The sequence below is a fragment of the Gillisia sp. JM1 genome, from assembly GCF_000424645.1.
GTDB lineage: Bacteria > Bacteroidota > Bacteroidia > Flavobacteriales > Flavobacteriaceae > Gillisia.
Genome location: NZ_KE384219.1, coordinates 1 through 230,686, shown reverse-complemented (window position 1 = coordinate 230,686; position 230,686 = coordinate 1). Strand labels below are relative to the sequence as shown.

Annotated in this window: 210 protein-coding genes, 2 tRNA genes and 1 rRNA gene (1 of these 213 cut by a window edge); 97 read left to right on the top strand and 116 right to left on the bottom strand. The window is 35.0% G+C overall.

The window, feature by feature from the left end; translation table 11 throughout:
• The 3 genes in view from H033_RS0115365 to H033_RS0115355 are tightly spaced (at most 6 nt apart) and all read left to right on the top strand, a layout consistent with a single transcriptional unit that may run on beyond the window.
• A protein-coding gene (locus H033_RS0115365) for a LysM peptidoglycan-binding domain-containing protein (protein WP_026839102.1) crosses the window boundary here: on the top strand, window positions 1-15 show its 3' end. It extends 2,001 nt beyond the left edge of the window; the window shows 15 of its 2,016 coding nt (coding positions 2,002-2,016); its start codon lies off the left edge, out of view; its stop codon occupies window positions 13-15.
• Between the two features lie 6 nt (window positions 16-21).
• On the top strand, window positions 22-420 hold the full coding sequence (locus tag H033_RS0115360) for an OsmC family protein (protein ID WP_026839101.1): 399 nt from the start codon (window positions 22-24) through the stop codon (window positions 418-420).
• 3 nt (window positions 421-423) lie between these two features.
• A complete protein-coding gene (locus tag H033_RS0115355; RefSeq protein ID WP_026839100.1) occupies window positions 424-972 on the top strand; it encodes a DUF922 domain-containing protein in 549 nt (182 codons plus the stop codon).
• A gap of 118 nt (window positions 973-1,090) precedes the next feature.
• Here the strand turns inward: H033_RS0115355 and H033_RS0115350 are convergent, their stop codons facing one another.
• The 6 genes from H033_RS0115350 to H033_RS0115325 form a co-directional block, all read right to left on the bottom strand.
• Window positions 1,091-2,032, bottom strand: coding sequence for an NAD(P)H-dependent flavin oxidoreductase (locus H033_RS0115350; protein ID WP_026839099.1), 942 nt, complete (start codon window positions 2,030-2,032; stop codon window positions 1,091-1,093).
• A gap of 393 nt (window positions 2,033-2,425) precedes the next feature.
• Entirely contained in the window at window positions 2,426-3,613 is a 1,188-nt protein-coding gene (gene mnmA, locus H033_RS0115345; protein WP_026839098.1) for a tRNA 2-thiouridine(34) synthase MnmA, read from the bottom strand.
• A 445-nt stretch (window positions 3,614-4,058) separates the two neighbouring features.
• Complete coding sequence (locus tag H033_RS0115340; RefSeq protein WP_026839097.1) at window positions 4,059-4,481, bottom strand: lipocalin family protein; 423 nt, start codon at window positions 4,479-4,481, stop codon at window positions 4,059-4,061.
• A 161-nt stretch (window positions 4,482-4,642) separates the two neighbouring features.
• Complete coding sequence (gene yidC, locus H033_RS0115335) at window positions 4,643-6,496, bottom strand: membrane protein insertase YidC (protein ID WP_026839096.1); 1,854 nt, start codon at window positions 6,494-6,496, stop codon at window positions 4,643-4,645.
• A gap of 68 nt (window positions 6,497-6,564) precedes the next feature.
• Window positions 6,565-8,208, bottom strand: coding sequence for a CTP synthase (locus H033_RS0115330; RefSeq protein ID WP_026839095.1), 1,644 nt, complete (start codon window positions 8,206-8,208; stop codon window positions 6,565-6,567).
• Between the two features lie 124 nt (window positions 8,209-8,332).
• Window positions 8,333-8,569, bottom strand: a complete 237-nt coding sequence (locus H033_RS0115325; protein WP_026839094.1) for a DUF3820 family protein — start codon at window positions 8,567-8,569, stop codon at window positions 8,333-8,335.
• A 371-nt stretch (window positions 8,570-8,940) separates the two neighbouring features.
• Here H033_RS0115325 and H033_RS0115320 point away from each other — a divergent pair, with 371 nt between their 5' ends.
• The 7 genes from H033_RS0115320 to H033_RS0115290 all read left to right on the top strand — a co-directional run bounded on the left by H033_RS0115320 (window position 8,941) and on the right by H033_RS0115290 (window position 15,444).
• Entirely contained in the window at window positions 8,941-9,513 is a 573-nt protein-coding gene (locus H033_RS0115320) for a TetR/AcrR family transcriptional regulator (protein ID WP_026839093.1), read from the top strand.
• Window positions 9,514-9,610: 97 nt separating this feature from the next.
• Window positions 9,611-10,036 carry a hypothetical protein gene (locus H033_RS0115315; RefSeq protein ID WP_026839092.1) on the top strand — a complete coding sequence of 142 codons (426 nt, stop codon included), beginning with the start codon at window positions 9,611-9,613 and terminating at the stop codon, window positions 10,034-10,036.
• Between the two features lie 109 nt (window positions 10,037-10,145).
• Window positions 10,146-10,694, top strand: a complete 549-nt coding sequence (locus H033_RS0115310) for a carboxymuconolactone decarboxylase family protein (RefSeq protein WP_026839091.1) — start codon at window positions 10,146-10,148, stop codon at window positions 10,692-10,694.
• A gap of 211 nt (window positions 10,695-10,905) precedes the next feature.
• Window positions 10,906-11,217: an EthD family reductase gene (locus H033_RS0115305; RefSeq protein WP_026839090.1), complete on the top strand. Its 312-nt coding sequence runs from the start codon at window positions 10,906-10,908 to the stop codon at window positions 11,215-11,217.
• A gap of 36 nt (window positions 11,218-11,253) precedes the next feature.
• Complete coding sequence (locus tag H033_RS0115300; RefSeq protein ID WP_026839089.1) at window positions 11,254-11,907, top strand: DsbA family protein; 654 nt, start codon at window positions 11,254-11,256, stop codon at window positions 11,905-11,907.
• Window positions 11,908-12,253: 346 nt separating this feature from the next.
• A complete protein-coding gene (locus H033_RS0115295; protein WP_026839088.1) occupies window positions 12,254-13,810 on the top strand; it encodes an NAD(P)/FAD-dependent oxidoreductase in 1,557 nt (518 codons plus the stop codon).
• A gap of 113 nt (window positions 13,811-13,923) precedes the next feature.
• Window positions 13,924-15,444, top strand: coding sequence for a GH3 auxin-responsive promoter family protein (locus tag H033_RS0115290; RefSeq protein WP_026839087.1), 1,521 nt, complete (start codon window positions 13,924-13,926; stop codon window positions 15,442-15,444).
• Window positions 15,445-15,455: 11 nt separating this feature from the next.
• Here H033_RS0115290 and H033_RS0115285 read toward each other — a convergent pair whose 3' ends face one another.
• Window positions 15,456-16,106: a hypothetical protein gene (locus H033_RS0115285; RefSeq protein ID WP_081661881.1), complete on the bottom strand. Its 651-nt coding sequence runs from the start codon at window positions 16,104-16,106 to the stop codon at window positions 15,456-15,458.
• Window positions 16,107-16,251: 145 nt separating this feature from the next.
• Window positions 16,252-16,443, bottom strand: coding sequence for a cold-shock protein (locus tag H033_RS0115280; RefSeq protein WP_010229690.1), 192 nt, complete (start codon window positions 16,441-16,443; stop codon window positions 16,252-16,254).
• A gap of 239 nt (window positions 16,444-16,682) precedes the next feature.
• Here H033_RS0115280 and H033_RS20420 point away from each other — a divergent pair, with 239 nt between their 5' ends.
• The 3 genes from H033_RS20420 to H033_RS22325 all read left to right on the top strand — a co-directional run bounded on the left by H033_RS20420 (window position 16,683) and on the right by H033_RS22325 (window position 19,244).
• Entirely contained in the window at window positions 16,683-17,675 is a 993-nt protein-coding gene (locus tag H033_RS20420; RefSeq protein WP_231367641.1) for a L,D-transpeptidase, read from the top strand.
• A gap of 398 nt (window positions 17,676-18,073) precedes the next feature.
• Window positions 18,074-19,102 (top strand): IS110 family transposase, encoded by a 1,029-nt coding sequence (locus H033_RS0115270; RefSeq protein ID WP_026839085.1) that lies wholly within the window; start codon window positions 18,074-18,076, stop codon window positions 19,100-19,102.
• Window positions 19,103-19,112: 10 nt separating this feature from the next.
• Complete coding sequence (locus H033_RS22325; RefSeq protein WP_262489318.1) at window positions 19,113-19,244, top strand: hypothetical protein; 132 nt, start codon at window positions 19,113-19,115, stop codon at window positions 19,242-19,244.
• A 63-nt stretch (window positions 19,245-19,307) separates the two neighbouring features.
• Here H033_RS22325 and H033_RS0115260 read toward each other — a convergent pair whose 3' ends face one another.
• The 3 genes from H033_RS0115260 to H033_RS0115250 form a co-directional block, all read right to left on the bottom strand.
• Entirely contained in the window at window positions 19,308-20,123 is an 816-nt protein-coding gene (locus H033_RS0115260) for an HAD family hydrolase (RefSeq protein ID WP_026839084.1), read from the bottom strand.
• 279 nt (window positions 20,124-20,402) lie between these two features.
• On the bottom strand, window positions 20,403-20,759 hold the full coding sequence (locus H033_RS0115255) for a phage holin family protein (RefSeq protein WP_026839083.1): 357 nt from the start codon (window positions 20,757-20,759) through the stop codon (window positions 20,403-20,405).
• Between the two features lie 63 nt (window positions 20,760-20,822).
• The gene (locus H033_RS0115250; RefSeq protein ID WP_026839082.1) at window positions 20,823-21,467 is read right to left on the bottom strand and encodes a vancomycin high temperature exclusion protein; all 645 of its coding nucleotides are present in this window, start codon (window positions 21,465-21,467) and stop codon (window positions 20,823-20,825) included.
• Between the two features lie 175 nt (window positions 21,468-21,642).
• Between H033_RS0115250 and H033_RS0115245 the strand changes: the two genes are divergently transcribed.
• On the top strand, window positions 21,643-22,275 hold the full coding sequence (locus H033_RS0115245; RefSeq protein WP_026839081.1) for an NAD(P)H-dependent oxidoreductase: 633 nt from the start codon (window positions 21,643-21,645) through the stop codon (window positions 22,273-22,275).
• Window positions 22,276-22,279: 4 nt separating this feature from the next.
• Here H033_RS0115245 and ribB read toward each other — a convergent pair whose 3' ends face one another.
• The 4 genes from ribB to H033_RS0115225 are packed head-to-tail and all read right to left on the bottom strand — an operon-like array spanning window position 22,280 to window position 27,954.
• Complete coding sequence (gene ribB / locus H033_RS0115240) at window positions 22,280-23,428, bottom strand: 3,4-dihydroxy-2-butanone-4-phosphate synthase (protein ID WP_026839080.1); 1,149 nt, start codon at window positions 23,426-23,428, stop codon at window positions 22,280-22,282.
• Window positions 23,429-23,466: 38 nt separating this feature from the next.
• Window positions 23,467-24,909: an LptF/LptG family permease gene (locus tag H033_RS0115235; RefSeq protein ID WP_026839079.1), complete on the bottom strand. Its 1,443-nt coding sequence runs from the start codon at window positions 24,907-24,909 to the stop codon at window positions 23,467-23,469.
• 1 nt (window position 24,910) lies between these two features.
• The gene (locus H033_RS0115230) at window positions 24,911-25,555 is read right to left on the bottom strand and encodes a LolA family protein (protein ID WP_026839078.1); all 645 of its coding nucleotides are present in this window, start codon (window positions 25,553-25,555) and stop codon (window positions 24,911-24,913) included.
• 23 nt (window positions 25,556-25,578) lie between these two features.
• Window positions 25,579-27,954 carry an FtsK/SpoIIIE family DNA translocase gene (locus tag H033_RS0115225; protein ID WP_026839077.1) on the bottom strand — a complete coding sequence of 792 codons (2,376 nt, stop codon included), beginning with the start codon at window positions 27,952-27,954 and terminating at the stop codon, window positions 25,579-25,581.
• A 637-nt stretch (window positions 27,955-28,591) separates the two neighbouring features.
• Between H033_RS0115225 and H033_RS0115215 the strand changes: the two genes are divergently transcribed.
• The 5 genes from H033_RS0115215 (at window position 28,592) to H033_RS0115195 (ending at window position 34,489) form a co-directional block, all read left to right on the top strand.
• On the top strand, window positions 28,592-29,557 hold the full coding sequence (locus H033_RS0115215; RefSeq protein WP_026839076.1) for a carbon-nitrogen hydrolase family protein: 966 nt from the start codon (window positions 28,592-28,594) through the stop codon (window positions 29,555-29,557).
• A 198-nt stretch (window positions 29,558-29,755) separates the two neighbouring features.
• Window positions 29,756-30,292 (top strand): GNAT family N-acetyltransferase, encoded by a 537-nt coding sequence (locus H033_RS0115210; RefSeq protein WP_026839075.1) that lies wholly within the window; start codon window positions 29,756-29,758, stop codon window positions 30,290-30,292.
• A 124-nt stretch (window positions 30,293-30,416) separates the two neighbouring features.
• Window positions 30,417-31,244 (top strand): cyclase family protein, encoded by an 828-nt coding sequence (locus tag H033_RS0115205; RefSeq protein WP_026839074.1) that lies wholly within the window; start codon window positions 30,417-30,419, stop codon window positions 31,242-31,244.
• Between the two features lie 203 nt (window positions 31,245-31,447).
• On the top strand, window positions 31,448-32,914 hold the full coding sequence (locus H033_RS0115200; RefSeq protein WP_026839073.1) for a serine hydrolase: 1,467 nt from the start codon (window positions 31,448-31,450) through the stop codon (window positions 32,912-32,914).
• Between the two features lie 153 nt (window positions 32,915-33,067).
• On the top strand, window positions 33,068-34,489 hold the full coding sequence (locus tag H033_RS0115195; RefSeq protein ID WP_026839072.1) for an amidohydrolase family protein: 1,422 nt from the start codon (window positions 33,068-33,070) through the stop codon (window positions 34,487-34,489).
• Window positions 34,490-34,616: 127 nt separating this feature from the next.
• Here the strand turns inward: H033_RS0115195 and H033_RS0115190 are convergent, their stop codons facing one another.
• From H033_RS0115190 to H033_RS0115170, 3 genes are all read right to left on the bottom strand, one after another.
• The gene (locus tag H033_RS0115190) at window positions 34,617-35,171 is read right to left on the bottom strand and encodes an REP-associated tyrosine transposase (RefSeq protein WP_026839071.1); all 555 of its coding nucleotides are present in this window, start codon (window positions 35,169-35,171) and stop codon (window positions 34,617-34,619) included.
• A gap of 533 nt (window positions 35,172-35,704) precedes the next feature.
• Window positions 35,705-36,259, bottom strand: a complete 555-nt coding sequence (locus H033_RS0115180; RefSeq protein ID WP_026839069.1) for an REP-associated tyrosine transposase — start codon at window positions 36,257-36,259, stop codon at window positions 35,705-35,707.
• Window positions 36,260-36,590: 331 nt separating this feature from the next.
• Window positions 36,591-37,550 carry a lipid A deacylase LpxR family protein gene (locus H033_RS0115170; RefSeq protein ID WP_026839067.1) on the bottom strand — a complete coding sequence of 320 codons (960 nt, stop codon included), beginning with the start codon at window positions 37,548-37,550 and terminating at the stop codon, window positions 36,591-36,593.
• Between the two features lie 301 nt (window positions 37,551-37,851).
• Here H033_RS0115170 and H033_RS0115165 point away from each other — a divergent pair, with 301 nt between their 5' ends.
• The 4 genes from H033_RS0115165 to H033_RS22315 all read left to right on the top strand — a co-directional run bounded on the left by H033_RS0115165 (window position 37,852) and on the right by H033_RS22315 (window position 44,852).
• Window positions 37,852-41,076, top strand: coding sequence for a T9SS type B sorting domain-containing protein (locus H033_RS0115165; RefSeq protein ID WP_026839066.1), 3,225 nt, complete (start codon window positions 37,852-37,854; stop codon window positions 41,074-41,076).
• Between the two features lie 1,049 nt (window positions 41,077-42,125).
• Window positions 42,126-43,025, top strand: a complete 900-nt coding sequence (locus H033_RS0115160; protein WP_316928654.1) for a 3-hydroxyacyl-CoA dehydrogenase — start codon at window positions 42,126-42,128, stop codon at window positions 43,023-43,025.
• A 194-nt stretch (window positions 43,026-43,219) separates the two neighbouring features.
• Entirely contained in the window at window positions 43,220-43,822 is a 603-nt protein-coding gene (locus tag H033_RS22320; protein ID WP_262489317.1) for an AMP-binding protein, read from the top strand.
• Window positions 43,743-44,852, top strand: a complete 1,110-nt coding sequence (locus H033_RS22315; RefSeq protein ID WP_316928653.1) for an AMP-binding protein — start codon at window positions 43,743-43,745, stop codon at window positions 44,850-44,852. The genes H033_RS22320 and H033_RS22315 overlap by 80 nt, the downstream gene beginning before the upstream one ends.
• Window positions 44,853-45,413: 561 nt before the next feature.
• On the opposite strand, the gene H033_RS20410 is transcribed toward H033_RS22315, so the two are convergent.
• Together H033_RS20410 and H033_RS0115145 are read right to left on the bottom strand one after the other, a co-directional pair.
• On the bottom strand, window positions 45,414-46,793 hold the full coding sequence (locus H033_RS20410; RefSeq protein WP_051227992.1) for a vanadium-dependent haloperoxidase: 1,380 nt from the start codon (window positions 46,791-46,793) through the stop codon (window positions 45,414-45,416).
• Complete coding sequence (locus H033_RS0115145; RefSeq protein WP_026839064.1) at window positions 46,783-50,043, bottom strand: VCBS repeat-containing protein; 3,261 nt, start codon at window positions 50,041-50,043, stop codon at window positions 46,783-46,785. The genes H033_RS20410 and H033_RS0115145 overlap by 11 nt, the downstream gene beginning before the upstream one ends.
• 655 nt (window positions 50,044-50,698) lie before the next feature.
• Between H033_RS0115145 and H033_RS0115140 the strand changes: the two genes are divergently transcribed.
• From H033_RS0115140 to H033_RS0115120, 5 genes are all read left to right on the top strand, one after another.
• A complete protein-coding gene (locus H033_RS0115140; RefSeq protein WP_026839063.1) occupies window positions 50,699-51,100 on the top strand; it encodes a hypothetical protein in 402 nt (133 codons plus the stop codon).
• A gap of 42 nt (window positions 51,101-51,142) precedes the next feature.
• Window positions 51,143-51,298, top strand: a complete 156-nt coding sequence (locus H033_RS21675; RefSeq protein ID WP_155827856.1) for a hypothetical protein — start codon at window positions 51,143-51,145, stop codon at window positions 51,296-51,298.
• A 114-nt stretch (window positions 51,299-51,412) separates the two neighbouring features.
• On the top strand, window positions 51,413-51,856 hold the full coding sequence (locus H033_RS20405; protein ID WP_051227990.1) for a hypothetical protein: 444 nt from the start codon (window positions 51,413-51,415) through the stop codon (window positions 51,854-51,856).
• 647 nt (window positions 51,857-52,503) lie between these two features.
• A complete protein-coding gene (locus tag H033_RS0115125) occupies window positions 52,504-52,911 on the top strand; it encodes a hypothetical protein (protein WP_026839062.1) in 408 nt (135 codons plus the stop codon).
• A gap of 277 nt (window positions 52,912-53,188) precedes the next feature.
• On the top strand, window positions 53,189-53,650 hold the full coding sequence (locus H033_RS0115120; RefSeq protein WP_026839061.1) for a hypothetical protein: 462 nt from the start codon (window positions 53,189-53,191) through the stop codon (window positions 53,648-53,650).
• Between the two features lie 181 nt (window positions 53,651-53,831).
• Here the strand turns inward: H033_RS0115120 and H033_RS0115115 are convergent, their stop codons facing one another.
• Window positions 53,832-54,143 (bottom strand): hypothetical protein, encoded by a 312-nt coding sequence (locus H033_RS0115115; protein ID WP_034886422.1) that lies wholly within the window; start codon window positions 54,141-54,143, stop codon window positions 53,832-53,834.
• A gap of 426 nt (window positions 54,144-54,569) precedes the next feature.
• Here H033_RS0115115 and H033_RS22530 point away from each other — a divergent pair, with 426 nt between their 5' ends.
• The 6 genes from H033_RS22530 (at window position 54,570) to H033_RS21670 (ending at window position 56,586) form a co-directional block, all read left to right on the top strand.
• Complete coding sequence (locus tag H033_RS22530; RefSeq protein ID WP_410503534.1) at window positions 54,570-54,803, top strand: DUF5996 family protein; 234 nt, start codon at window positions 54,570-54,572, stop codon at window positions 54,801-54,803.
• A 65-nt stretch (window positions 54,804-54,868) separates the two neighbouring features.
• A complete protein-coding gene (locus H033_RS22525) occupies window positions 54,869-55,003 on the top strand; it encodes a DUF5996 family protein (protein WP_410503530.1) in 135 nt (44 codons plus the stop codon).
• A gap of 39 nt (window positions 55,004-55,042) precedes the next feature.
• Entirely contained in the window at window positions 55,043-55,414 is a 372-nt protein-coding gene (locus H033_RS22410) for a GNAT family N-acetyltransferase (RefSeq protein WP_316928652.1), read from the top strand.
• A 36-nt stretch (window positions 55,415-55,450) separates the two neighbouring features.
• On the top strand, window positions 55,451-55,621 hold the full coding sequence (locus H033_RS22405) for a hypothetical protein (protein WP_316928651.1): 171 nt from the start codon (window positions 55,451-55,453) through the stop codon (window positions 55,619-55,621).
• Between the two features lie 110 nt (window positions 55,622-55,731).
• A complete protein-coding gene (locus H033_RS0115100) occupies window positions 55,732-56,181 on the top strand; it encodes a GNAT family N-acetyltransferase (protein ID WP_026839059.1) in 450 nt (149 codons plus the stop codon).
• Window positions 56,182-56,409: 228 nt separating this feature from the next.
• Window positions 56,410-56,586 (top strand): hypothetical protein, encoded by a 177-nt coding sequence (locus H033_RS21670; protein ID WP_155827854.1) that lies wholly within the window; start codon window positions 56,410-56,412, stop codon window positions 56,584-56,586.
• Window positions 56,587-56,686: 100 nt separating this feature from the next.
• On the opposite strand, the gene H033_RS20395 is transcribed toward H033_RS21670, so the two are convergent.
• The 9 genes from H033_RS20395 to H033_RS0115045 form a co-directional block, all read right to left on the bottom strand.
• The gene (locus H033_RS20395; protein ID WP_051227987.1) at window positions 56,687-58,081 is read right to left on the bottom strand and encodes an IS4 family transposase; all 1,395 of its coding nucleotides are present in this window, start codon (window positions 58,079-58,081) and stop codon (window positions 56,687-56,689) included.
• 142 nt (window positions 58,082-58,223) lie between these two features.
• Window positions 58,224-58,601: a diacylglycerol kinase family protein gene (locus H033_RS0115085; RefSeq protein WP_026839058.1), complete on the bottom strand. Its 378-nt coding sequence runs from the start codon at window positions 58,599-58,601 to the stop codon at window positions 58,224-58,226.
• Window positions 58,601-59,101, bottom strand: a complete 501-nt coding sequence (gene tpx, locus H033_RS0115080) for a thiol peroxidase (protein WP_026839057.1) — start codon at window positions 59,099-59,101, stop codon at window positions 58,601-58,603. The genes H033_RS0115085 and tpx overlap by 1 nt, the downstream gene beginning before the upstream one ends.
• A 129-nt stretch (window positions 59,102-59,230) precedes the next feature.
• Window positions 59,231-59,479 carry a DUF6952 family protein gene (locus H033_RS0115075; protein ID WP_026839056.1) on the bottom strand — a complete coding sequence of 83 codons (249 nt, stop codon included), beginning with the start codon at window positions 59,477-59,479 and terminating at the stop codon, window positions 59,231-59,233.
• Complete coding sequence (locus H033_RS0115070; protein WP_026839055.1) at window positions 59,460-59,774, bottom strand: thioredoxin family protein; 315 nt, start codon at window positions 59,772-59,774, stop codon at window positions 59,460-59,462. The genes H033_RS0115075 and H033_RS0115070 overlap by 20 nt, the downstream gene beginning before the upstream one ends.
• 11 nt (window positions 59,775-59,785) lie before the next feature.
• Window positions 59,786-60,424 (bottom strand): peroxiredoxin, encoded by a 639-nt coding sequence (locus H033_RS0115065; protein ID WP_026839054.1) that lies wholly within the window; start codon window positions 60,422-60,424, stop codon window positions 59,786-59,788.
• Between the two features lie 158 nt (window positions 60,425-60,582).
• Window positions 60,583-62,067 carry a Na+/H+ antiporter NhaC gene (nhaC, locus tag H033_RS0115060; protein WP_026839053.1) on the bottom strand — a complete coding sequence of 495 codons (1,485 nt, stop codon included), beginning with the start codon at window positions 62,065-62,067 and terminating at the stop codon, window positions 60,583-60,585.
• 613 nt (window positions 62,068-62,680) lie between these two features.
• Window positions 62,681-63,340, bottom strand: a complete 660-nt coding sequence (gene deoC, locus H033_RS0115050; protein WP_026839052.1) for a deoxyribose-phosphate aldolase — start codon at window positions 63,338-63,340, stop codon at window positions 62,681-62,683.
• A 119-nt stretch (window positions 63,341-63,459) separates the two neighbouring features.
• Window positions 63,460-64,677, bottom strand: coding sequence for an aminotransferase class I/II-fold pyridoxal phosphate-dependent enzyme (locus H033_RS0115045; RefSeq protein WP_026839051.1), 1,218 nt, complete (start codon window positions 64,675-64,677; stop codon window positions 63,460-63,462).
• A gap of 158 nt (window positions 64,678-64,835) precedes the next feature.
• Between H033_RS0115045 and H033_RS0115040 the strand changes: the two genes are divergently transcribed.
• The 9 genes from H033_RS0115040 (at window position 64,836) to lpdA (ending at window position 77,502) form a co-directional block, all read left to right on the top strand.
• On the top strand, window positions 64,836-65,294 hold the full coding sequence (locus H033_RS0115040) for an Lrp/AsnC family transcriptional regulator (RefSeq protein ID WP_026839050.1): 459 nt from the start codon (window positions 64,836-64,838) through the stop codon (window positions 65,292-65,294).
• 281 nt (window positions 65,295-65,575) lie between these two features.
• On the top strand, window positions 65,576-66,883 hold the full coding sequence (gabT, locus tag H033_RS0115035; protein WP_026839049.1) for a 4-aminobutyrate--2-oxoglutarate transaminase: 1,308 nt from the start codon (window positions 65,576-65,578) through the stop codon (window positions 66,881-66,883).
• A 119-nt stretch (window positions 66,884-67,002) separates the two neighbouring features.
• On the top strand, window positions 67,003-67,938 hold the full coding sequence (locus H033_RS0115030; protein WP_026839048.1) for a carbon-nitrogen hydrolase family protein: 936 nt from the start codon (window positions 67,003-67,005) through the stop codon (window positions 67,936-67,938).
• An 11-nt stretch (window positions 67,939-67,949) separates the two neighbouring features.
• Window positions 67,950-68,357, top strand: coding sequence for a VOC family protein (locus H033_RS0115025; RefSeq protein WP_026839047.1), 408 nt, complete (start codon window positions 67,950-67,952; stop codon window positions 68,355-68,357).
• Between the two features lie 5 nt (window positions 68,358-68,362).
• Window positions 68,363-71,110, top strand: coding sequence for an aminotransferase class I/II-fold pyridoxal phosphate-dependent enzyme (locus H033_RS0115020; protein WP_026839046.1), 2,748 nt, complete (start codon window positions 68,363-68,365; stop codon window positions 71,108-71,110).
• Window positions 71,111-71,121: 11 nt separating this feature from the next.
• Window positions 71,122-72,990: a biotin carboxylase gene (locus tag H033_RS0115015; RefSeq protein WP_026839045.1), complete on the top strand. Its 1,869-nt coding sequence runs from the start codon at window positions 71,122-71,124 to the stop codon at window positions 72,988-72,990.
• Window positions 72,991-73,083: 93 nt separating this feature from the next.
• Window positions 73,084-74,316 (top strand): C45 family autoproteolytic acyltransferase/hydolase, encoded by a 1,233-nt coding sequence (locus tag H033_RS0115010; RefSeq protein ID WP_026839044.1) that lies wholly within the window; start codon window positions 73,084-73,086, stop codon window positions 74,314-74,316.
• 99 nt (window positions 74,317-74,415) lie between these two features.
• Window positions 74,416-75,774 carry an NAD-dependent succinate-semialdehyde dehydrogenase gene (locus H033_RS0115005; RefSeq protein WP_026839043.1) on the top strand — a complete coding sequence of 453 codons (1,359 nt, stop codon included), beginning with the start codon at window positions 74,416-74,418 and terminating at the stop codon, window positions 75,772-75,774.
• 321 nt (window positions 75,775-76,095) lie between these two features.
• Window positions 76,096-77,502, top strand: coding sequence for a dihydrolipoyl dehydrogenase (lpdA, locus tag H033_RS0115000; RefSeq protein WP_026839042.1), 1,407 nt, complete (start codon window positions 76,096-76,098; stop codon window positions 77,500-77,502).
• Window positions 77,503-77,561: 59 nt separating this feature from the next.
• Here lpdA and H033_RS0114995 read toward each other — a convergent pair whose 3' ends face one another.
• The gene (locus H033_RS0114995) at window positions 77,562-78,275 is read right to left on the bottom strand and encodes a LytR/AlgR family response regulator transcription factor (protein WP_026839041.1); all 714 of its coding nucleotides are present in this window, start codon (window positions 78,273-78,275) and stop codon (window positions 77,562-77,564) included.
• On the bottom strand, window positions 78,275-79,351 hold the full coding sequence (locus H033_RS0114990) for a sensor histidine kinase (RefSeq protein ID WP_026839040.1): 1,077 nt from the start codon (window positions 79,349-79,351) through the stop codon (window positions 78,275-78,277). Before H033_RS0114990 ends, H033_RS0114995 begins: the two co-directional genes overlap by 1 nt.
• Window positions 79,352-79,565: 214 nt before the next feature.
• On the opposite strand from H033_RS0114990, the gene H033_RS0114985 reads away from it, so the two are divergent.
• On the top strand, window positions 79,566-80,003 hold the full coding sequence (locus H033_RS0114985; RefSeq protein ID WP_026839039.1) for a MotA/TolQ/ExbB proton channel family protein: 438 nt from the start codon (window positions 79,566-79,568) through the stop codon (window positions 80,001-80,003).
• 205 nt (window positions 80,004-80,208) lie between these two features.
• Here the strand turns inward: H033_RS0114985 and H033_RS0114975 are convergent, their stop codons facing one another.
• Both H033_RS0114975 and H033_RS0114970 read right to left on the bottom strand, forming a co-directional pair.
• On the bottom strand, window positions 80,209-81,096 hold the full coding sequence (locus H033_RS0114975) for an aldose 1-epimerase family protein (protein ID WP_026839038.1): 888 nt from the start codon (window positions 81,094-81,096) through the stop codon (window positions 80,209-80,211).
• 28 nt (window positions 81,097-81,124) lie between these two features.
• A complete protein-coding gene (locus tag H033_RS0114970; RefSeq protein ID WP_026839037.1) occupies window positions 81,125-82,474 on the bottom strand; it encodes a DEAD/DEAH box helicase in 1,350 nt (449 codons plus the stop codon).
• Window positions 82,475-82,639: 165 nt separating this feature from the next.
• Here H033_RS0114970 and H033_RS0114965 point away from each other — a divergent pair, with 165 nt between their 5' ends.
• The 6 genes from H033_RS0114965 to H033_RS0114940 all read left to right on the top strand — a co-directional run bounded on the left by H033_RS0114965 (window position 82,640) and on the right by H033_RS0114940 (window position 91,863).
• Window positions 82,640-83,176, top strand: a complete 537-nt coding sequence (locus H033_RS0114965) for an NADPH-dependent FMN reductase (protein WP_026839036.1) — start codon at window positions 82,640-82,642, stop codon at window positions 83,174-83,176.
• Window positions 83,177-84,475 (top strand): aminodeoxychorismate synthase component I, encoded by a 1,299-nt coding sequence (pabB, locus tag H033_RS0114960; protein WP_026839035.1) that lies wholly within the window; start codon window positions 83,177-83,179, stop codon window positions 84,473-84,475.
• An 81-nt stretch (window positions 84,476-84,556) separates the two neighbouring features.
• Window positions 84,557-85,870, top strand: coding sequence for a tRNA lysidine(34) synthetase TilS (gene tilS / locus H033_RS0114955; RefSeq protein ID WP_026839034.1), 1,314 nt, complete (start codon window positions 84,557-84,559; stop codon window positions 85,868-85,870).
• Window positions 85,867-87,867, top strand: a complete 2,001-nt coding sequence (locus H033_RS0114950; protein ID WP_026839033.1) for a protein-disulfide reductase DsbD family protein — start codon at window positions 85,867-85,869, stop codon at window positions 87,865-87,867. The genes tilS and H033_RS0114950 overlap by 4 nt, the downstream gene beginning before the upstream one ends.
• A 256-nt stretch (window positions 87,868-88,123) precedes the next feature.
• Window positions 88,124-89,977, top strand: coding sequence for a CocE/NonD family hydrolase (locus tag H033_RS0114945; RefSeq protein ID WP_026839032.1), 1,854 nt, complete (start codon window positions 88,124-88,126; stop codon window positions 89,975-89,977).
• Between the two features lie 56 nt (window positions 89,978-90,033).
• Window positions 90,034-91,863: a DUF885 domain-containing protein gene (locus H033_RS0114940; RefSeq protein ID WP_026839031.1), complete on the top strand. Its 1,830-nt coding sequence runs from the start codon at window positions 90,034-90,036 to the stop codon at window positions 91,861-91,863.
• A gap of 134 nt (window positions 91,864-91,997) precedes the next feature.
• Here H033_RS0114940 and H033_RS0114935 read toward each other — a convergent pair whose 3' ends face one another.
• The 7 genes from H033_RS0114935 to H033_RS0114905 all read right to left on the bottom strand — a co-directional run bounded on the left by H033_RS0114935 (window position 91,998) and on the right by H033_RS0114905 (window position 102,455).
• Window positions 91,998-92,678, bottom strand: coding sequence for an alpha/beta hydrolase (locus H033_RS0114935; RefSeq protein WP_034886421.1), 681 nt, complete (start codon window positions 92,676-92,678; stop codon window positions 91,998-92,000).
• Between the two features lie 138 nt (window positions 92,679-92,816).
• Window positions 92,817-94,127 (bottom strand): DUF2254 domain-containing protein, encoded by a 1,311-nt coding sequence (locus H033_RS0114930; RefSeq protein ID WP_026839029.1) that lies wholly within the window; start codon window positions 94,125-94,127, stop codon window positions 92,817-92,819.
• A gap of 394 nt (window positions 94,128-94,521) precedes the next feature.
• Entirely contained in the window at window positions 94,522-95,733 is a 1,212-nt protein-coding gene (locus H033_RS0114925; RefSeq protein ID WP_026839028.1) for a hypothetical protein, read from the bottom strand.
• A 138-nt stretch (window positions 95,734-95,871) separates the two neighbouring features.
• Window positions 95,872-97,875 carry an excinuclease ABC subunit UvrB gene (gene uvrB, locus H033_RS0114920; protein ID WP_026839027.1) on the bottom strand — a complete coding sequence of 668 codons (2,004 nt, stop codon included), beginning with the start codon at window positions 97,873-97,875 and terminating at the stop codon, window positions 95,872-95,874.
• 70 nt (window positions 97,876-97,945) lie between these two features.
• On the bottom strand, window positions 97,946-100,693 hold the full coding sequence (locus H033_RS21065; RefSeq protein WP_026839026.1) for a T9SS type B sorting domain-containing protein: 2,748 nt from the start codon (window positions 100,691-100,693) through the stop codon (window positions 97,946-97,948).
• A 22-nt stretch (window positions 100,694-100,715) separates the two neighbouring features.
• The gene (locus H033_RS0114910) at window positions 100,716-101,552 is read right to left on the bottom strand and encodes an ABC transporter permease (protein ID WP_026839025.1); all 837 of its coding nucleotides are present in this window, start codon (window positions 101,550-101,552) and stop codon (window positions 100,716-100,718) included.
• The gene (locus H033_RS0114905) at window positions 101,553-102,455 is read right to left on the bottom strand and encodes an ABC transporter ATP-binding protein (protein ID WP_026839024.1); all 903 of its coding nucleotides are present in this window, start codon (window positions 102,453-102,455) and stop codon (window positions 101,553-101,555) included. It lies immediately after the preceding gene.
• A gap of 91 nt (window positions 102,456-102,546) precedes the next feature.
• On the opposite strand from H033_RS0114905, the gene H033_RS0114900 reads away from it, so the two are divergent.
• Window positions 102,547-103,611: a hypothetical protein gene (locus H033_RS0114900; protein WP_026839023.1), complete on the top strand. Its 1,065-nt coding sequence runs from the start codon at window positions 102,547-102,549 to the stop codon at window positions 103,609-103,611.
• On the opposite strand, the gene H033_RS0114895 is transcribed toward H033_RS0114900, so the two are convergent.
• The 6 genes from H033_RS0114895 to H033_RS0114870 all read right to left on the bottom strand — a co-directional run bounded on the left by H033_RS0114895 (window position 103,608) and on the right by H033_RS0114870 (window position 109,750).
• Window positions 103,608-104,666: a nucleoid-associated protein gene (locus H033_RS0114895; RefSeq protein ID WP_026839022.1), complete on the bottom strand. Its 1,059-nt coding sequence runs from the start codon at window positions 104,664-104,666 to the stop codon at window positions 103,608-103,610. The two genes, H033_RS0114900 and H033_RS0114895, sit on opposite strands and share 4 nt — an antisense overlap.
• A 185-nt stretch (window positions 104,667-104,851) precedes the next feature.
• Complete coding sequence (locus H033_RS0114890) at window positions 104,852-105,361, bottom strand: IS1096 element passenger TnpR family protein (protein ID WP_026839021.1); 510 nt, start codon at window positions 105,359-105,361, stop codon at window positions 104,852-104,854.
• 25 nt (window positions 105,362-105,386) lie between these two features.
• Window positions 105,387-106,412, bottom strand: a complete 1,026-nt coding sequence (locus H033_RS0114885; RefSeq protein WP_026839020.1) for a COX15/CtaA family protein — start codon at window positions 106,410-106,412, stop codon at window positions 105,387-105,389.
• Between the two features lie 232 nt (window positions 106,413-106,644).
• Entirely contained in the window at window positions 106,645-108,075 is a 1,431-nt protein-coding gene (locus tag H033_RS0114880; RefSeq protein ID WP_026839019.1) for a CCA tRNA nucleotidyltransferase, read from the bottom strand.
• Window positions 108,076-108,078: 3 nt separating this feature from the next.
• Window positions 108,079-108,651, bottom strand: coding sequence for an L-threonylcarbamoyladenylate synthase (locus tag H033_RS0114875; RefSeq protein ID WP_026839018.1), 573 nt, complete (start codon window positions 108,649-108,651; stop codon window positions 108,079-108,081).
• Window positions 108,641-109,750, bottom strand: a complete 1,110-nt coding sequence (locus H033_RS0114870) for a glycosyltransferase family 4 protein (protein WP_026839017.1) — start codon at window positions 109,748-109,750, stop codon at window positions 108,641-108,643. The genes H033_RS0114875 and H033_RS0114870 overlap by 11 nt, the downstream gene beginning before the upstream one ends.
• Window positions 109,751-109,984: 234 nt before the next feature.
• Here H033_RS0114870 and H033_RS21060 point away from each other — a divergent pair, with 234 nt between their 5' ends.
• The 3 genes from H033_RS21060 to H033_RS20380 all read left to right on the top strand — a co-directional run bounded on the left by H033_RS21060 (window position 109,985) and on the right by H033_RS20380 (window position 112,167).
• On the top strand, window positions 109,985-111,085 hold the full coding sequence (locus H033_RS21060; RefSeq protein ID WP_051227983.1) for a glycosyltransferase family 4 protein: 1,101 nt from the start codon (window positions 109,985-109,987) through the stop codon (window positions 111,083-111,085).
• Window positions 111,086-111,136: 51 nt separating this feature from the next.
• Entirely contained in the window at window positions 111,137-111,886 is a 750-nt protein-coding gene (locus H033_RS0114860; RefSeq protein ID WP_026839016.1) for a lipopolysaccharide kinase InaA family protein, read from the top strand.
• 71 nt (window positions 111,887-111,957) lie between these two features.
• A complete protein-coding gene (locus H033_RS20380) occupies window positions 111,958-112,167 on the top strand; it encodes a glycosyltransferase (RefSeq protein WP_051227980.1) in 210 nt (69 codons plus the stop codon).
• Here the strand turns inward: H033_RS20380 and H033_RS0114850 are convergent.
• Window positions 112,143-113,153, bottom strand: coding sequence for a DDE-type integrase/transposase/recombinase (locus H033_RS0114850; protein WP_026839015.1), 1,011 nt, complete (start codon window positions 113,151-113,153; stop codon window positions 112,143-112,145). The two genes, H033_RS20380 and H033_RS0114850, sit on opposite strands and share 25 nt — an antisense overlap.
• A gap of 102 nt (window positions 113,154-113,255) precedes the next feature.
• Between H033_RS0114850 and H033_RS20375 the strand changes: the two genes are divergently transcribed.
• Window positions 113,256-113,966 (top strand): glycosyltransferase, encoded by a 711-nt coding sequence (locus H033_RS20375; protein WP_051227976.1) that lies wholly within the window; start codon window positions 113,256-113,258, stop codon window positions 113,964-113,966.
• Between the two features lie 44 nt (window positions 113,967-114,010).
• On the opposite strand, the gene H033_RS0114840 is transcribed toward H033_RS20375, so the two are convergent.
• From H033_RS0114840 to H033_RS0114830, 3 genes are read right to left on the bottom strand one after another with little or no spacing between them, the layout of a single operon-like run.
• Window positions 114,011-115,045, bottom strand: a complete 1,035-nt coding sequence (locus H033_RS0114840) for a CDP-glycerol glycerophosphotransferase (RefSeq protein ID WP_026839014.1) — start codon at window positions 115,043-115,045, stop codon at window positions 114,011-114,013.
• The gene (locus H033_RS0114835) at window positions 115,046-116,104 is read right to left on the bottom strand and encodes a glycosyltransferase family 9 protein (RefSeq protein ID WP_026839013.1); all 1,059 of its coding nucleotides are present in this window, start codon (window positions 116,102-116,104) and stop codon (window positions 115,046-115,048) included.
• A gap of 30 nt (window positions 116,105-116,134) precedes the next feature.
• Window positions 116,135-116,950 carry a 2,3,4,5-tetrahydropyridine-2,6-dicarboxylate N-succinyltransferase gene (locus tag H033_RS0114830; RefSeq protein ID WP_026839012.1) on the bottom strand — a complete coding sequence of 272 codons (816 nt, stop codon included), beginning with the start codon at window positions 116,948-116,950 and terminating at the stop codon, window positions 116,135-116,137.
• 87 nt (window positions 116,951-117,037) lie between these two features.
• On the opposite strand from H033_RS0114830, the gene ruvX reads away from it, so the two are divergent.
• The 4 genes from ruvX to mazG all read left to right on the top strand — a co-directional run bounded on the left by ruvX (window position 117,038) and on the right by mazG (window position 119,477).
• A complete protein-coding gene (gene ruvX, locus H033_RS0114825; RefSeq protein WP_026839011.1) occupies window positions 117,038-117,445 on the top strand; it encodes a Holliday junction resolvase RuvX in 408 nt (135 codons plus the stop codon).
• A gap of 35 nt (window positions 117,446-117,480) precedes the next feature.
• Complete coding sequence (gene def / locus H033_RS0114820; protein WP_026839010.1) at window positions 117,481-118,071, top strand: peptide deformylase; 591 nt, start codon at window positions 117,481-117,483, stop codon at window positions 118,069-118,071.
• A gap of 58 nt (window positions 118,072-118,129) precedes the next feature.
• Window positions 118,130-118,579: a DUF5606 domain-containing protein gene (locus tag H033_RS0114815; protein ID WP_026839009.1), complete on the top strand. Its 450-nt coding sequence runs from the start codon at window positions 118,130-118,132 to the stop codon at window positions 118,577-118,579.
• A gap of 124 nt (window positions 118,580-118,703) precedes the next feature.
• Window positions 118,704-119,477 carry a nucleoside triphosphate pyrophosphohydrolase gene (gene mazG / locus H033_RS0114810; RefSeq protein ID WP_026839008.1) on the top strand — a complete coding sequence of 258 codons (774 nt, stop codon included), beginning with the start codon at window positions 118,704-118,706 and terminating at the stop codon, window positions 119,475-119,477.
• A gap of 68 nt (window positions 119,478-119,545) precedes the next feature.
• On the opposite strand, the gene H033_RS0114805 is transcribed toward mazG, so the two are convergent.
• From H033_RS0114805 to H033_RS20370, 7 genes are all read right to left on the bottom strand, one after another.
• Window positions 119,546-121,672 carry a DUF349 domain-containing protein gene (locus H033_RS0114805; RefSeq protein ID WP_026839007.1) on the bottom strand — a complete coding sequence of 709 codons (2,127 nt, stop codon included), beginning with the start codon at window positions 121,670-121,672 and terminating at the stop codon, window positions 119,546-119,548.
• Between the two features lie 107 nt (window positions 121,673-121,779).
• On the bottom strand, window positions 121,780-122,517 hold the full coding sequence (locus H033_RS0114800) for a shikimate dehydrogenase family protein (RefSeq protein WP_026839006.1): 738 nt from the start codon (window positions 122,515-122,517) through the stop codon (window positions 121,780-121,782).
• A complete protein-coding gene (locus H033_RS0114795; protein WP_026839005.1) occupies window positions 122,514-123,530 on the bottom strand; it encodes a DUF368 domain-containing protein in 1,017 nt (338 codons plus the stop codon). The genes H033_RS0114800 and H033_RS0114795 overlap by 4 nt, the downstream gene beginning before the upstream one ends.
• Window positions 123,508-124,455, bottom strand: coding sequence for a DUF368 domain-containing protein (locus H033_RS0114790; protein ID WP_026839004.1), 948 nt, complete (start codon window positions 124,453-124,455; stop codon window positions 123,508-123,510). Before H033_RS0114790 ends, H033_RS0114795 begins: the two co-directional genes overlap by 23 nt.
• Before the next feature lie 160 nt (window positions 124,456-124,615).
• The gene (locus tag H033_RS0114785; protein WP_026839003.1) at window positions 124,616-126,013 is read right to left on the bottom strand and encodes a tetratricopeptide repeat protein; all 1,398 of its coding nucleotides are present in this window, start codon (window positions 126,011-126,013) and stop codon (window positions 124,616-124,618) included.
• Between the two features lie 98 nt (window positions 126,014-126,111).
• Window positions 126,112-127,299, bottom strand: coding sequence for an aspartate aminotransferase family protein (locus H033_RS0114780; RefSeq protein ID WP_026839002.1), 1,188 nt, complete (start codon window positions 127,297-127,299; stop codon window positions 126,112-126,114).
• A 5-nt stretch (window positions 127,300-127,304) separates the two neighbouring features.
• Window positions 127,305-129,107 (bottom strand): OstA-like protein, encoded by a 1,803-nt coding sequence (locus H033_RS20370; RefSeq protein WP_410503529.1) that lies wholly within the window; start codon window positions 129,105-129,107, stop codon window positions 127,305-127,307.
• 289 nt (window positions 129,108-129,396) lie between these two features.
• Here H033_RS20370 and H033_RS0114770 point away from each other — a divergent pair, with 289 nt between their 5' ends.
• The gene (locus tag H033_RS0114770; RefSeq protein WP_026839001.1) at window positions 129,397-130,179 is read left to right on the top strand and encodes a ferritin-like domain-containing protein; all 783 of its coding nucleotides are present in this window, start codon (window positions 129,397-129,399) and stop codon (window positions 130,177-130,179) included.
• A gap of 28 nt (window positions 130,180-130,207) precedes the next feature.
• Window positions 130,208-131,044: a ferritin-like domain-containing protein gene (locus H033_RS0114765; protein WP_026839000.1), complete on the top strand. Its 837-nt coding sequence runs from the start codon at window positions 130,208-130,210 to the stop codon at window positions 131,042-131,044.
• Window positions 131,045-131,313: 269 nt separating this feature from the next.
• Here the strand turns inward: H033_RS0114765 and H033_RS0114760 are convergent, their stop codons facing one another.
• The 8 genes from H033_RS0114760 to H033_RS0114725 all read right to left on the bottom strand — a co-directional run bounded on the left by H033_RS0114760 (window position 131,314) and on the right by H033_RS0114725 (window position 143,161).
• Window positions 131,314-132,585 carry an adenylosuccinate synthase gene (locus H033_RS0114760; protein WP_026838999.1) on the bottom strand — a complete coding sequence of 424 codons (1,272 nt, stop codon included), beginning with the start codon at window positions 132,583-132,585 and terminating at the stop codon, window positions 131,314-131,316.
• A gap of 6 nt (window positions 132,586-132,591) precedes the next feature.
• Entirely contained in the window at window positions 132,592-133,050 is a 459-nt protein-coding gene (locus H033_RS0114755) for a Fur family transcriptional regulator (protein WP_026838998.1), read from the bottom strand.
• Between the two features lie 29 nt (window positions 133,051-133,079).
• Window positions 133,080-135,293: a RelA/SpoT family protein gene (locus H033_RS0114750; protein ID WP_026838997.1), complete on the bottom strand. Its 2,214-nt coding sequence runs from the start codon at window positions 135,291-135,293 to the stop codon at window positions 133,080-133,082.
• A gap of 42 nt (window positions 135,294-135,335) precedes the next feature.
• Complete coding sequence (locus H033_RS0114745; protein ID WP_026838996.1) at window positions 135,336-136,568, bottom strand: M48 family metallopeptidase; 1,233 nt, start codon at window positions 136,566-136,568, stop codon at window positions 135,336-135,338.
• 92 nt (window positions 136,569-136,660) lie between these two features.
• Window positions 136,661-137,467, bottom strand: a complete 807-nt coding sequence (locus H033_RS0114740) for a TrmH family RNA methyltransferase (protein ID WP_026838995.1) — start codon at window positions 137,465-137,467, stop codon at window positions 136,661-136,663.
• Between the two features lie 238 nt (window positions 137,468-137,705).
• Window positions 137,706-139,019, bottom strand: coding sequence for an amidohydrolase family protein (locus H033_RS0114735; protein ID WP_026838994.1), 1,314 nt, complete (start codon window positions 139,017-139,019; stop codon window positions 137,706-137,708).
• 11 nt (window positions 139,020-139,030) lie between these two features.
• Window positions 139,031-142,006, bottom strand: coding sequence for an amidohydrolase family protein (locus H033_RS0114730; RefSeq protein WP_026838993.1), 2,976 nt, complete (start codon window positions 142,004-142,006; stop codon window positions 139,031-139,033).
• 81 nt (window positions 142,007-142,087) lie between these two features.
• The gene (locus H033_RS0114725) at window positions 142,088-143,161 is read right to left on the bottom strand and encodes a DUF3810 domain-containing protein (RefSeq protein WP_026838992.1); all 1,074 of its coding nucleotides are present in this window, start codon (window positions 143,159-143,161) and stop codon (window positions 142,088-142,090) included.
• Between the two features lie 86 nt (window positions 143,162-143,247).
• On the opposite strand from H033_RS0114725, the gene H033_RS0114720 reads away from it, so the two are divergent.
• Window positions 143,248-144,708: an aminoacyl-histidine dipeptidase gene (locus H033_RS0114720; protein ID WP_026838991.1), complete on the top strand. Its 1,461-nt coding sequence runs from the start codon at window positions 143,248-143,250 to the stop codon at window positions 144,706-144,708.
• A gap of 1,355 nt (window positions 144,709-146,063) precedes the next feature.
• Here H033_RS0114720 and H033_RS0114715 read toward each other — a convergent pair.
• From H033_RS0114715 to H033_RS0114700, 4 genes are all read right to left on the bottom strand, one after another.
• Entirely contained in the window at window positions 146,064-147,188 is a 1,125-nt protein-coding gene (locus tag H033_RS0114715) for a peptidylprolyl isomerase (protein ID WP_026838990.1), read from the bottom strand.
• 5 nt (window positions 147,189-147,193) lie between these two features.
• A complete protein-coding gene (gldI, locus tag H033_RS0114710; RefSeq protein ID WP_026838989.1) occupies window positions 147,194-147,763 on the bottom strand; it encodes a gliding motility-associated peptidyl-prolyl isomerase GldI in 570 nt (189 codons plus the stop codon).
• Entirely contained in the window at window positions 147,760-148,776 is a 1,017-nt protein-coding gene (locus tag H033_RS0114705; protein WP_026838988.1) for a DHH family phosphoesterase, read from the bottom strand. The genes gldI and H033_RS0114705 overlap by 4 nt, the downstream gene beginning before the upstream one ends.
• A 209-nt stretch (window positions 148,777-148,985) precedes the next feature.
• A complete protein-coding gene (locus tag H033_RS0114700) occupies window positions 148,986-150,245 on the bottom strand; it encodes a choice-of-anchor B family protein (protein ID WP_026838987.1) in 1,260 nt (419 codons plus the stop codon).
• A gap of 256 nt (window positions 150,246-150,501) precedes the next feature.
• Here H033_RS0114700 and H033_RS0114695 point away from each other — a divergent pair, with 256 nt between their 5' ends.
• Window positions 150,502-150,921 (top strand): nucleoside-diphosphate kinase, encoded by a 420-nt coding sequence (locus H033_RS0114695; RefSeq protein WP_026838986.1) that lies wholly within the window; start codon window positions 150,502-150,504, stop codon window positions 150,919-150,921.
• A gap of 350 nt (window positions 150,922-151,271) precedes the next feature.
• On the opposite strand, the gene H033_RS0114690 is transcribed toward H033_RS0114695, so the two are convergent.
• The 5 genes from H033_RS0114690 to recF form a co-directional block, all read right to left on the bottom strand.
• Window positions 151,272-151,589 (bottom strand): type II toxin-antitoxin system RelE/ParE family toxin, encoded by a 318-nt coding sequence (locus H033_RS0114690; RefSeq protein WP_026838985.1) that lies wholly within the window; start codon window positions 151,587-151,589, stop codon window positions 151,272-151,274.
• Window positions 151,580-151,822 carry a hypothetical protein gene (locus H033_RS0114685; RefSeq protein ID WP_026838984.1) on the bottom strand — a complete coding sequence of 81 codons (243 nt, stop codon included), beginning with the start codon at window positions 151,820-151,822 and terminating at the stop codon, window positions 151,580-151,582. Before H033_RS0114685 ends, H033_RS0114690 begins: the two co-directional genes overlap by 10 nt.
• A gap of 176 nt (window positions 151,823-151,998) precedes the next feature.
• Entirely contained in the window at window positions 151,999-152,295 is a 297-nt protein-coding gene (locus H033_RS0114680; protein WP_026838983.1) for a DUF721 domain-containing protein, read from the bottom strand.
• Window positions 152,276-152,713: a hypothetical protein gene (locus H033_RS0114675; protein WP_026838982.1), complete on the bottom strand. Its 438-nt coding sequence runs from the start codon at window positions 152,711-152,713 to the stop codon at window positions 152,276-152,278. The genes H033_RS0114680 and H033_RS0114675 overlap by 20 nt, the downstream gene beginning before the upstream one ends.
• Window positions 152,710-153,789, bottom strand: a complete 1,080-nt coding sequence (gene recF / locus H033_RS0114670) for a DNA replication/repair protein RecF (RefSeq protein ID WP_026838981.1) — start codon at window positions 153,787-153,789, stop codon at window positions 152,710-152,712. Before recF ends, H033_RS0114675 begins: the two co-directional genes overlap by 4 nt.
• 145 nt (window positions 153,790-153,934) lie before the next feature.
• Between recF and H033_RS0114665 the strand changes: the two genes are divergently transcribed.
• The 7 genes from H033_RS0114665 (at window position 153,935) to H033_RS0114635 (ending at window position 160,139) form a co-directional block, all read left to right on the top strand.
• Window positions 153,935-154,705, top strand: a complete 771-nt coding sequence (locus H033_RS0114665) for a tetratricopeptide repeat protein (RefSeq protein ID WP_026838980.1) — start codon at window positions 153,935-153,937, stop codon at window positions 154,703-154,705.
• Between the two features lie 9 nt (window positions 154,706-154,714).
• Window positions 154,715-155,212, top strand: coding sequence for a 6,7-dimethyl-8-ribityllumazine synthase (ribH, locus tag H033_RS0114660; protein WP_026838979.1), 498 nt, complete (start codon window positions 154,715-154,717; stop codon window positions 155,210-155,212).
• 110 nt (window positions 155,213-155,322) lie between these two features.
• Complete coding sequence (locus tag H033_RS0114655) at window positions 155,323-155,610, top strand: hypothetical protein (protein ID WP_026838978.1); 288 nt, start codon at window positions 155,323-155,325, stop codon at window positions 155,608-155,610.
• A 6-nt stretch (window positions 155,611-155,616) separates the two neighbouring features.
• Window positions 155,617-157,470, top strand: coding sequence for a DNA mismatch repair endonuclease MutL (mutL, locus tag H033_RS0114650; protein ID WP_026838977.1), 1,854 nt, complete (start codon window positions 155,617-155,619; stop codon window positions 157,468-157,470).
• Complete coding sequence (locus tag H033_RS0114645; RefSeq protein ID WP_026838976.1) at window positions 157,471-158,214, top strand: rhomboid family intramembrane serine protease; 744 nt, start codon at window positions 157,471-157,473, stop codon at window positions 158,212-158,214.
• Window positions 158,214-159,113: a rhomboid family intramembrane serine protease gene (locus tag H033_RS0114640; protein WP_026838975.1), complete on the top strand. Its 900-nt coding sequence runs from the start codon at window positions 158,214-158,216 to the stop codon at window positions 159,111-159,113. Before H033_RS0114645 ends, H033_RS0114640 begins: the two co-directional genes overlap by 1 nt.
• The gene (locus tag H033_RS0114635) at window positions 159,114-160,139 is read left to right on the top strand and encodes an endonuclease/exonuclease/phosphatase family protein (RefSeq protein WP_026838974.1); all 1,026 of its coding nucleotides are present in this window, start codon (window positions 159,114-159,116) and stop codon (window positions 160,137-160,139) included.
• A gap of 4 nt (window positions 160,140-160,143) precedes the next feature.
• Here H033_RS0114635 and H033_RS0114630 read toward each other — a convergent pair whose 3' ends face one another.
• The 8 genes from H033_RS0114630 to H033_RS0114595 all read right to left on the bottom strand — a co-directional run bounded on the left by H033_RS0114630 (window position 160,144) and on the right by H033_RS0114595 (window position 169,678).
• Window positions 160,144-160,761 carry a WbqC family protein gene (locus tag H033_RS0114630; protein WP_026838973.1) on the bottom strand — a complete coding sequence of 206 codons (618 nt, stop codon included), beginning with the start codon at window positions 160,759-160,761 and terminating at the stop codon, window positions 160,144-160,146.
• A gap of 18 nt (window positions 160,762-160,779) precedes the next feature.
• Window positions 160,780-162,342, bottom strand: coding sequence for a signal peptidase I (gene lepB / locus H033_RS0114625; RefSeq protein WP_026838972.1), 1,563 nt, complete (start codon window positions 162,340-162,342; stop codon window positions 160,780-160,782).
• 180 nt (window positions 162,343-162,522) lie between these two features.
• A complete protein-coding gene (gene dapB, locus H033_RS0114620) occupies window positions 162,523-163,227 on the bottom strand; it encodes a 4-hydroxy-tetrahydrodipicolinate reductase (RefSeq protein WP_026838971.1) in 705 nt (234 codons plus the stop codon).
• Between the two features lie 2 nt (window positions 163,228-163,229).
• Complete coding sequence (locus H033_RS0114615) at window positions 163,230-163,823, bottom strand: DUF5683 domain-containing protein (RefSeq protein ID WP_081661880.1); 594 nt, start codon at window positions 163,821-163,823, stop codon at window positions 163,230-163,232.
• The gene (locus tag H033_RS0114610) at window positions 163,813-164,715 is read right to left on the bottom strand and encodes a ParB/RepB/Spo0J family partition protein (protein ID WP_026838969.1); all 903 of its coding nucleotides are present in this window, start codon (window positions 164,713-164,715) and stop codon (window positions 163,813-163,815) included. Before H033_RS0114610 ends, H033_RS0114615 begins: the two co-directional genes overlap by 11 nt.
• A 3-nt stretch (window positions 164,716-164,718) precedes the next feature.
• Window positions 164,719-165,483, bottom strand: coding sequence for a ParA family protein (locus H033_RS0114605; RefSeq protein WP_026838968.1), 765 nt, complete (start codon window positions 165,481-165,483; stop codon window positions 164,719-164,721).
• A gap of 241 nt (window positions 165,484-165,724) precedes the next feature.
• On the bottom strand, window positions 165,725-168,565 hold the full coding sequence (locus tag H033_RS0114600; RefSeq protein ID WP_026838967.1) for a M16 family metallopeptidase: 2,841 nt from the start codon (window positions 168,563-168,565) through the stop codon (window positions 165,725-165,727).
• Between the two features lie 237 nt (window positions 168,566-168,802).
• Entirely contained in the window at window positions 168,803-169,678 is an 876-nt protein-coding gene (locus H033_RS0114595) for an SDR family oxidoreductase (RefSeq protein ID WP_026838966.1), read from the bottom strand.
• 367 nt (window positions 169,679-170,045) lie between these two features.
• Between H033_RS0114595 and H033_RS0114590 the strand changes: the two genes are divergently transcribed.
• Both H033_RS0114590 and H033_RS0114585 read left to right on the top strand, forming a co-directional pair.
• On the top strand, window positions 170,046-170,795 hold the full coding sequence (locus tag H033_RS0114590) for a ferritin-like domain-containing protein (RefSeq protein WP_026838965.1): 750 nt from the start codon (window positions 170,046-170,048) through the stop codon (window positions 170,793-170,795).
• A gap of 26 nt (window positions 170,796-170,821) precedes the next feature.
• The gene (locus H033_RS0114585) at window positions 170,822-171,664 is read left to right on the top strand and encodes a ferritin-like domain-containing protein (RefSeq protein ID WP_026838964.1); all 843 of its coding nucleotides are present in this window, start codon (window positions 170,822-170,824) and stop codon (window positions 171,662-171,664) included.
• Window positions 171,665-171,793: 129 nt separating this feature from the next.
• On the opposite strand, the gene scpA is transcribed toward H033_RS0114585, so the two are convergent.
• From scpA to H033_RS0114555, 6 genes are all read right to left on the bottom strand, one after another.
• The gene (gene scpA / locus H033_RS0114580; RefSeq protein ID WP_026838963.1) at window positions 171,794-173,923 is read right to left on the bottom strand and encodes a methylmalonyl-CoA mutase; all 2,130 of its coding nucleotides are present in this window, start codon (window positions 173,921-173,923) and stop codon (window positions 171,794-171,796) included.
• A gap of 98 nt (window positions 173,924-174,021) precedes the next feature.
• Entirely contained in the window at window positions 174,022-175,395 is a 1,374-nt protein-coding gene (locus tag H033_RS0114575; protein WP_026838962.1) for a methylmalonyl-CoA mutase subunit beta, read from the bottom strand.
• A 43-nt stretch (window positions 175,396-175,438) separates the two neighbouring features.
• Window positions 175,439-175,753 (bottom strand): FtsB family cell division protein, encoded by a 315-nt coding sequence (locus H033_RS0114570; RefSeq protein WP_026838961.1) that lies wholly within the window; start codon window positions 175,751-175,753, stop codon window positions 175,439-175,441.
• Window positions 175,754-175,772: 19 nt separating this feature from the next.
• Window positions 175,773-176,381 (bottom strand): uridine kinase, encoded by a 609-nt coding sequence (udk, locus tag H033_RS0114565; protein ID WP_026838960.1) that lies wholly within the window; start codon window positions 176,379-176,381, stop codon window positions 175,773-175,775.
• A gap of 115 nt (window positions 176,382-176,496) precedes the next feature.
• Complete coding sequence (locus tag H033_RS0114560) at window positions 176,497-176,952, bottom strand: c-type cytochrome (RefSeq protein ID WP_026838959.1); 456 nt, start codon at window positions 176,950-176,952, stop codon at window positions 176,497-176,499.
• Window positions 176,953-176,955: 3 nt separating this feature from the next.
• Window positions 176,956-178,077, bottom strand: coding sequence for a PQQ-dependent sugar dehydrogenase (locus H033_RS0114555; protein WP_026838958.1), 1,122 nt, complete (start codon window positions 178,075-178,077; stop codon window positions 176,956-176,958).
• A gap of 481 nt (window positions 178,078-178,558) precedes the next feature.
• On the opposite strand from H033_RS0114555, the gene H033_RS0114550 reads away from it, so the two are divergent.
• Window positions 178,559-178,636: transfer RNA gene (locus tag H033_RS0114550), tRNA-Pro, on the top strand.
• A 362-nt stretch (window positions 178,637-178,998) separates the two neighbouring features.
• Here H033_RS0114550 and H033_RS0114545 read toward each other — a convergent pair.
• The 5 genes from H033_RS0114545 to H033_RS0114525 form a co-directional block, all read right to left on the bottom strand.
• A complete protein-coding gene (locus tag H033_RS0114545) occupies window positions 178,999-180,408 on the bottom strand; it encodes a TolC family protein (RefSeq protein WP_026838957.1) in 1,410 nt (469 codons plus the stop codon).
• A complete protein-coding gene (locus H033_RS0114540; protein ID WP_026838956.1) occupies window positions 180,405-181,760 on the bottom strand; it encodes an HlyD family secretion protein in 1,356 nt (451 codons plus the stop codon). Before H033_RS0114540 ends, H033_RS0114545 begins: the two co-directional genes overlap by 4 nt.
• A 10-nt stretch (window positions 181,761-181,770) precedes the next feature.
• Complete coding sequence (locus tag H033_RS0114535) at window positions 181,771-183,426, bottom strand: peptidase domain-containing ABC transporter (protein WP_026838955.1); 1,656 nt, start codon at window positions 183,424-183,426, stop codon at window positions 181,771-181,773.
• Between the two features lies 1 nt (window position 183,427).
• The gene (locus tag H033_RS0114530; protein WP_026838954.1) at window positions 183,428-184,105 is read right to left on the bottom strand and encodes a TetR/AcrR family transcriptional regulator; all 678 of its coding nucleotides are present in this window, start codon (window positions 184,103-184,105) and stop codon (window positions 183,428-183,430) included.
• 143 nt (window positions 184,106-184,248) lie between these two features.
• A complete protein-coding gene (locus tag H033_RS0114525) occupies window positions 184,249-185,550 on the bottom strand; it encodes a histidine kinase N-terminal 7TM domain-containing protein (RefSeq protein WP_081661879.1) in 1,302 nt (433 codons plus the stop codon).
• Between the two features lie 374 nt (window positions 185,551-185,924).
• On the opposite strand from H033_RS0114525, the gene H033_RS0114520 reads away from it, so the two are divergent.
• On the top strand, window positions 185,925-187,964 hold the full coding sequence (locus tag H033_RS0114520; RefSeq protein ID WP_026838952.1) for an LTA synthase family protein: 2,040 nt from the start codon (window positions 185,925-185,927) through the stop codon (window positions 187,962-187,964).
• Window positions 187,965-187,975: 11 nt separating this feature from the next.
• Here the strand turns inward: H033_RS0114520 and H033_RS0114515 are convergent, their stop codons facing one another.
• Window positions 187,976-189,127: a hypothetical protein gene (locus H033_RS0114515; protein ID WP_034886419.1), complete on the bottom strand. Its 1,152-nt coding sequence runs from the start codon at window positions 189,125-189,127 to the stop codon at window positions 187,976-187,978.
• Between the two features lie 2 nt (window positions 189,128-189,129).
• A complete protein-coding gene (locus tag H033_RS0114510) occupies window positions 189,130-190,479 on the bottom strand; it encodes a YaiO family outer membrane beta-barrel protein (protein WP_081661905.1) in 1,350 nt (449 codons plus the stop codon).
• A gap of 316 nt (window positions 190,480-190,795) precedes the next feature.
• Here H033_RS0114510 and H033_RS20365 point away from each other — a divergent pair, with 316 nt between their 5' ends.
• The 7 genes from H033_RS20365 (at window position 190,796) to H033_RS0114475 (ending at window position 195,937) form a co-directional block, all read left to right on the top strand.
• Window positions 190,796-191,284: a hypothetical protein gene (locus H033_RS20365; protein WP_196809456.1), complete on the top strand. Its 489-nt coding sequence runs from the start codon at window positions 190,796-190,798 to the stop codon at window positions 191,282-191,284.
• Between the two features lie 78 nt (window positions 191,285-191,362).
• Window positions 191,363-191,436 (top strand) — tRNA-Pro (locus tag H033_RS0114500).
• A 398-nt stretch (window positions 191,437-191,834) separates the two neighbouring features.
• A complete protein-coding gene (locus tag H033_RS0114495; protein ID WP_026838948.1) occupies window positions 191,835-193,238 on the top strand; it encodes an NAD-dependent succinate-semialdehyde dehydrogenase in 1,404 nt (467 codons plus the stop codon).
• Between the two features lie 162 nt (window positions 193,239-193,400).
• Window positions 193,401-194,033 (top strand): Crp/Fnr family transcriptional regulator, encoded by a 633-nt coding sequence (locus H033_RS0114490; RefSeq protein WP_026838947.1) that lies wholly within the window; start codon window positions 193,401-193,403, stop codon window positions 194,031-194,033.
• A gap of 78 nt (window positions 194,034-194,111) precedes the next feature.
• Window positions 194,112-194,912: a sulfite exporter TauE/SafE family protein gene (locus H033_RS0114485; RefSeq protein ID WP_026838946.1), complete on the top strand. Its 801-nt coding sequence runs from the start codon at window positions 194,112-194,114 to the stop codon at window positions 194,910-194,912.
• A gap of 11 nt (window positions 194,913-194,923) precedes the next feature.
• Window positions 194,924-195,304 carry a rhodanese-like domain-containing protein gene (locus H033_RS0114480; protein ID WP_231367640.1) on the top strand — a complete coding sequence of 127 codons (381 nt, stop codon included), beginning with the start codon at window positions 194,924-194,926 and terminating at the stop codon, window positions 195,302-195,304.
• A 9-nt stretch (window positions 195,305-195,313) separates the two neighbouring features.
• Window positions 195,314-195,937, top strand: a complete 624-nt coding sequence (locus tag H033_RS0114475) for a class I SAM-dependent methyltransferase (RefSeq protein ID WP_026838944.1) — start codon at window positions 195,314-195,316, stop codon at window positions 195,935-195,937.
• Between the two features lie 196 nt (window positions 195,938-196,133).
• On the opposite strand, the gene H033_RS0114470 is transcribed toward H033_RS0114475, so the two are convergent.
• From H033_RS0114470 to H033_RS0114460, 3 genes are all read right to left on the bottom strand, one after another.
• Entirely contained in the window at window positions 196,134-196,562 is a 429-nt protein-coding gene (locus tag H033_RS0114470) for a sulfur reduction protein DsrE (RefSeq protein ID WP_026838943.1), read from the bottom strand.
• Entirely contained in the window at window positions 196,559-196,966 is a 408-nt protein-coding gene (locus H033_RS0114465; RefSeq protein WP_034886418.1) for a DoxX family protein, read from the bottom strand. The genes H033_RS0114470 and H033_RS0114465 overlap by 4 nt, the downstream gene beginning before the upstream one ends.
• A 74-nt stretch (window positions 196,967-197,040) precedes the next feature.
• Window positions 197,041-197,391, bottom strand: coding sequence for a hypothetical protein (locus H033_RS0114460; RefSeq protein WP_026838941.1), 351 nt, complete (start codon window positions 197,389-197,391; stop codon window positions 197,041-197,043).
• Between the two features lie 75 nt (window positions 197,392-197,466).
• Between H033_RS0114460 and H033_RS0114455 the strand changes: the two genes are divergently transcribed.
• From H033_RS0114455 to H033_RS0114420, 8 genes are all read left to right on the top strand, one after another.
• Window positions 197,467-198,165 (top strand): nitroreductase family protein, encoded by a 699-nt coding sequence (locus H033_RS0114455; RefSeq protein WP_034886457.1) that lies wholly within the window; start codon window positions 197,467-197,469, stop codon window positions 198,163-198,165.
• Window positions 198,166-198,304: 139 nt separating this feature from the next.
• A complete protein-coding gene (locus H033_RS0114450) occupies window positions 198,305-199,201 on the top strand; it encodes a sterol desaturase family protein (protein WP_026838939.1) in 897 nt (298 codons plus the stop codon).
• 14 nt (window positions 199,202-199,215) lie between these two features.
• Window positions 199,216-200,550, top strand: coding sequence for an MBL fold metallo-hydrolase (locus H033_RS0114445; RefSeq protein ID WP_026838938.1), 1,335 nt, complete (start codon window positions 199,216-199,218; stop codon window positions 200,548-200,550).
• A 199-nt stretch (window positions 200,551-200,749) separates the two neighbouring features.
• Window positions 200,750-201,235 carry an acetyl-CoA carboxylase biotin carboxyl carrier protein subunit gene (locus H033_RS0114440; RefSeq protein ID WP_026838937.1) on the top strand — a complete coding sequence of 162 codons (486 nt, stop codon included), beginning with the start codon at window positions 200,750-200,752 and terminating at the stop codon, window positions 201,233-201,235.
• A 64-nt stretch (window positions 201,236-201,299) separates the two neighbouring features.
• Window positions 201,300-202,742 carry an acetyl-CoA carboxylase biotin carboxylase subunit gene (accC, locus tag H033_RS0114435; protein WP_026838936.1) on the top strand — a complete coding sequence of 481 codons (1,443 nt, stop codon included), beginning with the start codon at window positions 201,300-201,302 and terminating at the stop codon, window positions 202,740-202,742.
• 147 nt (window positions 202,743-202,889) lie between these two features.
• Window positions 202,890-204,431 carry an acyl-CoA carboxylase subunit beta gene (locus tag H033_RS0114430; RefSeq protein WP_026838935.1) on the top strand — a complete coding sequence of 514 codons (1,542 nt, stop codon included), beginning with the start codon at window positions 202,890-202,892 and terminating at the stop codon, window positions 204,429-204,431.
• A gap of 144 nt (window positions 204,432-204,575) precedes the next feature.
• The gene (locus H033_RS0114425; protein ID WP_026838934.1) at window positions 204,576-205,133 is read left to right on the top strand and encodes a YeeE/YedE family protein; all 558 of its coding nucleotides are present in this window, start codon (window positions 204,576-204,578) and stop codon (window positions 205,131-205,133) included.
• Between the two features lie 2 nt (window positions 205,134-205,135).
• A complete protein-coding gene (locus tag H033_RS0114420; protein ID WP_026838933.1) occupies window positions 205,136-205,552 on the top strand; it encodes a DUF6691 family protein in 417 nt (138 codons plus the stop codon).
• Window positions 205,553-205,554: 2 nt separating this feature from the next.
• Here H033_RS0114420 and H033_RS0114415 read toward each other — a convergent pair whose 3' ends face one another.
• Complete coding sequence (locus H033_RS0114415) at window positions 205,555-206,193, bottom strand: trimeric intracellular cation channel family protein (RefSeq protein ID WP_034886417.1); 639 nt, start codon at window positions 206,191-206,193, stop codon at window positions 205,555-205,557.
• Window positions 206,194-206,363: 170 nt separating this feature from the next.
• On the opposite strand from H033_RS0114415, the gene trxB reads away from it, so the two are divergent.
• Entirely contained in the window at window positions 206,364-207,344 is a 981-nt protein-coding gene (gene trxB, locus H033_RS0114410) for a thioredoxin-disulfide reductase (protein ID WP_026838931.1), read from the top strand.
• Between the two features lie 77 nt (window positions 207,345-207,421).
• Here trxB and H033_RS0114405 read toward each other — a convergent pair whose 3' ends face one another.
• The 5 genes from H033_RS0114405 to H033_RS0114385 all read right to left on the bottom strand — a co-directional run bounded on the left by H033_RS0114405 (window position 207,422) and on the right by H033_RS0114385 (window position 210,685).
• Window positions 207,422-207,679 carry a hypothetical protein gene (locus H033_RS0114405; protein ID WP_026838930.1) on the bottom strand — a complete coding sequence of 86 codons (258 nt, stop codon included), beginning with the start codon at window positions 207,677-207,679 and terminating at the stop codon, window positions 207,422-207,424.
• A 148-nt stretch (window positions 207,680-207,827) separates the two neighbouring features.
• A complete protein-coding gene (locus H033_RS21665) occupies window positions 207,828-207,989 on the bottom strand; it encodes a hypothetical protein (RefSeq protein WP_155827852.1) in 162 nt (53 codons plus the stop codon).
• 2 nt (window positions 207,990-207,991) lie between these two features.
• A complete protein-coding gene (locus tag H033_RS0114395; protein WP_026838929.1) occupies window positions 207,992-209,827 on the bottom strand; it encodes a PspC domain-containing protein in 1,836 nt (611 codons plus the stop codon).
• On the bottom strand, window positions 209,820-210,164 hold the full coding sequence (locus H033_RS0114390) for a PadR family transcriptional regulator (protein WP_026838928.1): 345 nt from the start codon (window positions 210,162-210,164) through the stop codon (window positions 209,820-209,822). The genes H033_RS0114395 and H033_RS0114390 overlap by 8 nt, the downstream gene beginning before the upstream one ends.
• The gene (locus H033_RS0114385; protein ID WP_026838927.1) at window positions 210,161-210,685 is read right to left on the bottom strand and encodes a DUF4870 domain-containing protein; all 525 of its coding nucleotides are present in this window, start codon (window positions 210,683-210,685) and stop codon (window positions 210,161-210,163) included. Before H033_RS0114385 ends, H033_RS0114390 begins: the two co-directional genes overlap by 4 nt.
• A gap of 145 nt (window positions 210,686-210,830) precedes the next feature.
• On the opposite strand from H033_RS0114385, the gene H033_RS0114380 reads away from it, so the two are divergent.
• Window positions 210,831-211,292 (top strand): DUF4442 domain-containing protein, encoded by a 462-nt coding sequence (locus H033_RS0114380; protein WP_026838926.1) that lies wholly within the window; start codon window positions 210,831-210,833, stop codon window positions 211,290-211,292.
• Window positions 211,293-211,358: 66 nt separating this feature from the next.
• Window positions 211,359-212,159 (top strand): TIGR00266 family protein, encoded by an 801-nt coding sequence (locus H033_RS0114375; RefSeq protein WP_026838925.1) that lies wholly within the window; start codon window positions 211,359-211,361, stop codon window positions 212,157-212,159.
• A gap of 79 nt (window positions 212,160-212,238) precedes the next feature.
• On the opposite strand, the gene H033_RS0114370 is transcribed toward H033_RS0114375, so the two are convergent.
• The 3 genes from H033_RS0114370 to mnmE all read right to left on the bottom strand — a co-directional run bounded on the left by H033_RS0114370 (window position 212,239) and on the right by mnmE (window position 216,714).
• Window positions 212,239-213,411 (bottom strand): IS4 family transposase, encoded by a 1,173-nt coding sequence (locus H033_RS0114370; RefSeq protein WP_196809471.1) that lies wholly within the window; start codon window positions 213,409-213,411, stop codon window positions 212,239-212,241.
• A 433-nt stretch (window positions 213,412-213,844) separates the two neighbouring features.
• Window positions 213,845-214,987, bottom strand: coding sequence for a site-specific integrase (locus H033_RS0114360; RefSeq protein WP_026838922.1), 1,143 nt, complete (start codon window positions 214,985-214,987; stop codon window positions 213,845-213,847).
• A 221-nt stretch (window positions 214,988-215,208) separates the two neighbouring features.
• The gene (mnmE, locus tag H033_RS0114355; RefSeq protein ID WP_026838921.1) at window positions 215,209-216,714 is read right to left on the bottom strand and encodes a tRNA uridine-5-carboxymethylaminomethyl(34) synthesis GTPase MnmE; all 1,506 of its coding nucleotides are present in this window, start codon (window positions 216,712-216,714) and stop codon (window positions 215,209-215,211) included.
• Between the two features lie 104 nt (window positions 216,715-216,818).
• On the opposite strand from mnmE, the gene H033_RS0114350 reads away from it, so the two are divergent.
• Window positions 216,819-217,157 carry a DUF4870 domain-containing protein gene (locus H033_RS0114350; protein ID WP_026838920.1) on the top strand — a complete coding sequence of 113 codons (339 nt, stop codon included), beginning with the start codon at window positions 216,819-216,821 and terminating at the stop codon, window positions 217,155-217,157.
• 806 nt (window positions 217,158-217,963) lie between these two features.
• Here H033_RS0114350 and dnaN read toward each other — a convergent pair.
• The 5 genes from dnaN to H033_RS0114325 all read right to left on the bottom strand — a co-directional run bounded on the left by dnaN (window position 217,964) and on the right by H033_RS0114325 (window position 222,845).
• Window positions 217,964-219,082, bottom strand: a complete 1,119-nt coding sequence (dnaN, locus tag H033_RS0114345) for a DNA polymerase III subunit beta (protein WP_026838919.1) — start codon at window positions 219,080-219,082, stop codon at window positions 217,964-217,966.
• A gap of 190 nt (window positions 219,083-219,272) precedes the next feature.
• Window positions 219,273-220,946, bottom strand: coding sequence for a gliding motility-associated ABC transporter substrate-binding protein GldG (gene gldG / locus H033_RS0114340; RefSeq protein WP_026838918.1), 1,674 nt, complete (start codon window positions 220,944-220,946; stop codon window positions 219,273-219,275).
• A gap of 3 nt (window positions 220,947-220,949) precedes the next feature.
• A complete protein-coding gene (gene gldF / locus H033_RS0114335) occupies window positions 220,950-221,687 on the bottom strand; it encodes a gliding motility-associated ABC transporter permease subunit GldF (RefSeq protein ID WP_026838917.1) in 738 nt (245 codons plus the stop codon).
• A 27-nt stretch (window positions 221,688-221,714) separates the two neighbouring features.
• Window positions 221,715-222,011, bottom strand: coding sequence for a putative quinol monooxygenase (locus tag H033_RS0114330; RefSeq protein ID WP_026838916.1), 297 nt, complete (start codon window positions 222,009-222,011; stop codon window positions 221,715-221,717).
• Window positions 222,012-222,845, bottom strand: a complete 834-nt coding sequence (locus tag H033_RS0114325; protein WP_026838915.1) for an S-adenosyl-l-methionine hydroxide adenosyltransferase family protein — start codon at window positions 222,843-222,845, stop codon at window positions 222,012-222,014.
• A 199-nt stretch (window positions 222,846-223,044) separates the two neighbouring features.
• Here H033_RS0114325 and H033_RS0114320 point away from each other — a divergent pair, with 199 nt between their 5' ends.
• Both H033_RS0114320 and H033_RS0114315 read left to right on the top strand, forming a co-directional pair.
• Complete coding sequence (locus tag H033_RS0114320) at window positions 223,045-224,001, top strand: PhoH family protein (protein WP_026838914.1); 957 nt, start codon at window positions 223,045-223,047, stop codon at window positions 223,999-224,001.
• Window positions 224,002-224,057: 56 nt separating this feature from the next.
• Window positions 224,058-225,017, top strand: coding sequence for a phosphoribosylaminoimidazolesuccinocarboxamide synthase (locus tag H033_RS0114315; protein ID WP_026838913.1), 960 nt, complete (start codon window positions 224,058-224,060; stop codon window positions 225,015-225,017).
• 14 nt (window positions 225,018-225,031) lie between these two features.
• Here H033_RS0114315 and H033_RS0114310 read toward each other — a convergent pair whose 3' ends face one another.
• From H033_RS0114310 to H033_RS0114300, 3 genes are all read right to left on the bottom strand, one after another.
• A complete protein-coding gene (locus H033_RS0114310; RefSeq protein WP_026838912.1) occupies window positions 225,032-225,790 on the bottom strand; it encodes a family 16 glycosylhydrolase in 759 nt (252 codons plus the stop codon).
• Between the two features lie 210 nt (window positions 225,791-226,000).
• Window positions 226,001-227,092 carry a DNA topoisomerase IB gene (locus tag H033_RS0114305; RefSeq protein WP_026838911.1) on the bottom strand — a complete coding sequence of 364 codons (1,092 nt, stop codon included), beginning with the start codon at window positions 227,090-227,092 and terminating at the stop codon, window positions 226,001-226,003.
• A gap of 135 nt (window positions 227,093-227,227) precedes the next feature.
• Entirely contained in the window at window positions 227,228-228,316 is a 1,089-nt protein-coding gene (locus H033_RS0114300) for a M42 family metallopeptidase (RefSeq protein WP_026838910.1), read from the bottom strand.
• 199 nt (window positions 228,317-228,515) lie between these two features.
• Between H033_RS0114300 and H033_RS0114295 the strand changes: the two genes are divergently transcribed.
• Together H033_RS0114295 and H033_RS0114285 are read left to right on the top strand one after the other, a co-directional pair.
• Window positions 228,516-229,205, top strand: a complete 690-nt coding sequence (locus H033_RS0114295) for a DUF4294 domain-containing protein (RefSeq protein ID WP_081661877.1) — start codon at window positions 228,516-228,518, stop codon at window positions 229,203-229,205.
• An 899-nt stretch (window positions 229,206-230,104) separates the two neighbouring features.
• Window positions 230,105-230,686: ribosomal RNA gene (locus H033_RS0114285) — 16S ribosomal RNA — on the top strand; the annotation flags it as partial.

Here is a 230,686-nt window from a genome sequence, read left to right as displayed (position 1 = left end):
AGTGTTGCAAAATAAATAACCATGACCTCAAAAGTAATTTATAAAGGAGATCTCCGCACAGAATGTGAGCATATCCAGAGTAGTAATAAATTTATTACGGATGCTCCTTTAGACAACAACGGAAAGGGAGAAGCATTTTCTCCAACAGACACAGTAGCTACTGCATTGGCCTCTTGTATGCTTACTATTATGGGAATTAAAGCCAATGAACACAATCTAGATATAAAAGGGACCTTTGCTGAGGTTACAAAACACATGGAAGCTAATCCTCGAAGAATCTCTAAGATCGATGTTCTTGTAACTGTAAAAGGCGAACTAACCGATAGGGATAAAACTGTATTAGAAAACTCTGCTAAAACATGCCCGGTGATCCAGAGTATTCATCCGGATATTATCAAGAATATTATTTTTAAATATTAAAAAGTGAAGACTCTTTTCTTCCTATTAGTTCTATCTATTTCCAAACTTGCATTTGCACAATCTGAAGACTTAAAAATTTATTGGAGTGAAGAAACTCATTTAACATGGGAGGATTTTCAAGGAGTTCCGCTAGAGAAAACACTTTTTCAAGCGAATACGAATACAGGACTTTCTTACTCTTGGGGTTTAAAAGGAACTTCACATAGAATGGAATTGGACTATAAAGTAGAAACTTTTTTTTATCCTGAACAAAGTTGGGTACAGCCAGCTTCAAAAAGCGAATATTTGCTAAAGCATGAACAGCTACATTTTGATATTTCTGAGTTGCACGCCAGAAAATTGAGAAAGTTATTGGCAAATGTGGACGGTTCTAAATTAAATAAAGATTCCCGAGACTATCTAAACAAATTACATGAGAACATAGATAAAGAGCGAAGCGCTATGCAAAAAGTTTTTGATAAAGAATCCAATCACAGCTTAAACACAGAAGCCGAACTTAAATGGCAGAAATTTGTTGAGGACGAATTAACTAAACTTGAAGAATTTAGTTAACTAAGAACTTTTGGACAAGCCCAGGAGGTATGTCCCGAGGGTTCGGGAGGAAAATAATTTTAAAAATTTGAGGCATTCCGATAGGATCGCAACAAGAAATTAAACCCTCAATGAGGGCTTAAAAATTAGCCACTTCTAACTTAGCTATATCAAATTCAGCAATAATTTCCTGAATAATTTCTCTTGCTGGTTTTATATCATGAATTAGTCCTGAGATTTGGCCTATCTCTAATTCGCCATCTTCCATGTCCCCTTCAAACATCCCTTTTTTGGCACGAGCACGCCCTAGTAAGGTCATTAGTTCCTCTTTTGTTGGAGCAGTCTGATACAGGTCTTGTATTTCATTAAAGAACTTATTTTTAATCATGCGCACAGGAGCTAACTCTTTCAGAGTTAATTGGGTATCTCCTTCTTTTGCTTCAACTACTTTATTTTTAAAATTTTGATGTGAAGATGCTTCGTTACTAGCAACGAATCTCGAGCCAATTTGTACTGCATCTGCACCCAATACCATCGCTGCAAGCATGCCTCTGCCTGTAGCAATTCCTCCGGCGGCGATAAGTGGTATTTCAAGCTGCTCCTTTACCATTGGGATTAAGGTGAACGTAGTAGTTTCATCTCTTCCATTATGTCCTCCGGCTTCAAAACCTTCAGCAACAACAGCATCTACTCCTGCTTCTTGAGATTTCAACGCAAATTTTACGCTACTCACCACGTGAACCACTTTTATACCGTGGCTCTGTAAATGTTTGGTCCAAGTTTTAGGGTTTCCGGCTGAGGTAAAAACAATTTGAACACCTTCTTCAATAATGATCTCAATAACCTTATCTATATCTGGATAGAGCATAGGAACATTTACCGCAAATGGGAAATCGGTTGCTTTTTTGCATTTCTGAATATGTTCTCTTAGAATTTCCGGATACATAGAGCCTGCTCCAATTATTCCCAATCCACCATTATTGCTTACTGCGCTTGCAAGTTTCCACCCGCTTGCCCAAATCATTCCTGCTTGAATTAATGGGTATTTAATATTGAAAAGTTCGGTAATTCTATTCTGCATATTTTATGATTCAGGTTTATTCAAATTTTAGGAACATCTAGACCAAGTTTAACTTAATTTAAAGGCCACGAATTCACGAATACAATAATTTTACTCTCGTGAATTTGTGGAAGTCTTTTTGTGATTCCGCTTTTATTACCGTTGATATACAATTAAGTTATCTCTATATGATAGACCCTGAAACAAGTTCAGGGTGACGATACTGGTTTTAACTTCCGTCATGCTGTCCCGAAGCATCGGGAGTTTCAGCATCTTACATACGTCAATTTCCTCCGCTAGATAATTTTTTTATCACGGGTCTTAGCATGACCAAGCCCGCGTTGATATTAATTGCGGATATCCCATATTTCTCAATTAATTTCAATCTTCAAATAAAATAAAATAAAATAAAATTTAAGAAATCACTCCAGACCCCACCAATTCATCTTCTAAATACCAAGCAACAAATTGTCCCTCTGTAATTGCCGATTGCGCTTTTTCGAACAGCACATATAGTCCGTTCTCGGTTTGATGCAAGGTAGCTTCCTGTAATTCTTGTCTATATCTAATTCGGGCCTGAACTTTAAGTTCAGAATCTGGCGCAATTGCTAGATCTTTACGAACCCAGTGTACTTCTTCATTTTTAACAAACAACGCTTTTCTAAATAAGCCCGGATGTCCTTTTCCTTGACCTGTATAGATAATATTCTCATCTACATCTGTATCTATTACAAATAAAGGTTCCGGCGTTCCACCCACTGCCAAACCTTTTCGTTGTCCTTTAGTGAAATAGTGAGCTCCTTGGTGTTTTCCAACTACTTTTCCATCTGCTAGTTGATACTGAAACTTCTTAGAAAGAAGCTCCAATTTCTCTGCTTTAGAGTTGAAATGAACTGGTAGATCTTGATATTGTTCTCTATGAGAATCTATTTCTACAATTACTCCCTCTTTTGCTTTCAGTTTTTGCTGAAGAAATTCTGGTAATCTAACCTTCCCAATAAAACAAAGACCTTGGGAGTCTTTTTTATCGGCAGTGATAAGATCTTGTTCAGCAGCAATTTTTCGCACCTCTGGTTTTAGAAGCTCTCCAATTGGGAAAAGCGTTTTAGAAAGCTGTTCTTGAGTAAGCTGACATAGGAAATAAGACTGATCTTTATTGTCATCCTTACCTGCTAAAAGTTGGTAGACAGTTTCCCCATCTTTCTCTATAATACCTTTTCTACAATAATGTCCTGTGGCAACATAATCTGCTCCCAAAGAAAGAGCGATCTTCATAAAGACATCAAATTTTATTTCTCGATTGCAAAGTACATCTGGATTAGGAGTACGACCTAACTCATATTCACGAAACATATAATCTACAATACGCTCCTTGTATTCCTCACTTAAATCTACTGTTTGGAATGGAATCCCTAATTTTTCAGCAACCATCATAGCATCATTGCTATCATCCAACCATGGGCATTCATCAGAAATAGTTACGGTATCATCGTGCCAGTTCTTCATGAACAAGCCTATAACTTCATATCCCTGTTGTTGCAATAAATATGCGGTCACACTAGAATCTACTCCTCCAGATAGACCAACCACTACTTTTTTCATATTTTAACTTCCTTCACTCCAACAAATCGGAGGTTTGATAATTCTTATAATTGTCGGATTTCCGTCTGCAAAATTACGAAATTATAAGTGGTTTTCTAAATAGTAAATGATTCGTCATCCTGTTCCATTAGCTATCGGAATTATTTCAGGATCTCAACGGATTGGGGTCTAAAAGCTTAGAAGCTGAAACAAGTTAACATTACCGTATTTTTCGTTGCCCGAAATAAGAGACCCTGAAACAAGTTCAGGGTGACGATACTGGTTTTATCTTCCGTCATGCTCAGCATCTTTCATACATCAATTTCCGCCGCTAGATAAATTATTTTATCATGGGTCTGAGCTTGACGAAAACGTGATTTTTTTGATGCCCTTGTTCTTAATTTAAGCTAACTAAAAAAGGGTAGTAAAAACTACCCTTCTCTCTTGATTTTATATTTTCAAAATGTTATCTTTTTTCGAATATAATATTGGTGTTTTGTCCAGCAAGAATATCAGGAAAAAAGGTAAAACTCGAACTGCTGTCAAATTCTACTCTTCCAGATTGAGAACCAATTCCTTCGAAAGGGATGTTGAATTTATATCTAGAATTTCCTTCATTACTCCAAGCAGAAGTATCTGAATCTTCTAATGTACATTCACCTCCGTTTTCAGTATAAAATGCAGAGTCTGCATTACTATCTACTTTAAAATCTATAAATGATTGTTTGTTGCATTCGCTTACAGACAAATTTAGTGAGCCACTGTTATTAATTTCCGTAACAAACCATTTTCCTAGGATTTGGTCGTCACCTGTATTTCCTGCGTCATCATCGCTAGTACAAGAGGTTAATAATGCAAAGCTAAAAAATAGTAAAAAGATCTTTTTCATATCAATAGGTTTTAATTTGGATTGTAAAGATAGGATTTCAAATATAACTTTGAAAATAGGTTTTTATTATAAATTATAATGAAAGCAACTTTCAGGACTAAATAATTAAATAAAAAAAGGTTCGATTATTTATCGAACCTTTTAATTGATATTAAATATTTTTATTTCTTATTTTTCTGTTGTTCTGCTTGCTCCATAATGTCTTGCATCTTCTTAGCAAACTTTCCTTGCTTCTTAGGTTTCTTTTTATTCTCCTGGATCTTAGCATGGATCTTTTCTTCATCTATAATTGCATACTTAATAACAAGCATGATCCCAATGGTAATAAGGTTTGAAGTAAAGTAATACAACGAAAGTCCACTCGCATAGTTATTAAAGAAGAACAACATCATTATAGGAGATAAGTACATGATAAATTTCATGTTAGGCATTCCCGGTTGCTGATTGTTCTGCATTGTTTGACCAGTTGTCATCATCATGTAAATGAAGATGGCAATTGATGCCAAAATCGGGAATAAACTCACGTGATCTCCATAGAATGGAATAGTAAATGGCAATTCTGCTATAGTATCGTAACTAGAAAGGTCATCTGCCCAAAGGAATCCTTTTTGCCTCAGCTGGAAGGCACTAGGGAAGAACTGAAATAAGGCATAAAAGACTGGGATCTGCATTAATGCTGGCAAACATCCACTCATAGGGCTGGCTCCTGCCTTGCTATAAAGCTTCATAGTTTCCTGCTGCTTTTTCATTGCATTGTCTTTATACTTATCGTTAAGCTCATTAATTTCAGGTTTTAAAACCTTCATTTTAGCTTGAGATAAATAAGACTTGTAAGTTACTGGTGAGAGTACAATTCTTACTACAATAGTCATTACAATAATTGCAATCCCATAACTAGGTAAGAACCCTGATAAGAACGCGAAAAACGGAATAAATACATATTTGTTAATCCAACCAAAAATCCCCCAACCTAGTGGTACAACTTCATCTAGGTTTCTATCGTAATCGTTTAAAATTTTATAATCTGTTGGTCCGTAGTACCAATTCATATTATAATTAAGTTCTCCGCCTTTTAACTCTAATGGCAACGTAGTTGCAAATTCCTTGGTGTAAACGGTATCTATTTCTTCATCATCAACAAGATTTTTAGAAATGAATTTACCTGTAGCAAAAGGAGTATCGGTTAATAAAATTGAAGAAAAGAAGTGTTGTTTATAAGCAACCCAGGATATATCATCTGCTTCATCATCCTTCAATTCTCCTTGTCCAAGATAGTCATCATCCCCATCTTCATATTCCCACGCTAATTCGGTATATCTGTTTTCATAGGAAATACTCTTAGAATGTCGATATCCTTTTAGTTGCCAGTCTAGATTCACAGCATTAGAACTACTTATAACATCTCTTAAACCTTGAGAACGAATGCTGAAATCCAACATATATTCTCCCGGTTTCATCACATATACATATTCTAGATATTCAGATTCTGAAACCTTTAGTTTCATAGAAAGCACCTGATTGTTTCCACTTTCTGATAAAGTAGGTTCAAAATACATATCTTTTGTATTGATCACGCGACCGTCAGAAGTGGTAAAATTTAAGTTTAAAGATGCATTTCCATCCTTTATAAGATAAACAGGAATAGAATCGTAGGTTTTAAACTGAGTCATCCTTGCTTCAGAGATATAACCACCTTTATTATCGATGTTTAAATCTAAAACATCGTTAGCTAACTTAGTAGTTTCATTTGATGCTGAAGCTAATGTTGCAGAATAACCAAAAGTTCCTAATGATTCCTGCACTCTAGCTCTTGCTGTAGAATCCATCTCCTGGATAGCAACATCTTTTTGTGAAGTATTAGTTTCTTGAGGAACAGTCTCAACCTGTTCTATAGTATCTTGTTTATCTTCAGCTTCGTTATTCTCAAAGGAATTGTTGTACAACATCCATATTAAAAGTCCACCAATAAGGAAAAATCCTATTAAGGATTGTACGTCAAATTTTTTTTCTTCCATGTTAAAATATAAAGTAAACTAAGTGTTCTCTATCACTTAGAGTTATTGTTAGTCAAAAAAATGACCGTTTATTGATTTTGTGTCAATTTGACACTCTTTTTTAGTTTTGAGTAGGTTACGGCAGCTTTAACAAAACCGACAAATAGAGGATGTGGGTTAGCAACTGTACTTTTATATTCTGGGTGATATTGTACTCCCACATACCAAGGATGGCCTTCTAACTCCACGATCTCCACTAAACCGGTTTCAGGATTAATACCTGTGCTTTTTAATCCAGCGTTTTCTAACTCGTTTTTATACTTGTTGTTGTATTCGTATCTATGTCTATGTCTTTCTGAAATCTCATCAGATTTATAGATGTCTTTAACAAGCGAACCTTCAGAAAGCTTACAAGTCCAAGCGCCCAATCTCATAGTTCCTCCTTTATGAGTAACTTTTTTCTGAGCTTCCATAATATCTATAACAGGATGCTTGGTTTCGTTATCCATTTCCGTAGAATTGGCATTTTTTAGCTGAAGCACATTTCTAGCGAATTCTATTACTGCCATTTGCATTCCTAAACAAATTCCTAAGAAAGGAATATTGTTTTCACGCGCATAGCGAACTGCATCTATTTTACCTTCAACCCCTCGCTCTCCAAAACCAGGAGCTACCAAAATCCCATCTAAATGAGCGATCTTATTCTTGATGGTATTCTCATTGATGAATTCTGAATGAATACTCTCTACCGTTACCTTTACTTCATTTGCAGCACCAGCATGAATAAAAGATTCTAAAATAGATTTATAGGAATCCTGAAGTTCTACATATTTCCCAATAAGTCCGATTCTAACTTCGTACTTAGGGTTTTTATGGCGTTGTAAAAACTGATTCCAAAGTTCCAAATTAGGAATGGTATCATCTGGTAACATCAATTTTTTGAGTACAACAGTATCTAAACCTTCCTCTAACATAAGATTAGGAACGTCATAAATTGTTGAAGCATCTATAGATTGAATAACAGCCTCTTGGCGAACATTGCAAAAGATGGCAAGCTTTCTTCTAATATCGTCAGAAAGTTCATGCTCTGTTCTACACACCAAGATATCTGCCTTGATCCCACTTTCCATCAAAGTTTTTACACTGTGTTGGGTTGGTTTGGTTTTAAGTTCTCCAGCAGCCGCTAGGTAGGGCACAAGAGTAAGATGAATTACCAAGGCATTAACATCTCCCAACTCCCATTTAAGTTGTCTAACAGCTTCAATATAAGGTAAGGATTCTATGTCACCAACCGTTCCACCTATCTCTGTGATTACGATATCATATTCACCGCTTTTACCAAGGATTTGGATACGTTCTTTGATCTCGTTGGTAATATGTGGTACAACCTGTACTGTTTTTCCTAAAAATTCTCCTCGGCGCTCTTTTTCAATAACGCTTTGATAAATTCTACCGGTAGTAACGTTGTTGGCCTGTGATGTTTTTACATTTAAAAAACGCTCATAGTGACCTAGATCCAAATCTGTTTCTGCTCCATCTTCAGTCACATAGCATTCGCCATGTTCGTAAGGATTAAGAGTTCCAGGATCTACATTTATGTAAGGATCTAATTTCTGAATTGTGGTTTTAAAGCCACGAGCTTGTAATAATTTTGCCAAAGATGCAGCGATAATTCCCTTTCCTAAAGAAGATGAAACCCCGCCAGTGACAAAAATATACTTGGTTTCGGCCATTTTGTAAGTATTTGTTGTGTTGCTTAATTCAGGGCGCTAAATTACAAAGAAGAATAGAAAAAAGCTCGCAATTTTAAGCCTAATATTTTAGGTGAGAAATCAATACAATAATTGGTTGGGATGCTTAATTATTAGGGTATCTAAGGCGGATATTTCGAAGTATGCTTTCCATCCCGTTTACTTTAAGTTCAGTGACCTGTTGAAGCTGATCTCCTAATTTTCCTTCTGGAAATCCTTTTTGCCTGTACCAGATAAGATAATATTCAGGTATTTCAGATAAAAATAATCCTTTGTATTTACCAAAATACATCTTAGCGTAAGCTAAATCTATTAGCGCTTTTTTATCTGGCTTTAATTCCATGCTGCTAAAATAAGAACTAAAAATTTTAGAGAACTCGTTTTTATTTTTTATTGAAAACTTATTTTAACGCCGAGTATAACAGATACAAAAAAGAATAAAATTTTAATCCCTCATTGAGGGTTTAATTCCCCAAAGCCTGCCCGAAAAGAATTTCATTCAGGCGGGCTTGCCTCGAATTTTTAAAAGTATTTTCCTCCCGAACCATCGGGAAATACCTTGTGGGCCCGCCCGTACCGTTCGGGCGGGCTTGCCCCGAGGTTCTTGATTTAAACATATTGGGATTAAGATTTAGCAGTTGTATTATTAAGGAAAAGTTAAAGGATTTTTTTATAACTAAGCAATTGCATAGTTTTGCATAGGAATAAAAAACAATGGCAAGAACTAAACAATATAAAGAAGAAGATGTTATCCAAAAGGCGATGAACCTTTTTTGGCGTAATGGCTTTGAAGCAACTTCGGTACGTATGTTGGAAAAGGAAATGGGCATCAACCAATTTTCTATTTATTCAAGTTTTGGAAATAAACATGGGGTTTTTGTTGAAAGTATTAAGGCCTATAAAAGTGAGTTAAATAGTATTAGAAATATTTTAAAAAATTCTAATAATGGGCTTGTTGGAATTAAGCAATTCTTCTATGACTTTTTAGAATTCACAAAAGAAAATGAAGAGGGTAAAGGCTGTCTTGTGTGTAATACTGTAAGTGAACTTGGGAATAAAGCTGAACCAGATCTTATGGTGGAATTAATGAAATTTACAGAGGAGCTAAAATCTTTATTTATAAATAATTTAAAACAAGATAAAAATAGATCACAAGAAATAGTAGAGAAGGAAGCCAATTATTTAACAACATCTATGTTAGGTCTTTCTTTAGGTTCCAGGATCCAAAATGAAACTGAACTTGAAGATTACATTGAAATGATATTTAATCCCTCATTGAGGGTTTAATTCCCCGAGGTTCTTGATTAAAATGTAATATTTTTTTACTATTAATCTAAGCGTTTGCTTAGATAAGCACAAATAACAATTTTAAAACTTTAACGATATGAAAAATTTAATTTTAATATTTACTTTACTGGTTTATTCAGTATCGCTCTCTGCTCAAGACTATGCGGCAGTTTTAAATTCTAACTCCAGGACAGCATCTAAGATTGAAAAGGGACTCAATCAATTTACATCAGATATACTTTTAGACGAGGAGTTTAAGTATCGAGATTTTTTGAGGCAATCTAAAACCTCGAAAGTTAATTTTCATTCAAATGGTAAAACTTTCACTAAAAAAGAACTTACCAAACTGCTAAGAAAAAGTGCGAGATCATCCGGAACCTATAAAGAATTTCAAGAATTACTGGAGAATACATATCCTAAGTTCCTGAGAGTTCTTTCAGATGACGAAATGCATTTGTTGTATGAGAGATTTCGAAAGGGAACATTTAATGCATACATCCAAAATTTAATTGAAAATTGGTAGAATTAGAATAGAAATTATTAATTAAATTTTATAAAAGCTTACATTTTTTAATTAGGACTAAGCTTTTGCTTAGAGAACATAAACAATTATTTATTAAATATTTTAAACTATGAGTACATTAAAAGTTTACACAATCGAATCTGCACCAGCAGATAGTAAATCATTATTAGAAAACTCACAAAAAGCATACGGTATGGTGCCAGGCTTGCATGGGGTATTAGCTGGTGCGCCAGGGATTCTAGAAGCTTATCAGACCATTCATCAATTATTTGTAGATTCTTCCTTTAACAATGAAGAATTAACTGTTGTATGGCAAAGTATCAACGTAGAACATGAATGTCATTATTGTGTACCGGCACATACAGGTATTGCAGCGATGATGAAGGTAGATGAAAAAATCACAGAAGCTTTGCGCAACAGAACGCCACTTGAAAACCCAAAATTAGAAGCCTTAAGAGAAATGACATTATCTATAGTGCGCAATAGAGGGAATGTAAATGATAATGAAATTCAAGCATTTTATGCTGCAGGATATGGTGAAAGACAAGTTTTGGAAATCATATTAGGCTTATCTCAAAAGGTAATCAGTAATTATACTAATCACATTGCAAAAACTCCAGTAGATGCTCCATTTCAAAAATTCGCTTGGAAAAAATAGAATGAAACAGTTTAACACGCTAGATTGTAAAATGATTAATAGGCCTTCCGGAATTACTTCGGAAGGTAATTAATACGAACGAATTTAATTTGTTTCCAGTTGAAATGGCTTAGCAAGTTGCAAGAACTTATCAGAGTATTTCTGATAAGTTTGTAATGGCATATTTTTCAGAATAAATAAATAATAACATGATTTTTGTAATAAAATAAAGATGATAAAAGTAAGCGTAATGTATCCTAACGGACCAAAGACAAAATTCGATTCAGAATATTATAAAAACTCTCATTTACCAATGATTGCTGAAACTTTGGGAGATTCACTAAAAGGGATTGAATTTAATATAGGGATTGGAGGAAGAGTTCCTGGGGAACTTGCACCTTATGTAGCAATAGCCCATTTAACATTCGATTCAATAGAATCATTTCAATCGTCTTTTGGACCTCATGCTGAAAAATTTGCGGCGGATGTTCCTAACTATACGAATGTTGAAGGAGAACTTCAAATTAGTGAAATTGTAAGCTAATTTTGATTCTGAATAAAACAACTTATAAAAAATAACATGAGCGATAAAATCAAAATAGATATAGTATCAGATGTGGTGTGCCCTTGGTGTACCATTGGATACAAGCGTTTAGAAAAAGCTATTTCTGAAATGGGAATTCAGAATAAAGTAGAAATTGAATGGCATCCCTTTGAACTTAATCCAAATATGCCGGTAGAAGGTGAAAATGTGCAAGAGCACATTGCAAATAAGTACGGCGCAAGTTTAGAAGATCAAAAACGCTCCCAAAAGAATATGACGGAAGTTGGAGCTGAACTAGGGTTTAAATTTGACTATTTCGAAGAAATGAGAATGGTTAATACTAGGGATGCACATATTTTGCTGGATTATGCAAAGGAAAATGGGAAACAAACAGATTTGAAAATGCGTTTAGTTGAATCTTTCTTTAGTGAAAGAAAAGATGTTTCTACAAAAGAGATTCTAAAGTTAGCCTTGAAAGAGGTTGGTCTAAATGTAGATGAGGGGATGGCAAGATTAGAAAGTGATGATGCTAGATCTCAGGTTCAATCTGAAGAGGCATACTGGAAAAATTTAGGGGTTAACTCAGTGCCAACTATAGTATTTAACCAAAAAAGTGCTGTTACCGGGGCCCAACCAGTTGCTGTTTTCAAAGAGGTATTAACTGAATTGTTGCAAGAAAAAAATGTATAATCCATTAAAAGCAATGCTGAACTCCTTGGTATTAAAGAGAGTTTTAATTTTTATATAAGAAAAAGACCCTCATTTAATCTGGTTAATAATAGTATAATCTTAAAAGACTCAGCTCCATGTTTATATATAAATATGGAGCTGAGTCTTTTAAATCCATCATTGAGGGTTTCTTTCCCTTAAGCTTTCCTCGAATTTTCAAAAGTATTTTCCTCTAGAACCATCGGGACATACCTGGTGGGCTTGCCCCGAGGCTCTTGATTTATAATAAATACCACAAGGAAAGATTAAAAATACGTGTAACTAATAAGAATTTAGAAATACTTAAATTTGCCTCATATTTAGAGTCATGAAATACGAATATCAATTACGTGTAAGCCCAGAACAAGCAGCCAAGAAGGAACTTTTATTGAGAGAGGTTTCAAAGCATTCGGGAATTTCCACGAAAGAAATTCGACATATAGAAATCTTAAAAAGATCTATAGATGCCAGACAGCAGGCTGTGAAGATCAATTTGAAGGTTGACGTGTATGTAAATGAATCTATGAAGGAAACACCTCTGGAATTGCCGGAATATCCTAATGTACGCGATAAAGAAGAAGTGTTTATAATTGGCGCTGGACCCGCTGGCCTTTTTGCAGCACTCAGATGTATAGAATTAGGTAAAAAGCCGGTTATTATTGAAAGGGGTAAGGATGTTCGTGATAGAAGACGAGACCTTAAGGCATTAAATATAGAACATATTGTTAATGAAGATTCCAACTATTGCTTTGGAGAAGGTGGAGCCGGAACATATAGCGACGGAAAATTATACACCCGATCTAAAAAAAGAGGAGATGTAAATAGGGTATTAGAATTATTAGTAGCCTTTGGTGCTACCAGTGAAATTTTAGTAGATGCTCATCCTCATATAGGAACCAATAAACTACCGGCAATAATTGCAAGTATTCGTGAAAAGATCATTGAAATGGGAGGGGAGGTGCTTTTTGAAACAAGAGTAACCGATATTATAATTGAAAATGATACGATCAAGGGAATAAAGACTTTAAAAGGGGAGCATTTTAATGCGAAGAATATAATCCTTGCAACTGGACATTCTGCAAGGGATATCTTTGAATTACTGCATAGAAAAGGAATTAAAATTGAAGCCAAGCCATTTGCTTTGGGGGTTAGGATAGAACATCCACAACAATTAATAGATAAGATACAATACAAATGTGATGACAGAGGAGAATTTTTACCTCCGTCTCCATACAGTATTGTTAAGCAAATTGGAGGAAGAGGAATGTACTCTTTTTGTATGTGTCCTGGAGGTGTGATTGCTCCTTGCGCCACAAGCCCGGGAGAAGTAGTAACGAATGGGTGGTCTCCAAGCAAACGAGATCAGCCCACTTCTAATTCTGGAATAGTGGTAGAATTAAGACTGAATGATTTTAAAGCGTTCGGAGATTCTCCTCTGGCTGCGATGGAATTTCAGAAAAGCATAGAACAAGCTGCTTGGTTGTATGGTGGCAAAACTCAACGTGTTCCTGCTCAAAAAATGGTAGATTTTGTAGAAGGTCAAACTTCAACTAATTTACCCGAAACTTCGTATAAACCAGGAATAACTTCCGTAGATCTAAAAAATGTTTTTCCAGAATTCATCCATTCAACCCTTCAGCAGGGTTTTAAAGAATTTGGTAAAGCTATGCGCGGATATTATACCAATGAGGCAATAATACATGCCCCAGAATCTAGAACTTCATCTCCTGTAAGAATTCCAAGAGATCCAAAAACCTTTGAGCATATTCAAATAAAAGGCTTATTTCCATGTGGGGAAGGAGCTGGCTATGCGGGTGGAATTATTTCTGCAGCTATAGATGGTGAAAAGTGTGTAGAGAGCTGTATTAGGTTGATGAATTCCTAAATTCAACTCCTCAGAAAGGTTAAAAATTATATAATTATAGCCCATGTTTTGAGGCTATTTTTCACTTTTGCCTAACTTCAAAATTATAAGTTTAAATTAAATATCAAGGCATTATGGCAATAGTTGGATCAATTATAAAGGGTTTAATAGATTTAAGAGATAAAATTGTTTCTGAACCTAATGCCGATGAAGCCCAATTAGTAGTCCTGACTGGTTTATTGAACAAAGCAAAAGATACTGCTTTTGGGAAACATTATAATTTTGAAGAGATTCTGGAAGCTGAGGATATCCGTGTGGCTTATGCAGAGCGTATCCCGAATTTCGATTATAATAAGATCAATGAAGAATGGTGGTATAAAATGCATGAAGGGGAAACAGATGTTGTTTGGCCCGGAACTCCACCGTATTTCGCATTAAGTTCTGGTACAACTGGTAAAACCAGTAAGCGCATCCCTGTTTCTGATGATATGGTAGAAGCAATCCGGCTCTCAGGAATAAAACAAGTTGGGGCTTTAACTAATTTTGATCTTCCCAAAGAATTCTTTGAAAAGGAGATCATGATGCTAGGTAGTTCTACAGATTTACAAAAGGAGGGCGATCATGAAGAAGGGGAGATAAGTGGGATCTCTGCAAGCAAAATTCCATTCTGGTTTAAAAGTTATTATAAGCCAGGAGAAGAAATTGCAAAGATTGAAGACTGGGATGAGCGTGTAGAAATGATTGCAGCAAATGCTAAAACTTGGGATATTGGAGCTATTTCCGGAATTCCATCTTGGATTGAATTGATGTTTAAAAAAGTAATTGAGCATCACAATGTAAATAACATCCATGACATTTGGCCAAATTTCCAGGTATATACTTCTGGTGGAGTAGCATTTGAGCCTTACGAGAAAAGCTTCAATGCATTATTGGCTCATCCCGTGACAGTGATTGACACCTATTTGGCTTCAGAAGGATTTATGGCCTATCAGCAGCGTCCAGAAACCCATTCTATGAAATTGGTCCTGGATAATGGTATTTATTTTGAGTTTGTACCTTTTAAAGCTGAGTATATAAATGAAGATGGTTCAATTACCGACAATGCTTCTGTAGTGCAGCTAAAAGATGTAAAAGAAGAGGAAGATTATATATTACTTATTAGTACGGTGTCTGGAGCATGGAGGTATTTAATAGGTGATACTATTAAATTTACCGATGTTAGTAGACATGAGATCAAGATCACGGGAAGAACTAAGTTTTTTCTAAATGTAGTTGGTTCTCAGCTTTCTGTGAATAAAATGAACGATGCTATCCAAGAGTTAGAGAAAAAGTATGATATCGAGATCCCAGAATTCACTTTGGCTGCGGTTCGCATCGATGGTGAATTTCATCATTCTTGGTATTTAGGAACAGAGACTAAATTGAATAATGAAGAACTTGCTGAGGCCTTAGACGAGTCTCTAAAAAATGCTAATAAAAATTATAAGGTGGCTAGATCTAAAGCCTTAAAAGGGGTAAAGGTTACTACTATTCCTCCAAATTATTTTTATGAGTGGAATGCCTTGAATAAAAAGAAAGGTGGACAAGTAAAAATGGAACGTGTAATGAACGAAGAGAAGTTCGGAGAATGGGAAGAGTTTATTAGTAGCTTATAACTGAAACCCAACTAATCTTTCAATTCTTCTACTAATAATAGAATTTCTTCTGGAGATAAGTACAGCTTCCTAATACGATCTTTATATACCTTAGAAAGATGCGCGTGGTTTAGAATAAAATCTTTAGTAGCAAGTATATAGTCTCCCATTCCGTGACTTACAGCAAAGGTATCGGCAGCTCTTTCAGCCTCTTTAATGAATTTATGAGAAGTTAGATAACCTATCCCGAATTGTATGAGATTAAATCCGCTTCGTTCTTGGTAATCCATAATATGTCCAAGTTCATGCCCTATCCAACCAATAAGTACATCTGATGGTACTTCTGAAATAGAGAATGATTCATTTTCAATTTGAAAACTTTCACTTATCATTACAAAATAAGAACGATTCTTTTTGTTTCTAAATATTCCTGAAAACTTTGGCTGAGCCTGCATAAAAGACTTCTTGATCTTTTCCTTGAATCTAAACTCAATTGGAGTATCCTTTAATTCTGGATAATAAGAAAGAGCAACAGCAACTTCTTCGGCAATAGATTTGGGAATTATCTTATTGGTAACTTTAAAAGTATTTAGATCTTTCATATTAGGGGTAAAACTAAAAACACTAATCTGCAAAAAAGAAAACAATGCAAAAAGAATGAATTTGGCTTTTATATTGAACAAAGGGCTTTTTTTGAATTATAATTATTAAAGATAATGTTCTAAAATCGTTCCAAGAAAGTTTTTAGAAAAGTTTAGAACAAAAAAAAGCTTTACACATTGTGTAAAGCTTTAAAATTGTCAAAGTATAGTATACTATAAACGAAGCCTAAGCTTGTTTTACATTTACTGCATTTAATCCTTTTCTTCCTTCTTCAAGATCGAACGTTACTTCGTCGTTTTCTCTAATTTCATCAACAAGACCATTTGCATGTACAAAATATTCTTTGTTTGACTCTTCGTCTGTGATAAATCCAAATCCTTTAGTGTCGTTAAAGAACTTTACGGTACCTCTATTCATTATATATAAATTTAATTTACGCAAATATAGGATTATTTATTGACTAATCACACTTTGATAGAATTATTTTACTAAAACTTTATATTTCTCCAAAATATGTTAGAGATCTGGAGGTTTGCCATTTACAAATTAAAGATTCAAGTATTAATTTATTATTAAGTGGGCCTCAGTTTTTGTTAAAGTATATAAAAACAGCGTGATCTTTAATCTCAATACTACGAAATTTGTTCAACAATTCTATGCAAACCGAATTTGCCCAAATGAATATGAAACCCCCATTTAAAACTCCTACTTTATTATTTGTTTTTATATTGAGTATCGTCTTAACTAGTATTTCCTGTGAAGACAAAAAATCTAACAAGTCGGAAAATATTGATAAAAAGACTAAACAAAAAGATAGTATCCTTGAGATTCCTGAAGAAAAGGTAACACCACCTTTGGTAATAAATTATAAAATAGATTCTTTGAATACTTCAGTTGAATTAGATAGCTTTAAAAGTCGATATTCTGAAGCTCAACAAAAAGTGATCTATGCGATTAATAGGATTGAAGCCAGCCAAGTTAGAATTGGTAAAAGTATTGTGATTCCAGATACTTTGTTCAATGATATATTTAGCTATTCACCTTTTCCTAAGAAACTAGGTTTAGTTAGTGGTATACCTAAAACAGTTTTAATCTCTCAACGGGTGCAAGGTTTTGCTTTATATGAAAATGGAAACCTTATAAAATGGGGCCCTTTAAGTTCTGGAAAAAAATCTACACCTACTCCAAATGGCTTACATTATGGAAACTATAAAGCTAAAAGGAAAATTAGCTCAGTAGATGAAGCTTGGATTTTACCATATTACTTTAATTTCATGAATTTTGAAGGAGTAGGAGTGCATCAATATTCCTTACCGGGATATCCTGCCAGTCATGCTTGTGTTAGACTTTATATGGAGGATGCGCAATATATTTATGACTGGGCAAAACAATGGGAGCTGAATTCTAATGGTCAAAAAGTCCTTAGAAATGGAACTCCATTTATGGTATTTGGTGCTTACGATTATGAGAATGAATCTCCATGGTTACAACTGGCTACAGACAGGTTAAATAACAACCTGATAGACGAAGAGATGGATACCTTAAAAGATTACGTTGCTAAATACAACGAATACATTAAAACGATAGATCCTAATGATTTGGAAAAGGAATTGTCTTTAGATGAAGGAACAATAGTTACTTATAATTAGAAGAGGCCTCGAATAAATAAAAAAGCTTCACATTTAATCCCTCATTGAGGGTTCAATTCCCCGAGGCCTGCCCGAAAAGAATTTCATTCAGGCGGGCTTGCCTCGAACTTTTGAAAGAATTTCCCAATTCATACCTCTTATGTTTGCATAGTTAAGATTGACTTTCAAAATTACTATTAATTTTGGCACAAACATTTAAGAAATAAGAGCAGGATAGGATTACGTTTTATACCAAGACAACTTTTAAAGTATGTCCACCACGAGAATATGTCCTATCCTGTATTTTTCTAGGAGTCTGTACAGTATTGAGAAACTATGACTATATGTTTAGATTTCGTATCAACTAAGAGGAAAGACGGTGGGAAAATCCTTATTCTTAATAATTAAAAACAAGGATAATGGTAGATCAAAGAGTATTGAAACAAATAGTGGGTATCGACATAGGAATGGAAAGTTTCTATGCCTGTTACCAAGTAATGAGACAAGATGGAAGTGTGCTTATCAAGGGCACAAAATCGTTTACCAACACTACCAAAGGGATGAAGGCATTATGGGGATGGTGCAAAAAACGTGAGAAGGGCTCAGTGCAGCCCACCGTGTATGTTATGGAAGCAACGGGTGTCTATTATGAAAACCTGGCTTACTTTCTCTATGAGAATGGGGAAAAAGTAAGTGTCCAGTTGGCACAGAAACTGACCTATTTTGCAAAGAGCAATAACCTTAAGACCAAGACAGATAAGGTTGATTCCAAGATGATTGCAACCTTTGGGATAGAAAAGGCCTTGGACAAGAAAGATCACTGGACACCTCCTAGCAAGGAATTTAAGGTTATCAGGGATCTCTCAAGGGAACACACAAACTTGAAGAAAGAGTTGACAGCTGCAAAATCGCAGCTGCACGCTATGGATTACGCCCATTATACCTATAAAAAAGTGGTAGAAATTAAAAAAGAGATGATCGCTTTTTATGAAAAACAGCTCAAGGCTGTTGAAAAAGAGCTCAAGGCATTGGTAAAGGCAGATGAAGGACTTTGGGAAAAAATCCAGAATATTGTAACTGTCAAGGGGCTTCGTTTTATTACAGTGGTCAAGGTGCTCTCTGAGGTAAATGGTTTTTTACTGTTCAACAATATCCGCCAGTTGGTGAGTTATGCAGGCCTGGATGTGGTGGCAAAGGAATCAGGAAAACACAGAGGAAAGACTAGGATATCGAAAAAGGGAAACGCACGGATCAGGTCGGCACTCTATATGCCCGCATTAACGGCAGCAACGCACAATAGTTCCCTGAAAAATTTTTATGAGCGTGTCAATCATAACCGTACTATTAAAAAACAAGGTATTGTGGCGGTAATGCGCAAGTTGTTGATCTTGATATATACATTATGGAAAAAGGAAGAGGCATACATTGAGAATTACGGTATGTGTTGAACTTCGGGTAATGATGCAGAATAAGCTTTCTTTTTGCCATAATGCTAAAGAAAAAGGGCGAAGAAAACTTCGCCCAGTAGATAGACTTCTGTTCAACGAATTGAATGAAGCCTTCTTTTTGCATCATAAAGATATTAATTAAAAATATGTAAAAATAATTAGGATTGGAATACAGTATCTCGTGGGCTTGCCCCGAGGTTCTTGATTACAATCCATTTTTTATTTCTAAGTTCTTGAGAAGCCCTAATTCTGCAATAGTTCGGAGTACTCCATTTTCATTATTATCGAAGCTTGTCATAAACTTACTGGCACTTTTAATATCGGGATGTGCATTTTTCATAGCATAACTAAACTTAGCATTCTGCATCATTTCCAGATCATTTAAATAATCGCCAAAAACCAAGGTTTCTTCGGGAGTAATATTCAACTCTTTCTGTATCCCAATAATAGCATTCCCTTTATTTGCTGAAAGTGAAGTGATATCTATAAAAACACTTGCTGCGATGGCTACCTTGAAGTCGTTTTTATAATCGTTAAAATGGTGAAAGGTATTTTCTTCTACACCATTAAAATTGCAAAGCGTTACTTTTAGGACAGTATCATCTACCTTGGTAAGATCTTCTACAATTTCTAAACGCTCGTAATATTTATTGATCTCTTTATAAAAGTTTTTATCTTCAGTTTCTATATAAGCCGCGTTTTTTCCACACAATATTAATTGAGTATGTTCAAGTTTTCTGCCAATTTCAATAAACTTATTGGCATCTTCTCTTTTTAAAGGATTCAGATAGACCTCTTTCCCTTTATAAACTACATAGGTGCCATTTTCAGCAAAAAACAGCATACGATCTTTAATCCTTTCAAATTTACTTTCCAGATTATAAAATTGTCTTCCACTGGCCACAGAGAACATAATTCCCTTATTGGACAGTTCCTTTTCAATATCCCAAAAATCTGGATGTATTTGATGCTCATCATTGAGCAAAGTTCCATCCATATCGGTCACAATCAATTTTATCATAGTAGCTTTTAAAAGCTTCAAATATAGTCTTTATGCCTGCGGTTAGAGTTAAGATTAGATCAATTCTAACTCTTTAGAGATAGACAATAATAATATCAATTAAAAAAGCGCTTCAAGATATACCTGATGCGCTTTGCATTATTGAAAAGAAAAATCACGAACCTCGGAGCAAGCCCAAAAGGTATGTCCTGGTACTTCGGAAAAAAAATACTTTTGAAAATTCGAGACAGCCCTATAGCTATCGGACGGGGATTGAACCCTCAATGAGAGATTACAATTTTAAAATAGAATAGTATCTACTATCGCACCAGCTAACGCAAGTATAATTGCAAGCCAGATCGAGGTTACAAAACCTATAGTTTTAAAATCTTTACTTACTTGATCTGCCAGTTCAATAATGACAGCATACGCAATCACTTTAGTTATAAACCCTAATCCTAAGAAATAGAATATACCAAGTGTTGCAATATTTAGCAAGGAGGTTAATAACCAGCTTAAAAGAAAACTGAATACCCCAATAATTAAAGCGACGATTAAGGCAGATTTGAAGCCTTTTAACTCAACCTTGCTCATAAATTTTGCAGCAAGTAGTAAAACTCCCGCATCAATAATAATATGTAGTAACCAAAGTAACATACTGCTTTGGTTTTAGTTGATAGTAAAATCTATTACAATAATAGAAAATATGTATATCAAAATTTAAAAGCGATTTACAGGATTCTCCTCACCCATATTTTCAGGCGTTTGTTTTGTTAAAATTTCCCACATTGCTTTTAGGTTCGCAAGTTTTTCACGTCTTATCAAATTATTTTCGGTCTCATAATATTTGTGCTTGGCAGGAAAGCCTATATAGTTTAAGCCTATGCTTTCAGCTATAAAAAGAGTCCTAGGAAGATGAAATTTTTGAGTAACTACAATAGCATTTGGGATTTTATAAATGTAGTCTGATCTATACATGCTATCATAAGTATCCAATCCTGCAGGATCTGTAAAAATTAAATTCTCTGGCACATCTCTTTCCAATAAATAATTCTTCATCGCACTTACCTCGTCATAATCATTTCGTCTATTGTCACCACTTAAAAGAAACTGCTTTGCCCGCCCAGATTTATAAATTTCCAGTGCAGTATCTACACGATCTCTTAATATTGGTGATAGTTTCCCATCTGAGTGCACACTGGCACCAAGAACAATAACAGTATTGGATATTGGAAGATCAGATATTTTTGAATAAATTTCATCTGAAGTAGTGTCGATTATGTAGAAACTAAGTCCCCAAATAAAAGAGATACCTCCTCCTAATACAATTAATATGTAAATTATATATTTCTTAAGCCTGTTCATCTATATAGTTTGTAGAATTTGATGATAACGGGTGCTTGACAAATGTAGTATTTTTATCATTGATTGATTTGTATATTGCAAGTCCATAATTCTGCAAAATAAGAATAAAATCTATAGTTACTTTTTCTTGCAAATAGTTATGTCTAAATTTGTATCCTTAATTTGAAGAGAAATAATGAATAATATTGAAGCCTTAAAGTGGAGGTATGCCACTAAAAAATTTGATGAAAACAGAATTCTTTCAGAAGATAAAATAGAGATCCTTAAGCATGCCTTTAATTTAACTGCAACTTCTTACGGTTTGCAGCCTATTAAAATGGTAATTGTTCGTAATAAGGCGCTTCAATCTAAACTCGTGAAATATTCTATGAATCAGCAGCAGGTTGGGTCTGCATCTCATGTATTGGTACTGTGTATAGAACGGGAAATAGATAAAAACTTTATAGAGAATTACTTTAACTATGTTCAAAAGATCCGTGCTACCCCTAACGAGATCCTTTCACCTTTTAAAGATTTCTTAATAGAAGATTTTAAGAATAAACATATAGATGAAATCACAACTTGGGCTACTAATCAGGCATTTTTAGCTTTGGGAACTTTGCTTACAGTTTCCGCAACCGAAGCTATAGATGCTTGCCCAATGGAGGGGTTTGAGCCAGAAAAATACGATGAGGTCCTTGGATTAGATAAATTAAATCTTAAATCGGTATTGGTGTTGCCTGTTGGATTTAGAGCAAAAGATGATATGTTTTCTGAATTTAAAAAGGTACGAAGACCTATTTCAGATGTAATTATTGAGCTGGAATAATAGCTTAATAATTTACATATTCCATGATCTCTAATCCATAACCAATCATTCCCACGCGCTTGGTTTGCTGCGAGTTAGATAATAATTTAATTTTGTGAATATCAAGATCGTGTAGAATTTGTGCGCCAATTCCAAAATCTTTATAATCCATTATTATTGGCGGTGCTTTTACCTCTCCTTTTTTCTGACGCTCCTTTAATTCTGAAAGTCTGCTTAGCAAATTAAGGGATTGGTTTGCAGGATTAATAAAGACTATTGCTCCACGGCCTTCATCATTTATGGCCTTGAACATATCGTCCAATTTCTTATCGGCATTATTGGTAAGAGTTCCTAAGATGTCGTTATTGATAAGTGTTGAATTTACTCTAACCATGATATCTTCATTGGTCTTCCAAACACCTTTTGTAAGTGCAATATGAACCTGATTGTTTGTGGTTTGTTTGTAGGCTCTCATTCTATAAGTTCCAAACCTAGTCTGAATATCGAAATCCTCTTTTTTCTCTATCAAAGAGTCATGTTGCATTCTATAAGCTATAAGATCTTCAATAGAAACTAACTTAAGATCGAATTTATTGGCCACCTCAATTAGCTGAGGTAATCTTGCCATAGTTCCATCTTCATTCATGATTTCTACGATCACTCCTGCTGGTTGAAAACCTGCTAATCTAGCGAAATCTATAGCAGCTTCTGTATGTCCGGTCCTTCTTAATACCCCGCCTTCTTTAGCTTTTAAAGGGAACACATGTCCAGGTCTACTAAGATCGATAGGTTTTGTGTTAGGGTCTATCAATGCTTTAATAGTTTTTGCTCTATCGGCTGCAGAGATCCCTGTAGTAACACCATTTCCTTTTAGATCTACAGAGATTGTAAAAGCCGTTTCCAATGGATCGGTATTATTACCAACCATCATATCCAACTTCAATTCTTTACAATGCTCCTCTGTAATAGGAGCGCAAATAAGACCACGACCGTGAGTGGCCATGAAATTGATCATTTCTGGTGTTACAGCTTCTGCTGCAGCAAGAAAATCCCCTTCATTCTCTCTATCTATATCATCTACAACAATAATGATCTTACCAGCCCGGATGTCATCTATGGCTTCCTGGATAGAATGTAATTTTAATTGTTGTTTATTTTGGATTGCTTGCGGCATAATTATAATTTCTTTTTCAGGCTGCAAAGATATTTAATCTATTTTGTTTCCGACTTACTCCTGAAGAGTTTTTTAATAAGCTTATTGATTGGAGCCATAAAATTACCGAAAGCCAATAAACCTTGATCGGTGGTTGCTCTATATGTAAAAAAGATTCCTAATGGCAACATGATTAACGTGGAAAGCCAAGATGCTAGAAACGGACTCATACTTCCATCTTCTGCACTGTTTTTAGCAAAGATCCCTATAAAATGATAGGTAAGGAAGATTAAAATGGCAACGACCATAGGAAGTCCCATCCCTCCTTTTCTTATTATGGCTCCCAGAGGGGCTCCTACGAAGAACAAAATGATACAGGCAACACCTAAAACATATTTTTCATGAAGGGCAATTTCAAATTTATTAAGTTGTCTTGTGCTATTCTGGAATTCCTGTTTTTTAATAGATACGCTGGAAAGAGCTGCATTTACAGTCCCTAAGGAAAGATCTACAATTTGTAATGCATCCTTATTATCATATAATTCTAGAATAGATTCATCAAAATTGGTAATGGAATCTTTAGCCTTGTAATTAGATGCAAAATAACTTGCTCCGGTACGGCTATAAATAACATCGGCAAACTTATTTAATTCTTGGTTGTAGGAAGTAGAGAAAGAATCTATACTCTGTGAAAGCTCTCCAATCTTCAACATGTTTTGAGAATTTCTATAATTCTCGTCATCCATGTCTACATTATTAAAATTAGAAATATCTATATTGATTATATATTCCTTAAAATAACTCTTTGTAAAAGGTTTATTGTCCCGTTTAGAGGGATCTTTCTGCGGAATTTCATCATAATAATTTCCATCTTTCAATATAAGGGAAAGTACTTCAGAATCTGTGCTTCCTACTAACTCTCCTTCAGTAGCTTTTATGACCGTGAGATTTTCACTTCTTGCAGATTTTTGATGAATAATCACATTCTTTAGGTACTGGTCGTTGTCACCAGTTTTTTCATCCACCTTAATATTAAAATCTTGAATGTCGTTAAAGACCCCTTCAGAAATTGCCATTGTAGGCTTTAGCTGTGCAATATTCTTTCTTAGATTGATAGATTTAAATTCTGCAGCGGGAATCACATTGTTCGAAAAGAAAAATGCAACAAGGCTAATAAAAATTATAAAAACCGTTAGACTTCGCATCGCTCTCTGCAGGGAAATTCCTGCTGATTTCATGGCGGCGAATTCGTAATTTTCTGCAAAACTTCCAAAGGTCATTATAGAAGTAAGCAGAATGGTAAGGGGTAGAACAAGCGGTACTAGTTTTGGAGAAAAATAAAGCAGGAATTTTAAAATAATTCCTGCATCTATATCTTTTCCGGCAAGTTCGCCTATGTACAACCAAATGGTTTGAAGTACAAAAATGAACATCAAGATGATAAAAACTACTAAAAATGTTTTTAAATAACTTACTAATATGTACCGGTCTAGTATTCTCAATTTAGTCTAATCTATTGATATAGAAATCTTTATATCGTCCTTCATTAAAGCTGAACAAATTCTTCGCTAATGGCTGATTGGTTTTAAAACTTTTTACAGTAATAGTGATCTTTGTTCCATTATCCTGCGTTTGAATTAAGTTGTAGATATGTTTGGTCTGGCTATCTATACCTAATAAAATATTTTTCACATCGGCATTACTATCCATTGGTGTTAACTTAATATATTGGATCTGTCTTCCTTTTACATCCTGAGAAATATCCCATTTGTAAGTGTATCCTTCTTCGTAAAAAGAAAACATTTTAGAAGGTGTAATATTATTAGCGTCTTCTTCTACATAATCGGATATATTGATCTCTTGATCCTCTGGGATGATGGTGTAAATTTTCTTCCCATCGAATAACTGAGTGGTACCCATTAAATTCAATAAATACTTATCTCCGTTAATACTAACATCACCGCGTGTTTCCTGACTTACGCTCTCTGCAGTGTTTTCTAGAGAGTATTTAAAGTCGATCACCATATTATCATAGGCTTTTACCTTAGAAGATACCTCGCTTAATAATTTTTTTGCTTTTGTAGATTCCTGAGCATTCATAGCGAAAACGCTGAATAAGGCAATCATTACAATACTTAATCTTTTCATCTTTAGTTTTTTAATTTTGTGTCTCAATTGTTTAATAGTTGGTCTAAAGAGACGAGATCTGTCACTAAAACTTGGCGGGCTTTACTTCCTTCAAAAGGACCCACAATTCCGGCGGCTTCTAATTGATCTACAATTCTACCGGCGCGGTTATATCCTAACTTCAATTTTCGTTGTAGTAAAGATGCAGAACCTTGTTGTGCAATCACTATAACTTCTGCAGCTTCCCGGAACAATTTATCTCGCTCGCTTACATCTATATCAAGTCCTGTGCCACTCTCAGGATCGTCATATTCTGGGAGTATATGAGCATCTGGATATGCTTTTTGAGAACCAATGAATTCGGTAATTTTATCTACCTCTGGAGTGTCCACAAATGCACATTGAATACGCACCAGTTCATTCCCTTGAGTAAATAACATATCTCCACGACCAATTAATTGATCGGCTCCTTGGGAATCCAAAATTGTTCTAGAATCTATTTTAGAAGTCACCCTAAAAGCAATTCTAGCAGGGAAGTTAGCTTTGATGATCCCTGTAATAACGTTTACAGAAGGTCTTTGTGTAGCAATAATTAAGTGGATCCCAATAGCACGAGCTAACTGAGCCAATCTCGCGATAGGGGTTTCCACTTCTTTTCCAGCGGTCATAATAAGATCAGCAAATTCATCAATCACTAGTACGATATAAGGAAGAAACTTATGTCCGTTCTCCGGATTTAGTTTTCTAGCTTTAAATTTTACATTGTATTCTTTAATGTTTCTAACCATTGCATCCTTTAAAAGGTTGTAACGGTCATCCATTTCTATACATAGAGAATTAAGGGTAGCAATTACCTTAGAATTATCGGTGATAATCGCATCTTCAGACCCCGGAAGTTTCGCCAGGTAATGACGTTCAATTTTATTGAAAAGAGTAAGTTCTACTTTCTTTGGATCTACCAATACAAACTTCACTTCTGCCGGATGTTTGCAGTAAAGAAGCGAGGTTAGAATTGCATTTAGACCAACAGATTTTCCTTGTCCTGTAGCACCAGCCATTAGCAGGTGAGGCATTTTGGCAAGATCTACCACAAAGGTCTCGTTGGAAATAGATTTTCCTAGTGCCATTGGTAGTTCCATTTCGGCATTTTGGAATTTTGGAGAAGCGATCACAGAACGCATAGAAACGATAGTTGCATTCTTATTTGGCACTTCAATACCAATTGTTCCTTTTCCGGGAATAGGCGCAATAATTCGAATACCTAAGGCCGCAAGGGATAGGGCGATGTCATCTTCTAAGTTCTTGATCTTGGAGATACGAATTCCCGCTTCGGGAACTATCTCATATAAGGTAACAGTTGGTCCTACTGTAGCTTTTATGTGTGCTATCTCGATCTTATAATTCTTAAGAGTAGAGACAATGGTATTTTTGTTTTCTTCTAACTCTTCTTGATCTACAGTTATTCCGCCACCTCCTGCGTTATAATCCTTCAGTAGATCTATAGTAGGCCATTTGTAATTTTTAAGATCTAAGGTTGGGTCGAATTCCCCAAAATCTTTTACTAACTTACTACTAAGAGTGTCTTCAACTTCTTCCTCTTCTACAGTTTCCACTTCCATTTTTAAATCTTCCTCTATTGCAACTGGAGTTGGCTTTGGAATATCTTTATTAATTGTAAGTGGAGTAGGAGCGGATTTATCTTCAATATTGGTAGATCCTTTTTTCGGTACAACTTCAGAAACCCAATCTTCTTCTTCGTAAGTTTTATTCGCTGGTGGGGAATGTGCTGAAGCTGTTGAAGATGTCTCAAAGTCATCTCTTATTTCCTTCTTTTTAGAACTGATAAACGAACCTATAAGTTCTGGAGTGACCTTTAGTCTAAAAACCAGATATGAAATGAGCATAAATGTTAGCAATAAAGCAGTTCCAATTAGCCCGATGTAATCTTGTAAATAATCATTGATCTCAAAACCTACACGACCTCCCAACATTGCATTCTTTTCAGCGAAAAAACCGAAGAAGACTGCCCACCAGATCATCATTAATAATCCCCAGAACCAAAACTTAAAAAGATTTTTCAATTTAAAATCGAAGAAAAGATAAACTCCGGTAAGTGTTACTAAACTGGCTAGAATAAAAGCAGCCAGCCCAAAACCATTGTAAATGAAAAAATCACTGATACTTGCTCCAAACTTGCTCATCCAGTTTTTAGCAACCAGTTCACGGTTTCCAAAATCCTGTAGCGTACTTTGATCTGCTTGCCAGTTAAATAAAAATGAAATAAAAGCAATTAGCAAGCCAACCCCCAATAAAATTAGGAAGCTGCCTAAAACCACTTTTTGCTGCCTGTTAAGCTTAAATACCGGTTTTTTGATCTTCGTATTTTTAGTTTTTCTGGTTGAGGCTTTTTTCTTGGGCATAAATTCTCAAAGGAGTTTGGGTAAAAATACAATTTAGCAAGATTCTAAAATAAAGAATCAGGCTTCAATATTAACAATTAGGAACTTTAACTTTTATAAACTCAAATCTAAGGATTTTATTATTTAAAATTCTGAAAGTATATTCTACAGCCTATTTGTTATATTTAATATTTTTAACCTCTTTAATAGAATAAATACATCTCTATGAACTCTTATTTTGAATATACTGGCCTGGGATCTAAGCAGCAATTTACTTCAACGAAATTAGGTGATTCTCTATTTATATATTAAGAACACTTTAGAATTGGCATACCTCCATATTAGTAATTACAGCGTGAAACAAGATATTTCTTATCTTTCAGAACAGTTATTTAAAAATGTTTGCGACTTAACCGCAATAGATATTTTAATAAAACCCTTAGGGTGAACCCTATAAAAACTATTTATCATTTTAGTGCAAAAATTTCAGCAATCAACTCCCCTAATTTTATCTCTGAATTTCCAGAGATTGAAATATAATTTTTAAAGAACAGATCGCTGATCATTATAAGAAAAAAACATAATTCTAAACTAGTCGAAAAGTCTTTTTTTTATATGATCTTCTGGCTTTTATCTAAAATTAATTTTAAAAAATAACATGAAAAATATTAATATATTAAAAGTGGGATTGGCTCAAATTTCTCCAATTTGGCTGGATAAGCTGAAAACTATTGAAAAGATTAAGTCTTCTATAGTTGATGCTGCAGCAAAAAAATGCGAATTAGTGGTGTTTGGAGAGGGCTTGCTCCCCGGTTATCCGTTTTGGGTATCCTTAACCAATGGAGCCGAATTTAATTCGAAAGTTCAAAAAGAGCTTCATGCTCATTATCTTAGAAATGCGATTCAAATAGAATTAGGAGAACTCAATGAAATTTGTACCCTCGCAAGAGAAAATAAAATAGCAATCTATCTTGGAATTATCGAGCGTCCAAAGAATAGAGGAGGTCACAGTTTATACTGTTCTTTGGTCTATATAGATCAAGACGGGAAAATATGCTCTGTGCATAGAAAACTCCAGCCAACTTATGAAGAACGCCTAACATGGTCTCCCGGAGACGGAAATGGATTGCAAGTGCATTCACTAAAGGAATTTACTGTGGGCGGTTTAAACTGCTGGGAAAATTGGATGCCATTACCGCGCGCAGCATTATATGGACAAGGAGAGAATTTACATATTGCAGTATGGCCAGGAACCATTGACAATACCAAAGATATCACCCGTTTTATAGCCAGAGAATCTAGGTCTTATGTAATCTCGGTGTCTAGCTTAATGAGCAAAAATGATTTTCCAGCAGCAACTCCGCATATTTCGAAAATACTAGAAAATGCTCCTGAGGTTCTAGCTAATGGAGGTTCTTGTATTGCGGGACCAGATGGGGAATGGGTACTAGAACCGGTGGTGGATAAAGAAGGAATTCTAACAGCCACACTAGATTTTAATCGGGTTTTAGAGGAACGCCAGAATTTTGATCCTTCCGGGCATTATTCAAGACCAGATGTTACACAGCTAATGGTAAATCGAGAACGACAAACTATTTTAAAGTTGAAAGATGGAGAGGCTTAAATTTATACATAATAACAGTTGTTTAAATGCAACATTTTAGAGGATGCCTGGATATTTAAAATTGTTCAACATCTTCCCTATAACTCTTGCAAATATCAGGCAACTCAAGAACTTTAGAAATAATACCAAAAGATGTTCGAGAAATCTATCAATTATTTTGATATACTTTTGAAGAAGAAATAAAAAATTCGATCAAATATGAAGTTTAAACCTTTTCCTCAGTTAAAAACAGAAAGATTGGTTTTAAGAGAATTATTGAAGTCAGATTGGAAACGAGTTTCCTATTTGCGAACAGATCCTATTGTGAATCAATTTGTAAAACGGCCGAATGCAGACACGAAGGAGAAAGCGATAGATTTTATAGAAAGAACAAAACTAGGCATCAAAAATTCAGAAACAATTCAGTGGACTATTTCTCTTAAAAATGATTTTGGAATGATTGGTTCTATTTGTTTGTGGAATTTTTCTGAAGATAGAAAAACTGCTGAAATAGGTTACGATCTAGATCCAATATTTCACAATTCGGGAATCATGAACGAAGCAATGACAGCAGTTTTAAAATTTGGTTTCAATGTTTTGGGTTTTAATAAAATTGAAGCCTTCACACAAAAAAATAACGAGGCTTCAACAAAATTATTGAGAAAGAACGAGTTTTTTCTGAATAAAGACCGATTTGATGAAGGTAACCCTAAAAATATAATTTTTGAAAAATTTAATCCCTCATTTGGGGTCTAATTCCCCGCCCAAATAGCTATTGAATTGCCGCGATTTTAAAATTATTATCCTACTGATAGCTTGGGATATATCTCGTGGATTTGCCCAAAGCTTCTTAGTTGAAAAATGAATCTAAATTAATATCATGAAAAGTGCTGTATTAAAAATTTTAGTTCCCTTTTTATTCTTAGTTGCATGTAATAACAATCCGAGTACATCTAACGATGGCCTTGAAAGTAAAAAAGATAAAGGTTTAGAAGGTAAAATTATAGATCTCACCCATGTTTTTTCAGAAGAAACTATTTACTGGGTTACTGCAAAAGAATTTGAATTGGAAGTTGTTTCAAAAGGCGAAACAGATCAAGGCTTTTATTACTCGGCTAATAATTTTGCAACTGCAGAGCATGGGGGCACGCATATAGATGCGCCCATCCATTTTGCAAACAACAAACAAACAGTAGATGAAATACCTTTAGAAAATTTAATTGGGAATGCTATTAAAATCGATGTTTCAGAAAATGCCATAAAAAATCCTGACTATCTTATTAGCATAGAAGACCTTAAAAAATGGGAGAAAGAGCAGAATATGGAGATCCCTCAAGGAGCTATCGTATTGCTGGAAACGGGTTTCTCAAAATTTTATCCAGATAAAATGAAATATTTAGGAACCAATGAGAGGGGAGAAGAAGCTATTAAAAAATTACATTTTCCAGGATTAGCTCCGGAAGCTGCAAATTGGCTAGTGGAAAACAGAAATATTCATGCGATTGGTTTAGATACACCCAGTATAGATTATGGACAATCTCAAACTTTTGAAAGTCATATTATTCTGCTGTCCAAGAACATCCCAGCTTTCGAAAATTTAACGAATCTGGATAAATTACCAAGTAAAGATTTTCAAATTATAGCCTTACCAATGAAAATAAAGGGAGGGAGTGGTGCTCCCTTGAGGATCGTTGCCATCTTAAATTAGAATTCTTAAAGAAGTGATTTCAAAATCTCATGCATTAGTCATTGAGTGCAAGTAAAAACTTGAGTCGCTTTTTTATAGGATTAGATCAAAAATCTACATTCAATAATAATATAAAAGCAGGACTAATCTAAATATTCGTTATTTTAGTCTGTTGATAATTAATTAATTATAATATAATTTCAACCTTTCTAAAACACCATACTATGTTCCTAAAACCAGCCTTTGTATTAAAAAGCCTTCTCGTTTGCTGCTTTCTTGGCTTGTTAAATAATCATTTTCTAAATGCCCAATCTAAAGCGGCACAAATAGAAGACCTTATGAGTTTGTATACAGAATATGGGCAGTTCAATGGTTCTTTATTGGTAGCTGAAGATGGTGAAGTTATCTATAAGAACGGATTTGGAAAAGCAAATATGGAATGGGATATTCCTAATACTCCAACTACAAAACACAGGCTGGGTTCTATCACCAAACAATTTACAGCCATGTTGATCCTTCAACTTGTTGAGGAAGGGAAATTGAAATTGGATGTTCCTGTCTCTACATATCTTCCTAACTACCCTAAAGCTACCGGAGATAAGATCACGTTGCATCATTTACTCACGCATAGCTCGGGAATTCCTAATTATACTTCCTTTCCTAAATTTTTCGAGGAGACCAGCCGAAATCCATATACGCCAAACGATTTTATCTCTCTATTCAAGGATATGGAATTGGAATTTGCTCCTGGAGAAAAATTCGCTTATAGCAATTCAGGCTATTTCTTATTGGGGGTGATCATAGAAAAAGTTACTGGTAAATCTTATGAAGAAAACCTGCAAGAAAAGATCTTTCAGCCATTAAACATGAAAGATACGGGCTTCGATAATCATGATGTGATCCTTAAAAATAGAGCTTCTGGTTACGAAAAGCGCGGGAATTCGTATTCCAATGCACCTTATCTGGATATGTCTATTCCATATGCGGCAGGATCTCTTTATTCTAAAGTAGAAGATCTTTATCTATGGGATAGAGCACTTGCAGAAAATAAATTACTTTCCAAGGAAAATAAAGATCTCTTATTTGCTCCGCACATTAAATCTGGAGGTGGAACCTATGGCTATGGTTGGGGAACCAATAAGATGGCTAATGGTTCAAAAGATAGTTTAGTTGTAATCGGGCATGGAGGTGGAATAAATGGCTTTAACACCATTATTGATAGAATACCTGCCAATCAGGAACTAGTTGTGTTGCTTAATAATACCGGGAGAACGAATCTGGGAGAAATGAGCCGGAACATTATCAAAATCATGAACGAACTGCCTTATGATCTTCCGCAGAAAACGCTCGCAAATTTCCTGATGGATGAGATCACTAAAAACGGATTGGAAGCTGGCTTAAAGGCATTTGAAAAACAAAAAGGCTCTAAGGAATATATTCTGAGGGAAAATGACATGAACGCCTTGGGATATCAATTTTTACAAGCTCGAAAAATGAATGAAGCCTTTGCCGTTTTTGAACTTAATGTGGCTGAATTTCCTGAATCTTCTAATGTGTACGACAGTTTAGGAGAAGCTTATATGGAAGCGGGAAATAAGGAATTAGCAATTCTTAATTATAAGAAATCCATAGAAATGGACCCTAATAATGAAAATGGGAAAGATATGCTGAAAAAAATTCAAGAGAATTAATAGTATACAAATTGGTACGAAGGATTCCTTTTGTAAATTAGAGTTGTCTCGCTATTATCAATTTAATGTCACATCGAGCTTAGTCGAGATGTCATTTTAAACCCGTTTAAATTTAATGTCTATAGCCACAAACCTTTTAAAAAATAAAATTAGATGATAAAAACCTCACATATATGGATACTAACTTTTCTAATTAGCTTTGGAAGTTTTGCACAAGAATTTACCCCACAAGTAAAAGCTTTTATAGCCGTAGACACTTCCAGCATCGCCATTACAAATGTTACCTTGATAGATGGCACTGGTAGAGATGTGAAAGAGGGGCAAACTATCGTGATAAGCAAAGGAATCATTCAAGATGTAGGAAATGCGGTTTCTGTAGTAATCCCTAAAAATGCCTTGATCATTAACGGAACCGGCAAAACGGTGATCCCGGGATTGGTCATGTTGCACGAACATTTATTTTATAGTAAACCTTTTGAGAATTGGTTTAGTGTGGGCCAAATGACCTTTACTTTTCCAAGATTATACCTGGCGGGTGGGGTAACCACGATGCGAACCGGCGGTAGTATTCAGCCACAAACAGATCTTAATGTAAAAAAATGGATCGAAGAAGGAAAAATGACAGGTCCAAAAATGGATGTTACAGGACCTTTTATAGAACGGGAAGGCTATGACATCCCAGAGCTTGGCTTTATAGATGGCACTGCTGAGGTTGCTAAATTGGTGAACTACTGGGCCGATAAAGGAGTGACTTCTTTTAAAGTATATAACCATATTACCAAAGAGGATCTTAGAATATCTGTGGCAGAAGCTCATAAACGCGGACTCAAAGTTACAGGGCACTTATGTTCCCTTACCTATGCGGAAGCTTCAAATCTAGGAATAGACAATCTGGAGCATGGATTTATGGCTTCCAGCGATTTTATTTCAGATAAAATGGAAGAAATATGCGATCCTTTTAAAGCACGAAAAAGTTTGATAGATACAGATATAGATGATCCAAAAATGGAAGATTTAATGGATTTACTAATTAAGAACAATACTACCCTAACCACAACACCAGTGGTCTTTGAACCATATACGGGTTATGAGGTGGTTCCTGGTGGCGGACTGAGCGCTATGATCCCACAATTACAAGAAGACCTTCAAAATAAATACGATCGATCTGTAAATAATGATTCTACTTCCATTGATTTATTTAAAAAAGATTTGGAGTGGACCAAGCGCTTTTATGAAAAGGGAGGAAAACTGGTTGCGGGGACAGATCCTACAGGGGCGGGGAGAACCGTAGCCGGATATGCCAATCAGCGGACTATAGAAATTCTGGTAGAAACCGGATTTTCATTGCCGGATGCTATTAAGATAGGAACGTTGAACGGTGCTCAATTCCTAAACAGACAAAGAGAGATTGGAAGCATAGAAAAAGGGAAGAAAGCAGATTTGATCTTAATAGATGGTGATCTACGGGAAGACATCAAGAATATTCGAAAAATGGAATTGGTCTTTAAAGATGGAGTAGGTTTCGATTCTAAAAAGCTATTCGAGTCGGTGCAAGGGAAAGTCGGTTTGTACTAGTCCCGACAGCGCGGATTTACAATCCGTGCCTGCAGCCAATATCAAAACAAAATCCCGACAGCGCGGATTTGTAATCTGTGCTTACACCCCGGTAGGGAAGACCTACAATCCTTGCCAATAACCATTGTCAAAATAAATCTAATAAAACAACTGCTAGATCATTTTCTAAATCAGCATAATTTCTTGCGGAACTGAAATAATAATCTTCTGGCAAAGTTACAATTTTGTCTTTTACAGGATTATTGTGAATATAATTCACTTTTTGCTTTATAAACCAATTGGTTTCCACAATTTCTGCGTGATATCCATCTTGCCAAACTTTGTATTGTTGTTCTCTTTTTAGATGTTCACAGGATTTTTTAAAATAATCCAACATCCACTCGCGTCGACTTTCAGGTTCTTCATTTATTGTTTGAATAATTTTCTTGGATGTGAATTTTTTAAAATCTCTAATGATGTCTGACAAAACAAAGCCGTTTGTACCCTTGCAAAGCAAATGAATGTGACTAGACATGATACAATTAGCATATATTTCTAAACCTTTGTTTTGTTGGCAATGCTGCAATGCTTTGATGATGACCTGTTTTTGATTTAGTCTGGTAAAAATATCAATCCAACCTACTGTAGTGATGGTTATAAAAAAAGCTTCTTCAGTTGTTGTAGCTTTATATTTTGTTGACATAGTAATGCTTTTTATTTGAAGTTATAAAAAACTAACATATCACTACAGTAGTTTTTATATTTGCGCCACTTTATGCACGGAATGCAATTCTGCACTATCAATGCGGGCACGGAATGTAATTCCGCGCCATCTGGTGTAGCTTTTATTCAAAATTTCTCAATTGGCGGAGCTATATTAAATATTGTTTTACCCATTTTAGTAATTGGAGGGGCATTATTAGGATTTATAGCTTTAATCGCGTTATTGAATGGTAATTTTATTTAAAACTACTTGAGACTTTCAAAATGAAGAATTAGATCTGAAACCAGAAACCAGAAACCAGAAACCAGAAACCGGAACCCGATACCTAAAATGTAAATCCCGACCGCGCGGATTTGTAATCCGTGCTTACAACTTTGTAAACCGACAGCGCAGACCTACAACCACTATCAAAATAAACCCGACAACGCGGATTTGTAACCCGATAGCGCGGATTTGCAATCCGTGCCTGCATCCTGATAGCGCAGACCTACAATCCCTGCCAACAACCACTATCAAAACAAATCTAACAAAACAACTGCTAGATCATTTTCTAAATCAGCATAATTTCTCGCGGAACTGAAATAATAATCTTCTGGCAAAGCTACAATTTTCTCTTTTACAGGATTATTGTGAATATAATGTACTTTTTGTTTTATAAACCATTTGGTTTCCACAATTTCTGCGTGATATCCATCTTGCCAAACTTTGTATTGTTGTTCTCTTTTTAGATGTTCACAGGATTTTTTAAAATAATCTAACAACCACTCACGTCGACTTTCAGGTTCTTCATTTATTGTTTGAATAATTTTCTTGGATGTGAATTTTTTAAAATCTCTAATGATGTCTGACAAAACAAAGCCGTTTGTACCCTTGCAAAGCAAATGAATGTGACTAGACATGATACAATAAGCATATATTTCTAAACCTTTGTTTTGTTGGCAATGCTGCAATGCTTTGATGATGAGCAGTTTTTGATTTAGTCTGGTAAAAATATCAATCCAACCTACTGTAGTGACGGTTATAAAAAAAGCTTCTTCAGTTGTTGTAGCTTTATATTTTGTTGACATAGTAATGCTTTTATTTGAAGTTATAAAAAACTAACATATCACTACAATAGTTTTTGTATTTGCGTCACTTTATGGGCACGGAATGCAATTCTGCATCAATGCGTGCACGGAATGCAATTCCGCGCCATCTGGTATCTGGTGTAGCTTTTATTCAAAATTTCTCAATTGGCCGAGCTATATTAAACATTGTTTTACCCATTTTAGTAATTGTAGGAGCTGTATTAGGATTTATAGCTTTAATCGCATTATTGAATGGTAATTTTATTTAAAACTAATTGAGACTTTTAAAATGAAGAATTAGATGTGAAACCAGAAACCGGAAACCCGAAACCTAAAATGTAAAGCCAATTCTGATTCCTCCCCATTTTGTTGGTGTTCCAGTCTCGAATTCTCGGGTAAGTACCGTTCTGGAATATTCAAAAAATAAAGTCTTTATTTTTAATACCAGACCATAGTTGAATTGCCCGGTAAAACGTTCTATCTCTTCTGAAGGAATTGTATACGGACTCGTTTTATTGAAAACCCCACCTTGCAGAGTAGCATCATAGCCTATTAAATTTCCTAAAACCTGAGAATAGGCGTAGAACTGAAACTTTTTCTTCTTGTTTTTTGCTAAAAAAGGGGAGTTTATAAGCCCCACCGTAGTATTGAGTCCAACCGATGCGTTGGTGAGTAATGTACCTACTCGTGCTGTAGAATTTGTTTGCAGTGAGAAGTAATTTCCAGCTCGAAATAGCTGTTTTTCATAGCTGACCTCATAGTTGAGTACCACATCGTTCTTGATCTGGTTTCGCCAACCTTGAGGAATAATATTTCCGGTGATCTTATGGATGCCCACCTGCATTTCCTCTCCAAAAGCACCTGGACCTATAAGTCCGAGGTTTAGTGAAGAAAGCAATCTGGACTTAGCAATCGTATCTGTAGCGATCACAAAACTTTTTAGCATAATAGCTGCCGCAAAGGGACGATCTCCAAACTGGATTTCCGGACTACCAATAGTAGGTGGTGTAAAGCCGATATGCTCTACAGCCAAACCAAAGCGGATCTCAGAATTCGTTGGTTTTATAAGGAGGTAATTAGCAGGGTTCTTTTTTAAAAATGGAGCAACTAATTCTAAGCTATAACCTTGGGTATAGTTCTCATCGGTGCCAGAGAAATAATCGTTATCGTAGTGGTATCTAAAATAGGAATCGCTTTTAATATCCCGAAAGGATGCTAGATTATCTATTTTTTGAGCCAATAGGCTTGGTATGAAAAGAAAAAACAGGAGTGAGTAAAGAATTGACTTCATGCTATAACTTACGAAAAGAGGAGGGAAGTGGTTTTAGATTGCTATATATTAATAGCCTTAACCGTGTTAATAACTGTTAATAATTACAGAACTAAACCATTGGTCTTAATGAATTTTAAAATGTAAGTTTGAAATTAAGAATTTCCAGATGCCATACCTATTTAGATTTCTCCTTTTTTATTGAAAGAATATTTTATCCTGAGATTTTTTAGGCTTGAAGTACTTATGAATATGTATATCACACCTAGTTAGTAAGCGTAATAACAATAATAACATCAAAACCTTTGAAATACTAACTTTTATGAAAAGTATTTTGTTGACATTTTTTTTCTTTTGTTTTACTGTTTCTAATTTTGCCCAGAATGAAGCCAATATTTGGTATTTTGGGTATAACGGAGGTTTGGATTTTAATAGTGGTACTCCAATTGTTTTATTAGACGGACAATTATCGACTAATGAAGGTTGTGCTTCCATTTCAGATAGTGATGGGAATCTGTTGTTTTATACAGATGGAATTACTGTTTATAATAAGAATCATTCCATTATGCAAAATGGTACTGGCTTAAAGGGAGACTCTTCCAGTACTCATTCTGCTATTATAGTACCAAAACCAGGGACAACAAACATTTATTATGTTTTTACCCTTGATTCGCTTCACCTTTATGGAGGTGGTGTCAACGGTTTGCAATTCTCAGAAGTTAATATGTCTTTAAATGGAGATATTGGCGCAGTAATATCTAAGAATAATTTATTACACACACCTGTCAACGAAAAAGTAACTGCTATAAAAAAGCCCAATTCAGATGAGTACTGGGTTGTTGCTCACAAATATGATAGTAATGAATTTATTACATATAATGTTTCAGCTTCTGGAATTAGTAGTACTGCAATAGTTAGTTCCGTTGGATTTATTCGTAGTTTAAGAACTACTGGGCAAATAAAAATATCCCCAGATGGTACAAAGTTAGCGGTCGCTTGGACTGGGATTGGTGTTGAAGTTTTTAATTTTAATATTAATACAGGAAAAGTTGTAAGTCTTATTACTGATCTAAATCCGCCAGGAAACCCATATGGAATTGAATTTTCTCCTAATAGTGATTTGTTATATGTTTCATATTACCCAGGGGTTAGTCAGTATAATTTATTGGCAGGTGCGCCAATTGATATTTACAATTCAGGTGTAGTATTACAATCTTCAACACGAGAGCCATATTCTTCTTTACAACTTGGTCCAGACGCTAAGATTTATGTTGCCAAATCTGGTAGATCGTATATAGATATTATAGAAAACCCTAATGTTTTAGGAATTGGCTGTAATTATAAATATAATGAAATGTATCTCGAAGGAAGAAGAAGTGGGTTAGGTCTACCAACTTTTGTGTCTTCACTTTTTTATATTGAAGGAATAACCTTTGAGAATACTTGTTTTGGAGATACTACAAAATTTTTGCTTTCAGATGTTGTAGATTCAGCAGTTTGGGATTTTGATGACCTTTCTTCTGGAGTAAATAATACATCTACAGATATAGAACCAACACATGTGTTTTCTAACCCAGGAACTTATGAAGTTAGTGTTACTGCAACAGTTGGTACAGATACTGCTATCGAAACTACAACTGTCACAATTTATGATCTTCCACAAATATCATTAATAGTTGAACTTAAACAATGTGCTGATGATTTAGATGGGTTTAGTGCATTTAATCTAGATGAAGTTATTCCAGAAATAACAACTAATTCAGCAAATGAAACCATTTCTTTTTTTGAATCTCAAATAGATGCAGAAAACAATAATAATCCTATTACAAGTAGAAAAGTTTATACCAATCAAACTGTTAGCAAAGACATTGTTTGGGCAAGAGTAGAGAATAATAATGCTTGTTACAGAACAAGTCAGGTTAATTTGATTGTTACTACAACACAAATACCTAATACATTTACCAAAGACTTCTACGTATGTGATGATAATACTGATGGGATTTCACAATTTGATTTTAGTAGTATACATGCTGAAATAGAAGCTATGTTTCCTATAGGACAACAATTAATAATTAATTATTACAGAAATGAAGCCGATGCTTTAGCAGAAGAGAATCCAATTATGGATACTTCAAATCACAGAAATATCGGCTATCCAAATACGCAACAAGTATATATTAGAGTAGACGGGGGACTAGATAATGATTGTTTAGGTTTAGGAGCATATATAAATTTATATGTAGAGCCAATTCCAGTGGCAAATCCAGTTACTATTGATAGACAATGTGATGATGATCAAGATGGGGAATTCCCTTTTGATGTATCTCTTGTAGAATCAACTATTATTGGAGGGCAATCATTACCAAATGTTACGATAACCTACTTAGATGAGAATAATAATCTATTACAGAATCCTTTGCCAAACCCTTTTTTTACAACTAGTCAAGTTGTGACAGTCAGAGTAACTAATAATAATATAAGTGATGGAAGTTGCTTTGCTGAAACTTCTCTAGAATTTATTGTAGATAAACAACCTTTAGCTAATCATGTAGCAAATCAAATATCCTGTGATGATGGAGCCGATGATACCGATGGATTTCATGACTTTGATACTTCACAAATTGAGAGTGATGTTTTAAATGGACAAACAGGTATGGAAGTACATTATTATAGCGAATCAGATATAGAATTACCAAGTCCACTGCCAAATCCCTTTGCTTCTGGAACACAAACTATTACAGTAGAAGTTATAAACCCAATGAACAGGTCTTGTATTGCTAAAACAGATATAGTGTTTATTGTCGACCCGTTGCCAGACTTTTCAATAGATACTCCACAGGTAGTTTGTTCTTCTGATCCAACATTTACAGTAGTTTTAGATCCAATTGAAACAAACCTTTTAGAGGTTTATGATTACGAGTGGGCATATCAAGACGGCACAATTTTATCTAATGCTCCAACTTTAACCGTTTTTACCCCAGGAACTTATTCAATTACATTAACTAAAACAGATGGATCAGGTTGCTCTAGGACAAGAGATATTTTTGTGAATACATCAGAAATGGCTCAAATTAATCAAAATGATATATCTGTGGTTGACAATTCTAACAATAATACTATAGCAATTAATACTTCAAGTCTTGGGCAAGGAGATTATGAATTTTCTTTAGATAGTGAGTTTTCAAATTATCAAGATATTCCATTTTTTGAAAAGGTAAGTTCAGGTATTCATACCCTATATGTTAGAGATAAAAAAGGCTGTGGTACTAGCCTTATTGATATCTCAGTTATAGGTTATCCCAAAGTTTTTACTCCCAATAATGATGGATACAATGATAGCTGGCAAATAGATGGAGTAGTCAAATTACCAGAATCAAAAATATTAATTTATGATAGATATGGTAAATTATTAAAAGAACTAGCTTCACACAGTACGGGGTGGGATGGTACATTCAATGGAAATCTAATGCCTTCCAATGATTACTGGTTTATAGTTAATTTAAGTGATGGAAGAACCTTTAAAGGGCATTTTTCACTAATACGCTGATAAATAATTATCTAGTAATATTAAACGTGAAAAGCTACTTACCACTATCGGTTACAAGCAAATAACGTGTATTCGAGTAAAATGTGATATTTTAGAAACCCAATTCCTTCAAAAAAGCAAAGAAATAGGTGATTGTAGCTTCTACGTTAGTTTCCCTCAAAGGGAATGATTTTCTTTTTTGAATCAATAAATCATGCTTTGCTTATTGAGTAACTGTTGATAACGGTTCTCATTTAATTAAGGAAACCAGTAATTTTATTTGATAGAAATTAGAGATGTTTGAAAACCAGAAATTCCGTGCGCTCTGCCTGCTGTGGAGTTTTCTCTTTATTTATTTATATGAAAAACTGTATTTAGCCAGAGAATTTTTAAGCTTGAAGTATTTATGAATAATTATATAACACCTTGGCGGCAAGTTTAGATAACTTCAGCTTAAAGCCACAACTACTAACAGACAGATAGAAGCGAGAAAAGCATAAACCTTCTTCACAGGCAATCCTGCGCCGGATTTATTTTTTACCATCCCACATTTGAGAGTTGCATAGCTAATAATAGTGTATAGGACTAACAGTTAATGTCCCTAGCTTCATTCAAATAATCTGAAATTCATTGAATAAATTCTGGCTATTTAGAGCCATGAAATTGATGTATGCTTCTGGAAACACTTTCAAAACATAAATCATCACTATATGAAATATTCTAAGATTTGTCTTCATCTGGATTCATCCGTGCTTAAAAAAATTAGCAGATATGATTTACGTCATATCCTATGAATTTATACAGATGTATTTTTAATATTAATTCAATATTTAAAATCATGAAGTTTTATTTAAAGACTCCCTACGGAACTAAGCCTTCGAGTTAGGGATTCAGCGGTTTGATTCGAGTAAACTAACTGATTGATCTGTTTTAAAATATAAGAATAAATAGAAAAGCCGGAGTTGTAAAACAAGCGTGGGCTTTGGTAAGCCTATTCGAGCTTCAATTTCGAACAGTTAAAAAGAACTTTAATTACGATATAAAAAGATCTAATAATTTAAAATTTAAACATGATCAAAATAGAAAATATAACAATTGCAGGAGGGGGAACCTTAGGTTCACAAATCGCATGGCAGTCAGCTTTCATGGGATTTAATGTAGTAGTCTATGATGCTTTTGACAAAGGATTGGAAGCCAGTAGATCTTTTCACAAACAATATGCTGAATTGTTTAGAAAGAGTAGAGGAGCTACCAAAGAAGAAATTGAACAAACCTTAAGTAGATTAAGCTATTCAACTAATTTGACGGAAGCTTTAAAAGACGCAGATCTACTGAGTGAATCTATTCCTGAAGACATTGAAATTAAAAAAAGCTTTTACAAAGAACTGGCTAAAGTAGCGCCGGAAAAAACAATTTTCACTACCAATTCTTCAACCACCTTGCCTAGCAATTATGCTTCTTATACAGGCCGTCCTGAAAAGTTTTTAGCACTGCACTTTGCTAATGGAATATGGGACACTAATATTGGAGAAGTGATGGGGCATGCCGGAACTGATCCTAAAATATTTGACAGAGTTGTAAAGTTTGCTTCTGAAATTGGGATGATACCCATTCCAATACACAAAGAGCAAAATGGCTACATATTAAATTCCTTACTGGTTCCATTACTCAGTGCAGCACAAGATTTATTTTTTACCGGAGTTTCCGATTTTGAAAGCATAGACAAAACCTGGATGATTTCTATGGGAACAAGAATGGGCCCCTTTGGTATTCTGGACATGGTAGGTCTGCAAACGGCATACAATATAAGTATGCTTTGGGGTGAAAGACTGGAAGATAAAAGTAGGCTTGAGCGTGCTGCCATCATCAAATCAGATTTTATTGATAAAGGGAAAATGGGTGTAAGCAGTGGGGAAGGATTTTACAAATACCCAAATCCAAGCTATGCCGATCCTGATTTTTTAAAATAGTATAGACTACAAGCATACATAAGAATAATAAATCCTGAGCTTAATCAACGCAACCAATCTTATACAAACAGCTTGGCATTTATTTAAAAGAAAGCGTGCTATCAGAGTATTTTAATACCTAAATTAGGGATACTGATTGAATATTCTGCAAAAAGCAAGATAATGTAATTAAGAAATAATTTAATTTTTTTAGTATGGAAGGTTCAATAATGGATTACCCACTTACCACTAATAGTATTCTTGAGTATGGAAACAACGTCTATCATCATAAAAAAATAATAAGCTATTTACCAGATGGAACGCGGCATGAGTATCGTTTTGGGGATATGTATAAACGATGTAAAAAGTTAGCTAATGCGTTAACCCATAAATTAGGAATTACTAAAGGTGACATGGTTGGTACTTTTGCATGGAATCATGGTTCTCATGTAGAATTATACTATGGAATATCTGGGGTAGGAGCTGTTTGTCACACTATAAATATTCGATTATCAAGTAAGCAAATAGAATATATCATCAATAATTCTGAAGATAAAGTAATTTTTGTTGATGCTACATTAGTTCCGCTTTTAGAAAAAATAGCTCCGTTACTTGAAACTGTAGAGCATTACGTTTTAATAAACGCAGCTAAAGATTTTAAAACCACTTTACAAAATATATTGCATTATGAAGATTTATTAGCAGCCCAATCAGAAGATTTTGAGTTGCCTACTCTAAATGAAAATGATGCTAGTGGCTTGTGTGTGCTATACAAGCGGGACAACAGGCTTGCCAAAAGGTGTTTTGTATTCTCATAGGTCAATATTTTTACACGCTACAACAATTATGTCTCCAAATGCTGGAAATTTCAGCAACAGAGATACAGTTTTATTGATTGTACCTCAATTTCATGTCATGGCATGGGGTTTTCCGTATTTGTGTCTCTTGTCTGGATCAAACATGGTACTTCCCTCTTCTAATTTACAGCCTGAAGCTATAGTTAAAATTCTGAAAGAAGAAAAGGTGAATAAAGCCAATGGGGTTCCCACCATCTGGTTAGGGATGTATCATGCCATCAAAAAGAATCCACCAAAAGAAAAATTAGCGCTAGAAGAATATCTTGTTGGTGGATCTGCACTACCAAAGAGTCTTATTGAAGGTTTTGAAAAAGATTTCGGAATAAAAGGGGTCCAAGCCTGGGGAATGACTGAAACATCTCCTCTGGGAACGGTTAGCCGGCTTCAGCCAAAACATGAGCCTTTTTCAGAAAATGAAAAACTTAACATTCGTGCGAAACAAGGTACTGCATTTCCAGGTGTAGAATTAAGAATTGTAACAGATGAAGGAACTTTGGCTCCAACAGATGGGAAAACCATGGGAAAACTTCAAATAAAAGGAGCATGGACGCTAAGCTCCTATTTTAAAACTAATACTACTGAAAGTTTTACAAAAGATGGGTGGTTTAAAACAGGTGATGTGAGCACAATTGATGAAGATGGATATATGGAAATTAAAGACAGAACCAAAGACCTTATAAAAAGTGGCGGGGAATGGATCTCCAGTGTTGCCCTGGAATCGGCATTAATGTCTCATCCTAAAATTAGAGAAGCAGCAGTAATTGCTATAGCAGACGAAAAATGGGTAGAAAGACCTTTGGCTTCAATAGTATTGGTGAATAATGAAGATAAAATTTTAGATGAAGAGTTAATTGAATTTTTATCGAGAGACTTTGTGAAATATCAGATTCCCAAAGACTATGTTTTTATTGATGAAGTGCCAAAAACAAGTGTTGGTAAATTTGACAAAAAAGAGATCAGAAGACTTTTTGCCGAAGGAAAACTTACTTAAAAAGAAGAACCACTGCTACGAATAAAATTCAAAGAAATAAGAAGTTTTACTAGAAAAGGCACCTGGAAGAACCCTTTTTTTATTCATGTAAAAGCCATGCTTCAAGATCTAAGAATGTTGTATAACGAGAGAACACCACTTTAACTTTTATAAAAGCGTTTAAGCTGTTAACTATTTTGGTTAACAAATGTTTATAACTCATATACTAAACAGTTAGATATATTGAGAAAATAGAATTGCTCCATTCAATAATTTAACGCAACAAATCAAAAAAGCACACACACACAAGATCGATCAGAAGTAAATTCCTGGTATCTATTTGAAAGTGATTATTTATAGACGGCAAAACGAAATATCCTAATCGATAAGAAAGTATTCCTATTACACATTATCTATGTCAGATAAGGAAGGACCTTGGCAAATTTACATACATTGAGTTTGGGCGGAACTTTTTTATAAAATTTAATCTCTTTTTGCCAGCAGGGAAAACCTAAATGATAATGTGAAAAGTACGATTTACTGCCTTAAAAAATCACAAGCTAAGGTTGGTTTGCTACCGGTTTATTGGTTAGAAGTTATAATGCCTTTTGCTTTAGTTGACTCAATTTTTAACTGAAGTTTGTTGTTTACATAATCCCCGATATTTTTTCCCTGGGTGGCCCCTTCTTCAACAGCAAACCTGTAGTGAATCCCACCATATAATCGGCTTAAAGCCGCTTCCTGGGCTGCATCATAAAAGGATGAGAAGGTTCTCTTCGGTAGATTAAAGGCAACTTCAGTGTCATCTATGAACCCGAAGTTCTCACCAAAAATGGAAGTGAGAACTTTTGCGGCTGCATTGGAAATAACAGAATGTCCACTGGAATATTCTGGGAATGGTGGCGTTTGCAGGATTGGTTGCCACGTTTGATCTATATGTTCTGAAATAAGGGTTTCAGGCCTTATAAGGTTGGACCGGTACTTTTCATCCCAACAACTTATAAACGCATCAAAGAGTGCTATAGAAGTTTTGGTGTATGCCAATACAGTTAGATCAAAATCGGCTCCCGAATTCCTAGCTGCTATTTTACAAATTCCTATCCAGTGCGCACCCGGGGTGATTTTTTTCTCGGCAAACATAAAATGCCCTTTTGTAATAGAAACATAGGGGTTGCAATCCCAAAACCTTGCAATTTCCATCTTTTCTGAGTCGTTGCCATTTGCCCTAATTGCTTCACTTATTTGATAGACCTCAGTTAACTCGCGGTAAAATTCACTTTCTTTCTCAAGTGAAAAGCTTGGTGGTGGAGCCGGCTTGAATTGTGAGGCTGAATCCATAACCATGGGTCTTATCTTTGCCCAGTGTGGTTCTATACCTTTCATATAAGCGGGAGGGGTGGGCTGCCAACGTGCCGCATCCTCGTTAAAAAAATCATAATCGGGCATGCTTCTCGTTTCCCGGTATAAATCATTCTCCATCCAGGCAATTACATTTGCCGAAACTTCATTAGCATATGTTTTTGCTTTTTCTAGGCTTTCAGGATTTTGGCGGGACCATTCAGTTGTTAAACTATCACGATAGGTACGTATAACATCTTCAGAAAAAACCAGTTTTTCAGCAACCTGCATATATGCCAGCAAAGCCGCAAGCTTAAGATTTGTATTGGCGTCTGGGACCGGGATTTCAGTATTATTATTGAAGCCATTAAGTTGCGGGATTAGAGACTTGTAGTTTCCGTTGTGGGCATTTAAAGCTTCATAGGCCGCAATGTTTGGATAAACATAAACTCTGCTCGCCTGCGGAGGGGAAAAAATATCGTTCACCATTATTGCTGTTACCTTATCTACCAAAAGGTGATAATCTCCCGCTGTTACCTCAATTTCTTCCTTTGGTTCGCAGCTATAAAGTAAAAGTGTTATTATACCTAAAACTATAGGTATGAAAAAAGCTTTAATTCTCAAATCTGTATGTTTTTATTAGTCCATCGTTACTTATAATTAGCAGAAGATTATGGTTTCTGAAGCTAATTTTTTCAATTGTCTTTATCTCTTCCTTAAAGGAATCTATTCCAAAATTACTTATCGGAACTATAGAATCCAAGCTGCTGAACATATATCCTTTCAGGGCAGTGTAGGTTCCCTGGTAATTATTGCTTCGATAAGAATTTCCGCCAACAATGATTTGGTCGTTATTATTCACATTGATCTTCTGAAATGAATTGATGGGTGCGAGTTGGAGCTGGTATGGAAATTCCACAAATTTGGAAAATTCTCCATTATTGTTTTCGAGGTATCCTGAAGCAAAACTATGTACTTCATTAAGTTGTGCTTCATTTAAGGTGTAGGGCGTGAAAATATCTTCCATGGTTTTAAGAGCATAATCTTTATGCCTCACAAAGCGCTTTTTGATAATAGTAAGTTGGCTAGCAAGTTCATCCCTGGAATGTACCGGATAATAGGAACCATTCTTATGGTAAGCTATCACAGTTTCTGTATTACCATTTTTGTCAAAATCCAGATAATACATTTTAAGGGGTGTCTGCGGGGTAGGTTTGAATTTGGAATTTAATCCCCAGTTACCAAGTAGGATGTCCTCATCGCCATCCTGGTCTATATCATAAGTAAATACGCTTTGCCATAATCCATTAAGGTTTCCGGGTAGTTCCTGTAACTTAAAGCCTGTCACTGTGTTAAAAAATAATTTGGGCCCATCCCATTCTGTAGCAATAATAAGGTCACTCCTGCCATTTCCATTAATATCCTTCCAAATCGCGTCGTTCACTTTGGAATTAAGATTAAATGATTCAAGTTTAGAGAAATCAGCCTTCCCATTATTTACTAATATGTAGGAATTTACGGATGATCCAAAATGTTGGGATTTTGTGAGGTTACCAACAAAAAGGTCTATATCCCCATCAAGATCAAAATCATTAGCCTTTACAACTGTCGTAACTAAATTATTATCTGGAATAGCAGTTGGGGCTCTTTTAAATGTTCCCTGATCAAAAAGATATAACCTGTCTGAAAAATTTGCAGTCCCTTTTTTACTTATACCGCTACCTACATAGAGATCCTGGTCTCCATCCCCATCTGCATCAAAGAAAACCGCTGTGTTATCCTCGTAAATACTATCATTTAAAAAAGCTTTTATGGGAGTTATCACCAACTCATTACCGTTATTCAAATAGAACTGTGCAGGTTTCCCTGCTGCATTTCCTATGTAGATATCATCAAATCCATTTCCTGTCACATCTCCAACTGCTACTGCTGGACCCATGGTGGAAACTTTATAAGGAATAAGCTTCTCGTTTAGGAAGTCATTGTATAGGTCTTCCTGATGCTGGAATTCTATTTGATCTGTTTTTTGAAAGACTACCTTGCCTGGTTTTGCTGCCCGAAAACCATAATCTTCTAGATCCTGAAGATAATTTAATTCCTGCAGACGGTTGGATTCCAGATTAGTAAGCACCTGTTTTTTAAGATTTGGCCAGATCACTACCACAGAATCTATAGCAGTATTTTTACCCAACCCAAAATGTAATTGATCTGTCATTCCAGATAAAAATCCCCGGGATTTGTATAAACTCTTAGACTGTAGTTTTTTACCAGCGTATAAATTTATAGTTGTCCCAATTCCGTTGAGATTAGGTTTGAGGTAATTAAGTTTAAATGTAATATAGTTGGAAGGAGATTGATTGATGTTCTTATAAATGGAGGCGGGGCCATTTAGATTGTTAAGCACAAGATCTAAATTTCCGTCCAAATTCAGGTCTGCATAGGCAGCACCATTTGAGAGGCTAGGTTCATCACTTAACCATTCACCAGATCGTTTATTAAAAGTGACTGAATTTCCTTCAAAGATCTTATTTGAAACCTTGCCGCTCGGCATACTGTCAATAGATTTGAAAAGCCAGGCCAAGCCATCATCCTGGTTTCTCCCCTTGAATGCACTGGCCACATACTTCTTGAAATCCAGGCTGTTAGGGCGACGCAGAATCCCATTAGAAATGAACAGGTCCTGGTGAGTATCATTATTAAAATCGGCAAATAAGGCGGCCCAACTCCAGTCTGTAGCTGCTACGCCGTCCATTAATGCTTTTTCAGTGAACAACTTACCATTGTTATGATTTATTTGGAGCATATTACGTGCAAATTGGTCTTTATAACCTAATTTCCTCAGGCGTTGCTGAATGAAATAAAGGGCATCATCACCTTCAGTCTCCTTAAGGATACGCTCCTCCTCCGGAAGCATATCTAAAGTTATCAAATCCGGCAGCCCATCAGCATTTATATCTGCTGCATCGCTACCCATAGAGAAATTGCTTATTATGGAAAATGCTTCATCTACCTGCTCCGTGAACGTGCCATCCTGGTTATTTATATAATAATAATCGTTCTCATGAAAATCATTACAAACATAAATATCTGTCCACCCGTCATTATTGAAATCGGCTAAACTGGCGCTAAGTCCATAATTATTTGCTCCCCCGTAGATATTGGCTATCTCGCTTACGTCCTCAAATTTTCCGTTATTGTTCTCAAGCAGTAAATCACCTACCAGTGCCTTTCTATCGTTTCGGGTTTCGGCAGGACCATATGAATAGGTTGTGTGTACACTATGATTTACAATATATACATCCAAGTCACCATCCTTGTCATAATCAAAAAAATAAGCCTGGGTGGCATAAGATTCTATATCCAAACCATATTTTGCAGAAGCCTCTATAAAGGTTCCATCCTGGTTATTAATATATAACTCATTATGACCGGTAAAGTCCAAAAGGCTTGATACTGCACTCACATAAATATCCATCCACCCATCCTGATTAAGATCGACCATAGTTACCCCGGTTTGCCAGCTGGCCTTACCCGCAACGTCTGCCTGCTTCGTGATATCCTCAAATTTGAAATCTCCCAAATTCAGGTAGAGTTTATTAGGTGTAGAATTTCCCACGAAGTAAAGGTCAGGCAGCCCATCGTTATTTACATCTCCAACTGCTACTCCTGCACCGTTGTAATAGTAGATATAATTTATAATGGAATGTTCAGCATCTTCAGTAATGTTATTGCTGAAATTAACCCCTGATAATTCCGGAGGGATGGATTGTAAAAGATAGTTACTTTCCACTGTAATCTCTTCCTGAGGAGCTTTATCATCGGAACAGGAGATGTTAAGAGAGCAGATAACTACTAAAATCAATATAAGTCTCATGTTTATTTTTGTTTATAACCTAGAGGAACTTATTTGGCCTCAATATTTTACTGATATGGACGCTTGGTTTTCAGTAAACTAAGCAGGTTCTTCCTGCGCCAAAACTACTAATATTTTGACTGGAATTGCAAAATCCTAAGTGTAATTTTTAAGAAAATGTTAACGTTATTCTTGCGGAGCAATTAGTAGATATTACTTAATCCCGTTTGGCCGCCTGTATTAGATACAAGGAAGACTAAAATTATTTTTTAATAGCGGCAGATTAAGAGGTATCGTTCCTTTAATCTGTCGCTATTTTATATATAATTATAAATTAATCACTTCTCAACATTGTATTGTTCGTGCTATAATCTGGAAAAAGGATGTCTCCAGTGTACTGATAGACATTTTGAGTGAGATTGGAGCGCGCTTAACTAAAACACCATCAAAATGGGGCTCAATCATATTCAAGGATGATAAAGAGATCATTAGAAGAAGCTAGCCCGATTTTGATTCTCAGGAAAACTAGAATTATGCGGTTCTTTGTCGGTTGAATATACAAGAAGTTAATTTTATCAATTAAAATGATACTGGTACCATTCGTTTTATCGCTAGCTAGTAGTTTAGGTTTCTTTTAGAATTTTAAAGGAGTTAATTTGTAATTAATATAAAGACTATGACTGAAAAAACATTACGTAATGGATTTATAGCTGCGGGGCTCATGAATATTATCCCAGTTTTAGTACTATCAAGGTTTTTTACCAATGATGTTATTCCCGAGACAGACCCTGCAGTAATGTCTAATTTCGGGTTATTAATGATTATGGTTTGGGGTCTTGCTTACATTGCTTTAGCTGTTAACTATAGAAAAGCTAAATGGGTAGTAGGCGTCTTTGTAGTTGAAAAGTTGATCTACGTGATAGCTTGGCTTATGTGGATTGTAAATAATGATGTGAGCAAGGTTTATGAAAAAGACCTATTTGCCGGATTGTTCTATTCGGTTTATGGATTAAATGATTTTTTCTTTTTTGTCTTTTTTCTATATGTATTTTATAAAATACAATTTAAGACCACATAGAGCTGGAAGCATATTTTTTTTAATTTTAATCTCAAGCACAAAATGAATAAACTAATAATAATTGGTGTTATAATACTCCTCGCAGGAATTGCGGCACATTATCTTATAGATAAAAACACCCATGGATTCTGGATAGGCGCCCTTATGGGCTCTGGTGGAGTTCTTATAATTACCGGATTATCTAAAAAGTTTAGCTAAAGCTATTGGCATAGATTTCTATCATTTTTCCTTATTTTTGCCGGCTTTACAGTTTGCCGGTCTCGCTTTAATAGGAGCAATATTCGGTTAGCTTCATTTTTTTCAATTAAGTACATGGATAAGCTAAAAGAAACTACCACACCAACAGATAAGATCTATAAGGAAAGAGCCATTTGGGTAGGTTCCTTTTTGGGCGGGCCATTAATTGCCGGGTATTTTATAGCAGAGAATTATAAAGCCTTAAACGATCCTGAAAATGCAAAAGCCACCTGGACGTATACCATCCCGATAACTATTTTGATATTTTCTTCAGCCCTGATCATTCCAAAGTTTGAAAATTTCCCATCCTTATTAATTCCGCTTACTTATAGCATGGGCGCATATCTATTTTCAAAATACTACCAAGGTCCCGGAATGGAGGCTCATCTCGAATCTGGGGGTGAAGAGTTTGGATGGGGACGGATAATATGGATTTCTATACTTGGATTAGTATTAACTTTTATAATGATGTTTCTATTTGTTTTTATTATAGATGGACTAGGGATATTACCTGCTTAATTATCTTAATTTTCCTCTAATATTTTGATTTAAAGCGCTCTAATGTTTTAATTTCTAAACCACTCGCAATTGAATCTCAGAAATATATATGGAGGATAAAGTGGTCATAAAAAGAAATCAGGCGGATTATAAGCTCCAAGGATATTAGTAGAGCTATCTTTTTTACCAATTAAATAGGCAGAATAAGTTCTAAGTCTATCAAAGAATCAACAAGTATTTTATTATAGGCTGTTGCATATCACCTCTAGACTTTGCACTTATTCTTAAGTTAGATCCTTATGTGAAATGACTCCAATAAAGAAAATAATAGATGAAACAAAAACGGATATTTTTGTAACATTATCAGTAAATACTTACCAATAGAGCAAGTGTTTTTCTCACAATAATTAAACATAATTATAAATTATTTTTTCTTCATTGTCTTCGCATTTGCAGCTTATACAAGTATATAAAATGCTAAATCAATAAGAGCTAGAAAATTATTTATAGGCATGTATGCCTCGATATTTAGTATTGGGTCTATTTATTTTTTTGGCAAAGCCATGGGAGAAGCATTATACTACTTTAACCATTAATAGATAAATTTCTTACTTAATAATATCCTTAGCATAAGAAAACCTAAAGAACTCATATTTTAAAACAAAAAAATGAACGAAAAACTATTGCCTAATTCTTTGAGAAAAATTGTGCTCCCCATTCTGCTATTTTTAATTATTGGGCTCGTTTTTTCTGATCCTATAGCAGACTATATTAATCTAGAGGTTATCAGACTAAATTGGATTTTAAAAGACTTCATACTGCTATCATTAATTGTTTTCGTTTTTTCTAAAGAGAAAATTGAAACTCCACGAATACAAAAAATAAGAGCTAAAAAATTAATTGAATCTTTGGGTTTTGGAGTAGTTGTAGTAATTTTTGACTCCTTATCGGCTATATTTTATTCAGGGGATTCGTTCGAGATGAAGAGTAGTTATGAGTTCTTGATCTTGATATTCTCATATTATTTATTAAGCTTTTATATCAGTAAGAACATTAAAGAAGTTGCAAAAGCATAGCCCATATTGAGGGTTTAATTCCCCTTCCCCATAGCTTTCGAAATGTCTTCTATTTGAAAAAGTATTTATGGTAAATCCTACGCGCCAAAAGGATAAACTGGCAAAATTTTTTTGCTGTAGTTTTAAGATCCACAATGATTTAGAAATAGATTTCAATTCTTTTCACAAAAAGTGTGAATTTAGCAGTAACAAAAATTAAAACTAACGTCTTATATAATTAAAGCAGTAATAAGTTCCCTACAATTTATTTGCAAGTACAGTGATAAAATTTTAGAGCATGGAACTAGAAGGCTTAAAGATCCGCAGTTTTTCTGAAAAGAAAGAGGCGTTAAATAAGGATTATTCATTGCTTGAACAACTTGTTCAAGAATTACAAAATAGAGAGCTACCTCCCGAAGTGGTCGTGGAATTAAACGAGGAAATATTTCGTCTAAACGCTGTTTCAGATCATGATCTTAAATTAAATTTCTATGTTAGGCTGGTTAAAAAGAAGGTCTTAGAAACACTTCATAACGATCTAGAGATCGTTCCTAAAAATTATTATCGCAATCTATGGTCAGCTCTTGGAATGTCTGTATTTGGAATTCCATTGGGTATCATACTCTCTGCAATCCTGGATAATACAGCGTCTATAGCAATAGGGCTTCCTATTGGCTTAGCAATAGGTCTTGCTGTTGGTACAGAAATGGATAAAAGATCACTTGAAAACAACAAGCAATTAGAATTTGAAATAAATTAATCTAGCTTTGTTATCCATTTAATAGTATAAATCATTTTTATAATTGGTCTAGTTTTATCTCCTATATTCATTTCCAACAAGAGTTTCCAATTGATAAAACAGAATTGGTTTTTTACTGCTTTGGTAATTTCCTGTAGATTTATGTCTTTTTGAGAAGTATCAAAAATAATTTTTTAAACTATTACTTCTTTTTTTGATTCGCAGCGTCATCTCGTTCTAAGTTATCTTTAGAATCACCACCTTGGCTAAAGAGTTTGTTTTCCTCGTCATTAATACCTTCGGGTCCGTTTCCTTTTTTTGCTTGATTACGTCCAGGAACATCTAGATCTTCACCAGCAAAATCTACTTTTCTTTTTCTGTCTTTCAATTCCTGGTCATCGCCTCCATCGCCGTGGATGTTGTCTTGGTTAAGAACGTCCTTATCGTGCTCGGTAATTTCTGGATTGTATTTTAAATTTTCTTTCTTTTCTGAGTTTTTGTCTTTTGCTTTCATATCGTTTTCCGCTGTGCGGTATTTTATGGGTTCATTAATTTTTTTCTATATTAAAATTATAGTAAAATTTAAACATAATTTATCTGCTTAACGAATATTAACAGCCACCTTAACCCTTTTTAATTATTCCAAACATTAAAAACTGTAACCTAAGAGATGCTATAAACAATTGCCCAGTTTCTCCCGATTATAATTATTCTAAGCAGTTGTGAAACCTTAAAAGAATAGAAATGCTAAGAGGTAGATAAAACATCACTCAATAGGTTTCTTATCCTCGATTATTGCAATTTTTCCTGATTTAATCCCTCATTGAGGGTTTAATTCCCAAGGCTTGCCTCGAATTTTTAAAAGTATTTTCCTCCCGAACCATCGGGACATACCTCGTGGGCTCGCCTCGAGGTTTTTAATTAGTTTCGTGCAGAATTTATTGGAAAATCAAGTCCAGTATATTTCTTTTGGCGCTGTTTTGATCTAGCTGTTTCCCGTTTTTCTGGGAAGGAGACCCTTAAACATCCTGGAGAAATACCTAATTTACCAGATTGGGTTGACCAGAAAGCATACTCTCATGAAGTAAGCACTAGCGGATTTTGGCCTGGAAATGAAATGTTGACATTTGGAGCTTTCTATAAATTATATCTATCCAGAACCAAAAGGTTTTAATAGCGCACATATAAGAATAAGACCTAAGAGCAGTTAATATTTTTAAAGATATAGGAGAATTTATTTTGTCTTGTAAGGACGTCCAACAATCTAATGATCCATCTAAAATGTTGCTGGCTTTTTTACATATTACCTATACTAAGGCTGCAGAACTTGCAAATTGGAATAGAAAGGTCTTAGAAAAACAAGTTGTGAATTAAACTTTAAATTTTAGATCTTTAGCTGATGAAAATATCTATATGAATCGAAACTTAACCTACCAAACTGAGCGCTTAGTACTCAGACAAACCACTTTGGATGATGCCGCTTTTATTTTCGAATTATTGAATACTCCAAAATGGAGCAAATTTATTGGAGATAGAAATATTAGGAATATACAAGATGCTGAAGCCTATATCCAGAATGATATATTACCCGTGATCAAGAAAAATGGCTATGGTAATTTTACAGCATCAAGAAAATCTGATAATATAAAGATTGGTTGTTGCGGATTGTATGATAGGGAAGGAGTGGAAGGTATAGATTTAGGATTCGCGTTTTTACCTGAATATGAAAAGCTAGGTTATGCGTTTGAAAGTGCTTTTAAGATTAAAGAGATCGCTTTATTCTAGTTTAAGTTGGACAGGCTTTGTGCTATAACAAATAGGATGAATCTGGGTTCACAAAAATTACTCGAAAAACTGGATTTTAAGTATTTAGAAGAAATTAGCCTGCCAAATAGCAAGGAGCCCTTATTGCTTTATAAATGGAAAGCGAATTGGTATGAAGAAGCTATTATTCAAATGTATGCTTGTATTACTAATGGCCAATTTGGCTAGTGCCCAGCAATATGCCTTGCATTTTGCATGATATCTCTGGAGAAATTTTAAAGATGAAAATTTACCGGAAGAGAATTAGATAAAAGTATTTTTGAGCTTAAGATCAAATTATGATAGAATTAAAAAGAACCAACTCAGAGAATGTAGACTTTAATTTTCTGAATAAAATGCTCGATAAAGAACTGGTGATAAGAGATGGAGATGAGCATGCGTTTTTTGCTCAATTCAATAAAACTGATACTATAAATCATGTAATTGTTGCTTATGATGGTGAGGAACCACTTGGTTGTGGAGCTTTTAAGAAGTATGATGAAGAGACCCTAGAAATAAAACGAATGTTTGTGTTGCCCGAAGGAAGAGGAAAGAAGATAGCGAGTAACATGTTAGCCGAGTTGGAGCAATGGTCAAAGGAGCTAGGTTACAAAAAATGTATCTTAGAAACAGGAGTGAGCTTTAAAGATGCTATTGGGCTATATCTTAAAAATGGATATGAGATCTCTAAAAATTACGGCCAGTACGCAGAAGTAGAAAGCAGTGTTTGTTTTTGTAAAACTCTTTAAATAATTAAATGTATTTTTTTTGTCAAATAAATAAACTAATTTTAAATTTCCATTCCCGAATGCCCTTCCTTCGAGATTATTTTTTAAAAGATGAATTTATGGAATTCGCTTTTGTTTAATATTTTGAGGTCTCCCTAAGAATAAATTGTACCCTAAGATTTATTAAGTGATCTAATAGTATTAATTAAAGGTTTAACCAACCCCTTTATTTATATTATTTAATTGATTATGAAAAAGTTTCACAAGAATAAACTTCAAATTTTTATTGGTTTGTGTATAGGCTGCATATTTGGATTATGCATAGGATTTATTTTAGGAGATGTAATTGGTGTACCAGTATTAGGAATTATTACAGGTGTAAGTTCTGGAGCTATTGGTGGTAGCTTAATGGCGATGTTCGTTTAATCCCTCATTGAGGGTTTAATTCCCCGAGGCCTGCCCGAAAAGAATTTCATTCAGGCGGGCTTACCTCGAATTTTTAAAAGTATTTTCCTCCCGAACCATCCTATCGTGTGGACATATCTTTATGAATGGTCCACCCTTCCATTGCGGCTTTAAAATATTTCAATCCTATCCATAGGGTTGTTATACCTGGATGTCTTTTGCTTTCATACCCTTTCCAACCACCAAGTCTAGCTATCGCCCAAACATATCTTTTTAGCTCTTTTTTCTTATAGTGGTTTTTTTGTTTCTCTGTTTTACCTTCCAGACTTTTTATTTGGTGCTCTAAAAACTCTTGCTCTTCTTCTGTAAAACAGCTATCGGCGCTCATCTCTCTTTCTGGTTCTGCATATGCTAGCCGCATTAGGAACAGTTTGATGACGACCTCCATTATCAATAAGCTTAGTTTTCTTACCGATGACCCATACTCCAGCTCTGAAGCCTCAACATTGTAACCCTCTTTTTTTAATATTTTGAACACCTCTTCTATCGTCCATCTCCACTTATACCATTCCACGCACATTTCTGCCATTTCTATTGTCTGTATAGGCAAGGTTGTCAATAACCTCCAACATATTCTATCGGGGCCAATATAGTTCGCCTCTTTGGCCTCTACCAGATATAGTTTTATGCTGGATGCCACTCCTTTGCTTGTTGCGCTGGTTCTTTTGAGCTCCACCTCTTTATATCTGATTTCAATTTTTGCCGTCCTTTTTTTTCTTTTGGTCTTTGCACAGGCATCCACCTGTACCTCATAAAACCCTTGACAGGGTTGATCTTCCAGGCAACTGAATAATTTTGACCTATCTGCCAATGTTCTATCCACACGGGCTCTTATCAACAGATCTGTTTGTGCATCTGGTATGATTGCAAACTGTTCGTAAATATCCCCTTCTCTATCTTGTATGATCACCATTCCCTCTACCACATCCCGTAGTGAGGCCTGTGTGTTTTTGGACACCTCTATCCATTTATAGGATTCTTTTTCTTCTATGGGCAGTTTACCGTACTGTCTTTCATGCTTTGATTTGAACTCTAAGGGCCTGTTCCAAACTTTAATATCAGAATAGCCGTAGGGGGTACCAGTCACGGCATCCAAGACCAAACTTGGATGAATAAAGAATCCCAATCCTTGGGAGCCCTTTGCATTGGTAGTGCCCACAAAGCTATCTTTGTTGATCCTTTTGCCATGACTGCTTAAGTTGATTTCTGTGGTATCTTGGATACAGACAACGAATCTACCGGCACATGCCGTCCGGCAATTATGAATCAAGTTTTCTATAATATCTTTTTCACTGACCCTGTCGTTCTGCAAAAAACGGTAAACCGCTTTTGCCTCTGATTCATTCCTGCTAATCTGACGGATTGAATGGACGCTCTTACTGAATAGATCCGATAAAATCTTATTGCCTCTATAAACTAAACGTTTATCCTCTAAGTCTGTGAATCCCCTTTTCATTTTATTAGCAAAACTATTATTAGTCAGCTAAAATATTAAAAAATTGTGTCCACACGATAGGAACCATCGGGACATCTCTTGGGCTTGCCCCGAGGTTCTTGATTTGAGGTTCAAAGAATTTTCATTTACTTCTCTCCACTTTCTAGCTGAAAAATGCTGGAAATAAATAAGGAAGATATATAAAACAAGCTATGATCACTGCTGAAATGGCAGCAAAAAGAACGGCACCCGCTGCAACATCCTTAATATATCCTATTTTGCTATGGAAATCTGGATGAACAAAATCCGCAATTCCTTCTATAGAACTATTTAGACCTTCAGTGCTTAGTACCAATCCAATAGCTAATACCTGAAAGATCCACTCGGTCTTTGTAATGTCAAAATAAAATCCGGCAATACAAACCGCAATAGAGATTACTGCTTGTACTTGTATACTCGGTTCTGTTTTTAGTAAGATCCATGCTCCTTTAATAGCATAACCTCCGCCACGTATTCTTTTTCCCAGATAACTATCCTTCACTATAACAACGATTTTAAGGCTGTAAGATAGTCAGGTTCTTCAGAGATATCAGGAACTTGTTGGCTATGTAGCACTTTTCCCTCTTCATCTAAAACAATTACAACTCGGGAAAGCAAACCTTCTAAAGGGCCATCTATCATTTCTACCCCATAGTCTTTTCCAAAATCACCTTGTCTAAAATCTGATAGGTTAGTCACTTTATCTAATCCTTCATCATCTACAAAACGTTTTAAGGCAAACGGAAGATCACGAGAAATACATAGCACTACGGTGTTATTTAAGCCTGTTGCTCGTTCATTGAAGTTTCTTACAGAGGTAGCACAGACATTGGTATCTATACTTGGAAAAATATTCATGATGACTCTTTTTCCTTTAAAATCGTTCAAATTTGCTTTGGACATATCTGAGCGGATCAATTCAAAGTAAGGAGCTTTTTCTCCAGTTGCAGGTAAACCACCATAAGTGGTAATTTTATTTTCTCTTAAAGTTATTTGTGACATGGAAACATGGTCTTTGGTTCGAAAGTTAAATTTAACGTATATGAAATGGGGTTTTACTAAAATTATCATAAAACAAAGAAGGCTGATTTAATTTTTAAATCAGCCTTCTTTAATCTAGAATCTTAACTATTAACGGTCTATAGAACCCATCACTTTCTTTACGAAATTGTTCGCGGCATCCATTTCAGAATCCCCTTTTTCAATCATTTGATGTACTTCTACAGCACCACATAAATTTGTAAGCAACTCGCCAATCACATCCATTTCCTCATCGGTCACAGATCTGTGTTCTGTAAAACTTTCTAATACGTCTATAGTATTTTGAAGTTTTTCAGCGTCATTGTTACGTTGCAAATGTTTAATTACTGGTAACTTCATTTACTAGGTCTTTAAGCAGTTCAAATTTATTGGTTTGAACTTGGTTCACTAATTTTCCATCTTTAAAAGCGGCAAAGGTTGGTAAATTATCCACATTCGCCATTTTTCTAGATTCAGGAAATTTCTCTGCATCTACCATTAAAAAGGTAGCAGTTTCATTCTCTCCAGCCAATTTTTTGAATTTTGGCTTCATAACTCTACAGTTACCACACCATCCTGCCATGTATTGCACCATTACAGTACCTTTTTTAGCAACGATATCGTGTAGATTATCTTGTTCTAATTCCTTTACCATGATCTTTTTTTTTAGTTTAAGCTTAAATATGAAGCCACACCTTCACGATCTGCTGTCATAGCTTCTTTTCCTTCTTCCCAGTTTGCAGGACAAACTTCTCCTTTTTCCTGTACATGCGTATAAGCATCTACTAGTCTAAGGAATTCTTGTACGTTTCTTCCAAGTGGCATATGGTTCACACCTTCATGAAATACTGTTCCTTCTTCATCTATTAAGTAAGTCGCACGATAAGTTACATTATCACCTTCTACAGTTACTGCACCAGTTTCTTCATTATACTCCTCATTGGTAATGTCTAAAATTCCAAGTTGAGAACTAAGGTTTCTGTTAGAATCTGCAAGAATTGGGTAAGTGATACCTTCAATTCCTCCATTATCTTTTGCAGTATTTAACCATGCAAAATGTGCTTCTGGAGTATCACAAGATGCTCCAACTACCATCACATTTCTTTTTTCGAAATCTGCTAATGCAGCTTGGAATGCATGTAGTTCTGTTGGACATACAAAAGTGAAATCTTTTGGGTACCAGAATAGCAATACTTTTTTATTGTTTTTTTGAGCTTCTTCAAGAATATTTAATTTGAAGGTATCGCCCATTTCATTCATTGCGTTTACACTTAAATCTGGAAATTTTTTTCCTACTATTGACATATTATTTATATTATTTGTTATTAATTTCTAATGCAAAAATATAAAAATAGCCCGCGCTTGCGGGCTATTGAAATTCTAATTTCTTATCTCATTATAAATTTTGACTATAGTATTTTAAAATTAAGATAGATTAACTCTATCGCTATTGGGTTGGGTGCTTAAGCCTGAGCTGGTTGCGTGGTTAATTGTCTTATTTTGATGCTGAAAGCAGCAAATAGTAGGGTCATAAACGGACTAATATAATTGAAGAAAGCGAAGCCTGCGTAAGACAATGTAGGTACTCCCAACACTCCACTATGGTATGCACCACAAGTATTCCAAGGCACCAAAACAGAAGTTACCGTTCCAGAATCTTCCAATGTTCTACTTAAGTTTTCTGGGGCCAGGCCCTTATCTCTATATGCTTTTGCAAACATTTTTCCAGGAACCACTATTGCAAGATATTGGTCTGATGCAGTTACGTTTAATGCCAGACAACTAAATACGGTACTGGCAAATAACCCGAAAGTAGTATGGAAAAGATTCAGCAATGCAGAACTTATTCTTGCCAGGGCGCCAATAGCCTCCATAATCCCTCCAAATACCATGGCACATAGTATCAACCAGATGGTTCCCATCATTCCTGCCATCCCTCCTGAAGAGAAAAGATCGTTCAAAGTTTCATTGTTGGTCACTATTGCCGTATCTACGGTCATAGAATTCATAATGGCTTTATATCCAGAAATAAAATCAAGATTTTCTACGCCAGAGATCTGCATTAAAATTCCTGGTTGAAAGATCACAGCGGCAGCAGCACCTAATAATGTTCCAATTAATAAGGCAATAAGTGGAGATGTTTTTTTAACGATCAAGAAAATTACGATCACTGGAATTAAAAATAACCACGGAGTAATTGTAAAAGTTGTTTCTATGGTGTTTAAGATGGCAGAAGTATCTGTTGTTCCAGAAACATCCAGATTAAGTCCGATAATGATAAATATAATAATGGTGATCACTATAGTTGGAACTGTAGTGAGCAACATATATCTAATATGTGTAAAAAGATCTGTTCCAGCCATTGCAGGAGCAAGGTTTGTGGTATCACTTAAAGGAGAGATCTTATCTCCAAAATAAGCGCCAGAAAGAATTGCACCAGCCGTCATTCCTACAGAAATATCTAAAGCATTTGCAATACCTATTAGAGCAATCCCTACGGTTGCTGAAGTGGTCCAGCTACTTCCTGTTGCTACAGAAATGATAGCACAAATAATGACACATGCAGGTAAGAATATAGTGGGATTTAAGATCTGAAGTCCGTAATAGATCATCGTGGGGATAATTCCACTTACCATCCAGGTTCCGGCAAGAGATCCTACCATAAGTAATATAAGAATTGCGCCAGCGGTACTCTGTATATTATTGGCAACCTCATCTATCATGGTGTCAAACTTCACCTTATTGAAAACACCTACGATTGCAGCAATAGCACCTCCCAGTAAAAGTATAAATTGGTTAGATCCGCTCAAGGCGTCATCTCCAAAAACATATACATTAAAGGCAAGCATTCCAATTAAACAAAATACAGGGATAAGTGCTTCCCAGATATTCAATTCTGGATTTACAAGTATTGGGTCATTTTCTTGGTGATTTGTAGAGCCTTCCATTAAGATTTATTTTTTGGTTCGTAATGTTACGATTTTAACACATATTTTGCAAGCCTAATATTTCCAGGCTTTTTGTTGAAGTTTTTTTGACTTTTATAAGGAATAAATTAAAGAATTTTCTGAAGGAGAGAATTGGAAATCTGTTTTAGAGTTTTGTCCTTTTTTATACTCTTCGCGATGATTGTGTCATCCTGAGACCCTATTAAAAAACTTTGAAAAACGGTGGCGTTGACGTTCCAAAGCAGCGCTTTGAAATCTTTTTCCGCAGTATAAGTTTTGTTTTGCGTTAAAAAATCTTGAAGCCTTGGAAAGATTTTAGCAAAACAAAACTGGTTTTCAGCTTTGCTGAAAAATACCTCTGGAAAAAGCGCCTTTTCTTTTGTTTCGTTTTCTTTGGGCGAACAAAGAAAATGAAAAAAGATACTGTTAAAGGACTAAGTTAATTATTTGATATTCAAATATTTAATAAATCACGTCAATGATAGACCCGTGATAAAAAAATTTATCTAGCGTAGGAAATTGACGTATGAAAGATGCTGAAACTAGTTCAGCATGACGAAAGTTAAAACCAGTATCGTCACACTGCCTCAATCTTTCAGCAGACAGTAATGATTTACAACAAACTCTTTTCTCCATTGAGAATGGCAATTCCAGAAGAGGTGCCAAGTCTGGACACACCCAGATCTATATAGGCTTTAGCAGTTATATAATCTCTGATTCCACCAGAGGCTTTGATCTTCATTTCAGATGAAATTGATTTTTTTATTTCTGAGACCACTTCTAAGCTGGCGCCGTTAGGACCAAAACCAGTAGAGGTCTTCACATAATCGGCACCTGCATTTTCAACTATTTTGCTAGCAATGCTTATTTCTTCAGAAGTAAGATAACAGGTCTCAATAATAACTTTCAATACTTTTCTACCAATTGTGTTTTTAACTGAAGCGATTTCGGTTTCTAAAAGCTTCAATTTTTTAGATTTAAGGAGTCCAAGATTCATTACCATATCAACTTCATCTGCTCCATACCCAATAGCGTCTTCTGCTTCAAATATTTTAGCTCTGGAGGACATTGCTCCCAAAGGAAATCCAACTACAGTGCAAATCTTCACTTTTGAATTCTTTAAAAGTTCTTCCGCTAAAGGCACATAATACCCATTTATACAAACCGAAAAGAAATTATAGGTCTTAGCTTCATTACATAAAGTTGTGATATCGTCTATTGTCGCAGTAGATTTAAGTAAGGTGTGTTCTATATAAGAATTAATAGGTTTCATAAAGAGGATACTATTTTATAAGTGTTTTAAAAGTCTCTAAGATAAAACTAATCCATAAAAAGAATGCCTGATAGAAAATTCATTCTATCAGACATTCTTATAAATTTGTAAAAAAACTTTTAGTTAAGGCTGATGTTTTCAAAAAGGCCTACTGTTTCCATGCAATCTTTCATCATTTTATAGGTGCGTTCAATATCGTTATCCAATCCTATAGAAAAACGAATAAGCCCATCAGAAAGTCCCATTTCGATTTGTTCTTCTACAGGAATTTCTGAAGATGTAGATGTTCCTGGTGCGCTGAATAAGGTTTTATAGAAACCTAAGCTCACTGCTAGATACCCAAGATTTCGCTCCTGCATTAACTCCATCAGTTCATTTGCTTTATCTAAGCTACCAACATCAATAGTTAGCATTCCTCCAAACCCATAATCTTCATTCATCATAGATTTAAATAGATTATGACTTGGGTGCGATTCTAATCCTGGATAAACAGTTCTAAAGCCATCGGCTTCAAATTTTTCCGCAAGAAACATCGCATTTTTACTGTGCTGTTTCATCCGGATGTGCAAGGTTCTCATATTCTTCAAAATAGAAGCAGAACGCAAACTATCCATTGTTGGCCCTAATAACATATTAGCTCCATCTATAACACTTCTAAGGGAGTTAATAAATTCCTGAGTTCCACAAGTTACACCACCAACAGTATCACTACTTCCATTTATGAATTTGGTTAGACTGTGAATTACCACATCGGCACCCAATTCTGTTGGAGTTATAGAGAGTGGAGAAAAGGTGTTATCTACAATTAAAGTAAGTCCGTGTTTCTTCGCGATCTTGGAAAGCCCTGCGATATCTGCCACTTCCAATAATGGATTGCTAACAGACTCGCAGTATAGAACCTTAGTGTTTGGTGTGATTACCGCTTCTACCGTGTCTAGTTTTGTAATATCCACAAAACTGGTTTTGATATTAAGTCTCGGTGCGAAATTCTTTAAGAAGGCATAAGTACCTCCGTAAATGGTTCTGCTGGAAACTATATGATCGTCTGCTTTGCAGAGTTGTAAAAGAGCGCCCGTAATCGCACCCATTCCGGAGGCAGCTACGTTTGCAGTTTCGGTTCCTTCCATGGCAGCTAGAGCTTCTCCAAGATAAAGGTTGGAAGGGGTAGAATGCCTGGAATATAAATAACAACCATCTTGATTTCCTTCAAAAGTATCGAACATGGTCTTTGCTGAAAGAAAAGTGTAAGTAGAAGAATCTGAGATAGAAGGATTCACTCCTCCAAATTCACCAAAATATTGAAGGTCTTGAATATGATTTGCTGGTTTATATTTCATGATAGTTGTTGTTTGATATACTTCAAAATAAGTGAATAATAGATCATTTGTCAATAGATAAAGATAAATTCAGTTTAAAAATTGGAAATAACCATTTATTTTAGATATTTAATTTAAAAACACCTATTTTCAATCTTCCAAACCGAAAATTTTTCAGCATGAACTTAGATGAAATCGATAAAAAGATCCTTCAAAAGCTGCAATGCGATAGTAAGATCACCAATAAAAAGCTTTCTTCAGAATTAAACCTATCGGTAACTGCTATTTTTGAACGTATAAAAAGATTAGAGCGTAATAAAGTGATCTCCAGTTATGTTGCTTTGGTAAAGCCTGCAGAAGTAGACAAGTCCTTTATGGTTTTCTGCCATTTAAAATTGGTGCAACACACTAAATCTTATGTTATTAAATTCGAGAAGGAGGTAGCACAATTAAACGAAGTCCTGGAATGTTATCATGTAAGTGGGGAATATGATTATATCCTGAAGATCTTGGTGAAGGATATGGAGGCCTATAGGGAATTTATGCTAAACAAACTTACTAGCCTGGATCATATTGGAAGCACTCAAAGTACTTTTATTATTAGTCCGGTGAAAAGCACTACTGCTTTGCCATTGTAAAATACTTCTATCTGTTAAAGAATAGTGTTCAATCTGTTGGAATTTAATCTATTACCAAAAATATTGTGTAATAGTATTGCCGATTTTTTTAACAGAACTTTATGTGTATTTTGGTCTAATTCCTTCTCTCTATGGTGTCTACGGCCGTTTTTAATTCGTAATAATAGAAAAATTTTGTATATTAAGGCATTGGTAATTTTTAGATTAATGCTTCTTTTATTTTAATCTTCCATTCTCAGGATTTTTAAATCCTAATTTCCTTTTACAATCTTATTATTTATATGACCGAGCAACAAACCAAATCTGAAGACCTTCTTAACAGAAGAAGAAATATTGTAGCCAACGGGGTAGGTGTATTTAATACCGCCACTGTACAACATGCAAAAGGTGCGATTATCACCGATGTAGATGGGCGTGAACATATTGATTTCGCCGGTGGGATAGGCGTAGTGAATGCAGGACATTGTCCCGAACCTGTGGTAGAAGCCATCAGGGAACAGGCAGGAAAATATCTCCATACAAGTTTCAATGTAGTTACTTATGAACCTTATATTCAATTATGTGAGGAACTAGCCGAGATTCTTCCACATGGGGAAAAGACAAAAGCGATGCTTATTAGCACCGGTGCCGAAGCTGTAGAAAATGCGATTAAAATTGCAAGACAGGCAACCAAACGGCCGGCAGTTCTTTGCTTTACTGAAGCTTATCACGGTCGTACCTTAATGGCTATGAGCCTTACGAGTAAAGTAAATTACAAATTCTCTTCTGGGCCTTTTGCTCCTGAAGTTTATAGGATTCCTTTTCCAAATTTTTATAAATATGGTGGAACTCAGGCAATGGATGAATTCGTTGAATCAGAACTTGCAAGGCTTCGGGATAGCGCTCATAGTATTGTAGATATCAACTCTGTGGCCGCAATAATTATTGAACCTATCCAAGGTGAAGGTGGATTTAATTGTGTACCGCAAAGATATTTGGAAGGCTTAAGATCTTTTTGTGATGAACATGGAGTTCTTTTAATTATGGATGAAATACAAAGCGGTTTTTGTCGCACAGGACACTGGGCAAGCTGGCAACATTACAATGTACAGCCGGATCTAAGTACGTATGCCAAATCTATGGGGTCTGGACTGCCCATCGCAGCAGTCGTTGGTCGTGCCGAAATAATGGATGCCGCAGCACCGGGTACTATTGGAGGTACTTATATTGGAAGCCCTATTTGTTGTGTTGCCGCTTCGGCTACCATTAAATATATGAAAGACATCAATCTGAACGAAAGAGCTGTACACATAGGAAAAGTGGTTACAGAACGAATGAAAAATCTTCAGAAAGAAATCTCAGATATTGGAGATGTGCGTGGAATAGGAGCAATGATAGGAATTGAATTTGTAAAAGATAATGATCCCGGTAAACCAAATCATGAACTCTGTGATAAGATTGTAAAAGCTTGTGCAGAAGATGGACTTATCCTCATAAGTGCTGGGACTTTTAAAAATGTAATAAGAATTCTTTCTCCACTTGTAATTACAGATGAACAGTTAAACCAGGGACTGGATATCCTGGAAAATCAGATAAGAAAAAATGTATAAATAGAGAATACGGGAAATTGCGATGGTTCCAAAAGAAGCAGTCGTAAAAATGTTGGTGCATTGAAATTAATGATTACCAGCATGAATGAAAACTAATAATTCAAATAAACAAAACAAAAATGACACCATTTGCAATAGCAGGAATACAAATGAAAGTTTCAGCAGTCGCTTCCAATGTGGAGATGATGAAACTGAAATTAAATATAACCATGAGCCTTTATCCTTGGGTGGATATGGTAGTTTTTAGTGAATTATGCGCCTATGGGCCACTTACACATACTTCACAGGAGATACCCGGCAACTTTGAAAGGGAAATGCAGGCTATGGCTAAAAAACATGGAATCTGGCTTTTACCGGGATCTATTTTTGAAAAAAGTGAAGGAAAGATTTACAATACCGCTACAGTAATCAATCCTGAAGGAGAAATTGTTACCAGATACAGAAAAATGTTTCCCTTTTATCCATACGAACTTGGAGTGACCCCGGGATCTAATTTTTGCGTTTTTGATGTTCCGGGAGTTGCAAGATTTGGTATTTCTATATGCTACGATATGTGGTTTCCTGAAACAGTCCGCACGCTTGCGGTGATGGGAGCTGAAGTTATTTTGCATCCAACGATGACCGGAACGATAGACAGGGATATAGAATTATCTATAGTGCGCGCAATGGCCGCTGTAAACCAATGCTACTTCTTTGATGTGAATGGTCTTGAATCTGGAGGTAATGGAAGATCACTTGTTTGCGGTCCTGATGGCAGGGTGATATATCAGGCTGAAGGAAATGAAGAAATTTTCCCGCTGGAACTGAATATAGATCGGGTGAAAAGAAGTCGCGAGCTAGGAGTGCTGAGGTTAGGACAACCTCTTAAAAGTTTTAGGGATCACATAGGCCAATTTGGGATCTACCAGCATGGAGTACAATTGCCGTATCTGAATTCTCTGGGGCCACTTATAAAACCAACGAAACTAGATACTCTGGCTAAGTTAAAGATGGAGGAGAACAAATATGAACCACCTTCAAATCCTACAGGTTATAAAGGATTTGGAGAACTATAAAAAAGAAAAATATGGGCGGACCAACAACAACAAAGAAAAAAAAGAAGGAAAAGATAAAGGACTACATAAGTTGGTTTGAAATTCCTGCAATTAATTTTCAGCAATCGGTGGATTTCTATAATGATATCTTCGGAATTCAAATGGAAAAAAACATTGACAACAATTACGCTATGGCTTTTTTTCCGGCAGAGAAAGGAATTGGAGGTGCAATTGTCGCAGGTCCAGGTTCTGTTCCCGGTGTTATTGGTCCTCTTTTATATCTCAATGCAGGTGAAGATCTCAATTTAGTCCTGGAACGCGTGGAATCTGCCGGCGGAAGGATAGTAATGACTAAAACCCTTATTAATGAAGATTCAGGATATTTTGCCATTTTCATAGATTCAGAAGGAAATAAACTTGCCTTACATTCAATAAAATAAACTATATGCCAGAAAAAAAACCTGTTAGTTCACATCATTATAATGTTGCTCAGCTTCGGCTGGAATCATGGAACACATTAAAAAATGAATCCACTAAACTTGAACATAGCAACCGGGGTTCTTCAGAAGAAAAGGATTTTAAGCAAAACGTTCGGAAGTATTTAGAAAATCTCAAGGGCGTGGAAAGCTATTTTGCCTTCCCGGGAATTACTCGCCTAAGGGTTCTTAACGAAATGTTGGACAGGCAGGAACATACTGCACTGGCAAATAAAATTGCAGAGATCACAAAAAATCTGGTGAGCGATAGATATAGAAGCAACCCAGATCTTATTGAAGAAGATGAGCTGGGAGTAGATACTTCAGAAAAAGGTGAGTTTACAGACGGAGTGAGAAAAAATTATTTCGAAGTTTTATTTGTGGAGGATATATCCCTGCAGGAAGAAAATAAACTTAGAAATGATCTAAAAGAGCTTCGTGGTGTAAATGAACAATTCAACTATGGGATTGTCGTACAGAAGTCCTTTGAGGATGCTTTGATTGCCTTGCATTTTAATTATAATATTCAGGCAGTCGTAATTAGATATGCACCGCCATACCATTCTAAAAAGGTAACTCCAATCCTAAAACCTTTTATTCAAAAGGTTTTAGGATTGGATCTGGCTTCCAAACCCCAAACAGAACTGGGACCAATTCTAGGAAACCTGGTAAAAAAATTCAGACCGGAGTTGGATACCTATTATGTTACAGACACGGCACTTGGAAATCTTAAGGACAGCACCTTAAAGAGTTTCAGAAGAATATTTTACAGGGCAGAGGACCTTCAAGAACTGCATCTAACAATATTGAGAGGCATTAGTGAACGCTATGAAACGCCATTCTTTTCGGCACTAAAGGAATACAGTAAGAAACCAACCGGAATCTTCCATGCTATGCCTATTTCCAGAGGTAATTCAGTTTTTAAATCCAGATGGATCAATGATTTTGGAAATTTCTACGGAAGGAATATGTTTCTGGCTGAAACTTCATCTACAACAGGAGGTCTGGATTCTTTGCTACAACCAACAGGTTCTTTAAAAAAGGCCCAGAAAATGGCGGGTGATGCTTATGGTTCCTTGAATACTTTTTTTGTGACTAATGGAACGTCAACAGCCAATAAAATTGTAGTTCAGGCATTGGTGAAGCCTGGAGATGTGATCTTAATCGACCGGGATTGTCATAAATCACACCACTATGGACTCGTGCTGGCAGGAGCGTATCCTGTTTATCTGGACTCTTATCCTATTGAAGAATATTCCATGTATGGAGCTGTTCCGCTGGAGCAGATCAAAGAAAAATTACTGAAGTTAAAAGAAGCGGGCAGGCTGGACCTTGTGAAAATGTTGCTGCTTACCAACTGCACTTTCGATGGACTGGTTTATAATGTAGAAAAGGTGATGCAGGAAATTCTGGCGATTAAGCCGGACATGATATTCCTTTGGGATGAAGCCTGGTTTGCATTTGCGGGCTTTACTTATAATTATAAGCAAAGAACAGGGATGTTTGTAGCTCAGAAGCTTTATGAAAAGTACCGAAGCAACGAATACAGGGAAGAATACGCAGATCATATTAAAAATCTGAAAAAGGACGAACTTCTAAAGTTGCCAAATCCGGATGAAGTTAGAATTCGGGTTTATTCTACCCAAAGTACACATAAAACGCTCAGTAGTTTTCGTCAGGGATCAATGATCCATATCTGGGATGAAGATTTCCGAAGAAAAGGAGAAAATACTTTTATGGAAGCATATATGACCCATACTTCCACTTCACCAAATTACCAAATGCTTGCTTCACTGGATGCGGGAAGGAGACAAGTACAGTTTGAAGGCTATGAGCTTGTGGAAAAAAGTATAGAAATGGCCATGGTGCTTCGTGCAAAAATAAATGATCATCCAAGGCTGAATAAATATTTTGACGTTTTGACCGTCAGCGATTTTATTCCGAAGGAATTCAGGAATTCAGGCTTATCAGAATATTATAGTCCGAAAGAAGGCTGGAGCCGAATGGAAACTGCCTGGGAAAATGATGAATTTGTGCTGGATCCTACTAAAATCACCTTGCACATAGGCCGTACAGGAGTTGATGGAGATACTTTTAAAAACAAGTATTTGATGGATAAGTTTAATATCCAGATTAATAAAACCTCCCGAAATACGGTTCTATTCATGACCAATATAGGTACTACAAGAGGAAGTGTGACTTACCTTACAAATGCCTTGCTTAAAATAGCAGACGAGCTGGATAAAGAGTTCCTTTCGCTAAGTAAAAAAGAAAATAAGATCCACCAGGACAGGATACATTCTCTAACCAAGGATTTCCCGCCCTTACCAGATTTTAGTTATTTCCATCATTCGTTTCAGGCAGTACCCGGCCTGCCAGGCGGTAATATCCGTGAAGCATTTTTCCTCGCTTACGATGAAGAAAATTATGAATACATGCCTCTTGAAGAATGCTTGCCTTCCATGGGAAATGAGCGCACATTAGTTGCCTCATCCTTCATCATTCCTTATCCACCGGGATTTCCGGTGCTTGTTCCAGGACAGGTTGTGAGTAAGGAAATCATCAGGTTCCTTACGGCACTGGATGTTTCTGAAATACATGGATACCGTGCAGATCTCGGACTTCGGATATTTAAAGATTCGGTACTGAACAGGCAAAAAACCGTTACATCTATGGGTGCAATGGGAAATAATTCAAAAAAGAAATTAATAAAATAAAACCAACAATTATGAATTCTAAAAAACCAAATACTCCCAAGTCTAAGGGAACAGATAAAAAAACAAAAGCACCATCCTTAACAGGAAAAGATAAAACTCAGGTTCCTATGCGCAGCAATGCTGAAAAAGGAAAAAAACTAACTACAGCAGAACAGAAGGCTGAAAAATCAAAATCAAAAGCTTCCCATGGAAAAGCTTCGTCAAATTCAAATACTTCAGGTAAATCTAATTCGGCTAAGTCTAAGGCCAAAAGTTCTACTGCCAAAGGTAAAAGTAAAGGTGTAAAAACTGATACCACTATGGATTCATCTGAATTCAAAGATACTGTTGCTTCAGGAGCAAAAGGAAGTAAAAAGAATAAGATGCCTTTAGTAAAATCAAATAAGAACTCAGGGAAATCCTCTTCAGCAGAAAATACAACTCCGGTAGATTATGAACTTAAGGGAGTTTCAGATATCAGGAGGTCTTTTCATAAAAATGAAGAACCTTTATATTTTATCAGTGCAACAAACTTCAATCTTTTAGGGGCAGATGAATGGATCAAAGGCTTTAAGTTCATCACTTACATCGAATGTTTTGATGGATTGCATCCCAACGTTTTTTCTCCGAAACAAGAAATTCCGCACGATGATTTTGAAGGAATTGAAGATATAAACAACTATTTACTACAACATCCAGAAGTTCAGGATTATCTAAAAACCAGATCTGTAGACGGGAGATCAGGAAAAGCAATGTTCCTTATGTTCAATGAAAAAACAGAAGAGCTTGCTGAAAAATTAGGTTTGGAAATTATGTTTCCTAAAGCCGAAATGCGAACTTTTCTTGATAATAAAGTGAACACAAACAGGATTGCCGAAAGGGCTGGTGTTGCCTGTGTTCCTTATGTTCTTTCTCAGGTTACAGATTATGAGCAATTGAGTGAAGTTTCCAGTCACCTTGGGAATCAACTTGTAGTCCAGACACCTTTTGGAGACTCTGGTCACACGACCTTCTTTATTTCTAATGAGGAAGAATACCAGAAATATGCAGAGGAGATCGAGGCAGAAGATGAAGTGAAAATAATGAAAAGAATTCGTTGTAGAGGTTCAGCAATCGAAGCCTGTGTAACTCGTCACGGAACAATTGTAGCACCTCTTATGACTGAACTTGTAGGTTTTAAAGAGCTAACTCCTTACGAAGGCGGTTGGTGTGGGAACGAGATCTATCCCAATGCTTTTACTCCTGAATTAAGGCAGAAAGCTATTGAGAACACTCAACTTTTTGGAGATCAGTTAAGGGAAGAAGGTTATAAAGGTTATTTTGAACTGGATTTTCTGATAGATCAGGACAATGGAGAAATTTACCTTGGGGAACTTAATCCAAGAGTTACCGGAGCCAGTTCCATTACCAATCACGCGGTGTTTGCACTTGCAGATGCACCCTTATTTGTATTCCACATTCTAGAATGGATGGATATAGAATATGAACTTGATATTGAAGCTATTAATAAGCGATGGTCAAACCAGGCAAATCTGGATGGCTGGAGTCAGTTGATCGTTAAACATACTGAAGACACTGTTGAATACGTAACCGAATCACCAAAATCGGGGATCTGGAGAATGTATGATACAGGTCATATTCAATTTGACAGAATGGATACCCACCGAAGAGCTGTGGAGAATGAAAATGAAGCTTTCTTTCTAAGGATCTCCAAAAAAGGGGATTACTTGTATGAAGGAGCAGATATGGGAATTCTAGTTACAAGAGGCCGAATGATGACAGATGATTTTAGATTAAACAATAGAGCGAAACATTGGATAAAAGCAATTAGATCCCAATTTAAATCTGAAATGGTTGAAGACAAAAAGAAACCAAAGCTTAGCGGTTCTTTAACTAAATAAAAACAAATTTTAACAGCAAGGCCGGAAAATTCAGTTTACTTTTCCGGCTTTCTTATATAATATAATTACTCATTAGTAATAATTCAAAAAAATATGCAACTTCACTTTAATGCAATTTCAGAACCTGCAAAGCCGGGTAAAAAGTGGCAAAAATTATTCAACACCTATTGGCCTGCATATCAAGCCTGGTATAATTCCAAAGGAGCATCTTACACTCCAGATCTAGAAACATCCCAAGCTGCGCTCAAAAAATACATGCCAAAAATGTGGCCGACGTATCAGAAGCTTTGCAAATTGGCTAAGGCAGATGATGTTGCCGCACGATTTCTAACAGGTTTTCAACCACCCGCATATATAAGTGGCTGTTCACAAGCTGTTCTTACAGGAAAGGAGATACAATTGGTGCGTAATTATGATTATCATCCAGATCTTATGGAAGGAACCCAATTATTGAGTGCCTGGAACGGAAAAAAAGTTATTGCTACCAGCGATTGTTTGATCGGGGTTGTAGACGGAATGAATGAGGATGGACTCGCAATTTCCCTCACTTTTGGGGGTAGAAAAGAAGTAGGAGTTGGTTTTGGAATTCCTTTTATTCTGAGATACGTACTTGAATTCTGCAGCAATGTAGAAGAGGCTGTTGAAGCTTTAGTGAGAATTCCATCCCATATGTCTTACAATGTCACTGTGGTTGATAAAACCGGTGCTTTTAAAACGGTACGTCTTGCACCAGATAAAAAACCTGTTATAACAGATGCAGCTTTTACTACCAATCACCAGGGAATTGTAGACTGGCCTGAGAATGCCGCTTTCAATAAAACCTTAGAGCGCTCTGCATTTTTGGAAAAGATGTTGGCTAAAAAAGGAATAAAAGCTTCGGCAATTGCAGATTCTTTTCTTCAGAAGCCACTTTATAATACAAAGTTTAAGGAAGGTTTTGGAACATTATTTACTGCGGTTTACCAACCTGCAAAAGGAGTGGTGGAAATGCGCTGGCCTGGGATTAAAGTTACTCAGACTTTTGAGGGATTTCAGGAGCAATATAAATTGATCAATTACAACAAACCTTCAGTTGCCCCTGCAAAAATCTTGAAGAAGGAAAGAATTCAGGCTGAAAAGGATTTTGCCAGACCAGTTGCTTCTAAAAAACAAAGTTCAGCTGAGTTTGACTGGCAGGAAAATGTTGTTGAAACACTTGTTAATGCTATGGCTCAATCAAAACCTTCCAAAGATAAAGAACAATTGAATAAGCTACGCGGAAAATTATTCCAACATGGTCAGGTTTCTTGGGAAGCGCTAGGAGATTTTTGGTCTGAAGCTGGATAGGGATTTGGGGCTCAACGGAACAATTAATTAAGTATTTGAGGGCGGTAATTCTTGGAATTTAAACCTTCATTTCCTTTTTCATTACTAATTAAAAACACAATGGAATTTAACAGCGTTAATCCTTACAATGGAGAACAGGTAGGACGATATACGGCCCATACCTCCCTCGAACTGGATAATATTTTAGATAAATCTGCAGAAGCATTCAAAACTTGGAGCCGTGAGCCTCTCTCGGTTCGTACAGGATTAATTAAAAAAGCTGCTGAGGTTTTAAGGGAAAATGTTGAGGGATATGCGCAAATGATCACTTCGGAAATGGGGAAACCTATTTCTGAATCCAGAGCTGAGGTTAATAAATGTGCGTGGGTTTGTGATTATTATGCTGAAAATGCGGAAACTTTTCTTGCACCGGAGGTGATAGAAACTGATGCGGAACAAAGCTTTGTAAGGCACGATCCTATCGGGACAGTATTTGCAGTGATGCCATGGAATTTTCCATTTTGGCAGGTTTTCCGGTTTGCAGCACCAACTTTAACCGCTGGAAATACCGGATTGCTAAAGCATGCGCCAAATGTCTTTGGCTGTGCGGAAATGATAGAAGATGTTTTTACTAAAGCTGGATATCCTGAAGGTGTTTTTCAGAATTTAATAGTGCATCATGATCAAACAGAAAAAATAATTGCCCATGATTCGGTTAAGGCTGTAACGTTAACAGGAAGTGAAATGGCGGGATCTGCTGTTGCTCAAATAGCAGGGAAATATATTAAGAAAAGTCTTTTGGAACTGGGAGGTAATAATTCCTTTATCGTCCTTGAAGATGCCGATATTGATAAGGCGGTGAAAACAGCAGTTTCAGCAAGGATGCTTAATTGCGGTCAAAGTTGTATTGCTGCAAAAAGATTTATCCTGTTGGAATCTGTTCATGATGAATTTGTAGAAAAATTTATTAAAGCTGTAAAAGATCTTAAAAACGGAGATACAAAAGATGATGAAACCCAGGTGGGGCCATTGGCAAGAAAAGATCTTGCAGATCAACTCAACCGGCAGGTGCAAGAATCAATAGCCCAGGGAGCGATTTTGCTTTTGGGCGGGAAACAGGATAAATGTTTTCATGAACCTACCATTTTGGGAAATGTAAAACCAGGAATGTCTGCTTTTGATGAAGAAACTTTTGGCCCATTAGCCGCTATCATTAAAGCAAAAAATGTTGAGGAAGCTTTTTCCTTATCTGGACAATCAAAATATGGACTTGGAGTTAGCGTCTTTACAAGAGACACAGCCAAAGCAGTAGAATTTGCCTCAAGAGTTTCTGATGGGGCTTTCTTTGTAAATGAGCTGGTAAAATCTGACCCAAGATTGCCTTTTGGAGGAAATAAACGATCCGGTTATGGAAGGGAATTGGCTAAGGACGGAATGATGGAATTTATAAATAAAAAGGTTGTTTATGTGAAGGGTTAGAAGTGAAGAGTGAGGGGGTGAGGAGTGAAGATATCAGTATTGAGAAATGAGAAGTTTTTAAAAGAATTTTTAATTTACAATTTAAATTTTTATTTTCTGCTAACTGCTAACTGCTAACTGCTAACTGCTAACTGCTAACTGCTAACTGCTAACTGCTAACTGCTAACTGCTAACTGCTAACTGCTAACTGCTAACTGCTAACTGCTAACTGCTAACTGCTAACTGCTAACTGCTAACTTCTCCCTCTTCACTCCATATTGGTCATTGCTATTTTAAGTCGTACTTTTGTGTCGATTTAAAAAAACCATTAAAAACTTATTTATGAGTACATATGATGTAGTAATAATTGGATCTGGGCCCGGTGGATACGTGGCCGCCATACGTTGCGCACAACTAGGAATGAAAACTGCGATTATTGAAAAATATTCCACTTTAGGAGGAACTTGTTTAAATGTAGGGTGTATTCCTAGCAAGGCTTTATTAGATTCTTCACACCATTATGAAGATGCTGTGAAACATTTTGAAGAGCATGGGATTGATATTCCAGGTGAGATAAAAGTGAATTTAGAGCAGATGATGAAGAGAAAATCTTCTGTAGTTTCTCAGACTTGTGATGGAGTGAAATTTTTAATGGATAAGAATAAGGTAGATGTTTTTGAAGGAGTGGGGTCTTTTAAAGATGCTACTCATATTATTGTAGATAAAACTGAAGGCGGACAAGAAACTTTAGAAGCCAAGCATACCATTATTGCGACAGGATCTAAACCAGCTAATTTGCCATTTATCAATTTAGATAAGGAACGTATTATTACATCTACTGAAGCATTAAAACTAAAGGAGATTCCAAAACAAATGATAGTTATTGGGGGTGGAGTTATAGGTTTAGAACTTGGTCAAGTATATAGCAGATTAGGATCTGAAGTTACTTTTGTAGAATATATGGATAGAATTATCCCAAATATGGATTCTGCTTTGTCTAAAGAGCTTACCAAAGTATTTAAGAAGCAAGGGATGAAATTCAATGTGAGCCACAAAGTAAAATCTGTAGAGCGCAAGGGAGATGAGATCATTGTGAAAGCAGATGATAAGAAAGGAAATGAAGTTGAATTTAAGGGAGATTACTGTTTAGTTTCTGTGGGACGTAGGCCATTTACAGATGGATTGAATGCGGAAGCTGCGGGAGTTGAAATGGGAGATCGCGGAATGATTGCCGTGAACGATCATTTACAAACCAATGTGAAGAATATTTACGCTATTGGAGATGTAGTGCGTGGTGCAATGTTAGCCCACAAAGCGGAAGAAGAAGGAACTATGGTTGCTGAATTGATCGCTGGTCAAAAACCACATATAGATTATAACCTTATTCCTGGTGTTGTTTACACATGGCCTGAAGTTTCTGCAGTTGGTAAAACTGAAGAAGAATTAAAAGAAGCTGGTGTAGATTATAAAGAAGGGAAATTCCCTATGAGAGCTTTAGGTAGATCTCGTGCAAGTGGAGATACAGATGGATTTGTGAAGATATTAACCGATGCTAAGACCGATGAGGTTCTAGGAGTACATATGATAGGCGCCAGAGTTGCCGATCTTATTACTGAAGCGGTAACAGCGATGGAGTTTAGAGCTTCTGCTGAAGATATAGCAAGAATGAGTCATGCACATCCAACATATGCAGAAGCAGTGAAGGAAGCAGCACTAGCAGCGACAGGAGACAGAGCTTTGCATGTTTAAAGACTAAGCTTTACTTATTATATAAAAACCCTAATGATCTTTGGATTATTAGGGTTTTTTCATTGGAAATTATTAAGATAATTCAGTACCTGTTCTTTGTAACTTCTACTTATAGGGAATGATTTTTCTTTAATTAAAATCTCTTCGTTATTATAAGATATAATTCTATCAATATTGATAATGAAAGAGCGATGGATCCTAAGAAATTGTTTAGAAGGCAGTTTGTTGGCTATATTTGTGATGGTCTCTCTAATCACCAAAACCTCATCATTTTGGAGATGGATCTTTAAATAATCGCTTAAACTTTCAATAAAGATGATATCTTCATAAATAAGTTTTACCATTCTTCTATCTACTCTGATAAAAATAAATGTAGGTTCCTCAACTTCAATTTTAGAGGTTGATAATTTTCTATGAGTTTCATAAAAATTATTCAAAGCGTCTAACAAGCGTTCAAACGAAATAGGTTTTAATAAATAATCTACAGCATGAAGATTAAATCCATCTATTGCAAATTCTCTATAGGCCGTTGTAAAAATGATCTTAATAGATTTGTTTATAGATTTAGCAAAGGAAATTCCTGAGATCCCAGGCATGTTGATATCTAAAAAAATAAGATCTATCTGTTGTTCGTTAATAAGATTGAATGCTTCTGTAGCATTACTACAAGTTCCCACAATAGTTACCTTTTCAATTTTCGAAAGATGATTCTTAAGGATATCTATTGCCATAGGCTCATCATCTACTAATAAACAACTAATGTTCTCGATCATTATGCTTTGTTTAAATGAATATTCAATTTCACTTTGAATTGAGATTGTAAGTTTTCTATTTCTAAGAAGTAATGGTTCTTAAATAAAAGATTTAACCGCTGCTTTACATTTTCAAGCCCAATTCCATTTTCATTTGCTCCAAAATTTTGTTCTGAGTTTGTATGTCCCTTAGAATTGATAATTTCAAAATATAATTGCCCATCTTTTTGCGTTAAAAGAATATCGATCTTTATAGTACCATTGGTATCTTTTCCATGTTTGAAGCTATTTTCCAAAAAAGGGAGAAATAACATTGGAGGAATCTGTGTATACTCTGAGATATTTTTAGTTTTAAAGTTCACTTCTAATTTATCCTGAAATCTATTTTTTTCCAATTCGATATAATCCCTAAGATGTTTAATTTCTTCAGAAAGAAAAACCAAGGGTTTTTGTGTTTGGTATAAAATATAATCGAGCAAATTGGAAAGCTGCAAAATCATCTTTGGGGTTTTTTCATTCTTGTTCAAGCTAAAAGCATACAAGGTATTTAAAGTGTTGAATAAAAAATGAGGATGAATTTGCATTTTTAAATATTTCAATTGCTGTTCTTTTAGCTGAAGTTTTCCCTGTAAAACAGAATTCTTTAATTCTTCATTTGTAGAAATGGTCTTATAATAATTTTTAAGCAACGTGAAAGAACATGCAAGTAAAACCACAATATAAACAGCAATTATTATAAAAAACAAACTTTTAGTGATAGGAAATCTGTAGGCAACATCCATCTGGGATAAAAACACCAATCCGTAAAAAGTGGAAAATATAATATAGACACTAGAAATTATAATCGCACATATGGAATAAAAAACGAAATGAGCATAATTTCGAAGCAGTAAAAATTTTGGAATGATGTAATAGACAAAACTATAAGTAGTTGTAATTGTAACAGGCAACAGATATAACGAGAATTCAAATACGTTCTTTAAAGTTGCTCCTTCTACTCCGAAAAAGAAAGTGAAAAATAGTAGGACAGCCATCCATAATATCCCGTGGAGGAAGATCTTTTTAGTGAGATATTTTAATAATCGCAAGAGTTTCATATAAGCTTTAAATATGCCTCTTTAAATTTAAAATCTCAAACATTTGCGATGAATAACCTATAAACTCAGGATTATAACTTTTATTTAATTTTTGAGAGTGAACTTTATTATAAATAGGTAGAAACCAGCTTTAAATGCGCAGCCTATCGCAAATATTTTATTAACCTCTATTAACGATATAATTTGGCTGAAGTAATCTTAAAACAAAATTATTATGCTAAGTCTTTTACTATTATTTTTCTTTCAGCAATCAGGTTTTTTCTCTACTTTCTTTAAAAGAATGGAAGAAGGGGGAATGCTACCTATGACACTTATTTTAATTAGTTTTTTTATAATGATATTTCTAATTTTTAAAGCTTCCGTTAAATTGAGATCAAACTTCCTAGTTTTTAATAAGGCGATTTCTTTAGTTAATCAAATAGCGCTTGTTGCTTTGGTAATTGGCTTATTTACTCAGTTGATAGGGCTTATTCAGGTTTTTGATAGTTTTGAAAGTCTTGAAAATGTGCAGCCAGCACTTTTTGCAAGCGGAATTAAAGTTGCCTTGTTAGCTCCACTTTTCGGCGGGTTGGTTTTCTTGATTGGGAGGATCTCTACTTTTGTGCTAACATGGATTCACAATGATAGCGAACAATTAGTAGGTACAGAATAATTTTCAGGTAAAAATTAATTCAAATCATTTGGCTTTAAAATGATATTCTTTCTTACTTTTAATCTATTATTCATAATAAAAAAATATCATGGCTAAAGAAAAATCCCCTTCAAAAAATTCAGCAAAGAAAGAACCTGTGTTGAGTTTAAAAGAAAAGCGTGCTGCTAAAGCTGCAAAGAAGAAAACCAGAAATTAAAACATATCCTTAGGCTATCTCTATAATATAGCTTGCACAAAAACTTTGAGTAGGCATTAATTTATTAATGCCTACTTTATTTTTTAGATCCTGATCGGTATCTTCAAAATCTGCAATTCCCAGCCAAGGTTCTATACAAACATACGGGGCATTGGGTTTAGCCCAAATCCCTAGATTCTCAAAATCTGAATATTCCACCGATAATATCTTTCCTGAATGTTTGCTTAAAAGACTGACTTTTTTCGAAGGAATAGCTTCAAAAATCAGCGCATCATTGTTGAATAGATCTTTTCTTAATTGAATCCTATTTTCATCTTTTAGTACAGATTCAGTTTTATTGGAGATCAATCCTCCATTAGTCAATATATGTGTTTCAAGGTTTAAGTTTTGGTCGAATTCCAGAGAATAATCTTCATAAGATTCTCCTAGAAAAAGTGGAGCATTGAAGGCAGGATGCCCGCCAATGGAAAAATAAATTTCTTTAGTATCCAGATTAAAAACTTCGTGTTTTACCTTTAACGCCTTGCCCTTCAGCATAAAACTGACTTCTAATTCAAATTTAAAAGGATAACTTTTTAAAGTGTCTTCAGAAAACTTCAGGCTAAAAGTGAGCTGATCGTTTCCTTTTTGTTTTAAAACAACTGTGTCATTATTTCGAAAAAAGCCATGTTTAGGTAAGTGATATTTTATTCCTTCAAAAAAATAAGTATCTTCTTTTAGCGCTCCAATTATAGGGAAGAGAATAGGAGCATGGCTAGCCCAAAATGCGGGATTGCCTTGCCATATATATTCTGTTCCGGTAAGTTTATTTACTATGCTGCAAAGTTCAGCACCTGTAGATTTTATGCCTATACTCAAAAATTCATTCTCCAATCTGTGTATTTCTACATTTTTCATCTTGAGAAATAATTAAAGTTGAAATATTTTATTTTTTGTGGCGTCTATTAGCACCTTTATCTCCTCTGGTTTGAGGTTTCTTATACTTTTTAGCGATCTCACGTCTATAAGAGCCTCCAAGATTTTCCTTGCTGTTCTTTTCACTCTTATCGTGATAGGCAGGGCCTGGGGCATTATCGTCACCTCTTTTATTTGGATTGTTGATCTCGAAGATCTTAGGTTGTTCCTCTGGAATAAGAATAGTTGAGATTTCAACATTTTCCGGTAGCTCAAATTGAGGCACCTTCATATTCATAAGATTCTCGATCTTCTCTAAGTTATCTTGCTCTTTTTCTGTAGTCAATAAGAACGAGATCCCTTCTTTTTCTGCACGACCGGTTCTCCCAATTCGGTGCATATAATTCTCAGGATATTCTGGAGTATCAAAATTTATTACATGAGATACATTTTCTATATCCAGTCCACGTGCCATTACATCTGTAGCGACAAGAACTCTACTAAAGCCTTCTCCAAATTGTTTGATACTTCGCAGTCTATAATTTTGAGATTTATTGGAATGGATTACGGTACATTCCTCTGGAAACTCTTCATCCAAACTTTGAAATAACCTATCAGCTAAACGCTTATAAGCAACAAAAATAAGCACTTTTGTATAGGTTTCTTTATCCTTTAATAGATCCTTCAGGAAATTAACTTTCGTATGGAAATTAACTATTTTATATCCTCTTTGCTCAATATTATCTAATGGTGTTCCACTAATGGCAACCGATATTTTTACAGGTTGCGTAAAGCTAATGTCAATAATTTCTTCAACCGCTTCAGTCATCGTTGCAGAGAACATAATGTTCTGTCTGTTCTGCGGAAGCAATTCAATAATATTATTTATTTGAAATCTAAAACCAAGATCTAGCATTACATCTACTTCATCTATCACTAATTTCTGAATAGACTTCATTTGTACTGCTCGACGTAAAATAAGATCGTATAATCTACCAGGAGTAGCAACAATAATATCTAAACCTTGTAAAAGATCTGAATGTTGAGTGTTGATGTTGGTTCCCCCATAAATACCCGTAACACGTGTGTTCATGTAGGCGGTTAACTTTTCTATCTCTTCTCTAACCTGCACCACTAATTCTCTGGTAGGCACTAAAATTAAAACTCTCGGATTCTTTTGTTCAGAATATCTTAGCATTCTAAGAATAGGCAACATATATGCAAATGTTTTACCAGTTCCCGTTTGTGCGATCCCTACTACATCTTTTCCGGACATTATAGACGAAAATGCTTGTTCTTGGATAGGTGTAGGCGTATCGAATTTTAAATCTTCTAACGCATTTAATAATGGGGTATTTAAATTAAGATCCTGAAAAGTCAACTTGAATTTGTTTTAATTAGCTGCAAAGATAAGTTTTGCAGCTAAGGAATAAGAGAAAAAAGCTATGGAAAAACCTTTAACACATAATAAACAGATTTTTAACGCAATTCATTTTTAAACTTTCCCAATAATTTAGGTATTTTTGAGAATCTTGAAATACTTATTATGAAAAAGATCTTGGCCTTTGCGGGTTCTAATAGTAGCACTTCTATCAATCATAAATTTATCACTCATATTGCCAATAGAATTAATGGGCACGATATAAAGGTCATTAAATTAATGGAGTACGATATTCCTATATATAGCGTGGATAAAGAAAGTACCAGTGGCTTTCCTTTAGATATTCAAGTGATTAAGAATCTGATCTCTGAGCATGATGCCCTAATGATCTCTGTAAATGAACATAATGGAGCTGTTTCTGCATTTTTTAAGAATATTCTGGATTGGCTTTCCCGCTTGGATAAAAACTTTTTAGTAGATAAAAAAATTCTATTAGTAAGTACATCTCCCGGAGCTCGTGGTGCAGCTTCCTCATTGGAATATACTAAAGGGATCCTGTCAAGATTCGGAGGTCAAGTAATTGAGAGCTTTAGTTTTCCTTCTTTCAACGATAATTTTGACAACGATACTGTTCAAAATGAGGTCTTGAATATGGGAATTGAAGATGTCTTGACTACCTTTGCGCATGAAATTGAAGACTAAGTGCGTACTACAACCGAATTTATATTAGAAGATCCATCATCATTCAAACAGAAGCTTTTTCAATGGAGTTCCCAATTCCATGAGATCGCCTGGTTAGATAGTAATAATTATCCGCAGACAGCCTCTAATTTTGAAGCCCTACTTGCAGTGGAAGCTTTTACAGCTTTAAAGACAGATCATCATGGTGCTTTCGAACAATTAAAAGAATATCAAGAGATCACCAAAGATTGGATCTTTGGATACCTCTCTTATGATCTTAAAAATGATCTGGAGAATTTAAGCTCGAAAAACTTCGATGGTTTGGAATTTCCCGATCTCTATTTTTTTCAGCCCCAAAAATTAATTTTGGTGGGGAAGGATAAAGTTGAATTCCGATACCTTAAAATGGTTGATGATGAGATGGTTTCAGATTATGAAGAAATACTTCAGTTAGAACTGGATTTAAAAGGTATCACTTCTGAAGAAGAAGCTTCGCCTATCCAACCAAGAATTTCAAAAGAAGAATATATCAAAAAAGTTTCAGAAATGCTGGAACATATTCATCATGGCGATATTTATGAAGCTAATTTTTGTCAGGAATACTTTGCTGAGAATCGAGCTATAGATCCTGCAAAGGTCTTTCAGAATCTAAATGAAATTTCTTCCCCGCCATTTGCTTCATTTTTAAAACTTGAAGATTACTATTTGCTTTCGGCATCTCCCGAACGCTATATTAAAAAAGAGGGGAACAAAGTGATCTCCCAACCAATTAAAGGAACTGCCCGAAGAGCTGAAAATGAAGAGGAGGATAATAAGATAATTGAAATGTTGTCTAAAGATCCAAAGGAACTTTCAGAAAATGTGATGATTGTAGATCTGGTGCGCAATGATATTTCCAGAGTAGCAAAAAAAGGAAGTGTACAAGTGGATGAACTTTGTCAAGTGTATTCCTTTAAACAGGTGCATCAGCTAATTTCCACTATTTCAGCAGAATTGGAATTGGGTTGCACTCCTGTAGAAGTTCTTCAGGCTACTTTTCCTATGGGAAGCATGACAGGAGCTCCAAAAATTTCAGCAATGAAAATTATAGAGGACCTAGAAGAAAGTAAACGCGGGCTATATAGTGGAGCAGTGGGCTATTTTACTCCAGATGGCGATTTTGACTTTAATGTGGTAATTAGAAGTATCCTTTATAATGCAAGATCAAAATATGTGTCTTTTTCTGTAGGCGGTGCAATTACTTCTAAATCTATCCCAGAGCAGGAATACGAGGAATGTCAGTTAAAGGCGAAGGCAATGCTGCAAGCTCTTGGGGCTTAAAAACCTGCTTGGCTAGTATCTTCTCAAAAGTTCTCTTTTTGCCAAGTCTTAAAACAGGCTTATTTCTTATCTTTGATTTCTATGGAAAAAGCTTTTAAAAATCTCCTGAAATCTGAATTCCCGTTTTTATGTCAAAGCAAACTTTTGCTGGCAGTAAGTGGGGGAGTAGACAGTGTGGTTTTGGCTCATCTTTGCAAACTAGCAAAATTGAACTTTTCCATTGCCCATTGCAATTTCAATCTTCGTGATGCTGAAAGTGATGCCGATGAAGAATTTATTCTGGATCTGGCTGAAAGATTAGACGTAGAGGTTTTTATTGAGAATTTTGATACAACGGCTTATGCTGAAGATGCAAAGATCTCCATTCAGATGGCAGCCAGAGAACTAAGATATAATTGGTTTGAAGAGCTAAGCACCTCTTTAAAATTCGACTATATTTTAACTGCTCACCATGCTAATGATAATCTGGAAACCTTTATTATTAATCTTGTTCGGGGAAGTGGCTTAGAAGGTTTCACGGGGATAAAAGCAGTTAACAACAGCGTTATCCGTCCAATTTTACCTTTTTCACGAAAGGAAATAGAAGCTTATGCTGAAGAGCATAAAATAAAATGGAGGGAAGATAGTAGCAATGCATCTAATAAATATCTTAGGAACAAGATAAGGCATGATATTGTTCCAGTGATGGAAGAATTAAATCCACAGTTATTAGATGGTTTTGCTAATACGCAATCGCATCTTAATGATAGTTTAAATCTTGTTGAAGATTATATAGGCCTGATCTATCCTGAAATAGTTTCGAAGACGATGTATGGCTATAATCTTAGGATAGATTTTTTACAGAAACTTCCCAATACCAAAGCAGTAATGTATCAATTGCTAAAGACCTTCGGATTTACTGAATGGGATGATGTCTATCAGTTATTAGATGCGCAATCCGGGAAGCTTGTTTATTCAGAGACCCATAGATTGATAAAGGATAGAGATGTTTTAATCCTTACTGAAAAGGAATCTGATCAGAAAGAAATGGAATATCTAATAAAAGAAGGGGAAGATATTGTAATGCTACCCATTGGAAGATTCTCACTTTCTGAAGTTGAAGAAATTTCTAAAACTGCTCGAAATTGTGTTTACTTAAATAAAGAAAAACTCACTTTCCCGTTGGTCTTAAGAAAATGGAACACCGGCGATATTTTCTATCCTTTTGGAATGAAAGGAAAGAAAAAGATAAGCGACTTTTTTAACGACAATAAATTATCTTTGCCAGAGAAGGAAAGCACTTGGTTGCTTTGCTCTGGGAATGATATTGTTTGGATCGTTAACAGGAGAGCAGACAACAGGTTTGCCATTACCGATCCCTCACAAAAAATATTAAAAATTACCTACACTGTATGAAATATTTCTGGTCACTGCTTCTAATTTTAACCCTTTCCCTTTCTTCTTTTTCCCAAGTATTTACCTCTACAGATGAAAAGTCTCAACTTGAAGAGCCTATTTCTTGGGATTCTCATTTGGAAAAAGAAAATGATAGTATTTATAAAATCAGTTTTACCGCTAAATTAGAAAAGGGCTGGCATTTGTATGCGCAGGATATTGAAGAAGGAGGGCCAATTCCAACAAATTTCACATTCACTAATTCTGGGAAAGCCTTTGAGTTGGTTGGAGAAACTTCAGAGCCAAATGTACCAACCATTTTTGATGCGGTATTTGGCATGGAGATCAAGTATTTTGAAGATGAGGCAACATTCTTTCAAACTATTAAAGTACTGGACAAAGATGCAGTGATAGAAGTGGAGGTTGAATTTATGGTGTGTAACGATAGCAAATGTTTACCTCCAGATGTAGTGCCATTTCAATTCTCTGTGGCAGATAATTCTGTAAATAAAGGCTATGCTAACGAGGAGATCACCCCTTTAGATATTAAAAAAACTAAGGACCTTACGTTAGATCTACAAGGTTGGGATGCGTATAAACCTGAAGTAGAAGATAAGGATGGATTTTTAACCATTTTTCTTTTAGGATTCTTAGGAGGTTTGATCGCTTTACTTACACCTTGCGTATTTCCAATGATCCCTTTAACAGTTTCGTTTTTTACAAAAGGAGCTAAAACCAGAAAGCAAGGATTAATGAATGCCATTTTGTATGGTCTATTTATCTTTTTAATCTATTTATTATTGAGCTTACCCTTCCATTTATTGGATAGCCTTGCGCCAGAGATCTTAAATAATATATCTACCAATGTCACACTGAATATTGTATTCTTTGTGATCTTTATAATATTCGCATTTTCATTTTTTGGGTATTACGAAATAACATTACCAACTAGTTGGAGTAGTAAGATGGACGATAAAGCTTCCAGTATAGGCGGAGTTGTCGGGATCTTTTTTATGGCTTTAACGCTTGCTTTGGTGTCCTTCTCTTGTACAGGGCCAATCCTTGGTTCCTTGTTGGGAGGATCTTTAAGTAGTGATGGTGGAGCAACTCAATTATCCTTTGGAATGGGTGGTTTCGGTCTTGCGTTGGCATTACCTTTTGCATTGTTTGCTTTGTTCCCAAATTGGCTAAATTCTTTACCTAAAAGTGGAGGTTGGTTAAATACGGTAAAAGTAGTTTTAGGGTTTCTGGAATTAGGTTTAGCCTTCAAATTCTTATCTAATGCAGATCTTGTTGAACACTGGGGTATCTTAAAAAGAGAGATCTTTATTGGGATCTGGATCTTAGTAGCAATAGGATTAATGCTTTATTTATTTGGTATAATAAGATTCCCGCATGACGGGCCTAAGAAGAAGTTAACTAAAACAAGATTTGGTTTTGGAGCACTAACTTTCATATTTGTGCTATATCTATTCCCGGGCTTAAGCAACTCATCCTTTGCAAACCTTAAGTTACTAAGCGGTTTTCCACCACCGTTGTTCTATAGTATCTACGAAAAGGATACTCAGGGTCCATTAGGTCTAAAAGCTTATAAGAGTTGGGAGAAAGGCTTAGAAATTGCAAAACAGGAGAATAAACCTATAATGATAGATTTTACAGGATGGGCTTGTGTAAACTGTAGAAAAATGGAAGAACAGGTATGGAGCGATCCTGCGGTTTATGAAGTTTTAAAGAATAACTATGTGCTAATTTCTTTGTATGTAGATGATAGGGAAGATCTGCCGAAACAGGGGCAATTCAGTTATGTTAGAGCTAACGGGAGTATAAAAAAAATAAAGACAATCGGCGATAAGTGGGCAACATTCCAAACCGTTAACTTTCAGAATAATTCGCAGCCGTTCTATGTGCTTTTGGATACAGATCTAAATCTATTAAATTCTCCTATTGGCTACACTCCCGATGAAAAGGAATATTTAGCTTGGTTGAATCAAGGTATCCGAAAGGTTGAAATAGAGTAATATTTTGATTTTTTCTGGTTAGAATTATTCCCCAATTGAGGGTTCATTTTCTCTTACTGGGAGCTATCGGGATGCTTCGAATTTGCAAAAGTAATTTTCCATTCAATGCTCGTAGGCTTGTCCCGAGGGTTTTATTCTCTATATTTAGGTTTTAAAATCTGAAACTATGAAATGAGCAATTGCTTTTTTTGGTTTATAACCAAAATATTATTGGCGAATCGCTTATTTCTTATTAATAACAAAATAATATAACCAGATGAAATTAACCCTTTCCCCGCTTATTTTTATAATAAGCCTTTTTCTATCCCTTTCCGTTTATTCTCAAACTGAAGAAGATTACAAAGTAGCCGATCATTACACAAAACAAGAAGTAGAGATCAAGATGCGTGATGGTATTAAGCTGCATACCACTATTTATTCCCCAAAGGACACATCTAAAAAGTATCCAATTATAATGCAACGTACTCCATATAGCTCTCAGCCTTATGGAGCAGATCAATTCAGATCTAAAATTGGTCCTAATGAATTTCTTATGAAAGAAGGTAACATCATTGTATATCAAGATGTGCGCGGAAGATGGATGAGCGAAGGAGTTTATGATAATATGCGTGCTTATATTCCGAAGAAAAAAGGAAAACAAGTAGATGAAGCCAGCGACACTTATGAAACTATAGATTGGCTTGTTAAAAACGTGAAAAACAATACAGGGAAAGTTGGAACCTGGGGAATTTCATATCCTGGATATTATGCTTTGTACTCACTTTTAGATGCACACCCTGCATTAAAAGCGGTTTCACCACAAGCCGGAATTGGAGATTTTTTCTTTGATGATTTTCATCATAACGGGGCTTATTTATTAAGTTACTGGAGAGCTACGGCTCTATTTGGATATGAAAAGACTAAGCCATCAGATACTGCCTGGTACAAATTTCCAGAGTTGAAATCTAAAGATCAATATCAGTTCTTTTTAGAAAATGGTCCGCTTACCAATTTAGATAAATACTATAAAGAAGATAATGTTTTCTGGACTCAATTAAAGGATCACTCTAGTTATGATGAGTTCTGGAAATCCAGAGGATTAATTCAGCATTTAAAAGACATTAAACCAGCGGTAATGATCGTGGGTGGATTATTTGATGCTGAAGATCTATATGGTCCTTTTGAATCTTATAAAAATATTGAAGCGAAAAGTGATAATTATAATACGATGGTGTTTGGACCTTGGAGCCATGGAGATTGGGCAAGAACTTCTAAAAGACAGGCTATCGGGAATGTATATTTTGGTGATGATATTTCTGAAAATTTCCAGAAGAATATTGAAACTAAATTCTTTAATCACTTTCTTAAAGGATCTGGCACCAAAGATTCTGGTTTACCCGAAGCTTATGTGTATGATACTGGAAACATGCAATGGGATAGTTTTGAAGTATGGCCTCCAAAACAAACGACTACCAAAAAGTTGTATTTAGGTGCAGATGAAACGCTAACAGAAACCGCTTCAGAAACTGAAGTATCTTTTGTGAGCGATCTTAAAAAGCCAGTTCCATATTCTGAAGATATTAAAATGGTGTTCACGCCAAGAAAATATATGACAGATGATCAGCGTTTTGCTGCTAGAAGACCAGATGTTTTGGTATTTGAAACTCCAATTCTAGAAGAAGATATGAGTTTAGTTGGAGCAATTCAGGCCCATTTAAATGTTGCCACAACAGGAACAGATGCAGACTGGGTAGTAAAAGTGATTGACGTATATCCCGAAGATGCTGAAGATACAGAAGAAACTCAGGCCTATCTTAAAATGAGTAACTATCATATGATGGTGCGTAGTGAAGTTATGAGAGGAAGATTCAGAAATAGTTTTGAAAATCCGGAGCCTTTTGAAGCAGATAAAAAGACGGAAGTTTCTTTTATGTTACAAGATGTGAATCACACTTTCAAAAAGGGACATAAGCTTCAAATCCAAATTCAAAGCACATGGTTTCCTTTAATAGATCTAAACCCTCAAACTTTTGTTCCAAATATTTTTAAAGCAAAAGCTGAAGATTTTAAAAAGCAAACACATACTGTTTTCGGAGATTCTTATGTTGAATTTATGGTATTGAAAGAATAGAAATCAAGGATTTTACCATTATAAAATAAATTACAAATAACTTTAATTTTGATTGAATGAAATTTAGAATAAAAAGTATATTACTTCTCTTGTCTATAATAGTAATGGTTTCTTGTAAAGAAGATGCTTCAGATAAAGATATAACCGACTCTGAAATTGAAAAGAGTTCAGCTGAATTAAATGCATATTTCGATGCCGAATTCGAAAAAGATGTAGCAGATTCTCCTATGATGCAAACCATGTTAGGTAGAAAAACCGATTATGGTAAATGGGATGATTTTTCTACTCAAAAATATACAGATGATCTAGAGAAGGCTAAAAAGCGTCTAGAATATCTCGAGAAAAATGTAGATCAGGTTAGTTTAGATAAAAGCACGCAATTAAGCTATAGACTTGCTAAGCAGGGATTGAAAGAAGAAATTGCAGATTATGAATACCGTTTCTATAATTATCCTATAAACCAAATGCACGGATATCATTCTGAAATCCCAGCTTTCTTAATCAATATGCACCGTATAGATTCTTTGGCAGATGCTGAAGCATATATAGAAAGGTTGAACGGTATACCCAAAGTGATGGAGCAAATTGTTGAAGGATTAAAAGTGAGAGAACAAAATGGGATCGTACCTCCAAAATTTGTTTTTGAAAAAGTGATTGAGAATTCTCGAAATGTAATTAAGGGAAAGCCTTTTACAAACTCTAAGGAAGTAAGTACTTTATTGGAAGATTTTAAAAGTAAGTTGAAAACCCTTAAACTAACAGAGAAAGAACAATTGACTCTTATTAATAAGGCAGAAAATGCTCTAAATACTTCTGTAAGAAATGGCTACGAAAATTTAATTGCAAAACTAGAAGATCAACAACAACGTGCTACAACAGATCATGGAGCATGGAAGTTTCCTAAGGGAGAAGATTATTATAACAATCGGCTTAAAAGGACCACTACCACTAGCCTAACGGCAAACGAGATCCATGAGATTGGTTTAAGTGAGGTTAGCAGAATCTATGGAGAAATGGAAGAGATCATGAAAGCTACCGGATTTAAAGGTTCTCTACAAGATTTCTTTGAATTTATGCGAACAGATAAGCAATTTTACTATCCAAATACTGCCGAAGGTAAAAAACGCTATTTAGCAGAAGCTACAAGCTTAATAAATAATATGAAGGGTGAATTAAATGAGCTTTTCATAACAAAACCTAAGGCAGACATTGTAGTAAAAGCGGTGGAGGCATTCAGGGAGAAGAGTGCAGGGAAGGCATTTTATCAGCAGCCAGCTATAGATGGTTCCAGACCTGGAACGTATTATGCGAACTTGTATGATATGAGTGCAATGCCAACTTATCAAATGGAAGCTTTGGCTTTTCATGAAGGAATTCCAGGGCATCATATGCAAATAGCCATAGGCCAGGAATTAGATAGCATCCCAATGTTCAGGAAATTTTCATCTTATACAGCATATACAGAAGGTTGGGGGTTATATAGTGAATTGATTCCCAAAGAAATAGGCTTTTATAAAGATCCATATTCAGATTTTGGAAGATTGGCCATGGAGCTATGGAGATCATGTAGATTGGTAGTAGATACTGGGATTCATGCTAAAAAGTGGACCAGAGAAGAAGGTATTGCTTATTATAAAGAGAATACACCAAATGCAGAAAGCGATTGTGTGAAAATGGTGGAAAGACATATTGTAATGCCAGGACAGGCTACTGCCTATAAGATCGGGATGAATAAGATCGTAGAGCTTAGAGAAGAAGCCAAGGTTCAATTAGGTGAAGATTTCGACATCAGGGAATTTCACGATGTAGTACTGACTAATGGTGCAGTGCCATTGAATGTTTTAGAAGAAATGGTGCAAGAATGGGTAAAATCTAAGAAGGCATAATGTGGCCTTAAAATTATTGAGATTTATATAGGTCGATTTTCATCTTATAATATAAAAGTCACGGATTCAAGAATTAAATTTAATTAATTCGTGAATTCGTGGCTTTTTTTGATATATCTATTAAATCTTTCAAATCATTGGTCTAAATTTAGTAGCCAAAGTGCAGCATCAGGAAACGATTTTGCCCAGAGTTTTTCATTATGCTCCCCATCCGGAATAGAATCGATATTTATTTGTGTGTCTGAAGCTAGCTTAGAAGAAAGCAATTCTTTCATTTTAAACATGAGTGGCAGCATCGTTTCACTTTCTTTTTCTCCAGCTCTAAAATAGAATTGTAAATCCTCAATGTCTTCAGATTCTATACTTTCAACATAACTGAAAACATCTTCAGAATACCAAAAACTAGGGGAGAAGACTATTGCTTTACTAAATACATCTGGATGTTTTAAAGTAGCGTAATAGGAGAAAAGACCGCCTAAAGAACTTCCTCCAATAAAAGTGTTTTCAGCAGTTGTAGAAGTATTATAAAGGGAATCTACTTTTGGTCTTAGTGTGTTTAGAACAAAATCCAGATAAGCATCAGCTTTCCCACCTTTATATTCTGGGTGCGGGAAAGGTGTTAATTCATCAATACGCTTATCATTGCCGTGCTCTATGCCTATAACAATAAGATCTAAACCTAAACTGTCTAAAGTTTCATCTACTTTCCATTCTCCTGCATAGGAAGTTGAAATATCGAATAAATTCTGAGCATCTTGAAGGTACAACACAGGATGTTTTTCGGTTTTGGAAGTATGGGATTCTGGCAAATACACCCATATCTTTTTTAGAGTATCCAGCTGTGGTGCCTCTATTAAAAAGGTAGAGACATTTTTTGATGCTGAGGATTGAGCCTGAGTTGGAACCTCAACTATAAAAGAATAACAAGAAAAATGTATCCTAAGTAAAATTGTTTATTCATCTTCAGCAGCCTCATTTAATTGGAATGTAAAAGTTTCAGCCAAATTGGTAAGTCTTTCAATATCCACAGAATTTGTAATGACTTCTTTGGCATCTGCCAGCAAAAGAGTTGCTTCTTGTTTTATATTATCATAATAATCCTCATTATAGGTTTCTTGCTGAAGTAAATAATGCAACATTACTAAAAGCTTCTGATTAATTGTGACATCATGCTTACAATAGGTTCTAATTGCTACCATAACTTGATAAAGAAGGTCTTTAAAATCTACAGTAGTTATTTTTAAATAAGGCATTTCATCTCTGCGAATCACGTTTACATCCTTTTTTTTCATTCTTAGGGCAAATAATTCTGTAAGATAATCTATGGCATTTATTGCGGTTCCAGGATCGTTTATTCCTGGAGACATTGATTTTAAAATAATTTCAGTTAATTGTTTGAAACCTAGAATATAATTGTCTTCCACCAATTCTTCTCTTGCATAACTTATATTATTTAAAACTTGATCTACTTGCTCTTTTTTAAGCTCAATTTTGGATCTAAACAATGGAATCCCATTCAAAATGAAGTTGCCCTTAAATGGAATAAAATGAAGTTGCGTGTCATGCTCTTTACTGAAATTAATCATATTTGTGTAAGAGATATTCTGTAAATAGCCACTTTTTTCTGACTGGTATTCATACCAGTCATCACTATCGGGGAAAGGAGCCAAATGTGTGCCTTCCTGTTCAATAACTTCGTCCAATCTATTTTTCGATTTTGAATAAATCATCTTTAATATATTGCTTATTTGAATGGACTGTGAAATATTATGAATAAAAAAGATGAAGGCATAGAGACAAATTACGGTACCTATAACCCCCACTAGCACTGAAAATGCGGGAATTAGATATTTATCTCCTGTAGGTTGAACTGAAAACAGAATAAAGATGTTGTAAAGGATTGTAGAAAGGTAGATCCCTAAAATAATCTGGTGTTTTTTATCTGATATTAGTCCGGGCAATAATCGCGGTGAGAAGTTACTGGAGGCCTGACTTAATAAAAGCATCACCATGGAAAAACTAAAAACTATAACTGAAATAAGACCTGAAATAAATGCAGATAGTAATGTCATAGCTGTATTTCCATTATCCACTACCAGCACAGGAGCTTTTTCTAAAAGGTATTTGGAAATTCCTAGGTTTTCCAGATACATCATGAAAAAGGCGAAGAAAATTCCGAATAGAGCTAGCACTGTAGGATAAAAAGCAATTTTACTTTGCATAATATCGAAAAAGGATAGGCTACGATAATATAGTTTTTTCATAAGCTAGGTTTAAAATTTTAAAAATAGCATTTTAAGAATTAGCCTCTTACATACTTCACATTAATTTAAACTTTACATATAGCATAAATTACATAAAGTCTGTTACTTCGATGATTTCAAATTCGTTTTGAAATAAAAAACGAATTGAATTTCTTATAAAAGCCTATTTAAAATTGATGTTTAATTAAAGATTTTTTTAAAGTTTAATTAAATGAAATAAAGACCAAGGGGCAGTATCTTTTGCGCTAATTTATTTAAATTCAATCGGAATTAGAAAGCTTAAATATTGGTATTATAGGAATCAGAAATTCTGCACTGAGTATTAAGCTGGTAAGGACTGAATTCGGTTGAGGTTTTATAGCTAGATTATATCAATTACCCCTTCGAAGCCTGTTTATCTATCCAGTAAGATCCATCTATTTCCGGCACTTTGAATGGTGTACAGTTGATTAGCACCAATCGTAGTAATTGTCGAATTTGTTTTAACATCATATAAATTATCTGCATTAGAAAAGATCAGATTTTTAGTACCTATCGCATTCCAACCCATCAACCTTATAATTCTTCCCTTATTAATGTTTGCAAGGGGAATTAGTAACTGATTGACATCGTTGTTTATTCTCAAAGTGCCAACTTCATCTGTAATAACATAGTCCCCTATAGTGCTTGTTGTGGAAATATAATTTTCAAAATGCGGATATGTCCAATTTAAGTTCCCTGTATTGTCTAAAGCTAAAATTTGAAGATTACTTCCTTTTGTAGCCGGGAAAATATACTCGTCCTGTGGAGTCATTCCAATTCCGACTTTTCCCACAAAGTAACCAGCAAAAACTTTTGCAGTACTGCTTCCTATTGCAACACTATATAAGCCATAAATGGTTCCAAGACTTGTTTCATTCCCTATAATAGAATAAATCCCAAAATTGCTGCTTTTCGCACCCAAAGTCATTCCCACCCTGTTGAAGATCCCATAAATATCATTGGTTCCTGTATTTTGATAAGTTTCATTAAAAAAGCCATAATGAATCCCATTCCCAACTCCACCAACATTGTTTTTAAATCCATATTTATTGCCATTTGTTGCACTTCGATTGTCGCTAATTATCCCGTAGGTTGTAAGATTATCTACAGTTGGATTATTATTATCTACCTCCAGTCCTTTCTTAATTGCTGCATCTGCGGAAGAGTTTAAGGCTATTTGTAATTTTGAAGTAATATCTTGGGTTCCAATTCCAATATTTCCATTTCTAAAAAGTGGATCAGTAATGTTATTAGGACTTGCCGTTGTGGCTGGTTTATAGAAATTTTCTGAAGCATTTCCAGATAAAGCCTCCCATTTTAGCAAATCGTTATTCCAAAAGTAAAACCCACTTTTTGGAATGGGTAATATAGAATTTAAAAAGACCAGCATACCATGCTGATCTTTAGTGGGAGGATCTGCTGGGAATTTATGAATTCTCGGAATCAATATTCCATCAATTCCCAGTGGAGAATCAGGGGAATTTGAAACGATATCTAATTGAGCTTTGGGGGAAGAAGTATTTATACCGACTTGGCAAAAAGCGAAAGAGGGTATAAATAATAAAAAAAAGACATAATATTTCATCTGCATCACAATTAACCGCCAGAATAAATAGGGTTAATCTGAAGAATGAATTTTAAAGATATTAAATTAAGTGATTGATATTTAGTATTTTATAAAAAATTTGGCACAAAAAAACAAATATTAACTTAAAGCTCAATTTTAGCTCAATGCTTTGGTTTTATCTTGTAGCATTTTAATTTCATCACGAAGTCTTGCAGCGGTCATAAAGTCCAAATCTTTAGCGGCTGTTTCCATTTCCTTTCGTTTGGTCCGAATACGCTTATCCAACTGAGGTTTGCTGAAATATTCTGTTTCTTTTTCGGCTGCTTTTAAAGTAGGAGCAGTTTCTATTACATAAGGATCTAATTTATTTTTAATCAGAGAGCTTTCTATACTTTTTACCAGTGCTGTTGGGGTAATATTATGTTTGGTATTATAAGCAATTTGCTTTTCCCGTCTGTAGTTGGTTTGATCAATTGTTGTTTGCATGCTATTAGTGATCCTATCTGCATACATGATGGCTCTTCCTTCTAAATGCCTTGCAGCACGTCCAATAGTTTGAGTCAATGATCTATTACTTCTCAAAAAACCTTCTTTATCTGCATCTAATATAGCTACCAAAGAAACTTCTGGTAAATCCAAACCTTCTCTTAACAAGTTTACACCAATAAGTACATCAAAGATCCCTTTTCTTAGATCCTGCATGATCTCCACGCGTTCTAAAGTATCCACATCAGAATGAATATATCTACATCTCACATTTATACGGGTAAGATATTTTGTAAGCTCTTCAGCCATTCTTTTGGTAAGTGTGGTTACTAATACTCGTTGATCCTTTTCTGTTCTTATATGAATTTCTTCAATTAGATCGTCAATCTGATTAAGACTTGGACGAACCTCAATAATTGGATCCAACAGTCCGGTTGGTCTAATTACTTGTTCTATATAAACCCCTTCGGTTTTCTGAAGCTCATAATCGGCTGGAGTAGCACTTACGAAGATTACTTGATTTTGCATAGCTTCAAACTCCTCAAACTTTAAAGGCCTGTTATCCATTGCAGCGGGTAGTCTGAAACCATAATCTACCAAATTCTCCTTACGAGATCTATCACCACCATACATTGCATGTACCTGAGGAATGGTAACGTGACTTTCATCTACCACCATTAAAAAATCATCTGGGAAATAATCTAAAAGGCAGAAAGGTCTTGTGCCCGGTAGCCTTCCATCCAGATAACGGGAGTAATTCTCGATTCCTGAACAATAACCTAATTCCCGAATCATTTCAAGATCAAAATTCGTGCGTTCATCCAAACGCTTTGCTTCCAAATGTTTTCCAATATCCTGGAAATAATCGACTTGTTTAACAAGATCATCCTGAATCTCTCTTATAGCACCTTGAAGCACATCTGGAGAGGTAACAAACATATTTGCCGGATAGATATTTAATTTTTCGTATTTCTCCAAAACCTCATTGGTTTGGGGATCAAACGCCTCAATTTCCTCGATATCATCTCCAAAAAAGTGAATTCTAAAAGCATTATCGGCATAGCTAGGAAAGACATCTACAGTATCTCCCTTTATTCTGAAATTCCCACGATTAAAATCGGCTTCGGTTCTGGAATATAAACTTTGTACCAATCGATGAAGTAATTTAGTTCTGGAGATATGCATATCTTTTTCTATAGAAACAACATTCTTTTTGAACTCAACAGGATTTCCAATACCATAAAGACAGGAAACTGATGCTACAACTATAATATCTCGTCTTCCGCTCAATAGAGAAGAAGTAGTACTTAATCGAAGCTTTTCAAGTTCTTCGTTTATAGAGAGATCTTTTTCTATATAAGTTCCTGAGGATGGGATGAATGCTTCGGGTTGGTAATAATCGTAGTAACTAACAAAATATTCCACAGCATTATCCGGGAAGAATTGTTTGAATTCTGAATAAAGTTGTGCAGCTAAGGTTTTATTATGTGCCAAAATAAGGGTAGGCCGTTGAACTTCTTCAATGACATTAGCCACTGTAAAGGTTTTTCCAGAACCTGTAACCCCTAAAAGGGTTTGATATTGTTCATTTTTATCTAAACCAGAAACCAACTTTTCTATTGCTTGAGGTTGGTCTCCCGTAGGTTTGTAATCTGATTTTATTTCGAATTTCATTCAGTAGGTTCTCTTAACATTTCGCAATTGTGCAAATATAATACCTATTAAAATGGGTTTAAAGGGAATATTATCTTTTTAAGGAGAAGTGGCCTTTAAACTCCCTACCGTTTTCCAGAATCACATTAAACCAGTAGTCATCCCCTGGCATATTTCTATTGTTTAATGTGCCGTCCCAGCCCTTGCCATCAGGATCGAGTTGTTTAAGGAGTTTGCCGTACCTGTCAAAAATGTAAAGGCTTTTAATCTGATACTCAGGATCGGTAATTTTGTAAGGTTTCCATGAATCGTGGTATCCGTCATCATTTGGGGTGAAAAATTGAGGAAAACCAAAAATCACTATTTCCTGTTGTTTTATTTCACAGTTATTCTGGTTTTTTACATACATAGTATGTGAACCTCCCGGAACATTTGTAAAAACGGAAGATGTTTGATAATTGCCGTTAATATCGTCCAGGGAATATAGGTTTCCTTCATCATTGGAAGTGAAAACAGTCAGTTCACTGCTTTCTGTACTACTTTCAATTTCAATATCTATTATTTCAGGAGTTAGAAGTTCATTTACCAGAAATTGAACGGTTCTATCACAACCGAATTCCTGATTAACTATTCGAAGGGAATAGGTTCCTTCTTCTGATACTATTATTCCAGGGCTTGTTTCACCAGTACTCCATTCAAAACTAAATTTTCGCATATCGTTTATGCTTATCTCTGAACCTAAATTCAGTGGAAATTCTGAAGCACATAAATTAAATTCATTAGAGGCCAGAAAATTGGGAAAAGGGCTGACTTTTAAATCTAATTTTCCTGTACCGTAACATATCCCATCCCTTTTAGCAAGAATAAAAACAGTTTTCGATTTGGACATATAAGCTTCAGGAAAAGGATTTAAACCTGATGCCATATCATTTTCAGTCTCGTGGAAAGTAAGACTAGTATTTGCAGGTAAATTTAATTCAGAATTTATGGAATTTTCAAGAGTTTTAAAATTGAATTCAGCTTCCCCATTTCCAAGGTCACAAGCTTTCGCTGGTGAAGGATTCAACTTTACTCCTTTTCTGGTAATTAAAGTCACTTCGGCTATATCAAAACACTCAGAACCATAATGGCTCACTTTTGCATAAATCAATTGACCGGGAGCTTGATTCAAGTAGATTTCCGAAATTGCATTCTGATAAAGACTGTCAACAACTGCAGCTGCGGGGGTTTCATAAAAATATATTTCGGTATTTCTGTTTCCCAAAGTGATAGGGTCTTTTGCCAGCTGCAAATTGAACTCAGTAATTCCATCTGTAGGATCATTATCTAAGTCACATTGAATCAACTCATATTCTGGTAATATTTCGGGAATTTCAATTATAGTAATTTCTTTTCGCCAAGGATTAAATACTTCACCGTTTATGATCCTTGTTAAGCTCACAGTATAAGTCCCCGGTTGAGCATAGGTGTGAAAAGGTTCGACATCAGTGGAAAAACTTCCATCTCCAAAATCCCATTTCACCGAATCGTATGGTACATCGGTTGAAATAAAAAAATGGGTCTCATCTCCTTGGCATAGGAACTTAAAATCGAAATTTTCCAGAAATAATGATTGGATAAACGGTGGGAGCCCTAACTTAACAAACTTTGGAGAGATGTCTATTACATTATGCTCATAATTACTTGCATTTCCTTTTGCTTCGGGATTTTTTATTACGGAAAGCAAACTGTGATTTGATACAAAGAGCGGATATCCTGCTCTATAAATTCTTCCGTCTATAGCTAATTGTAGAGCTCCGGCAACATTGGAGGAGCTATTGATAATTGTTTGAGAGTAATTAATGTCAGAACTTTCAAGATCATACTGATATAAAAAACTATTTAGAACGACATTTCGTTCATTATTAAAATTCGCAGTAACATATAATTTTGTGCTTTTCGGAGAAAACTCAAGCCCGTAGGGATAACTCCCAGAAAGCAATAATTTCTCATCATCTATTTTACCTGTTAAATCGTCAAAATCATACAAAAACACTTTACCTGATTTTTTAGTCCCTGTAACGGGATCCCCTAAATTTGTTGAGCTATAAGCTACTGCAAGTTTTTTTCCGTTTGGGGAAATTTTAAGATACCCAATTGCGGTTACATTAACTTTATAATTATTTATGAGAGGGGGAACAGAATTCGGGGTGATAGAAATTACCGGAGTAGTTTCAACCCCATTTTGAGTAACTTTAAACGAATAAAATTTATTCGTTAATTGTGTTACTACCCAATAAGAAATACCATCGTTATGGACTACTGCAGATATTTTCTCTGAACTTTTATATTCATTTTCCAGAGAATTATTTGAGTTATAAGTTATCAGATGGAGGTTTTTCTGATTTGGTGTCACATCGCCTAAGCCAAAATTTAAGGACATATCCACTTCGGTATAATTCACTCCTTCTATTGGATCATCATCTTTAAAAGAATAATCGGGTTTGTCTACCGTAAAGATGTAATAGATACCCGGATGCAAGGGTTTAGGAACAATTATGGCAGACTGAGAGCTGGAAACATTTCCCATTAATCCCATACCATTTGGCATTATGGAATGTTGCCGGTTATATACATTGCTCCCATCTGTATAAAAAAGCAGATTCCCATTCCGGTCTGAAATTGTAGCAGAACCTTCCGAGGTTTGCAAGTTTCCATCTTGGAGTGCAACCGGTAGCCCAGTGTTAAAAGTTAATCCTGCATGATCTCCAAAATACCAGTTAGCAGCTTCCTTTTGAGCGACAACTTGCTGACACAGAAGTGTCAGGAAAAATGTTACCAATGCAAAAGGATGCCTCATATTTGCTGTTTTTACTGAAGATTTACAAATCTCTCTTCTTTAGTAGGGCAAGCGATAAATATACGAAGATAACTGTCCATACAATTACGATCAACAATTGATACCAATGCACGCCATAATCTTTATCTAATTCTTCTCCAATTTGGCTAGCTGCTGTTTTAATAAAATTTAATCTAGAAAAGGGCTCAATCACAATATTGCTCATAGCAGTAAGCGGAAAGAATTGCATAATGTTTTCTGGAATGTCGCTATCTCTAAATAATCTAAAATTTAAGATCCCATATAAAATCCCTTCAAAGATCCACCAGATAAATAGAAAGCCTAAAGCAAAAGCGGATCGTTTAATTAAAATTCCTATAAACATACAGAATGTAAAAAATCCAAGAAGCTTAATGAAATAGCCCACTATATATTCCATGTCTGAAAAAACTATGGATAATTCTGTGAAATCTGAAAATGAATATCCTAGAATAAGTGAAACAATCATTAGGAAAAAGGTTGAAATCACAGCAAACAAAAGAACGGTTATAAATTTTGATAAGACAAATTCTTTTTTGCTCAACCCATCAATAAGGTTCTGCTTCAAAGTTCTATGGCTGTATTCATTAGACATCATAGAAACTATTACTATTGCAAGAAAGAGCTTTAAAATTGCCGCTATATAACTATTGAAATGCCAGATAAAAGGAAAATTAAAGATCCCTTGATCAGCCAGTCTAAAATGTATAGGCCCCAAATCAAATTCAATAGAAGCGATCAAAGCGATAAAAGTGATTAAAATAAAATAGGTGCTAATAAGGATCTTAGCCGATCTGCTATATTTTAATTTATGTAATTCTATATTTAATAATCGTAACATTTAAAGTGCAGTTTCGTTGGTTAATTGTAAAAATTGTTCTTCTAGGCTTTCCTTTCTCTTTACCAAATAGGAAAGTACCATACCTCTTTGATGAAGAAATGAGTTTAAATCATCAGCTCCCATAGGTTCTTCTAAAATGGCAGTCAATAAATCTTCGTTTAGCGTGATCTTTCCAATAGAAGGATGTTCTTCCAATAACTGCTGAAGCTTAACAAGGTCATTTGCTTTTAGCTCGAAAAAGCCGTGACTTGCATTCATTTCATCAACTCTCCCGCTATACAGTTTTATTCCTTTTCTAATGATCACTACGTGAGAACAAACTTTTTCTACTTCATCCAATAAATGAGATGCTAAGAGAATAGTGGTTCCCATAGATGCGATCTTCCTGATGATCTCTCTAATTTGATGGATCCCTTGAGGATCCAATCCGTTGGTAGGTTCATCTAGAATTAATATCTCAGGATCATTCAATAGGGCAGAGGCGATGGCCAAGCGTTGTTTCATACCCAGAGAAAATGTTTTGAACTTACTATCCTTTCGATCTAGCAATCCAACTATCTCGAGTTTTTCATCGATCTTATTTTTGGACACCCCTTTGATCTTACAAACCAATGCAAGATTTTGTGAGGCGGTCATATATGGATAAAAATTAGGATGTTCTATAATGGCTCCTACTTTCTTTAATGCTTCGTGGGTAGAATCAGATCCGTCAAACCAATGAAAATCTCCACTGGTCTTGTTTACTACATTTAGAACCATTCCTAAGGTTGTAGATTTCCCACTTCCGTTTGGTCCTAAAATGCCATAAACATTCCCTTTCTTAATTATAAAGGAGAGATTATTTACCGCAGTTAAACTTCCATATTTTTTGGTAAGCTGATTTATAGTAAGAATTGTTTCCAAATTATTATGAATTTTTTAATAGGACGTCGAAGTTAACGTTTTGTTACTTCAGAAGTGAAACAGATAATGTATTTTTGAAAAAATCCTAAGAATGGAAGAAAAGTTAATGTCCAGGAAAAAACCTTCCTTTCCTGTAAATGAACGCTTACATAAATATTTGGAGAAATATAACAGAGCTACTACAATTCATGTTTTTTATGACGATCTGCTTAGATTTTCTGGATCCATTGTTGTTTACGATCAAAATGATGAAGATACACTTTGGGTGCGTTGCTATTATTCTGATAGCGAGCGTGTAGAAATTGATGAATCTTTAAAGCAAGTTTATACCATTTTGCATTCCGATGGGAGTGACGATTCTTTGCCTTATCTGAATATTGATGCTATAGATTATTGCACTTTTGGAAATTCTAAACCCTTTAGAATTCGGGTAAGAAATACTCTAAATGATAGTTTTACTTATTTTTACGTAAAGATAGCCGATGCTTCCAGGATTTATGGTTTAGAGTTCGAACACATACTCTCTCCCAACAGGATCAATTTTCTGGTATATAAAGAAACCTTAATTGAGGAGCATATTGCTGGAATACCAGGAGATGTTTTTATTCAGGAGAAATTGCCACTATGTAATGATCGCGCCAAAACCCAGATCGCTAAACAATTTGTGAAATTTAATGAACGATGTACCATTCGTTTGTTAGGCGATATGCGCTCTTACAATTATGTAGTGATTCCTACCCACGATTTTGATCATGTGGAATATACTATTCGGGCTATAGATTTCGATCAGCAGTGTTATGAAGGTAATTTAAAAGTGTACCGGCCGCAGTTTTTCAAGGAGAATTTTAAGATGGTTGAGTTGGTAACCGAAAAATTAGAAAGTAGTTCTATTGAACAATATAGAAAAGAAGAGCGCTCCTTACTTGCTAAGCGAATGATCAATGCACAATCCCGTTTTAAGGAATTGGTGAGGTGTATGATCAACGATCATGTTTCTACTCCTAAGAATGTTAAGATGCTTAGAAAAGATCTCTATTTATTTACCAATGACATGAGATTTAAGAGAGCTAAGACTATGGGGCAAATCTTAAGAACTGCATTAGAATTTGTAAAAAGAAATTACGAAAATGTAAATATAAAGAAGAGAAGAGTTTAACTCTTTTCTTCTTTATTAAAATATACCAAGTAATAATACATTTGCTTTTCTTCGTCCCAACCTTTTTCAACGTATTTTTGAGCAGATTCGGGATTGATGAAATCCAGTTTAATCTGAATATTGGTATCTAAATTAATAGTATTCTTAATAGACTTTCTTGCTGAAGTTACCGCTGCATTCGCAATTGGAAACTCAGTAAGATCTTCGATCTTATATTTTGGTGCCTTCTCTTGTTTGTAATTTTTAAATTCTGGAATAAGATCTGGATTATCTATTACAGAACTTAAAAAGTTGTTTTCTTCGAAGGAGTCATTTTTTGCAAAATAATCTACACTTCTGTTCATAAACATTACTTCCTCTTTTTTATCTTCAGCAGGAAGAACTACATCTTTTGCGAAGTTTTGGCAAAACTTAAGATATTTCTTTGTGTAGAAATTTTCATCTGCCAACACATCTACCCCTAAGAAGTTTTCTAACCAATATTTAGTGTCATATCTGTTAGAATCTACAGAAAGGATCTTGTAGCCTTCAGCTCTATTTTTATTGAAGATCAAGGCTCCTTTATCCATTTTTTGAAGATTGATCCCTTGCTGAATTACCATTTCTAACAAAGAACCTTTTTCTTGAAACTGAAGGAAATCATGCTTTAATTCAGATTTGAAGATCCCGATTGCTGAAACCTTTTCGTTGTCCAAAAGCATATTTTCAAAATAAACAACATACACTTCTCCACTTTTAATATGGGGATGGGAAGATTGCTCAAATAACAAGGTTGTTATTTTCTTTGAAACCTCATGTACTGTATCTGGAGCATCAAAAATTTGATTTGTAAAATTATATAAGTCGTTGAATTCTAGATCTGTTTCATGAGTAAACTGGTAATAATTCTCTTCTTTTTCTCTGAAAGATTTCAAAAAATATTCTTTGATCAAAGGAGCAATTTCATCATTCAGTTCAAAAGGAGCACCAGAAAGGAAAATATTTTCGTTTCTACTTTTGTTCCCAACTCTATGAATAGAAAGAGATTCAATTTGCGCATTATATAGATTGATCATAAGTAATATTCAGATATTAATAATGAGAGAAAAGTTTAGTGCTTGGTTTTAAATAATGTATTGAAAATTTAATCCCTCATTGAGGGTTTAATTCTCCGAGGCTTGCCTCGAATTTTTAAAAGTATTTTCCAATTCATACCTCGTGGGCTTGCCCAGAGGTTCTTGATTCAGAAAAGTCCGAAGGCTTAATTCCAAATATCGTCATAAGACAGGTCATCAAAATTATCCAGATCTAAGTCTGAATCATCATCATCGTCATATTCATTCTTATCGGCTACAAATTCTTTGTCTGGTGCATCGGCAGGTATTTGTCCATGGACATACATTAGGTTTGGATAATCACGACCATCTTCAATTTCAGCAATATCTGCCAATTCAATTAGGAAAGTCCACATGCTTAGAAAATCGTAAACATAGATCAGTTTTCTTTGATTCTTGGAAACTACGCTATCTAAAGTGGTTTCATTCATTAACCTAACAGAATCGAGTTCTTCGCCAAGATCGAACTGAGATATTTCTTCACCCTGATTCCATTCATCGTCACTAATATAAAAAGCGGCCATTTCATTTCCATCAAAACCAAAAGCATTCACGATAGAGTTATGAAAATCCTCCAAGGTGTCCTCTTCTAAAATTTCAATATCTCTAAAAACGTCATCTTGTGCATCCAAAATAACTCTAAATCTATAAACCATTATGATAATTTTTGTGGGGGCAAAGTTACAAACTTTTTATGCGAATAGGAGCACGCAAAGCTTCCAATAATATATAAAACTGTACCCCAAATAATAAGGTTGCAATTACTAGATGTAAGGGCTGAGATAAAGCTGGAAAGTCGAAATTATACATTGCGATCCCAGTGATAATTTCTAAACCAATAATAGCTAATACCCAATTTACTTTAGTGAATCCTAATTTTAATTTTTTGTTTTGCCACCAGATAAGGAGGTTCAAAACAAGGACTAAAATTGAAAAAGATCTATGGATGTAGAATATAACCGAAGGTTCGGAAAGCCATTGCTCTGGCATGCTATAACCAATAATTTTTATTTGTTCATCTACAAATTCTCTTACCTGTGTTCCCAGAATTATTTGAATCAATGTCAAAATAACAGCATAAAACGTGAGATTCCTGAAGCTTTTTAGCCCAATTTTAGTTTGAGATTTGGCCTTTGAAATATGAAGCAAATACAAAATGAGCGCAACAATAACGAGAGCCATTACCATGTGTATGGTGATCTTAACAGGGGAAAGGACAGAGTATACTACTGTTGCCCCAAGCCATCCTTGAAAACCCATGAGAAATACAGATAGCCATGAAAACAAGGTGATCTTCTTGTTTTGCCGCCAGTATTTTAAAGATAAAAATGCCACGATCAAAACTGCAAGCCCAGCCAAAGCTCCTAACAACCGATTTATATATTCTATCCAGGTATGCCAAGGATTAAAAATTGCATAATCGTGTTTGGTATATTTAACCCAATTCTGTGGATTATATGAAGATCCGGTAGTGAAATTTGTTTCGGCAGTCATTAAACTTTCATCCACAATGATAACCTGACCTTCTTTGTAAGTTCTATCTGCTTGAAACTGAAGCTCAGTGATCTCAGTTGGAGGAATATAATATCCGAAACATTTTGGCCAATCTGGGCAACCCATCCCAGATCCTGTCATGCGTACAACGGCCCCGGCAACGATTACCAAGTAAACCAGAATCAGCGAGATTTTTATAAATTTTCTATACACTTTATATGAATTAAGCGTTAAATGTTACTTTTGAATTTTATACATAGATGTCAGTCGATAGTTTCATATTCAATATTTATTAGTCTTTCGAACGTCAGATTGAGCATTTCGACTTCGCTCAATACAGGATAAATTCGAAACCTAAATTTTATATCCCAATAGTTCTCGACTGCGCTCGAATTGACAAAAGAACTATTTTAATAGTATTAAACAACTAGTAAGTATCAAAAAATTATCCTACAGATTTTAAACCAAGCTTTTTTCCTTTTTTTAGCATAAAGGCTTTGGCAGCCTCATATTCATTTGGAATTTCCCCTTCTAAAATTGCTTCTTTTATAGCCTCTTTAATAATTCCAATCTCTCTGGATGGCTTTAAATTGAAAAAAGCCATGATCTCTTCTCCAGAAACCGGCGGCTGAAAATTACGAATATGATCCTTCTCTTCAACTTCTTTTATTTTCTCTCGAACCTTTTTAAAATTGTTATGGTATTTTTTGAATCGTTTCGGATTTTTAGTGGTGATATCGGCCTCGCAAAGTGTCATAAGATCTTCAATATCGTTACCAGCATCAAAAACCAATCTTCTTACTGCAGAGTCGGTTACATTTTCATCTGAAATAACAATAGGCCTGGAGCTCATTAAAACGAGTTTCTGCACCAATTTCATCTTATCATTCAATGGCATTTTCATTTGCTTAAAAAGCTTGTAGACCATCTTAGAACCTACAAATTCGTGCCCATGAAAGGTCCATCCAATCTTTTTATGAAATTTCTTGGTTGGCGCTTTTCCTATATCATGTAATAGTGCTGCCCAGCGTAACCAAAGGTCATCAGTGTTTTCTGAAATATTATCTACCACTTCCAGCGTATGCCAAAAGTTGTCTTTATGTTTTTGTCCCTCAATTTCTTCAATTCCTTCCAAAGCAGTTAACTGCGGAAGAATTATAGGCAAGAGACCAGTTTTATGTAACAAGGCGAATCCTATAGATGGTTTTTCTGAAAGAAGAATTTTATTGATCTCGTCTATAATCCGCTCTTTAGAAATGATCTTGATTCGATTCTTGTTCTTAGAAATTGAAGCCAAGGATTTCTGTTCAATTTTAAAATGAAGTTGAGCAGCAAAGCGTATTGCTCTTAACATCCTTAAGGGATCATCAGAATAAGTGATATCTGGATCTAGAGGAGTTTGAAGTAGTTGTTGTTTTAGATCTTCGATGCCATTAAAAGGATCTACTAATTCTCCAAATTTTGTTTCCCCTAAATTGAGCGCCAAGGCGTTTATAGTAAAATCACGTCTTCTCTGGTCATCCTCAAGACTTCCGTCTTCTACAACCGGGTTTCTACTATCTTCTGTATAACTTTCCTTTCTGGCACCCACAAACTCGATCTCCAGATCGAAAGCTCTAAGCATTGCAGTGCCATAGGTTTTAAAAATCTGGATCTTGGGATTATTAGGTAACAACTTGGATACTTCAGTTGCTAATTCAATTCCGCTTCCAATCGCAACGATGTCTATATCTTTTGGTTCTCCACGATCAAGCAGAAAATCTCGTACAAATCCGCCAATTACATAACTTTCCAGATTTAAATTCTCTGCTGCTTGAGAGATGATCTTAAAAATGGGATGTTTTAAAGCTGACTTGTAGTTTGTGTTTTTAGGCATATCTTATTGTCGAATCACTTTAACACTTCCATCTTTACCAATTTTGATAATAGAGGAGGGTTGGTCTGATATTTTTGAATGCTGCAAATTTACTATATAGTCTACACCTTTTAAAATTTCCGGGCTTATTTGAGAGAAAGATTTTGGAGTTGGCTCTCCACTAATATTTGCAGAGGTAGACACCAATGCTTTTCTCAATTTATAGATCAATGGCTCGCAGAATTTATCGGCTACCACTCGAATTGCCAGCGTTTCATCTTCTGCAATTAGATTATTTGCAACTTTTATAGGATCATCGTAGATGATAGTGGTTGGCTTAACCGCATAATCTATTAGATCATATGCTATATTGGGAATTTTATTTACATACTGTTCAAGCATCTTCACAGAGTTAACCAAACAAATCATCGCTTTTTTTTCTTCCCTTTTTTTAAGCTTGTAAACTTTTGCAACTGCCTCCGGGTTTGTTGCATCGCAACCAATTCCCCAAACTGTATCTGTTGGATATAAAATTATCCCACCCTTTTTTAAAACCTCAAGAGTGTTTTCTATTTCCTGTTTTATATTATTTTCCATTGAGAACTAATTTATATTCTTGTAATGTTTTTTTTGCCATCATTTCAGTAGTATACTTTTCATGGACATTTTTATATGAAATAGTTATGAATCTCTCAATCAACTCTGGGTTGTTTAATAGTTCGAGTATCTGATCTGCAAGTACTTTATGATTCCCCGAAGAAGTCAAAAATCCATTTATTCCATGCTCTATGATTTCTGAAATACCTCCAACATCTGTACTTATTACAGGGACTTTGTTTAGAAAAGATTCATAGATAAATTGTGGGATGCCTTCACTTTTAGAAGTAACCAAAGAAATATCAAATTGAGGAATTAGAAAAGATGCATTTGGAATTACATTCGTTAAAGTGATATAATCAGATAGATTTAATCTTTCTATTTTTTCAATAAGAGCAGGGGTTTCTGTGGTATAATTACCAATCTGAATAAAATGAAAGTCTTTAATTCCTTTTTCGTGTACTAAATTATGAGCAACTTTAATAAAAGTATCTAAATCTTTGGGCCAATTATGATTCGCAATATTTCCAATGATCCGTTTATTTGCTTCGATGTTAAATTTATCTTTTAAGTCTATTGTAGTATTAGAATTGTAACCCTCGACATTTGTGCCATGATAGATTGATACTAATAGGTTGGGATCATTCACATTAGTTTCAGTAACGGCTTTTGTAGCTTCAGAAACACAAAGTATTTTTTTTATTTTTCTATAATTGTATTTGTATAATGTTTGTTTTCGAGATCTTATTGGGAATGTGGTTTTTTTACTGAAAATAAATGAGGGCAAATTATATAGATGATCTGCCATAATGCATAAGGTTAAGGCTGTACTATCATGAATATGTATGAGATCAATTTTTTGCTTTTTGCATATCTCAATCAATTTAAAACAGAATCTTAGATCCATTTTAAAATTAATGGCAACGGTTTTATAAGCGATTTTTGAATTTTGAAGCTTTTTATGAAAAAGTCCATTTTTTAAACATAAAATAGTGTTTTGTGTTGAAGGAGATATTTTATGAAGCTCATTGCAAAGGCTCTCTATATGGTTCTCACCACCACCCCAACTTTTCACTGCGGAGATATGAAGGATTTTCATGAATAAAGAGCTAAGAAATACAAAAGATAGGTATTAGATGATTTTAAAAAGACAACACTAATCTATGCATATTTAAGTTCGGAAAAGTTCACTTTTAAAAAATAAATTATTGCGTAAAAATACATAATATAATCATATTGACTGTATTTTTCAATACTCAGGTAACTCGACCTTTCTGTTCTCTTGAGAAGGTAATTAGATCAAAATGTTTAATTTTGGCTTAAAATTAATTGGATGAATATTTTGCACGTTTCTGGAGCCGATGTTTGGGGAGGTAATGAACAACAATTACTATCTTTGATTATTGGTCTCCAAAATTTTGAGGTTAATCAAAGTCTTTTTTGTTTTAATAATTCACCATTAATTGAAAAGCTTGAGCAAACAGATATAGCGATATTATCTATTCCTAAGAGCAGTCATTTATCCAAAAATTATATAAAATTTTTAAAAGAGATAGTTTCAACGCAAAAAATAGACTTAATTCATCTTCACACCAGTGCCAGTTTGACGGGGTATGTTGTAACAGATATTTTTCACAATCTAGGTGTAAAAGTGATTTTTTCAAAAAAAGCTGTAAGTAGTAAAATAAGTTTTTTGAGCAAGATTAAATATAATTATAAAGGAGTTGATAGTATCGTTTGTGTTTCTGAATACGTGAAAGAACATTTTAAAGCTGTCCTCAATTCAAAGAATTATCATAAACTTACCGTTATTTGTGATGGGGTAACGGAAAATGTATATAAAAGTTCTGTTGAAACAGACTTGAGGGAGTCATTAGGTCTTGAGCCTTCTACTTTTATAATTGGTAATATTGCTAATCATACAAAAGCAAAAAATTTGAGCTTATTAGTAGAAACGCTCAATTACCTTGTGAACGATTTAAACATTAAAGACCTTCACTTAGTCCAAATCGGATATTTTACAAAAAGGACAGAATCTTTAAGAGAAAAAGTAAAAGAATACAATTTAGAGGCCTATATTTCATTTCTAGGATTCTCTGAAAACACACACACGCTTCACCCTCAATTTAATGTTTTTTTAATGACTTCTGAAAGGGAGGGAGGTCCTACGGTTATTTTAGAATCCTTTAAACACAAGATTCCTGTTGTAACCACTAGAGTAGGGATAGTTGATGACTGTGTTTCTAATGGTGAACATGCTTATGTAGCTGAAGTTGGAGATTTTAAAGATTTAGGTGAAAGTATTTCTAAATTAAAAGATGATAGGTGTATTGGGGAACAAATGGTTAAGTGTGCTTATAATTTATTTCTAAATAATTTTACAGAAAAAAAGTTTGTACAAAAGACCTATGAGCATTATAGCAAGATTTTATAGTAATAGTATATTTAGTTTAATTGTTGTTGTAAATGTATAAGACTCAGTTTTATGAAAATTAAATTAGCGCCGCTTTTCGAGAATCAAAAGAGGAAAATCTTATCTTATTTAGAAAATTTTGATCATTTGGGAACATTGATAGGGAAAGGTGCTAGAAATAAAATAAAACTTTTTGATCTTGACGGAATGGTCATTAATATTAAATCCTTTAAAATCCCAAATGCAATTAATATGTTAGTTTATAGGTTTTTAAGAAAATCTAAAGCAGAGAGATCTTTTGATTATGCCCAAACTTTAATATCTAAAAATATTGGTACACCGCTTCCTATCGCTTATGCTGAAAATAACTCATCTGTCCTTTTTAATGAGAGTTATTATATAAGTGAACATTTGGAATACGACCTAACTTACAGGGAGCTAGTTACTAATCCAGAATTTGAGGATCATGAGCAGATATTGCGTGCCTTTACCCGGTTCACCTATAAACTTCATGAAAATCAAATAGAATTTTTAGACCACTCTCCTGGAAACACGCTTATTCAGATTAAAGAGAATTCTTATGATTTCTTTCTTGTAGATTTGAATAGGATGAATTTTAAACAAATGAATTTTGATGATCGCATGAAAAACTTTTCCCGTTTAACTCCAAAAAAGGAAATGGTGGAAGTTATGGCAAACGAATATTCGAAATTTATTGAAAAGGATAGTAGCGAAGTATTTGATAAAATGTGGTTCTATACCAATAAATTTCAGGAGAACCATCTCAGAAAAAAAAGGTTGAAGAAAAAATTCAAATTATAATGTTATGCACGAGAGCTTAGTTTCTGAGAGGTCTTAAAAGAAAACAAAAATCTATTTTATAAATAAAAGTTATGTTCCAACATTATATTCTTACCCGCTTTAACTTGAGGGCTGAAGACTGGACTACCACAAAAAATAATGAAAAAGTGCTTACAGAAGAATGGTTAGAAGAGCGTTTTGACCTTTTTGAAAACTATTGCTTTAGTTCTGTAAGGAATCAAACCAATCAAAACTTTAAATGGTTAGTTGTCGAGTTTCACAAGGTTGTTGATGTAAGTTGATTAAGATCAGATTGTAAACTTAGGATTTTATTTTTAAATTCATTGGGTGTTGTTTTAAATAATTCAGGTTCTATTTTGTACCATTTTTCAACTGCTTGAAAAGGAGTTTTCACATTAAGTTCTTTTCTCAAAGAACCATGCCTCCTGTACAAATTATAGTAGCACAGGAACTCCATCATATCCTTCCCCATCTGCTGTTTGTTTTGATATTTTATTTTTAGGATGGTATTGTTTTTAATCGTTCCGTTGGCTCTTTCCACCATACCGTTCGTTTTTGGTGTTGCTGGTTTTGTAAGCCTATGTTCAATGTTGTTCTTCATGCATTTCACATCCATTTTAGAAGGCTTGTCACAAAGTTTTCCTTTTTTGGACATAATAAGCCTGTTGGTGAATTCAAGTCCATTGTCGGTTAAGATATGACTGATATGGACCGGAAAGAAATCCAGGTATTTGTCCATGAAATCTTCTGTGCTCTCAGCCTTTTTGTTTTCATAGACCTCATAGAACATAGTCCTGGTGGCCCTATCTATTGCCACAAATAAATAATATGACTGCCCTTCGAATTTGGGCAAATAGGTTACATCTATATGTAGGTACCCTGGTTTGTAGGCTTTGAATTTTTTGGCAATATCCCTCTTTTCCTGAGGTACTTTATTGATGTTTTCCTTCACAAAACAACGGTAGACAGAACTTCTTGAAATTGCCGGGTTACCCTCCAACAAAGATTCCCAGACCTCATCAATGGGTAGCCACGTGGAACTCCTCAAACTTATGGCAAGCGCTTTTTCCAAATCGGTCAAAGCATATATAATGTTATGGGGCGCACAGGAAACATCTTGGACGAAATCCCTGTTTTTCCATTTTGAAATAGTTTGTTTGGAAACGTTGAACCTTGATGCCAATTCGGAATTTGTAGCAGAATTGGTTTGAATTTGGGTACGAATATTTATATTCGTAGTGGCATTGAAATGATAGATTTGTTGCATAATTATTTTTATTTGTGGTAAAACAAAAATAATCAACTTTTTTATCTGACCCTTTCGGGGTTTTCTTTTTCGGCTACGCCTTCAAAGAAAACCCCGAAAGGGATGAAATGCCATCAACATTGTAGTGAAACTTTACAGTTAGTCTTTTTTGATACTAATACACCGGAGGTTTACAAGCAAAAAGTGGAAGAATATAGAAAGTCTTACGAGAATTTTTTACCCTTTTTTATTGATGGGATGACTAACTTTTTGCCGGAAATCGTTAAGAATATAAAAGAATTCGATTCCGAAGAATACATTATTACCTCTCGTTTAGATAATGACGATTGTATCCACGAAAATTACACAGAGGTTATCCAAAGTTATTTTGAAAAACAGGATCATCACGCACTCGATATAATTGATGGCTATACTTTGGAAACAGGAAAAAACACCAGTTTAGGTGTTCTAATGAAATTGAATAATCCTTTTATTAGTCTTATAGAAAAGAAGGATGATTTTAAGACAGTTTGGTTTAGAGAACGTCATGGTTCCTGGAAGTATGAGAAAAACATGACCAAAATTAAAAATCAGAGACTTTGGTTAAGTGTTATTCACTCCAAAAATAAGGTGAACAGATTTTCTGGTTACGGTAATGTAAACCCTATAAAACTTTATGAATTCCATATTTCAAAGGAAAGAACTGCAGAGATTATTGAAAGTTTAATCAGCTTTAATTCGTGGAGATTTTTGAGCTTTAAAAATAGATTGAAGTTTACTTCTAAGCGACACTATAAAGATCTTAAAACTTTTATTGGTGTCTACAAAAAATAGCTATCTAAACTAGTAGCCAATTTCAGCAGCTGAATTATCTTAATTTATAATTTGAAATAATTTAGCTGTTTTCTCACTTTGAATTTCCTAATCAAATTAAGAGGTTTTTTTTTCAGATTAGATCTATCGCTATTTAAAAACTCAATACATGTATTTATTACTCGTTGGCTGGATTTCCCATCGGAATAAGGATGTGTAACATCAATATAATTCTGAATTGCTACCATTACAGGTCGCGGTCTGCTTAAAGCTTTGGTAATGGCATCTTCAATTTTAGAAACTTCAGCAATATCAATAAAATGTTCACCGGGTTTATTGTTTTTAAAAGTCACTACTGGTTTCTGCTGAAGAATAAATTCTGTAATAGCCGAGGTTGTGTCAGAAAACATTATATCTGCCTTTTTAAAGAGGGGTACTATATCTGTGGTATCGTAATAGGTTAGATTTTCATTCTGCATATCTTTGAAAATTTCAATCTTATCCTTAGCCAATTTTGGATGCAAAACAACCTTGAATTCCCACTTTCCTATTTTAGATAATCGTTCAATTTCATTTACTACCTCTTCGTCATATGTTAAACTATATTTAGGAGAGAAGGTAGAGGAGATCAATATTACTGGTTTTTCGGTAGAATTCCTCTGTATAGGGAACAATGGGTCTACTTTAGACCATCCTGTTTCTATCACTTCAAAATGCTTGTGTTGTTTCTGTAATTCTTTGAAAGGTCCTGTGGTAGAAGGTCCTTGGGTACAATAAAGATCAAAGAATCCTCTAATTCTGAAATGGCCTTTTTTAAAACTATGTTTATTCGCTAAAAACCCGTGAAAAACCTGCACTTTTATTCCTGGTATAAAATCTGCCAAACTATCGGTAATTGTTAATACAATATCCGGTTTATAAGAAATCACATCTTCTATAGAATCTAGCAGATCTCCTTGTTCCGGAAAATATGCTTTGGTATATTCTTGATCTGAAAACCACTTCACTTCATATCCTTGCCCCAAAATTTCTTTTTGAAGTGGACCACCTATAGGCAATGCGTAAGTATGACTTATATAAATTAAAAAACGATAATTCATTTACTGATAAGGGGTTATGAAATTTAATAGTTTCTTTTCAAAATAGGAAGGCTGAAATAGATTATACAATTCTTTTGATTTCTGTTTCACTTCTTTAGCGGAGTACTTATCAAACAACTCTGGGTGATAATCTTTTATGTGAACAGAAATATTTGTTGTACCATTTTCATACATACTCCAGTTTTCTTTAGGAACTCCTGGTGAGAATATCGCAAAGGTAGGAACATTTAAGGCCTTGGCCATATTTACAGCACCGCCCTCATTTCCTATTAAGGCATCACAATGAGAGGTTAGTGCCAGAAATTCTCTGAGATCGTGTCCAAAGCTCTTTAAAAAAATCGATTTTTGAGTGTGAGCATTACACAGCTCATAAACTTTTAATGCATCTTCTTTTTGTTTTGGAATATAATTGAAAAGGAATTGTGCATCTGTTTTTGCTGCTATTAGATCTAAAATTTCAGCTAAATACTTAAAAGGGAATGTTTTAGAATCGGTGCTTCCCAATACAGAGATCATCAATAATAATTTACCATCAACAATTCCTGCTGAAGCTAAGCTTTCCTTGGCATTTGATCTTTCCTTTTCCGTTAAGTAAATCTTGGGCTTAATTTCCTTAGGAATGTTTTTTAGAATAGGTTCTAACATCCTTAAGCGCTTTTCTATCGCTGGTCCTGCGTTGGTTTGTGATGTGATATTTCTACTGAAATGATGGGTATGAAAGGGCTTTGTGTACCACTTTTTAAAAGAAACTCGAATACTTGCTCTGGAATATTTAGAGGTGATTGCAGATCCCAACTTAGCGTAAACATCTATCACAGCATCATATTTCTCCTTTTTCACCTCTTTCAGAAAAGAGGTGAATTGAATCGCTTTTTTGGTGTTTTCATCAAAATGAAGGATCTTATCTATAAACGGATTATGCTCCAGCACGGGTGTAGTATGGGCATAAACCAGATAATGTAATTCTGCATTGGGATATTCATTTCTAAGTGCTTCAAAGAGTATAGAAGATGTTAAGACATCTCCTATCATTTTCTGTTGAATCACTAATATTTTCATTGGGGAATTTTTTGAGGAAAACCTCTTTATTTAAACAGCTACATTATATTCTCTCAAAGCATCATTTAAAGACGTCTTTTTATTAGTGCTCTCTTTTCTTTTTCCGATGATTAATGCACATGGAACCTGAAATTCACCTGCAGGAAATTTCTTGGTATAGCTTCCCGGGATCACTACAGATCTGGAAGGAATATATCCTTTAATTTCTTTAGGTTCTGTTCCTGTAACATCTATGATCTTAGTGGAACCTGTAAGTACTACATTTGCTCCTAGAACAGCTTCTTTTTCTACTCTTATTCCTTCTACCACGATACAACGCGAACCAATAAAAGCATTGTCTTCAATAATCACCGGGGCTGCTTGTAGAGGTTCAAGAACTCCTCCAATTCCAACTCCACCGCTTAAATGAACAAACTTACCAATCTGAGCACAACTACCAACAGTTGCCCAAGTATCTACCATAGTTCCTTCATCTACATAAGCACCAATATTTACATAACTCGGCATTAAGATCACTCCACTAGAAATATAGGCACCATGTCTCGCAACCGCATTTGGTACTACACGAATTCCTTTTTCTTTATATCCTCTCTTAAGGGGCATTTTATCATGATATTCAAAAATCCCTGCTTCTAAAGTTTCCATTTTTTGAATAGGGAAGTAAAGCACAACCGCTTTTTTAACCCATTCATTAACCTGCCAACCCTTAGCTGTAGGCTCAGCGACTCTTAATTCTCCTTCATCCAAAAGATTGATCACTTTCCTAATGGCATTTATCGTGGATTCTTCTTTTAATAGCTCCCTGTTTTCCCAGGCTTCTGATATTTGAGTTTCTAATGATTGCATGGTATATAGTTTTTAGCAAATATAACTGCTTCACACCAATTTTTGGATGCATAGGGATATAAACCTTACCTTTGCTTAAAATTTACTATGGCAAGAATTTTAGCCTTGGATTATGGTACAAAACGTACGGGCATTGCAGTTTCTGATGAAATGAAAATTATAGCTTCAGGTCTCACTACTGTTGATACTAGAGAGTTAATGAAGTTTTTGGAATCTTATTTTCTTTCAGAAAATGTAGAATTAGTTCTTATAGGGGAACCTAAGCAAATGGATAATTCTGCTTCGCAAAGTGAAGTTGCAATTTTAGAATTTATCAAAAAGTTTACGCTGAAGTTTCCAGTGATGCAATTAAAAAGAGTGGACGAACGCTTTACATCAAAAATGGCAGTTAAAACCATGATAGATAGCGGACTAAAAAAGAAAAAACGACAAAATAAGGCCTTAGTAGACGAAATAAGCGCAACCATAATTTTACAGTCTTATTTATATTCTTAAAAATTCAATATCAAACTTTCAATATTTATTTTAAAATGATTTTACCCATTATAGCCTACGGAGATCCTGTGTTAAGGAAGAAGGGAATTGAGATCTCAGAAGATTATCCAAAATTAAAAGAATTTATTGCAAACATGTGGGAAACCATGTATGAGGCCGCCGGAGTTGGTTTAGCAGCACCGCAAGTAAATAAAGCTATTCGATTGTTTATAATAGATGCTTCACCATTTGCAGATGACGAAAATATTAGTGAAGAAGAAAATGCACAACTCGCAGAAATGAAAATGGTTTTTATCAATCCAAAGATCATTGCTGAAGAAGGGGAAGAGTGGGCATTCAATGAGGGTTGCTTAAGCATCCCAGATGTTAGGGAAGATGTTTTTAGAAAACCTAACATTACAATCGAATATTTGGATGAGAATTTTAAATCTTATACAAAGACATTCGAAGGAATAGGAGCAAGGGTAATTCAGCATGAATATGATCATATTGAAGGAATCTTGTTTACAGATAAACTATCCAGTCTAAAAAAACGTTTAATTAAAGGAAAATTGACAAATATCTCAAAAGGAAAAGTACATGCTGATTATAGAATGCATTTTCCACTTATGAAAAAAGGACGTTAATCCTTTTGATATTAAGAGCAGAGATGTGATATTTGTCAGCCAAAATTTATAACACAATATGGGTTTAGAAAAAATTTTATCAATTTCCGGAAAACCGGGATTATATGAGTTATCAGCACAGACTAGAGGTGGTTTTATCGCTAAATCTATTATAGATCAGAAAAAGATCGCAGTGAATGTGCGGCATAACGTAAGCTTATTAAGTGAGATCGCTATTTATACATATACTGAAGAAGTTCCTTTAGGCACTATTTTTCAGAAAATGTTTGAAAAGGAAGATGGAAAAGAAGCAATAAGCGCAAAAGCTTCAAAGAAAGAATTAGAAGCTTATTTTTCTGAAGTCTTACCAGATTACGATTCAGATAGAGTATATCAAAGCGATATTAAAAAAGTGATCCAATGGTATAATTTATTGATCAGTAATGGATTTAACGATTTTTCTGTAGAGGAGAAAGATAAAGATAAAGCAACTTCAGAAGAAAAAACTACTTCTGGCGAGGAGGAATAAATTACAGATTTAATCTTATAAAAAAGCAGCTTTAAATATTTTAAAGCTGCTTTTTTATGCTATTTATTGAAATATTTCTCTTCAGAAATAAATTCACAATTGTATTTTTACAAAAAGCATCATTATGAATACAAGACAAGATCAATTAAAAGCTATAGACAGACTTTTAACTATAATGGATGAGCTCCGGGCAGAATGTCCTTGGGATAAAAAACAAACTATGAAGTCTCTGCGGCATCTTACCATAGAGGAAGTATACGAGTTGGGCGATGCCATATTGGACAATGATTCTGAGGAAATAAAGAAAGAACTGGGCGATATTCTTTTGCATATTGTGTTTTATGCAAAGATTGGAAGCGAGAAAAGTGAGTTTGATATTGCTGACGTTACAAATAGTATCTGTGACAAGCTTATTGAACGGCATCCACATATTTATGGAGATGTAAAAGTAGCAAGTGAAGAAGAGGTAAAACAGAATTGGGAAAAACTAAAACTAAAAGAGGGTAAAAAAAGTGTTTTAGAAGGAGTTCCTGTTTCCTTGCCTTCCCTAGTAAAGGCAAGTAGAATTCAAGAGAAAGTAGCCGGTGTAGGATTCGATTGGGAAGAACCCCAACAGGTCTTTGAAAAACTAAAGGAAGAACTAGAGGAACTACAGTACGAGGTGGATGTAGCCGATAAAGATAAAATGGAGGCCGAATTTGGTGATGTGCTATTCTCTATGATCAATTATGCCAGATTCCTCAATATAAACCCGGAAAATGCTTTAGAACGTACTAATAAAAAGTTTATAAAACGTTTTCAGTATCTTGAAGGCAAAGCACATGAAAGAAATACGCCATTACGCGATATGAGTTTGGCAGAAATGGATGTTTTTTGGGAAGAAGCTAAGTCCCTTTAAAAATAGGCTTAAAAACAAAAAGGCGAAGTTTTGAAACTTCGCCTTTTTAATTATAAAATAATTTTCTGTTAATATAAAGACTTCACTTTTTGTAATTTCTCTTTCCAGATAATTAATTGCTCTTTATGCTCTGCGATATTCTTGTGAACTGCCTGGACTAGAGGATTATCGTTATCTACATTAGAAAAGAATTGTAAGTTGTTCTCTAACTGACGGATCTCTGCCTTTGTTTCTTCCACTTTTTTGCTCAAGAAATAATGCTCATTTCGCAATTTTTTCTCGTCATCGGAATCATTGATAGCCTGAATTTTGTTTTCATATTTCATCATCTCAGCCTTGGTATGATCTACATCCAATTTAGAGAATAATTGATCCAGGACTTTATTGAATTTCCCTTCAATAAAACGTTTATTATAAGGTACTTTTCCAATATTCTTCCATTCTTCTATAGCCGCTTTTATCTTAGGGAGATCTTTTTTCTTATCACCCTCAAATTCCATAGATTTTAAAGAATCTAACAACTCTTTTTTCTGATCGAATGCTTTAGATTCTTCCTCATTTTCTTCATTACTTGATTTATGAAGTTTGTCGAAAAAATGATTACAAGCAGCTTTAAACTGTTTCCAAACCTTATCACTATCCTTCCTAGGCACATGTCCAACCTTTTTCCAGTCGGTTTGTATCTTTTTCATCAAAGGCATAGTCGCCTTAAGATCTTCGTTATCCTTATTATCTTCTGCAATCTGAATTAGCTCTTTTTTCTTATTGAGATTTTCATATTGCTCCTTTTTCAAGGATTTATAATAGGCATTCTTATTACGATTAAATTGTCTTACTACTTGTTTAAAAGCACTCCAAGTGGCTTCATTCTTTTCTCTTGGAACTTTACCAGCATCAAAAAAGGATTGTCTTAAAACTTCTATCTCCTTTATTTTTTGTTGCCATTGGCTGTGAGAACTAAAATTGGTTTCTGCAATGGTCTTTAACTTTTCTATGATCTCTTGTTTTACCTCAAGATTTTTTTCAAATGACTTTTCTAGATCATCATAATAAGACTGCCTTAGATCATGAATCTTACGTGTAGCTTCACTAAAACGATCCCAAATATCATCTCTAAATTCTTTTGCAACAGGACCAAGTTCTTCCTTCCACATTTTGTGCAGCATTTGTAATTCCCTTAACGCACGATTGGTATCGGTTTCAAGAGTTAACTCTTCTGCACGGTCTATGATCTTTAATTTTTGTTCTAGATTATGTTTAAAATCCATATCTCTAAAATCCCTGTTGAGATGAAGGAAATCATAAAAATTCTCAACGTGGTGATGGTAAGTGTTCCAGACCGTATTGTATTTATCTCTTGGAACAGCACCCGCAGTACGCCATTTGTCCTGTAATTCCTTGAAATGTTTATAGGTTGTGTTTATATTTTCTTCTACTCCCAAAAGACCTTTCAGCTCCTCTATGATCTCTAACCTAAGATTTAGATTCTTATTAAGATCTTGTTTTAGCTGCTGATAATACTTGTTTCTTTTTTCTTTATAATCAAAATATATAGAATTGAACTCCTTTTTAACTGGTGTAGAATAATGGAAATCTATAATATTTCCACCATCGGCTAGAAATTCTTCTTTTTTCTCTTCTAATTCTTCATCGAACTTAGCATTGAACTCTGCTTTAATTTCTTCAACATGCTCCTTGATTGCCTGAATTTTCTGAGACTTTATAAGTTGCTCCAGTTCTGCTACTAAGGCCTCTTTTGTCATTGCATGAAAATCCTTCTTCTCAATTCCATGACGTTCTGTATTTGTTTCATCCTCGCTATCTTCGGCTACAGAATCTTCAAATTCAGATTGAACACTTTTCTTTTCTGTTGATACCGGAGTTTCTTCTTCTTCATCTTCCAGATCTTGATCTTTGCTAAGTTCGTGTTCTTTTTCTTTAGTTTCAGAGGACTTGCCAAGAGTTTCACTTTCATCTACCATTGCGTTCTCCAATTCGTACTTTTCCTTTTCTGAAGTAGTTTGTTCGGATTTGTCAGAATCTAAAAATGAATTTTCTTTGGATTCATCTTCTTTACTCTCCTTATTTTTATCTGAAGTAGTTTCTTCTCTAGCGGAAGTAATTATTTCAGAAGTGTTTTTATCTTCTTTAGGGAAGTCGTCATTCTTCATTTTTTCATTTTCTTGCTGAGACATATTTTTCAATGTTAAGGTTCGTCAAAATATTAATTGCTGAAAGATAACAACTCCGTAAAAACCTAACAAGGTTTTATATCATTTTATAGCTTGAGAGAATAGACGTGTTAAAATTTTTGATTCCATATTTTCCAAGCTTTTTCTGCCTGAGACTCTAACATAGCTAGTCCGTTTGTAACTTCCGCGTTTTGATTTAACGCAAGTTTCATCAAATTTGTATGTGAGGGATTATAAATTAAATCAAAAACTAAGTGTTTTGGAGTAAGGAATTGTGTTGGGATAGGTGGGTACTGCTCAATATTAGGAAAAGTTCCCAGCGGTGTACAGTTAATAATCAGCGTATATTCCTCTAAAATTGCTGGAGTTAATTCTGAATAAATAAAATTGTGAGAAGATTTATTTCTGGAAACATAGGTTGTCAAAACACCTAATTTTTTAAGTGCATAAGAAACTGCCTTAGAAGCACCTCCAGTTCCTAAGATCAATGCTTTGGTATGATGTGGTTTTAAATACGGTTTAAGAGCTTCAGAAAAACCAAAAAAATCGGTATTGTAGCCAATTAATGTTCCATCGGGCTTAATTTTAATTGTATTTACAGCTCCAATCTCTTTTGCAGTAGCGTCTATTTCATCTAAAAAAGGAATGATAGCCTCTTTGTATGGGATAGTGACATTGAAACCATTAATATCGGGATTGTCTCTAAGAAGCTTTGGGAATTCGGTTATCTCTGAGAGATCAAAGTTTTTATAAATTGCCTCGATCTTTTCAGAAGAAAATTTCTGATTAAAATATGTTTTGGAAAATGAATAATCTATATTCTTTCCAATGAGTCCAAAAATTTTCATACTGCTTTGTTTCTATTTTCATACCAACCCAAACCTAAGACGATAAAAACACCAATTATAATGAAAAAGATCGCAAGCCAGGTTTCTGAACTAGTAAATATTGGAAAATATCTGTCATAATTATCAAGTACTTTATTTCCATGAATATCTAGCCTGAAGTTGCCTTCAGCATTTAGCTTATAGACCTTTTCTTTCCAAGGCCAAACTACCCCTAAAGAGCCAGTGATAAACCCGATGATAACTGCATAGGTTTCTTTTTTATAACGTTTAAGAACGAAGCCTAATAGATGGGATAGCGAGACGAGTCCTGCTAAAGATCCTAAAGAAAAGACCACAAGTACCTGCAGTAAACGTATTCTTTGCGAATTATCTACAAAGGAGAAATCCATAAGTAATATATCTCCTATGGTATCATATAAGGCATTTACAGAATTTACCAGCAGTAACACGTAATTACCTAGAAGGATTAGAATAAAAGAGCCGGAGAGTCCTGGGAGTGTCATTCCCGAAACGCCAATTATTCCGCAAATAAAAACAAACCAAAGATTATCATTTTCTCTGGCAGGCTCCAAAAAACTGATTGCGATCCCTGCAACAACACCCATCATCATAAAGGTAATACTTCGTCTAGACCAGTTTTTGAATTCTTTACTTATGTAGTAAATGGATCCTATGATCATCCCAAAAAAGGAAGCCCAAACATAGAGCTCAAAATGAACAATTAAAAAGTCTAGCAACTGGGAAACACTAAAATAGCTTATCACCATTCCTAGTATTAGAAGACCTAGAAATTTCCCGTTTACGTAATGATAGAGACTTCTAAATCTGCCATTTATTAGCAGTTTAAAAGCTTTAAAATTGATTTTTTGAAGGGAATATATAAATTCTTCGTAAAAGCCGGCAACAAATGCTACAACTCCGCCAGAAACTCCGGGAACCTTATTTGCGGCTCCCATAGCTAAACCTTTAAGTACTAGAAATACTTTGTCACTAAAGGTCCTGGTTTGTTGCATTTTGAGCGATTGGTTTTTGGTTGGCTACGCGCTCTAAGATAAGAATTAAAGTAAATCCTGCAAGAATTAATGCAATAGCAGCAATTATATGTGATTCGCCTTGAAAATTAGTGGGCCATACGGACATATCCCTAATAACGATTGTTTTTTCACCTATTTGTTCAGATTCTAGAACTTCTTTCCAAGGCCATATTTTATTTAAGGAGCCAGCTATAAATCCTGTTAAAACAGCTAAAGTAATACTACTATAATGATCGAAAAGCCATTTTAAAACACGAGAAAAGGATAGAAGTCCTACGATAGCGCCTAAGGCAACTACACCAAGGGTTTTAAGCTCGAAATCGTGGGCAGCTTCTGTTATCGTTTTATAAGATCCTAAAAGCACCAATATAAAAGCTCCAGAGATACCTGGTAAAATCATAGCACAAACAGCAATGGAACCAGCCAAGAATAAAAACCAAAGACTAGTATTTGACCCCATAGGAGGTAAGGTTACAATGTAAACTGCAATTGCGGCACCTATTATTAAGGCTAGAACAATTTTAAAATTCCATTTAGGGATTTGTTTAGCTACATACCAGATACTTGCTAGAATAAGTCCGAAGAAAAAGGACCAGATCATAATTGGATGCGCTTCCAATAAATAATTGGTCAAACGCATTACGGTGAATATACTGATCAAAATTCCAGAGAGAAGAGCAACTATAAAAGAACCATTGGCTTCTTTCCACATCGCAACAATACCTTGCTCTTTCCAAGTTTTAATAAGGCCTAAATTAATACCACTAATGGTAGTAATTAGTTCCTGATAAAGGCCTGTAATAAATGCAATAGTTCCTCCAGACACTCCTGGCACAACATCTGCAGCACCCATTGCCATTCCTTTAAGAGTAATTGTAAGGTAATCTTTTAAGCTTCTTTGCATTTTTATATAATCAAGATCCTCGGGGCAAGCCCGTAAAAATATTCCCGATAGTTCGAGAAGAAAATACTTTTAAATTTCTAGGCATCCCGACCGCTATTGGGACACATAATTAAACCCTCATTGAGGGATTAAAAAATTATTTTCAAAAGTAATTAAAAAATTAGGACGTCTTTATGTAAGAATTGATAATTTCTTTCACGCTTTTTCTACTGAAGATCTGTGGGAAAAGTTCCTCTATGATAATGTAGTATTCAGAATCTAATTTAAGCCCGTTATTTAAATGGAAATATCCTTTGTCGCCTTCATTTAAATTAAAAAATAAGCCTGCCAATCGATATTCGATTTCTGCAGAATCAGGATAAAATTCTACTGCCTGCATTAAGTTTTGAATAGCAGTTTCGTACTCACCCAACCCAATAAGAATATCACACCTTCTTATCCAAGTTTCCAGCTCGTAATTACCAAGCTCAATAGTTTTTTGATACCCGCGTTCCGCTTCTTCAAAGAAACTAAGCCTGCTATTGATCTTTGCAAAACGCTTCCAATAAAGTACATTTTCCTCGTCAATATTAATTGCTTTATTAATATAATAAAGTGCTTTTTTATAATTCTTCTTCTTGAAATAAAAATCGGTAATTGCAATCCATCCTTTATCTAACAAAGGATCTTCATGAACGGTTTTGGAATAATTTTCCAAAGCATATTCGTCCATGCCTAATTTCTCAAAGCACTTACCTATTCTTAAGTAAGCAAAAGAGGTGGGATCATCTAGATCTAAAGTTATGTTGTAATTTTCTATTGCTTCATTATATCTACCTAATTTCTCTAAGACTTTTCCTTTTTCAAGGTAAGCCCCAATAAAATAATCATCGCTAATTATGGCGAAATCAAATGCCATTAAAGCCTTATCTAATTGTTTAAGGTCAAAATATTGCTTTCCAACTTGATGCCATGCAACTTCGCAATATGGATTCTTGTTAAGAAACGCATTTAGAAAATCTATAGATTCATTTTTTTGCTCCAGAAAATCGAAACAATACATTATATTATATAGCGCAGAATAATCTTCTTCATCTGCCTCCAAACATTGCATAAAGCTTTGCTTGGCATTTTCAAAATCTTCTAAGAATAAATATTCCATTCCTAATAAGGAATAAACATCTGCGGTATCTAGAGTTATTTCAAGGGCAAGTTCTAACATTTGGATCGCCTTTTTGTGATCATCTCTTTTGGAGAAAATATTGGCTTTCTGAATAAAAATCTCCTCATTGGAAGACTCCAAAGTATGTAGTTCGTTCAAGAGACCATCTGCTAAGTCTAATTTATCCTCAAATACAAGGATTTCAACTCTAAATAGTTTCAGATTCGTAGAAGTGGGGTGTTGGGCCAATCCTAATTTCACGGCTTTCTTGGCCAATGCAATCTTACCATTCTCTAAATAATGATGAATGATATCCTCAAATTCTTCTGAATCAAAAAACAACACATCGTTTGTTTTTAGCATAGATTCAAAACGGGTAAGTGAGAAATTGTTTTCTTCGTTATGACTTAATTGCATACACTGGGGATTACGTGATTTCTACAGTATTAAAGTTATAAAGATAACACTCATACTGCACGGGTATTTATATTGTTTTTAACAAAGTAATTAACAAGTTAGAATTGATTTTCAATTTCATTTAAAATGTCAATAATAATGCCACATCCTTCTTTAATTTCCTGATTATTAATTGTTAAGGGAGGAGTTATTCTAATGGCGGTTTTTTTAAATAAAAGCCAAAACAAAATTAGACCTTTCTCTTGTGCTTTCAAAATAATTGTAGTCGCCATTTCTTCTGAAGTGGTTATCACAGCCAGCATAAGTCCTATTCCACGGATTTCTTTAATAAGTGGGTGTACAAGAAGCTCTCTGAATAATTTTTCCTTCTGAAGAGCCTCTGCCATAAGGTCAGATTCTGTAATCTCCTGTAAAGTAGCTAATGCTGCTGCGGCAATTACAGGGTTACCTCCAAAAGTGGTGATATGTCCCAATTTCGGATTGTCCATTAGGGTATCCATCACTTTTTCTGAAGCAGTAAAGGCGCCAATAGGCAGCCCGCCACCCATGCCTTTTCCCATTACCAAGATATCTGGAACCATATTATAATGCTCAAATCCAAATAATTTACCGGTACGTCCAAAGCCTGGCTGGATCTCATCTAAGATCAACAATGTGCCAACTTGTTCACAGTGTGATTTTAGTTTTTGTAAGTAGTTATTTTTGGGAACTATAAATCCGGCACCTCCTTGGATAGTTTCTAGTATTACTGCTGCGGTGTTCTCTGTAATGCTTTTAAAATCTTCTCCAGCATTAAAATTTAGGAAGCTAACGTCTCCAATAAGGGGTCTAAAAGGAGCGACCCGCTCTTCAAAGCTCATTAAACTTAGGGAACCCATTGTGTTTCCATGATAGGCCATTCTTGCTGCAATTATTTCAGACCTTCCTGTAGATCTTCTAGCTAATTTTAAAGCACCTTCAATAGCTTCGGTTCCAGAATTAGTGAGATATGTTTTGCTTAAAGATTTTGGTAATTTCTTGGCGAGAAGTTTGGTTAAAGCAACGGCAGGGGATAAGGCATATTCACCATATACCATCACATGTAAATATTTTTCGGCTTGATCTTTAATAGCGTTTACCACACGAGGATGACAATGCCCTAAGCTGCATGCCGAAACTCCGGCTACAAAATCTAAATGCTTTTTTCCCTGTATTGAATAAATATAGGAGCCTTTAGCATGAGATATTTCCATAGCTAAGGGATGCGGAGTAGTTTGCGCTTGATATTTTAAAAAATCTTCTTTCAACTATCTTAAATTTTAGTAGTTCCTTTTCCAGATTTCTTCTTTTTCTCTAATTTTTTTTTCTTGTCTAATAAAAGAGAATCAATTTTTTTTATAGGAACTCCTAAACTATCAACTTTGGTGTCTTTTAGATCATCTGGAGTTAATCTGGAATTCTCATTCAATAAGGATGGTTCTCCGTTAGTTTCATCAAAGAAGTCCTCTTGCTCCTCGGGTAAGGGTATGCCTTTGATCTTCGTTAATTTTGGGGGTTCTTCGCCTTTAAATAGATCAGATTTTTCTAATAACTGTTCTTCTCCACGCCAATTAAAGCCGGGAAGTTCTCTTGCATTTGAGGGAAATTCTTCAGGGGGCGTAAGAGTACCGTCTACTTGTTTGTAATAATAGATGTCTCGAATTGTTTTATCTTCAAAAAGGATCTTTATAGAGCTAGACAATGTTTTATTAATTCCTAGCAATTCATTCTCCTCATTCCTGCTATAATAGATAGTTTCCGTATTTTTTATTATATCTACCTGATACAGCTCATTATTAACAAATAATCCAGTGAGTTCTTTTCCTTTTACTTGATTATAACCTTCTATACTATCTTTCTGAATAAGAAATGCATCATAAAAGACCTTGAGAGAATCAAGTTTTTCTGTTACAGGATTATTTAGAATATGAATGGTATCTCCAGTCATCTGGTTATTATCTGACCAAATTACTGGTGTTCGTTTTTTAGAAACAGACGTTGAAGGCACATTCCCAATATTTAAAAGCTTCGTGATTCCTTTTTTCTGATTCACATAAATAGAATCACTTTTTCCGCTAATATCACTTTTAAAGAGCTTAACATTGTAAAAACCTCTTACGATCCTGTTTTCTGGTTTTCCTGTGATCATTAGCGTGTCACTATGAATAAATATAGAATCCTTATCCTGAATTGTAGCAGCTAAAGCACGCTTGGTTATAAAGACAGAATCTTTTTCGCGATAGAATTCAGCATAATGACCAGTTATTAAACTATTATTTAAAGTATCGGTTACTTTAATATTGTTTGTGCCTGAAGCAAAACTTTTAGCTCGATTAAAATATAAGCTGTCTCCTTCAAGAACTCTGTTTTCATAATCTATTCTGGAATTTTTTACAAAATACCCAACATCCCCTCTGGTGTCATAAAATCCACGCTCACAATAAACAGTGCTTGTTTCACTTACTATAGTTGTTGGTCCATATAAATAAGCAGCACCACTATCTGAATAGAAATCCAATTGCTGAGAATTTATAGTGTATTTAGGGTTGGTTACTTTTACATCACTAAGGAATGAATACTTATCCTGATCCATATAATACCTACCAATTCTACTGGTAAGGACACTGGCAGTATCGCGAACAGTTCCGCCACTCCTGTAATAGGCTTGTTGTTTTACTCTATCAAAGAATAAAGTATCTGTTTCTATAGAAGATTGGGGTCGGCTCATTTTTACATTACCGCTCGCAAAGGCAAACTGAGTAGTTCCATTATACTCTGCATACTTACTTTGCATAGTAACAGTATCTCCCTGTTGCATCCTTACATTTCCATAGGCTTTAAAAAAATTTGCTTCATCATAGTGAATTGCCTGATCACACCATATCTCTATCCCTTCATGAATAAAATGAACCTGATTGGTCACTTTGCTCAAGATAATGGCACCGGGATATTTAACTTCATCTTTTAAAGTCCTGTCACTGGTGTAATCTATTTTTTTGGATGTTTGTGCATATAAGCTACCAATGGAGCAAAAACATAGCAATAAGGCAACTATATAATAGATGGATTTTTTCAAACTGGATAATTTAAATCAAAAGTAATGAAAACCCATATAATGATAGAGCTGGTTAATTAAAAATAAGTAAACTGAATATATTTGAGTGATTTTTAAAAATAAATATGCTTTAAACCAGTCTCAGAAGGGATGCCGAAAATTGTTGGAGAATGGCTAATACTCATAAACTTTTCTAAATTTTAACTATTATTAATAGTTATAAAATTGCTTTAAGAAAAAATTAACTCGCTGTTTAAATCCGAATTTGTCTTTCTCCCGTAAGTTTGGATATAATCTAGAAAACTTAATTATGAAAAGACCAGTTATCAAAGTGGAAGTTTCTACAGAAGCCCACTCAAAAAAAAGTAACTCGCGTAGACAATTCCTAAAAATGGGAAGTTTAGCAGTTGTTGGATCCAGCTTATTCTTATATGGATGTAATAATGACGACGACAGTTCAGGCCCTATTACTCCTCCACCTGGAGAAGCTTTTGACTTAGGTGCCGGGAATTTGGGAATTTTAAATTACGCCTATGCTCTTGAACAACTTGAAGCTGAATTTTACACTCAAGTAGTTGCAGGATCTTATTATACAGGCTTGGCCGATGGTTCAGCTGAAAAAACACTTCTTGAAGATGTTTGGTATCACGAAATAATACACCGTGAATTCTTTAAAACAGCTATTACAGCTGTTGCTCCAAATGATATATTACCAGATTTGGAATTTGATTTTAGCAGTGTTGATTTTAGCAGCCGTGCTTCTGTGCTTGGTACATCTTTAGTATTAGAAGATACAGGAGTATCTGCATATAATGGAGCAGGTCAGTTAATTGACGTGACTGCACCAATGGGCGGTACCTATTTATTGCTTGCAGGAAAAATTGTTTCTGTTGAAGCAAGACATGCTTCTGCATTCGCAGATTTAATAAACCCAGGTTCTGCAGATTTTGCTAGAGATGGCATCTTGGTGAACGAAGGGGGAACTGGACTGGCCTATGACAAAGCATTACCGCCAAGTGAGGTTCTTGCTGCAGTTGGAAACACAGGATTTGTTACAACTCCATTCACAGCAGATCAATTACCAACCTCATAATTAATTTATCAATTTAAAACGAAAAGAAATGAATTTATTAAAAATATTAGATAACCTTTCTAATGAAGAGCTTTTAAATACAAAAAGTTCTAGAAGAGGCTCTATCAGTCAATTTAAGAATACAAGTAAGAATATTGCTTTGGCATCTATTCCTTTTGCATTAGCCGCTACCAGTAGCAAAGCAAAAGCTGCAACTGCATCAATGTCTGCTGCAGCATTCCAAGCGACTCCAACAGAAGTGTTAAACTTTGCTTTAACTTTAGAATACTTGGAGCGTAATTACTACCAAATAGCAATGGATACCGATGGGCTTATCCCTGAGGCAGATCGTGCAGTTTTTGCACAAATATTAAAACATGAAACTTCTCACGTAGATTTTTTCAAAGCAGCTGTAGAAGGTTCAGGTGAAGAAGCTATTGCTGAGCCAACTTTTGATTTTACAGGTGCGCCAGGAGGTTTAGACTTAGATCCTTTTGGAGATTATCCAACCTTTATGGCGTTATCCCAAGGTTTTGAAGATACTGGTGTAAGAGCATTCAAAGGTCAGGCTGGAGCATTGGCAAACGATAATGCTTTATTGACTTTTGCTTTGCAAGTACACTCTGTAGAGGCAAGACATGCTTCCCAAGTACGTAGGATGAGAGGCCAGAAAGGTTGGGTAACCGGTGGTACCGCTGCCAGTAACGGTCTTCCAGATGTTTTTAACGCAATTTATGCAGGAGAAGCAAACACTGTACAAGGTGGTGTAGAGCTTGCTACACTGTTTCCTACTTTTGGAGGAGCTCCAGCCGTTCAGGAAGCTTTTGATGAACCATTAACTATGGATGAAGTACTTGCTATTGGTGGAATATTTATAGTTTCATAATTCTAGATTAATTTGAATTATGTTAAAATGCCTTTCAGAAATGAAAGGCATTTTTTTTGTTTAACATATTTTATAAAAAAATTACTGTATGTCCGCTTTTGTTCCAGTAAATAGTTTTTTATTAATTAATTACAGGTTGTTACCGTCATACTGAACTTGTTTCAGCATCTCAAATATGTGGTATAAGACCCTGAAACAAGTTCAGGGTGACGCGACCATTTCAGATAGGATAATTTGGTCACTGTACTCTAAACGGATATACAAAAAAATTATCTATGGATAGTTTGCTTTCTATCTGGTCCCACAGAAATTACAGAAATAGGAGTTTTTAATTCATTCTCCAAAAATTTCACATACTCCATAAATTCTTTAGGTAGTTCGGAAGCTTCTGTCATCTTAGTAAGATCTTCTTCCCAGCCTTTAAATTCTGTATATACAGGAGTAACATTTTCTGGCTCTATATTATAAGGTAAATGTGTAATTTCTTCTCCTTTATATTTATAAGAAGTACATATTTTTAAAATTTTAAAACCACTTAGTACATCCCCTTTCATCATGATTAGTTGGGTGATACCGTTTATTTGCACTGCATATTTTAGCGCAACAAGATCTAACCATCCACATCTTCTTGGACGCCCTGTTGTAGCTCCAAATTCATTTCCAACTCTTCCCATTCTTTCTCCATCTTCATCGAAAAGCTCAGTAGGGAAGGGGCCACTTCCAACTCTAGTAGTATATGCTTTAAAGATTCCAAAAGCATCTCCAATTTTGTTTGGAGCAACTCCTAGTCCTGTACAAGCTCCTGCTGCAGTTGTATTAGAAGATGTCACAAAAGGATAAGTACCAAAATCTATATCTAATAAAGATCCCTGAGCTCCTTCAGCTAAAATAGATTTTCCATTTTCTTGTGCTGTTTGTAAGTATTGCTCACTATCTATAAACTTCAAGGTTTTTAATAGTTCTACAGCCTTAAAGAATTCTGTTTCTAATTCGGCTAGATTATATTGTACATCTACATTATAGAAACTTATCATAGCTTCATGCTTGTCTGCCAATAATCTGTATTTTTCTTTCCAATTGTCCAGTTCAAGATCCCCAACACGAATCCCATTTCTTCCAGTCTTGTCCATATAAGTTGGTCCAATCCCTTTAAGTGTAGAGCCAATCTTGGCTTTTCCTTTAGAAGCTTCAGAAGCTGCATCTAGCAACCTATGAGTAGGAAGAATTAAGTGAGCTTTTCTTGAGATGTAAAGATTTTTTCTATAATCCGTTTTGAAAGCATCTAGATTTTCAAGTTCTTTTTTGAAAATAACAGGATCTATAACCACCCCATTTCCAACAAGATTTATGGTGTCTTTATGAAAAATTCCGGATGGAATCGTGTGAAGAACATGTTTTTGACCATCAAATTCCAAAGTGTGACCTGCATTTGGCCCTCCTTGAAATCTAGCGATTATGTCATATTTTTTGGTAAATACATCTACAATTTTACCTTTTCCTTCATCTCCCCATTGTAATCCGAGTAGTAAGTCTACTGCCATAAATATCTAATTAGTTGATTGTTTTTTTGTGCCGTAAAAGTATAAAGAATGTTTAGAAACTTCAATATTAAAAACTTCTTCTATTGTTTGTTTTATACTTTGAATTCTAGGATCGCAAAATTCTATTACTTCTCCTGTATCAGTTAAGATTATATGATCGTGTTGCCTATCAAAATAAGATTTTTCATACTGCGATTGATTTTGGCCGAATTGATGTCTTCTCACCAAACCGCAATCTAAAAGCAATTCTATAGTATTATATAAGGTGGCTCGACTCACTCTATATTTCTTATTTTTCATACTAATATAAAGCGACTCAATATCAAAATGCTCTTCATTATTATAGATCTCCTGTAAAATAGCAAAACGTTCCGGGGTTTTACGATGCCCTTTATCTTCCAAAAATTTGGTAAATACATTCTTTACTACAGCCTGATCGTTCTTATTTCCACTTTTCTTGCTCATAATATTGCTTCGTTTGCAAAGGTATTGGTTTATTCTCTTGACACCTTATCTATCCCACTTATTTTTTTAAGATGTTCTATTAGTGTGTCTAAGATCGAATTGTTTTTTACAATAACAGTTATTTTACCAGTAAATACACCATCTGCACTATCAAAATTAATACTTCGCATATTTACATTCATGCTTTTTGAAATTTCTTTAGTGATCTCACTAACCAATCCTAAATTATCTATTCCTCTTAAATTTATGATCGCCTTAAAATCTTGTTGTGACGAATCTATCCATTTTGCCTGAATAATTCGATAGGCATAATTACTTTGAAACTGAATGGCATTGGGGCAATCCTTTTTATGAACTTTTATTCCTTCACTAACAGTAATAAAACCGAACACCCGATCTCCGGGAATAGGGTTACAACAATTAGCTAATTTATAATCAAGAACCTCTTCTTCCTTACCAAATACTATCTGATCGTACTTGGAGGTGATTTCTTCTTTGTTAAGATCTTCTGCTACAGGTGCTTTTCTGATCTTATTTTTAAAGTAGCTCACAAAAGCATTGCTTCTATTGGCTGTAAATTCCTTTAAACTTTTGTTATCTATTTTCCCAATTCCAACTCTATAAAAGAGATCTAAGCTGGTTTTTAGTTTGAAGTGAATCACCAACTCATTGATCATACTCTCGTTAAAACTGAGTTTTTGGGATTTTAACTTCCTTGCAAGAACAGCTTTTCCTTCTTCTGCAAGTTCTTTTTTCTCTTCTCTTAACGAAGATTTTATCTTAGCTCTAGCTCTAGCGGTGCTTGCATAGTCTAACCAGTTAACATTTGGCTTTGCATTGTCTGAAGTGATGATTTCTATTTGATCGCCACTTTTTAATTCATGACTTAGCGGTACCAATTTGTTATTCACCTTCGCACCACGAGTATGTAGGCCTATGGCCGTATGTATGCTAAATGCAAAATCTAATGGCGTTGCTCCCTTTGGCAAAGATTTTAGATCTCCTTGTGGAGTAAATACAAAGATCTCCTTGGCGTATAAATTCAGTTTGAATTGCTCAACAAAATCTACAGCATTGGCTTCAGAATTTTCCAAAGCTTCCTGTAATCTGTTTAACCATTCTTCCATGGTCTTTTCTTCCTGCTCGACGCCTTGTTTGTACTTATAATGAGCCGCATAGCCTTTTTCGGCTATTTCATTCATTCGCTCACTTCTAATCTGGACTTCTACCCATCTTCCTTTAGGCCCCATTACAGTAATGTGCAAAGCTTCGTAACCGGTAGATTTAGGTGAAGAGATCCAATCCCGTAATCTTATAGGATTTGGTCTGAAATGATCTGTAACGATGGAATAAATTTTCCAGGCTAAGAACTTTTCATTTGCTATATCACCTTTATAGATTATACGAACGGCAAACTTATCGAAGACTTCATCAAAAGTAATATTTTGGGTCTTTATTTTTCTCCAGATAGAATAGATAGACTTTGGCCTTCCTTTAATAGTATACTCTAATTGCTCTTGGTTTAAAGAGTCTTTTATAACCTGTGTAAATGCATCAATATATGCGTCTTGCTCTTGTTTACTTTCTCTAATTTTCTGAAGAATATCATTGTAAACTTCAGGTTCAGTATATTTTAAACTGAGGTCTTCAAGTTCAGTTTTAATACTATACAAACCTATTCTGTGTGCAAGAGGCGCGTAAATATATAGTGTTTCTGAAGCTATTTTAACCTGTTTATCTGGTTTCATAGCATCCATAGTTTGCATATTATGCAACCTGTCTGCAATTTTAATGATGATTACTCTAACATCGTCGTTAAGTGTAAGCAACATTTTTCTGAAATTTTCTGCTTGTAGAGAAACATCTTTATCTTGTTGCTGCTGTAAATGCGAGATCTTGGTAAGACCGTCTACGATCAAAGCAACAGTTTTACCAAAAATCTTTTCAATTTCTTCTATAGAATAAGTGGTGTCTTCTACTACATCGTGCAATAATGCAGCAGCAATGGAGGTAGCATCCAATCCTATTTCTGAAGCTACTATTTTTGCAACCGCGATAGGATGAAATATGTAAGCCTCTCCAGATTTTCTACGCTGATCTTTATGCGCCTCTACAGAAGTATCAAATGCCAATCTAATTAAATTTTTATCTTCTTTCGATAGGGATCTGTAACTTATGCGTAACAATTCTTTATACTGGCGCGCAATTTCTTTATTTTCTTTTACTACTGCAGCTTCTGTCATAGCTTAAAATTACGATTAACATTGTAAAGAAACAACTACAAACTAAGAGCTTAAGTTTTTAATTCGCTGTAATAAGGTTGGGTGCGAATAATGCATAAAAACATAAGCTTTATGTGGGGTTAAGTTGCTTAAACTAGATTTGGATAATTTTTTAAGACTGGAAATCAATGATTCCGAATTATAAGTGTTTTTAGCAAAATCATCTGCCTGATATTCAAATTTTCGAGATAAATAATTCATTAATAAACCAGTAATTTCTGAAATAGGACTGTACAAAATCCCGAAAGCGATCAACCCAATATGAAAACTCGGATTTTCTACTCCTAAGGCTTGAGAGAGTAACTCATTTCCAACAAATATGGACAATACCCACAGAGTTAATCCTGTGGTTAATATGGAAGCCAGTAGATTTACAATTATATGCTTTTTCTTATAATGTCCTACTTCATGCGCCAAAACACTAACAATTTCTTCTTCGCTAAGATCATTAACCAGTGTATCATAAAGAGTGATCCTCTTTTCTTTACCAAAGCCAGAGAAATAGGCATTTGCCTTAGTGCTCCTCTTTGAGCCATCTATTATAAAAATATTATCTAACTGAAAACCTACTTCATGGGCATAGGCTTCAATTTTAGACCGAAGCGAACCATCTTGAAGTGGAGATTGTTTGTTGAAAAGTGGAACAATGAGCTTTGCATAAAACATATTGGTAAACACAATAAAAGCGGTAACCATGATCCAGGAATACCACCAAAAATCGGTGGAAGTTAATTGGTAGAACCATACTATCAATGCTAAAATTCCACCTCCAACGATGATCAGCAAACCCCAAGATTTCAATTTATCTAATACAAATAATTTCTTTGTGGTTTTATTAAATCCATATTTCTCCTCGATCACAAAGGTGCTGTAATAGGAAAAGGGAAGTGTGAGTATATCACTGGCAAACATGATTATCCCGAAGAAAATTAAGGCTTTATAAATAGGATTCTCAGTAAAACTACCAGCAACTTCATTTACATATGCAAAGCCTTCAAAGAAGAGAAAACCCAATAAAATGATCAATGAGAAAGCAGAAGAAACTACACCGAATCTATATACCTCTTTCTTGTAATTCTGAGATTTTCGATATTCTGCATCATCATATACATCTTCCAATTCTTTTGGGATTGGATCATTAAACCGACTTGCATTTAAAGAATCTAAAATTTTATCGATTATAAAATCGATTAAAATGATTGCAACAATTATATAAAATAAGATTTCAGCACTCACGTAGAATATTTTTTTGGAGAAAAAGATTAATATATGTGATATAATTGAATGAATAACGATAATTAGCATAAATGATGCTACTTTCAGTTTTACTAGAAAAAACCTCGTTGGCGTTTGGCTTCGAAAATTAAAATTCCAGCCGCTACAGATACATTCATGCTATCTATTTCTCCACTCATAGGAATAATGATGTTTTGAGTAGAATGATCTATCCATTCTTTGCTTAAGCCTGTTGCTTCAGTTCCAACAACTATTGCTGAAGAATTAGTAAAATCTATTTCAGAATAATTTTTTGAAGCTTGTAGTGCAGCAGTATAAATAGAGATCTTATGTTTCTTTAAAAAACTGATGATTTCTGAAGTAGTTCCAACTGCAATGTTATTTGTGAAAACACAACCTACACTAGATCTAATAATATTAGGATTAAAAAGATCGGTTTTGGGATTGGCAATGATTACAGCATCCATATTCGCAGCATCTGCAGTTCTTAAGAGCGCTCCAATATTCCCTGGTTTTTCAGGAGCTTCAGCAATCAACAATAATGGATTCTTGGAGTTTAGCTGAAGCGAATCCAGAGATAATTCTTTAGATCTAAATAAAGCCATCACCCCTTCTGTGCTACCACGATAAGCGATCTTTTCATAAACATCTTTAGAGAATTCAGTAATCAAGGGCTTGTTTTCAGTATTTGTGTTCAGTTCTCTCAAACCTTCAGCAGGAAATAAAGAATCACAAAAAAAGAATTCTTCGCAAATATACTTCCCCTTAAAGGCAAGCTGAATTTCCCTAAGTCCTTCTACAATAAAAACACCTTCTTTTTTTCTGTTTCTGGACTTTTCCTGAAGCTGAAGCAGTCTTTTAACAGCCGGATTCTGTGCGCTAGATATTTGTTTGATCATAGTGTAAAAATAAGTACTTATTGATAGTTACAAATCAAAAACCTCTGAAATTATCAGAGGTTTTTGATTAAAAATGAAAATAATTTAAATTCTGTCCCGATGTCTATTTGTCATCCCGACCTTAGGAGGGATCTCTTATTGAGTCGGATTTTGCTTCGTTGAGATTCTTCGCTCCACTGCGTTGCGCTCTGAGTGACAACCTTTTTCTAATTTCGAATATTCAGAAACGTTTTCAAAACTATTCTTTTTTCTGATTTTCATATTTTTCAGAATATCGGTGATATAATTCAGTTTGATGACTTTCTAAACTCAATTCTCTTCCCTTTATAAATGCTTTTGTCAACTTATTAGTTCTCATATCCAAGGCATCACCTTCACTAATAAAAAGAGTAGCATCTTTTCCTTTTTCTAAAGTTCCTAATCTATCATCTATTCCTAATATTTTCGCATTGTTTAAGGTGATCAATTTTAAGGCTTCTTCTTTGTCCATTCCACTTGCTGCAACGGTTCCTGCATAAAAAGGCAAGTTTCGGGTACTGGCTCTTTCCATTTGTCCGCTGCTTTCCAATCCTACTAAAATTCCTTTATCACTAAGTAGTTTTGCCAGTTTATAATTATAGTCATAATCCTCATCATCTTGGTTTGGAGTGCTGTGAGGACGTGAAGCTAAAACAGCTATATTTTCAGCTTTTATCTGATCTGCAACTTTTACAGCATCATAACCACCCACAATAACCATATCTTTTAAATTCTGATCTTTTTTAAACTGAATAGCATCTACAATTTCACGTTCTCCATCTACATGAACAAACACCTTTTTTCCATTGGTAAAAACAGTTTCCATAGATTTAAAAGGCAGGTTTTCTTGCTTTTGTTCTCCCGCCATATAAGCTCTGGAATTATTGAAGAATTGTGATAGTTTTAAAACGTCTTCAGCATACTTTTCATTTGGCTTCAAACCTCTTTCTTCACCTAACCACCATTTTCCTCGTTTAAAGCTATTCGGCCAATTAATATGTAATCCATTGTCTTTCTTTATTGCAGCGTCTTCCCAGTTCCAGGCATCAAACTGAACAATAGAAGAAGTCCCAGAAATAGTTCCTCCTCTTGGAACTATTTCTCCAATTAAAACTCCGTTTGGCCTCATACTTTCCACGATCTGACTTTCAGCATTATAGGCCACCAAACTTCTAATATGTGGCAACATCTCACCAATTTCATCTTCATCGTCTGTAGGTCTCAAAGACGCAATTTCTACTAGGCCGAGTGTAGTATTAGGTGCAATAAAGCCAGGATACACATGTTTCCCCTCAGCATTAATAATAGTTCCACGGTATTGCATTTTTGTAGTGGTAGCATCTAAAACCTGAGTTAAGATTCCATTTTCAAAAATTATAAGGCTGTTCTCTATAAGCTCTCCATTCCCAATATGCGCTGTAGCTCCAACTATAGTGATTGCTTCAGATTGTGAATCAGCAGGAGTTTGCTGTGCGTTTATTGAACTAGTAATTATTAAAATTCCCAGTATAAATAATATATTTAATCTTTTCATCTTTTTCAATATTAGTAAGTTTCCAAAGTGTCACAACCCATTTTTTGATCTTCTTTTTTGGTAGCAGCTTGTGTTTTTGCTCCCCCGTTCTTCGCGGATAGCATTTGTCCCGTTAGCATATTTTTTTGCTGAGCAATTTCTTTTCGAAGTTCCTTATCTTTTTCAATATCAAAATAAACCGTTCCTTCAATAAGTGTTTTTTCAGCTTTGCTGTAAATAGAAAGCGGATTTCCAGACCATAGAACTACATCTCCATCTTTGCCAGTTTCAATACTTCCAACGCGATTGTCGATATGCAATAATTTCGCAGGATTAAGAGTCACAAATTTCAAAGCTTCTTCTTCAGAAATCCCTCCATATTTTACACTTTTTGCAGCTTCTTGATTTAATCTTCTGCTCATTTCTCCATCATCACTATTAATAGCAACAGTAAGACCTGCATTATGCATTATTGCTGCGTTATAAGGAATAGCGTCTTTTACTTCGTATTTATAAGCCCACCAATCTGAGAACGTAGATGCTCCCGCACCATGTTCTTTCATTTTATCGGCAACCTTGTATCCTTCAAGAATATGTGTGAATGTGTTTATTCTGAAATCGAAAGCTTCGGCAACCTTCATAAGCATATTGATCTCACTTTGAACATACGAGTGACTACTTACAAAACGTTCGCCATTCAGAATTTCGATCAAGGTTTCCATTTCTATGTCTTTCCTGTAATTTCCGGTTTTCTTAGCTGCTTCATAATCTCTCGCCTGACTAAAATAATCTGTAAACACCTGTTCTACACCCATTCTTGTTTGTGGAAACCTGCTTTTACTATCCCAATTGGATTGTTTTACATTTTCCCCAAGCGCAAATTTTATGAATTTAGGGGAGTCTGGAAAGATCATATCTTTTGCATTTGAGCCCCATTTTAACTTCATGATCGCAGATCGCCCTCCTATAGGATTGGCCGAACCATGCAATAACTGAATTGAAGTAACACCACCGGCAAGATTTCTATAAATATTGATATCTGTAGGGTCTATAACATCTTCCATAGTTACTTCTGCTGAAGAGTTTTGCCCTGCTTCATTAATTGCCGAAGCGCCAATATGGGAATGTTCATCTATAATTCCGGTAGTTAAATGTTTCCCAGAAGCATCTATAACTTTTGCTTTTCCTGCGCTAAGATTTGCTCCGATTTCAGCGATTTTTCCGTCTTTTATTAAAACATCTGTCTTCTCCAAAATCCCTTTTTCGGTATTCGTCCAGACAGTTGCATTTTTAAATAAAATATCTTCTTGTTTTGGTACTTCCTTGAAACCGTATGCCATATTTGGATAGCTTAGGGACACAATTGGAAGAATACTGTCATTTTTATCTTCCTTCTTTTTGTCTTTTTCTTTTGATTTATCTAAAGATTTGGAGGCATTGAACGAAGTTTCTTGACCATTACTTAAAATAGCTCGGCCATTTATTTTATTAGTGTCATCAGTTACTTTTGCAACCAATCTTGTATATTCAGTTTTGGTTGAATCTGGCGACGACAATAATAATTGCATCCAGGTATCTGTATAAGATAACTTAGATTTGATCTTTGCATCTCCCAATTTCACTTCGGCTTTAGGAGAATTTGGTTTTCCTGTAATTTCCAGATCATACTTCTTTCCGTCTACTGCCAAAGAATATTTACCTTCAAGATTTACGGTATTCATGTTTTCTAAAACCACTTTTTGACCTTGTATCCAGTTCTCAAATAGTACCGTTTCTTTGTCAAAAACATCTCCTGAAGTAATTAAAAAATTCGCCCAGGCGCCTTGTTTTATTACCCCAAGTTTATTTTCTTCTCCTAGAAATTTTGCTGGAGTTGTAGTTAAAGCGGCAAGTGCTTTCTTTTTATCTAAGCCATAAGAAATAGCTTTTAAAAGGTTCTCCCTAAATTTCTTTTCATCTTTTAAATTTTGTGTTGTTAAGATAAAAGGGATATTGTTTTTGGCAAGCTGCATCAGGTTAGTTGGAGCCTGATTCCATCGCTTCATATCTTGCAAGCTCACGTTGCTTGCCATAAATGGATTTTCAAGATCATAAGCCTCGGGGAAATCCAAAGGAATAATAAATGTGGCGTTGGTATTCTTTACTTCAGCAATTCTTTCAAATTCATTTCCACTTCCAAAAATGAGATATTGGATCCCATATTCATCTCCAACTTTATCGGCTCTTAATTCATCTAATAAATTATCGGTCTTAAAAATCTGGGGTAAGGTTTTGTTTCTATTTAATGCTTCTAATGCCAGATCTTTGTTTGAAATATTCCCCTTTTCATACCATGCTGCATCTATATAGGTTTGTCTTAACAATGCCATAGCACCCATTATAGAAGTAGGATAGGATTGTATAGATTGTACACTTTTATCGAAGGAAAGAAAATTAGCCGATTTGTCTTTTAAAATACGATCTCCTTCAGAGCCTTCAGCATTTAAGCTTACCAACATTCCGGTTCCACGCATAATTCCATCAGCAAGATGAGTATTCACCGCTCCAAATCCGTTTTTCTGAAATTTTTCTGCTTCGGTCTTATCAAAGGTGAAAGACTCCAATGCATTTGTTTCGGGACGAATATGATCGTTCCAATAATAACCTTCACGGCTGGCATTATACTGTGGCTGTCCGTTCGCGCTTTCAGCTTTTGTTGGTTTTTTCATCCCAAAATCACTGTAGATCTCAATGAAAGATGGATAAACCTCTTTGCCTTTTAGGTCTATAACAATACTGTTTTTAGGGATTTCTATGCTTTTGCCAACAGCAGTTAATTTACCTTCTCTAACAGCGATCATCCCATTTTCGATAATTGTGTTAGGATCTACATGGATTTTCGCGTTTTTGAAAACGGTGTAATTTGTGTTTTTGGTATTTACACCATCGTTATTTGGAAAGTAATCTTGAGCATACAAGTTTAACCCAGAAAAAAAGACTAGGCATAAGAGTAGAAATTTAAATCTCATAAAATTAGTTGTTTAAAAGTAGTTTGCTTTTTAAAATTAGAAAGTGGAATTTAAGGATTATTTGTGGAATGATAAATTTGCTTAGAAAGCATTCTCCACATCGTCAAAATAGTTAACGAGTAATGCCACTACATAACTATAGCTTTTCATTCCTTCAGCTTGATTATTGGCTTTAAGAAAACCATTATAAGTAACTTGAAAAATAGGCTCAAAAGGATTTTTATGTGTTTCCCAGAAATCCCTGACTTCTTTATAATTAGCTAAAATACCGGGATGTATTGTTTTTAAAAGTTCATCTGCTTTTACCTGATCTCGAACATAAAGCTCGTTTAAGCAATAGCGCAGTGCAAAAGTAAAACCTGAATATTGAAAGTAAGGATCCGGATGATTCATTGTGGCCAAACAGGCAATAAAATTCGCTTCGTTTTCTTTAGCAAATCCTAGTTGATGACCTATTTCATGACTAGCAGTTGTGGGAATCTTATATTTTAAAATCTGAGTATTAACTTGCGCTTCGTTTGTAAGCGGATTCAAATATCCATTAAAACCCATATATGTTAACGGAATGCTATATAAGGAACGCTTCAAACTTTTTCCTTGGTAGGTTAATTTTGGAAAATCTTTTCCTAAACTTTCATAGCCTTCAATTGTTTTTCTGAAGAGTGCCGTCTTTTTAAATTTATAATCAACTTTAAGAGAATCATTATCAACTAAACCAGTATGTACCTGATTCGATTTTTTAATTAAGGTTTCTGTTAAAAGAACCAACTCTTCTGTAGTATAAGTGTTCTTGATCTTTAAGGTTCGGTGGAGTGGAAGTCTATAGTAATTGAAACCCCAAAAAAGATGAAAACAGGCATAGATAATAGAAAAAGTAGCAAGTAGGTCTAAAGACCATTTTCTATAACCTTTGAACTTAGTTTTAAATCGGATATATATCCATCGGAATATGGAGATAATGAAAAAAGTATATAAAAGATCTCCTAAAGAAAAAGGGAATATGCCAAGAGAGAATCGCATTATTTTAGCGATATAAGGATAGAGTCCTGTGCTGTACCAAGTTTCTATGAAATCTGGATACGCCGAAATTATTTTAATAGCAATAATTTGTATTGGCAATAAAATGGCTAAAATGAGGCTTGTTCTGTTTTTCACTTCCTAAATAAATTCTAATATGCTGCTAAAAATTTCGTGGTTTGTGAATTACCAATATCTTTGTGAATATACCAAATATTAATACTATGAATGAAGAAATAAGAGCACAAGAACCTAAAGTTTTGTGGAATAAATTCGCCGATCTTAATGAGGTTCCTAGACCGTCTAAAAAAGAGGAAAGGGTAATAGAGTTTATAAAAAGCTTTGGAAATAAACTCAAATTAGAAACGCTTGTAGATAAAGTTGGGAATGTGATAATTAAAAAACCGGCAACCGCAGGAATGGAGGATAGAAAAGCGGTGGTATTGCAGTCTCATTTAGATATGGTGCATCAGAAAAATAATGATACCAAATTCGATTTTGATACTCAGGGAATCGAAATGTATTTAGATGGCGATTGGGTAAGAGCAAGAGGAACTACATTAGGTGCAGATAACGGGTTAGGGGTTGCTACTATTATGGCGATACTAGAAAGTGATACAATAGAACATCCTGCTATCGAGGCTTTATTTACTATAGATGAAGAAACTGGAATGACGGGTGCTAAAGGTTTAGAACCAGGAATGTTGAAAGGAGATATCCTTTTAAATCTGGATACTGAAGAGGATGATGAAATAGGAATAGGTTGTGCAGGTGGAGTAGATGTAACTGCAACTAGGAAGTATACCCAAGAAGATGCTCCAGAAGATATGAGTGCCTTTAAGATCACGTTGAATGGTTTGCAGGGTGGACATTCTGGAATGGACATAATCAAAGGATTGGGAAATGCCAATAAATTGATGAATCGCTTGTTGTACAATGCTTCTGAAAATTTCGGAATTCGTATTGCTGAAATAAAAGGTGGGGGACTTAGAAATGCAATTCCCAGAGAAAGTGAAGCTGTAGTGTTAATAGATGATTTCCAGATCAAAGCTTTCGAGTCTGAATTAATGGAGGATTTTGAAGCTATTAAAACTGAATTCGCAAAGCTGGAACCAAATATGAAGTTAGACCTTGTTAAGGTAGAGACTTCAATGAAGGTTATGGATTCAGATACTCAGGAAACCATTTTAAACGCCATCTATGCCTTGCATAACGGAGTCTTTAGAATGAGCCCGGAGATTGAAGGTTTAGTAGAAACCTCCAATAATTTAGCAAAAGTTGAAATTAAAGAAGGAAATATCAACTTAAAATGTCTTACAAGATCTTCTGTAGAATCTTCTAAAGACGATCTTACAAATTCTTTAAGGGCTACTTTAGAGCTTGCAGGCTGTGAAGTTAATTTCTCTGGAGATTATCCAGGCTGGGCACCAAACAGAGATTCTGATATTTTAAAAGTATTAGATAATTTGTATACTAAATTATTCAATGAAAAAGCAGATGTGGCTGCATGTCATGCAGGATTAGAATGTGGAATAATTGGGAGTCATTATCCAGAAATGGATATGATCTCTTTTGGACCAACCATTAGAGGAGCGCATTCTCCAGATGAACGTGCTAGTATTACTTCTTCACAGAAATATTGGAAATTCGTTTTAGAGATCCTTAAAAATATTCCGAAGAAATAATTAGTAAGTACAGATGTCAGGTTGAGCCTGTCGAATCCTTTTTAAGCAAAGGGTTTGATTTCATATTTCGAAAAGCTCAATATGACAATTGTTTTTACCTGTCATTCTGAAAGTAGCGTAGCGAATTGAAGAATCTCAATGAAGTTCATAGTTTTGAATGAGATTCCTCCTTCGTCGGAATGACAAAAAATGTCATTCTGAAAGTAGCGTAGCGAATTGAAGAATCTCAATGAAGTTCATAGTTTTGAATGAGATTCCTCCTTCGTCGGAATGACAAAAAATGTCATTCTGAAAGTAGCGTAGCGAATTGAAGAACCTCAATGAAGTTCAAAGTTTTAAATGAGAATTCTCCTTTGTGGGAATGACAAAAAATGTCATTCTGAAAGTGGCGTAGAGAATTGAAGAACCTCAATAAAGTTCATAGCTTTAAATGAGATTCCTCCTTTGTGGGAATGACAAAAAATGTCATTCTGAAAGTAGCGTAGCGAATTGAAGAATCTCAGAGAAGTTTATAGTTTGCATTCAGATTCCTCCTTCGTCGGAATGACAAAAAATGTCATTCTGAAAGTAGCGTAGCGAATTGAAGAATCTCAGAGAAGTTTATAGTTGCATTCAGATTCCTCCTTCGTCGGAATGACAAAAAATGTCATTCCGAAAGTAGCATAGCGAATTGAAGAACCTCAATGAAGTTCATAGTTTTGAATGAGATTTCTCCTTCGTTGGAATGACAAAAAAATGTCATTCTGAAAGTAGCGTAGCGAATTGAAGAACCTCAATGAAGTTCATAGTTTTGAATGAGATTCCTCCTTCGTGGGAATGACAAAAAATGTCATTCTGAAAGTAGCGTAGCGAATTGAAGAATCTTAACGAAGTTCATAGCTTTAAATGAAATACCTCCTTTGTGGGAATGACAAAAAATGTCATTCTGAAAGTAGCGTAGCGAATTGAAGAACCTCAATGAAGTTCATAGTTTTGAATGAGATTCCTCCTTTGTGGGAATGACAAAAAATGTCATTCTGAAAGTAGCCTAGCGAATTGAAGAATCTCAACGAAGTTTATAGTTGCATTCAGATTCCTCCTTCGTCGGAATGACAAAAAATGTCATTCTGAAAGTAGCGTAGCGAATTGAAGAATCTCAGAGAAGTTTATAGTTTGCATTCAGATTCCTCCTTCGTCGGAATGACAAAAAATGTCATTCTGAAAGTAGCGTAGCGAATTGAAGAACCTCAATGAAGTTCAAAGTTTTAAATGAGAATTCTCCTTTGTGGGAATGACAACCTCAATTTGAGAATTGAACTAAAAAAAATCCCGCTCCATATTGGAAGCGGGATTTTTAATATTATGAAAATCAGAGTTTATTTCTGAATTTCTACTATTTCTATTTCAAAAATTAGATCAGTATTTGGAGGAATTACTCCGCCAGCTCCTCTTTCTCCATATCCTAAATGGGAGGGAATAAAAACCAATGCACGGTCTCCAACATTCATCGCAGTTATACCATCTCTAAATCCCGGTATCATAGGCGCATCTGGGCCATATTTTGTAGGCATTGGTTGGTATCCGCCTTGATCTCTTTTAGCAATATTGAGTGCTCCATTTTGTTCAGCAACTTCTTGCCAGCTGGTGTCAAATAAAGTACCATCCTCAAAATATCCAGCATAATTTACCATTACCATAGATCCTTCTGGAATTTTCACATCTTCTCCTTTTTCTAGATAATGAATTTTAATGCCACTTTCCAATTCTTTAGCTTCTTCTTTTAGAGCCATAAATTTTGAAGTGTTCTCTTTTTTCATTTCAGATCTAGCAGCTTCCACTTCTTCTTCTTTAACTTTAGCGTCTGCCAAATTAGATTCGAATGTTTTCGCAGCTTTAAAATCTTTAGCATCTTTTCCTTTTCGGATAATCTTTACGCTTTCTAAAACTACATCTTGTTCTGGCTTGTCACTGGCAACAGTCTTAACCATTCCGATACTGTCCACAACCGCTTGTCCTTCCATAACTTCACCAAAAATAGTATGTTTTCCGTCTAACCAAGGAGTGGGAGCCAAGGTGATAAAAAACTGACTTCCATTAGTGCCAGGTCCTGCATTGGCCATAGATAATGTTCCTTTTGAAGTATGACTTAAAGTATCTACTATTTCATCTGGGAATCTATAACCAGGATCTCCACTTCCTGTTCCGGTTGGATCTCCACCTTGGATCATAAAGTCTTTTATAACGCGGTGAAAAATTAGACCGTCGTAATATTTTTTACCTTTAGCTGTACTGTCTACCATTTTATGACTATCGCCTTCGGCTAAAGAAACAAAGTTGGCAACTGTTGTAGGTGTTGCTTTGAAATAAAGTTCGGCTATAAAAGAACCCTTATTAGTGTTGAATTCGGCATAAAGACCGTCTTTAAGGTCTGGATAATCCTCTTTACAACTTACTAGGCCAAGTAGAATGGCACAAACCAAAAGCATGCTTAATCTTTTCATATTAATTAATTATCAGATTTATTAGTATTTATTTCTTGGGTAATCGAATGTAATGTTACTTCTGTAATTATAGGGATATTGGTACCAATTCTATCTTTATCACCATAATAACCAAATGCTTTGTGAGAAGGGAAGATAAAAGTGACGGTTTCGCCTTCCTTCATAAGTTTTAAACCTTCTCTTAAACCTCCGAAAAGATTTTCCCTATCCATAGCATATCTTTTTGTGGGCATTTCCCCAACATCATAGATATAATTTCCATCCAAGGCTTTTATACTATAATCGAATCTAACAACATCACCATATTCCGGCATTTTAACAGTTAAAGAATCTGTAGATCTTTTGTTGTAGTAATACCAGAAACCATTACTGGAAGCTATATAATCTTGAGTAGAATCCTGTTGGATCATTTTGAGAATAATAGCTTCTTCTTTTGCAACCAGTTTTTTATTTCTTTGAATAGATTCATTGATAAATGAACCCGAATTTTGGGTGACAGGCCTTCTGGCTTCCGGGGATTTGCATCCAGTTACACCTAGTATTAATGCAGTTATATATAAAAGTTTTAGCTTCATAAACCTAAGTCTTCTTTATATTCTGGAAGCACGCTATTAAATTTAACAATGGTGTCTTCTAGAGAAATATCACTTTTTCCACCTGCAGCATTTATGTGACCTCCTCCTTGGAAATGAGCTCTGGCAAATTGATTTACATTGAAACTCCCTTTAGAACGGAAACTTATTTTAATGATACCATCTACTTTATGTTCTATAAATATGGCAGCAAAAATAATTCCTTCTAATGATAATCCATAATTCACAAAACCTTCAGTATCTCCTTTTCTGAAGTTGTTTTGATCTAATTCTTCCTGTGAAAGAGTGATGTAAGCAGTTCTTAATTCTTTATTTACTCTTAGGTTTTGAAGTGCTACACCCAATAACTTCAATCTGCTTTCAGAAGAAGTATCATAGATTTGCTGATGAATTTTGGCATTATCGGCTCCTCTTTTGATAAGATCTGCAATTACCTTGTGGGTTTCACTAGAAGTAGATCTAAATCTAAAAGACCCTGTATCTGTCATTATTCCAGTATACAAACAAGTAGCAATTTCTGGGGTGATACTTTTTACGGCTCTTAATTTGTCTATAAATTGATACACCATTTGGCAAGTAGAACTCATAGTAGCATCACTATAAGTGTGATGTGCGTATGTAGAAGGTTCTGGGTGGTGATCTATCATTATAAAGGTGGCTTCAGCTTCTATTAATGAATTCTGCATATCGCCAGTTCTTGAAAGATCGTTAAAATCTAAAGTGAAGATAATATCTGCATTAGAGATCAATGGTTTACAAAGCATATAATCCTTTTCAAAGATCATGATGTCTTCCTGTCCCGGCAGCCATTTTAGGAAATCTGGATAATCATTAGGAGCAATCACTGTAACATCGTGTCCTTTTCCTTTTAGGAAATGGTACATTGCTAGTGAAGATCCGATAGCATCTCCATCTGGTCCTTTATGCGGTACTATTACTATGTTGTTGGCCGTTGATAGGTCCGAGGTGATCTCTAAAATGCTTTGTTCAATCATATTTTAATTCCAATTAAAGCGCAATTACAGCAAAGGTGAAATATTCTATTCCAATTTCAAAAAAAAATCAAACTCGTTGAGAAATTTTCTGTTATAAAAACTGCTGATGCAAACTTTAAATTTGAGGGTGAAATTACAAAATATATATTTTATAAATTGATGATAATAGTGCTATTTAAAATTGTGATACAATAAAGAGATTAGTACATCTATTCCTTTTTCTTCACAATAAAAAGACCATTATCTATATCACTTAGTACGATGTTTCCACTTTCAAAAAAAGGATACACATTCCATGCTCCGTTGAAATCATTAGAATTAGTTAATGGGTAACTGTCAAAGAATCCTACTTGGCTTATGTTTTTGTTGTCAATATCTGAAATATCTAATACTCGCATTCCTCCGGTATAATTGGCCTGATAGAATAAATTGTCTTTCACATATCCATTATGATCTATAATGGGTAAGGAACCCGTGTAATTTGTATGTGATTTTGGGTTGTCTAAATCTGTGAAATCTAAAATAATTGTCTTGGTATTATTTCCAAATTTTAACTCATCTAACTCGTCTCCCACTAAAAAGAATTTCTGATCCTCTGTTAACCATCCTTGGTGTGTATATCCCACATTTTCATAAGTAATTGTAGAAATATTTTTAGGGTTGGATTTATCGGTAATATCTACGATAGCCACTTCATTTTCATTGCTTCCAATATAGATTTCCTTACCAATATAATCTGTATCGGGTCCATTATAAGTAACAACTTGTGCATCATGACTATATCCATCTAAGGCATAACCTCCCGCGAAGGTTGGATTTAATGGATTTTGAATATTAATAATATGTGGGCCACCAGCAAAAGTATCAGAGCCTACAACATAAGCGAAGCCAGAAGATTCGTTGATCACGATATTATGTGCATGATTAAATTCATTATAAGTAGCATCTGCTTGAAACGTAGCAGGGGCCTTAGCAACATTTCTTAGTCTAGTTAGGTCAAAGATCTGCAATCCGTGACCTTCAGACTCACTTACAACAAAGGCATGATTTTGATATACCTTGATGTCCCGATGCAAAGCGGGAGGTGTTTGAGAAACTAATTTCCCTAGATAAATGGGTTTTGTAGGATTGGATATATCTATAAATGCAGTACCATTTCCAAGCCCCATTAAAACATATTCTTTCCCTGTGCTAGGATCTGTCCATCCCCAGGAATCGTTTCCAGAGGTGGCATTAAATTCAGAAAGACTCATCCGTGCCATTAGATCATAATCCTTGCATGGATAGATTCCAGCCATTCCATTTTCACATGAGGCAGTTGGAATTAAAGGAGGCTCTATGATTTCTTCAGTTTCTTCTGATGGGATTGAGGAATCATCATTAGAGCATGAAAACAATAAAAAGCTGAGAAAGAAAATTAAAGTGTACTTTGTTAGGGAGACCTGATTTATTGGGGTTTTAATATTCATTTATTAAGGGTTTTTTAAAATTGTAAAAGTAAGTCTTCTTAAATATTAATGATAAAGGCATTAAGAGATTCCGCAAACCTAAGGTTTATAGATACATCAATAATAGTACCTTATCGAAGAAAACTATTAATACTGCACATATATTAAACACCATGGTTATGGAGAGATAAAAATCTATAATAATCATAAAAGAAAAAGATAATCTTGCATAAAGTGTTCAAATGCGTACTTTTGCAAAAATTTTAAAAACCATAACATGGCTAAGAATAGAACTTTTACAATGCTTAAACCCGATGCAGTTGAAAACGGAAACATCGGTGCGATCCTTGAACTTATTAATACTTCAGGATTTAGAATTGTTGCAATGAAATTAACTCAGATGTCTCGTAAAGATGCTGAAACTTTTTATGCTGTTCATAACGAACGTCCATTTTTTGGGGAATTAGTAGAATACATGACAAGAGGGCCTATTGTTGCTGCTGTATTGGAAAAAGATAATGCTGTAGAAGATTTTAGAACTTTAATTGGAGCTACAAATCCAGCTGAAGCTGCAGAAGGAACTATCCGTAAGAAATATGCTGCTTCTATTGGAGAAAATGCAGTTCATGGAAGTGATAGCGATGAGAATGCTTCTATAGAAGCTGGTTTTCACTTTTCTGGAAGAGAATTATTCTAGAACTTTTTAGATAGAATTTAAAAAGCCATTTCATTTCTGAAATGGCTTTTTTTGTTTCTATTGTCTAAATTATTCGGAAACTAGTTTTAACGAGTTAATTTTGTTGGATTCGTAATACTGAACTTCTTTCAGTATCTTCTTAACTTAACGATGAGACCTTTGAACTAGTTATCAATAAGCGAATTACGTTGGTTTGCCTTCGAACTCAACCATGCTGGTTATCGTACTTGACGCGGGGTAATGACATGGACTTGTCGACTTAGTCGTTTTATTACTTGGTCTCTAAAAAATCACCTTTTACTCGATTGTCTATTATTTTTATTTGCGATAACCGATGTTTGCAACTGGCTTTATTCTATCCTTTTAATTTTGGTTGGATTTTGTCGAGTATCAAAAACGTCGTTAACCTCAATTTTACTCTCAAGTTTATTTATCCAATAAATTATTTTATAGCTTTTGTAAATTAAATATCTAAATTGTTGTTCCCTGTTTTTGAGTAATTCCTCAATTTGCCCAATTTCAGGTTGTTTTTCGAGCTGTAGTGCTTCGTTATAGATTCCGTCCGTAAGTTTCTTGGCAACATTATAGCTTACTTTTTTTTGGTAGTGCTCAAAAATTTTTTCAAGTTCTCGTTCAGAAAACTCAGTCCAATAAACCTCTAACGCCATTTTTCCATTTTGGCTTTTAAATCACTTGCTTTGATTAATCTCCCATTTTTGGAATCCTCCATTGATTCATCAATTCGTTCGTTAAACTCTTCAATAGTCATAGGTTGAGAACCCTTTTCATCAGAACTTTTGTTTTCTTTTCGTAAAACTTTTTCAAGGCGATTTATAACGTCTTCACTTTGAATTTTTAAAAATTCTTGTATAAATTCGATTTTTCTGGCTTCAATATCCATTTTTACGATTTTTATCAAATATACGAATTAAAGTTCAGAGGAGATCCCTCCTCAGGTCGGTATAGCAAGGATGTAATGGATTTATGGGCTCAAAGTGGAGATGGGAAATATGTCTTCAAATATTTTTAAAGTATCCAATAACGGTAGTTATTTGAATAGGTTGACCTACTTCAAACTTATCTAAGCACCAGCTTGGTGATCAATTCTTTTTTAAGAGCTTCATTCAAGTTCTTAATGATCTTCTCTTTTCCGTAACTCAACTCTTCCCGCAATACAGAAGAACTAAGCTGAATAAATAACGTGCTGCCCTCTAGCTTTATGGCCGTGGTATACTTTACAATTGCAGGTCCCATTTGGTCATTCCAAACATCTTTTACGTTTACTTTATCTAATCCTTTCTGAAGCTTATTTGAAGAGACAAAACTTTCTAATGCCTCACTCAACTTCATATTCTCATTCATTCTCTTTTTCATCCAGATCTAATTTTAAAGGTTTATACCTTTTGTAATGGTATATAAATCCTCGCTCATTTTTTAAACTAAGTTCGTCTTCTTTGGAAGCTACAATAATTTCTTTCCAATTATTAAAAGGGGTAGAATAATATAGTGCCACTTTTTCATCTACAATTTTCACTTTTATGTCTTCCGGATCTCCGGCCGGGATATAAGTACCATCAAATTGTGGTTTCACTTTTATTCTGAATCCTACGCTATCAACGATTTCTATATAATCCACTATTTCATTGATCTTAAAATCCCGAACTGAATCCTTTGTGAATTCAACTTTTTCGATTCCCCAATACCCATTAATATGTTCTAAATGATCTTCAGGTTTATTATTGCAACTGCTCAAAATGATCATTAGAATTAATACCATACAAATTCTCATCATAGTTTGAATATTTTAAAGGTTTGGTTACTTTCTATCATCACTTTTTCGGTTCTGTCTGTATGCGTATCGCTAATAAAGATTTGTCCCAGTTCATCCTTAGCAACTAGAGTTATAATATGAGCAACGCGTTGTTCATCTAACTTATCGAAAATATCATCTAATAATAGTATCGGGTTTACCTTACTCACTTTTTTAATAAAGTCGAATTGCGCCAACTTTAATGCAATAAGAAAGGATTTTTGTTGGCCCTGAGAACCAAATTTTTTAATAGGGTGCCCATCTATCTCAAAACTAAGATCATCTTTATGCAAACCTACACTGGTGTATTGAAGGAGCATGTCTTTTTGAAGATTATCTTCCAACAAAGCTGAAATAGATCTTTCAAATAATTGGCTCTTATATTCCAGGCTTACTTCCTCCTGATTGTTAGCAATTTCTGAATAGCGCTTATTGAAGATCGGGATAAATTCATTTAAAAATGCCTTTCGCTTTTCAAAAATGATATTTCCAAACTCTGTAAGTTGCGCATTATAAATCTCCAAGGTGTCCCTATCGAATTTCGCATTTGCAGCAAAATATTTTAAGAGTGCATTTCTCTGGGCGAGCACTTTTCCATAGGAGATCAATGAATTTAAATAAAGCTGATCGCTTTGGGAGATCACACCATCCATAAATTTTCTTCGGGTATCGCTGCCTTCAATAATAAGGTCGCGATCGCCAGGTGAGATCATTACGGCAGGAATAAAACCTATATGTTCACTAAATTTCTCGTATGGTTTATTATTTCTTTTGATCACCTTTTTTTGCCCACGCTTTGCGCTTACCAAAATATGTTCCTCTCGATCATTTTTTTCTAAGGAGCCTTCAATAACAAAGAAGTCGGCGTCGTGGTTGATGTTTTGACTGGTAATTGGGTTGAAATAACTCTTCCCAAAAGATAGATGATAGATACTATCCAAAATATTGGTTTTTCCAACGCCATTTCTACCTACAAAACAATTTATTTTGCAGTCGAAATCAAAACTGGAGGAATCTAAATTTTTATAATTGACTAGGGAAAGCGTTTTTAGATACATAAAATGCTGGTATTCAGCTTAATAATTATTAATTATATTTTTATAAAGGTAATAGAAACACACAGAAAGTATTAAAAAATAAGAAATAATTTCTCTTTCAAATAAGAATAAAAATTTTATTTTTGTGACTCATTAAACCAATTTTATGGCTACATACAAGAAAAAAAGTTCTAACCCGTCTACTAAGGAAGAAAGAAAGAATCAAGTAGAGGAGGAATCTACAACCGCAGAAGTTTTCAACACCTTAGATGAAGGTGCTGGTAGAACAGAAGAGTGGGTTGCAAAAAATCAAAAATGGATCTATATTATTGTAGGATTGGCAGCTGTTGTTGCTTTAGGATATTTAGGATGGCAACGTTTTATTCAAGAGCCTAAAGAATTAGAAGCTTCTAATGAAATGTTTCAAGCTCAACAATATTTTGACACTGCTTTAGCTGGAACAGGCGCAGAGAGTGATTCTTTATATACTATGGCATTAAATGGTGGTGAAGGAAAATATGGTTTCCTTGATATCATAGATAACTACGGAAGCACAAATGCAGGAAATCTTGCACATTACTATGCTGGGTTTGCATATTTGAACACCAATAAGTATCAGGAAGCTATAGATCATTTAGAAGATTTTGATGGTGACGATGAGATCTTATCTGCTTTAGCAGTTGGTGGTATGGGAGATGCATTTCTTCAATTAGAACAGCCTGAAGAAGCTTTAAATTATTACGAGAAGGCTGCAACAATGCGTTCTAACGAATTTACTACGCCTAGATTTTTACTAAAAGCTGCTACCACTGCTATCCAGTTGGGTAAAGGTGAAAAAGCTGCTGAATATTTAAATAGAATTAAAGACGAATTTGCAACCACTCCAGAAGCAAATCAAGTAGCTATCTATTTAGGTAAGGCGGAAGCAATGAACTAAATATTTTCTATGGCAACACAAGGAAAAAATCTTAGCGAATACGATAAAAGCCAAATGCCGGAAGCTAAGAACTTCCGGTTTGGTCTTGTTGTAGCCGAATGGAATGAAAATATTACCGAAGGACTTTTTAAAGGTGCCTTCGATACCTTGAAGGAAAATGGAGTGATTAACGAAAACATTGTTCGTTGGGATGTTCCAGGAAGCTTCGAGCTTATTTATGGTTGTAAAAAAATGCAGCAAAGCTACGATATGCTGGATGCTATTATTGCCATTGGAAGTGTGATTGAAGGAGAAACCAAACACTTCGATTTTGTATGCCAAGGAGTAACTCAGGGCATCAAAGATCTAAATATTCAGAATGACATCCCTGTAATTTTTTGTGTATTAACAGATCAAAACATGCAACAAGCTATAGATCGCTCCGGAGGTAAATTTGGAAATAAAGGTTCTGAAGCTGCAGTAACAGCCATTAAAATGGCACAATTGAGAATAGACGCCAAGTTTTAAAACATAGATCTTTCGGCATTATTCTTGTTCTTTTCTTTTTGCTTGAACAAGCTTTCTTTTCTCTCGCTTTTTAAGTAAATTTGAAGTTCTATTAAGAAACACCGAGTATTTTGAAATTCAGTCTCTATAAATCCAAGAAGAACACCCGCTATAATTACACTCCTCGTTATTATAAAGGAAAAGACACAGGGAATATTTACGACTTCGATTCCAAATTCAACAAATATAAAAACACCACAAATTCTAATGATTTCGGCGCACAATGGGCAGATGCAAGAAGTTCCAGTAGAACCAGAGGTAATCGCGAGATTAATAAGCGCGTGATCTACATTATTATCGTTTTGATATTAATTTTCTTATGGATCATAGATTTTGATTTATCCATCTTTTCGAATTAATTTTCCATGACCGATGTTATTCATCTACTGCCAGACCATGTGGCTAATCAAATTGCTGCTGGGGAAGTAGTTCAAAGGCCTGCTTCTGTTATTAAGGAATTGCTGGAAAATGCAATAGACGCAAAAGCTTCTACAATTCAGGTATATATCAAGGAAGCTGGGAAGATCCTTATTAGTGTGATAGACGATGGTTCCGGGATGAGCATCACCGATTCCAGATTAAGTTTCGAGCGCCACGCCACTTCAAAAATTAAAACAGCTGAAGATCTTTTTCAACTTCAAACCAAAGGATTTAGGGGAGAGGCATTAGCATCTATAGCTGCAATTGCACATGTGGAACTAAAAACCAGAAGAGAGGAAGATGAAGTTGGAACTTGCATAAAAATTGAAGGCAGCGAAATCTCTTCTCAAGAGGTTTGTGTAACTGCGAAAGGAACTTCTATAAGTGTTAAGAATTTATTTTATAATATTCCTGCCAGAAGAAATTTCTTGAAGTCAGATACTGTAGAAACCCGTCATATCATAGATGAATTTCAACGTGTAGCATTGGCGCATCCTGGAATTTCATTTTCGTTAGTCCATAATGTCGGGGAATTATTCAATCTTCCCGCTTCTAATTACAGGCAACGTATTACTAATATTTTAGGAGGAAAGTCCAATGAAAAATTGGTTCCTGTAAACGAAGAGACAGAAATTTTGAAAATTTCCGGTTTCGTTGGGAAACCAGAATATGCAAAGCGTACCAGAGGAGAACAATTCTTTTTTGTGAACGATAGGTTTATTAAAAGCCCTTATTTAAATCATGCGGTAAGTGCTGCTTTTGAAGGACTCTTGAAGGACAGAGCTTATCCTAGCTACTTTTTATACCTTCAGGTAGATCCTAAGAGTATAGATATCAATATTCATCCAACCAAAACTGAAATTAAGTTCGACGATGAGCATGCGTTATATGCCATTTTGAGAAGTGCAATTAAACATAGTTTAGGACAATTTAATGTTGCCCCTGTGTTGGATTTTGAAAGAGATCCCAATCTGGATACGCCATATAATTATGAAAATAAACGGGCTTCAACTCCTCAAGTAGAAGTAGATAGGAGTTTTAATCCATTTAAAAATGAAGCTCTAACTTCTTCTAACTTTAAAAGTAATTTTAAAAAGGAATCCTCTAGTTGGGAAGGTCTTTACACCGGCCTACAATCTGAAACCATTGGAAACGACGATGTAGATGTTCGCCAAATAGAATTTGAAAGTGAGGAGGTAACAGGGAATCTTTTTGGAGCGCCCAAAACTGAGGAAGCACAAAGTTCTACTTTTCAGTTAAATAAGAAATTTATTATTAGTACGCTTAAAAATGGAATGTTGGTAATAGATCAACATAGAGCGCATACTAGAATTTTATACGAAGAACTATTAAAGAGTATAACAGTTTCAGCAGCTGTGAGTCAGCAGTTATTATTTCCATTAGTGCTTCAGTTTAATCAACAGGAAACTGAATTATTAAAAGGCATTAAAGATTCGCTGGAACAAACCGGATTTATATTTTCAGAAATAACATCTAAATCTGCAGAAATTATAGGGATTCCAACTTCTATTTCAGAAAGTGAAGTAGAAATGTTACTGGAACAACTTCTGGTAGATTTTCAGAATGAAGTACCAGAAAACAATTTTTCTCATACAGATCTGCTTGCCAAATCTTTAGCGAAGAGTATGGCGGTAAAGTCTGGGAATTTGTTAAATTTTACAGAACAACAGCATATTGTTAATGGTTTATTTGCTTGTAAAGAGCCGAGTTTAACCCCGTTTAACAAACCTGTTTTTATTACCTTGCCAGTGGAAGAACTGGAAAAAAAATTCATGTAAATGGGAAGAATTACAGATACCGTTAAAATACTTATTATCATAAATGCCATATTTTTTGTTGGCACTATGTTCATCGGAGATTATACTTATAAATTGTTTTCCCTTTGGTTCTTTCAAAATGAAAATTTTGGAGTTTGGCAGGTTGTTACTCACATGTTCATGCATGGTGGGTTTATGCATATCCTTTTTAATATGTACGCATTATGGGCTTTTGGAGGTCCTATAGAGGAAATGTTAGGGAAGAATAAATTTATATTCTTTTACTTTTCTTGCGGGATCGGAGCAGCAATAATACACTCGTTAGTTAATTATTTTCATGTAGAATCTGGTTATAATGCATTAGTGGATGCGGGAATGAATCCCATGGACATTCAGCAATTATTGGAAACCGGGCAGTATAATACCTCTATATTAGGTAGTGTTTCTAAAGACACCTTAGAAAGTATGTTTACGGCCTATAATACTCCGGCAGTTGGAGCTTCTGGAGCAATTTATGGAGTTTTAGTCGCTTTTGGTATGTTATTTCCAAATGTTGAATTATTTTTACTATTCGTACCAGTTCCTATCAAAGCAAAGATATTTATCCCTATATTAATTGCAATAGATCTATTCTCCGGGGTTACCGGGTACTCCTTGTTTGGTGGAGGAATAGCTCATTTTGCACACGTAGGTGGAGCCCTATTTGGGTTTATTATGATGTGGTATTGGAAAAAGAATCAATTCGAACAAAATAGGTGGGATTAATGGGGCCAGCAGATAAATTCAGATATAAATTACAAACAGCAACAGTGGTTGAAAAACTGATTGCGATAAATGTGTTGGTATTTATCCTTTTTTTTCTGCTCAAAACCATCGCTTTTCTTTTTAACCTTCCTTCCAATTTTATAACTGAGTGGTTGGTTTTTCCAAAAGAGCTAGGAGAATTTATTTTTAAACCCTGGTCTATAATTACTTATTCTTTTTTGCATTCAGGAATCTGGCACCTTCTCTCTAACATGCTTATTCTTTATTATGCAGGTATATATTTCCTGAATTATTTCTCCTCAAAAAAACTGCTTACTTTTTATTTCCTTGGAGTTATAATTGGTGCTTTGGTTTATATGTTGAGCTATAACCTATTTCCTGCCTTTGAAGCTACAGGTAAATCTTATTTGGTAGGAGCTTCTGCTGGAGTGATGTCTGTTTTGGTTGGAGTAGCAACAAAGGTCCCGAATATGAGGATCAGGTTGATGTTCATAGGATCTATAAAGTTCTGGTATATCGCTGCTTTTCTGGTAGTGATAGATATTATCCAAATTCCATTTGGTAATGCGGGTGGGCACTTTGCGCATTTAGGAGGTGCTTTCTTTGGATATATATATACCAAGCAATTAGCAATGGGAAATGATATAGGAAGTGGCTTCGAGAAATTGATCAATTGGTTTGTTTCCTTATTCGATTCTTCACAAAAGTCTAAACCCATAATGAAAACTGTTTATAAGAAGGAAGGCGCAAGCCCTTATAAAACAAAAGTTCCAATCATCAATAAAGATGAACAACAACAAAAAATTGATGCTATTCTAGATAAGATCAGTACCAGTGGGTATGATAGTTTAACTAAGCAGGAGAAAGATTTCTTGTTTCATGCCGGTAAAGACAAATAAATGAAGAAATTAGGCTTGTTGGATAAATTGATATTTATCCTGAACTCTATTATGGCGTTCGCGCTATTGCTCTCTTACCTTCTACCATACGTGCCTCCAAAATCATTTCCTTTACTTTCTGTACTCAGCTTAGGGGTGCCATTGCTAATTCTTTTTAATTTCATTTTTTTGCTCTTTTGGGCAATTCGTTTTAAAAGACAGCTATTGCTTTCTTTGATAGTTTTATTGCTAGGCTATAATTATGTACTTTCCTGGATCCAATTTTCGAGTGAGCCAGAAACTAAAGGAGAAAACAGTATCTCCTTGATGAGTTATAATGTGCGGATGTTCAATGCCTATAAATGGGTAGAAGATGATAAGATCCCAGAAAAGATCACCAGTTTTATTGCTGAAAAAGATCCAGATATCTTAGCGACGCAAGAACATTTCGTTGGAGTTTCCGGAATGGTGAAAAGCTATCCTTATAAATTTATAAAGCTGAAAGATGGTGGCTCAGAATTTGGCTCCGCAATCTTTTCAAAATATCCTATTATTAATACCCATTCCGTAGATTTTCCTGAAGACGGAAATAATAATGCGATCTTTGTAGATGTTGTTAAGAATGAAGATACGCTGCGTATTTTTAATGTTCATTTTCAATCCCTAAATATAAAACCAGGAATAAACGATCTGCAAAAAGAGGATTCTAAAAAGCTATTTGGAAGAATAGCTTATGGCTTTAAGCTTCAGCAAAAACAAGCAGAAATGATGATGGCCGAAGTGGAGAAATCTCCTTACAAGACCTTGATCTTAGGAGATTTTAATAACACCGCATTCTCTTATATATACAAACTGGTTAAGGGTGATAGATTTAAAGATGCTTTTCAGGAAGAGGGTAGTGGCTTTGGGAAGACCTTCAACTTAAGTTATTTTCCACTCCGAATTGATTTTATGATGATAGATGAAGGCTTAACAATACAGACTTTTGAGGTGTTTCCGGTGAAATTATCAGATCATTATCCAATATTTTCAACTATAAGCTGGTAATAAACTACATAGCTTTTAGAAATTCTACAGCATTTGGTCCCTCATTAAAGAGGAGGTCTAAGATACAGAGGTTGGATATGAAGCCATGTTTTTCTTGAAACACCTGTATGTATTCTGGTAATGTTATTCTGTTTTTAGCATTGATCAAATTCCGATGATCAGCGATATTCTCTGGTTGTTTCTTATATTCAGAAGTGTAGTCAAAATCCAGATCTAATTGAAGGCATTCCAATACGGTTTCAAAACAATCCCGATTAAACTCAAATAGTGTTAGATATTCTTTTTTAAATAATGGGATAAGTTCATCTTCATAAAATTCAAAAAAGGGAGAGGTTTGGTAAGCAGATTTCAGAGATTTCCAATGCACACTTTGCCATTTGTCATCATTGTCTATTTTAACCTCGCTATATTTTTGATGAACCTTAACCTTGGTTTTTGGTAAATGTTTTATAGGAATATTCAAGCTTAACTTTCCGTTCGCGCCATAAATATACATCCGGTTGCGATAAGTTTGTTTCTGAAAATTATCTTCCTTCTCTACCCAAACTTTGGTCACATTTACTGATTCCTTATACTGAGATATAGGTCCAAAATAGGGGAGACTTACTAAGATTTCTTTCATGAGGTTTAAATTAACTCACTATGACTCTCTTTTCTTTTTAAAGAAATTATATCCAAATAATATAACTAACCCAATCAAGAAATATGGTAAATAGGAGGTAGGCTCTTTGTCTCCGCTTACAGTGGTAAATAAACGTTCCCAACGAATCTTGTTCATAATGCCATCTCCATTGGTATCCCAACTAAACCAAACAAAAATAGGTTTACCAACCACATGATTTTCTGGTACAAATCCAAAATAACGACTGTCAAGACTATTGTGGCGGTTATCACCCATCATCCAGTAATAATCCATCTTAAAAGTATAAGTGTCCGTAGGCTGACCGTTAAGTAGTACTTGAGTGCCATTAACACTTAATTCATTGTTAATACCTAGTTCAGATCCTTCATACACTTCTATAAGTCTTTTATAGAATGGTAAAGTTTCCAGATTTAATTTAGTGGTCGTTCCTTTCTTCGGAATAAAGATCGGGCCTAAATTATCCTTATTCCATGATAGACTTTTAGATTTTGGAAACAAACCTTGTTCTTTATTTCCAGCCGAATCAATCATGCGTTCAAGAGTTTCAACATTAGGATGATTCTTGAATTTCTCATAAGATTCTTCAGTTAGATTGATCACAAACCTATTTGAAGACTGATCATATCTATAAGGATCTGTAATATCGTAACGTTCATATAAATAATATGGATCAAATGCTTTTCCTTTGGAAATCCCAATATAATTGTACTGTAACTTCGCCCTGCCAGGTAATTTAAGTGGATCAGAATTAATAAAGATCTTACCATCTACAATTCTTAATGAATCCCCGGCAACTCCTACAGCACGTTTTACATAATTCGTTTTCTTATCTATTGGCTTGTAATAGTATTTATCTGTAAAAAACATGTTTTTCATTGTATCCACTGGCCAGTTAAAAACAACGATATCTGAGCGTTCAATTTTTTCGAAGCCCGGTAATCTGAAATATGGAATCTGAGGTTTTTCTAGATATGATTTCACTCCTAAAACCGGAATAGTATCATGAACCATAGGGAAAGCCACAGCTGTTAAAGGAGTTCTGGCTCCATAATGGAATTTACTAACGAAAAGAAAATCGCCTACCAGCAATGTTTTTTCTAAGGAAGAAGTAGGGATTGTAAATGGCTGAATAAGATAGGTGTGTACTAAAGTTGCCGCAATCACTGCAAATAGAATAGAACTTATCCATTCTCCAGCAGCAGTTCTAGGGTGTAAACTTCTATCTTGAATGTAAGTTACATCTGTCATGTAGTTTACATAGTAAATGTAAAACCCAAAAGTAATTACCACTAAAACAGTATCCATTAATTTATGCTTCCCAAAACTTCTAATAGTTTCAACCCAAATTACAGGAAACATGATCAGGTTTACAATAGGAATAAATAATAAGATAGTCCACCACCATGGTCTGTGGATTATTTTCATTAAAATTACGGCATTGTATACTGGTATTGCAGCTTCCCAAGCTTGTCGTCCTGCTTTTACATATAATTTCCAAGTTCCTAGAAAATGAATCACCTGAATGATCAGGAAAAATAAGAACCACTGCGTAATAGTCATATATCTTAAGTTTAGCGTATAAGTGTCTAAAAAACCAGTACCGTTACATTTTATCCCTCATTGTGGGTTAAATTTCCCGTTCCGATAGCTATCCGGATGCCTCGATTTTTAATAATATTTTTTAATTCTATACCTCGCAGGCCTTCCGTAGTGTTAGGGCGGATCAAGGAAGTGCTTGCTTTATGTCAAATTTTGAAGGACATCCTTCATAGAAAACACCCCTTTTTTATCTCTAATCCATTCTGCAGCAATAACAGCACCTAATGCAAAGCCTTCTCTGGAATATGCCGTATGCTTAATTTCTATTGAATCGATATCTGAACTGTAAGAAACTGTGTGAGTTCCGGGAACATTTTCTTCTCTTTTTGCGGTAATAGGAATTTCATTTTCTTCTGCGTGATCCAATTGCCAACCCGTTTTTTTGGAATTGGTAATTATTTGTTGTGCCAAACTGATAGCAGTACCACTTGGAGCATCTAGTTTTTGAAGATGATGTGTTTCTTCAATTTCTACTAAATAATTCTGAAAAGGATCCATGATCTTAGCCAACTTCTCATTTAGTTCAAAAAACAAATTCACACCAATACTAAAATTTGAAGCATATAAAAAAGCTGAATTTTCAGCTTCACAAAGTTTTACTGCTTGCTCGTAATTCTCCAACCATCCCGTAGTTCCAGATATTACAGGGAGCTTATTGTTTATACAAGTTTTTATGTTTGTAAGGGCCGCCTTTGGGATGCTAAAATCTATTGCGACATCGGCTTCAGAAAGATCTATGTTTTCTATATCACCAGTGATTTTATGTGATATGGAATGCCCTCTTTCTGTCGCTATTCTTTCAATGGTCTTACCCATTTTTCCATAACCTAAAAGTGCAATCTTCATAATTAGAAATTAAAATTTAAAGATAAACCATATCGAGTCTTCCCAGAATACTCATCAAAATTAACGGCAGGTTTAAATGAGAGATCTTCGCTCACATTAAATTGCTGAAGATGGGCATCTACGTTTGCATCTATGATATTTAGAACATAAATTGCTGCAGTAACTAATAAGGAAATTTCTTTATTCCGTTGGTAGAATTTTTGAGCTCTGATCAAAGCATCTGTAGAAACTCTAGGATTTGCCGGATTTACGTAGAATTCATCGTCTTTAAAACCAGCAAGTCTTCTTTTATAAGCATTACGGTATCTATCATATTGCTTATCGTTTTCCAGATAAAAATAAATACCTACACCTAGACCGGCATAAGCAATAGGGATCTTCCAATATTTCCCGTTATAGGCTTGTCCCAGACCCGGTAATATTGCCGAAAAAAATGCAGCTTTAGCTGGTGCAAGAGGGTTGTATTCCTTGTAATCCTTTTTGGTTTCTACAATAGTATCTTGATTGGTATTAATCTGCAAACTGTCTTTTTGCGCCACTACAATAGTAGTCACCATAAAAAAGACAAACGCAGTTAATATATATTTAAGATTCACCTTGGATCATTTTTTTGATTCTATTAAAATCTTCTTCTGAAGTAAACGGAATGATAAGCTTTCCTTTTCCTTTTGAAGCGATCTTAATATCTACTTTGGCTCCAAGATATTCAGAAAATTCTTTAATACCTTTTTTGTATTCCTGAGAAAGATTTGGGCTTTTTGGAGCAGGTTTTTTTGTGTCTCCACCAGCTAATTCCCTCACCAATTTCTCTGTATCTCTAACAGATAAGGAACGTTCCAGGATCTTTTCGTAAATATCTAGCTGAATTTGTGGATCTTCAATATTGATAATTGCTCTACCATGACCCATAGATAAAAAGCCATCTCTCATTCCTGTTTGAATGATAGGGTCTAGTTTTAGCAATCTTAAATAATTCGCAATGGTTGATCTGTTTTTTCCAACCCGATCACTTAATTGTTCCTGAGTCAGGTTTATCTCGTCGATCAATCGTTGGTAAGAAATTGCGATCTCAATGGGGTCTAAGTCTTGGCGTTGGATATTCTCTACCAATGCCATTTCCAAAGATTCCTGATCGTTCGCAATACGAATGTATGCCGGAACCGTTTTTAGACCAATAAGTTTGGAAGCTCTAAACCTTCGTTCTCCAGAAACTAATTGAAATTTATTAAAATCTAATTTCCTAACGGTAATTGGCTGGATAACTCCGAGTTCTCTTATGGAAGAAGCTAATTCCCGTAAGGATTCTTCATTGAAACTTGTTCTTGGCTGAAATGGATTTACTTCTATGGAAGTAAGTTCCAGTTCAACAATATGACCTACAAGTTTATCGGCATTTTTATATTCCGCAGACTTTATATCGTGATCGGGATCTTTCAGAAGGGCTGAAAGTCCACGTCCTAATGCTTGCTTTTTGGTAGCTTTCGCCATCGCTTAACTATTTTTCTTAATTATTTCATGTGCCAGACTTAAATAGTTACTGGCTCCTTTACTTGCAGCATCATAATTTATAATGCTCTCCCCATAACTAGGGGCTTCACTTAAACGCACGTTTCTTTGAATGATTGTGGTAAATACCATTTCATTAAAATGCTTCTGAACTTCTTCTACTACCTGATTAGAGAGTCTTAATCTAGAATCGTACATGGTTAATAAAAGCCCTTCTATATCTAACTTATCATTATGAATTTTTTGTACACTTTTAATGGTATTTAAAAGCTTTCCAAGACCTTCTAATGCAAAATACTCACATTGTATAGGAATGATCACAGAATCTGAAGCAGTTAAAGCATTCAATGTTAATAGACCTAAAGAAGGCGCGCAATCTATAAGGATATAATCGTAAGTATCTTTTAAATGGGTGATAGCTTTTTTAAGCATGTATTCCCGCTCATCCTTATCTACCAATTCTATTTCAATAGCTACTAGGTCTATATGAGATGGGATGATGTCAAGATTGGGAGAATTAGTCTTTACTATAGCTTCTTCGGCTTTGCAAGAATGCTCTAAAAGTTGATAAGTTCCTAATTCTACAGCTTCTACATCTATCCCTAAACCAGATGTTGCATTGGCTTGAGGATCTGCATCTATTAGTAATACCTTTTTTTCAAGAACCCCTAAGGAGGCTGCTAAGTTTACTGAAGTAGTCGTTTTACCGACCCCTCCTTTTTGGTTTGCAATAGCAATGATTTTACCCATTAATTGTATTCTATTTTAGAAGGTAAAAATACAATTTATTACAGGTTTAGAAAATGATTTTGTTAACAGCTTATACATTAATATATAGGGAATGCGATTTTCTCCTAAATCTAGGCTCAATTAACTTACGCCCCCTTAGATTTAAACAGAATTAAGTTAAGGTAATTGGTTTACATTCAGTCTAGAACAAAAAAACCTGATAGGAATAATCCTGTCAGGTTTTAAATTAGGTTTTATTCTCTTATTCCATTTCTTCCGGCATCAGTATACCTAAAAGATACTTCTCATTTAAAAAAGTATTGGCAACATCCTTTACTTCTTTAGCCGTGAGTGCAGCAACTTTTTCTTCAAATTGCAACAGTTCATTTATGTCTTTTTCTTCCCTATCTGCAGCAGAAAGTTGGTTCAACCAGAACCGGTTTTGCTTAATGCTTTCTTTTCGGTTCAATAAAAGGGATTCTTTTATTTTAGCCATATCCTTTTCTGAAGGACCTTCATTTTTAATTTTTTCGACTTCAGCTAAAGCGGCTGCAGTCAATTTATCTACATTTTCAGGTCCACAAGGGAAAGAAATACTGAAGTTGTAGGATCCATAAGGAACTTTAGACATACTTCCTCTGGCTCCAACACCATAAACTCCACCTTCTTCTTCCCGAAGTTTTTCTACTAGTTTTATGGTTAGTACCTCTCCCAATGCTTCAAGGGCAAAATCTTCCTCTTGATTGTAACTTGTTTCCCCATTCCACAGAATAGTAACCTGGCTTTTAGGGTCGGCTCCTTTATTTATCACCTTTTTGCGATATTCATTAACCTCTCTAAATTCCGATACTTTATATTCTTCTTTTTTGCCACTGGATGGAAGGCTGGCAAGGTATGTTGAGGCAAATTCCTTTAATTTTGCTTCATCAATGTTACCCACAAAATAGAAGGTAAAATCTCCAGCATTGGAAAAACGTTCCTTGTATTTCTCATAGGCAAGATCATAGTCTTGGCTGTCAAAAGCTTCAGGAGTTGGAAATCCTAAGTAACGGGGATTTCCTTCGTTTCTAAATTTTCCGAGCTCATTTTGAAAATAGAAATTAGGATTGGATAATAAGTTTCCAAGAAAATTTTTCTGCTTGGTCACAAATGAATTATAAGCTTCTTCATCTTTATTAAGATCTGTAAAATATAAATGTACCATCTGGAACAAAGTTTCCAAATCCTGAGGCGTCGAGGATCCATTAAAACCTTCAGAAATACTTCCGATATTTGGGCTAACAGAAACCAACTTCCCACTCATCATTTTACTCATATCGTTTAGAGAGAGGTCTGCAATACCAGCTTCTGCTAAACCGCTATTGGCAAATCCGGTATTAAGATAATCTTCATCTGAATACAGCGAGGTTCCACCAGGGCTATATGCAGAAAATAAAACTTCATCGTTTTTAAAATCAGTATTTTTATACACTACTGTTGCGCCATTGCTAAGAAGCAACTTCTTGAATCCAACTTTATCATTGCTTACAACTTTTGTAATTGTTCCAGCCTTAGGAGCATTGGTAATTAAGTTCTCGCGAATGTCTGTTTCCTGATAAGGTTCAATTTCAGAATTCTCAACCTCTTTTAGCATGGCTAGAACTTCATCCTCTTTTACCTGAGTAATATCTTCTTTTTCTGGTCCGGTAAGAATGATTACCCGGTTTTCCTCATGAAGAAAATCATTGATAAGTTTATTTACCTCTTCCAGCTTTATTCCAGGTAGGTCAGCGCTGGCAAATTGAGAAATCCATTCAATTCCAGGAATTGGAGAATTGGACAAGTAATGACTCACATAGGAGCCAACGATCCTACCACTTTCCTGCTTGTCGCGGTCTTTGAATTGACGATCCAACTGGGCAAGATACTCTTTTTTAGCCCTTTCCAGTTCACCCGAATTGAAGCCATAACGTTTAACACGTTCGTTTTCTTCAAGTAATGCGCGAAGAGATTTCAACTGCTCGCCGGCTCCGCTCATTGCAAATGACTGGTATGCATTCTTGGACCTTGCATAGGTTCCCCCATAGCTTGAAAATCCATAGGTAAACGGTGGATTTGCACTATTTCGAAGTTCGTCCAGACGATTATTTATCATGGTAGAGAAAAGATTTTTAACTAACTGATCTCTGTAATCGTTGGTTGTAACTATATCCTTAGCGTTTTCAAGGTCTTTGTAATAAACCCGTACCTGGCTAAATGGAGCTTCCTTATCTGAAGCTATTGCGACAAAAGTTTCATCGTGATTTGGAAGATCGAACACTTTTCGTTCCCTAGGGTTCGCAACCGGTTTGAGTTTTGAAAAATGATCTTTGATCTTTTGTTCCATCACTTCGGGATCCAGATCTCCTACTGCTACTACAGCCATTAAATCTGGCCTGTACCAATCTTTATAATAATTTCTTACCGTTTCATAATCCGCATTTTCTATAACTTCTTGTTTTCCAATAGGAAGTCTTTCAGCATATTGAGACCCGTACATAAGTTTAGGTAAATATTCTGTCATCATTCGCTTATCTGGTCCAAGTCCAAGTCGGTATTCTTCCATAACAACGCCTCGTTCCTCGTCGATATCCTTATCTGTCATTAACGCATTGTGCGCCCAGTCTTCAAGGATCTGGAAGCCTTTTTCCAAGGTTTCTGGATTATCACTTGGAATTGGCAGAATATAAACTGTTTCATCAAAACCTGTGTACGCATTAAGATCGGCACCAAATTTCACCCCTATACTTTGTAGGTAGTCTACAAGTTCATTTTTCTCAAAGTTTTTAGTTCCGTTAAAGTTCATATGCTCCACAAAGTGAGCAAGTCCTTGCTGATCTTCATTTTCAAGGATAGACCCTGCATTGATGGCAAGGCGTAATTCCACCTTGTCCTCGGGTTTACCGTTGTTCCGGATGTAGTAGGTGAGACCATTTTCCAGCTTGCCTATTTTTACATTAGGATCTGTAGGAATGTTTTCCGAAGGAATTTTTTTTACTTCATTTTTACTGTCGACCTGTGCTATGCTATTTCCTGCGGAAATGAACAGAAGGGCAGCGATAGAATTCATCACAATTTTTTTCATACTTGTTTACTTGTTTTTTTTATAAAAATTAAATTAACCAGTAGGGCAGCTAAGAAAAATAATAAGAGGAAGTTACGTTTTTTTTTATTTCTCGAATCTTAGATATAAATACTTGTTTTTTAGTTGATTACCTGTATGTTTTGATTGTTCAACTTGAAATCTCCCCACTAAAAAAGCAGTTTCAGATAATTCCGAAACTGCTTAGTCTATTTTAATGGTAAAAATCCTTATTTGTTTTTACTTCTTAGCCTTAATCATAGCTTCAAGTTGATCCCACATTTCCTCCGGAATTGCTTCTAATAAGTTGAATTGTCCAGCTCCTTTTAGCCATTCCCCGCCATCGATGGTGATAACTTCACCGTTGACATAAGCAGAAAAATCGGACACTAGATAGGCCGCTAAATTTGCCAGTTCCTGGTGTTCTCCAACTCTTTTTAAAGGAACTTTTTTAGCAAGATCGAACTTCTCTTTCAAATCCCCTGGTAGTAATCTGTCCCAGGCACCTTTTGTAGGGAAGGGTCCCGGTGCAATGGCATTCGAACGAATTCCATATTTCGCCCATTCTACAGCTAATGATCGCGTCATTGCTAAAACTCCAGCTTTCGCGGTTGCACTTGGTACCACATAAGCAGAACCTGTCCAGGCATAGGTAGTTACGATATTTAAAATAGTCTTATCTACTTCTTTTTTGTCTATCCAATGCTTCCCAAAAGCAAGTGTACAGTTCTTACTTCCTTTTAAAACAATATCTATAATAGTATCGAAGGCGTTTGCGCTCAATCGCTCGGTTGGAGAGATGAAGTTTCCGGCTGCATTATTCAATAAAGAATCTACTTTTCCAAATTTAGCCACCGATGCTTCTAGCATAGCTTCTACTTGGTCAAAATGACGAACATCACACTGTAATGGTAAACAAGTACCTCCAGTTGCAGCTTCTAATTCTTTTGAAGTATTTTCTAATTTTTCCAGATTTCTGGAAGTGATTACAACATTTGCACCCAATTCTAAGAAATATGTGCTCATTGATTTTCCAAGTCCGCTACCACCACCGGTAACAACGATCGTTTTCCCTTTCAAGGCATCGTCACGAAGCATTTTTTTAGTATAATCCATGTTTTTATAGTTTTAAGCTTAAAGCCATAAGACGACAAGCTATATATTTTTAATAGGTTTATTAAAAGAAATTAAATTCAAGTTAATATTTATAATTGTTAAAAACGGTATAGGTCCAAAATTAGAAAAGTATAGGTTTTAAAGAAATTGAATATGACAAAATTAATTCTCATAATTTCCATTAACATACTTTATACGTTTAAATGCTCAAATTAACATTTTAATAACAAGTGATTTCCTATCTACGTTAATTGTTCGATATTTTTTTATATATTTTGTTGTTAATTTAACATTAATTAGCTTTTAAAATTCAAATAACGAATATATTTTCCTCCCATAAATACTAATTCATCTAATCTTGTTAATTATGAGACAACCATTAACTATGGGAGGGCAACCTTCGTCAAAAAAGAGGGAAGTTATAAATTCCCGAAGACACTTTTTAAAAATTGGAGGACTTGCTGTTGCAGGTTCAGGCTTACTGCTTTATTCCTGTATTCCCGAGGATGAACCTTTTGCACAAGAAAGGCAACATGAAGGGGATGTCTTTGACCTTGGAAGCGGGGACTTGGGAATTTTAAACTTTGCTTATGCCCTTGAACAATTAGAAGCTGCATTTTATACAAGGGTTCTGGATGGCTCTTATTGGGCTAATGCTTCTCCTATAGAAAGATTGTATATGGAAGATATTCAGGGTCATGAAGTTATTCACAGGGAATTTTTTAAAGCTGCAATCAATTCTGTAGCCCCTCCAGAAAAAGTATTGCCTGAACTAGAATTCGATTTTAGTAGTGTTGATTTTAGCGATCGTGATTCTGTATTGAGAACTTCAATACTTTTAGAAGATACGGGGGTTGCCGCTTATAATGGAGCGGGAGATCTAATTGATCTAACTCTCTATTTACTCTTGGCAGGTAAAATTGTATCGGTGGAAGCGAGGCATGCAGCAGCATTAAGATCTGTTTATTTAGAGGGATTTACAGAATTTGCGGGAGATGACGTAGTTAATGAACAAGGACTTGATGTGGCAAGGCGACCTCAAACTATCTTGCAAGAAGTTGGTAGTACTGGATTTATTATTACACCATTTACTGCCAATAATTTACCTACAGAATAATTAATAACATTACTAAAGAAATAATTATGGATATTATAAAATTTTTAGACGGTTTTACAACCGATAAGTTGACTGCTAGGATGTCATCAAGAAGAGGAGCCCTAGCAACCTTAGGTATTTTTGGGGCACAGGCTTTAATGGCCGCCGCTCCATGTTTTAGAACGGCATCTGGCAAAGAAGCACTTAAGCAAAGCAACACCGATGTTGTTAATGCACTGCAACTGGCATTGATCCTGGAATATTTAGAAGCCGAATTTTACATTAAGGCATTACAATCAGGGGTTTTACCTAACGGAAGACCAGAGGCGGTCTATATGCAAATCTCAAAACATGAAACTGCCCATGTGGAATTCTTGAAAGCCGGGTTGGAAGGTGCCGGTGTAGAACCAGTATTAAAACCCGAATTTGATTATACGGCGGGTGGTGCATTTGCACCTTTTGATACTGCCAACGATAACGCTTATCTGCAATTATTAACGTTGGCCCAGGCTTTTGAAGATACAGGCGTCAGGGCTTACAAAGGGCAGGCAGGAAATTTACAGGGAACCCCGTTTTTAATGCCAGCTTTACGTATACATTCTGTGGAAGCCAGACATGCCGCTGAGATAAGACGCCTTAGGGCCGGATTTTTAGATATTCCCCTTAATGAAGACACTCTTCCCTGGATAACTTTAGACAATAGAGGCCTAGGTATGCCACCAATTACACAACCTGTTTACGATGGGGAAGAACAGGTTGTTCAAGGAGGTGTTAATCTAGTGGATATAACAGAGTTTGGTCCTGTTGAGGTTTCGCAATCCTATGATGAACCACTTGCCACTCCGGAAGTAATTAAAATTATTGCACCATTCCTAGGATGTAAAGAATAATTTTACATTTTCGTTATACATTAAAAATGCTTTTCTTAGCTGAAAAGCATTTTTTTAGTATAATCCATGTTTTTCAGTTTTTAGTATTCAGTTGGCAGTGCTAACTGTGACTGCATACTTTTTGGTTATTTAATCTAATAATATTTCTAAAAGCTGAATGGCAGCTTCACTTATTTTAGTTCCCGGGCCAAAAACAGCAACTGCACCGGCATCGAATAAGAATTGATAATCTTGAGATGGAATTACTCCTCCCACGATCACCATAATATCTTCTCTGCCATGCTTTTTTAATTCTTCAATTACTTGTGGTACTAATGTTTTATGCCCTGCAGCTAATGAAGATACTCCCAATATATGAACATCATTTTCCATAGCTTGTTTTGCAGCTTCTGCAGGAGTTTGGAATAAAGGCCCAATATCTACATCAAAACCAAGATCGGCATAACCTGTGGCAACCACTTTTGCTCCACGATCATGGCCATCCTGACCCATTTTTGCAATCATGATACGAGGACGTCTTCCATCTTGTTCCGCAAATTTATCGGCTAGCTCCCTAGCTTTAATAAAGGATACGTTGTCTTTCATTTGTTTTGAATAAACGCCACTAAAGGTTTGAATTTTCGCTTTATATCTTCCGTAAACGTCCTCTAAAGCATCGCTGATCTCCCCCAAAGTAGCTCTTTCTCTGGCTGCAGATACTGCTAATTCTAGTAAATTGCCATCCTTATTTTTGGCAGCATTGGTTAAGGCTTTTAGTGCTGAAGTCACTTTTACTTGATCCCTGCTTTCTTTTATTTGCTTTAATCTTTCCAGCTGTTGTAAGCGAACCGTTTGATTATCTACTTCTAATGTTACTAGCGGATCTTCTTTCTCTAAGCGATATTTATTATTTCCAACAATAATATCGGTCTCGCTATCTATTCTCGCTTGTTTATTTGCCGCAGCTTCTTCAATTCGCAACTTAGGAATTCCAGCTTCAATTGCTTTGGTCATTCCACCTAATTCTTCTACTTCCTGAATAAGCTTCCAGGCTTTTTGAGCTATTTCATGCGTTAAGTTTTCTACATAATAACTTCCCGCCCAAGGATCCACCGTTTTGGTAATATTCGTTTCTAGTTGCAGATATAATTGGGTATTTCTTGCAATTCTAGCAGAAAAATCTGTTGGTAAAGCTATTGCTTCATCAAGCGCATTGGTATGGAGAGATTGGGTACCGCCAAAAGCTGCAGCAGCTCCTTCTATACAGGTTCTTGCAACATTATTAAATGGATCTTGCTCGGTCAAACTCCATCCGCTTGTTTGGCAATGTGTTCTTAAAGCTAAAGATTTCTCGCTTTTCGGGTTGAATTGTTTTACTAATTTTGCCCAAAGCATTCTGGCAGCACGCATTTTAGCGATCTCCATAAAATGGTTCATTCCAATCCCCCAGAAAAAGGAAAGTCTTGGTGCAAAACTGTCTATGTCCATTCCAGCTTCCAGACCTTTTCTAATATACTCCAATCCATCTGCTAAGGTATATGCTAATTCAATGTCACAAGTTGCTCCAGCTTCTTGCATATGATAACCTGAAATACTGATACTATTGAATTTCGGCATCTTTTCAGACGTGTATTCAAAAATATCAGATATTATTCTCATGGATGGAGTAGGAGGGTATATGTACGTATTGCGCACCATGAATTCCTTTAAAATATCATTCTGAATTGTTCCAGATAATAATGAAAGGTCTACACCTTGTTCTTCGGCCGCAACAATATAAAATGCCATAATAGGAAGTACTGCCCCATTCATGGTCATGGAAACCGACATTTTATCTAGAGGGATCTGGTCAAAAAGGATCTTCATATCCTCCACCGAATCTATTGCAACTCCAGCTTTTCCAACATCTCCAACCACACGTTCATGATCGCTATCATAGCCTCTGTGTGTTGGTAGATCGAAAGCTACAGAAAGTCCTTTCTGGCCTCCTGCTAAATTTCTTCTGTAAAAAGCATTGCTTTCTTCAGCAGTAGAAAAACCTGCATACTGGCGAATGGTCCAAGGTCTCTTTACGTACATGGTGCTGTAAGGCCCGCGTAAGTAAGGTGCTATTCCAGCTGCAAAATCTAAATGCTCTGCTTCTTCAATATCACTTTTTGAATACACTTTTTTGAGCGGAATATCTTCTGCAGTCATAAAAGTGCTATCCGAATTACTATTCGAAGAACTGGAAGCAGCCTCTTTTATAAGTTTTATATGTTGAAGATTTTTTCTAGACATTTTAATTTGTTTCCCTCATCGAGGATTTTATTTTTCTCCCGATATTTATCGGGACTCAACTCGCAGAATTGCTACTGAGTTTTATATAATCAATGCTATTATTCTTTTTTCAATCTTTCCTGCTCCGTTTTTTCTGAAAGGCGTTTTTCTAAAATTGGCTGAAGCAAGGTTTTCCTTGGATTCATTTTCAGAAACGGATATAATTCTAAGTCATTTGCCATTCTATCATCCGGATTCTGGAATTTGTTGGTTCCAACAAGTGTGATTTTTCCAGAATCAAAAAGTTCCTGTTCTTTAACAGCACTTTCAGTAATCTTTCGTTGAATAATCCCTTCCTTAAGTTGCTTCAAAAATCCACCGCCATTTTCTATCTCTTTAAAGATCTCCAAGGCTTTTTCTGCGAATTGTTGAGTAAGGGTCTCTATATAATAAGCCCCATCTGAAGCATTGGAAACCTTATCGAAATAACTTTCGTTTTTCAGCACTAATAACTGATTGCGTGCAATCCTGTCTCCAAACTCATTGTTCTTATGGTAAATGGCATCGTAAGGAGAATTATAAACTTCATCTGCACCACCAAGAACCGCACTCATACTTTGTGTGGTGGTTCGAAGCAGGTTCAAATTATAATCGTACAAGGTTTTATCCCTTTTTGAAGGCTGAGCTAAAATGTTGCATTTTTCGGAAATCTTATATTCTGAAGCTAGACTTGCATATAATAAGCGAAGTGCTTTCAATTTAGCGATCTCGAAAAAGTAATTGGATCCTGTAGCAGTCAAAAATTGAAGCTTAGTTTCAGCTTTATTCTCGTCATTATTAAAATGATTCAAATATTCATTTGCATGGGCTAGGATATAGGCCAACTCTTGCGGGATGGTTGCTCCTGCATTTTGATATAAAGTACCATCTACGCTAAGGGCAGATTTAAAACCTTCAGTTTTAGTAACTATTTTATTCAAGACCTCATGATCCTTTTTTAGGTCGTGATACCAGTTTCCAGAACGCGCTAAATTTCCGATAATATCTATTTGTAAACTTATCTTATGATCCTTTCCTGCTAAAAATATAATTAAAGAATTAAGGAATTCTCCAGAAAGGAATTCAAATGAAATATAGATAGGAGTAGCGTTTAGATCTATATTTTTGAATAGTACTTTAAAGTCTGATTCTTTAGAAGAGATAACAAACCATAAACTCTCCGCACCTTTTTTTAATACTTTTAAAGCTTTTTCATTGCTTTTTATATCTGAAACAACATAGATCTTTTCGCAGACATTCCATGAAATTGGATTTGCAATAGAGATAGGATCTTTTAGATCTTCAGCAGTATAAAAGGGTTTTACTGAAATCCCATCTTTACTATTAAAAATAAGGGTTTCATTATAATCTGCTCCCTTCAAGTCGAATTGAATTTTCTGCTTCCATTCTTTGGCAGAAACTTCTTGGAATTCGTTGAATAAGGTGTGACTCATAATTTATTTTTTTAAAATATAATATGTAAAACCAAGGGATTGCTTAGTCTATAGTATCGTAATGAATGATATAAATATCTTCGTTAGCTCTTTTCATGTAATAGTGCTGTCTTGCGTAACTTTCTAATTCAAAGGAATCGTTAAGATTTTCTATGATAGCTTTATCCTTAGAGATTTCCTTTTGATAGTATTCTTTATTTACTTTTAGCTTATTTACTTCTTCATCTAGTTCTCTATGGATCAACCAAGAGTTACTATCTAAAAAAAGCATCCAGCCCCCAAAAATAAGTAGGAGCAGCACGTATTTATTGCTAATAAACTTGAACCATTTATTATTGCGAAGTTCCTTTAGTTTCATAAGTTTTAAAGATACAAAATTACACCAATCTGTCCTTGATGATGGTTTGAACAATATCTACCGCCACATTGTTATATCTATTGGTAGGAATAATGATATCTGCAAACTCTTTAGTAGGCTCAATAAACTGTTGATGCATAGGTTTCAAGGTGGTTTGATATCTCCATAAAACTTCATCCAGGTTCCTTCCGCGATCGTTGATATCGCGTTTCAATCTTCTAATTAAACGCTCATCACTGTCAGCATGCACGTAGATCTTTATATCGAACATGTCACGAATATCTGCATGAGTAAGAATAAGAATACCCTCTACAATAATCACTTTTTTAGGCTGAATTGTTACAGTTTCCCCCGTTCTATTATGTTCTGTAAAGGAGTATACCGGTTCCTCGATAGAATTTCCATTTTTCAATTCTTTAAGATGAGAAACGAGAAGATCAAAGTCGATGGATTTTGGGTGGTCGAAATTTATCTTCACACGATCTTCCAAAGATAAATGGCTGGTATCTTGATAATAAGAATCTTGAGATATAACTGCTACCTCTTCATTCTTTAATTCTTCAATGATCTGACTTACAACCGTGGTTTTTCCACTACCGGTACCACCGGCTATTCCAATAATAAGCATCTATAAATATTTTGACGCAAAGTTAATTATTAGTTTGAAATAGGGGAGGGGTCCATCATTTTTATTGAATTTAGATTTCCCGTTTATCTAGAATAGGTTAATAGATTATAAAACTTTATTTAGAGAGTACTTTCACATCTTCTACTGAGACTTCTGTTTTTGAGGTGTTCCCCCAGGAATTAGAGATATAATTCATGACATCTGCAACTTCCTGATCACTTAAGCCTTGAGCGGCCATCACATTGTTGTAATTTTCTCCATTCACTACGATAGGGCCAGATAAACCATATTTTATAGCTCTAAGACTTTCTGTTCTTTTATCTGTTAACCAGTCTGATCCTGCTAATGGTGGGAAATTTCCAGGTATCCCTTTTCCGCTTGGTAGATGGCAGGTTACGCAAAAATTTGAGAAAACCTCTTCTCCTCTTTTAAAGCTTTCTGAAACTTTCTTTTGAACGGGAGAGTCAGAAATAGTAATTTTCTCTGAATTCACATTGGATTGATCTTTCTTTTTTCCTGAATTACAAGACACAAATAGGCTTGCTGCAATTAGTATAGGTAGTAACTTCATAAATTATTTTTTAGTTTCCGTGGTTATTAATTTTACTATTCCAAGACCTTCTACCGCTACATAGATAAACCCATCTGGTCCTTGCTTAACATCTCTCACTCTTCCAATACCTTCAAGCAATCGTTCTCTTTTCACAACTTTTTCGTCTTCAAGAATATCAAGTTCTAAATACTGGAATTTCAGAGAACCAATTAACAAATTATTTTTTAAATGTGGGTATTTATCTGAAGTAATATAGACCATTCCGCTTGGAGCAATAGATGGGATCCAGTAATAAATAGGACCTTCCATGTCTGGTCTGGATGATTCTGAGGTAATTGAGGTGCCGCTATAGTTTTGACCATAAGTTACTACCGGCCAGCCATAATTCGCGCCTTTTTTAATGATGTTTATTTCATCTCCTCCTTTTGGGCCATGCTCGTGTACCCAAATTTCCCCAGTAGTTGGGTGAAGGATCATTCCCTGCGGATTCCTATGTCCGTAACTATAAATGGCTTTTTTGGCATTTGGTTCATCAACGAAAGGGTTATTGGCAGGAATACTCCCATCGTCATTTAACCTATAGATCTTCCCATTATCTCGGGTGATATCTTGCGGATTAATATCTCTTTCTCCTCGTTCTCCAGCTGAAAAATAAAGAAACCCTTCCTTATCAAAGGCAATTCTAGAACCAAAATGCTTGCCCTTGGTGGTATTTGGGGTAGCTTTATAAAGAACTTCCTTTTGAATGAGTTCATTTCCATTTAATTTTGCACGCATAATAGCAGTATTTCCTCCATCTTCATCCCCTTCAGGAGAAGCATAGGAAATATAAATCCAGCCATTATTTTTATAATCTGGATGTAAAATAACATCCATTAACCCACCTTGGCCTCTGTTATAAACTTCGGGAACACCTGTGATTTGTTGTTTGGTATCATCTTTAAATAGGATCAATTTCCCGCTTTTTTCCGTGATTAACATACTGCCATCTGGCAAAAATGCCATTCCCCATGGAATATTAAGATCTTCAACTACAGTTTCAACAGCATAAGTATAAGTGCTGGCTTCTATAGTGGTGTCTTTTTGTGCACAGGCAGAAAAAACTAGAAGTAAAACATTAATAATTAGGAGATTGAATTTCATAAAATTGTTTTTTGAATGATAATAAAAATCGACCGCTGATTTTAATATAAATACAGGAGTTAATATAAGATAAAAATAATTCATTTAAATTTAATCGCGTGTAGGTAGATTGAAAGTTATTCTTATATTTGCAGCCACTATGATGATAAGCATATATAGTTTATCTAAAAAGATAACCTTCGGGGTGTAGCGTAGCCCTGTTATCACGTCCCGCCTGAAGCGGGGAGGTTGCCAAAAGGTTAAATCTCAAAAAGATGTTGGTATACATTCTTTTAGTGAAATAAGTTCAAGGTATTATGTAGGTCAAACTGCAGATATCCAATAAAGATTGAAAAGATACAATTTAGGGAGAGTTAATTCTACCAAACAGTGAATTCCTTGAAAAATTGTTTTGCAAATAGAAGTTTTAAATCGAACAGAAGCAATGCTTTTGGAAAATAAGATTAAGAAACGAGGAGCGAAACGATATATAGATAACCATCGGGGTGTAGCGTAGCCCGGTTATCGCGCCTGCTTTGGGAGCAGGAGGCCGCAGGTTCGAATCCTGCCACCCCGACCAAATGGGTATTAAAACCCACCAAAACACTGTTAATCTGTTGATTATCAGTGTTTTTTGTTTTAAATGATATCAAACAATATCATTTAAATACATAAGTCTGGTGAATCATTCGGTGAATCATTTATTACAGATATTTACGTAACTTCATAGGGCATTTAACTGATTTGACTTTCGTCTTTATAAACTGATTGTTTCACTTAAGACGCTTGAAATGCCTAATTACACTACCTTTTCCGTATTATTCTTTGTTCGAAAACACCATAACGAGACTAAGAAATTATTTATTTATGCCCGAGTTACCGTGGATGTAAAACAATAATGACTTAGGTTATATTATTAGTTACTTCTCTTAACTAATAAAATTAATCTATCCTTACCTCAGTAGCCCCTAGCGCATTAAATAATCTGGCAGTAGCATTTAGCTGTTTAATCAAAAGTGAGTTTTCTTTAATTTGGGCGTCTATCAATTTCTGCTCTCGGGTATTGATTAGAAATAAAGAACTTTCACCCAAGAAAAATTTTCGTTCCTCTGCTTTGACCATTAATTTATAATCTGATACGATATTTTGTATTAGCTGGTTTTGAGTGTCTAGGGAGCTTATCTCAAAATTGATTTCGTTAATTTTATTTGAGATAACTAAGCTTGCCGAGGCCTGATCGAATTCAATACTCTGTATCTTAAAATTTGCGAGCTGAAGATTGCCTCTTTCCGTTCTTAGAAATATGGGAAAACTAACATTTACAAAAGCTTTGTAATTAGCAACATTAAAACTGTTTAACTGCTCGTATTTCTCTGAAAGGAAGTTGTATTGAAGATCTATCTTTGGGAGTAGTTTATTGCGTTTCAGATTTCGATCTACAATTAGCCCTTGAATTTTCGCATTAAGACTTCTTATTTTAGGATGGTTCCTGGCAAGCTCATCCATATTTGTAATCCCTTCCAGAATTAAAATATTTTCTAATAGATTTAAAGGGGGTGATTCTGGAACTATATTTTCTTCCAGTATTAGCGGAACATTGTTCATCCATAGATAATTCCCAACTTCAAGTGCAGCTTTTCTCTTTTTAAGGTTTGATATTTCCAGCTCCAATATTCTGTTTTGCACCAAAATTCTTGCTTCAGTTATGTCTATTTCTGCTTTATCTCCCACTTCTACGCTTCGCTCTATCCCGTTTAGCCTAACTTCTGCATTCTCTAGAAAAGTTAAATAAATTATTTGTTCATTAGAGGCTTCAAGCCATTCAAAATAGGCCAGACTAGCATTAAATAAAATGTCGTTTACTAAGAAATCACGATCTGCTTGGGATTGTCTTAAAAAGAATTTAGCTTTTTTTAAGGTGGCCATTCTTTCATTGATTAAAAAGCCTTGTGCTAGTGAGAACGAAACTCCAGCACTGTAAAGGCCTTCCTCAGGAACTTTCAGGCTAGGATTAAGAAATTGACCAGAATTCTCTTCAAAATTGGCTTTAAATTCTATACCATACCAGGTAGGTATTTTAAATGTGGCATTAAGTAGATCGTAATATTCAGTATTCTTAAATTTCTTGCGATCATAGTCTATTTCTATCTTTGGATCGAAACCACCACGCGCACTCAGCATATTAGCTTCGCCTATACTTAAAGTTAAGTTGGCTTGTTTCATTAGCGGATGATGTGCTTTTACATATCCTATATATTCCTCAAATGTAAAAGTCTCACTTATTTCTTGAGCAGTTGCTATTTTTGAGAAAATGATAAAAAGTACTATTAGTAACTTACTAAAACTTCTCATTTATTTTTTGCTTTAGAGTTATCTAAGTTTTTTGGTACGTAATAATCTTGGGGGAAACCATTTAGTTGTCGCCATAACTCGTACCAAATAGGGACATCTTCAAGTAATGCAATCGTGCGTGCACCGGAACCTACACGCACATTTTTAGGCCATGGCTCTGTATTTTGATTTGGTGCTATCAACACCCTGAATTTGCCATTAGTACTTATAAAATTTTCTACAGCTACTACTTTCCCTCCATAGGTGCCAAAAGATGCGTCTGGCCATCCACTAAAAACAATAGCTGGCCAACCATCAAATTGAACTCTAATTTTTTCTCCTGCATGTATTAATGGTAAGTCTATAGGCATTACAAAGGTCTCAATAGCCAAATCATAATCTGCCGGCATAATGCCTACAAGCTGTTCCCCTTCTTTAAAGGTTTCCCCAATACCTGCTTTAATCGCTTTGTTAATGTAACCATTCTGAGGTGCAAGAATAAATTGCATCTTATCTCTCAATTCATAATTTGCAGTTTCATTCTCTAATTTTGAAACTTGCGCTTCTGTATCAAATTGAGATGAACTTGCCGTAAATCTATCGCTTTGTACTTTGCTTATTTTTTCTGCATACTCGGCAGCGGTTCTATTTATATCTAGGCGAGCGTTAATAAGTTCATTTTTACTTGCTAGTAATTTATTTTCTTGACCTATTAATTTAGCTTCGGTTTCCTGAAATTTAAGGCGTTTATCTTCTACATCTGCAGTAGATTTTAAACCTTCCTCTTGTAAAGTTGCAGTACGCAAATATTGTTTTTGAGCAATATCTCTATTAGTTTTCGCTGCCACCAGATCTATACTGTCACTCTTAATTTTATATTCGGCTTGTTTTAGTTTATTTTGGACTTGTTGTGTTTTTAGTCCTCGTTCGTTTTGAAGAGCGTCAATTTGGCTCTCAAGTGCTAGTACTTTTCCCTGATAAGAAACAACTGCATTACTTTTGGCTTTTCGCTGTTCCTGAGTGCGCTGAACAAGTCTAGGATCTTGATATTCATTTTTAATTTCAGAAATAAATAAAATAGTGTCTCCTTTTGCTACATAATCTCCTTCTCGTACAAACCATTGTTCTATTCTACCGGGTATAGTAGATTGTATTGTTTGTGGTCGTTGTCCTGGTGTAAGGGTAGTTACAAAGCCAGTTCCTGAAACAGTTTGTGTCCAAGGTAAAAACAATATGATTATTCCAATAATTGCAAACGTTAACAAAAATCTATTGAAGTATTTAAAATGTCTAATCTGGTGCGCTCTTGCATATGCAGAATATTTGTTGAGATTTACTTTTTTATTCAATTGGTTATACGATATATTGAGCATTGCATTGGTATTATAGTGTGAAACTGCCGTTGTTGAGTCTTAAATGTTTATTACATACTTTTTTCCAATTTTCATTCTGACCAGAAACTATGAGAAGCCAAGGTCTGTCTGGATGTGCCAAATATTCCATCAACCTTCGAGCTTCCTGTGCTTCAAAATGTTCTAGAGCATCTTTAAGTATAAGAATTTTTGGATTATGTACTATGGCTCTTGCCAGAAGAATGCGTTTAGAAACCGTATGCGGAATTCTCAGCCCTTGTGGAAAAATTGGGCTATCTATTCCTTTAGGTCTCTTTCTTACAAATTCCTGTAATCCTATTTCTTTTATAATACGGTTTACGCTATCTAGAGTGATATCCTTATTGCCAAATGTGATATTTTCGAATATAGTTCCTTCAAAAGGCATTTGCTCTGGAAGCACCTGTCCTACTTGAGATCTGTAAGCATTAATGCGCATTCCTTTAAAACTGAAATCATTTATATAGATCGCTCCAGAAGTTGGATCGATGAGACCAGACAGCAATTTGAGCAGCGTGGATTTACCTGATCCAGACGGTCCTTCAATAAACAATCTATCTCTGGGATCTATCTCAAGATTTATTGTGTCAAGGATGGTACCACCATCAGATTTAGTGTAAGACACTTTTTCTAGGGAAATTTTTGCGGTATCATATAATTCAAATGGATCTACTCCATCTTGAGCTTCCAGTTTTTTATCTACTACCTGGCCAATTTTCTCTAAAGAGGTTAAAACATCATAAAAACTTTCCAGACCGGTGACAAGTTTTTCTACCGAGTTAATTACAAGAATTATAATGATCTCTGCCGCGACAAATTGGCCAATGTTCATCTCTTGATTAAGAACCAATAAGCCACCAATTAATAGCAATCCAGCTGTTACTAGAACTTTGAAGCCCACCATTTGAATAAATTGCAACATCAATACCCTAAAATGGCTTTCACGAGCTTCTAAATATTTTTCGGTTAATTTATTGTTGCGTTCCATGGCAAGCGATGTTCTACCAGAAAGTTTAAAGCTAGTGAGCGATCTGGCAATTTCTTGTAACCAGTGAGCTACAGCATATTTGTTTTTAGACTCTTGAAGGCTTGTGTCCAATCCCTTGCGAGCGGTAAAATTAAATACTAGGTAAACTAGAATAACCAATAGAAGACCATAGATTATGAAAAAAGGATGATAAAGTGATAGTAATATTAAACCAAATAAAATTTGTAAAATAGCTGATGGAAAATCTAATAAAATCTTAGATAATCCCTTTTGAACTGTTAGTGTATCAAAAAAGCGGTTAGCAAGTTCTGGGGGATAGTGATTGCGAAGATCGCTCCATTTAATTTTGGGAAAACGATATGCAAACTCAAACGAAGATCGGGTAAATATTTTTTGCTGAATGTTTTCAAGGATACGTATTTGCATTAGTTGTAAAATTCCTTGAAAGGCCACTCCCAGAGTTACAAGGATAACCAGAACAATCCATGATGTAGAAACCTCTGCACCTTGAATAAGATTAATAATTGCCTGAATACCCAATGGAAGAGTAAGCGCAACAAGGCCAGAAAAAATTGCATAGTAGAAGATTTGTCTAATATCACGTTTATCTAGTTTAAGTAGGTTTATAAAACGTCGCCAAGGAGTAATTTCCTTCTTCATATTACTTGATTTTTAGAGCATTATAAATTAAATCGGAATAAAATTCAGTGGGAGTTACAGCATTACCACAATCTGTTAATGTAGGGAAATGTTCTGAAAGAAAATGTTGATGCAACGAACCTTCTACTAAATTGCTTGCTAAAGATGCAGGATAAGGATACTCTTTATTAACAGCTATTATCGCGTTTTCAATACGTGAGATAAGCCTTTTGTAAATAGAAAAATAACCTTCTTTATTTTCTATATCTACTTCTTTGGTTAAAAAAGATTTTGAGTATTCACCTATAATTATTTTATTAAGAGTTTTTTCATTTATATGTGAGAAATTGGAATCATTTTCGATTTTAGCAGTTATTAGGGCTATTATTTTCTTTAGTTTTTCTGAAGGATCTGCAATACTATAGGTTTGAATGACTATCTGATATTCAATCCAAGCCCAATACCAGGATGCAAGGTAGAGCAATACCTTATGCTTGTTTTCAAAATAACGATATATAGAACTTTCATTGGAAGAGATCTGATTCCCGAGCTTTTTGAAAGTAAAAGCTTCAAATCCAATCTCATTTATTAATACAATACTATGTTCTACGATACGCTTTCCTAATTCTGATGTTTCAGGGTCTTTAACGTAGGTTTTATCATTAACTGTTATTTGAAAATTTTTTAATAAATCATGCATGATTTTGGTTTATATCGCAAAAGTAATAGTATTACTATTAATATGCAATAATATCACTATCTTAACTGTGAATGAATGTTTTATTAATTATTATAGGACTAGATTGATCTAATTTTTTCAGAGGATAAATTAATCCAAAAGTATTAGTATTTTATATTTTCAGCTCTTTCATTGATGTTATGTATAACTAAATCTAATTCTTCACAAGATTTGTGAAGAGCATTTAAAAATGTGTTGAGTTCTTCATTACTTGTATTTTCATTTAAAAGAAGATCGGAAATTGCCATTATTCTAGACAATGGTGCTCTCAAAATATGAGAGTGATGCCAGGCAATTTCGTTTAACCTTTTATTTTGATTCTCTATTTTTATAACATGTTTTTTTGTAGTAGTAATATCATTGGCAAAGATCATAATGCCTTGAAATTTTCTGTTATTATAAATTGGCTGACTATTGAACAACACATGGATATGATCCTTTTCATGATTAATAAATGTCGTTTCATAGTTCCTAACAGGTTTTATAACTTTCAGCAGCCCATTTTGACAGTTTTGATCGCAAAATTTATCATAATCAAGTTTTGTTGAGAAAATCTTTTCTAAACATAATGATGAATTAATTTTTTCATTCAGGAAGATTTTTTTTGAGGAAGTGTTCATATACTGTATTTTTTGATCTTTAGAGATGAAAAAAACCATACTATTCAATTCATTTAAAACCTTATCCAAATCTATCGATTCGGATATATTAAACAGGCTATATCTCTTTAAGGCAATGATAATAGCTACGGATAGAAAGGTTATGAAGGTTGATGTTATAGGTATCTCAACAAGTCCCATCATTGGTAATGCTATTTGCGTGATGACACCTTGAATGCCAGGAATAAGCATTCCAATCGCAATAAGCATGGCTTGCTTTCTTTTTTGTATTTCTCTTTTCTTTGAAAAAGCAAATCTAAATAAGATAAACATACTTATATAAGTTAGACCAGCTATCCAATATCTTTGAATTAAATCTGTAGTATGAGGTCTCAAATTTATGAGATATCCCCATGATTCATTTTCTATAAATGGAATGGGAGTAGTGTTGGCATGATAAACAGAAAAAAAGACAATTAGTGGTCCATATAGAATAATGTAGAAAATTCTTGAATTTGAGATTTTAAAACCAGTAAAAATCATAGAAAAGTGCAATGCCAGAGCACCTATAGCTAACCATCCCAAGCTTAATATTTTATCTACATACCTGGCTAGTTCCACTGAAATGTTTAACCTCAATATTGAATTTTCTAATTGTAATGCTAAAACAGCTAGTAACAATAAAGAGAAAATATTGGTCAGTTTTCCCTTTGGCATAAACCAGAGGAGGTAAAATAAAATTCCAATATTAATGCAAGCTGGAATAAAGGCTAGCAGGAATGTTGACACGTTTAATGTAGCTAACATTCGAATAGGTTTTCGTGCATAAATAAATAGGTTTTAATTTAATTAGTAGATTTGGGAGAAACTAACTATTGGATTATAATTTTAATAATACCAAATTATTTTTGACATTAATTCATAATATTAACATTAATTAAATGATATACCAAATGTTGTTTGTTATTTGTTAAAAAATGTTCGTACTATGAATAATTTTATTTTGAACTCGAGAAATTAATTACTGCCTGTTGTCCAATTTTAATTAACTAAAAATTGAATCGCCACTTTTCGGGAAAATAGATTATCTATAAAGTCTAAAGTACTATTCAAAAATAATTCTATTTTTGAATGTTTAAAAATACGGCTTACCCCAAATCACCTATTTTAAAGTTTATAAAATGGCAAAGGATACAATTAGAGTTTCATTAAAGGAAAGATTAATTCATGCCACAAGAACATTTGCGAGTTTTTCACTTATTTGGTTGATACTGATGTTTATATTTAGTGTTGCAGAATTAACATTAAATTCCTTTACCAATGGATTGCCTAGCGGATTTTTCAATCTTATGCTTTGGAGCGGGTATTTAGATCTTTTGTTTTGGTTAAAATGGGTACTTATAATCTACATAATATATGTGCCTATTTATTTATTGTCTCCAAGATTGGCGAAGATCACATTTCAGGTATTAATGCTGCTCTTCTTCATTATTCAAATAATATTGCTTAATTATTTTAACGCTGCCTTGGTAATGCTGGGAGCAGATCTTTTTGGATATAGCTTAGAAGACATAAAACAAACAGTTGGATCATCTGGTGGTTTAAATGCTATTTCTATTATTATATTCATTGTCCTTATAAGTATTGTTTTAGTTTCTACTCATTTCTTCACAAAAAAGGTGAGACCTTCGCTTTATGTAGCATTGGGATTGCCTATATTTTCTCTAATATTCATGTCTTTTAGCGGATACAAAACAGTTGGAAAGATTAATTTAGAATCAGATTTTGCCAACAGTTTGGTAACCAATAAATCCGATCATTTCTATAGCAGCGCGTATACCTATTATAATCCAGTTATTTTTGAAACTGATATTTATTCCGATAATTATATAGGTGATTTTTTCAACAAGTTTAGCGAAGGAATTGCTTTCAATTTTATAGATGAAGTGAATTACCCTTTTTTACATGAGGAGGTCACTAACGATGTATTAACTCCTTTTTTTACTCCAAAAGATAAAGCACCAAATATTGTAATAATAGTGGTTGAAGGTTTAGGTAGAGCTTTCACTAACGAAGGAGCTTATCTAGGAAATTTCACCCCATTTCTAAGCGATCTAGCCGAAGACGGGATGTATTGGAAAAACTTCTTGAGTCAAGGAGGGCGAACCTTTGCTCTATTACCTTCCTTACTTGGTTCGTTACCTTTTGCAGAGAATGGTTATTTAGGGATGGGAAATGACATGCCTAATCAATTATCCTTATTAAACACACTTAAGTTTAATGGCTATAATACATCTTTCTATTATGCGGGTGATGCCCAATTTGATAACATGGCGCTCTATCTTAATGCGAATAAAATAGATGAATTGAATGATGAGAAAACCTTCCCTTCAGGATATAAGAAATTACCTGAAAATAACGGATTTTCATGGGGATATAACGATAAGGAACTCTACAGGTATTTTCTCAATTCAAGAAAAGAAGTAGAAGAAAAACCTCAATTGAGTGTCCTTTTAACGGTAACCACACATAGTCCATTTTTAATAGATGAAGTAGATAAATACAATACCAAGTTTGAGGAACGTCTGGATTACCTGAGGTTTGATGACTCTGAAAAGGAATCACACAGAAATTATTCAAAGCAATATTTGACCATTATGTATGCAGATGATGCTTTGAAAAACTTCTTCGAGGAGTATAAAAAAAGAGCAGATTATGATAATACTATATTCTTAATAACAGGAGATCATAGGATTCCAGAGATCCCAATGAGTACAAAAATAGATAGGTATCATGTGCCTTTAATTATCTATTCTCCCTTATTAAAGAGAACAGCAGAAATTGAATCTGTTTCTACTCATTTTAATATCACTCCAAGTATACTGTCTTACCTAAAAACCAATCATAATATAAAATTACCAAAATATACAAGTTGGGTAGGGCAGGGGCTAGATACTACCAGAAGCTTTCAGAATATCCACTATTTACCTTTAATGCAAACCAAAACAAATTTAAATGATTTTATCATGGGAGAATATCATCTAAATGGAACTAATCTTTTTAAACTGAATAAGGAGCTTGGAGAGGATTTAGTTGAAGATGAAACTGAAAAGAATAGATTAAAAGGAGCTTTTGAGCTTTTTAAGCAGCGTAACTCACAGATTATTAGAGGAAAGCAAATAATACCCGATTCAATTTATTCTAATTATACACCAAAATAATAGCAATCCACTTATTCTTCAATATATTCTTCAAGAATAGTATTCATTAAAGGGCGGTAGTATTTCCAGAAAAAACTGGCTCTTTCTGTAATATCATCTTCATCGTAAAACATGCCTTTAAAATACCCTATTCCTTTAAAATAAGATGAATTATAGTTTATAGGATTATCACTAAAATCTCCGGAAAAGTAAAAGAAGCTATAATCCGAATCTTTATGCATTGTTATTGCCGGGAAGTTATTAGGAATACCATATTTGTTAAGTTCTTTAATTCCCTCCTTATTGGCTCTTATATCAAAAGATGATATTACTTGGTTAACATTTGTGTCAGGTTTCATAACATCAAACCAAAAGGAATATTTAATCTCTTTAGGCAATCCATAATGTTCCTGAGCAAACTGAGTGCTAATAATTTGCGGCATTGGATTAGTAAGATGTGTATCTTCTTCCAGGATCACCACTTGTTCTTTATCATTTACGAATGCAATTCCAGATTTTTTAAAAGGCCATTGATTGTTATGAGCCTTTTTATAATTTTTAATTAACCATTTTGGTAGTTCTTTGTTTACTTCCAGATCTAGATTATCAAAATATCGGGCAGTCCATCCTGTCCATTCTAAGGCAAACGTCTCTTCAAAGACTGTTCTATTTCTGGATTGGGTGGGAGAACCTATCGTATTGAATTCAGTAATTATCAGCTTTTTTTTCTCCTTCATTAAAGCTAGTAATTCCAAATCCTTATCACTTAAACCACCATATAGCATTCCAGAACGTTCATTTAGGTTGGTGTGCTGAAACCATTCATTATTATAAATCCCATAAGTATCTGTAAAATACACCATATCTGCATCATCACTTAATTGATCTAGCTGTTTGGAGGTAAATCGCTCCAGACCTTTTAACTTGTATTCCTCATCTTCCAAAGGAAAAAACCCAAAATAATCATGGTCTATCTCATAAGGATCTATGGATGTTTTTGTATATCTATTATAATTTAGGATCCAGTTAAAAGAGATGTGTTCCTGGCCTTGTTTTGTTAGCACTGTTTTATCTATAATAGCTGCTACAAACTTAGTTTTAGGTGTAAACACCCAGGCAAGCCACATAAATAAAGGTAAAAAAAGGAGCAATAAAATAATTGTAAAGACAATGTTCTTTTTCATTTTTAAAACCTTTTGGTAAATCCTGCACCTACGGTGAATTGATATCCTTTTTTATCTAGTGCGTATTCTTGATTTTCTGCTCCTACATCTATAGATAATATATTAGTCTGTTTTATAGATTTTCTATAGCCTAAAGAAATATTGCTAGACTCTAAATTCTCTTGATCAAGAGATCCAATTACCTTGTTATTTTCATCTAACAAAATATAATTTTCAGGTCTATCTGGAGAAAGTCCTGTGCCTATTCTCAAACTTAAATAATCATCTGCTCCAGCTAAATAATACCTCACAGACAGAGAAATAGATTTAGAAAGTGAAATATTAGAGGGTGTTAAATAGGTTCTTAAATTGAACCAATAATTGCTGTAGTATTTCCCTATAGAGGCTGTATATATCCAAGTAGACCGGCTAAAGCTTAGGAATCTAAAGCCTAAATCTGCTTCAAAAGATTTTGGAAGATTGGCATACAAGGAAAAACCAGCACGATATCTAGGGAATATCCCTCCGTTTTCTGAAATACCTCCACTTACATAAGCATAAAATGTGTCGGAGATCCTTGGGTAAGCATCTACTTCAAATTGTACCCCGTTAGTTGTAAATCTGTTTGCATAGTTAAGTCTTCCGGTAACCGAGCCAATTGGAGTTTGCCTTCCATAACTTACACTTGCCAAATGCCAAGGATCACTAAAACGCTCATCGAAATAGACAAAATCATAATCTACCCCAATTTGATTTTTTGAAGAAAGGTCTTTGATCTTCTGACTAAATGCTCGAGCTTCAGAATCCTTAGGATGAAAAACCAATAATTCTTCAAGAGTCTTATTTGCTTCAGCAAATTCTTCAAGATTATTTTGAATTTTAGCCTTCAACATTAAGAGGCCTTTAGAGTCCGGGTTTTTTTCGATTCCTGGTTCAATTACTATTAAAGCTTTCTTTGGATTATCGTTCCAATATTCTAAGTACCCGTAGGCTAGATGTGCATCTTCATACCCAGGGTCTGTCTCAATCACTCTGTCGAATTCTTTTCTTGCTAATCCCACTTCATCTGTCCACGTATAAAGTCTTCCCAGGAAAATTCTAATATCAGAGTAATTTGGACTAATCTCCAGAGCTTTTTTTGTAATTCTTATGGCTTTAGGATAATCATCTTCATCAAATGCTGCAGTTCTTGCATTTATGAACAATTCGTCTGAGGATAAGGTGTCTTGGGCATTTAAAGATGTAGTGATAATTAGAAAAAATAATAATAAACTGAAGGGTGGATAAAATTTAATTTTTCCAGCAACTAAGTTGGGTAGGTGATATATCACTAAAGGGGCTTTTAGGGTAATTTTAATTAATTGGGTAAACATATTTTGCAATAACTATTGGATATAATGACAGTTATGTAAATGCTTAAACAAATAAAAAAATAAAGATAAATAAATTATAATGTCTCAAAAATTAGTTTGCACTTTATTTGAATCATTTTACACTACCATCAATAGAAATTTAAATAAAGGAAAAAATAATTTTTAAAACTTAAACCCCTGTTTATCGTAGTTCTCTGTTTGTTATTTAATCACTGGTAAATAGAAGAAGGTTATTTTTAAATCATCATGAATGCTAAACTATTACAACCCATTCCTACGTAAACAGTTGACATGAGCAGAAAATTATATTGATATCTTGATCAAGCAAAGGGATAGATGGGCTCGTGGACTTTGGGAAACTATGAGATTGCATAAGGATCTGTTCTTTAACAGAAAGTATAGAGATATGGGTTTATTCTATTATCCATATTGGATGTTCTTTGAATTAGGTGCACCTATTGTAGAATTTTTTGGATTATTAAGTTTAATTGTATTTACAATACTGGGTCTTATCAATTGGAATATTGCAATACTCTTTTTTGTATGTGTATATCTTTTAGGTTGTATATTTTCTACTATTTCTATTTTTATATACGTTAAGAATTTTAAACATTATACTACGGGTAAGGAAGTAGTGGAGCTTTTGCTTGCGGCTTACTTAGAACCTTTTATATATCATCCAATCTTAGTTTTAGGGCAAATCCAAGGCTATTATAAAAAGATCTTAGGAGTTAAATCTGGATGGGGTAATATGGATAGAAAAGGTTTTCAAACACTTCCTAAATATAAAGCTGAGAGATTGTAAAGCTTCAAATAAGCTGCTATGTTTTTGTTTACCTTATTGATGTTTGAGAATTAATATTAAATTTGAATCAAATAAATTCGGGACGTGGTGCAGTCCGGTAGCATGCACGGCTGGGGGCCGTGTGGTCGCAGGTTCAAATCCTGTCGTCCCGACTAAGTTGAAGATGATTCAGTCTTGACTGGACCATTTTTGTTTCCAACTGCGTCAAAAGCTAAGCTTTTGTAAGTGGATGGAAATAAAAAGAGGACGCCGCAAGCGTTCATTTTCTATTTGCAACAAGGGTTTTTAGGATTCTTTAAATCCTGTCGTCCCGACCACAACAAAAAGCGACACGAAAGTGTTGCTTTTTTTATTTTTGAGCTCTTCAGCTTTATTTATGAATTAAAATCCCCAAACCAGACCTAGTTAAACTTCATAAAAAATCTTGGTCAATTGTTAAATAGCTATTAAAAATTGCTCTTAAATAAAGCTTTAACGTCCATTTAAGAGCCATTACAGTCGCTTTATTTTACTTTTAAGTAAAAAGATTGCAAACTTAAAATAAAACGATATGTCTTCAGAAAAAGAGAAAAATAAAGATGAAATAGTAACAATTAACCCTGCTACTGGTGAAAAAATAAATTCCTATAAATTAATGAGTACAAAAGAGGCTGAAGATGCTGTTAAAAAGTGTCATGAAGCCTTTTTAAAATGGAGACTAAAATCTCCTGAGGAAAGAGCAAAGGTAATTAAAGCAATTGGTAAGAGTCTTGGGAAATATAAAGATGAATTGGCTAAGCTAATGACTCAGGAAATGGGGAAATTAGAAACACAAGGTGGTGATGAGGTTGATCTTTGTGTTGGTATTTGTGATTGGACCGCAGCTAACGCTCCAGAAAGTTTAAAATCTGAAGAAAGAGAGCTTCCAGATGGTGGAAAAGGACATGTAACCTATTCTCCAATAGGAGTGGTATACGGAATCCAACCATGGAACTATCCAACTTACCAAGTAATAAGATATGCTATTGCTAGTTTAATGGCTGGGAATGGAGTGTTATTAAAACATGCCGCTAATGTTACTGGATCCGGGCTTTTAATTGAAAAGGCATTTCTAGATGCCGGATTACCAGAACATCTGTTTACAGTTCTAAGAATCTCTCATGACACTTCAAATAAAATAATCGAAAATGATCTTGTCCGCGGAGTTACCTTAACTGGAAGTCCAACAGCTGGAAAAGTAATTGGTGAATTGGCAGGGAAAAATTTAAAGAAGTCTGTCTTGGAATTAGGGGCTAATGATGCCTATATGGTGCTGGAAGATGCAGATGTTGATTTAGCAATAGAAATGTGCGTGAAAGGTCGCCTTTATAATAATGGAGAGACCTGCATAGCTGCAAAACGTTTTATCGTGGTAGACGCAGTTTATGAGGAGTTTAAAAAAGGCTTTGTTTCTAAGATGAGTGCTATTAAACACGGTGATCCAACAAAAGAAGGTAGTGATATTGGGCCAATGGCAAGAAAAGATCTTCGAGAAGATTTACATGAACAGGTAACTGAAAGTGTGAAAAATGGAGCAGAGATCTTATGTGGAGGAAAAATTCCTGAAGGGAAGGGATATTATTATCCAGCAACTGTTTTAGGAAATGTAAAACCGGGGCAACCAGCCTACAGTGATGAGCTGTTTGGACCTGTGGCATCATTAATCCATGCCAAGGATGATGAAGATGCCATGAGACTTGCTAACGACAGTAGATTTGGACTTGGTGGTGGTATCTTCTCTAAAAATGAAGATAAAGCGATTGAGTTAGCTAGTAAGTACTTTGATACTGGAATGGTATTTATAAATTGCTTTGGATTAGCCATACCCAATATGCCTTTTGGAGGAGTTAAAGATTCTGGATATGGAAGAGAACATGGTGGTTTTGGATTATTCGAATTTGTAAACGTGAAATCTATAATGTTAATGAAGAATTAATTTTCTTAAATAATACTGAAGTGAAAAGGTGATGGTAAAACATCACCTTTTTTTGTTTTAGTTTAAAAAATTGCTCGTTGGTTATTATAAAATTACTCACTTTGTATAATGCTGGAAATATCAATTAATTAATATTATTTTTAAGCTTTAGAAATATACTACATGTTACAAGAGGTGTTTGATGCATATTCGTTTGTATTTGAAGAGGAACTATTAGAAGAAATTTCAGAAGTAGGAATTCTTAAAGAGTTTAAAGAAAATGAAATGATAATAGAAATAGGGGATAGCGTTAGCTCTATGCCTTTATTATTAAGTGGAGCCATTAAAATATTGCGAGAAGATCAAGATGGAGATGAATTGCTGCTTTACTTTCTGGAACGTGGAGATACTTGTGCCATGACTCTTTCATGTTGCCTGGGACATGCCAAAAGTGAGATCCGTGCTGTAGCTGAAATGCCAACTAAGTTGATCATGATTCCCATTGAAAAAATGGAGGAATGGATCTCTAAGTATAAAAGCTGGAGGGATTTTGTTTTTGAAAGTTATCATTCCAGACTTTCAGAAATGCTGGACACTATAGATACCATTGCATTTTTGAATATGGATGAGCGTTTATTGAAATATCTTAGAGATAAAGCCAAGATCAATCAGAATGAATTGGTGCAAACAACGCATCAGCAAATAGCATATGATTTACACACATCAAGAGTTGTAATTTCTAGATTACTGAAGAAATTAGAGTTAAAAGGGACCATTGCACTTAACAGAAATAGTATTGAGGTAATAGACCTTTAAAATGAATTCAATGTGTAACCAATGTTACTGTATAGGGAAAGTAAGTGCAATACATTTGCCGTATTCTAAAAAACAATAATGGGTATTATCGAAATCTTAGGTTACGTTGGCGCTTTAATAATAGGACTTGTATTAGGTTTAATCGGCGGCGGCGGCTCTATCCTCACAGTTCCAATTTTGGTTTATTTGTTAGCAGTAAATCCAGTGACTGCTACTGCATACTCACTTTTTGTTGTAGGTGCTACCTCTCTGGTTGGAGCAGTCAAAAATATAAGGAAGAAACAGGTAGATCTAAGAACCGCATTTGTATTTGCAGTACCTGCTTTTATTGCGGTATACGCTACTAGAATGTATCTAGTTCCAGCAATTCCAGACACTCTATTTTCTGTTGCGGGGTTTGAAGTAACCAAGAACATTGGTATTATGCTCTTTTTTGCCATTATCATGGTGGTGTCTTCTATTTCCATGATCTTGAATAATAAGGTTGAAAGTGATGTTGAAGAAAAAACAGTTTACAACTATCCATTAATAATTTTAGAAGGAATAGGTGTTGGGTTGCTTACTGGAATAGTAGGTGCCGGAGGAGGATTCTTAATTATTCCTGCTTTAGTGCTATTAGCCAAACTCCCTATGAAAAGGGCGGTGGCAACATCTTTATTGATCATTGCTATAAAATCTTTAATAGGATTTATTGGGGATATTCAGAATATGGATATAGACTGGGTGTTCTTACTTATATTTACTGGCTTGTCTATTGTAGGGATATTTATTGGAATGTATTTGAATAAATTTATAGATGGTAAAAAGCTGAAGAAAGCCTTTGGATGGTTCGTTTTAGTAATGGGAATCTATATTATTTGGAAAGAAATAAGCGCTTAAAAATTTAAGATATGTCAAAATTAAAATTAATTGTTATTATGGGATTCTTCGCTTCAATATTTGGTTTAAATGCTCAAAGCATAAAAGAGATCACTGTTTTAGATGCAACAGAATTCAAGGAGAGAATTTCTGAAGGAAAAGTTGCTTTGGTTGATGTTAGAACCGCAAATGAATTTAATGCAGGGAATATTAAGAATGCAGAAAATATAGATTTTTTCGATCCGCAGTTCATCACCTGTTTTTCAGAGTATGATAAAGATGAACCTATCTATGTGTATTGCCAAAGTGGTAATAGAAGCGGAAAGGCTTCAAAAAAGCTAGCTGCAGTAGGCTTCACTAAGATCTACGATCTAAAAGGAGGATATTCTGGTTGGAAGAATGCATCAAAATAAATTATAAATATGGATCACGTTGAGTCTAAAAAGAAACATTGGGAAACTATTTATGACACCAAAAAATTAAACGAAGTTAGTTGGTATCAGCCGGTTCCTGAAACTTCTTTAAATTTCATTAACTCTGCTGAAGTATCTAAAGATGCTCAGATTATAGATATTGGTGGAGGAGATAGTTTTTTAGCAGATAATTTAATCAGCCTTGGATATACTAACCTAAGTGTATTGGATATTTCAGGAAATGCTATAGAAAGAGCAAAAAAAAGATTGGGTGAAAATGCTGATGAAGTTACTTGGATAGTTTCAGATATCACCGCTTTTAAACCAAGCATTTCTTACGATATTTGGCATGATCGCGCTGCATTTCATTTTTTGACCTCATCAGAAGATATTCAGAAATATTTGGATACTATGGAATCTGCGATAACACCAAAAGGCTATTTGATACTTGGAACTTTTTCTGAGAATGGACCAACAAAATGCAGCGGTATTGAGATCAAACAATATTCTATAGAAGAACTAAAAACTGCTATTCCAGATAGCTTTAAATTTATTGAAGGTAAAAACATAGATCATCCCACTCCTTCTGGAAGTATGCAGAATTTCACTTTTTGTAAATTTCAGAAAATTTAAACAGTAGGATATAATACAAGTTATTTTACAAGTCAAAATCTAAAGCCTCGATGATCTGGGGCTTTTTTCATTTACATTTTTTTTTGAATTATTGTAGAAGTTTCAACCTATAGATTCCCATATTACTATATTATAATTTTGAGTATTAAACTCCCTCAATTTTTATTAAAATGAGGGAGTTATTTTATAATAGTTACTATAATGCTATGTTGTGGTAGCCTTTCTTCTGAAGCTGAAAATCGTAAAGAATTCCATTATCTACAACTTCAATTTGTTCAGATAAATCCTCTTTTGAAACCTTGAATTTTTTAAGAGAAAAACCGCAAGCCACAATGCTTATATGCTGCTTTTTTGCTTGATGTAAAAAATCGTGCATCAATTCTTTGTTTGCGAGATCTTCCACTGTTTTTCCGCAAATAATTACCTGGAAATCCCCATAATTATTTCCGTCTTCATTTGCTAATGCTTCCGCAGCCAAAAATATTGGTTTTAATTGGGCAACTTTTTTGGTTAATACCACGTAGTTATTCTTTGAGCTATCGTGTTGTTTATTTTTTATAGTTTGTGCATTTAAGGATGTAATTCCAATTAATAAAATTAGTGCACTAGTTAAAATAGTTTTCATAAGTTATTTTTTTTATTGTTATTAAAATCGTTTAAAATAAAGAATAGAAGTCCTCCTAAAATGGCTATGTTCTTAAACAAAGGGCCTAGAGTAGTGATTTGTCCTACTTGAATTGTTAATGTAATAGGAATTAATACTGCACAAAGTAAGATTGCTGCCCATTTTGTTTTGTATCCCATTAATAAGCTAATGCCTGCAATAAGCATGACAATTCCAGAGCTAATGACCATTAATTTGGGCTCTCCAAAAAAATGAGCGATTCCTTTAAATCTTGCTTGTTCTATACGTAGTAGTGTTTTTTCTAAGTTTAATAAGTGGCTAAAACTTGCTACTAAAAAAATACCGCTTAACATAACTCTAAATAATACTAAAGAGCGTTTGCTAACCAAAATATCAGTTTTCATTTTATAATGTATTAGTTAAGATCATTAAAAGTGAATTCACTTTTAATGATGAAAAAATGTATGTAAAAACTGATTTAAACTTTAGGGGGAGGATAGCGATTATTAAAATAGTCCGACGGAATTGTAGAAATTCTGTAGTCTATTTTTTGTAGATATTTTGGCTGTAATAAATTATCCCAATTGGATAATTCCAAATTGTAAGGGGTGGCACATACATACTGAAAAGTATCATTTATATCTGACTTCAGTAAAGAATATTGTGCAGTAGCATTGGTAGATTGCAGATTAATTTTTTTACAATGCGGATTTATGTGAGAAACAAAATCAGTTTCTGTAGTAAATTCTATAAATTTAGCATCTATAGAAACTAGTTTTCCTATAAAAACGATAAGTAATATAAAACCTATGTAATTTTTGTACCTCATTCAATCAACAAATATATAATACATGCATAGATTTATATGTTACAATTGTTACAAACTGATTTATAAATCATGAAGATGAGTATAGCAGCAGAAAAAAAGATAGTGATCAACGGGTATAAGCACACATTATTTGAATCTGGCTCATTATCTAAAGAAGAACTTTTGAAGACTTCAAATCAATTTTTTGAACATCTGGATAAACGACGTTCTGTACGAGATTTTTCTGATCGAGAAGTTTCAAAAAAAGCTATAGAAAACATAATCAAATCGGCTTCTACAGCACCATCAGGAGCTCATAAACAACCATGGACCTTTTGCGCCATTTCAAATTCAGAATTAAAATCTAAGATAAGAGAGGCTGCAGAAGTAGAAGAGCAGGAAAATTATTCTGGCCGAATGAGTGAAAGTTGGCTTAGAGACCTTGCTCCCTTGGGAACTACCATGGAAAAGCCATTTTTAGAAGAAGCTCCTTGGTTAATTGTAGTTTTTAAAAAGGTTTATCAATTGGATGAGACTGGTGCAAAACATAATAATTATTATGTGAATGAGTCTGTTGGAATTGCATGCGGAATGCTAATAACTGCAATCCATAATGCAGGTTTGGTTACCTTAACGCATACTCCAAGTCCTATGAATTTCCTTAATAAAGTATTGGAGCGCCCATCGAATGAGCGGGCTTATTTATTATTGCCGGTAGGTTATGCAAAAGATCCCGCGTATGTTCCAGATATCGAGCGAAAGGAACTTGATGAGGTATCTCAATTTTACGAATAAACTTTAGAAAATAATTACCTAAAAAGAAAACCTCCCAACATTATAAACTCCTTACCAAAATTGAAAATAGGAAGTGTAACATATGTTACTTCCTTAACGCATGCAAATGTTTATTTTTGCCTAGTAAATTTAAAATAAGTTGGAGAAGTATTTAAAAATAATACAAGAATCGTTCTCAGGATATTTTAATTATCTGGTGCAAGAAATAACAAATCCCTCGTGGACCAATTATTTCTATTGGCTAATTGGATTGTCTTTACTGGTATGGACTTTAGAAGTCCTTATACCATGGAGAAAGAATCAAGGTGCATTTAGAAAAGGCTTTTGGTTAGATTCCTTTTATATAGTTTTTAATTTCTTTCTTTTCTCTTTAATTGGGTACAATGCAATATCCAATGTAGGAGTAGAGCTATTCAATGACTTTTTAGGTTTATTCGGGATAGAGAATATGGTAGCCATTAACATTCAGGGTTTACCTGTTTGGAGTCAGCTGCTTATCATGTTTGTAATAGCCGATTTTATCCAGTGGAATGTACATAGACAATTGCATAGAATTCCGCAGTTATGGGAATTCCATAAAATACATCACAGTGTAAAGGAAATGGGTTTTGCCGCTCAATTCAGATTTCACTTTATGGAAACCATCATTTATAAATCGGTGCAATATATACCGCTTGCCATGATTGGTTTCGGGATACAAGAATTCTTCGTGATCTATATGTTTTCTGTTTTTATAGGACATTTAAATCATGCAAATGTGGGATGGAATTATGGAATTTTAGGCTACATATTTAACAATCCTAAAATGCATATTTGGCATCATTCAAAAGAATTACCAGAAGCACATCCCTATGGAATGAATTTCGGTTTGTCCTTAAGCATTTGGGATTATTTGTTTGGTTCGGCATATGTTCCGAAGAATGGAAAAAATATAGAAATAGGTTTTGAGGGAGATGAAGATTTCCCTGAAGACTTTGGGAGCCAAGTTTTGTTCCCGTTTATAAATAGAAGTAAATCAACACAAAAAATTAAATAACAAATACGTAGAAGATGAAAGTAAAACAATTTAACGATGCCCCGTTGGCACATTATTCCTACGCAATTGTAAGTAACGGTAAAATGGCTTTAGTAGATCCTAGTAGAGACCCTATGCCTTACTACAAATATGCTGAACAAGAAAATGCAGAGATCGTTGCGGTTTTTGAATCGCATCCTCATGCAGATTTTGTAAGTAGTCATTTACAGATCAGTGAAGAAACTGGAGCCGATATTTATGTGAGTAAATTATTGGGAGCAGATTATAAGCACAAAGCATTTGATAATGGGGATTCCTTAAAAATGGGCGATGTTACTTTTAAAGCCATAAATACACCTGGTCATTCACCAGATAGTATTACTATAGTTGCTGAAGAAGGAAAAGAAACCATTTTATTTACAGGTGACACCTTGTTTATTGGGGATGTTGGGAGACCAGATCTACGAGAAAATGTTGGGAACATGACAGCAAAAAGAGTAGAACTAGCTAAGGATATGTATCATTCTATCCAAAACAAATTCAATGATCTTCCAGATGATGCTATTGTATACCCGGCTCACGGTGCAGGATCTCTATGCGGAAAGAATATGAGTAGCGATCCTTCCAGTACCTTAGGGAACGAACGAAGAGGAAACTGGGCTTTTCAAAAGCAAACGGAAAAGGAATTTCTTGCTGAAATATTAAAAGATCAACCCTTTATTCCATCTTACTTTGGTTTTAATGTAGATATCAATAAAAAAGGAGCAGAAAATATTAATAGAGCTAAAGGAATAGATCTTAGATTGAACGTGACTGAATTAGATTCCAGTATCGTTAAAGTCGATATAAGAGATCAGGAAAAATTCAAAAAGGCGCATCTTTTTAATAGTATCAATATCATGGCAAGCACTCCAACTCAAAAATTTGAGACCTGGTTGGGAGCTATCATCGAGCCAAATGAAGCTTTCTATATTGTTGTAGACAGTGTAGATGAAATAGATGAGACTTTAAGCAGAGTTGTAAAGATTGGATACGAAAAGCAATTAATGGCTTTTGTTACCTTATCTAATGAGGTTTCAAATTCTTCTGATGAATTGGATCTAAAAGATTTCAAGAATAATCAAGATAAGTACACCATTGTAGATATTAGAAATGAAGGAGAAATTGCTGAAGGTAAGATCTTCGAGCAGGCGATTGGTTCACCTTTAAATGAATTGAGAGATAATTTAAATGAAATCCCAACAGACAAGCCAATAGTGGTTCACTGTGCAGGAGGATATCGTTCTGCAGCGGGAAGTAGTATTCTTGAAAACAAGTTTAAGAATACCAAGGTCTATGATCTAAGCGATGCTATAAGCGAATTTAGCTAAATAATAAATGGAAGAGAGATGATCTTTTCTAATCGTTTTCTACCCTAACTAGAAGTTTAAAAGCCTTTAAAGTTTAATTACTTTAAAGGTCTTTTTGTTTTTTATACCTAGCAACTTCAATGCGGAATAATTAAATTTTGCTTGGACATTTTTCTATATTTACAACTTTCAATGAAAATTGGCATTCAAACTATGAATAATGGATAAAAAATATAAAGTAAAGGTGAACGACTCTTATGAGCATCAATTCACCGAAAAGGATATTAATTCACTCGATACTCAGGAAGTTTCACCTTCTAAAATTCATGTTTTAAAGGATAGTTCTTCATTTAAGACTGAAATAATAAAATCAGATTTTCTTAAGAAAACTTATTCTATAAAGATCAATGCAAATATTTATGAAGTGCAGATCTCTAATGAGCTGGATCTTTTAATTGAAGAGATGGGATTAACTATAGTTTCCTCTAAAATAGTGAACGATATTAAGGCTCCAATGCCAGGATTGATCCTGGATGTTTTGGTGGAGCAAGGAGCAAGTGTTAAGGAAGGCGACTATTTAGTTGTTTTAGAAGCTATGAAAATGGAAAACACACTTACTGCTCCAAGAAACGGAGTAGTGAAGGCTATTTCAGTTAAAAAAGGCCAAACGGTAGATAAGAATCAGCTTCTTATTGAAATGGAATAGAACAAGTCCTTCGGTTTTTCTTCCGAAGATTTCAAGTTATAATAGATTACAATTCTAGATTTAAATGAAAAAAATATTAGTTGCCAATCGTGGGGAGATTGCATTACGAGTAATGAAGACCGCGAGAAAAATGGGCATTAAAACAGTAGCTATTTTCTCTAAAGCAGATAGAAATGCACCACATGTAAAATTTGCAGATGAGGCGGTTTGTATTGGAGAAGCACCATCTAACCAATCTTATTTATTAGGGAGCAAGATTATTGAGGTTGCAAAGGCGCATAATGTAGATGCTATTCATCCAGGATATGGATTTTTAAGTGAGAATGCAGATTTTGCAGAGGAAGCAGAAAAGAACGGGATTATATTTATTGGGCCCGGTTCTAAAGCAATTCGAATAATGGGAAGTAAGCTTGCCGCGAAGGATGCGGTAAAAGCTTATGACATTCCAATGGTACCTGGAATAGATGAGGCTATTACAGATGTGGAGAAGGCAAAACGAATTGCCAAAGAAATAGGATTTCCAATTCTTATAAAAGCTTCTGCCGGGGGTGGAGGTAAAGGAATGAGAATTGTAGAAAAGGAATCGGAATTAGGAGATCAAATGAAACGTGCAATCAGCGAAGCAGAGTCTGCTTTTGGTGATGGTTCGGTCTTCATTGAAAAATATGTGGGTTCTCCAAGACATATAGAAATTCAGGTATTAGCAGATACTCATGGTAATTTTGTTCACCTTTTTGAACGTGAATGTAGCATTCAAAGACGTCACCAAAAAGTGGTAGAAGAAGCACCTTCTGTAGTTCTAGATGAAAAACTTCGAAAAGAAATGGGAGCGGCAGCAATTAAAGTGGCAAAAGCTTGTGATTATGTTGGGGTTGGTACAGTAGAATTTTTAATGGACGAACAAAAAAAATTCTATTTCCTAGAAATGAATACCCGTTTACAAGTAGAACATCCAGTGACAGAATTTATAACAGGTATAGATCTGGTGGAGCAACAAATTAAAGTTGCAAGAGGCGAGAAATTGGCTTTTGGTCAGGAAGATCTTAAAATAAAGGGACACGCTTTAGAATTACGTGTGTATGCAGAAGATCCTATGGAAGATTTTATGCCTAGTGTTGGAACATTAGAACGCTATAGAACTCCAAGTGGTGAAGGGATTAGACTGGATGATGGTTTTGAAGAGGGAATGGAAGTGCCTATTTATTATGATCCTATGTTGTCAAAATTGATCACTTATGGAAAGACCAGGGAAGAAGCAATCCAATTGATGATTTCCGCAATAGATTCTTATGAAGTTGCAGGGGTAAAGACGACGCTTCCTTTTGGGAAATTTGTGTGTGAACATGAAGCCTTCCGCAGCGGGAATTTTGATACTCATTTTGTGAAGAATTATTATTCTGCAGAAAAGCTAGCTTCCAAGATTGAAGAGGAGTCAGAATTAGCTGGGATTATTGCAATTAAACAATATTTAAAAGATCAGCAATTAACAAGATTACCTCACAATTAATTTACATTTAAATTAAAGGGAGATGTGTCGCTGTTTTATGCAATATATTAGGTAATCGTCTAGTCACCCTGTCCCGATGCTTCGGGACAGCATGACGAAAAACTTTAAAATAACTAGTTGAAAAAGTATTAAAATCATAATAAAATTATGAGCAAGAATATAGAAATTTTAAATAATAAGATTGCTGAAGCTCATTTGGGTGGAGGTGAAAAACGCATAGCCAAGCAACACGAAAAAAAGAAGTTGACCGCTCGGGAGCGTGTGAATTACTTTTTAGATGAAGGATCTTTTGAAGAGATCGGGATCTTGGTAACTCACCGTGCCACAGATTTTGGAATGGAGAAACAGCAATTTTATGGAGATGGTGTTGTAACCGGATATGGTACCGTAAATGGAAGATTGGTATATGTTTTTGCTCAGGATTTCACCGTTTTTGGTGGCGCTCTTTCTGAAACACATGCCGAAAAGATATGCAAGGTTATGGATCATGCTATGAAAGTGGGAGCTCCAATTATTGGATTGAATGATTCTGGTGGAGCTAGAATTCAGGAAGGGGTAAGATCTTTAGGTGGCTATGCAGATATTTTCTACCGAAATGTTCAAGCCTCCGGAGTTATTCCACAGATCTCGGCTATTATGGGACCTTGTGCTGGTGGTGCAGTGTATTCTCCTGCTATGACAGATTTTACTATAATGGTAGAAGGAAGTAGTTATATGTTTGTTACTGGCCCTAACGTAGTAAAAACAGTGACCAATGAAGAGGTGACTTCAGAAGAATTGGGGGGAGCAAGTACGCATTCCACCAAGTCTGGAGTAACTCATTTAACTTCTAATAATGATATCGCATGTTTGGAAGATATCAAGCATCTATTGAGTTATTTACCTCAGAACAATAAGGAGACCGCTACTAAGTTGCCTTATGAATTGACAGATGAAATAAGAGAAGTTTTGGATGATATGATTCCAGAGAGCGCCAATAAACCTTATGATATGCATGAGGTGATAGAGGGAATTATAGATGAAGACTCTTTCTTTGAGATTCATAAAGATTATGCAAATAATATTATAGTTGGATTTGCCAGATTAGGTGGAAGAAGTATTGGAATTGTTGCAAATCAACCAATGAGCTTGGCTGGTGTTCTGGATGTAGATTCATCTAAAAAAGCAGCCAGATTTACAAGATTCTGTGATTGTTTCAACATCCCACTTTTAGTTTTGGTAGATGTTCCGGGATTCTTGCCTGGTACAGATCAGGAATGGAATGGTATCATTTTGCATGGTGCAAAGCTTTTATATGCATTAAGTGAAGCAACGGTGCCTAGAGTTACAGTTATTACGAGAAAAGCCTATGGAGGTGCTTATGATGTGATGAATTCTAAACATATTGGAGCCGATCTAAACTTTGCATGGCCAACTGCAGAAATTGCAGTGATGGGAGCAAAGGGAGCCAGTGAGATCATCTTCAGAAAAGAGATCCAGGAATCTGAGGATCCAGAGTTGATCCTTTCTGAAAAAGAAGCAGAATATGCAGAGAAATTTGCTAATCCGTTTGAAGCTGCTAAACGTGGATTTATAGATGAGGTGATCATGCCGAGAGATACCAGAAAGAAATTGCTGAAAGCTTTTAGTATGTTAGAGAATAAGAGTGTTCATAAAATAGATCGTAAACACGGGAATATTCCTTTATAATATCATTTACAAGATTATGAGCCGGATCATTCTTTTTGTTCCGGCTTTTATTTTTAAGTTTTCCCTATTCTTTCCGACTGTAACATTTGTTACTGTAAACCCATCTAAAAAATGTGTTCTTTGCACTCAATAAAATTTTAAATTATGGAATGGATCTTTGAACCTTGGCCTTGGTATGTAGCCGGACCACTTATAGCTATAATAATGTTTCTCTTGATTTTTATTGGGAAGCAATTTGGAATGTCCTCTAACCTTCGAACTTTTTGTACGATGTGTGGAGCAGACAAAACTGCCGATTTTTTCAATTTCGATTGGAAATCTCAGAGATGGAATTTGGCAGTAGTTGTGGGTGCCGCCCTTGGAGGTTTTATAGGAGCACATTATTTATCTAATGATTTAGCAGTTGCAATAAACCCGGACACTATTTCAACCCTAAAAGAATTAGGATTCAATAGTGCAGGTTCTGCATATTTACCAGATGAACTTTTTAGTTTAGACGCCTTAACAAGTGTGAAGTCTTTATCTCTACTTTTAGTTGGTGGACTACTTATTGGATTTGGTGCTAGATATGCAGGAGGATGTACTTCTGGTCATGCAATTTCTGGATTAAGTAATTTACAGCTACCATCACTTATTGCCGTAATAGGATTCTTTATTGGAGGATTATTTATGGTTCATGTTTTATTCCCCTTAATATTTTAGAAATGAAAAAAATACTTAGTTATTTATTTATAGGAATGTTCTTCGGAATTGTAATGTACAAATCTGAAGCAGCATCATGGTTCAGGATCTATGAAATGTTTCAATTTCAATCCTTTCATATGTACGGAATTATTGGATCTGCATTGGTTCTAGGAGTTATTGGAGTGCAATTGATTAAGAGAAATAATCTTAAATCTTTTTATGGGGAGCCAATAAAATTTGTTCCAAAGGATAAAGGGATTACAAGATATTTAGTTGGAGGTACTATTTTTGGTCTTGGTTGGGCATTAGCTGGATCTTGTCCTGGTCCAATTTACACTTTAATTGGTGCTGGATATGTATCAATAATAGTTGTACTCTTAGGAGCTATTTTAGGAACTTTTATCTACGGCTTGATTAAGGATAAATTACCGCACTAAAATTAAGATGCCTTCTCATCTGGAGGATCTATGTAAAAGGATGGAAGTGCGATTTTAAATTTCACCACTACTAGTCGAATACTTATTACTATTAGGGAAGTGACTACGTAAATTACATCATTATCTACATTAAGATCATACAGGATAACATAGGCAAGAGCTCCAATAATACAAGCGGTAGCGTATATTTCTTTTCTAAAGATCACTGGTATCTCATTACAAAGAATATCGCGAATTACACCTCCAAAAGTTCCAGTAATGGCACCTAGAGCAATAGAAATTATAGGGCTTAGTCCGTTTTCTATTCCTGCTTCTACTCCTGTAATGGTGAAAACCCCTAACCCAATAGTGTCAAACAGAAAAAGAGAGGTTTTTAAATGATTGATCTTATGCCTAAATATGATAGCCAAAAAGGTTATGATACTAATTAGGTAGATATAAAATGTGTTTTCCATCCACATTACAGGATTATTGCCAATTAGAATATCTCTAACTGTTCCTCCTCCGGTAGCAGTAACAAAGGCAATTATAAAGATTCCAAATAGATCAAGTTTTCTGGACATAGCAGCCAGTGCTCCAGAAATAGCAAATGCCACGGTACCTAAAAGATCGAAAGTGCTGAAAAGTGAAAAGTCTATCATTGGCGACAAAGTTAATTCTTAAAATAGTATATACTAATAGGATTTATTAAAATTGCCTTTGTCAAACATTGCTATTCAATAGAATTATAAACAAATAGTAAATCTTAATGAGAAAACCTGTAAGTTTTTGACTAAACTCCCTACTTTTACAGGAATAAATAAATATTGAAATGTCAGATACTGTAGAAAGAATAAAATGTTTGATTATAGGTTCGGGCCCTGCTGGTTATACAGCAGCCATATATGCAGCCCGTGCAGATATGCATCCAATTATGTATACCGGAATGGAGCCAGGTGGCCAATTAACCACCACCACTGAGGTTGATAATTTCCCAGGATATCCTGAAGGAATTGATGGGCCAGCTATGATGGTAGATATGCAAAAGCAAGCAGAGCGTTTTGGTACTCAAGTAAGACTTGGGATGGTTACAGAAGTTCAGTTTAATGAAGAGCCGGGTGGTATTCATAAGGCTTGTATAGATAATTCTACTTGGGTAGAGGCCGAGTCAGTTATTATTTCGACAGGTGCTACTGCAAAATATTTAGGATTACCTAGTGAGCAACGCTTGCGTGGAGGTGGAGTTTCTGCCTGTGCAGTTTGTGATGGGTTTTTCTACAAAAATCAGGATGTTGCTATAGTTGGTGGGGGAGATACCGCTGCAGAAGAGGCAACATACCTTGCTAATATTTGTAAGAAGGTAACAATGTTGGTGAGAAAGGATCAGATGAAAGCTTCAAAAGCTATGCAACATAGAGTTACTAATACCAAGAATATAGATCTTAGATACAACACCGTAATTGATGAAGTTTTAGGAGAACAAGTAGTAGAAGGTTTAAGAATGGTAAATAATGTTACTGGTGAGAAGGAAGAAATTGCTATTACCGGATTATTTATTGCTATTGGCCATAAACCAAATACCGATATTTTTAAAGGGCAGTTGGAAATGGATGATATGGGCTATTTAATTACTAAAGGAAAATCTACCAAAACGAATCTACCAGGAGTGTTTGCCTCAGGAGATGTACAGGATAAAGAATATAGACAAGCTGTTACTGCGGCTGGTACAGGTTGTATGGCTGCCTTAGATGCAGAACGTTATTTAAGCTCTGTGGAAGAATTAAAGGAGAATAAAGTAGAAGCTGATTTGTAATCTGTAAAGGATTACATTTTGAAATAAAAAAGCCTCTGCAATTGCAGAGGCTTTTTTATTTTTCAAAACAGATAGAATTAATTATCTATTTTAATTTTCTTTTCTACTGAACCGTCTTCGTTCACTTCAATTTTAATTTTTTTATCGTCAGTTTTAATTTTTACTTTATCACCTTCATTATTTACTTTCACTTTATCATCTGCATCTAAGTTCATTTCTTTACGAATTGCACTTTCATCATCCAAATCATCTGTTTTATCATCTGTATCTCTACAGGACACTACTGCTAAAGAAAGCATAGTGAAAATCAAGCCATTTCTTAAAACATTTTTCATTCTTTTATTATTAAGGGATTAGTGTAGATAAACTTACTACTTTTCTCAAGATGTCAGTTTAAAATCAACTTTTTTTAGAAAGAGCAACTTTTAAAAAATTGAGGCTCATATTAATATAGAAAAAGCCCCCGTATTTTGGGGGCTTTATTTAGCTTGCTAAACAGGCTTTTGAAGATCTGGTGAGCATGTCTATTTTTTGCTGTTGGTATAGCTCTAAATACTGACTATTTTCAGTTATTTTTTCTTCAGTTGTTTCTCCAGAGAAAATGGATAAAACCAATACGATTATAAGTTTAATTAATGCTATCATGACTAGTTCTTTTTAATTTCTATTCCGTTTTCATCAATCTTGATCTTCTCATCATTGTTTTTATTTATTTGAACACCATCAGAGCTAATTCTAACTTTCACATTATCATCGTCATTAAACCTGCTTGATTCTTCCCAGTTATCTTTTTTCTTGTTATTGATCTGTACACCATCAGAATTTATACGAACATTAATTTCATCATCGTCATCAAACGAATCTGATTCTTCCCAGTTGTCATCATTGTTCCAAGAGTTATCATTGGAATCTATACTTTCTACGGGACAGGTTTCGCAAATGGTCTCATTCTCAATTACTTTCACGAAATGCTCATCTTGGTCGTACTTTAAAATTCCACCGGCGTAATCTGAATATCTGTAATAATCACTAACATTATCATCTACAAATAATACACTTCCTTCGGGGACATATACAGTTACTTTAACTTCCTGATCTCTATAGTATTCATTCAAATTAGAGGTAAGGTAAGAATCTAGGTAAAGTTTATTTCCAGCAAAACTGGTGTTGTAGCTTATGTTTTTCGCCCTGTTTTTAGCGTCTTTATAATCACTACCATCTGCTGTTTTAATAATTTCGATTTTTCCGATAGAATCTTTTGTAGATTTTACCACCACATTTATATCTGTTATGTACATGATCTTATTATCATTGTCGTCATACATGATCTCTACATCTTTTCTCCAGGTGTTAGAAGAATAATCTGGATTAGATCTCATAGCTAAATACAGTGTGTCTTGAGGTGTGATTGATAATTTTTCAGTGATTACAATTTCTCCATCAAATGCTCTTAAGGTAGCTTGTTTTACTCCTAAGAATACTAAACCAATTACAGACAATAACCATAGGCCCAATAAAACCATTTTGGCAAGTGTGCCAATAGATTTCAGTTTTCTTACCATTATTTTCAATCCTAAAATGAAAAGGAAGAAAAACGGAATTCCTACAGCAAAAAATGTAAGTAGAGAGATCGCCCAAATTGGTGCTCCAATAGCAGCCATTTCAATATAATCTGTCCAAGGTGCTTCTACAATACCAAAGGTTCCTACAGTGAATAGACCTATAAATAAAGCTATAAGAGTAGATCCTGCAATTAATAGGATTAGTAAACCTATAAATTTCACGAAGATGTTAAGTATTGCTAAAATTGCAGCGCTAATCCCTGTAGCAGCAGAACTGGCACCAGATTTTACTTGTCTACCATATTTATCATAATCTGCATTTCTAACTTTTCCGGCAACATCATCAAAACCTTCTTTGATCTTACGCTCTATATTGGAGATATTAACCTCTTCTCCCCGCATAGAAAGTTTATCTGCCGTGGTTTTAGCTTCAGGAACAAAGATCCATAGTGCTATATAGATAAGGACAAATGCGCCACTAGATGCGACGGTTAAAATAACCCATAATAAACGTACCCAAATGGCTTGTATTCCTAGATAATGACCCAATCCTGAAGATACTCCTCCTACATAAGAGTTTTCGGTATCTCTAAAAAGTTGTTTTCCAGAAGTATGAGTGGTTTTAGCGTAAGATGGTTCATCTTCAAAGATCTCGTCGTCTAACATATAATCTTCTGGTTGTCCCATTTTAGCGATTACTGCTTCCACTTCGGTATTTCCTATTACCTGCTTTTTATCTTTTATCTTCTCATTAAAAAGTTCAGCAATACGAGCTTCTATATCAGCAATGATCTCTTCCTTGCCTTGAGTGTTGGTAAGCGAGCTTTTAATTGCCTCTAGATAATGTTGAAGTTTAGCGTATGCATCTTCATCAATATGAAAGAAAATGCCAGCGAGGTTTATATTTACTGTCTTATTCATGATTCTTGTTTTTTTGAGTGGTTACAACTTTTACAGCGGTTTGTAGTTCATCCCAAGTATGGGTGAGTTCTGTTAAAAATAATTGGCCAGTATCTGTTAAGCCATAATATTTTCTTGGCGGGCCACTGGTAGATTCTTCCCAGCGATAGCTTAATAATCCAGCGTTTTTAAGTCTGGTAAGCAAAGGATAAATTGTTCCCTCCACCACTAATAATTTTGCGTCTTTAAGAGTGTCTAAGATTTCTGCCACATAGGCATCGTTATCTCGCAGCACCGATAGAATACAATACTCCAGCACTCCTTTACGCATTTGTGCTTTTGTGTTTTCAATCTTCATAGCGTTTGATTTTGAATGTTGTTAAACTGTTCATTTTTTGATTGATTTTTTACAACCTGAGTTGGACTGATGAAATTGATGGTCAAAGGATAATTATATAACTGCCCTTCACTTGCTTTGATGGTAGCAAGAATTACAGCTACAATATCAAGAACGAATAATCCAATAAATAGGAGTCCTAGAATTGCTCCGAATACGAACAACGATATTAAATTATTTGGATGCCCTGTACTTATATAGTTTTCAGATATAATAAATGGGTCATTTAAATTAAAATGAACTCCCCAAAAAATAACACCTGCAACACCTATACATACTAATAGTATAAAATATAGGAAGATACTTATTTGAAAATTCAAGGCTTGTTTCCCATGATGATCCACGAAAGGATCTTTCTGCTTGGCTGTCCAAAAAATTAAAGGAAAAATAAAATTTCCAAAGGGAAATAGATACTTGCTAAATGTAGATAGATGGATAAAAGCAGCTATTGTTTTATCCGGTTGTGATGATGTAGTTTCCATAGTTGATTGATTTTCTTATACAAATATATATCTTTAAAATAGTATTATGCAAAGCAAAGTACTGTATGTTATTTAATTTAAGAAAAGTTTAACATTTCGCTGTTCAATATATTTTAAATACTTTTAGAAAAAATTAATCCCAATAATGAAAATAACACCCGGAAAACTTAACAAATTTTTAATTCTGAAATTGCCAAGCGCATGGCTTTGTGGAGTAAGAGTTAAAGAGATAAATGAAGAAAGTTGCACTGTGAAAGTTAGGCATAAATGGATCAATCAAAACCCTTTCAACTCTATGTATTTTGCAGTACAGGCAATGGCTGCAGAGCTCAGTACAGGAGCTATGGTTATTGGACAGATTAAGGATAGTGGAAAAAAAATCTCTATGTTGGTTGCTCAAAATAAGGCACATTTCACTAAAAAAGCCACCGGTAAACTAGAATTTACTTGTAAGGATGGTCATTTAATTTCTGAAGCAATTCAGGAAACTATCAAAACGGGAGAAGGGCAAACTTTCTGGATGAAATCTATAGGTTTAAATGAAGATGGAGTGGAAATATCCACTTTTGAATTTGAATGGACGGTTCGATTAAAGATTAAAAAATAGGAAATTCTATTATAGGATTGTAACATTTTTGAAATTATACTTACTTATTTCTATAAACAAGTTATTATGAATGCAGACGAAATAGATTATAAGATATTTGGCGAAGAGATGCAATATGTAGAATTGGAGTTAGATCCTAATGAAGCAGTTATTGCAGAAGCAGGTAACTTTATGATGATGGATAGTGGAATTAAAATGAACACTATTTTTGGACATGGATCCAAACAAAATGAAGGGTTTCTTGGGAAAGTACTTGGTGCTGGAAAGAGGCTACTTACTGGAGAGAGTTTGTTTATGACTATTTTTTCCAACGAAGTCTCAGGCAAGAAAAAGGTGAGTTTTGCATCACCTTATCCTGGAAAAATACTCCCTTTAGATCTTAATAAATACGGAGGAAAATTCATTTGTCAAAAAGATGCTTTCTTATGTGCTGCCAAAGGAGTGTCTATAGGAATCGAATTTAGTAGAAAACTGGGGAGAGGTTTCTTTGGTGGAGAAGGTTTCATCATGCAAAAAGTAGAAGGCGATGGAATGGCCTTTGTGCATGCCGGTGGAACTATGGCTCGTAAAGAATTAGGTGTTGGTGAAAAATTATGTGTAGATACTGGTTGTATCATTGGGTTCACAAAAGATGTAAATTACGATATCGAATTTATAGGTGGTATTAAAAACACCATTTTTGGAGGGGAAGGCTTGTTTTTTGCCACACTAACAGGACCTGGAGTAGTCTATGTACAATCTTTACCTTTTAGCAGGTTGGCGAACAGAGTGCTTCAAGCCGCACCTCAAAGTGGAGGAAAAGATAAAGGAGAAGGCAGTATTTTAGGGGGAATTGGTGATATTATTAGCGGGGACAATAGATTCTAATTCAATCCTGTCCTAAATAAATTTTAACCACCTAAAAATTAATCATTTTACTGGTCTTCACCGCTGTTTTTATAGATTTTCAAAAAAGAACCCCTTGTATGCATTTATTTGGAGGCGGTTGTTCCTTCGCAAAAGGATTATCGAGCCATTGGTATAAATCCACTTTCACAAAAAGGTTAAGTCTAATAAAGGCTACCAAATTTGATAAGTACCAAGGGTGTTTTGCCTGTGTTTTAAGTGCTTTCAGGATTAGAATGGTAATCAGCGCAGTCCAAATCTGTATCATGACCGCATTTTGGCTAGTTCCAATGAAGGACTTTATGTGCAGTTGTTGTTTTATGTCCCTAAAAAAGATTTCCACTTCCCATCTGGCCTTGTAGAGTTCGGTTATGGTGTTTGCTGTCCAAGACGTTTGATTGGTAATGACCTCAATGGTCTGTTGGTTTTCCTCGTCCCATAGGGCAACCCTGCGCAATCTTTTAGGATATTTCCCTTTTGTTTTGGCGCCTGTCAGTTCAATGATCTCATCTTTTAGAAAATGCTGGTGTTTGTTCTCTGGCAATTCCAGCTCTTTGATGGTTTTGAACTTTATGTTGTCCTTATGCCTGACCACAAAATAAACCCCGTTGCTGTCCCAAACATTCAGCAAGGCAAAATCATTGTAAAATCTATCGGCAACAATAACACTTCCTTTTAAAAGCGGAACATCGTAAGCCCCTTTGTTATCCGCTGTCTTGCCATCTGTAATATTTACATAGGCAGGTAGATGACCATCATAATCAAGAAGGGTGTGCATTTTTACCGCTCCCTTTTTAGTCTTGTATTTTGCCCAATCAAAAAGGCTTAGACAAAGACTTATGGTGGTAGCATCCAATAAGAATATTTTTGACTTTATTTTGAACTTGGTTCGCTTCATTTGCGCTTGCTGTCCCAGACTCTCCAACAACACGTAATAATAATCCCTAAAAAGCTCCCAGCTACGGTTTTTATTTTGATAGCTGACTGTAGATTTCGAGGGTGCTTTCAGCATCCCTAAATGGTTCAGGTTGCCTGTGGCAGAGCGAAGTCCATTGCTGATATCGCGTACAGATTGGCTCTTGGCAAATTGACAGAATAGCATTGAAACTAAGTGGGACCAACTATCGAATCCTTTTTGATGCTTATCACTTTGATGTGATTTTACTAATTTCTTGAATTTTGATGTGTCTAATTTTGAGATAATTTGAGAAAACAGGGTTATATTTATCATCAGAGAAAGGTTTTTTGTGTTGCACCATAAAGATAACTTTGTGGAACAAAATTTCCTTTCTCTTTTTTAAGCGTTTAGGACGCTATTGATGTTAAAATTATTTACTGATGGCTTTTTCTTATTATTTTTTGGAGGACTAAAATGATTCTTGAATTTAGATGTCCAGGAGTAATGCACAAGTGTAAATGCAAGAATGAAAGTGGTGATGCGGATTAGAGATAGTGAAAAATGGAGATCTGTTTCTGGACTCTCAAACGAATACATTAAAAACATAAAGCCTCCACAAAAAAGGTATATCAATAAACGAGGCTTTTCAATTTTGTTATTCCATCCGGTAGGAGAATTGACCATGAAATGAATGAACATAAAATTATAATGAAGAATCATTCTAACTCCTAGATAAAGGAATGCAAGCCTGGCCAGATATTGGAAAATATCAAAACTCATAATCCATTTGAAGCTCCGGTATTAAATAGGCAGCTTCTTTCTTTTTCTTATCTACTAACTTAGCGTAAACCTGAGTGGTTCGTATTTCTTTATGTCCTAAAACTTTTGAAACCGTATAAATGTCCGCTCCATTTTCAAGTAGAAGTACGGCATGAGTATGTCTGGCACTATGAAATGTTATGTGCTTTGTGATTCCAGCACGCATGCACCATCTAAGGATCTCTGCATTAAAATGAGCTCCATATTTTAAACCTTGAAATACACGATCACTTTCGCTTGTTCTTTTACCTATTAGTTTCCTTGCTTGATTTGAAATGTACTGATATTCTTGCCCGGCTGTTTTTTTCTGCTTAAACACTAGTCTGGTTTCATCTTCTTCATCGCGTACCTCAGACCAAGTAAGTTTATTAATGTCGCTCCATCTAAGTCCTGTAAGGCAACTAAACATAAAGGCAGATTTAAGTATAGCATGCTTACATTTGGCTTTGGCCATCGCCTGTAATTCCTCCTGTGTTAGATGTTCTCTTGTTGTTTCACCTTGCGCAAATCCTTTGACACAGGTTGCAAAATTTCTGCTGGTATAGCCATCTTCAAAAGCTTGTCTTAGGGCAGCTTTAAATTTATTGTAGTAAGTATATTTGGAATTCTGAGATAGTAGAGTATTTGATTTAGTCCTTGAATTCTTGTTCAGAAATTTTTTAAACCCCAATACAAACTCTTCATCTATATCTTCAAAAGTTATTTGTTTCTTTTTGCAGTAGTCTTCAATATGATTTTGAGCCGCATCCCAGTTGTCATAATTTCCTTTACTCTCATATCGTTCTTCTTTTATTTTATCATAATATGTAAGGAACAATAATTTATTTTTAGACCTGTCCTTAATGCCATACTTTCCTTGAGCGTACTCTGCTCTTCTTATTGACAAAATCTGTTCAGCTCTCAAAAGAGTTTCTTCATTTTCTCTTTTTTCCGAAGGTGTTTTAGGTGAAATGTACAGGTATTCTCTTAAATACTCGAACTCCCTATTATTTTTAGATTTTCCGCTCTCATCGGTAATTTTTCCTTTGTAATAATCTATATATAGACTGTACTTCCCAGTTGTCAATTTCTTTTTTCTAAGATTTATTTTCATATCTAGATCTTTTATATAAAGATAAGAGAAAAAAGTCAACAAGGTGCACAAAGTGCATCTTGTTTATAAAATTTAACTACGGGGTGCACTTTAGGTGCAAAAGGGGGTGCACAATAGGTTAATATGAGAAAATGAGCTAAATAATAAAGGGGCTGTTAAGCCCCTGTTTAAAACGATTTGTATTCATTTGGTATCAAATGAATACAAATAAGATTTACTATTTATTTCCCAATACAGAAGTTAGCAAAAATATTACCTAGCAGATCATCATTGGTGATTTCTCCGGTGATTTCTCCAAAATGATATAGAGCTTGGCGAATGTCTATTGCCATAAGATCTCCTGATAGATTATCATTTAAACCTTGTTGTACCTTGTTTATCTCTTCCAAAGCGCTAAGCAACGCATTATAATGCCTGCTATTGGTCACAATTGTATTATTGTTCCTTAATTCGCCAGTATTCACGAATTGTAATAATTTTTGCTGTAGTTCTTCTACACCCATGCCTGTTTTAGCAGATAGCAACAGGTATTGAGATTTCTCAACACCTCGAGAGATGACTTCTAGTTCTTGCTGTAAATTTTCTAACTCTTTTGGTTCTAGCGTATCCACTTTATTTACAATAATAAGCAATGGCTTTTGTGGAAACTGATTATGGATCTTTTGAAGTTCTACTTGGATATTTTTTGTAAAAGCAACTTCACCTTGTCCCGAGGCATCGGGAGATTTTGGGGTCTCTGATTCTTGAGATGCTGAAACAATTCCGATATCTATCGGAACAGCATGACCAAGTTTATCTGCACTGAGCAGATAAATTACTACCTGCGACTGACTTATCTTTTCGAAGGTCTTTTTTATTCCTAGGCCTTCAATTACATCCTGAGTTTCACGGATTCCGGCAGTATCTATAAATCTGAAACCTATTCCGCCAATACTTATTTCATCTTCAATAGTATCACGAGTAGTTCCTGCAATTTCTGAAACGATGGCGCGCTCTTCATTTAGCAGTGCATTCAGCAAAGTAGATTTACCCACATTCGGCTCCCCAACAATAGCAACAGGAATTCCGTTTTTTAGCACATTTCCAACTGCAAAGGAATCTATCAGTTTTTTTAGCACTTGTTGGATTCGAGTTACCAAATTCTGAAATTCATCTCTATTAGCGAATTCCACATCTTCTTCTGCAAAATCCAATTCCAGTTCTATAAGAGAAGCAAAATTTAAAAGTTCCTGACGCAGCTTCTGAATTTCATTAGAAAAGCCACCACGCATTTGCTGCATTGCCATTTGGTGAGACGCAGAATTTTCAGAAGAAATAAGATCTGCAACCGCTTCCGCCTGACTTAGATCCATTTTTCCATTAAGGAAAGCTCTTAAGGTGAATTCCCCTGCTTCCGCAGACCGACTCCCATTCCGAATTAATAACTGAATGATCTCTTGCTGTATATATTGACTCCCATGACACGAGATCTCAATTGTATGTTCTCCCGTATAACTCTTAGGCCCATGAAATATAGATACCAAGACTTCATCTATAATACGTTCTCCGTCAATGATATTTCCTAAATGAAGAGTATGTGTAGGCTGCTTTTTTAATTCTTTTCTAGACTTTGCCGCAAAAAGTGGGGAAACTATATTTATTGCTTCTGGACCAGAAACACGTATCACTGCAATTGCCCCTGCACCAGACGGGGTAGCTAAAGCTACTATGGTATCGTTTAAAATCATGCGTCAAAGATAGTAAAGAAATGAGAGCTTGTTTAATCCTAAGCTTGTAACATATTTCTTAAATTCACTACTTATAAGTTATATTCATCAATCAAACAAACATCATGAGAGAAGACAAACAATTATTAGTATTAACGCATTTAAGTCAGTTACTCGATCTAGTTACCGTAATTGGAGGATTTGTAATGCCCTTAGTAATTTGGCTCACTCAAAAAGACAAGGTCTTTGGTATGGATGCTCACGGGAAGATGATCCTTAATTTCCAGATCAGTATATTTATTTATTCCATTTTCTGTATTCCATTGATCCTATTATTTGGATTAGGTATATTTCTGTTAATTGGTATTGGTATCGTGGCTATACTTTTCCCAATATTAAATGCTATTAAGGTTAGCAATGGGGAAATACCTAACTATCCGCTCTCTATTGAGTTTATAAAGTAATTTTTTCAGAATTATATTAAACTTAAAAGAACAATTTCTAAAAGTAGAAAAGCGTCATACTGAGACCCATGATAAAAAAATTATCTAGCGTAGGTTTTTGACGTATGATTGTTTCTAGCTGATTTATTTTTTTAAAAACTTCTTTTTTGCAAGTGTAGTACTTCCCTGGCGTAAAATTTTCGAAGCCCTGCCCGTTCCGTTCAGGCGGGCTTGGAGAAAATTTAGCCGGGGAAGTACTATTCCAATTATGCGGCAGCGTAATTGGACACACCTACAAAAAAGTGTCCTTTTCTTTTGTTTCTCCCGATTGCTATCGGGATTTGGACAAACAAAAAAATGAACAATCTCAAATATTAAAAAAATCAATACCGACCAAAGGGAGTATATTTCAGATTCTTGGAATTACGCCAATGGTAACAAGTTTCTGGGTCTCTTATTTGGGGCAACGAAAAATACGTCAATGGTAGACCCATGATAAAAAAAATTATCTAGCGTAGTAAATTGACGTTTGAAAGATGCTGAAACGAATTCAGCATGACGGCAGTTAAAACAGTATCGTCGCCCTGAACTAGTTTCAGGGTCTCTTATTTGGGGCAACGAAAAATACGTCAATGGTAATTCATTGCAGGATCTCATCTGAAATTACTGAGATACTGAAACTCTCGAAGCTTCGGGACAGCATGACGAAAAGAAAAAGTTCACATTTAAATAAACTAAAAAAGCCCGCCACAAAGGCAGACTTTTTATGATTTTTTTTCACTTTTCACACTTCACACTTCACTCCTCACTCCTCACACTTCACTTATCTAACTATTCAACATTACCGGCATTACTAGCATAGTGATCTTTTCTCCTTCGTCCAATCCATCTACCGGAGTTAAGATCCCGGCGCGGTTTGGTAAACTCATTTCTAACTGAACTTCATTTGCATTCAGGTTATTCAGCATCTCGGTTAAAAAACGAGAGTTAAACCCAATTTGCATATCGTCACCTTGATAAGAACAAGTTAAACGTTCTTCAGCTTTGTTGCTATAATCTATATCTTCTGCTGAAATATTTAACTCGGCACCAGCGATCTTTAAACGAACCTGGTGTGTGGTTTTATTAGAGAAAATAGATACCCTTCTTACAGAGCTTAAGAACTGACTTCTATCTATCACCAATTTATTCGGATTCTCTTTTGGAATAACCGCTTCGTAATTTGGATACTTCCCATCGATCAATCTACAGATCAATTGAGTGTCTTCAAAAATGAATTTTGCATTAGACTCATTGTATTCAATAAGTACATCGGTTTCACTTCCTGCTAAAATTCCTTTTAAAAGATTCAAAGGTTTTTTAGGCATAATAAATTCTGCTGCCTGAGAAGCTGTTACATCTTCTCTGGAATATTTTACCAATTTGTGAGCATCTGTAGCTACAAAAGTTAAACCTTCTGTAGAGAATTGAAAGAATACTCCGCTCATTACAGGTCTAAGATCATCGTTTCCAGACGCAAAAATGGTCTTGCTAATAGCCATAGCCAGTACATCTCCTTGAATAATAGTACTGCTAGGATCGCTCAATTCCACAGCATTTGGGAATTCTTCCCCATTTGCATACGCCAAGGCATATTTCCCGTGGTTAGAGCTTAATTCTATGGTGTTGTTATCTTCTACTACAAATGTAAGTGGTTGTTCTGGGAACGTTTTCAAGGTTTCCAATAACAATCTTGCAGGAACAGCGATAGAACCTTCAGAATCTGATTCTACTTTCAATTTTGAAGACATAGTAGTCTCTAGATCGGAAGCAGATACCGTTAATTCGTCCTTTTTTAATTGGAATAAAAAGTTATCTAAAATAGGAAGGGTGTTGTTATTGTTAATAACGCCTCCTAATATTTGAAGCTGTTTTAATAAATACGTACTGGATACTATAAATTTCATGGATCTAACGGTTATTTAATCAATACAAATATATCTTAATCCTTTAAAAACTGAAGTGTAATAGGTGATATTTTATTAACAGAAAAAATGAAATTATTTATGTCAACTCCTTGAAATTAAAGGCTTCTTGAAAATATTGTATAGAATTTTGTTAATATTTAATCTTAACTAATAGTTATGAACTAAAAGTCTAATTTTTTAAATAGCGTTTTTTTCTGAAGTAGGTAAAGATAAAAGCACCAATTCCCAAAAATAGCAGCGGAATTACAAGATTTAAAACTTGCCATTTTTCACGCTCTTGAGCTGTCTTTTTAGAATCCAAAAAAGCGATGTTTATTTCTTTAGATCTAATATCTATTAATCCTGAATCGTCTAAAAGATAGTTTATAGAATTCAGCAAAAACTCCTTATTTCCGTAGGTGTTTCCTGTAAATCGATCGAAGCCTAACTCTAAAGGCTGCCCTTTCTGAAGCTGATTTTTGATAACATCCCCATCGGAGATCACGATCATTTTGGTTTGTTTTCCATTATCTATAGCCTCATTCAGATCAAAAGGCTTTACCCTGTTCTTGTACACAGATTTGAATTCTCCTTCCAATAATACAGCCATTGGTAATTCCCCTGCGGTATAAGTGGAAAGATCTGGGGGAGTATTTAATAAATTCAAACTTATTTCTCGTGGAGTTCCTTCTATCTTGGATTGAGGAGAACTAGACAGGAGTACCGTCTTTTTAATGTCGTTTCCTAAAATATCTATAGGATTGGCCCATTCAAATTTTACCGCTTCTATATTATTGATTATTGGATGTGCGTTTGGAGAAGTAGTTAGCGGACTGTAGTACCAAGGATAAGGAGAAAATTGAGTGTCATTTCCATTTCCACTTGCCAGAACGATGGGTGCCGAATAAATATCGTTCACCAAAGCAGGATTAATGCGTAAGCCATAAGAGAAGAAGAAGTCATTTAAATTGAGATCTCTTGGCAATGCAAAAGCACTCCCTCGTGGATTGAATAAACTATCATTTTCCATAGCTGTTTTCTCCACCAACCATAGAGATTTTCCGCCATTCATAAGGTATTGATCTAGAACCAATTTCTCTTTTTCGGAATATGCCTCTGTGGGTTTAGCTTCAATTATAAGATCGAATTCTTTTAGATCTTCCAGGGTTTTGTTAGGATAATTGGAAACAGAATCTAAAGTAAATGGTGCAACAAAATAATACTGTCTAATGGTTTTTATGAAATCGGCGATATATGCATCTCCCAACTCTCCATTTCCGCGCATAATGGCGATCTTCTTCTTTTTGGGCTCTACCAATTGCCCTATGGCATCTGCAAAGGAATATTCCATTTGCTGCACCGAATTATTTACGCGCTCCTCATCTGTTGTTCCCAACTTATTTTTAAGCAATGGGATCTTTACAGTCTTGTTATTAAAATTAGCTATTGCCCAGGGGAAAATAATAGATTCGCTTGCTTTTCCATTTTCCATCACACTAATACGTGCAGGCGTCATTCCTAATTCATAAAATTCCTGAGCCACAGCATTCGCATCATCACCTTCAGCTAATGGATCTATAAAGTTGAATTTTACATTGGAATTATAAGCAGCCATTTCCTCTAGAAATTGCCTGGTTTCATTTTGTAATCTTCTGAATTCAGGTGGAAAAGCTCCTTTTAAGAAAACATCGATTATTATAGGCGATTCAATTTTAGCTATAATAGTTTTAGCAGCAGGAGATAAGGTGTATCTGTGATCCTGAGTAAGGTCGAACCTGGAATGAACTTTGGAGGCAATGATATTCACAAATAGCAATCCTAAGATCACTATAAAAATCCATTTATATTTTGTCAAATTCTTCAAGAGCTAGGTTTTAGTTTTTGTTGAATAGATCTTGAAATAGCTAAATGAGATAAACAGGAGTATTAGACTAATAAAATAGATGATATCTCTAGTGTCTATTACTCCACGACTCATGCTTTTATAATGATAACTCATTCCTAAATACTCTATCCCATAAGTGGAATCTCCAAATATTTTAAAGTCTGCAACTCCTTCAAAAGCGAAGAATAATAAGAAGCAGAGAAAAACAGCGACTATAAAAGCTGTGATCTGATTACTTGTAAAAGCTGAAGCAAACACACCTATGGCGGTATAGGTTGCAGCCAATAGCAAAAGCCCAAAATAAGATCCTAAAGTAGCGCCAATGTCTAAGTTTCCGGATGGATCACCAAGCTTATAAATTGTAAGCACATATAATAGAGAAGGAAGAATGGCAATACAGGTTACTATAAAAGCTCCAAAAAATTTCCCAGTTACTAGATTCCAGGTGCCAATAGGTTTGGTAAGCAATAGTTCCATGGTGCCTTGCTTCTTTTCTTCAGCAAAACTTTTCATGGTGATGGCAGGGATCAAGAAAAGAAAGATCCAGGGTGCGAGATCAAAAAATGGTTTAAGATCTGCAAATCCATTATCTAAAATATTATAAGAGCCAGTAAAAACAAATAGGAATAGACTACAAAGCGTCAAAAACATTCCAACTACTAAATAGCCGGTTGGAGCCGAAAAAAAGGATCGTATTTCTTTGTTGAGAATCGCTATCAATGCTGCTTATTTTTCTAACCTATATTCTTAGTCTAGACTCACTAATTTGTCTACACTCCAGGCTTCTGGTTTCTGATTGAAATATTGTTTGGTGTTTTTCCAGACTACTTTAAAAAGATCTGAATTTCGATAATTCTCTAGAGCTTGTTCATTTTCCCAATAACTATACGTAAAAAACTGATTTGTATTGCTTTTATCTCTGTAAAGTTCTAAAAAAAGACAACCTTCAAAACCTCTTACTTTGGTTTTTATAGATTTAAAATCGCTTAAAAAGATTTCAACTTTTTCTGGCTGAAATCCCATTTTTACTATTCGTACAAACATCTAAGATTCAAATTTTATGGTTACCGTGTCCCTAAGCTCTAGTCCAAATAGGGTAGAGGCACTTCCTACAGTGCTAGGATTACTTTTATAAATGGCCAGTTCAATATATCCAGCAGAATTGAAGATGGCCAATTTTTTTCCGTCTTCTTCGCGTTTATCTTTCTCCTGTTTAAAATCTATAGCATCACTATATGTGGTATAGATATTAGAGAATTTTGCCGTTCGTGCCGTGATCTTGAACTTTCTGCCTTTCCCAACATTTACAAATATTTTCCTTGTGATATTGGTTACAACATTCCCATAATTATCTATATAAAGCACATGACCAACGATCTGATTTTTATCAGAATTTATATAAGGCTCGATCTCTTTTAAATATTTAATTTTTTCTATAGACTTTCCAATTACTTCCAAGGTGCCTCCGCGAGCGATATGACAAGCTACTCTCACAAAAACATCCAGAACAGGAAAATTGGTTTCTACCGTGTTATGGATATTGATCTCTACGATCTTTTCAGGCTTGATTTCTGAAGCGATCAAAGAAAGAATACCATTGTTTGCACATATAAAATAATGATCGTCCAGTAAAATAGCAAGGTGCTTATTTTCCGGAGTTAATTCTGAATCGATCCCGATTATATGAATACTTCCCTTTGGGAAACATCTGTAGGCATTCTTTATAATATAGGATGCTTCTGTAATATGAAAAGGAGAGATTGAATGTGAAATATCAACAATACGTACATCATCCATTTCTGAATAGATAGTACCTTTAACGGCTCCAGCGAAGTGATCTTTTTCCCCAAAATCTGTCGTTAAAGTAATGATAGCCATAGGCAATTGTAGATATTTTTTTAAAGGTGAAGCTTGTTATTTATTGTAAGTTTGTAATATTGGCGAAGATAAATTTATTTCATCCAAATCCTGATTAATTTTATATAAAAATAGACAAATTTCATCAAGTAAAATCTTACATTGTTACTCTAGTAAAAACTATAAATGATTTAAAAATCTAACTTTAAACCTACTGCTTTTGAACGAACTCATTATCGAACTTTCCGAAATTAGTCCAAGAGATTTCTTTGGACAACAAAATGAACACATTGAACTTCTCAAAAAGTATTATCCAAAATTAAAGATCGTTGCTCGTGGTAACAAGATCATGGTTTATGGAGATGAAGACATGCTAGAAGAGTTTGATAGGCGATTTACAATGTTAATGGATCATTTTGTCAAGTACAATACCCTCGATGAAAATGTGATTGAACGTGTTCTTTCCAGTAATGGAAGAGAAGATTATTCATCCACTTCAGAGAGCGGACAAACTTTAGTACATGGAGTGGGAGGTAAGCTAATAAAAGCTCAAACTGCCAATCAACGAAAGTTGGTAGAACTCGCCATGAAGAATGATATGGTCTTTGCTATTGGTCCCGCAGGTACAGGAAAAACTTATGTGGGCGTGGCACTTGCAGTAAAGGCACTTAAGGAGAAGCAGGTAAAACGTATTATTCTAACCAGACCTGCTGTGGAAGCAGGGGAAAACCTAGGGTTTTTACCGGGAGATCTTAAAGAGAAACTAGATCCTTATATGCAACCTCTTTATGATGCGCTTAGAGATATGATTCCGCATGAAAAATTGGAGGTTTTTATAGAAAAAGGAATTATTCAAATAGCTCCTTTAGCATTTATGCGTGGGAGAACTTTAGATAACGCCTTTGTGATCTTAGACGAAGGGCAAAATACCACTCATGCTCAAATGAAGATGTTTCTCACTAGGATGGGGAAAAGCGCAAAATTTATGATCACGGGTGATCCAGGGCAAATAGATTTACCAAGAAGGACAGTTTCGGGTTTAAAAGAAGCATTACTTGTACTTAAAGATACCAAAGGTATTGGAATGGTCTATTTAGATGATAAGGATGTTGTAAGACACAAGCTGGTTAAAAGCATCATTGCGGCCTACAAGAAAATAGAACATGCTGAAAACTAATTTCAGAATTCAATTTAAAAATAAAATGATCTCTTTGTTGAGGTTTTATAATTTTCATGAAGAATACTATAATAGACACCAATTTCAATTTTCCAGGACAGCAAAAAGTTTATAAAGGAAAGGTTAGAGAAGTTTATCATTTAGAAAACGACCTTTTGGTTATGGTTGCCACAGATAGGCTTTCTGCTTTTGATGTGGTAATGCCTAAGGGTATTCCTTTCAAAGGGCAGATTTTAAATCAGATTGCAACGCAAATGATGGCTGCTACAGAAGATATAGTTCCTAATTGGTTGGAAGCAACTCCAGATCCTAATGTGGCGGTTGGAAAAAAATGCGAGCCTTTTAAGGTAGAAATGGTAATACGAGGTTATTTATCTGGCCATGCAGCAAGAGAATACAAAGCAGGAAAACGTATTCTATGCGGAGTTCCTATGCCAGATGGAATGAAGGAGAATGATAAATTCCCTCATCCTATTATAACTCCAGCAACGAAAGCTGAAATGGGCGATCATGATGAGGACATTTCAAAAGAAGAGCTCCTAAAGCGACATATAGTTTATAAAGAAGATTATGAGTTTCTTGAGGATTATACTAACAAACTATTTCAAAGAGGAAGTGAAATTGCTGCTTCCAGAGGGCTAATTTTAGTAGATACTAAATACGAATTCGGAAAAACGGCAGATGGAGAAATTGTATTGATAGATGAAATTCATACCCCAGATTCTTCTCGTTATTTTTATGCTGAAGGATATGAAGAGCGTCAGAAAAACGGAGAGATCCAGAAGCAATTATCTAAAGAATTTGTAAGACAATGGCTTATTCAAAATAACTTTCAAGGCTTAGAAGGTCAGTCGGTTCCAGAAATGAGTGATGCTTATATAGATACAGTTTCAGAAAGGTATATAGAACTCTATGAGAAGATCACAGGCTTCCCATTCGAGAAAGCAGATCTTTCTAATATAGAAGCTCGCATAGAAAGCAACGTTTTGGACTACTTAAAACATAGAAATACATAGGTTTCAAAGTTTATCTACTTATAATACCTTACATAATCTACATAAAAACGGGCTGGAAAAATGGAATCGTCTATTTCTCCGGCCCAATTTCCTCCAAGAGCTAAATTTATAATAAGATAAAATGGTTTTTGAAAGATATTCTCTCGTCCTTCTCTCTCGGCATCTTCAATAGTAAAGCAGTGAAACAGCTGTTCATCTATAAAATAATTAATGCTTTTCTGGTCCCATTCAATAGCATACGTGTGGAAACCATCTTTAGACAGGGGTATTCTAAAACTTGCTGCTGAAGAATTCAATTTCTTATTATCTAATTCTGGATAGTGAATAGCTCCATGAATTTCGCTAGAAGATTTCCCTACATGTTCCATGATATCTATTTCACCGGATGCAGGGTAACCATCTCGTTGCCTGTTCTCTCCTAACATCCAAATTGCTGGCCATGTTCCCTTTCCTTCAGATAATTTTGCTCTTATTTCAATTCTACCATATTTAAAAATTTTGTTGCCGATTGTATTAATTCTAGCAGAAGTGTATTTGGAGCCTTTAAATTTTTCTTTTCTTGCTTCAATAACTAGCATTCCTTCCTCAATTCGAATGTTCTTAGCTCTGGAGGTATAATATTGTTCTTCGTTATTATGGCCCAAGCCTTTCTTGAAATTCCAAATATGGCTATCTATCTTTTTTCCATCAAACTCTTCTGCCCATTCTAAATTTCTGTTCTGGGAGATCATAGTAGTAGAAATTAATATAATTAGATATAAATATTTTGACATGCCAGACTTGATTTTGAATAGTTCAACTTGCTAAAAGTATGCCAGCCAAATATATTTTAATCCCTCATTGAGGGTTTAATTCCCCGAGACCTGCCCGAAAAGAATTTCATTCAGGCGGGCTTACCTCGAATTTTTAAAAGTATTTTCCTCCCGAACCATCGGAACATACCTCGTGGGCTTGCCCCGAGGTTCTTGATTTATATATAGAAATTATGGGGATATGTCGTTTAATTCTATTTGATATTTACCTATCATATTTAACAATACCTTTTCTGAAATGGAAAGAGATATATCATTCTTCTCATCTATATTTTTTACTTTCTCGAAATAGGGAACAATTCCTCCATTTTCATAATTTTCAGTAATAAAAGGATGCACATAATAGCTCCTACAAACCGCTCTGGTATTGCCTAATCCTTCTGCTGTAGCATCAATAGCTTTTAATATTGCTTTTGCATTTTCCTTTTCATCTTCCTTATATCCAATTTGATGTAAGGTGTCAAAATATATTTTGGAAGCTGCCCACGTCCTAAAATCTTTTGCTGTAAAGCTTTCCCCGCTAATTTCCTGAATATAATTGTTTATCATTCCACTATCAATTGTATGTTTCTCTCCATTGTCATCATAAAATTTAAATAGTTCCCAGCCTGGAATTTCTTCACATTGATTTACCAGTTTTATAAGTTTCTTATCGGTAATTGTAATTGAATGTTCCTTGCCTTTTTTCCCAACGAATTCAAATTTCATCTTGCTTTTAGAAGTCTTTACGTGTCGGGTTCTTAGTGTGCTTAATCCGTAAGTCTTGTTTTCTTTAGCATAGTATTCATTTCCAACTCTAATATGTGTTTCTTCCATTAAGCGAATTATCAAAGCTAAGATCTTACGTTCATTCATGATAGATTGATCTAGATCTTCATCTACCTTTTTTCTGATCTTGGTTAATGCATTTCCGAAAGTGATCATTTTAAAGAATTTGGTTTTATTCCGTAATTCAGACCAAGTGGGATGATACATATATTGTTTTCTACTTTTATCATCCAAACCAACTACTTGTAGATGTCCGTTTTTGAGATGGGATATTCTCACATTTCTCCATGCTGGCGGAATAACCAAGCTTTTATACCTATCTAATTCCCGGCCAGTCATGATCTTCTTCCCATTTCTATTATAAGTATAGCCGCGACCACATTTTTTTCGCGTCACACTAAGATTAGCTTCAGAGATATAGATGAGGTTTGCAATGCTTGCAGCCTCCTCAGGATCATTTATTAGATCATCAATTTCATCTTTTGTTAAAGTCATTGATTTTTTATTTAAATATAAATGGTTTCAAAACAAACAGATTATAATTATATGTGAAAATTCAATAAACCAAAAACGGTTGCTTCTTTATAATAGAAGCAACCGTTTTAAAAAGATTTAGAGAACTAATAATCCTTAGTCGAAGTAACTAAAAGTTTCACCGTCTTTAATATTTAGAAGACTTTCATAGATTAATCTAATCACATTTTCTACATCGTCTCTATGCACCATTTCTACGGTAGTATGCATATAACGTAGAGGCAAAGAAATAAGAGCCGATGGCACTCCGCCATTGCTATAAGCAAAAGCATCCGTATCTGTCCCGGTAGCACGAGAAGATGCACTTCTTTGGAAAGGAATATCCTTTTTTTCAGCCGTATTTATTATAAGCTCTCTTAATTTGTTTTGAACAGCAGGCGCATAAGAAATAACAGGACCTGCGCCAATTTTCGCAAATCCATTTGTTTTCTTATCGATCATTGGGGTAGTGGTATCGTGAGTTACATCTGTAACAATTGCCACATTTGGTTTAATAAGCTGAGTGATCATTTCGGCTCCACGTAAACCAATTTCTTCTTGAACCGAATTAGTAATGTAAAGTCCAAAAGGAAGTTTCTTTTTATTCTCCTTTAAAAGTTTTGCCACCTGAGCAATCATGAAACCACCCATTCTATTATCTAATGCTCTACAAACAAACTTGTTGTCATTAAGAATAAAAAATTCGTCTGGATAAGTGATCACACAACCAACATGCACTCCTAATTCTTCAACCTCTGTTTTGGTAGTACAACCAACATCTATAGTGATATTATCCAATTTGGGAGTTTCCTCTTTTTCCTTATTTCTGGTATGGATTGCAGGCCATCCAAAAACACCTTTTACAATACCGTTCTTGGTGTGGATATTTACTCTTTTAGAAGGAGCTATTTGATGATCACTTCCTCCATTTCTTATTACATATATAAAGCCTTCATCAGAAATGTAATTAACATACCATGAGATCTCATCGGCATGTCCTTCAATAACAACTTTAAATTTAGCTTTAGGATTAATAACAGCCACTGCTGTACCATAAGTATCGGTTATAAATTCATCTACATAGGGTTTTAGATAATCCATCCAAATTTTTTGTCCTTCCCATTCGTAACCTGTAGGGGAGGCGTTGTTTAGATATTTCTCAAGGAACTCCATAGATTTTTCATCAAGCAAATCTTTCTTTGTCATAGTTTGTTTTATTATTTCTTTTAAATTACCGTTTCTAAAAATTTTCTGGAAACTAGTATCCTTCGTAGTATAAGCTAAAAAGAGCTAGAATACATAATATTTAGTACGAATTTAATAAGAATAAAATTTTATGCAAGTGCAATAATTGTAAATTTGGAATGGTTTTAGTAAATGGTATTCAAAATTAAAAGATTGCGATTTGAAATTTAAGCTAACATATATTTTCTTTTTTCTTCTGTTAAATGCATGGAGTCAAACTAAGAATCCAGAGCGAGACACTATTCAAGAACAAGATACTATACAAAAGGAGTATTTTATTGTTGTGGGTGATACACTAGTCCGTGAAACAATAGATTTAGATGAGGTGCTTATTCTAGGTAAACTAAAATTCAAGTCAGATCTGGATCGCAGGAAATACCTTATATTAAGGAGAAAGACTCGAAAAGTATATCCTTATGCCAAATTAGCTTCAGAACGTTTGTTGGAGTTGGAATCTAGGTTGGATCAAATTAAATCTAAACGAGATAGAAAGAGGTATACTAAAATAGTGCAGAATTATATCGATGATCAATTTTCTGCAGAACTTAAAAAGTTGACCCACACCGAAGGTCAGATCCTGGTTAAACTTGTCCATAGGCAAACTGGAGTAACGGCCTACAGTCTTATTAAAGAACTAAAAAGTGGTTGGCGTGCCTTCTGGTATAATTCCACTGCCAGTTTATTCGATATATCGTTAAAAGAAGAGTATCATCCAGAATCCAATCAAGAAGACTATTTAATAGAAGATATCCTACAACGCTCTTTTCAATCTAAAATATTAGAGCCGCAACCTAGTCTGTTGGATTTTAATTTCCACGAGCTTACCAATAAATGGACTGCAGGTAGGTAGTTTAAAGTTATTTCTCATATTTCTTTGGGCGTTTCCCCTCGCAAAACTCGGGGCCGGGCTTTATGCTTGTAGTCCCAACTCCACAAAGTTCCATTGGGAGCTACCGCTTCAATCCCTAACGCGCGGGCATCACTGATGCCTTTTATTTAAAAAAAGCGCACTTCAGCTTTTAATGAGGAAAAAAACTTTTGCAGTAACTCCCGTTGTACCAAACCATTAAGAAAAGATTAAAATTATTTTCAAAAATACTTCTAGAAAAGCTTGTGGTAAAGAAAAAAGAGGGCGTATATTTGCACCCGCTAAGCGATCAGCGAGTAGTTGATTTGGAGGCTAAGTTCATTGTATACTGGTAGATTCAAGCGTTTTTAGGGTTAGAAATTAACTTAAAAAAAGTTTAGAATAAGTTTGCCGGAATGAATTTAAAGTTGGTATATTTGCAGCCGCGTTTAGCGGCACAAAAAGTTCCTTGATTAGTGAGAATATGATGTACGTTTTAAGAGACGAAGTTCTTAAAAAATTTATCTAAAAAAAACTTCAAATAGTTTTGGAAGATAAAGAAAAAGCATTGTATATTTGCAGCCGCTTTGAGCGGTAGTAAAGTTCACGATTAGTTATTGAAAAGAGATCCCGAGGTTGGGTAGTTAAGAAAGAGGTTCAACTCCTTTTATTTCCACAATAAGTCCATTTAATTCTTCCCTTTGGGAAGACGGCTCGAAAGAGCGGATGGGATATGTTCATTGATATATTGAATTGACAGCGCGTTTCAATGTTGTTCGCAAGAACGGCAGAAGAAACCAAAAGATAAGAATTAAGACTAGAAGAATATTTTGAGTAGGTATTGAATCGTAAGATTTGATACTTGAAACAGACCTTGTAATTGTTACAATATTTAAAAATTAACGATGAAGAGTTTGATCCTGGCTCAGGATGAACGCTAGCGGCAGGCTTAACACATGCAAGTCGAGGGGTAACGGGGTGCTTGCACCGCCGACGACCGGCGCACGGGTGCGTAACGCGTATACAATCTACCTTGTAGAGGGGAATAGCCCAGAGAAATTTGGATTAATGCCCCATAGTATTATTAGACAGCATTGTTTTATAATTAAACATTTATGGCTACAAGATGAGTATGCGTTCTATTAGTTAGTAGGTAAGGTAACGGCTTACCTAGACTTCGATAGATAGGGGTCCTGAGAGGGAGATCCCCCACACTGGTACTGAGACACGGACCAGACTCCTACGGGAGGCAGCAGTGAGGAATATTGGACAATGGGCGAGAGCCTGATCCAGCCATGCCGCGTGCAGGAAGACGGCCCTATGGGTTGTAAACTGCTTTTATAGAGGAAGAAACACTCCTACGTGTAGGAGCTTGACGGTACTCTACGAATAAGGATCGGCTAACTCCGTGCCAGCAGCCGCGGTAATACGGAGGATCCAAGCGTTATCCGGAATCATTGGGTTTAAAGGGTCCGTAGGCGGGA

Excerpts from the sequence above, each read along its gene's own strand:
- H033_RS0114790 (WP_026839004.1), bottom strand. The coding sequence starts at position 124,455 with ATGCAAAGAAGCTTAAAAGATTACCTTACAATTACTCTTAAAGGAATG.
- H033_RS0114635 (WP_026838974.1), top strand. The coding sequence starts at position 159,114 with ATGAAGAAATTAGGCTTGTTGGATAAATTGATATTTATCCTGAACTCT.
- H033_RS20420 (WP_231367641.1), top strand. The coding sequence starts at position 16,683 with ATGCAAACCGAATTTGCCCAAATGAATATGAAACCCCCATTTAAAACT.
- H033_RS0115160 (WP_316928654.1), top strand. The coding sequence starts at position 42,126 with ATGATCAAAATAGAAAATATAACAATTGCAGGAGGGGGAACCTTAGGT.
- H033_RS0114570 (WP_026838961.1), bottom strand. The coding sequence starts at position 175,753 with ATGAAACTAAAGGAACTTCGCAATAATAAATGGTTCAAGTTTATTAGC.
- H033_RS20375 (WP_051227976.1), top strand. The coding sequence starts at position 113,256 with ATGAAATGCCATCAACATTGTAGTGAAACTTTACAGTTAGTCTTTTTT.
- udk (WP_026838960.1), bottom strand. The coding sequence starts at position 176,381 with ATGCTTATTATTGGAATAGCCGGTGGTACCGGTAGTGGAAAAACCACG.
- H033_RS0115030 (WP_026839048.1), top strand. The coding sequence starts at position 67,003 with ATGACACCATTTGCAATAGCAGGAATACAAATGAAAGTTTCAGCAGTC.
- H033_RS0114765 (WP_026839000.1), top strand. The coding sequence starts at position 130,208 with ATGAATTTATTAAAAATATTAGATAACCTTTCTAATGAAGAGCTTTTA.
- uvrB (WP_026839027.1), bottom strand. The coding sequence starts at position 97,875 with ATGAAATTCGAAATAAAATCAGATTACAAACCTACGGGAGACCAACCT.
- H033_RS0114990 (WP_026839040.1), bottom strand. The coding sequence starts at position 79,351 with ATGAAACTCTTGCGATTATTAAAATATCTCACTAAAAAGATCTTCCTC.
- H033_RS0114525 (WP_081661879.1), bottom strand. The coding sequence starts at position 185,550 with ATGTTAGCTACATTAAACGTGTCAACATTCCTGCTAGCCTTTATTCCA.
- H033_RS0115115 (WP_034886422.1), bottom strand. The coding sequence starts at position 54,143 with ATGAAAGCAAAAGACAAAAACTCAGAAAAGAAAGAAAATTTAAAATAC.
- lepB (WP_026838972.1), bottom strand. The coding sequence starts at position 162,342 with ATGACTATTACGCAGTGGTTCTTATTTTTCCTGATCATTCAGGTGATT.
- H033_RS0114930 (WP_026839029.1), bottom strand. The coding sequence starts at position 94,127 with ATGAAAAAACTATATTATCGTAGCCTATCCTTTTTCGATATTATGCAA.
- H033_RS0115215 (WP_026839076.1), top strand. The coding sequence starts at position 28,592 with ATGAAAAATATTAATATATTAAAAGTGGGATTGGCTCAAATTTCTCCA.
- H033_RS0115305 (WP_026839090.1), top strand. The coding sequence starts at position 10,906 with ATGATAAAAGTAAGCGTAATGTATCCTAACGGACCAAAGACAAAATTC.
- H033_RS0115195 (WP_026839072.1), top strand. The coding sequence starts at position 33,068 with ATGATAAAAACCTCACATATATGGATACTAACTTTTCTAATTAGCTTT.
- H033_RS0115100 (WP_026839059.1), top strand. The coding sequence starts at position 55,732 with ATGATAGAATTAAAAAGAACCAACTCAGAGAATGTAGACTTTAATTTT.
- H033_RS0114900 (WP_026839023.1), top strand. The coding sequence starts at position 102,547 with ATGGAAGAAAAGTTAATGTCCAGGAAAAAACCTTCCTTTCCTGTAAAT.
- H033_RS0115045 (WP_026839051.1), bottom strand. The coding sequence starts at position 64,677 with ATGAAATATAAACCAGCAAATCATATTCAAGACCTTCAATATTTTGGT.
- def (WP_026839010.1), top strand. The coding sequence starts at position 117,481 with ATGATTTTACCCATTATAGCCTACGGAGATCCTGTGTTAAGGAAGAAG.
- H033_RS0115165 (WP_026839066.1), top strand. The coding sequence starts at position 37,852 with ATGAAAAGTATTTTGTTGACATTTTTTTTCTTTTGTTTTACTGTTTCT.
- H033_RS0115325 (WP_026839094.1), bottom strand. The coding sequence starts at position 8,569 with ATGGAATTAAAGCCAGATAAAAAAGCGCTAATAGATTTAGCTTACGCT.
- H033_RS0114475 (WP_026838944.1), top strand. The coding sequence starts at position 195,314 with ATGGATCACGTTGAGTCTAAAAAGAAACATTGGGAAACTATTTATGAC.
- H033_RS0115205 (WP_026839074.1), top strand. The coding sequence starts at position 30,417 with ATGAAAAGTGCTGTATTAAAAATTTTAGTTCCCTTTTTATTCTTAGTT.
- H033_RS22320 (WP_262489317.1), top strand. The coding sequence starts at position 43,220 with ATGGAAGGTTCAATAATGGATTACCCACTTACCACTAATAGTATTCTT.
- H033_RS0114415 (WP_034886417.1), bottom strand. The coding sequence starts at position 206,193 with ATGATAGACTTTTCACTTTTCAGCACTTTCGATCTTTTAGGTACCGTG.
- H033_RS0114640 (WP_026838975.1), top strand. The coding sequence starts at position 158,214 with ATGGGGCCAGCAGATAAATTCAGATATAAATTACAAACAGCAACAGTG.
- dapB (WP_026838971.1), bottom strand. The coding sequence starts at position 163,227 with ATGAAGATTGCACTTTTAGGTTATGGAAAAATGGGTAAGACCATTGAA.
- H033_RS0114700 (WP_026838987.1), bottom strand. The coding sequence starts at position 150,245 with ATGAATATTAAAACCCCAATAAATCAGGTCTCCCTAACAAAGTACACT.
- H033_RS0114445 (WP_026838938.1), top strand. The coding sequence starts at position 199,216 with ATGAAAGTAAAACAATTTAACGATGCCCCGTTGGCACATTATTCCTAC.
- mutL (WP_026838977.1), top strand. The coding sequence starts at position 155,617 with ATGACCGATGTTATTCATCTACTGCCAGACCATGTGGCTAATCAAATT.
- H033_RS0114965 (WP_026839036.1), top strand. The coding sequence starts at position 82,640 with ATGAAAAAGATCTTGGCCTTTGCGGGTTCTAATAGTAGCACTTCTATC.
- H033_RS0114390 (WP_026838928.1), bottom strand. The coding sequence starts at position 210,164 with ATGAAGATTGAAAACACAAAAGCACAAATGCGTAAAGGAGTGCTGGAG.
- H033_RS0114840 (WP_026839014.1), bottom strand. The coding sequence starts at position 115,045 with ATGAATTATCGTTTTTTAATTTATATAAGTCATACTTACGCATTGCCT.
- H033_RS0114870 (WP_026839017.1), bottom strand. The coding sequence starts at position 109,750 with ATGAAAATCCTTCATATCTCCGCAGTGAAAAGTTGGGGTGGTGGTGAG.
- H033_RS0115025 (WP_026839047.1), top strand. The coding sequence starts at position 67,950 with ATGGGCGGACCAACAACAACAAAGAAAAAAAAGAAGGAAAAGATAAAG.
- H033_RS0115315 (WP_026839092.1), top strand. The coding sequence starts at position 9,611 with ATGAAAAATTTAATTTTAATATTTACTTTACTGGTTTATTCAGTATCG.
- H033_RS0114770 (WP_026839001.1), top strand. The coding sequence starts at position 129,397 with ATGAAAAGACCAGTTATCAAAGTGGAAGTTTCTACAGAAGCCCACTCA.
- H033_RS0115210 (WP_026839075.1), top strand. The coding sequence starts at position 29,756 with ATGAAGTTTAAACCTTTTCCTCAGTTAAAAACAGAAAGATTGGTTTTA.
- H033_RS0114675 (WP_026838982.1), bottom strand. The coding sequence starts at position 152,713 with ATGATGAGAATTTGTATGGTATTAATTCTAATGATCATTTTGAGCAGT.
- H033_RS0114515 (WP_034886419.1), bottom strand. The coding sequence starts at position 189,127 with ATGAAAAAGAACATTGTCTTTACAATTATTTTATTGCTCCTTTTTTTA.
- H033_RS0115295 (WP_026839088.1), top strand. The coding sequence starts at position 12,254 with ATGAAATACGAATATCAATTACGTGTAAGCCCAGAACAAGCAGCCAAG.
- H033_RS0114360 (WP_026838922.1), bottom strand. The coding sequence starts at position 214,987 with ATGAAAATAAATCTTAGAAAAAAGAAATTGACAACTGGGAAGTACAGT.
- mazG (WP_026839008.1), top strand. The coding sequence starts at position 118,704 with ATGAATACAAGACAAGATCAATTAAAAGCTATAGACAGACTTTTAACT.
- H033_RS0114940 (WP_026839031.1), top strand. The coding sequence starts at position 90,034 with ATGAAATTTAGAATAAAAAGTATATTACTTCTCTTGTCTATAATAGTA.
- H033_RS21065 (WP_026839026.1), bottom strand. The coding sequence starts at position 100,693 with ATGAGGCATCCTTTTGCATTGGTAACATTTTTCCTGACACTTCTGTGT.
- H033_RS0114455 (WP_034886457.1), top strand. The coding sequence starts at position 197,467 with ATGAGTATAGCAGCAGAAAAAAAGATAGTGATCAACGGGTATAAGCAC.
- H033_RS0114835 (WP_026839013.1), bottom strand. The coding sequence starts at position 116,104 with ATGAAAATATTAGTGATTCAACAGAAAATGATAGGAGATGTCTTAACA.
- H033_RS0115340 (WP_026839097.1), bottom strand. The coding sequence starts at position 4,481 with ATGAAAAAGATCTTTTTACTATTTTTTAGCTTTGCATTATTAACCTCT.
- H033_RS0114750 (WP_026838997.1), bottom strand. The coding sequence starts at position 135,293 with ATGACAGAAGCTGCAGTAGTAAAAGAAAATAAAGAAATTGCGCGCCAG.
- H033_RS0114645 (WP_026838976.1), top strand. The coding sequence starts at position 157,471 with ATGGGAAGAATTACAGATACCGTTAAAATACTTATTATCATAAATGCC.
- gabT (WP_026839049.1), top strand. The coding sequence starts at position 65,576 with ATGACCGAGCAACAAACCAAATCTGAAGACCTTCTTAACAGAAGAAGA.
- ribB (WP_026839080.1), bottom strand. The coding sequence starts at position 23,428 with ATGCCGCAAGCAATCCAAAATAAACAACAATTAAAATTACATTCTATC.
- H033_RS0114495 (WP_026838948.1), top strand. The coding sequence starts at position 191,835 with ATGTCTTCAGAAAAAGAGAAAAATAAAGATGAAATAGTAACAATTAAC.
- H033_RS0114485 (WP_026838946.1), top strand. The coding sequence starts at position 194,112 with ATGGGTATTATCGAAATCTTAGGTTACGTTGGCGCTTTAATAATAGGA.
- H033_RS21665 (WP_155827852.1), bottom strand. The coding sequence starts at position 207,989 with ATGATAGCATTAATTAAACTTATAATCGTATTGGTTTTATCCATTTTC.
- H033_RS0114740 (WP_026838995.1), bottom strand. The coding sequence starts at position 137,467 with ATGATCAAACAAATATCTAGCGCACAGAATCCGGCTGTTAAAAGACTG.
- H033_RS0114875 (WP_026839018.1), bottom strand. The coding sequence starts at position 108,651 with ATGGAAAATAATATAAAACAGGAAATAGAAAACACTCTTGAGGTTTTA.
- H033_RS0114695 (WP_026838986.1), top strand. The coding sequence starts at position 150,502 with ATGGCTAAGAATAGAACTTTTACAATGCTTAAACCCGATGCAGTTGAA.
- H033_RS0114795 (WP_026839005.1), bottom strand. The coding sequence starts at position 123,530 with ATGCAACAAACCAGGACCTTTAGTGACAAAGTATTTCTAGTACTTAAA.
- H033_RS0114600 (WP_026838967.1), bottom strand. The coding sequence starts at position 168,565 with ATGAAAAAAATTGTGATGAATTCTATCGCTGCCCTTCTGTTCATTTCC.
- H033_RS0115190 (WP_026839071.1), bottom strand. The coding sequence starts at position 35,171 with ATGTCAACAAAATATAAAGCTACAACAACTGAAGAAGCTTTTTTTATA.
- mnmE (WP_026838921.1), bottom strand. The coding sequence starts at position 216,714 with ATGATTTTAAACGATACCATAGTAGCTTTAGCTACCCCGTCTGGTGCA.
- H033_RS0114830 (WP_026839012.1), bottom strand. The coding sequence starts at position 116,950 with ATGCAATCATTAGAAACTCAAATATCAGAAGCCTGGGAAAACAGGGAG.
- scpA (WP_026838963.1), bottom strand. The coding sequence starts at position 173,923 with ATGTCTAGAAAAAATCTTCAACATATAAAACTTATAAAAGAGGCTGCT.
- H033_RS0114720 (WP_026838991.1), top strand. The coding sequence starts at position 143,248 with ATGAATGAAGAAATAAGAGCACAAGAACCTAAAGTTTTGTGGAATAAA.
- H033_RS0115290 (WP_026839087.1), top strand. The coding sequence starts at position 13,924 with ATGGCAATAGTTGGATCAATTATAAAGGGTTTAATAGATTTAAGAGAT.
- H033_RS0114425 (WP_026838934.1), top strand. The coding sequence starts at position 204,576 with ATGGAATGGATCTTTGAACCTTGGCCTTGGTATGTAGCCGGACCACTT.
- H033_RS22325 (WP_262489318.1), top strand. The coding sequence starts at position 19,113 with ATGATGCAGAATAAGCTTTCTTTTTGCCATAATGCTAAAGAAAAAGGG.
- H033_RS0114730 (WP_026838993.1), bottom strand. The coding sequence starts at position 142,006 with ATGAGATTTAAATTTCTACTCTTATGCCTAGTCTTTTTTTCTGGGTTA.
- H033_RS21670 (WP_155827854.1), top strand. The coding sequence starts at position 56,410 with ATGAAAAAGTTTCACAAGAATAAACTTCAAATTTTTATTGGTTTGTGT.
- H033_RS0115120 (WP_026839061.1), top strand. The coding sequence starts at position 53,189 with ATGGAACTAGAAGGCTTAAAGATCCGCAGTTTTTCTGAAAAGAAAGAG.
- H033_RS0115250 (WP_026839082.1), bottom strand. The coding sequence starts at position 21,467 with ATGAACAGGCTTAAGAAATATATAATTTACATATTAATTGTATTAGGA.
- H033_RS22410 (WP_316928652.1), top strand. The coding sequence starts at position 55,043 with ATGAATCGAAACTTAACCTACCAAACTGAGCGCTTAGTACTCAGACAA.
- H033_RS0115320 (WP_026839093.1), top strand. The coding sequence starts at position 8,941 with ATGGCAAGAACTAAACAATATAAAGAAGAAGATGTTATCCAAAAGGCG.
- H033_RS0115310 (WP_026839091.1), top strand. The coding sequence starts at position 10,146 with ATGAGTACATTAAAAGTTTACACAATCGAATCTGCACCAGCAGATAGT.
- tpx (WP_026839057.1), bottom strand. The coding sequence starts at position 59,101 with ATGTCACAAATAACTTTAAGAGAAAATAAAATTACCACTTATGGTGGT.
- H033_RS0114945 (WP_026839032.1), top strand. The coding sequence starts at position 88,124 with ATGAAATTAACCCTTTCCCCGCTTATTTTTATAATAAGCCTTTTTCTA.
- accC (WP_026838936.1), top strand. The coding sequence starts at position 201,300 with ATGAAAAAAATATTAGTTGCCAATCGTGGGGAGATTGCATTACGAGTA.
- H033_RS0115180 (WP_026839069.1), bottom strand. The coding sequence starts at position 36,259 with ATGTCAACAAAATATAAAGCTACAACAACTGAAGAAGCTTTTTTTATA.
- H033_RS0114890 (WP_026839021.1), bottom strand. The coding sequence starts at position 105,361 with ATGGTTTATAGATTTAGAGTTATTTTGGATGCACAAGATGACGTTTTT.
- H033_RS0114420 (WP_026838933.1), top strand. The coding sequence starts at position 205,136 with ATGAAAAAAATACTTAGTTATTTATTTATAGGAATGTTCTTCGGAATT.
- H033_RS0115125 (WP_026839062.1), top strand. The coding sequence starts at position 52,504 with ATGAACGAAAAACTATTGCCTAATTCTTTGAGAAAAATTGTGCTCCCC.
- ribH (WP_026838979.1), top strand. The coding sequence starts at position 154,715 with ATGGCAACACAAGGAAAAAATCTTAGCGAATACGATAAAAGCCAAATG.
- H033_RS20380 (WP_051227980.1), top strand. The coding sequence starts at position 111,958 with ATGTTCCAACATTATATTCTTACCCGCTTTAACTTGAGGGCTGAAGAC.
- ruvX (WP_026839011.1), top strand. The coding sequence starts at position 117,038 with ATGGCAAGAATTTTAGCCTTGGATTATGGTACAAAACGTACGGGCATT.
- dnaN (WP_026838919.1), bottom strand. The coding sequence starts at position 219,082 with ATGAAATTTATAGTATCCAGTACGTATTTATTAAAACAGCTTCAAATA.
- deoC (WP_026839052.1), bottom strand. The coding sequence starts at position 63,340 with ATGAAACCTATTAATTCTTATATAGAACACACCTTACTTAAATCTACT.
- H033_RS0115225 (WP_026839077.1), bottom strand. The coding sequence starts at position 27,954 with ATGCCCAAGAAAAAAGCCTCAACCAGAAAAACTAAAAATACGAAGATC.
- H033_RS0114760 (WP_026838999.1), bottom strand. The coding sequence starts at position 132,585 with ATGGCAGTAGACTTACTACTCGGATTACAATGGGGAGATGAAGGAAAA.
- H033_RS0115360 (WP_026839101.1), top strand. The coding sequence starts at position 22 with ATGACCTCAAAAGTAATTTATAAAGGAGATCTCCGCACAGAATGTGAG.
- H033_RS0114895 (WP_026839022.1), bottom strand. The coding sequence starts at position 104,666 with ATGATCAATCTATATAATGCGCAAATTGAATCTCTTTCTATTCATAGA.
- yidC (WP_026839096.1), bottom strand. The coding sequence starts at position 6,496 with ATGGAAGAAAAAAAATTTGACGTACAATCCTTAATAGGATTTTTCCTT.
- H033_RS0115245 (WP_026839081.1), top strand. The coding sequence starts at position 21,643 with ATGAATAATATTGAAGCCTTAAAGTGGAGGTATGCCACTAAAAAATTT.
- H033_RS22405 (WP_316928651.1), top strand. The coding sequence starts at position 55,451 with ATGAATCTGGGTTCACAAAAATTACTCGAAAAACTGGATTTTAAGTAT.
- H033_RS0114805 (WP_026839007.1), bottom strand. The coding sequence starts at position 121,672 with ATGTCTCAGCAAGAAAATGAAAAAATGAAGAATGACGACTTCCCTAAA.
- H033_RS0114690 (WP_026838985.1), bottom strand. The coding sequence starts at position 151,589 with ATGGCGTTAGAGGTTTATTGGACTGAGTTTTCTGAACGAGAACTTGAA.
- H033_RS0114375 (WP_026838925.1), top strand. The coding sequence starts at position 211,359 with ATGAATGCAGACGAAATAGATTATAAGATATTTGGCGAAGAGATGCAA.
- H033_RS0114555 (WP_026838958.1), bottom strand. The coding sequence starts at position 178,077 with ATGAAATTCAATCTCCTAATTATTAATGTTTTACTTCTAGTTTTTTCT.
- H033_RS0114395 (WP_026838929.1), bottom strand. The coding sequence starts at position 209,827 with ATGAATAAGACAGTAAATATAAACCTCGCTGGCATTTTCTTTCATATT.
- H033_RS0114995 (WP_026839041.1), bottom strand. The coding sequence starts at position 78,275 with ATGATCGAGAACATTAGTTGTTTATTAGTAGATGATGAGCCTATGGCA.
- H033_RS0115200 (WP_026839073.1), top strand. The coding sequence starts at position 31,448 with ATGTTCCTAAAACCAGCCTTTGTATTAAAAAGCCTTCTCGTTTGCTGC.
- H033_RS0115010 (WP_026839044.1), top strand. The coding sequence starts at position 73,084 with ATGCAACTTCACTTTAATGCAATTTCAGAACCTGCAAAGCCGGGTAAA.
- H033_RS0115140 (WP_026839063.1), top strand. The coding sequence starts at position 50,699 with ATGACTGAAAAAACATTACGTAATGGATTTATAGCTGCGGGGCTCATG.
- H033_RS0115005 (WP_026839043.1), top strand. The coding sequence starts at position 74,416 with ATGGAATTTAACAGCGTTAATCCTTACAATGGAGAACAGGTAGGACGA.
- H033_RS0114815 (WP_026839009.1), top strand. The coding sequence starts at position 118,130 with ATGGGTTTAGAAAAAATTTTATCAATTTCCGGAAAACCGGGATTATAT.
- H033_RS0114735 (WP_026838994.1), bottom strand. The coding sequence starts at position 139,019 with ATGAAAAGATTAAATATATTATTTATACTGGGAATTTTAATAATTACT.
- H033_RS0115350 (WP_026839099.1), bottom strand. The coding sequence starts at position 2,032 with ATGCAGAATAGAATTACCGAACTTTTCAATATTAAATACCCATTAATT.
- H033_RS0114575 (WP_026838962.1), bottom strand. The coding sequence starts at position 175,395 with ATGAGTCACACCTTATTCAACGAATTCCAAGAAGTTTCTGCCAAAGAA.
- H033_RS0114605 (WP_026838968.1), bottom strand. The coding sequence starts at position 165,483 with ATGGGTAAAATCATTGCTATTGCAAACCAAAAAGGAGGGGTCGGTAAA.
- H033_RS0114975 (WP_026839038.1), bottom strand. The coding sequence starts at position 81,096 with ATGAAAAATGTAGAAATACACAGATTGGAGAATGAATTTTTGAGTATA.
- H033_RS0114405 (WP_026838930.1), bottom strand. The coding sequence starts at position 207,679 with ATGAAAAATGTTTTAAGAAATGGCTTGATTTTCACTATGCTTTCTTTA.
- nhaC (WP_026839053.1), bottom strand. The coding sequence starts at position 62,067 with ATGGAAGGCTCTACAAATCACCAAGAAAATGACCCAATACTTGTAAAT.
- H033_RS0114540 (WP_026838956.1), bottom strand. The coding sequence starts at position 181,760 with ATGCTCAATATATCGTATAACCAATTGAATAAAAAAGTAAATCTCAAC.
- H033_RS0114560 (WP_026838959.1), bottom strand. The coding sequence starts at position 176,952 with ATGAAGTTACTACCTATACTAATTGCAGCAAGCCTATTTGTGTCTTGT.
- H033_RS0114705 (WP_026838988.1), bottom strand. The coding sequence starts at position 148,776 with ATGATTGAACAAAGCATTTTAGAGATCACCTCGGACCTATCAACGGCC.
- H033_RS0114785 (WP_026839003.1), bottom strand. The coding sequence starts at position 126,013 with ATGCAATTAAGTCATAACGAAGAAAACAATTTCTCACTTACCCGTTTT.
- H033_RS0114800 (WP_026839006.1), bottom strand. The coding sequence starts at position 122,517 with ATGAAAATTTTTGGACTCATTGGAAAGAATATAGATTATTCATTTTCC.
- H033_RS0115330 (WP_026839095.1), bottom strand. The coding sequence starts at position 8,208 with ATGGCCGAAACCAAGTATATTTTTGTCACTGGCGGGGTTTCATCTTCT.
- H033_RS0115255 (WP_026839083.1), bottom strand. The coding sequence starts at position 20,759 with ATGTTACTTTGGTTACTACATATTATTATTGATGCGGGAGTTTTACTA.
- H033_RS0114490 (WP_026838947.1), top strand. The coding sequence starts at position 193,401 with ATGTTACAAGAGGTGTTTGATGCATATTCGTTTGTATTTGAAGAGGAA.
- H033_RS0115260 (WP_026839084.1), bottom strand. The coding sequence starts at position 20,123 with ATGATAAAATTGATTGTGACCGATATGGATGGAACTTTGCTCAATGAT.
- H033_RS0114385 (WP_026838927.1), bottom strand. The coding sequence starts at position 210,685 with ATGGAAACTACATCATCACAACCGGATAAAACAATAGCTGCTTTTATC.
- H033_RS0115280 (WP_010229690.1), bottom strand. The coding sequence starts at position 16,443 with ATGAATAGAGGTACCGTAAAGTTCTTTAACGACACTAAAGGATTTGGA.
- H033_RS0114595 (WP_026838966.1), bottom strand. The coding sequence starts at position 169,678 with ATGGATTATACTAAAAAAATGCTTCGTGACGATGCCTTGAAAGGGAAA.
- H033_RS0115270 (WP_026839085.1), top strand. The coding sequence starts at position 18,074 with ATGGTAGATCAAAGAGTATTGAAACAAATAGTGGGTATCGACATAGGA.
- H033_RS0114545 (WP_026838957.1), bottom strand. The coding sequence starts at position 180,408 with ATGAGAAGTTTTAGTAAGTTACTAATAGTACTTTTTATCATTTTCTCA.
- H033_RS0114985 (WP_026839039.1), top strand. The coding sequence starts at position 79,566 with ATGCTAAGTCTTTTACTATTATTTTTCTTTCAGCAATCAGGTTTTTTC.
- mnmA (WP_026839098.1), bottom strand. The coding sequence starts at position 3,613 with ATGAAAAAAGTAGTGGTTGGTCTATCTGGAGGAGTAGATTCTAGTGTG.
- H033_RS0114430 (WP_026838935.1), top strand. The coding sequence starts at position 202,890 with ATGAGCAAGAATATAGAAATTTTAAATAATAAGATTGCTGAAGCTCAT.
- H033_RS0115300 (WP_026839089.1), top strand. The coding sequence starts at position 11,254 with ATGAGCGATAAAATCAAAATAGATATAGTATCAGATGTGGTGTGCCCT.
- H033_RS0114535 (WP_026838955.1), bottom strand. The coding sequence starts at position 183,426 with ATGAAGAAGGAAATTACTCCTTGGCGACGTTTTATAAACCTACTTAAA.
- H033_RS0114520 (WP_026838952.1), top strand. The coding sequence starts at position 185,925 with ATGGCAAAGGATACAATTAGAGTTTCATTAAAGGAAAGATTAATTCAT.
- H033_RS20405 (WP_051227990.1), top strand. The coding sequence starts at position 51,413 with ATGGATAAGCTAAAAGAAACTACCACACCAACAGATAAGATCTATAAG.
- H033_RS0114925 (WP_026839028.1), bottom strand. The coding sequence starts at position 95,733 with ATGAAATATTATGTCTTTTTTTTATTATTTATACCCTCTTTCGCTTTT.
- H033_RS21060 (WP_051227983.1), top strand. The coding sequence starts at position 109,985 with ATGAATATTTTGCACGTTTCTGGAGCCGATGTTTGGGGAGGTAATGAA.
- H033_RS0114330 (WP_026838916.1), bottom strand. The coding sequence starts at position 222,011 with ATGTTTGTACGAATAGTAAAAATGGGATTTCAGCCAGAAAAAGTTGAA.
- gldI (WP_026838989.1), bottom strand. The coding sequence starts at position 147,763 with ATGAAGCTAAAACTTTTATATATAACTGCATTAATACTAGGTGTAACT.
- H033_RS0114685 (WP_026838984.1), bottom strand. The coding sequence starts at position 151,822 with ATGGATATTGAAGCCAGAAAAATCGAATTTATACAAGAATTTTTAAAA.
- H033_RS0114590 (WP_026838965.1), top strand. The coding sequence starts at position 170,046 with ATGAGACAACCATTAACTATGGGAGGGCAACCTTCGTCAAAAAAGAGG.
- H033_RS0114480 (WP_231367640.1), top strand. The coding sequence starts at position 194,924 with ATGTCAAAATTAAAATTAATTGTTATTATGGGATTCTTCGCTTCAATA.
- H033_RS0114310 (WP_026838912.1), bottom strand. The coding sequence starts at position 225,790 with ATGTCAAAATATTTATATCTAATTATATTAATTTCTACTACTATGATC.
- H033_RS0114440 (WP_026838937.1), top strand. The coding sequence starts at position 200,750 with ATGGATAAAAAATATAAAGTAAAGGTGAACGACTCTTATGAGCATCAA.
- H033_RS0114715 (WP_026838990.1), bottom strand. The coding sequence starts at position 147,188 with ATGAAAAGATTAAGCATGCTTTTGGTTTGTGCCATTCTACTTGGCCTA.
- H033_RS0114530 (WP_026838954.1), bottom strand. The coding sequence starts at position 184,105 with ATGCATGATTTATTAAAAAATTTTCAAATAACAGTTAATGATAAAACC.
- H033_RS0114665 (WP_026838980.1), top strand. The coding sequence starts at position 153,935 with ATGGCTACATACAAGAAAAAAAGTTCTAACCCGTCTACTAAGGAAGAA.
- H033_RS0114860 (WP_026839016.1), top strand. The coding sequence starts at position 111,137 with ATGAAAATTAAATTAGCGCCGCTTTTCGAGAATCAAAAGAGGAAAATC.
- H033_RS0115070 (WP_026839055.1), bottom strand. The coding sequence starts at position 59,774 with ATGGTAAAGGAATTAGAACAAGATAATCTACACGATATCGTTGCTAAA.
- H033_RS0115015 (WP_026839045.1), top strand. The coding sequence starts at position 71,122 with ATGAATTCTAAAAAACCAAATACTCCCAAGTCTAAGGGAACAGATAAA.
- H033_RS0114610 (WP_026838969.1), bottom strand. The coding sequence starts at position 164,715 with ATGGCGAAAGCTACCAAAAAGCAAGCATTAGGACGTGGACTTTCAGCC.
- H033_RS22315 (WP_316928653.1), top strand. The coding sequence starts at position 43,743 with ATGAAAATGATGCTAGTGGCTTGTGTGTGCTATACAAGCGGGACAACA.
- H033_RS0114350 (WP_026838920.1), top strand. The coding sequence starts at position 216,819 with ATGAGAGAAGACAAACAATTATTAGTATTAACGCATTTAAGTCAGTTA.
- H033_RS0114585 (WP_026838964.1), top strand. The coding sequence starts at position 170,822 with ATGGATATTATAAAATTTTTAGACGGTTTTACAACCGATAAGTTGACT.
- H033_RS0114510 (WP_081661905.1), bottom strand. The coding sequence starts at position 190,479 with ATGTTTACCCAATTAATTAAAATTACCCTAAAAGCCCCTTTAGTGATA.
- H033_RS0115020 (WP_026839046.1), top strand. The coding sequence starts at position 68,363 with ATGCCAGAAAAAAAACCTGTTAGTTCACATCATTATAATGTTGCTCAG.
- tilS (WP_026839034.1), top strand. The coding sequence starts at position 84,557 with ATGGAAAAAGCTTTTAAAAATCTCCTGAAATCTGAATTCCCGTTTTTA.
- H033_RS0114910 (WP_026839025.1), bottom strand. The coding sequence starts at position 101,552 with ATGTTACGATTATTAAATATAGAATTACATAAATTAAAATATAGCAGA.
- lpdA (WP_026839042.1), top strand. The coding sequence starts at position 76,096 with ATGAGTACATATGATGTAGTAATAATTGGATCTGGGCCCGGTGGATAC.
- H033_RS0114300 (WP_026838910.1), bottom strand. The coding sequence starts at position 228,316 with ATGACAAAGAAAGATTTGCTTGATGAAAAATCTATGGAGTTCCTTGAG.
- H033_RS0114325 (WP_026838915.1), bottom strand. The coding sequence starts at position 222,845 with ATGGCTATCATTACTTTAACGACAGATTTTGGGGAAAAAGATCACTTC.
- trxB (WP_026838931.1), top strand. The coding sequence starts at position 206,364 with ATGTCAGATACTGTAGAAAGAATAAAATGTTTGATTATAGGTTCGGGC.
- H033_RS0114850 (WP_026839015.1), bottom strand. The coding sequence starts at position 113,153 with ATGCAACAAATCTATCATTTCAATGCCACTACGAATATAAATATTCGT.
- H033_RS0115075 (WP_026839056.1), bottom strand. The coding sequence starts at position 59,479 with ATGAAGTTACCAGTAATTAAACATTTGCAACGTAACAATGACGCTGAA.
- H033_RS20395 (WP_051227987.1), bottom strand. The coding sequence starts at position 58,081 with ATGAAAAGGGGATTCACAGACTTAGAGGATAAACGTTTAGTTTATAGA.
- H033_RS0114680 (WP_026838983.1), bottom strand. The coding sequence starts at position 152,295 with ATGAAAAAGAGAATGAATGAGAATATGAAGTTGAGTGAGGCATTAGAA.
- H033_RS0114315 (WP_026838913.1), top strand. The coding sequence starts at position 224,058 with ATGAAGAATACTATAATAGACACCAATTTCAATTTTCCAGGACAGCAA.
- H033_RS0114950 (WP_026839033.1), top strand. The coding sequence starts at position 85,867 with ATGAAATATTTCTGGTCACTGCTTCTAATTTTAACCCTTTCCCTTTCT.
- H033_RS0114465 (WP_034886418.1), bottom strand. The coding sequence starts at position 196,966 with ATGAAAACTGATATTTTGGTTAGCAAACGCTCTTTAGTATTATTTAGA.
- H033_RS0114880 (WP_026839019.1), bottom strand. The coding sequence starts at position 108,075 with ATGCCTAAAAACACAAACTACAAGTCAGCTTTAAAACATCCCATTTTT.
- H033_RS0115170 (WP_026839067.1), bottom strand. The coding sequence starts at position 37,550 with ATGAAGTCAATTCTTTACTCACTCCTGTTTTTTCTTTTCATACCAAGC.
- recF (WP_026838981.1), bottom strand. The coding sequence starts at position 153,789 with ATGTATCTAAAAACGCTTTCCCTAGTCAATTATAAAAATTTAGATTCC.
- H033_RS0115040 (WP_026839050.1), top strand. The coding sequence starts at position 64,836 with ATGAACTTAGATGAAATCGATAAAAAGATCCTTCAAAAGCTGCAATGC.
- H033_RS0114630 (WP_026838973.1), bottom strand. The coding sequence starts at position 160,761 with ATGAAAGAAATCTTAGTAAGTCTCCCCTATTTTGGACCTATATCTCAG.
- H033_RS0114470 (WP_026838943.1), bottom strand. The coding sequence starts at position 196,562 with ATGAAAACTATTTTAACTAGTGCACTAATTTTATTAATTGGAATTACA.
- H033_RS0114755 (WP_026838998.1), bottom strand. The coding sequence starts at position 133,050 with ATGAGCAAGAAAAGTGGAAATAAGAACGATCAGGCTGTAGTAAAGAAT.
- H033_RS0114305 (WP_026838911.1), bottom strand. The coding sequence starts at position 227,092 with ATGACTTTAACAAAAGATGAAATTGATGATCTAATAAATGATCCTGAG.
- H033_RS0114380 (WP_026838926.1), top strand. The coding sequence starts at position 210,831 with ATGAAAATAACACCCGGAAAACTTAACAAATTTTTAATTCTGAAATTG.
- H033_RS0114460 (WP_026838941.1), bottom strand. The coding sequence starts at position 197,391 with ATGAGGTACAAAAATTACATAGGTTTTATATTACTTATCGTTTTTATA.
- H033_RS21675 (WP_155827856.1), top strand. The coding sequence starts at position 51,143 with ATGAATAAACTAATAATAATTGGTGTTATAATACTCCTCGCAGGAATT.
- H033_RS0115065 (WP_026839054.1), bottom strand. The coding sequence starts at position 60,424 with ATGTCAATAGTAGGAAAAAAATTTCCAGATTTAAGTGTAAACGCAATG.
- H033_RS0115145 (WP_026839064.1), bottom strand. The coding sequence starts at position 50,043 with ATGAGACTTATATTGATTTTAGTAGTTATCTGCTCTCTTAACATCTCC.
- H033_RS0115230 (WP_026839078.1), bottom strand. The coding sequence starts at position 25,555 with ATGAAAAGATTAAGTATTGTAATGATTGCCTTATTCAGCGTTTTCGCT.